The 230,686-nt window shown below is 34.4% G+C and carries 211 protein-coding genes, 1 pseudogene and 2 riboswitches (1 of these 214 cut by a window edge); of the genes and pseudogenes, 18 read left to right on the top strand and 194 right to left on the bottom strand.

From position 1 onward, the window contains the following. From secA to N4A68_18490, 44 genes are all read right to left on the bottom strand, one after another. Nucleotides 1-1,045: the 5' portion of a preprotein translocase subunit SecA gene (gene secA, locus N4A68_18705; protein ID MCT4566330.1), read on the bottom strand. It extends 1,649 nt beyond the left edge of the window; only the first 1,045 of its 2,694 coding nucleotides appear in the window; its start codon is at nucleotides 1,043-1,045; its stop codon lies beyond the left edge, outside the window. 207 nt (nucleotides 1,046-1,252) lie between these two features. Continuing rightward, nucleotides 1,253-1,846: a DUF5317 domain-containing protein gene (locus tag N4A68_18700; GenBank protein ID MCT4566329.1), complete on the bottom strand. Its 594-nt coding sequence runs from the start codon at nucleotides 1,844-1,846 to the stop codon at nucleotides 1,253-1,255. 226 nt (nucleotides 1,847-2,072) lie between these two features. Next, nucleotides 2,073-2,600: a ribosome-associated translation inhibitor RaiA gene (raiA, locus tag N4A68_18695; protein ID MCT4566328.1), complete on the bottom strand. Its 528-nt coding sequence runs from the start codon at nucleotides 2,598-2,600 to the stop codon at nucleotides 2,073-2,075. A 604-nt stretch (nucleotides 2,601-3,204) separates the two neighbouring features. Further along, nucleotides 3,205-3,690, bottom strand: coding sequence for a hypothetical protein (locus N4A68_18690; GenBank protein ID MCT4566327.1), 486 nt, complete (start codon nucleotides 3,688-3,690; stop codon nucleotides 3,205-3,207). Nucleotides 3,691-3,758: 68 nt separating this feature from the next. After that, nucleotides 3,759-3,953 carry a putative motility protein gene (locus tag N4A68_18685; protein MCT4566326.1) on the bottom strand — a complete coding sequence of 65 codons (195 nt, stop codon included), beginning with the start codon at nucleotides 3,951-3,953 and terminating at the stop codon, nucleotides 3,759-3,761. A 26-nt stretch (nucleotides 3,954-3,979) separates the two neighbouring features. Further along, complete coding sequence (flgN, locus tag N4A68_18680) at nucleotides 3,980-4,453, bottom strand: flagellar export chaperone FlgN (protein MCT4566325.1); 474 nt, start codon at nucleotides 4,451-4,453, stop codon at nucleotides 3,980-3,982. Between the two features lie 2 nt (nucleotides 4,454-4,455). After that, nucleotides 4,456-4,833, bottom strand: a complete 378-nt coding sequence (gene fliS, locus N4A68_18675; protein MCT4566324.1) for a flagellar export chaperone FliS — start codon at nucleotides 4,831-4,833, stop codon at nucleotides 4,456-4,458. A gap of 28 nt (nucleotides 4,834-4,861) precedes the next feature. Continuing rightward, entirely contained in the window at nucleotides 4,862-6,397 is a 1,536-nt protein-coding gene (gene fliD / locus N4A68_18670) for a flagellar filament capping protein FliD (GenBank protein MCT4566323.1), read from the bottom strand. Nucleotides 6,398-6,417: 20 nt separating this feature from the next. Continuing rightward, complete coding sequence (locus tag N4A68_18665; GenBank protein ID MCT4566322.1) at nucleotides 6,418-6,804, bottom strand: flagellar protein FlaG; 387 nt, start codon at nucleotides 6,802-6,804, stop codon at nucleotides 6,418-6,420. A 72-nt stretch (nucleotides 6,805-6,876) separates the two neighbouring features. Further along, the gene (locus N4A68_18660; GenBank protein MCT4566321.1) at nucleotides 6,877-7,608 is read right to left on the bottom strand and encodes an NTP transferase domain-containing protein; all 732 of its coding nucleotides are present in this window, start codon (nucleotides 7,606-7,608) and stop codon (nucleotides 6,877-6,879) included. A gap of 12 nt (nucleotides 7,609-7,620) precedes the next feature. Continuing rightward, complete coding sequence (gene aepY, locus N4A68_18655) at nucleotides 7,621-8,757, bottom strand: phosphonopyruvate decarboxylase (protein ID MCT4566320.1); 1,137 nt, start codon at nucleotides 8,755-8,757, stop codon at nucleotides 7,621-7,623. 1 nt (nucleotide 8,758) lies between these two features. Beyond that, nucleotides 8,759-10,057, bottom strand: coding sequence for a phosphoenolpyruvate mutase (gene aepX, locus N4A68_18650; protein MCT4566319.1), 1,299 nt, complete (start codon nucleotides 10,055-10,057; stop codon nucleotides 8,759-8,761). A gap of 16 nt (nucleotides 10,058-10,073) precedes the next feature. Next, nucleotides 10,074-11,201 (bottom strand): phosphonoacetaldehyde reductase, encoded by a 1,128-nt coding sequence (locus N4A68_18645; GenBank protein ID MCT4566318.1) that lies wholly within the window; start codon nucleotides 11,199-11,201, stop codon nucleotides 10,074-10,076. A gap of 30 nt (nucleotides 11,202-11,231) precedes the next feature. After that, nucleotides 11,232-11,747 (bottom strand): adenylyl-sulfate kinase, encoded by a 516-nt coding sequence (gene cysC / locus N4A68_18640; GenBank protein MCT4566317.1) that lies wholly within the window; start codon nucleotides 11,745-11,747, stop codon nucleotides 11,232-11,234. Nucleotides 11,748-11,759: 12 nt separating this feature from the next. Then, nucleotides 11,760-13,808 (bottom strand): sulfatase-like hydrolase/transferase, encoded by a 2,049-nt coding sequence (locus tag N4A68_18635; protein ID MCT4566316.1) that lies wholly within the window; start codon nucleotides 13,806-13,808, stop codon nucleotides 11,760-11,762. A gap of 185 nt (nucleotides 13,809-13,993) precedes the next feature. Then, nucleotides 13,994-14,854: a glucose-1-phosphate thymidylyltransferase RfbA gene (rfbA, locus tag N4A68_18630; GenBank protein ID MCT4566315.1), complete on the bottom strand. Its 861-nt coding sequence runs from the start codon at nucleotides 14,852-14,854 to the stop codon at nucleotides 13,994-13,996. After that, complete coding sequence (rfbB, locus tag N4A68_18625) at nucleotides 14,851-15,936, bottom strand: dTDP-glucose 4,6-dehydratase (protein MCT4566314.1); 1,086 nt, start codon at nucleotides 15,934-15,936, stop codon at nucleotides 14,851-14,853. The genes rfbA and rfbB overlap by 4 nt, the downstream gene beginning before the upstream one ends. Before the next feature lie 16 nt (nucleotides 15,937-15,952). Beyond that, a complete protein-coding gene (rffA, locus tag N4A68_18620; protein MCT4566313.1) occupies nucleotides 15,953-17,083 on the bottom strand; it encodes a dTDP-4-amino-4,6-dideoxygalactose transaminase in 1,131 nt (376 codons plus the stop codon). 79 nt (nucleotides 17,084-17,162) lie between these two features. Beyond that, on the bottom strand, nucleotides 17,163-18,965 hold the full coding sequence (locus tag N4A68_18615) for a B12-binding domain-containing radical SAM protein (GenBank protein ID MCT4566312.1): 1,803 nt from the start codon (nucleotides 18,963-18,965) through the stop codon (nucleotides 17,163-17,165). Between the two features lie 38 nt (nucleotides 18,966-19,003). Beyond that, complete coding sequence (locus N4A68_18610) at nucleotides 19,004-20,200, bottom strand: ATP-grasp domain-containing protein (GenBank protein MCT4566311.1); 1,197 nt, start codon at nucleotides 20,198-20,200, stop codon at nucleotides 19,004-19,006. A gap of 40 nt (nucleotides 20,201-20,240) precedes the next feature. Then, the gene (locus tag N4A68_18605) at nucleotides 20,241-21,731 is read right to left on the bottom strand and encodes an aldehyde dehydrogenase family protein (protein ID MCT4566310.1); all 1,491 of its coding nucleotides are present in this window, start codon (nucleotides 21,729-21,731) and stop codon (nucleotides 20,241-20,243) included. Between the two features lie 105 nt (nucleotides 21,732-21,836). Beyond that, entirely contained in the window at nucleotides 21,837-22,946 is a 1,110-nt protein-coding gene (locus tag N4A68_18600; GenBank protein ID MCT4566309.1) for a radical SAM protein, read from the bottom strand. A gap of 131 nt (nucleotides 22,947-23,077) precedes the next feature. Next, a complete protein-coding gene (locus N4A68_18595; GenBank protein ID MCT4566308.1) occupies nucleotides 23,078-25,318 on the bottom strand; it encodes a glycosyltransferase family 4 protein in 2,241 nt (746 codons plus the stop codon). A 216-nt stretch (nucleotides 25,319-25,534) separates the two neighbouring features. After that, nucleotides 25,535-26,227 (bottom strand): acylneuraminate cytidylyltransferase family protein, encoded by a 693-nt coding sequence (locus N4A68_18590; GenBank protein MCT4566307.1) that lies wholly within the window; start codon nucleotides 26,225-26,227, stop codon nucleotides 25,535-25,537. 25 nt (nucleotides 26,228-26,252) lie between these two features. Further along, a complete protein-coding gene (gene neuC / locus N4A68_18585; GenBank protein MCT4566306.1) occupies nucleotides 26,253-27,419 on the bottom strand; it encodes a UDP-N-acetylglucosamine 2-epimerase in 1,167 nt (388 codons plus the stop codon). Further along, the gene (gene neuB, locus N4A68_18580; protein ID MCT4566305.1) at nucleotides 27,416-28,414 is read right to left on the bottom strand and encodes an N-acetylneuraminate synthase; all 999 of its coding nucleotides are present in this window, start codon (nucleotides 28,412-28,414) and stop codon (nucleotides 27,416-27,418) included. The genes neuC and neuB overlap by 4 nt, the downstream gene beginning before the upstream one ends. Then, a complete protein-coding gene (locus N4A68_18575) occupies nucleotides 28,407-29,057 on the bottom strand; it encodes an acetyltransferase (protein ID MCT4566304.1) in 651 nt (216 codons plus the stop codon). Before N4A68_18575 ends, neuB begins: the two co-directional genes overlap by 8 nt. Continuing rightward, nucleotides 29,054-30,112: a nucleotidyltransferase family protein gene (locus tag N4A68_18570; GenBank protein ID MCT4566303.1), complete on the bottom strand. Its 1,059-nt coding sequence runs from the start codon at nucleotides 30,110-30,112 to the stop codon at nucleotides 29,054-29,056. The genes N4A68_18575 and N4A68_18570 overlap by 4 nt, the downstream gene beginning before the upstream one ends. 13 nt (nucleotides 30,113-30,125) lie before the next feature. Further along, nucleotides 30,126-31,295 (bottom strand): LegC family aminotransferase, encoded by a 1,170-nt coding sequence (locus N4A68_18565; protein ID MCT4566302.1) that lies wholly within the window; start codon nucleotides 31,293-31,295, stop codon nucleotides 30,126-30,128. A gap of 9 nt (nucleotides 31,296-31,304) precedes the next feature. Next, nucleotides 31,305-32,285: an NAD-dependent 4,6-dehydratase LegB gene (locus tag N4A68_18560; protein MCT4566301.1), complete on the bottom strand. Its 981-nt coding sequence runs from the start codon at nucleotides 32,283-32,285 to the stop codon at nucleotides 31,305-31,307. Next, nucleotides 32,285-34,183 (bottom strand): DUF115 domain-containing protein, encoded by a 1,899-nt coding sequence (locus N4A68_18555; protein ID MCT4566300.1) that lies wholly within the window; start codon nucleotides 34,181-34,183, stop codon nucleotides 32,285-32,287. The genes N4A68_18560 and N4A68_18555 overlap by 1 nt, the downstream gene beginning before the upstream one ends. An 18-nt stretch (nucleotides 34,184-34,201) precedes the next feature. After that, on the bottom strand, nucleotides 34,202-34,573 hold the full coding sequence (locus N4A68_18550; GenBank protein ID MCT4566299.1) for a hypothetical protein: 372 nt from the start codon (nucleotides 34,571-34,573) through the stop codon (nucleotides 34,202-34,204). Nucleotides 34,574-34,664: 91 nt separating this feature from the next. Continuing rightward, a complete protein-coding gene (locus N4A68_18545; GenBank protein MCT4566298.1) occupies nucleotides 34,665-35,435 on the bottom strand; it encodes a flagellin in 771 nt (256 codons plus the stop codon). A 52-nt stretch (nucleotides 35,436-35,487) separates the two neighbouring features. Further along, on the bottom strand, nucleotides 35,488-36,258 hold the full coding sequence (locus N4A68_18540) for a flagellin (protein MCT4566297.1): 771 nt from the start codon (nucleotides 36,256-36,258) through the stop codon (nucleotides 35,488-35,490). Between the two features lie 336 nt (nucleotides 36,259-36,594). Beyond that, on the bottom strand, nucleotides 36,595-36,825 hold the full coding sequence (gene csrA, locus N4A68_18535; protein MCT4566296.1) for a carbon storage regulator CsrA: 231 nt from the start codon (nucleotides 36,823-36,825) through the stop codon (nucleotides 36,595-36,597). 11 nt (nucleotides 36,826-36,836) lie between these two features. Next, the gene (fliW, locus tag N4A68_18530) at nucleotides 36,837-37,274 is read right to left on the bottom strand and encodes a flagellar assembly protein FliW (GenBank protein MCT4566295.1); all 438 of its coding nucleotides are present in this window, start codon (nucleotides 37,272-37,274) and stop codon (nucleotides 36,837-36,839) included. Between the two features lie 13 nt (nucleotides 37,275-37,287). Beyond that, complete coding sequence (locus N4A68_18525; GenBank protein MCT4566294.1) at nucleotides 37,288-37,854, bottom strand: DUF6470 family protein; 567 nt, start codon at nucleotides 37,852-37,854, stop codon at nucleotides 37,288-37,290. Between the two features lie 141 nt (nucleotides 37,855-37,995). Further along, nucleotides 37,996-38,904, bottom strand: a complete 909-nt coding sequence (gene flgL, locus N4A68_18520; protein ID MCT4566293.1) for a flagellar hook-associated protein FlgL — start codon at nucleotides 38,902-38,904, stop codon at nucleotides 37,996-37,998. A 47-nt stretch (nucleotides 38,905-38,951) separates the two neighbouring features. Beyond that, entirely contained in the window at nucleotides 38,952-40,625 is a 1,674-nt protein-coding gene (flgK, locus tag N4A68_18515; GenBank protein ID MCT4566292.1) for a flagellar hook-associated protein FlgK, read from the bottom strand. A gap of 14 nt (nucleotides 40,626-40,639) precedes the next feature. After that, nucleotides 40,640-41,137, bottom strand: a complete 498-nt coding sequence (locus N4A68_18510) for a flagellar protein FlgN (GenBank protein MCT4566291.1) — start codon at nucleotides 41,135-41,137, stop codon at nucleotides 40,640-40,642. A gap of 31 nt (nucleotides 41,138-41,168) precedes the next feature. Continuing rightward, nucleotides 41,169-41,459, bottom strand: a complete 291-nt coding sequence (flgM, locus tag N4A68_18505) for a flagellar biosynthesis anti-sigma factor FlgM (GenBank protein ID MCT4566290.1) — start codon at nucleotides 41,457-41,459, stop codon at nucleotides 41,169-41,171. 320 nt (nucleotides 41,460-41,779) lie between these two features. Beyond that, nucleotides 41,780-42,199 carry a MerR family transcriptional regulator gene (locus tag N4A68_18500; protein MCT4566289.1) on the bottom strand — a complete coding sequence of 140 codons (420 nt, stop codon included), beginning with the start codon at nucleotides 42,197-42,199 and terminating at the stop codon, nucleotides 41,780-41,782. Nucleotides 42,200-42,357: 158 nt separating this feature from the next. Next, a complete protein-coding gene (locus N4A68_18495) occupies nucleotides 42,358-43,110 on the bottom strand; it encodes a ComF family protein (protein ID MCT4566288.1) in 753 nt (250 codons plus the stop codon). A 19-nt stretch (nucleotides 43,111-43,129) separates the two neighbouring features. Next, nucleotides 43,130-45,355, bottom strand: coding sequence for an ATP-dependent RecD-like DNA helicase (locus N4A68_18490; GenBank protein MCT4566287.1), 2,226 nt, complete (start codon nucleotides 45,353-45,355; stop codon nucleotides 43,130-43,132). Between the two features lie 245 nt (nucleotides 45,356-45,600). Here N4A68_18490 and N4A68_18485 point away from each other — a divergent pair, with 245 nt between their 5' ends. Continuing rightward, nucleotides 45,601-45,819 (top strand): DUF378 domain-containing protein, encoded by a 219-nt coding sequence (locus tag N4A68_18485; GenBank protein MCT4566286.1) that lies wholly within the window; start codon nucleotides 45,601-45,603, stop codon nucleotides 45,817-45,819. 97 nt (nucleotides 45,820-45,916) lie between these two features. On the opposite strand, the gene metK is transcribed toward N4A68_18485, so the two are convergent. Further along, nucleotides 45,917-47,104 carry a methionine adenosyltransferase gene (gene metK, locus N4A68_18480; GenBank protein ID MCT4566285.1) on the bottom strand — a complete coding sequence of 396 codons (1,188 nt, stop codon included), beginning with the start codon at nucleotides 47,102-47,104 and terminating at the stop codon, nucleotides 45,917-45,919. Nucleotides 47,105-47,219: 115 nt separating this feature from the next. After that, nucleotides 47,220-47,323: riboswitch (SAM riboswitch) on the bottom strand. A 63-nt stretch (nucleotides 47,324-47,386) separates the two neighbouring features. After that, on the bottom strand, nucleotides 47,387-47,854 hold the full coding sequence (locus N4A68_18475; protein MCT4566284.1) for a small multi-drug export protein: 468 nt from the start codon (nucleotides 47,852-47,854) through the stop codon (nucleotides 47,387-47,389). A 292-nt stretch (nucleotides 47,855-48,146) separates the two neighbouring features. On the opposite strand from N4A68_18475, the gene N4A68_18470 reads away from it, so the two are divergent. Together N4A68_18470 and N4A68_18465 are read left to right on the top strand one after the other, a co-directional pair. Next, nucleotides 48,147-48,869, top strand: a complete 723-nt coding sequence (locus tag N4A68_18470; GenBank protein MCT4566283.1) for a tRNA 2-thiocytidine(32) synthetase TtcA — start codon at nucleotides 48,147-48,149, stop codon at nucleotides 48,867-48,869. A gap of 18 nt (nucleotides 48,870-48,887) precedes the next feature. Beyond that, on the top strand, nucleotides 48,888-51,716 hold the full coding sequence (locus tag N4A68_18465; GenBank protein ID MCT4566282.1) for a phosphodiester glycosidase family protein: 2,829 nt from the start codon (nucleotides 48,888-48,890) through the stop codon (nucleotides 51,714-51,716). 44 nt (nucleotides 51,717-51,760) lie between these two features. On the opposite strand, the gene N4A68_18460 is transcribed toward N4A68_18465, so the two are convergent. After that, nucleotides 51,761-52,189 carry a hypothetical protein gene (locus tag N4A68_18460; GenBank protein MCT4566281.1) on the bottom strand — a complete coding sequence of 143 codons (429 nt, stop codon included), beginning with the start codon at nucleotides 52,187-52,189 and terminating at the stop codon, nucleotides 51,761-51,763. A 377-nt stretch (nucleotides 52,190-52,566) separates the two neighbouring features. Between N4A68_18460 and N4A68_18455 the strand changes: the two genes are divergently transcribed. Next, complete coding sequence (locus tag N4A68_18455; GenBank protein MCT4566280.1) at nucleotides 52,567-52,740, top strand: aspartyl-phosphate phosphatase Spo0E family protein; 174 nt, start codon at nucleotides 52,567-52,569, stop codon at nucleotides 52,738-52,740. 111 nt (nucleotides 52,741-52,851) lie between these two features. Further along, nucleotides 52,852-53,391 (top strand): spore protease YyaC, encoded by a 540-nt coding sequence (yyaC, locus tag N4A68_18450; GenBank protein MCT4566279.1) that lies wholly within the window; start codon nucleotides 52,852-52,854, stop codon nucleotides 53,389-53,391. Here yyaC and N4A68_18445 read toward each other — a convergent pair. The 41 genes from N4A68_18445 to glpX all read right to left on the bottom strand — a co-directional run bounded on the left by N4A68_18445 (nucleotide 53,378) and on the right by glpX (nucleotide 94,062). After that, the gene (locus tag N4A68_18445) at nucleotides 53,378-54,316 is read right to left on the bottom strand and encodes an AEC family transporter (GenBank protein ID MCT4566278.1); all 939 of its coding nucleotides are present in this window, start codon (nucleotides 54,314-54,316) and stop codon (nucleotides 53,378-53,380) included. The genes yyaC and N4A68_18445 overlap by 14 nt on opposite strands. Nucleotides 54,317-54,339: 23 nt before the next feature. Next, nucleotides 54,340-55,512, bottom strand: coding sequence for a hypothetical protein (locus N4A68_18440; GenBank protein ID MCT4566277.1), 1,173 nt, complete (start codon nucleotides 55,510-55,512; stop codon nucleotides 54,340-54,342). 321 nt (nucleotides 55,513-55,833) lie between these two features. After that, a complete protein-coding gene (locus N4A68_18435) occupies nucleotides 55,834-57,558 on the bottom strand; it encodes a phospho-sugar mutase (GenBank protein ID MCT4566276.1) in 1,725 nt (574 codons plus the stop codon). A 192-nt stretch (nucleotides 57,559-57,750) separates the two neighbouring features. Further along, complete coding sequence (locus N4A68_18430; GenBank protein ID MCT4566275.1) at nucleotides 57,751-58,971, bottom strand: patatin-like phospholipase family protein; 1,221 nt, start codon at nucleotides 58,969-58,971, stop codon at nucleotides 57,751-57,753. A gap of 295 nt (nucleotides 58,972-59,266) precedes the next feature. Continuing rightward, nucleotides 59,267-59,698, bottom strand: a complete 432-nt coding sequence (gene fabZ, locus N4A68_18425) for a 3-hydroxyacyl-ACP dehydratase FabZ (GenBank protein MCT4566274.1) — start codon at nucleotides 59,696-59,698, stop codon at nucleotides 59,267-59,269. Nucleotides 59,699-59,857: 159 nt separating this feature from the next. Then, nucleotides 59,858-60,220, bottom strand: a complete 363-nt coding sequence (locus tag N4A68_18420; GenBank protein ID MCT4566273.1) for a rod-binding protein — start codon at nucleotides 60,218-60,220, stop codon at nucleotides 59,858-59,860. 43 nt (nucleotides 60,221-60,263) lie between these two features. Continuing rightward, nucleotides 60,264-61,055, bottom strand: a complete 792-nt coding sequence (gene flgG, locus N4A68_18415; GenBank protein MCT4566272.1) for a flagellar basal-body rod protein FlgG — start codon at nucleotides 61,053-61,055, stop codon at nucleotides 60,264-60,266. 84 nt (nucleotides 61,056-61,139) lie between these two features. Continuing rightward, on the bottom strand, nucleotides 61,140-62,213 hold the full coding sequence (locus N4A68_18410) for a flagellar hook-basal body protein (protein ID MCT4566271.1): 1,074 nt from the start codon (nucleotides 62,211-62,213) through the stop codon (nucleotides 61,140-61,142). Nucleotides 62,214-62,461: 248 nt separating this feature from the next. Beyond that, nucleotides 62,462-63,490: a rod shape-determining protein gene (locus N4A68_18405; protein MCT4566270.1), complete on the bottom strand. Its 1,029-nt coding sequence runs from the start codon at nucleotides 63,488-63,490 to the stop codon at nucleotides 62,462-62,464. An 824-nt stretch (nucleotides 63,491-64,314) separates the two neighbouring features. After that, entirely contained in the window at nucleotides 64,315-64,569 is a 255-nt protein-coding gene (spoIIID, locus tag N4A68_18400) for a sporulation transcriptional regulator SpoIIID (GenBank protein ID MCT4566269.1), read from the bottom strand. 156 nt (nucleotides 64,570-64,725) lie between these two features. Further along, the gene (locus N4A68_18395; protein ID MCT4566268.1) at nucleotides 64,726-65,613 is read right to left on the bottom strand and encodes a M23 family metallopeptidase; all 888 of its coding nucleotides are present in this window, start codon (nucleotides 65,611-65,613) and stop codon (nucleotides 64,726-64,728) included. Between the two features lie 112 nt (nucleotides 65,614-65,725). Further along, on the bottom strand, nucleotides 65,726-66,709 hold the full coding sequence (gene spoIID / locus N4A68_18390; GenBank protein ID MCT4566267.1) for a stage II sporulation protein D: 984 nt from the start codon (nucleotides 66,707-66,709) through the stop codon (nucleotides 65,726-65,728). A gap of 523 nt (nucleotides 66,710-67,232) precedes the next feature. Continuing rightward, the gene (gene murA / locus N4A68_18385) at nucleotides 67,233-68,486 is read right to left on the bottom strand and encodes a UDP-N-acetylglucosamine 1-carboxyvinyltransferase (protein ID MCT4566266.1); all 1,254 of its coding nucleotides are present in this window, start codon (nucleotides 68,484-68,486) and stop codon (nucleotides 67,233-67,235) included. A gap of 231 nt (nucleotides 68,487-68,717) precedes the next feature. Next, nucleotides 68,718-69,455, bottom strand: coding sequence for a YwmB family TATA-box binding protein (locus tag N4A68_18380; GenBank protein MCT4566265.1), 738 nt, complete (start codon nucleotides 69,453-69,455; stop codon nucleotides 68,718-68,720). 447 nt (nucleotides 69,456-69,902) lie between these two features. Beyond that, entirely contained in the window at nucleotides 69,903-70,307 is a 405-nt protein-coding gene (locus tag N4A68_18375; protein MCT4566264.1) for a F0F1 ATP synthase subunit epsilon, read from the bottom strand. Nucleotides 70,308-70,418: 111 nt separating this feature from the next. Then, the gene (atpD, locus tag N4A68_18370; protein MCT4566263.1) at nucleotides 70,419-71,810 is read right to left on the bottom strand and encodes a F0F1 ATP synthase subunit beta; all 1,392 of its coding nucleotides are present in this window, start codon (nucleotides 71,808-71,810) and stop codon (nucleotides 70,419-70,421) included. 104 nt (nucleotides 71,811-71,914) lie between these two features. Continuing rightward, nucleotides 71,915-72,778, bottom strand: coding sequence for an ATP synthase F1 subunit gamma (gene atpG / locus N4A68_18365; protein MCT4566262.1), 864 nt, complete (start codon nucleotides 72,776-72,778; stop codon nucleotides 71,915-71,917). 137 nt (nucleotides 72,779-72,915) lie between these two features. Next, a complete protein-coding gene (gene atpA, locus N4A68_18360) occupies nucleotides 72,916-74,442 on the bottom strand; it encodes a F0F1 ATP synthase subunit alpha (GenBank protein MCT4566261.1) in 1,527 nt (508 codons plus the stop codon). A 20-nt stretch (nucleotides 74,443-74,462) separates the two neighbouring features. Beyond that, entirely contained in the window at nucleotides 74,463-75,005 is a 543-nt protein-coding gene (locus N4A68_18355) for a F0F1 ATP synthase subunit delta (GenBank protein MCT4566260.1), read from the bottom strand. Further along, nucleotides 74,993-75,505 (bottom strand): F0F1 ATP synthase subunit B, encoded by a 513-nt coding sequence (gene atpF / locus N4A68_18350; protein ID MCT4566259.1) that lies wholly within the window; start codon nucleotides 75,503-75,505, stop codon nucleotides 74,993-74,995. The genes N4A68_18355 and atpF overlap by 13 nt, the downstream gene beginning before the upstream one ends. An 86-nt stretch (nucleotides 75,506-75,591) precedes the next feature. Then, on the bottom strand, nucleotides 75,592-75,840 hold the full coding sequence (gene atpE, locus N4A68_18345; protein ID MCT4566258.1) for an ATP synthase F0 subunit C: 249 nt from the start codon (nucleotides 75,838-75,840) through the stop codon (nucleotides 75,592-75,594). 104 nt (nucleotides 75,841-75,944) lie between these two features. Beyond that, nucleotides 75,945-76,493: an ATP synthase F0 subunit C gene (atpE, locus tag N4A68_18340; GenBank protein ID MCT4566257.1), complete on the bottom strand. Its 549-nt coding sequence runs from the start codon at nucleotides 76,491-76,493 to the stop codon at nucleotides 75,945-75,947. A gap of 117 nt (nucleotides 76,494-76,610) precedes the next feature. After that, nucleotides 76,611-77,309: a F0F1 ATP synthase subunit A gene (atpB, locus tag N4A68_18335; protein MCT4566256.1), complete on the bottom strand. Its 699-nt coding sequence runs from the start codon at nucleotides 77,307-77,309 to the stop codon at nucleotides 76,611-76,613. Next, the gene (locus tag N4A68_18330; GenBank protein MCT4566255.1) at nucleotides 77,306-77,716 is read right to left on the bottom strand and encodes an ATP synthase subunit I; all 411 of its coding nucleotides are present in this window, start codon (nucleotides 77,714-77,716) and stop codon (nucleotides 77,306-77,308) included. Before N4A68_18330 ends, atpB begins: the two co-directional genes overlap by 4 nt. 7 nt (nucleotides 77,717-77,723) lie before the next feature. Continuing rightward, on the bottom strand, nucleotides 77,724-77,948 hold the full coding sequence (locus N4A68_18325) for an AtpZ/AtpI family protein (GenBank protein ID MCT4566254.1): 225 nt from the start codon (nucleotides 77,946-77,948) through the stop codon (nucleotides 77,724-77,726). Nucleotides 77,949-78,393: 445 nt separating this feature from the next. Further along, the gene (wecB, locus tag N4A68_18320) at nucleotides 78,394-79,503 is read right to left on the bottom strand and encodes a UDP-N-acetylglucosamine 2-epimerase (non-hydrolyzing) (protein ID MCT4566253.1); all 1,110 of its coding nucleotides are present in this window, start codon (nucleotides 79,501-79,503) and stop codon (nucleotides 78,394-78,396) included. 193 nt (nucleotides 79,504-79,696) lie between these two features. Beyond that, nucleotides 79,697-80,782 (bottom strand): undecaprenyl/decaprenyl-phosphate alpha-N-acetylglucosaminyl 1-phosphate transferase, encoded by a 1,086-nt coding sequence (locus tag N4A68_18315; GenBank protein MCT4566252.1) that lies wholly within the window; start codon nucleotides 80,780-80,782, stop codon nucleotides 79,697-79,699. 133 nt (nucleotides 80,783-80,915) lie between these two features. After that, entirely contained in the window at nucleotides 80,916-81,356 is a 441-nt protein-coding gene (locus tag N4A68_18310; GenBank protein ID MCT4566251.1) for a cytidine/deoxycytidylate deaminase family protein, read from the bottom strand. A gap of 440 nt (nucleotides 81,357-81,796) precedes the next feature. Next, nucleotides 81,797-82,426: a uracil phosphoribosyltransferase gene (gene upp / locus N4A68_18305; GenBank protein MCT4566250.1), complete on the bottom strand. Its 630-nt coding sequence runs from the start codon at nucleotides 82,424-82,426 to the stop codon at nucleotides 81,797-81,799. 19 nt (nucleotides 82,427-82,445) lie between these two features. Next, the gene (gene rpiB, locus N4A68_18300; GenBank protein ID MCT4566249.1) at nucleotides 82,446-82,895 is read right to left on the bottom strand and encodes a ribose 5-phosphate isomerase B; all 450 of its coding nucleotides are present in this window, start codon (nucleotides 82,893-82,895) and stop codon (nucleotides 82,446-82,448) included. Nucleotides 82,896-82,966: 71 nt separating this feature from the next. Further along, a complete protein-coding gene (locus N4A68_18295) occupies nucleotides 82,967-83,428 on the bottom strand; it encodes a low molecular weight protein arginine phosphatase (protein ID MCT4566248.1) in 462 nt (153 codons plus the stop codon). 117 nt (nucleotides 83,429-83,545) lie between these two features. Beyond that, nucleotides 83,546-84,598: an L-threonylcarbamoyladenylate synthase gene (locus tag N4A68_18290; GenBank protein ID MCT4566247.1), complete on the bottom strand. Its 1,053-nt coding sequence runs from the start codon at nucleotides 84,596-84,598 to the stop codon at nucleotides 83,546-83,548. Nucleotides 84,599-84,766: 168 nt separating this feature from the next. Further along, nucleotides 84,767-85,498, bottom strand: coding sequence for a ZIP family metal transporter (locus N4A68_18285; protein MCT4566246.1), 732 nt, complete (start codon nucleotides 85,496-85,498; stop codon nucleotides 84,767-84,769). A gap of 154 nt (nucleotides 85,499-85,652) precedes the next feature. Continuing rightward, nucleotides 85,653-86,798 (bottom strand): cation:proton antiporter, encoded by a 1,146-nt coding sequence (locus tag N4A68_18280; GenBank protein ID MCT4566245.1) that lies wholly within the window; start codon nucleotides 86,796-86,798, stop codon nucleotides 85,653-85,655. A 297-nt stretch (nucleotides 86,799-87,095) separates the two neighbouring features. Then, nucleotides 87,096-88,163, bottom strand: coding sequence for a peptide chain release factor 1 (prfA, locus tag N4A68_18275; protein MCT4566244.1), 1,068 nt, complete (start codon nucleotides 88,161-88,163; stop codon nucleotides 87,096-87,098). 111 nt (nucleotides 88,164-88,274) lie between these two features. After that, on the bottom strand, nucleotides 88,275-89,138 hold the full coding sequence (gene prmC, locus N4A68_18270) for a peptide chain release factor N(5)-glutamine methyltransferase (protein MCT4566243.1): 864 nt from the start codon (nucleotides 89,136-89,138) through the stop codon (nucleotides 88,275-88,277). Then, nucleotides 89,135-90,079, bottom strand: coding sequence for a DUF1385 domain-containing protein (locus N4A68_18265; protein MCT4566242.1), 945 nt, complete (start codon nucleotides 90,077-90,079; stop codon nucleotides 89,135-89,137). Before N4A68_18265 ends, prmC begins: the two co-directional genes overlap by 4 nt. A 483-nt stretch (nucleotides 90,080-90,562) precedes the next feature. After that, nucleotides 90,563-91,141 carry a thymidine kinase gene (locus tag N4A68_18260; GenBank protein MCT4566241.1) on the bottom strand — a complete coding sequence of 193 codons (579 nt, stop codon included), beginning with the start codon at nucleotides 91,139-91,141 and terminating at the stop codon, nucleotides 90,563-90,565. Between the two features lie 92 nt (nucleotides 91,142-91,233). Then, nucleotides 91,234-91,434, bottom strand: a complete 201-nt coding sequence (gene rpmE, locus N4A68_18255) for a 50S ribosomal protein L31 (GenBank protein ID MCT4566240.1) — start codon at nucleotides 91,432-91,434, stop codon at nucleotides 91,234-91,236. A gap of 157 nt (nucleotides 91,435-91,591) precedes the next feature. Next, complete coding sequence (gene rho, locus N4A68_18250; protein ID MCT4566239.1) at nucleotides 91,592-92,974, bottom strand: transcription termination factor Rho; 1,383 nt, start codon at nucleotides 92,972-92,974, stop codon at nucleotides 91,592-91,594. A 119-nt stretch (nucleotides 92,975-93,093) separates the two neighbouring features. Next, complete coding sequence (glpX, locus tag N4A68_18245; protein ID MCT4566238.1) at nucleotides 93,094-94,062, bottom strand: class II fructose-bisphosphatase; 969 nt, start codon at nucleotides 94,060-94,062, stop codon at nucleotides 93,094-93,096. Between the two features lie 639 nt (nucleotides 94,063-94,701). Between glpX and N4A68_18240 the strand changes: the two genes are divergently transcribed. Beyond that, entirely contained in the window at nucleotides 94,702-96,471 is a 1,770-nt protein-coding gene (locus tag N4A68_18240; GenBank protein MCT4566237.1) for a stalk domain-containing protein, read from the top strand. 123 nt (nucleotides 96,472-96,594) lie between these two features. Here N4A68_18240 and fsa read toward each other — a convergent pair whose 3' ends face one another. From fsa to N4A68_17960, 56 genes and pseudogenes are all read right to left on the bottom strand, one after another. Continuing rightward, nucleotides 96,595-97,239: a fructose-6-phosphate aldolase gene (fsa, locus tag N4A68_18235; protein ID MCT4566236.1), complete on the bottom strand. Its 645-nt coding sequence runs from the start codon at nucleotides 97,237-97,239 to the stop codon at nucleotides 96,595-96,597. A gap of 94 nt (nucleotides 97,240-97,333) precedes the next feature. Next, nucleotides 97,334-98,152 (bottom strand): 3-keto-5-aminohexanoate cleavage protein, encoded by an 819-nt coding sequence (locus tag N4A68_18230; GenBank protein ID MCT4566235.1) that lies wholly within the window; start codon nucleotides 98,150-98,152, stop codon nucleotides 97,334-97,336. A 107-nt stretch (nucleotides 98,153-98,259) separates the two neighbouring features. Then, complete coding sequence (locus N4A68_18225; GenBank protein ID MCT4566234.1) at nucleotides 98,260-98,643, bottom strand: 3-aminobutyryl-CoA ammonia lyase; 384 nt, start codon at nucleotides 98,641-98,643, stop codon at nucleotides 98,260-98,262. Between the two features lie 30 nt (nucleotides 98,644-98,673). Continuing rightward, nucleotides 98,674-100,545, bottom strand: a complete 1,872-nt coding sequence (locus N4A68_18220; protein ID MCT4566233.1) for an S-layer homology domain-containing protein — start codon at nucleotides 100,543-100,545, stop codon at nucleotides 98,674-98,676. A gap of 288 nt (nucleotides 100,546-100,833) precedes the next feature. Then, a complete protein-coding gene (locus N4A68_18215; protein MCT4566232.1) occupies nucleotides 100,834-101,442 on the bottom strand; it encodes a V-type ATP synthase subunit D in 609 nt (202 codons plus the stop codon). A gap of 38 nt (nucleotides 101,443-101,480) precedes the next feature. Beyond that, nucleotides 101,481-102,851 carry a V-type ATP synthase subunit B gene (locus tag N4A68_18210; protein ID MCT4566231.1) on the bottom strand — a complete coding sequence of 457 codons (1,371 nt, stop codon included), beginning with the start codon at nucleotides 102,849-102,851 and terminating at the stop codon, nucleotides 101,481-101,483. Nucleotides 102,852-102,886: 35 nt separating this feature from the next. Beyond that, on the bottom strand, nucleotides 102,887-104,656 hold the full coding sequence (locus N4A68_18205) for a V-type ATP synthase subunit A (GenBank protein MCT4566230.1): 1,770 nt from the start codon (nucleotides 104,654-104,656) through the stop codon (nucleotides 102,887-102,889). Between the two features lie 68 nt (nucleotides 104,657-104,724). Continuing rightward, nucleotides 104,725-105,351 carry a V-type ATP synthase subunit E family protein gene (locus tag N4A68_18200; protein ID MCT4566229.1) on the bottom strand — a complete coding sequence of 209 codons (627 nt, stop codon included), beginning with the start codon at nucleotides 105,349-105,351 and terminating at the stop codon, nucleotides 104,725-104,727. A gap of 10 nt (nucleotides 105,352-105,361) precedes the next feature. Further along, entirely contained in the window at nucleotides 105,362-105,667 is a 306-nt protein-coding gene (locus tag N4A68_18195) for a V-type ATP synthase subunit F (protein ID MCT4566228.1), read from the bottom strand. Between the two features lie 9 nt (nucleotides 105,668-105,676). Beyond that, the gene (locus N4A68_18190; GenBank protein MCT4566227.1) at nucleotides 105,677-106,099 is read right to left on the bottom strand and encodes an ATP synthase subunit C; all 423 of its coding nucleotides are present in this window, start codon (nucleotides 106,097-106,099) and stop codon (nucleotides 105,677-105,679) included. A gap of 15 nt (nucleotides 106,100-106,114) precedes the next feature. Then, complete coding sequence (locus tag N4A68_18185; GenBank protein MCT4566226.1) at nucleotides 106,115-108,082, bottom strand: V-type ATP synthase subunit I; 1,968 nt, start codon at nucleotides 108,080-108,082, stop codon at nucleotides 106,115-106,117. Nucleotides 108,083-108,116: 34 nt separating this feature from the next. After that, nucleotides 108,117-109,166: a V-type ATPase subunit gene (locus N4A68_18180; protein MCT4566225.1), complete on the bottom strand. Its 1,050-nt coding sequence runs from the start codon at nucleotides 109,164-109,166 to the stop codon at nucleotides 108,117-108,119. A 309-nt stretch (nucleotides 109,167-109,475) separates the two neighbouring features. Further along, nucleotides 109,476-109,790: a hypothetical protein gene (locus N4A68_18175; protein ID MCT4566224.1), complete on the bottom strand. Its 315-nt coding sequence runs from the start codon at nucleotides 109,788-109,790 to the stop codon at nucleotides 109,476-109,478. Between the two features lie 333 nt (nucleotides 109,791-110,123). Beyond that, nucleotides 110,124-111,263 carry an ABC transporter permease gene (locus N4A68_18170; GenBank protein ID MCT4566223.1) on the bottom strand — a complete coding sequence of 380 codons (1,140 nt, stop codon included), beginning with the start codon at nucleotides 111,261-111,263 and terminating at the stop codon, nucleotides 110,124-110,126. Next, nucleotides 111,250-112,434, bottom strand: coding sequence for an ABC transporter permease (locus N4A68_18165; protein ID MCT4566222.1), 1,185 nt, complete (start codon nucleotides 112,432-112,434; stop codon nucleotides 111,250-111,252). Before N4A68_18165 ends, N4A68_18170 begins: the two co-directional genes overlap by 14 nt. Nucleotides 112,435-112,446: 12 nt before the next feature. Next, the gene (locus N4A68_18160) at nucleotides 112,447-113,496 is read right to left on the bottom strand and encodes an efflux RND transporter periplasmic adaptor subunit (GenBank protein MCT4566221.1); all 1,050 of its coding nucleotides are present in this window, start codon (nucleotides 113,494-113,496) and stop codon (nucleotides 112,447-112,449) included. 140 nt (nucleotides 113,497-113,636) lie between these two features. Next, complete coding sequence (locus N4A68_18155; GenBank protein MCT4566220.1) at nucleotides 113,637-115,082, bottom strand: TolC family protein; 1,446 nt, start codon at nucleotides 115,080-115,082, stop codon at nucleotides 113,637-113,639. Nucleotides 115,083-115,098: 16 nt separating this feature from the next. After that, nucleotides 115,099-115,581, bottom strand: a complete 483-nt coding sequence (locus tag N4A68_18150; GenBank protein MCT4566219.1) for a MarR family transcriptional regulator — start codon at nucleotides 115,579-115,581, stop codon at nucleotides 115,099-115,101. Nucleotides 115,582-115,769: 188 nt separating this feature from the next. Then, nucleotides 115,770-116,927, bottom strand: coding sequence for a TolC family protein (locus N4A68_18145; protein MCT4566218.1), 1,158 nt, complete (start codon nucleotides 116,925-116,927; stop codon nucleotides 115,770-115,772). Between the two features lie 317 nt (nucleotides 116,928-117,244). Next, nucleotides 117,245-117,649, bottom strand: coding sequence for a hypothetical protein (locus N4A68_18140; protein MCT4566217.1), 405 nt, complete (start codon nucleotides 117,647-117,649; stop codon nucleotides 117,245-117,247). A gap of 383 nt (nucleotides 117,650-118,032) precedes the next feature. Continuing rightward, a complete protein-coding gene (locus N4A68_18135; GenBank protein MCT4566216.1) occupies nucleotides 118,033-118,410 on the bottom strand; it encodes a hypothetical protein in 378 nt (125 codons plus the stop codon). Between the two features lie 218 nt (nucleotides 118,411-118,628). Further along, entirely contained in the window at nucleotides 118,629-118,940 is a 312-nt protein-coding gene (locus N4A68_18130) for a nucleotidyltransferase domain-containing protein (protein MCT4566215.1), read from the bottom strand. Next, complete coding sequence (locus N4A68_18125; GenBank protein ID MCT4566214.1) at nucleotides 118,937-119,332, bottom strand: nucleotidyltransferase substrate binding protein; 396 nt, start codon at nucleotides 119,330-119,332, stop codon at nucleotides 118,937-118,939. Before N4A68_18125 ends, N4A68_18130 begins: the two co-directional genes overlap by 4 nt. A gap of 426 nt (nucleotides 119,333-119,758) precedes the next feature. Further along, entirely contained in the window at nucleotides 119,759-120,517 is a 759-nt protein-coding gene (locus N4A68_18120) for a transposase (GenBank protein ID MCT4566213.1), read from the bottom strand. Nucleotides 120,518-120,684: 167 nt separating this feature from the next. Next, a complete protein-coding gene (locus tag N4A68_18115; protein MCT4566212.1) occupies nucleotides 120,685-124,470 on the bottom strand; it encodes an S-layer homology domain-containing protein in 3,786 nt (1,261 codons plus the stop codon). A 462-nt stretch (nucleotides 124,471-124,932) separates the two neighbouring features. After that, nucleotides 124,933-127,704, bottom strand: a complete 2,772-nt coding sequence (locus tag N4A68_18110; protein ID MCT4566211.1) for an S-layer homology domain-containing protein — start codon at nucleotides 127,702-127,704, stop codon at nucleotides 124,933-124,935. A 547-nt stretch (nucleotides 127,705-128,251) separates the two neighbouring features. Further along, nucleotides 128,252-129,859: a CTP synthase gene (locus tag N4A68_18105; GenBank protein MCT4566210.1), complete on the bottom strand. Its 1,608-nt coding sequence runs from the start codon at nucleotides 129,857-129,859 to the stop codon at nucleotides 128,252-128,254. A gap of 280 nt (nucleotides 129,860-130,139) precedes the next feature. Next, nucleotides 130,140-131,555, bottom strand: a complete 1,416-nt coding sequence (locus tag N4A68_18100) for a S41 family peptidase (protein MCT4566209.1) — start codon at nucleotides 131,553-131,555, stop codon at nucleotides 130,140-130,142. Nucleotides 131,556-131,694: 139 nt separating this feature from the next. Then, nucleotides 131,695-133,200, bottom strand: coding sequence for an S-layer homology domain-containing protein (locus tag N4A68_18095; protein MCT4566208.1), 1,506 nt, complete (start codon nucleotides 133,198-133,200; stop codon nucleotides 131,695-131,697). A gap of 154 nt (nucleotides 133,201-133,354) precedes the next feature. Further along, the gene (locus N4A68_18090) at nucleotides 133,355-136,291 is read right to left on the bottom strand and encodes an S-layer homology domain-containing protein (GenBank protein MCT4566207.1); all 2,937 of its coding nucleotides are present in this window, start codon (nucleotides 136,289-136,291) and stop codon (nucleotides 133,355-133,357) included. Nucleotides 136,292-136,529: 238 nt separating this feature from the next. Further along, nucleotides 136,530-142,511, bottom strand: coding sequence for an IPT/TIG domain-containing protein (locus N4A68_18085; GenBank protein MCT4566206.1), 5,982 nt, complete (start codon nucleotides 142,509-142,511; stop codon nucleotides 136,530-136,532). Nucleotides 142,512-142,756: 245 nt separating this feature from the next. Then, nucleotides 142,757-144,472 carry a methyl-accepting chemotaxis protein gene (locus tag N4A68_18080; GenBank protein MCT4566205.1) on the bottom strand — a complete coding sequence of 572 codons (1,716 nt, stop codon included), beginning with the start codon at nucleotides 144,470-144,472 and terminating at the stop codon, nucleotides 142,757-142,759. A gap of 195 nt (nucleotides 144,473-144,667) precedes the next feature. Then, nucleotides 144,668-145,423 (bottom strand): cobalamin-dependent protein, encoded by a 756-nt coding sequence (locus tag N4A68_18075; protein MCT4566204.1) that lies wholly within the window; start codon nucleotides 145,421-145,423, stop codon nucleotides 144,668-144,670. After that, the gene (locus N4A68_18070) at nucleotides 145,423-146,979 is read right to left on the bottom strand and encodes a lysine 5,6-aminomutase subunit alpha (protein MCT4566203.1); all 1,557 of its coding nucleotides are present in this window, start codon (nucleotides 146,977-146,979) and stop codon (nucleotides 145,423-145,425) included. The genes N4A68_18075 and N4A68_18070 overlap by 1 nt, the downstream gene beginning before the upstream one ends. 172 nt (nucleotides 146,980-147,151) lie before the next feature. Further along, the gene (locus N4A68_18065; protein MCT4566202.1) at nucleotides 147,152-148,789 is read right to left on the bottom strand and encodes a hypothetical protein; all 1,638 of its coding nucleotides are present in this window, start codon (nucleotides 148,787-148,789) and stop codon (nucleotides 147,152-147,154) included. Nucleotides 148,790-148,803: 14 nt separating this feature from the next. Continuing rightward, nucleotides 148,804-149,841, bottom strand: coding sequence for a hypothetical protein (locus tag N4A68_18060; protein MCT4566201.1), 1,038 nt, complete (start codon nucleotides 149,839-149,841; stop codon nucleotides 148,804-148,806). A 220-nt stretch (nucleotides 149,842-150,061) separates the two neighbouring features. Then, nucleotides 150,062-151,315, bottom strand: coding sequence for a lysine 2,3-aminomutase (ablA, locus tag N4A68_18055; protein ID MCT4566200.1), 1,254 nt, complete (start codon nucleotides 151,313-151,315; stop codon nucleotides 150,062-150,064). Nucleotides 151,316-151,602: 287 nt separating this feature from the next. Beyond that, nucleotides 151,603-152,640 carry a zinc-binding dehydrogenase gene (locus tag N4A68_18050; protein ID MCT4566199.1) on the bottom strand — a complete coding sequence of 346 codons (1,038 nt, stop codon included), beginning with the start codon at nucleotides 152,638-152,640 and terminating at the stop codon, nucleotides 151,603-151,605. A gap of 309 nt (nucleotides 152,641-152,949) precedes the next feature. Next, nucleotides 152,950-154,338: a sigma 54-interacting transcriptional regulator gene (locus tag N4A68_18045; GenBank protein ID MCT4566198.1), complete on the bottom strand. Its 1,389-nt coding sequence runs from the start codon at nucleotides 154,336-154,338 to the stop codon at nucleotides 152,950-152,952. Between the two features lie 212 nt (nucleotides 154,339-154,550). Further along, complete coding sequence (locus N4A68_18040) at nucleotides 154,551-155,726, bottom strand: DALR anticodon-binding domain-containing protein (GenBank protein MCT4566197.1); 1,176 nt, start codon at nucleotides 155,724-155,726, stop codon at nucleotides 154,551-154,553. 151 nt (nucleotides 155,727-155,877) lie between these two features. Then, nucleotides 155,878-156,294 (bottom strand): DUF1934 domain-containing protein, encoded by a 417-nt coding sequence (locus tag N4A68_18035; protein MCT4566196.1) that lies wholly within the window; start codon nucleotides 156,292-156,294, stop codon nucleotides 155,878-155,880. A gap of 107 nt (nucleotides 156,295-156,401) precedes the next feature. After that, nucleotides 156,402-157,517: a D-alanine--D-alanine ligase gene (locus tag N4A68_18030; GenBank protein MCT4566195.1), complete on the bottom strand. Its 1,116-nt coding sequence runs from the start codon at nucleotides 157,515-157,517 to the stop codon at nucleotides 156,402-156,404. A gap of 545 nt (nucleotides 157,518-158,062) precedes the next feature. Next, nucleotides 158,063-159,430, bottom strand: a complete 1,368-nt coding sequence (gene ypeB / locus N4A68_18025) for a germination protein YpeB (protein MCT4566194.1) — start codon at nucleotides 159,428-159,430, stop codon at nucleotides 158,063-158,065. 18 nt (nucleotides 159,431-159,448) lie between these two features. Then, nucleotides 159,449-160,174 carry a spore cortex-lytic enzyme gene (gene sleB, locus N4A68_18020; protein MCT4566193.1) on the bottom strand — a complete coding sequence of 242 codons (726 nt, stop codon included), beginning with the start codon at nucleotides 160,172-160,174 and terminating at the stop codon, nucleotides 159,449-159,451. A 211-nt stretch (nucleotides 160,175-160,385) separates the two neighbouring features. Next, nucleotides 160,386-161,054, bottom strand: coding sequence for a stage II sporulation protein R (spoIIR, locus tag N4A68_18015; protein ID MCT4566192.1), 669 nt, complete (start codon nucleotides 161,052-161,054; stop codon nucleotides 160,386-160,388). 260 nt (nucleotides 161,055-161,314) lie between these two features. Next, entirely contained in the window at nucleotides 161,315-162,487 is a 1,173-nt protein-coding gene (locus N4A68_18010; GenBank protein ID MCT4566191.1) for a Ger(x)C family spore germination protein, read from the bottom strand. Then, nucleotides 162,480-163,592 (bottom strand): spore germination protein, encoded by a 1,113-nt coding sequence (locus N4A68_18005; protein ID MCT4566190.1) that lies wholly within the window; start codon nucleotides 163,590-163,592, stop codon nucleotides 162,480-162,482. Before N4A68_18005 ends, N4A68_18010 begins: the two co-directional genes overlap by 8 nt. After that, on the bottom strand, nucleotides 163,585-165,165 hold the full coding sequence (locus N4A68_18000) for a spore germination protein (GenBank protein MCT4566189.1): 1,581 nt from the start codon (nucleotides 165,163-165,165) through the stop codon (nucleotides 163,585-163,587). Before N4A68_18000 ends, N4A68_18005 begins: the two co-directional genes overlap by 8 nt. Nucleotides 165,166-165,202: 37 nt before the next feature. Beyond that, nucleotides 165,203-165,412, bottom strand: coding sequence for a hypothetical protein (locus tag N4A68_17995; GenBank protein MCT4566188.1), 210 nt, complete (start codon nucleotides 165,410-165,412; stop codon nucleotides 165,203-165,205). Between the two features lie 398 nt (nucleotides 165,413-165,810). Then, complete coding sequence (locus N4A68_17990; GenBank protein MCT4566187.1) at nucleotides 165,811-166,494, bottom strand: GntR family transcriptional regulator; 684 nt, start codon at nucleotides 166,492-166,494, stop codon at nucleotides 165,811-165,813. 1 nt (nucleotide 166,495) lies between these two features. Next, complete coding sequence (ispE, locus tag N4A68_17985) at nucleotides 166,496-167,359, bottom strand: 4-(cytidine 5'-diphospho)-2-C-methyl-D-erythritol kinase (protein ID MCT4566186.1); 864 nt, start codon at nucleotides 167,357-167,359, stop codon at nucleotides 166,496-166,498. A 308-nt stretch (nucleotides 167,360-167,667) separates the two neighbouring features. Beyond that, a complete protein-coding gene (locus N4A68_17980; GenBank protein ID MCT4566185.1) occupies nucleotides 167,668-169,242 on the bottom strand; it encodes a DUF3794 domain-containing protein in 1,575 nt (524 codons plus the stop codon). Between the two features lie 308 nt (nucleotides 169,243-169,550). After that, the gene (arcA, locus tag N4A68_17975) at nucleotides 169,551-170,789 is read right to left on the bottom strand and encodes an arginine deiminase (protein MCT4566184.1); all 1,239 of its coding nucleotides are present in this window, start codon (nucleotides 170,787-170,789) and stop codon (nucleotides 169,551-169,553) included. Nucleotides 170,790-171,331: 542 nt separating this feature from the next. Beyond that, on the bottom strand, nucleotides 171,332-171,598 hold the full coding sequence (locus N4A68_17970) for a Veg family protein (protein ID MCT4566183.1): 267 nt from the start codon (nucleotides 171,596-171,598) through the stop codon (nucleotides 171,332-171,334). Nucleotides 171,599-171,901: 303 nt separating this feature from the next. Further along, a complete protein-coding gene (gene spoIID, locus N4A68_17965) occupies nucleotides 171,902-173,341 on the bottom strand; it encodes a stage II sporulation protein D (protein MCT4566182.1) in 1,440 nt (479 codons plus the stop codon). Between the two features lie 56 nt (nucleotides 173,342-173,397). Beyond that, nucleotides 173,398-173,577 (bottom strand): annotated as a pseudogene (locus N4A68_17960) (sporulation peptidase YabG). 361 nt (nucleotides 173,578-173,938) lie between these two features. On the opposite strand from N4A68_17960, the gene speD reads away from it, so the two are divergent. Next, nucleotides 173,939-174,751 (top strand): adenosylmethionine decarboxylase, encoded by an 813-nt coding sequence (gene speD / locus N4A68_17955; GenBank protein MCT4566181.1) that lies wholly within the window; start codon nucleotides 173,939-173,941, stop codon nucleotides 174,749-174,751. Nucleotides 174,752-174,817: 66 nt separating this feature from the next. On the opposite strand, the gene N4A68_17950 is transcribed toward speD, so the two are convergent. The 3 genes from N4A68_17950 to yabG form a co-directional block, all read right to left on the bottom strand. After that, entirely contained in the window at nucleotides 174,818-175,492 is a 675-nt protein-coding gene (locus tag N4A68_17950; protein MCT4566180.1) for a YkgJ family cysteine cluster protein, read from the bottom strand. A gap of 83 nt (nucleotides 175,493-175,575) precedes the next feature. Next, nucleotides 175,576-177,030 carry a recombinase family protein gene (locus tag N4A68_17945; GenBank protein ID MCT4566179.1) on the bottom strand — a complete coding sequence of 485 codons (1,455 nt, stop codon included), beginning with the start codon at nucleotides 177,028-177,030 and terminating at the stop codon, nucleotides 175,576-175,578. Nucleotides 177,031-177,163: 133 nt separating this feature from the next. Further along, nucleotides 177,164-177,886, bottom strand: a complete 723-nt coding sequence (gene yabG, locus N4A68_17940) for a sporulation peptidase YabG (GenBank protein ID MCT4566178.1) — start codon at nucleotides 177,884-177,886, stop codon at nucleotides 177,164-177,166. 189 nt (nucleotides 177,887-178,075) lie between these two features. Between yabG and N4A68_17935 the strand changes: the two genes are divergently transcribed. Continuing rightward, entirely contained in the window at nucleotides 178,076-178,867 is a 792-nt protein-coding gene (locus tag N4A68_17935) for a glycosyltransferase family 2 protein (GenBank protein ID MCT4566177.1), read from the top strand. Between the two features lie 44 nt (nucleotides 178,868-178,911). Here the strand turns inward: N4A68_17935 and N4A68_17930 are convergent, their stop codons facing one another. Beyond that, the gene (locus N4A68_17930; protein ID MCT4566176.1) at nucleotides 178,912-179,907 is read right to left on the bottom strand and encodes a CotS family spore coat protein; all 996 of its coding nucleotides are present in this window, start codon (nucleotides 179,905-179,907) and stop codon (nucleotides 178,912-178,914) included. A 158-nt stretch (nucleotides 179,908-180,065) separates the two neighbouring features. Between N4A68_17930 and N4A68_17925 the strand changes: the two genes are divergently transcribed. Next, nucleotides 180,066-180,293 carry a thioredoxin family protein gene (locus tag N4A68_17925; GenBank protein MCT4566175.1) on the top strand — a complete coding sequence of 76 codons (228 nt, stop codon included), beginning with the start codon at nucleotides 180,066-180,068 and terminating at the stop codon, nucleotides 180,291-180,293. A 192-nt stretch (nucleotides 180,294-180,485) separates the two neighbouring features. On the opposite strand, the gene N4A68_17920 is transcribed toward N4A68_17925, so the two are convergent. After that, a complete protein-coding gene (locus N4A68_17920; GenBank protein ID MCT4566174.1) occupies nucleotides 180,486-181,298 on the bottom strand; it encodes a hypothetical protein in 813 nt (270 codons plus the stop codon). Between the two features lie 253 nt (nucleotides 181,299-181,551). Here N4A68_17920 and N4A68_17915 point away from each other — a divergent pair, with 253 nt between their 5' ends. Next, the gene (locus N4A68_17915; GenBank protein MCT4566173.1) at nucleotides 181,552-181,797 is read left to right on the top strand and encodes a hypothetical protein; all 246 of its coding nucleotides are present in this window, start codon (nucleotides 181,552-181,554) and stop codon (nucleotides 181,795-181,797) included. A gap of 505 nt (nucleotides 181,798-182,302) precedes the next feature. Continuing rightward, entirely contained in the window at nucleotides 182,303-182,428 is a 126-nt protein-coding gene (locus N4A68_17910; protein ID MCT4566172.1) for a hypothetical protein, read from the top strand. Nucleotides 182,429-184,753: 2,325 nt separating this feature from the next. Here N4A68_17910 and N4A68_17905 read toward each other — a convergent pair. From N4A68_17905 to N4A68_17855, 11 genes are all read right to left on the bottom strand, one after another. Continuing rightward, the gene (locus tag N4A68_17905; protein MCT4566171.1) at nucleotides 184,754-186,124 is read right to left on the bottom strand and encodes a GntP family permease; all 1,371 of its coding nucleotides are present in this window, start codon (nucleotides 186,122-186,124) and stop codon (nucleotides 184,754-184,756) included. Nucleotides 186,125-186,247: 123 nt separating this feature from the next. Then, nucleotides 186,248-187,798 (bottom strand): acyl CoA:acetate/3-ketoacid CoA transferase, encoded by a 1,551-nt coding sequence (locus N4A68_17900; GenBank protein ID MCT4566170.1) that lies wholly within the window; start codon nucleotides 187,796-187,798, stop codon nucleotides 186,248-186,250. Nucleotides 187,799-188,260: 462 nt separating this feature from the next. After that, entirely contained in the window at nucleotides 188,261-189,973 is a 1,713-nt protein-coding gene (locus N4A68_17895) for a sigma 54-interacting transcriptional regulator (protein ID MCT4566169.1), read from the bottom strand. A 140-nt stretch (nucleotides 189,974-190,113) separates the two neighbouring features. Further along, complete coding sequence (locus N4A68_17890; GenBank protein MCT4566168.1) at nucleotides 190,114-191,466, bottom strand: TIGR00366 family protein; 1,353 nt, start codon at nucleotides 191,464-191,466, stop codon at nucleotides 190,114-190,116. Between the two features lie 574 nt (nucleotides 191,467-192,040). Continuing rightward, the gene (locus N4A68_17885) at nucleotides 192,041-193,051 is read right to left on the bottom strand and encodes an electron transfer flavoprotein subunit alpha/FixB family protein (GenBank protein MCT4566167.1); all 1,011 of its coding nucleotides are present in this window, start codon (nucleotides 193,049-193,051) and stop codon (nucleotides 192,041-192,043) included. A 25-nt stretch (nucleotides 193,052-193,076) separates the two neighbouring features. Continuing rightward, a complete protein-coding gene (locus N4A68_17880) occupies nucleotides 193,077-193,859 on the bottom strand; it encodes an electron transfer flavoprotein subunit beta/FixA family protein (GenBank protein ID MCT4566166.1) in 783 nt (260 codons plus the stop codon). 13 nt (nucleotides 193,860-193,872) lie between these two features. Next, complete coding sequence (locus N4A68_17875; GenBank protein ID MCT4566165.1) at nucleotides 193,873-195,012, bottom strand: acyl-CoA dehydrogenase; 1,140 nt, start codon at nucleotides 195,010-195,012, stop codon at nucleotides 193,873-193,875. A 130-nt stretch (nucleotides 195,013-195,142) separates the two neighbouring features. Beyond that, a complete protein-coding gene (locus N4A68_17870; protein ID MCT4566164.1) occupies nucleotides 195,143-195,559 on the bottom strand; it encodes a MaoC family dehydratase in 417 nt (138 codons plus the stop codon). A gap of 292 nt (nucleotides 195,560-195,851) precedes the next feature. Further along, nucleotides 195,852-197,030 (bottom strand): acetyl-CoA C-acetyltransferase, encoded by a 1,179-nt coding sequence (locus N4A68_17865; GenBank protein ID MCT4566163.1) that lies wholly within the window; start codon nucleotides 197,028-197,030, stop codon nucleotides 195,852-195,854. Between the two features lie 19 nt (nucleotides 197,031-197,049). Further along, nucleotides 197,050-197,895 carry a 3-hydroxybutyryl-CoA dehydrogenase gene (locus N4A68_17860; protein MCT4566162.1) on the bottom strand — a complete coding sequence of 282 codons (846 nt, stop codon included), beginning with the start codon at nucleotides 197,893-197,895 and terminating at the stop codon, nucleotides 197,050-197,052. A gap of 155 nt (nucleotides 197,896-198,050) precedes the next feature. Beyond that, nucleotides 198,051-198,830, bottom strand: a complete 780-nt coding sequence (locus N4A68_17855; GenBank protein ID MCT4566161.1) for a short-chain-enoyl-CoA hydratase — start codon at nucleotides 198,828-198,830, stop codon at nucleotides 198,051-198,053. Between the two features lie 744 nt (nucleotides 198,831-199,574). Further along, nucleotides 199,575-199,693: riboswitch (FMN riboswitch) on the top strand. Nucleotides 199,694-199,777: 84 nt separating this feature from the next. Here N4A68_17855 and N4A68_17850 point away from each other — a divergent pair. Beyond that, nucleotides 199,778-200,404 (top strand): ECF transporter S component, encoded by a 627-nt coding sequence (locus N4A68_17850; GenBank protein ID MCT4566160.1) that lies wholly within the window; start codon nucleotides 199,778-199,780, stop codon nucleotides 200,402-200,404. Nucleotides 200,405-200,513: 109 nt separating this feature from the next. On the opposite strand, the gene N4A68_17845 is transcribed toward N4A68_17850, so the two are convergent. After that, nucleotides 200,514-201,380 (bottom strand): sugar phosphate isomerase/epimerase, encoded by an 867-nt coding sequence (locus N4A68_17845; protein ID MCT4566159.1) that lies wholly within the window; start codon nucleotides 201,378-201,380, stop codon nucleotides 200,514-200,516. A gap of 271 nt (nucleotides 201,381-201,651) precedes the next feature. Between N4A68_17845 and N4A68_17840 the strand changes: the two genes are divergently transcribed. Beyond that, nucleotides 201,652-202,737 carry an HD-GYP domain-containing protein gene (locus N4A68_17840; GenBank protein MCT4566158.1) on the top strand — a complete coding sequence of 362 codons (1,086 nt, stop codon included), beginning with the start codon at nucleotides 201,652-201,654 and terminating at the stop codon, nucleotides 202,735-202,737. Between the two features lie 257 nt (nucleotides 202,738-202,994). Here the strand turns inward: N4A68_17840 and N4A68_17835 are convergent, their stop codons facing one another. Beyond that, complete coding sequence (locus tag N4A68_17835; GenBank protein ID MCT4566157.1) at nucleotides 202,995-204,158, bottom strand: M20 family metallopeptidase; 1,164 nt, start codon at nucleotides 204,156-204,158, stop codon at nucleotides 202,995-202,997. A gap of 252 nt (nucleotides 204,159-204,410) precedes the next feature. On the opposite strand from N4A68_17835, the gene N4A68_17830 reads away from it, so the two are divergent. The 3 genes from N4A68_17830 (at nucleotide 204,411) to N4A68_17820 (ending at nucleotide 207,545) form a co-directional block, all read left to right on the top strand. Continuing rightward, complete coding sequence (locus tag N4A68_17830) at nucleotides 204,411-205,091, top strand: response regulator transcription factor (GenBank protein ID MCT4566156.1); 681 nt, start codon at nucleotides 204,411-204,413, stop codon at nucleotides 205,089-205,091. Further along, nucleotides 205,088-206,554, top strand: a complete 1,467-nt coding sequence (locus tag N4A68_17825; GenBank protein MCT4566155.1) for a cell wall metabolism sensor histidine kinase WalK — start codon at nucleotides 205,088-205,090, stop codon at nucleotides 206,552-206,554. The genes N4A68_17830 and N4A68_17825 overlap by 4 nt, the downstream gene beginning before the upstream one ends. Before the next feature lie 526 nt (nucleotides 206,555-207,080). Continuing rightward, nucleotides 207,081-207,545 (top strand): hypothetical protein, encoded by a 465-nt coding sequence (locus tag N4A68_17820; protein MCT4566154.1) that lies wholly within the window; start codon nucleotides 207,081-207,083, stop codon nucleotides 207,543-207,545. 32 nt (nucleotides 207,546-207,577) lie between these two features. On the opposite strand, the gene N4A68_17815 is transcribed toward N4A68_17820, so the two are convergent. The 4 genes from N4A68_17815 to N4A68_17800 all read right to left on the bottom strand — a co-directional run bounded on the left by N4A68_17815 (nucleotide 207,578) and on the right by N4A68_17800 (nucleotide 210,820). After that, complete coding sequence (locus N4A68_17815; GenBank protein ID MCT4566153.1) at nucleotides 207,578-209,263, bottom strand: glutamine--tRNA ligase/YqeY domain fusion protein; 1,686 nt, start codon at nucleotides 209,261-209,263, stop codon at nucleotides 207,578-207,580. A gap of 680 nt (nucleotides 209,264-209,943) precedes the next feature. Next, a complete protein-coding gene (locus N4A68_17810; protein MCT4566152.1) occupies nucleotides 209,944-210,153 on the bottom strand; it encodes a phage holin in 210 nt (69 codons plus the stop codon). Between the two features lie 16 nt (nucleotides 210,154-210,169). Beyond that, nucleotides 210,170-210,388, bottom strand: a complete 219-nt coding sequence (locus N4A68_17805; protein MCT4566151.1) for a hemolysin XhlA family protein — start codon at nucleotides 210,386-210,388, stop codon at nucleotides 210,170-210,172. 234 nt (nucleotides 210,389-210,622) lie between these two features. After that, a complete protein-coding gene (locus N4A68_17800; protein MCT4566150.1) occupies nucleotides 210,623-210,820 on the bottom strand; it encodes an aspartyl-phosphate phosphatase Spo0E family protein in 198 nt (65 codons plus the stop codon). 152 nt (nucleotides 210,821-210,972) lie between these two features. Between N4A68_17800 and N4A68_17795 the strand changes: the two genes are divergently transcribed. Beyond that, complete coding sequence (locus N4A68_17795; GenBank protein ID MCT4566149.1) at nucleotides 210,973-211,203, top strand: helix-turn-helix transcriptional regulator; 231 nt, start codon at nucleotides 210,973-210,975, stop codon at nucleotides 211,201-211,203. 210 nt (nucleotides 211,204-211,413) lie between these two features. Here N4A68_17795 and N4A68_17790 read toward each other — a convergent pair whose 3' ends face one another. Continuing rightward, the gene (locus tag N4A68_17790) at nucleotides 211,414-211,656 is read right to left on the bottom strand and encodes a helix-turn-helix domain-containing protein (protein ID MCT4566148.1); all 243 of its coding nucleotides are present in this window, start codon (nucleotides 211,654-211,656) and stop codon (nucleotides 211,414-211,416) included. 205 nt (nucleotides 211,657-211,861) lie between these two features. Here N4A68_17790 and N4A68_17785 point away from each other — a divergent pair, with 205 nt between their 5' ends. Further along, nucleotides 211,862-212,035, top strand: a complete 174-nt coding sequence (locus N4A68_17785; GenBank protein ID MCT4566147.1) for an aspartyl-phosphate phosphatase Spo0E family protein — start codon at nucleotides 211,862-211,864, stop codon at nucleotides 212,033-212,035. Between the two features lie 82 nt (nucleotides 212,036-212,117). Here N4A68_17785 and N4A68_17780 read toward each other — a convergent pair whose 3' ends face one another. From N4A68_17780 to N4A68_17650, 27 genes are all read right to left on the bottom strand, one after another. Then, a complete protein-coding gene (locus tag N4A68_17780) occupies nucleotides 212,118-212,240 on the bottom strand; it encodes an XkdX family protein (protein ID MCT4566146.1) in 123 nt (40 codons plus the stop codon). Next, a complete protein-coding gene (locus N4A68_17775) occupies nucleotides 212,240-212,587 on the bottom strand; it encodes a hypothetical protein (protein MCT4566145.1) in 348 nt (115 codons plus the stop codon). The genes N4A68_17780 and N4A68_17775 overlap by 1 nt, the downstream gene beginning before the upstream one ends. Before the next feature lie 18 nt (nucleotides 212,588-212,605). After that, nucleotides 212,606-213,547 carry a hypothetical protein gene (locus N4A68_17770; GenBank protein MCT4566144.1) on the bottom strand — a complete coding sequence of 314 codons (942 nt, stop codon included), beginning with the start codon at nucleotides 213,545-213,547 and terminating at the stop codon, nucleotides 212,606-212,608. Next, the gene (locus N4A68_17765; protein ID MCT4566143.1) at nucleotides 213,548-213,844 is read right to left on the bottom strand and encodes a hypothetical protein; all 297 of its coding nucleotides are present in this window, start codon (nucleotides 213,842-213,844) and stop codon (nucleotides 213,548-213,550) included. Further along, nucleotides 213,841-214,383, bottom strand: coding sequence for a YmfQ family protein (locus N4A68_17760; protein ID MCT4566142.1), 543 nt, complete (start codon nucleotides 214,381-214,383; stop codon nucleotides 213,841-213,843). Before N4A68_17760 ends, N4A68_17765 begins: the two co-directional genes overlap by 4 nt. Further along, nucleotides 214,376-215,443, bottom strand: coding sequence for a baseplate J/gp47 family protein (locus tag N4A68_17755; GenBank protein ID MCT4566141.1), 1,068 nt, complete (start codon nucleotides 215,441-215,443; stop codon nucleotides 214,376-214,378). The genes N4A68_17760 and N4A68_17755 overlap by 8 nt, the downstream gene beginning before the upstream one ends. Before the next feature lie 230 nt (nucleotides 215,444-215,673). Then, entirely contained in the window at nucleotides 215,674-216,261 is a 588-nt protein-coding gene (locus N4A68_17750; GenBank protein MCT4566140.1) for a peptidoglycan recognition protein family protein, read from the bottom strand. 111 nt (nucleotides 216,262-216,372) lie between these two features. Continuing rightward, entirely contained in the window at nucleotides 216,373-216,783 is a 411-nt protein-coding gene (locus tag N4A68_17745; protein ID MCT4566139.1) for a hypothetical protein, read from the bottom strand. 15 nt (nucleotides 216,784-216,798) lie between these two features. Next, complete coding sequence (locus N4A68_17740) at nucleotides 216,799-218,028, bottom strand: DUF4815 domain-containing protein (GenBank protein ID MCT4566138.1); 1,230 nt, start codon at nucleotides 218,026-218,028, stop codon at nucleotides 216,799-216,801. After that, complete coding sequence (locus N4A68_17735) at nucleotides 218,028-218,570, bottom strand: YmfQ family protein (protein ID MCT4566137.1); 543 nt, start codon at nucleotides 218,568-218,570, stop codon at nucleotides 218,028-218,030. The genes N4A68_17740 and N4A68_17735 overlap by 1 nt, the downstream gene beginning before the upstream one ends. Then, nucleotides 218,563-219,600, bottom strand: coding sequence for a baseplate J/gp47 family protein (locus N4A68_17730; GenBank protein MCT4566136.1), 1,038 nt, complete (start codon nucleotides 219,598-219,600; stop codon nucleotides 218,563-218,565). The genes N4A68_17735 and N4A68_17730 overlap by 8 nt, the downstream gene beginning before the upstream one ends. Beyond that, nucleotides 219,597-220,040 carry a DUF2634 domain-containing protein gene (locus N4A68_17725; protein ID MCT4566135.1) on the bottom strand — a complete coding sequence of 148 codons (444 nt, stop codon included), beginning with the start codon at nucleotides 220,038-220,040 and terminating at the stop codon, nucleotides 219,597-219,599. Before N4A68_17725 ends, N4A68_17730 begins: the two co-directional genes overlap by 4 nt. Then, a complete protein-coding gene (locus N4A68_17720) occupies nucleotides 220,040-220,465 on the bottom strand; it encodes a DUF2577 domain-containing protein (protein ID MCT4566134.1) in 426 nt (141 codons plus the stop codon). The genes N4A68_17725 and N4A68_17720 overlap by 1 nt, the downstream gene beginning before the upstream one ends. Beyond that, nucleotides 220,465-221,433 (bottom strand): hypothetical protein, encoded by a 969-nt coding sequence (locus N4A68_17715; protein MCT4566133.1) that lies wholly within the window; start codon nucleotides 221,431-221,433, stop codon nucleotides 220,465-220,467. Before N4A68_17715 ends, N4A68_17720 begins: the two co-directional genes overlap by 1 nt. A 1-nt stretch (nucleotide 221,434) precedes the next feature. Further along, nucleotides 221,435-221,863 carry a hypothetical protein gene (locus N4A68_17710; GenBank protein ID MCT4566132.1) on the bottom strand — a complete coding sequence of 143 codons (429 nt, stop codon included), beginning with the start codon at nucleotides 221,861-221,863 and terminating at the stop codon, nucleotides 221,435-221,437. A gap of 13 nt (nucleotides 221,864-221,876) precedes the next feature. Then, entirely contained in the window at nucleotides 221,877-223,097 is a 1,221-nt protein-coding gene (locus N4A68_17705; GenBank protein MCT4566131.1) for a hypothetical protein, read from the bottom strand. Between the two features lie 389 nt (nucleotides 223,098-223,486). Beyond that, nucleotides 223,487-223,885 (bottom strand): hypothetical protein, encoded by a 399-nt coding sequence (locus N4A68_17700; GenBank protein MCT4566130.1) that lies wholly within the window; start codon nucleotides 223,883-223,885, stop codon nucleotides 223,487-223,489. Nucleotides 223,886-223,899: 14 nt separating this feature from the next. Continuing rightward, on the bottom strand, nucleotides 223,900-224,346 hold the full coding sequence (locus N4A68_17695; protein MCT4566129.1) for a phage tail tube protein: 447 nt from the start codon (nucleotides 224,344-224,346) through the stop codon (nucleotides 223,900-223,902). Nucleotides 224,347-224,359: 13 nt separating this feature from the next. Beyond that, on the bottom strand, nucleotides 224,360-225,445 hold the full coding sequence (locus N4A68_17690; GenBank protein ID MCT4566128.1) for a phage tail sheath protein: 1,086 nt from the start codon (nucleotides 225,443-225,445) through the stop codon (nucleotides 224,360-224,362). Continuing rightward, complete coding sequence (locus N4A68_17685; protein ID MCT4566127.1) at nucleotides 225,445-225,882, bottom strand: hypothetical protein; 438 nt, start codon at nucleotides 225,880-225,882, stop codon at nucleotides 225,445-225,447. Before N4A68_17685 ends, N4A68_17690 begins: the two co-directional genes overlap by 1 nt. Nucleotides 225,883-225,928: 46 nt before the next feature. Further along, nucleotides 225,929-226,459: a phage scaffolding protein gene (locus tag N4A68_17680; protein ID MCT4566126.1), complete on the bottom strand. Its 531-nt coding sequence runs from the start codon at nucleotides 226,457-226,459 to the stop codon at nucleotides 225,929-225,931. 73 nt (nucleotides 226,460-226,532) lie between these two features. Next, entirely contained in the window at nucleotides 226,533-226,796 is a 264-nt protein-coding gene (locus N4A68_17675) for a hypothetical protein (protein ID MCT4566125.1), read from the bottom strand. 26 nt (nucleotides 226,797-226,822) lie between these two features. Beyond that, nucleotides 226,823-227,143, bottom strand: a complete 321-nt coding sequence (locus N4A68_17670; GenBank protein MCT4566124.1) for a hypothetical protein — start codon at nucleotides 227,141-227,143, stop codon at nucleotides 226,823-226,825. Nucleotides 227,144-227,156: 13 nt separating this feature from the next. Then, nucleotides 227,157-228,248 carry a siphovirus ReqiPepy6 Gp37-like family protein gene (locus tag N4A68_17665; protein MCT4566123.1) on the bottom strand — a complete coding sequence of 364 codons (1,092 nt, stop codon included), beginning with the start codon at nucleotides 228,246-228,248 and terminating at the stop codon, nucleotides 227,157-227,159. A gap of 14 nt (nucleotides 228,249-228,262) precedes the next feature. Then, a complete protein-coding gene (locus tag N4A68_17660) occupies nucleotides 228,263-229,261 on the bottom strand; it encodes a hypothetical protein (protein MCT4566122.1) in 999 nt (332 codons plus the stop codon). Nucleotides 229,262-229,274: 13 nt separating this feature from the next. Further along, nucleotides 229,275-230,180 carry a hypothetical protein gene (locus tag N4A68_17655; protein MCT4566121.1) on the bottom strand — a complete coding sequence of 302 codons (906 nt, stop codon included), beginning with the start codon at nucleotides 230,178-230,180 and terminating at the stop codon, nucleotides 229,275-229,277. A gap of 16 nt (nucleotides 230,181-230,196) precedes the next feature. Beyond that, the coding region (locus N4A68_17650) for a phage tail family protein (GenBank protein ID MCT4566120.1) at nucleotides 230,197-230,686 on the bottom strand (490 nt) is incomplete at its 5' end.

The following is a 230,686-nucleotide window of genomic DNA, read 5'->3' as shown; positions in this document are numbered from 1 at the left end:
CCTCAAGTCCTTCCTTTGCTTCTATAGCTTGGTGAAGTCCATCAGAATATCTTCTTCCAAACATAAGCCTTCCCGTAAATTCATCAACTATAACTATTTCTCCATCCTTTACAACATAATTTATATCCTTCTTCATAAGGGTATGGGCCTTTAGTGCTTGGTTGATGTGGTGAGAGGTTTGCATATTTTGGGGGTCTGCAAGGTTTTCAAGACCAAAGAATTTTTCTGCCTTAGGAATACCCCCCTCATCGGTTAAAACTACTGAGCTTGCCTTTTCATCTATGGTATAATCTACTTCCTTCTTTAGGGTTCTAATGAATGAATCGGCAGTAGAATATAGATGGGTTGATTTATTCCCAGCTCCCGAAATAATAAGAGGTGTTCTCGCTTCATCGATTAGTATACTGTCAACCTCATCGACTATAGCAAAATTCAGTTCCCTTTGTACTCTTTCTTCTTTATAGATAACCATATTATCCCTTAGGTAATCAAATCCAAACTCATTGTTTGTACCATAGGTAATATCAGCATTATAGGCTTTTCTTCTTTCCTCGGTTGTAAGTCCGTGAACTATACATTCAACGGAAAGCCCTAGGAACTTATAGATTTTAGCCATCCATTCCATATCACGACTTGCTAGATAGTCATTTACTGTTACAACATGAACCCCCTTGCCAGCAAGGGCATTCAGATAAACTGGCAATGTAGCTGCTAATGTTTTACCTTCACCTGTTTTCATCTCAGAAATACGTCCTTGATGAAGAACTATTCCTCCAAGCAATTGTACTCTATAATGTCTCATTCCAAGGGTTCTAACTGCTGTCTCCCTTACAACTGCAAAGGCTTCAGGTAAAATATCATCAAGTGACGCTCCATTTTTTAGTTTATCTTTAAACTCATTGGTTTTATTTTTAAGCTCTATATCCGATAAAGCTTGAATATTTGGTTCTAAAGCTTCAATTTTATCCACTGTTTTCATAAGCCTTTTTACTTCTTTATCATTGAAGCTTCCAAATATCTTCTCAAGTAAGCTCATTACACTCATCCCTTCGCTTTTACTGTATTTATTGAACCTTAAAATTCTTTATATTAACAGGTATTATAAATCAAATTCTTCAACTATATATTATATCATTAAATTATATCATGATTTATATTCATTTTGTAATTTTTGGGTTAAGTTTTGATTACAAGTCAAAAAGACAGGTTCCCCTGCCTCAGTATTGTGATAAACCCGGATTTTTCATTGTTACTAAAACTTCGATCTATATCCCATTTTAACCATCCTGGTTTTCATGGTTAAATATGATTTCAGCATTTCTCCCTGGACAAAGAAAATGATTCCAAATGACATGAATATATCGCCTATACTGATAACCTTAGCCATTGGATAGGGCTTTGGTATAACTATATATTTCCCTAGATGCTTTGTCCAATTTGCAACTTGGTCTAAGGGCATATAGTTTGTAATATCTCCACTTACTATTCCATCTACCATATGCTGCATCCCTGCAAGCTTTAATCCTTCAATATATATAGGCATTTTAAAATCATTGATGAATACCACAATGAAATTAAGTAAAGCCCCAATTAAAATAATCCACATTGCCTTCTTATTTAGATTTATAAGTAAAGTTACTATTATTAGTGCTGCTGAAGCAACATAAAAGTATTTCCCATGGGATGCTACGATGGATAGGTCCGGTAAAACTACTGTAAAGATTTGTACTAAAAAGGCAAATAAGACTAAATACCATCCTCGAATTTTAAGAATACTGATATTTCTTAAACTACCATTTCTAACTAATCCAATTATTACTCCAAATACTACTGCTTCAATAAACATTAAAAAACTCCTTTCTAAACTAAGACGTCTAAGGACGTATTTGTAGTTCTAAGTGATAAGTTTTTAGGGTATTCCTAATATATCTTAAAACTTAATAATCTAAGTCCAATATATTTATTTCTATATTAATTTAGTAAAATCCTCTATTATATCAATAATTTTCATAATAAGTTTTTATAAATTTCCAAAAAATTTAAAAGGCAGCGATATCGCTGCCTAAAATTTTCTAAATATATGGCTCGATTAAACCATAGTTTCCATCTTTTCTTTTATATACAACATTTACTTCATCGGTTTCCCCATTAGTAAATACAAAGAAACTGTGGCCTAGTAAATCCATTTGCAGTACTGCCTCCTGAGGATCCATAGGTTTAATGGCAAATCTCTTGGTTTTAACGATGTTTTGTTCCTCTTCATTTCTTGCTGTATCCGGTATATGTTCAAATCTAATAGTATCATGTCCATAATACCTTCTTTGTAGCCTAGTTTTATGCCTCTCCATCTGTTTATATAGTTTATCAATAGCTTTATCAATAGATGTATACATATCTATTGTAGCTTCTTCTGCTCTCAATATAGTCCCATTTATAGGCACTGTTATCTCAATAATTTGTCTATTCTTTTCAACACTTAAGGTAGCCTTGGCTTCAATGTCATCCTTAAAATATTTTCCAAACCTCTCTAGTTTAGCAATTATTGAATCCCTTAATGCATCTGTAACCTCCAAATTCCTTCCACTTACTTTTACTCTCATTAGCTTCAGCTCCTTCCAAAATATATGTTTAACAGAGTTAAACTTCAACTCCTAAATGGTTATCTTCAATGTTTAGTAAATTGGGTTTGAGTTATCTATAGAATAAAATTGGAATACAGAATATATATTTATATGATATTCAATTGTTTTGTTAATTATATCTTATCCAAGAATTTAAAGATATTAAAAGCTTGTCTATATTTTATATTTTACCCATATAAATCTCTCTAAAACACAATTATTATTCTTTTTTTTATCTGAATTTACAGATTTTAAAGTTTTATTCCTTTGTCTACAATTTTATTAGACAAATATATTTTTCCACATGTTTGTGGATAGTTTTTTAGTTTTCTGTGGATAATGTGGATAGTTCTGTTGATAAGTGTATTTTCCCCATATTGGACTGTTAATAATGTGTTAACTTTTTGTGTACAAGCTATATTTTAAAATTTTTGTTGAAAGATGAAAAATTTTTGGATAATAATTATGCAGAATTGAACTGAAAATGTTGAAGAAAAAAGAAAAATGATTTAACTATAATCCCCATTAATTTAATAAAAATTAAACCCCAACTAAGCTGGGGTAATAAGAGTTTAATTTATATTTATTGTGATTTCTTCCTATGTTGAGATAATGATTTTACAATATTTTTTTGAGCTTTATAGGCATTTGCAGCCCTTCTTCCCTGTTTTATTCCTCTAAGTTTATTACTGGTTTCACCCATATCTTTTGTTAAGATTTTAGTATTTTGACTATCTATGATATCTATTTCTTCATTTAATTTTATAATTTCGCCAACAATTTTTTTCAGTTCCTTTAGCTGAGGATATTTTTTTCCGTTTATCTTGTCGATACTATCTACTCCAAGACTAAGCTTTAATTCGCTAAAGAGAGCATAGAAATCCATATCCATTTTCTGAACCCGAGAAAGATATTTATCCTTAAGTTCTATTTGTTTAGCAATATTTTCTGTCCTACCCTGCTCAATATACATGCTAAGGTTTTTTTGGATGCCTAAGGTTATACTCACATATCTATGTTTATTTTTGCTTATTTGTATTAATTTATCAATAATTTTATTAATTGGCATACTATCATCCATTCCATTTTGTTCTTTATATGCTTAAAGCAAGTAGGTATCCCTACTTGCTTTATAGCCTACAACATGATATCGATATTACCGCCTTTATGAGGAGCTACTGATCTTTCTAGAGCCTTAGAAACCTGCTCCATGTCTTCTACCATTGCGGTCATAGATTGTGCATCTTGACCCATTGCCATGTCCATGGCAGCCATACTTAAAGCGCTTTGGACACTTTGTAGATTTTCAGTTTGGTAAGCACTTATGTTCATGGGTATCTACTCCTCCTATCATGAATTTATTTTTTGTTATCAATAAAATAACCTTGAAACTGCGTTTGTTTGGGATAATATTTTGATGTCAGTTTTTTACCCTTTTTAGCTCCAACTGCTTTTTCCTTAACTTCCTTTAATTTTTCCTTAAATATAGTATTATTTTCTATATCTATACCATATGCTTGATTTGCTACACCTTTTATTTCTTCCTTTAATTGATTTATCAATTGTACTTCATCATTATTTAAATCTTCTATATTAGATATATTATATCCTATTTTTAAATTATTGATTAGGTTATTGAGCTTCTCATCATTATTATGTATCCTATCCATTCTAATCTGTCTTCTATCTACATTTCTTAAAAATCCATCTATATCATTATCTTTTATTTGCTTATTTTGTTCATAGGTTAAATCATATATATCATTAAGAATTTTTAATTTTTCTTTCAATAATTCTGAGATATCCTCTAATTCCTTTAATGCTTGACTCATATCTATTTACCTCTTCTGGCAATTTTTATGGCTTCCTGCCAAGTATCTCTTAATTCTTCATACATACCATATATTTCATTCAATATCTCTGGATCCTTTTTCATATTAGCTTCTATTAGTCTTCTGTAGATATACTCATATAAAGAAAAAAGCTGTTTACCTACTTCATATTCCGTATCTACTTTACTCATAAATTCTATGGTTATATCCTGTACCTTTAATATGGCTTCATTAACCTTTTCTATATTCTTGTCCTCTAAATAGATCATAGCCCTTTTTAGAAACTTCATAGCTCCTTCATAAAGCATAATAGCCAATTCCTCAGGAGGAGTAGTCATAATAGAAGATTTCATATATTGATTATAAGGATTATTTACCAAAGCTTTCCCTCCTAACTTTCACTCAACATTAACTACCCATACCACCAAGAAAACTGGTCTGGGATTGCATTCTTGCCAATGCCTTTTCCATTTTCGCAAACATGGTATAATAGTGGTTTTCCTTCTCACTTAAATCCTCTAGCATTTCCTTTATTAGATCTTTATAGTCATCTATTTTATCGCTTAGATAGTTATCTTTTTCAGTTCTATCTCCTTCCATACCAGCTTTTTCTAATAAGATTCCTTTCTTTCCATTAGAATCAGTTTTAGTGGCTATATTTTGTTCTATTAAATCATATATTCTATTAGCTATTCCTCTATTGTCTTCATCTAATTTATCTTCTTTTGCAAATAAATTTGCCACCTTCTGTGGGTCTTTTTCAACAGCTTCTTTGAGTTTATCTTCATCTATAACGAGCTGTCCAGGCTTAGATCGATCTGGACTAGTGGTAATCCCTATATCAAATATATGCATACCATCCACTTTGCCATACAATACACTTCTTAAATTGGATACGAAACTACTCAAAGCGGTATCTCGTTTTAATAATCCACTTTTAGCCTTTTCTTCCCACTTTTTAACCTCATCATCACTTAGCTCCTTTTTTTGTTCTTCTGTAAGAGGGGGATAATCAAGGTTTTTCTTTTCCTTTACTTTCCCACTAATTTTTGAAATCAGAGAGTTATATTTTTGAACAAAATCCTTAATATTATCAATAATTTTTTTAGAGTCGGATGAAACACTAAAATCTATATTTGCTGAAGATGCATTTTCCTTTAATTTTAATTCTATTCCATTTACAGTAACTGTATCGGTAGAGCTGGTTACAGTTTTTTTAGCCCCACTTGCATCTTGAATAGTAACGCTTGCGTCTGATCCAGTTATATCACTAGATACCGTTAGCCCTAAGCTATTCATTAATCCTCCCTGATTATCGGAAATTTGATTTATTTTTGATCCCGAACCCGTTTCTTCTGTCTTTATGATGACTTTATTTTTTATTTCATCATAATACATTTTGACACCTAAATCTTCACCATTAACCTTTGAAAAAACATCCTTGAGCTTTGTATCCTTATCACATGCTATAGTTTTACTCGTAGTTTCTCCCTTAGAATTAGTTGTTTCTATAGTAAATTCAACTCCAGAGCTATATCCTAACTCCGCTAAAGTTTTATTAATATCGGCACTATTCCCTTCCTTAATAGCACTCTTTGCTAGACTTATATCTGTTATTGTATAATTTCCTTCAACAGATGCTGAGCCAGCAATAACATCTACATATCTCTTATTGGCTTCATCCTCGATTTCTGATTCATATCCTACGAAGGAACCTGTAGACCTAAAGTTGGTTTCAGGTTTTGTAACACTAAAATATTCATCCTTAAACGCCCTAATATCATTGATGATATCTCTATAGGCTTGCTGCTGCCACTCCGTATATATCTTACTTTGCTTTACTTTATCAACTTTTACACTTTCAGCTTTTATTAGATCCTTTACTAATTGATCTGTATCAAATCCTGAATACATCCCTGTAACCCTATTTAAATTAGTACTCATATATATTAATCCCCCCCTAGTTATCTTCTTTCATCAACAAATATTCCTGCTAATTCCATCATTTTTGCTACCATATCAAGTATCTTTTCAGATGGTATTTCCCTTATTACTTCATCGGTTTCTTTGTTTATAACCTTTACAATTATATCGTTGGTTTCTTCATTTACGCTAAATTCAAATTTTCTATCTGTTGCTTCAAGCTTCTTATTGGTGCTTTCAATTGCTTCTTTAATGGATTTCTCTGATAATTTAATATTACTATTGTCGTTTTGTTCTCCTGTTTTTAACTGAGCATTTTCACTGTTCTCTGATTTATTAACATTATGTACAGTATATGCATTGTTTGAATCAACATTATTACTTAATGATTCACTAGAAAAAGAACCTGTTACACCTTCTATTCTCATACTTATACCCCCGATTTTTAATTATAATTCTATAATATATATCGGTCAAATAGCTAAAAAGTTTAAATCACTTTAATTTTTTCTCATATGAATTAATGATTTTGCTTTATCCAAATCCTCTAGATTGTCTACTTCTAAGCATAGTTGCTTTTCAAAGTAAACACTCTTTAAGCTTATAGTTTCTGATTCCAGCAGCTCATTCAAAGCATTTTCAGCATATACATTTATTTTATCTTTATTTATGTATATACTTATTTCATCTAACCATTTTTTAAAACTATTTTTTTTAAACTTATATAGTGGTATTAGAAAGTAACAATCCTCATGAAAAATATCTATTGATATATGTTTTATTTCATTATCTATTACTCTACCCTTAAAATCCTTTTCAGGTAATTCTGAAGCTTTATTTATCAGTACAGCATTATCATATTTTGTTCTCAATATTTTTTTTACTACGTCTTCTTCAAAAACCAGATCACCATGTAAAAGCAGCATATCTTCATTTATCAGTTGTTCATCAATCAACCCCATTGAATATATATAATTAGTCCCATCATATAACCTATTGTTTATATAAGTGACATTGATATCTGGAAACCTTTCCTCTACATGCTTCTTAATCTTTTCTTCAAATGGCCCCGTAGTTATTATTATGTCCTTTATGTTATTCTTCCTCAATATATCTAATTGTCTTGCCAATATAGTTTCATTTTCAGAAATATTTATCAAGCATTTTGGTTTATCTTTTGTTAAATTACCCATCCTTCTTCCCACACCTGAATTAAGAATAATTGCTTTCATCTAATATGCCCCTTATCTACAAGCTAAATTTTTCATGAACCCATCTTTAATTTCAACTTGAGTCATAGTAGGTCTTCCTAAATTTTCTCTCGATCCTTGTTTAGTTTTTATTTCTAATAATACTGTTCCCATGTAGCCATTAATCTTTTTTATATAATTTTCTAATTCTTGTTTTGTAGTTGCTGTATAAGCTTTATCGTAACCACAGCCTTTGGCAATACTACAAATATCTATGTCATACCCTACAGTAGGCTGTCCACCTACCGACTCGTGGGCTCCATTGTTTATTACTATATGTCTATAGTTTTTGAGATTAGATTGTCCAATGATGCTTACAGCTCCCATATGCATTAAGAATGCTCCATCTCCATCCAAAACATACACGTTCTTCTCATTATTATTTTTTGCAATGCCTAATGCAATAGATGAGGCATGTCCCATGGAACCTATTGTTAAAAAATCTTTCTCATGTCCCTTATTGTATTTATTCCTTAGCTCAAACACTTCCCTTGATGTCTTACCCGTTGTAGATACTATTACATAATCTTCTTCAATATTATTCATTAATATTTCTATAGCTTGTTCTCTATTTAAATCATATGTAGTATTACTACTATCTTTTAAGCTATATTTTTCAAAGGTTCCTTTAGAAACTACTATTGCAACTGGTTTATTTAGATATTTTAAATCTTCTATAGCTTTTCCTAGTATCAATTTTACTTCTTTATTAGTAGTACTTTTATTTATTTCATAATATTTAATACCCATTATTTCTAATAAATCCAATGTGACTTTTCCTTGTTTTATATGCTGTGGTGCATCCTTTATATTTGGCTCTCCCCTCCAGCCTATTACAAGTAATGCGGGAATGCTATATACACTTTCATCTGTCAAAGATGCTAATGGATTAATAATATTTCCAAGTCCTGAATTCTGCATATACACAAGTGCAGGTTTTGAAGTAGCTAAATAATGACCGGAAGCTATTGCCAACGCATTTCCTTCATTTGCAGCAATTATATTCTTTTCTGCTATAGTATTATCCTTGACATAGGCGCAGAAATCCTTTAATAGAGAATCAGGTACACCTGTAAAAAAATCAATATCCTTTTTATTAAGCTCCTCAAAAAATATACTAGGACTAATCATTTTACTTGCCTCCTGGTATTAAAGTGAGTATATTTTTAATAGGCATTGTAAGTTCTTCTACTTCATAGGCTCTTTCATGAATTAAAATTGTTTCTGCTGTCTTTACCATTGCAGGATATGCACTTCTTAACAATTGATTTGCATATATCACAATATTTGCTCCTGCCTCTATAAGTTCACTTTCAGTTATTGTATTATAGCTTGACGGTACTACTACTAGAGGTACTCTATTTTCTAGTTTTTTATATTCATTACAAAATTCAAGTATTTCCTTTGGATTCTTCTCCTTGCTGTGTATCATTATACCATCTGCTCCTGCTTCTATATATGCCTTTGCTCTTTTAAGGGCATCCTCAAGACCTGCTTTCAATATTAGGCTTTCTATTCTTGCTATTATCATAAATTCTTCAGTAACCTGGGCCTTTTTCCCGGCTTTTATTTTAGACTGGAATTTCTCTATGGTATCCTGTGTTTGTTTTACATCGGTTCCAAATAATGAATTTTTCTTTAATCCTACTTTATCTTCGATAATTATTGCTGATACACCCAGTCTTTCAAGTGTTCTTACAGTGTATATAAAATGTTCTATTTTCCCACCCGTATCACCATCTAATATAATAGGCTTAGTAGTTACTTCTAATATTTCATTTATAGTATTAAGTCTCGATGTCAGATCTACCAACTCAATATCTGGTTTGCCTTTAGCCGTAGAGTCACAAAGACTACTTATCCACATGCCATCAAAGGCTTTTATTTTCTCATTTTGATTAACCTTTGTCTTTTCTACAATCAAACCAGTTAATCCATTATGTGCCTCCATTATCCTCACTAAAGATTTTAGTGCTAGCAATTTTCTAAGTTTTCCTCTTCTTACTTGAGGTATTGTTCCTATTTCACTTAATTTTTCTTCTAGATTTGATACTGAAACCCCTTCAGTATATGGTATCTCTATTAATTCTCCACCCCAATTTTCTAAAGTTTTTATAACTTTTTCTCTAATTTGTTTTTGAGGACCTTCCTTCCACTCATCTCCATGGACTACATAATCAGGTTTAACCTTTAATAAATTATTGGTATAATCTAATGTATCTTGTTTGATTACTTCAGATACTCCTGATATATTGGATATTATTTCTTTTCTATGTTCATATCCTAAAAGCGGAAATCTTTTATAGGTTGCTATAACTTCATCGGTCAAAATACCCACAACTACATCACCTAATTTCCTAGCTTCTTTTATAATATTCATATGTCCATGGTGAATTATATCTGCACTCATAGCTATATATACTTTTTTCATGAAGCTTTCTCCTTTCTTATAACAAATTAGTGAGCATTATTTCTATTTGTTGTTTTGTTAAATCCCTAGGATTATTGTCCATTCTTCCCTTTGTATATGATCTATGAACAATATCTAAAATATCTTCTCTAGCTACTCCATAATCTCTCAATCTATATTTAATATCCGCCCTATTACATATTGAAGTTATAAAATTTTGGACATCCTTTGTATTTTTGACCTTGAATGCATTGATTAATATATCAAAACCCTGCATATGACTAGTATTTAGCTCCATAACCTCTGCTAATGTAATACTGACTGCTATACCATGGGGAATATTGTATTTCATAGTTAATGGATAAGATATGGAGTGACAAGCTGTAGTCTTTGTATTGCTGAAGGCAAGTCCTGCATATAAGCTTGCTAACATCATCTTTTCTCTTAACCTACTGTTACCTAACTCCTCTAATAAATCAGGTAAAGCTTCAATTACTAATCCTATGGCCTTTGTTGCATACATTTTTGATATACTATTACTGGCCTTTGCCCAATAGCTTTCAACAGCATGGGTTAATGCATCCAATCCAGTAGATGCAGTCAATTTCATAGGCAAAGTAGTAGTTAATGAGGGATCAATTATTGCTTTTTGAGGATATAGCTTATCACAGGCTATAGAATATTTCTTTTCATTATCCATATCCCATACCGTTGCCCATGATGTAACTTCTGAGCCAGTACCAGCAGTAGTGGGAATTGCAGCTATTGGTATAAAGTATTTATTACTTAAATATTTTTTTTCTATGATATACTTCCGTAATTCATCTTGGTTTTTAATATCAAGCTGGTTAAATGTGGCTACTGCCTTTCCAGTATCTATAATGCTTCCTCCACCTATTGCGATAATATACTCTATTTTTTTATCATTTAAATCTTGTAAAACGTCATAAATATAATTTATATCAGGGTTATTTTGAACATTATTATATACTAAAACATTTTTTTGCCGATTAAATAAATGTGAAAACATTTTATTTCTTTTGAGAAAATTATTACTGCATAGGATTAAAATCCTTTTTTCACTATTTTCTTTTAATAATTTATCTAAACACTCATAACTTTTATCTATGATTATTTTAGTAGGATTATAATAAATCTCACCCATAATATTCAAATACCTCACTTTTTTATTTGTTTAAAGTCCATTCACAAATTCTTTTATCATCTCCATTGATTCCTCAATACTTAACTTCTCTGTATCTATTATCAAACCAGGTCTTTTGGGAACTTCGTAGGGTTCATCGATTCCTATTACATGCTTTTCATCTCCATTAAGTGCTCTTTTGTATAACCCCTTCACATCTCTTCTTATACATTCTTCTATAGAACAATCTAAATATATTTCATGATAATTTTCAAGCTGTTCTCTGTTATTTTCTCTCATTTCCTTATATGCTCCTATAACAGCTGCTACTGTTATTACTCCATTATCATTAAGAAGCTTACATAAAAGTCTAACTATGCTGCTGGCCTTTAATCTCTCCTCTTTCGTATACCCAAACATATTCCCTATACTACCTCTAATAATATCACCATCAATAAGCTGTACTGCTTTTCCTTGGCTTTTAAGATACTCAACTGTTTTTTCTGCTAAAGTACTCTTACCAGCTCCGCTAAAGCCAGTAAGGTATAAGGTGTACCCTTTGTCCATAATGTCCTCCATTTAAATTTTAATATATTCTTTTGTATGTTCAAAAATTATATCCAAATATTCTTCTACTTTATCTAAATATAGTTCGGTTTCAGTTTCACCTGTTTTTTTACTTATCAATCTAAAGAAACAATCTGATATATCAAATCTACCGTCATTATCTACCAAGTATTTTGATTCAAACATAAAATTATGCTCCTTATCATTTATTGAAGCTTTATAGGTCTTTTCGGGATAAATACTTTCAGTATATGAGAATTTTTTCTCCCCTTCACCCTTAAAATACTTTGGTAGTTTACCATCTAATTCTTCAGTGAACTCAATATCACAAAGCCTTAATAATGTAGGATAAACATCAACTGATTCCATTATCTCATCACAATAACCAGCTGGTATGTTTCTACCCTTTATCATAAATGGCACTTTAATTCTACTTTCTTTTAATAACTCCTTATTTTTATCTAAAAACCCTTGTCCATGATCTGATAAAATCATAACCATTATCTCATCATCCTTATATGTTTTTTCTATAAATCCATATAAGAATCCTAAATACAAATCTACCCTTTGCAGCTCATTTACATACTTTTCTATTCTTCTTTCATCAAATCCTCTATCCACAGATTTATTTTCATCATGGGTTATTGTTTTGGAAAATAAGCTATTATTAATCTGACTACTTATTTTATAAAATATATCATCACAGGCATGATGAAGTTCAAAAATACTAAGCCACATGAAATGACTCCTATCTTTAAAAGCTCTAAGTTGTTCAACTGCTTCACAAATAACCTCTTCACAACCCATTTTACTCCAAGCTGCACTCTGATATATTGTTCTATTAAAGCCCTTAGCATAGCCATAAAGTGGGCTTTTTCTCCAATCTCCACATGCCTGAAATGTAAAATATCCTTGGTTTTTAAATTGTTCACTTAGTAAAGGAGTTTCTCTTCCTATATCATAATTAATTCTTGGATTAAACAATTTATGATTTGTGGTATATTTGCCAGTAAAAATATTCGCAACCGCTGGAAGTGTCCATTCTCCATTTGTATAATAATTGGTGAATTTTGTTCCCTCCTTAAAAAACTCATAGGTATTTGGCATAAGCTTTCTAAAGTTTTTTCCTTCAATCACACTTTGACTAAGTCCATCAATAAAGATTGGAAGCACCAATTTAATTTTATTTTTATCTTCTTTATTTAAACTTTGCCCTAGAATAAAGGTCTTATTTGAATTTATACTCACCTTAGAATTTTTATCTATGGAAAAATAGCTAAATCTATTGGGGATAAGCTTTTCAATCTTATACTCCTCATCATTAACCTTAAGCTTTAGTTTTGTATCGAAACTCGTTGTGGATATGGGTATAATAGAGTTTTCTTTTATCTCTAACTCTACTTTTCTTCTAATTTTTTTGCCATACAAAATTTCATTTTTAAAGATTTTCCAAAGACTTGTAGGATAATTTAATAGTTCTTCACTCCTATAATAATTACTGTAGTATCCTCCTCTTTCATCTTTAAATATAGCCGTAGATATCAATAATTCATTATTTTCTGTTATAGGGAAATGTCTGTTATCATGCTCTGCCCTATAGTTAATTATTTTATGAAGTTTATCCTTAAATAACATATAATCTTTACCTAATGAGTTTATTATATTAGAATCACATGTTATTTGCTTTAAGACATCTATAATTAAATCTTTTTCTTGTGAATTATTTGCACATCTAACTGCATTAAGGTAATAATCTAAGCTTATAAGTATACTACTTTCCAATCTATATACATATGCTAAGTTATAGTTCAAGTCAAAATTAAAGGGTTTTAGCTTAAGTCCTTTTTCAAGTATGCTTTTAGCATCATATAGCTTTCCTTCACAAATAAGAATTGTTGCTTCTATGGAGTATATATCAATATCATAAGATATCTCACATTTATACCTTTCTAATTTAAATTTAGCTGATTTTAAATCGCCTTTATTCACTAATTCTTTTATATTTTCTTTCTGGGTTTTGAGTTCATTAACTTTTTCAACTATCCTTTTTTGTAATTTCATTTTTACCTCCTGATTCATTTATATATATATATTGTCGGAATAAATTATATCAACCTTAAGGGGTAATAATTTCAAAAAAAATAACCAATTTGATATTGGTTAAAAAAGATAATGTAGTAGAATCGATAATTAATTTTTTCATTCTCAAATATAATGTACAAATCACATTAATATATAAGTTCCCATTATATAATGCTTAATAAATAATTGCTATATTCAGTTTGCTTATACTGGTTTGCTAATTCCATCAATTGAGTACTACTCAGATATTTATTCCTATAAGCTATTTCTTCAATACAAGCAATATATAATCCTTGTCTGTTCTGGATAGCTTCAACAAAGTTTGAAGCCTCTAGCAACCCTCTACTTGTTCCAGTATCTAGCCAAGCCATTCCTCTTCCAAATATTTCAAATCTCAATTTCTTTCTTCTAAGATACTCTTGATTTATGGATGTAATTTCAAGTTCACCTCGTTTAGACGGTTCTATAGTTTTTGCTATTTCTACTACATTATTATCATAAAAATATAATCCTGGAACAGCATAATTAGATTTTGGATTCTGTGGTTTTTCTTCTATTGATAACACATTACCATTGCTATCAAATTCTAATACACCAAAATCCTTTGGATTTTTTACATAATATCCAAAAATAGTAGCTCCTATTTTAAAGTTTTTTGCTCTTTCTAGTTTTTTCACAAATCCTTGTCCATAAAAGAAGTTATCTCCTAAAATAAGACATACACTATCCTTTCCAATAAATCTTTCACCAATAACAAAGGCTTCCGCTATTCCTTTTGGTTTATATTGAATGGCATACTCAATATTTAAACCGATATGCTTACCCTCTCCTAAAAGTTTTTTATAAGAATCTACATCCTCTGGAGTAGATATTATTAATATTTCCCTTATACCTGTCAACATGAGGGTAGATAGCGAATAATAAATCATGGGTTTATCATATATTGGCATCAAATGCTTGGAAATTGCCTTAGTAGTAGGATATAGTCTCGTTCCTTTTCCACCAGCTAAGATTATTCCTTTCAATTATCTCCCACCTTTTTTATATACATTTCTTCATTCATTTTTTTGTATTCTCCTGACATTATATCTTCAAGCCATTCTGTATTATTTAAATACCATTTAATTGTCTTCTTAATTCCGTCATCAAATTTAATTTCTGATTTCCAACCAATATTTTTTTCCACTTTATTTGGATCTATTGCGTATCTTCTATCATGTCCTTTTCTATCTTCAACAAACTTAATTAACTTATCAGATATATGTTTTTTTCTCTCATCGTTGTCATTCAATAGATTTTTCAATTCTCTAACTATAACTTTTACTACATCTATATTTGTCTTTTCATTATGTCCACCTATATTATATACTTGCCCAACTACACCCGCTTGAATTATCTTATCTATAGCTTTGCAATGTTCTTTTACATAAATCCAATCTCTTATATTTTTTCCATCTCCATATATGGGTAAATCTTTACCTTGCAATGCATTATTAATTATCAGTGGAATTAGCTTTTCAGGAAATTGATATGGTCCATAATTATTACTACACCTTGTAATAATCACAGGCATTTTATAAGTATAATGATAGGATTTCACTAAAATATCTGCACTGGCTTTACAAGCAGAATAAGGATTACGAGGATTTAGGGGAGTGCTTTCAGTAAAATAGCCATCGCTTTCTAATGAACCATATACTTCATCTGTAGATATTTGTACATATTTTCTTCCTTTAATAAAACCTTTTTCTTTTTCCCAATATTTTTTTACAACATCTAGTAAGACTTGTGTTCCTAAGACATTAGTCCTAATAAATATATCTGAATTCTTTATACTTCTATCTACATGACTTTCGGCAGCAAAATTTACAACGTAGTCTATATCATATTCCTTAAAAATTTTTTCTACTATGTTTCTGTTACAAATGTCCCCTTTTACAAATATATAATTACTAACATCTTGAATATCTCTCAGGTTCTGCACATTCCCAGCATAGGTTAGCTTATCAATATTAATAATCCGTATATCCAAATACTTATTGAATAAATATCTTATGAAATTTGAGCCAATAAATCCATAGCCCCCTGTTACTAGATAAGTTTTCATAATTTTACTGTCTCCTTTAGGCTAATATATAATGAATAGAATCTAAAATCTTCTTAATATTGTTCATTGAAATATATAAATGTAATGGTAGTCTTAATAATCTTAAACTTAGATCTTCAGTAATTTCTAAATCACCTTTTCTATAACCTAATTTTTGACCCATAGGCGAAGAATGAAGGGGAATGTAATGAAATACGGCTTGTATATCTCTATCTCTCAATTTTAACATTAGTCTATCTCTATCTTCACTACTATTAAGAATGATGTAGAACATATGGCAATTTGACTCTGAATATTTTGGAATTCTAGGCAATCTCAGCTTCTCTTTTAATTCTAAGTCTCTAAGCCCTTCATAATAGGAATCATATATACTTTTTCTTCCTTCATTTATAGATTCCATTTCTTCAAACTGAGATAATAGCATAGACATTAACACTTCAGAAGGTAAATAACTTGAACCTATATCAGTCCAAGTATATTTATCAACTTCACCTCTAAAAAACTGACTTCTATTTGTACCTTTTTCCCTTATAATTTCTGCCCTTTCTATTAATAGATTATCTCTATTTACTAAAAGGCATCCACCTTCACCACAGGAGTAATTCTTAGTTTCATGAAAACTATAGCATCCTAAATCTCCCATAGTTCCTAAGTATCTATCCTTATATTTAGCATTAACTCCTTGTGCAGCATCCTCTACAACTTTAAGCTTGTATGTCTTTGCAATTTCTAAAAGCTTGTCCATATCACATGATACGCCAGCATAATGTACAGGATATATGGCTTTTGTATTCTTAGTAATTTTTTCTTCTATCCTATTTATATCAATATTCAATGTATTTTCTTCTATATCTACAAAAACAGGTTTTGCTCCTCTTAAAATAACTGAATTTGCGGTGGAAACAAAAGTATAGGAAGGCATTATAACTTCATCACCTTCTTTTAAATCCAATAGTATTGATGACATATCTAAAGCAGAACTGCAAGATGTTGTCATCAAAGCTTTTTTGGTATTAAGTCTTTCTTCAATGAACTTACTTACCTTTTTTGTATAGTATCCATCACCACAAGTTTTATGATTCGTTAATACATCTCTAATATTTTTTTCTTCGTTTTTACTAATATAGGGTTTGTTAAAAAAAATCATATTACTCACTCCAGTAGATTAAAAAGTTTTATAAAGACATAATATCTCCATATCCCTTAATTCTATAAGTCTCAACTTCTTAATCACAATTAATTAAATCTAATATACTCTTTGTAGTCTTAACATTTTTAAAATCACTCTCAACTCTTTGCTCAATAATAGTAAATATTGACCTTACTGGAACTATTACGAGTTTAATATTTTTTTCCTTTATTATTTCTGGCGAGTAAATTACTTTACCACTAATCCTGCTACCTTGTTTCATTTGAGTATCATCCACATAATAAATACTATCGCTAAGTACTGAGTTTAAATGTTTAGAAAAATCAGAAAAAAAATCATTGATTCCCCAAAATGCGATTCTATCGTACTTTTCTAAAAGAATCTCAACATTTCTATCAATAGTACTAGTTACCTCATACATTACAGGTATTTTATGCCTTTTACCACATTTATTACATGTCAATACATTCCTTGTAAACATTTTTATGTTTCCCCAGATATTTTTAGTGTTACATGAAACACAACAACCTTGTAAACTAATAATTCCATTAGCATAGTCTAAATTAATATTTTCTATGCTTTGAGGTTCTTGGTTTGGCAATGTCACTATTTGTTCAGATAACCAAGCCCTTTCTTTATCAGACATTTTAGATACATTAATTGATAAACATCCTTGTTTTATATACTCGATTTCATCTTCTATAAGCCCCTTATCACAAGCATTTTTATATAATTCTGTACCTGGATATATAGTTATAAAATTTAGACTTATTCCATAATGTATATGCTCTCTCCACCATTTCAAAGTATTATTTGCGGTTTCTAATGTTTCTTCTGCATCTCCGAAGATGAAATTCCCTTGTATAGTAATGCCCGCATCATATACTATTTTTAAAGCACTTTCGATTTGTTCAATGGTAATATATTTTTTCATGCTTTTTAGGATACGGTTATCTGCACTCTCAAGTCCGAATTGAATAATAGCGCAATTACTGCCTTTTACAAGGTTTACTAACTCCGAAGTAATATCTGAAACCCGAAATTGTGCAGCCCATTTAATATTGTATTTTTTAATACGATCACAGAACTCTTTAACTCTTTTCATGTTATTAGCAAAAAGTTCATCAGCAATTAATAGATATTTAACACCATATTCCTCAACTAAATAATCTAATTCTTTAAAAAAGTTATCCAGCGAACGTTGCCTATATTTTTTCCCATTTGTGTGAAAACAAAAAGTACATTGAAATGGGCACGAACGACTTGATATCATGGTTACTGTATTTGTTTCATTCATACCATTGAAATTTGCACCTATATCCATTATTTTATCAAAATCAAAACCTTTATAATCTGGAAATGGTATGTCATCTAAATTTTGTATTTCTTCTCTGGGATTCGTAATACAATAACTACCATTTTTTCTATATATAATTCCATCTATTTTTCCTATATCTTCATTATTTTCAAGAGCATGATGTAATTTACAATTTGTAATTTCTCCCTCTCCAATAACTCCATAATCAACAAATTCAAGAGCTTCCATTGCGGCTTCTGGAGCACTAGTTATTATCCCTCCACCAACTATTGTAATAATATCTTGTTTGATATTTTTTGCTGTGCTTATTATAGGTTTGATAAGATTATACTGAGAAGTAAGACCACCAGTCAATAAAATATCTATTTCCTTTTCTTTGATTTCCTTTCTTAAAATATCTTCTATATAACCTTCTATATTATTTAGATTTAAAGTGTATACGTTAAATCCTTCCTTTTTAAGACTAGAAGATACATATGGTATACCCAAAGGAAAAACATACCATTCTCCAGCTCTGTCCACAATCCTCGGCATAACTAAAAGTTGATTCATTTTCCTCATGTTACTTATCCTCCTCTAAAAAAATGGTTACGTAAGTCCTATTCAACATAAACTTTAATTAATTGATTTAATTTATTGGTTTTATTGATCATTTCTTCCAATGAATCGTATTTTAAAAAAACTATACCAAACTTAGAAGTTAATACATCATTAACTAAGTCTCCTTTTTTCCACCACATAAATTTATCCACAATATTCTTTTGAATAGATTCATCAAAACTAATATCCATTACTTTACCTTGTTTTTCACTCATAACACAATGTCTCCCAAAATAACCTTTAGGTTTTGAATAAGTTAATTCGCTACAATCCATTCCGGTAGCAGCTCTGATAATCCACGAAGCATAATCTGCGCCAGTTAAGTAATTAACAGGATACGAATATAAATCACCCGGACAACGTCTCGTAATTTCAATAATTATTGGATCTTCACCTTGTAGTAAATATTGAATATGGAAAAGTCCCGTCTTCAAAGATAATATCGATGATATTGTCTCGGATATTTTTATTAGTCTTTTATCAACTGTTTTTGGTACTATTGCAGGAGTTGATGATGTTGAAACAAGGTACGGATTTAAGTATGAAAATTCATTATCGCCAAAATAAAAAACCACTTTCCCATCTCTAATAAAAGCTGAAAAAGTATGTTGAGAACCTCCTATAAATTCCTCTACAACAATACATTTAGCTCGAGAGATAGAAAAAGCTTTTTCAACTGCATTTCTATACTCTTCTTTACAATTTATTTTAGAAACACCTTTTCCACCAGTTAAGTCAATAGGTTTTACCATTAATGAAAATTTATGTTCGCCTATCGACTCTAAGGCTTCTTTAACACTACTATAGCTCTGTGCAAAAGGTGTTGGAATATTATTCTCTAAAGCGAATTTACGATATCTATCTTTGTGATGAAGTATCAATGTTTTTTCGTACGAATCATGACCTGGAAGTCCTAATTTCTCAGCTACATATGCTGAAGATATTGCAGAAAAGTCATTACAACAAGCACAAATTGCATCAATTTTTAACTTTTTTGCTAAAGCAAGTATTTCTTCCTTATCTGAATAATCTCCATAATGATATTCATCAGCATAAGAATGTCCAAGTCCATTAGGTCCATTAATTTGATTACCAGTCGTAATTACATAAAAACCTAATTTTTTACCAGCTAAAATTAAAGGAATATCTGAATGCCCACCACCAGCAATTAAAAGCTTTTTTTTATCCCTCATCATATGTCACCATCCCATACTCTATGTTATTACAGATTTATTTTTATATAGATTTGAATTTCATCCATGTTGTTTTGGTGTTAGTATATTCATCAAACGCATAAACTGATTTGTCTTTACCTATACCTGATTCTTTACAACCACCGAATGGAACTGTATTATCATCTTCACCGTAACTATTAATGTGTACAATTCCAGCATTTAGTCTTCGTGAAATCTGATATGCTTCATCAATATCATTTGTCCAAACCGAAGCAGCTAAACCATATTTTGAGTTGTTTGCAACGGATATTGCTTCTTGAATGGAATCAACACTTATTATAACAATCACTGGTCCAAATATCTCTTCCTGCGCAATAATTGAATCTTGATTAACATTGTCAAATATAGTAGGCATCACAAACAAACCACTTTTGATTGATTGAGGCTTATATCCAGATCTTATAACTTTTGCTCCAGATTCTTCCCCTTTACGTATATAATTTTCAATTTTTTCTTTTTGTTGTTTACTGATAACAGCACCTACTTCATTTGTTATATCAAAGGGATCCCCCGGCACATATTTCTCACTTTGCTTTTTCAAACAATTAATAAATTCATCTTTAATAACTTTGTCAATAATTAACCGAGAAGGAGCAGAGCATATTTGCCCTTGATTATAGAAAATATTTTTCGCCAATACTTTAGCAGCTTCTTCTAAATCCCTACATTTTTTTGAAACTATAAACGGACTTTTTCCACCACATTCTAAACCAACTTTTTTCATGTTTGATTGACCTGAGTATTGTAGTATCAACTTACCTATTTTAGAAGAACCTGTAAAAAATATACTCCTAACATCATTATGTAACGCAAGAGCTTTTCCTGCTGTTTCCCCCAATCCAGGTACAACATTAAAAACTCCTTTTGGTACCCCAGCATCAATAGCAAGCTTTGCTACTTTTAAAATTGAAAATGATGATTGCTCAGCAGGCTTTAATACAACAGAATTACCCATTAATAAAGCAGGAACAAATTTCCAGCAAGCAACTACAAGAGGGTCATTCCATGGAGTTATGATTCCCACTACTCCAAGAGGTTCCTTTGTTATTGTTGCAAAGGAATTTGTCCGTGGCATAATTGCATGATCATAGTACTTATCAACACTTTCTGCAAACCACCTCATAGCTTCAATTGCTTTTGGAATAGAGTCATAATAGTAGTTTCTTATTGTTCTCCCTGTTTCTAAAGTATCTAGCAAAGCAAGCTCTTCTCTATTTTCTTCCATCAAATCTGCAAGCTTTAATAATATTGCTTTTTTTTCCTTTGGTTCTTTATCTACCCATACCTTTTCATCAGAACGCTGCTTTGCAATTTTTACAGCAATATCAACATCTTCCTTTTTACAAGAACTTAGCCCTGAAATATCTCTTCCATCAGCAGGACTAACTTTTTTAATTATCTCTCCATCTAACGCTTCTATATATAGACCATCTATAAAAGCTCTTTTCTCTATTACTAAATTATCTATCTTTTCTTTTATATTCTCAATCATATTAACAAACATTCCCTTCTTATATACTTAAAGCACATAAAATAGCAAGACGGCCTTCATATTACTTATAATTTATTACTTATTGTCATTATATGATAATTTCATTTATATAAAGAAATTAAAATCTTCTAATTCTGTTATATCATCAACCGATTGCTGCATTTTAAATAGTGTCAGGTTAGATTTATGTCTTATGCAATGCATCTTGCAATCTTTTTGAGGATCCAACCTTTCCATAACCTCTGCTCTTTGTTGTCCATTCCACATATCGTAAAATTCACTATTCTGTAAATCACCAATACACATATCTTTTCTTCCCCTAAAATACGGGCATACATAAACTCCAGAAGGAGTAATTAAAGTTCTTAGTTCGGAAACAGGACATCCATGATAATTTTTGGGTTGAATATTTAGCTTGTTTTTTAAGGTGAATTCAAGGTTTATAGATTTTAATATTCTAAATTTATCATCTTCTAAGTTAGATAATTTATCAATTTCCGTTTTTGCTTTTCCCATATAGTCTTTTTTGTGCATAACTAGAAAATGATTCATATTGTAGCTTGGTTTTGCTTCAAAATAATCACATCCTATATTCTTAGCTAGTTTTGCTGCATCATACAATTCAAAAATATTTGTTTTTGTAATATTGAATCCATCAGCATCGGTTCTAATTAAAAAAGAATATCCTAATCTCCCAGTTTTGCTTTCAGCTAACATTCTCATATTTGAAATAACTTTATTAAACAATGATTTTCCACTTTTATGTGGTCTCAAGTATTTATACATTTGTTCAGTACCTGCATCAACAGACACCCTTGTCCAAGTACAATATTTCGATATAACATCAATATATTTATCAATTAATACTCCATTTGTTGTAAGCCCTATTTTTACATCATTTTCCCCTAGAAACTCAATTAAATCACCAATAGCAGGATGACATAGAGGTTCTCCTCCACCAATTAATATTACGGCTTTGATATCATTGTCTACAAGTTCTTTTCCCAGTTTTAAAAGTCGTTCAGAGGAAAAATATTGTTGGTTTAAAAGCTCACCACTAATACATCCTAAACAATTAAGATTACATTGTGTTGTTGGATCTAATTCCACCACGAAGGGACTTTCTGAGCCTTTTTTAAATTTTATTTTCTTTATCTTGTCTATTACTGTTTTTTGATATAATTTAGCTTCTAGATCTAACTCATGTTTTCCCAAAACTATTCACTCCTCTTTTGTTTTGCTATTATACATACACTACAGTATTCTTATATTGGGAACTATACTTTTTTCCAAATATTAAGTTAATTATATATGTTTTCTATTTTATAGTTTTTTTTAAATGTTTTTTAAAAGTCTTCATTGCATTTTCTATTAAAAAACTGTTCCTTTGCAATGATGAATTTTTCCATAAAATCTTCTATTGCAGTCTTCATTTGAAACATTTTTATTCGTTTTTTCATAACTAATTGCCTTTTCAATCTATATTCTTCATTTACATATAATTCTTCTAATTCTCTAGTATACTCATCCATACTATATCCAACGCAATTATCTTCTCCAACATAAAACTTTCCATCTGAAGGCCGGGAAGAAATGACTATGGGCAATCCTTGATTCATTGCCATAGCAATACTTACACCACCACCTCTTCTCAAGGGGTTAAGATATATATCACAAATATTATACAAAGCGGCAAGGTCTTTTTCATAGATTATCCTAATAACCTGGTTATCAAATATATCTTTGTATTTTCTTTCTAGATAATGTGATTCGAACTCTCCAACAATCAACCATTTTACGTCATGTCTATTACTTATAAAAGAACAAATTAAATCAATATAATTATTATCCATATCAGCATCTAAACGATTACCCACTGTTATCATTACAAAATCACTATGTTCTAAACCATAATCTGTACAAGTAATATCTTTATATGCTTTAGAAAAATCAAGCGCAGTTTTAACATTATATACATTATTTGATTTTACAAAATGATACATTTTATTTTCTTCTATCACTTTTTCCTTATCACCAACCAAATATACATCTGCTTGTGTAGAATAAACTGTTTCTCCAAGACACATGTAAACAATAGGATAATCATTATAGAGAATTGATCTTGTCAATGATATATCACTATTTGTAAAAATTATATCGGGTTGAAATTTATTTATTTCCTCTATCATTCGAGCAGTTTTTTCTTTGTGAGGAAGATTAATATCTGAATAATAAATTCCTATATCATTTATACCATTCTGCATTAAATAACTAAAATGCTCCTCTTGTAATGAAACTGATATGGCAGAACTATAGTAACATGGTATAATTTTTGCGACTTCCCCTTCACAATATAGATTGTCTTCTACAAATATCTGTATTTTTGAATCGGTAAAATACTTTTTAAGATTAATTGCATAATCTAACGTCATATTTTTAGTCGGTGAATGATTTATACTGAGAAGTTGATCTGTTAAAATTGCTATATTCTTAACTTTTTCGGATTTAATGTTCTTTTTATGTTTTTTCCCACTATAATATTCCAAATATGCTGTAGAAAGTTTATTTATTATTTTTCTCTTATCATTATAGTAATCCTTATATATTTCAACATTTCTATTATTTATATAGCATAAAGTATTTACTAAAATTTCATAAGTATATTCTAAGTCTTCCTTATTTAGTAAACTTTCCATTATATTTTGTAATATAAACTTATCTTTATTCTTCAATAGTAATAGACAAGATAAAAAATACATTTTCTCTTCAAAACCAATATTATATTTAACAATATACTTTTTTATCTTCTGAGATAATATATTTTTTTTCTCATATCTTAAAGATTGCAAAAAATTAATCAATATTTTATTCCTTAGTTCATAGCTTATTTCTCTATATATAGCTCTTAAAAAATACATAATGAAGTATGTATTTTTACGGAGTTCATAGAAAAAGCTACCATCAAATAACACTTTTAAATAACTATCATCACTTACTGAAACCCCCTCAACAAGTTCTGCTTTGATATCGAATCTAAAACTTTTCTCTGAATAATTATAAATTTTTTCTCTAGCTATTTTTTTTGATTTCTTATTAAGTTCAAAGTTCTCTATAGTATCAAAATATCTAAAATTATTGTTTGCAAATAAAAATGGTAAAATCCAATTACAATTATAAAAATTTAGATTTATATATATTTTTCCTTCTATAAATTCATTATCTATATCTATGAACTTATAAAGTTTTTCATAAAAATTATAATTAATATCATTTCTAAAAAAATCTTTTTCTAAATTATCAATTAAATAAATAAAATCATCAATCAAAGGATTATAGCATCTAAACCAACAAAAAATAAGTTCTTTTATATTTGATATCACAACAATTCTATTAATATCTTCACCTTCATATTCTTTAACATATTGTATTGCAGAATACAGTATATCTACTCTAAAATCATCTTCTATTCCCTCAAAATTATGAATAATATAACCTCTATTTTCAAAATCATTTAAAGTTTCTTCATAGTCATCGAAATTGTTAACTTTATAAGGAAATGAAATAAGAATATTTTTAATATATGTCACCTGCTTCCTTCATTCTAGTAACTAGCATATTATATTTAAGGTATTTAAATATGTTTCCATATACAAAATAGACTCTTATAATATATATCGTCATATTTTATCGAATCTCTAATAGATTTTTGTTGACTTTTATCATAAAAAAATTATCCATACTAAAATTTAGTTGGATAATCTTTTTGTAATTAGCATATTTACTTTTGTGATATCTATAACACATCACTTTATACTATTAAGGTACAATTCACAAAGCCCTAAATCTATCTCATTATCAATATCTATAGAATCTTCCTTTTTCATAATATAAGAATAACTATTTTCCCCCAATAAACTCTTTTGTTCAATCAGCCTATCTACTTTAGCTATGTATATAGCCCCATTCAACCTATAATATTTGGGTAAATCCTGTCTTCTTAGATTTTTCAATTCTTTCCTAATAAAATTATCCATTCTTAAATCTTTACTGATCACATTAGCCCAAAGTGGTGAATGCTCACATTCACATACACTCACAGTAAAATCTCCTTGTTTTTCATTAAACAACTTATATGCTTCTTTTATATGACTAGATTTTCTAAGCGGCGATGTAGGTTGTAGTAGTACTACAATATCATACTGCTTCCCTTCATTATTCATATAATCTAAACAATGAAAAATGGCATCTATCGTAGGAGATTCATCTGTAGCAAGCTCCTTTGGTCTCAAAAAGGGAACACTTGCCCCATAACGCCTAGCTATACCTGCTATATTTTGTGAGTCAGTAGATACAATAATATCTTCAAACAAGTTACTCTTAACAGCTTCCTCAATAGTATGAGCTATAAGAGGTTTTCCTGCTAGTTCTTTTATATTTTTATTTCTTACTCCCTTTGAACCTGATCTAGCAGGTATAAATGCCAATATTTTTTCCATAATAGAACTACCTTTCTAATACCATCTAGGATATGTCATAGAACCCTTTTTTAATATTAAATGAATTATTAAACAAATATTTTTTGATAGTTTTTAGAATATTATATGATACATCATCATTCCCATAGGGATTTTTTATATGTATCAATGATTCTCTAAAATCTTTAGATAATGCCTTATTTATAGACCCAATTATGTCGTTCTTTAACGGCTTACAGTTAATAACTGATTTAGCCTGTATTCTTCCTTTTTGTCTATCTCCAATATTTATTGTAGGAATTTTAAATGAAGGTGCTTCAATTATGCCACTTGACGAATTCCCCACAACAATATCAACATATCTCATAGCACTCAAATATCTAAGTTGTCCCATAGAAACAAAGGCTCCAGCCTTGTCTTTATTTTGGTCAACATAATTATCCATCATGCTATTAATTATTCTTCCATCTGTATCAGCATTTGATTTTGTAAATATTATCTTAAGCTCTTCAAATTCATCAATAGCTTTAAGAATATTTTCAAATTGCTCCTTTGATGTTTGATTTTCTAATGTCACCGGATGAAAAGTAACCAACGCTGTTTTTTGCCCAAACTCAAAACCAATACTTTCTTCTAATTCTTTTTTTGATAAAAGCTTCATATTATTTATGTTATCTACACCTATAGCGCCTACATTAAACACCCTATCTGGATGCTCCCCAAGCTGTATAACCCTTTTTCTATATTCTTCCGTACTGGTAAAATGTAGATAACTCATTTTGGTTATAGAATGCCTAAAACCTTCATCAAAAGCTCCTTCAGTTATTTCCCCTCCATGCAAGTGTGCAACTGGAATTCTCGTCACAGCTGCGGCACTTACAGCTGCAAAAATTTCATATCTATCTCCTAGTACTAGTATTAAGTCTGGTTTTAACCTACCATAAACTTCTGCGAAACCTATCATACCTAATCCCATTGATTTTGAAATCCCTATGGGGGTATCAGAACCTAATAATATTTCGACTTTTTCATATATTGTATATCCATCATTTTCTATGTCTTTATAGGTTAACCCAAACTCTGGTGATAAGTGCATTCCTGTAACCACTAATTGTAATTCTGATTCTACATCTTTATCTATTTTCTCTAATAATGGTTTTAACAGTCCATATTCTGCCCTTGCACCTGTTATAACGCATATTTTTTTCTTCATATTTCAATCAACTCATCTTTATTAAAATCTCTTAAAACTTTTTTTCCTAATATTTCATCCCATCTCATAGGACTAATTCCATTTCCTGGTCTTTTCGTAGTAATGTTTTCTTCTGTAAGTATTTCGCCCCTATTTATATTTCTACTTGCCACAATACTTTTTCTTACAATATTAATATTATTCATCTCTGATTCTGACAGTCTTTTTATACCATTTCCTAATGCTCTTTCTATATTCCTTATGGATTTTATCATTGCTTTCAGTTCATCAGGTTCTAAGCTAGATTCATGGTCGGGACCCTTCATGTTTTTATCTAATGTAAAGTGTTTTTCAATTACCTTAGCACCTAAAGCTACTGCCGCTATAGGAACCTCAAAGCCTAGTGTATGATCAGAATAACCAATATTCACCTTAAATGCATCTTTTATAGTGAGCATTGCATTGAGATTAACATCTATCATTGGAGTAGGGTATTGTGTATTGCAATGAAGTACAGTTACGTCTATCGTGCCATTTTCTATCAATATATTTAATGCTGCCTCAATTTCTCCTAGATTTGACATTCCACTGGACATTATCACCTTCTTTTTCAATTTTCCTATTTCTCTTAGATAAAGAAGATTAGTTATTTCACCAGAGGGAATTTTAAACACTTCCAGTCCAATTTCATGCAAAAATTTAATACTCTCTATATCAAAAGGCGTTGACATAAAAAGTATATTTTTTTCATCACAATAATTCTTCAAAATTTCAAAGTCCTTAAAGCTTATCTCTAAGTTTCTTATCATGTCAAGCTGTGATTCTTTGTTATCTGTAGTTTTTTTTTGATATTCTGCCTTTTCAGCATATTTTGAAACTATGTTTTCAGCCTTAAATGTTTGAAATTTAATAGCATCTGCTCCTGCTTCTTTAGCTGCATCTATAAGTTGCTTAGCTATATTTATATCCCCATTGTGATTTACCCCTGCCTCAGCTATTATAAATACTTCAGTCATTTATCCTTCCCCTTTCCACACAAGGGTTCCCATAGGCTTTTACTCCATTCATAATATTTTCTATTACAACACTTCCTGCACCTATAATTGTATCCCTTCCAATTTTCTTGTATTGTATTATTGTAGAATTCGTGCCTACATGAGTTCTCTCACCCACTGTTACTCCACCACTCAAAACACTTCCTGGCCCTAAATGAACAAAATCCTCTATAGTGCAATCATGTTCTATAATCGTGCCTGTATTTATAATACAATTCTTACCTATCCTAGCCCCCGAATTAATTATAGCTCCTTTTCCAATGAAGGTCCCTTCCTCTAGAACTGCATTTTTTGAAATTATGGAAGCTTTATCTGCTATGACTGGAATTTTATATCCAAATTTCTTTGCTTTTTCATAAAGACTTATTCTCAAATTCGGTTTTCCTATGCTCCCCAGACTGATAAATGCATATTGTATTCCCTGTTTATAGTAATATTCTAAATCCTCATCCCCACCGATTATTCTAACCTCGTCAATATAAGAATCTATTTTATCTTTAATATCTAATATGCCAATAATATTAAAAGTCTTATTTTCTATCAAGGAATCTATTATACTTTTGCAGTGACCCCCTCCACCTATGAGTATAATATCTTTCATTATTTCATCCCTAGCCTTTCAACCATATTTTTCATCTCTTCAATTTGCCCCATATCAAGCCATGATTTTTCACTTATAGGATATGTCCCTACCCTTTTACCATTTTCTATGTAGGATTTTATTAAATCAGTAATGTGGTAAAATGTTTTCTCTGGAATATCATTGATAATATCCGGTTCAAGTATATAGACTCCTGTATTTACCAAATAATCTAATTGAGGCTTTTCTATAATTCCCTCCAGATATCCATCGTTATCAATATTTATAGTTCCATATGGAATAGTATAATGCTTTAAAGATGTTACCATAGTTATTTTATTCTTTTTCTTTCTATGAAAATCTAATATATCTGAATAATCTGCATCTATTAAAATATCACAATTACTAAGAAAAAAGGTCTCCTTGATCTTATCTTTGAGCATATAAAGACTGCCTGCTGTCCCAAGGGGCCTGTCTTCTTCTACATAGTAAATGCAATAATCCTTTTCTAAGTCATTAAAGTAGGCTTTAATAATGTTTTTTTTGTGATTTATTGTCATATAGAAATCTTTACATCCATATTTATAAAATCTATTAATTATTCTTTGTGATATAGGTATATCTCCTACTGGTATAAGTGGTTTAGGAAGAATATTAGTGTATGGTTTAAGTCTACTCCCTTTCCCTCCAGCCATAATAACAACAGGTAGATTGATATTATCATATATTCTGAATGTCTCATCAAAAACATCATTCCAAAATATAGCCCCTACTAATTTACCTTTATCATCTACAAAAGGAACTGCTTGTATGACTCTCTTCTTCATAATATCTTTAGCTTTATATTTATCCTTTATATTAAGTACATAGGGTTTATCATTCATTATTTTTTCTATAACATCACTTAATGCACCATTTTTCAATATCCATCTTCTTATATCTCCATCCGTTACGGTCCCAATAAGTTTTTCCTTACTATTTGTTACAAATAATATTTTTCTTCCATTTTCATCTAATTGTTTCAATGCATTTTTTATTGTATTGTCTTTACTGATACTTAGTTTTTGAATACTATTCATATAATCACCTATATTAGTATTTAAGCATTCTTAAAATTTCTATCACTCTGTATACATTATCTTCTGTCAAATTGCTACTGCAAGGTATATTCAATATTCTTTCATAATAGTACTTAGCCTTTTCAATCTTGTAAACTTGATTATTTATATATGGCTTCTGTTCATGTATAAGTCCCCATATAGGCCTAGTTTGTATTTTATTCTCATTCAATTTCTGTAGTAGCTTATCTCTATTCAATCCATACTTTTTTTCATCTATTGATAAAGAATAAAACCAATAATTTGGTCTGATTTTCTTATAAAAATCTAATATAGTAAGCCCAGCAATCTCTGATAATAAAGCTTTATACAAATTGTAATTTTTTTCTTTTTTATCAATAAAATTTTCTAATTGCTCTAACTGAGCTAATCCTAACGCTCCTTGAAGATTTGTCATACGATAGTTATACCCTATTTCATCATGAATATAGTATAAAATATCATCCTTAGCTTGAGTTGAAAGATATTTTGCTTTCCTAAGACCATCTATATTTTTAGCAACAAGCATTCCTCCGCCGCCCGTTGTTATTATCTTATTTCCATTAAATGAATAAACTCCAAAATCTCCTATTGTCCCAGCAAATTTCCCTTTATATATTCCTTCATTGTAATAAGTACCCAATGCTTCAGTGGCATCTTCTACAACCTTGAAATTGTATTTTTCTGATAAATACATTAATCTTTCCATATTAGTCATATTGCCAAATACATGAACTATAATAACTGCTTTTATATGCCTTTTTGTTTTTGAATTGATCAATTTACCGTTATCAAGAAAACATTCTTTTTCTAAAAATTCTTCTAATTTATCCATATCCATAGTAAGAGAATCATCGCAATCCATAAATAGAGGCTCAGCACCTAAATACTTGACAGGGTTGACTGCAGCAATAAATGTAAGTGTAGGTACAATTACTTCATCATCTTTAAAAACCCCACATAGTTTTAGAGCCAGATGAAGTCCTGCAGTTCCACTTTGACATGCAACAGCCTTTTCTACTCCCAGATACTTTGATATTCCCTTTTCAAAATCCTCTATATACTTACCGCCTGTAGAAACCCATTCCGTTTCTATAGCATGTGTTACATACTTCATCTCATTCCCTTTTAGGTTTGGTACCGATAAAGGTATTAATTTCTTCATATTTATCACCTATATATTATATATATCTGTCTTGTATCTATAGAGATTGTCTTTGATCCAGTCAACTGTTTCTTGTAAGCCTTGCTTTAAAGTATATTTAGGTTCCCAATTAGTTAACTGTCTTATCTTCTCATTAGAACCTAATAACCTATTCACTTCACTTTTTTCCGGTCTCAATCTTTCTTCAGAGCAAAGAATCTTAGCTTTTGGATTAATTATATCAATAAGAGTTTTCGCTAACTCTCCTATAGATATTTCCTTACATGTAGCTATATTTATCTCTTCTCCAATCGTACTATCTGCTTTTGCTATGTTTAAAAATCCTTCAACAGTATCCTTTACATAATTGAAATCTCTCGTAGGCGAAAGACTCCCAAGTTCTATTTCTTCTTTTCCAGATAAAAGTTGAGTTATTATTGTAGGTATTACTGCCCTAGCAGACTGTCTAGGCCCATATGTGTTAAATGGTCTAGCTATTGTGATCGGCATATCAAAGCTTTTATAAAAAGCTTCAGCCATCCTATCCGCCCCTATCTTTGTTGCAGAATACGGAGACTGCCCTTGAAAAGGATGTTTTTCATCTATAGGAACATACTTTGCTGTGCCATATACTTCAGATGTAGAAGTTACAAGTATTCTTTCAGTTTTTAAATCTCTAGCGGCCTGGAGTACATTTAATGTACCTTTTATATTTGTATCTATATATGAATCTGGTGAATGATAGCTAAAAGGTATGGCTATAAGAGCCGCTAAGTGAAATACTTCATCTATACCCTCCATTGATTTTCTAACTCCATTTGGATCTCTTATATCTCCCGTGAAAATCTCTATATCTTTTAATTTTTCTTTTGGAAAAGCATCTAGCCATCCCCATGAATTAAAGGAGTTGTAATATACAAATGCTTTTACTTTGTACCCTTCTTCTAAAAGTCTATCTACTAAATGACTTCCAATAAAACCATCGGCACCTGTAACTAATACTCTCTTCATTAATTTCCTCCATATTTTTCAGGTTCATTTGTGATATACTCTGATTCTAACTTGTCGATACATTCTTTAATTAAAGGTAAAACATCTTCTATTGCAGTTTTAACGTTTCTATAAAAATACTCTTGCTTAATATTAGCTTTTATTTTTTTCTCCTTAATACTTAATTTGTACTCATCTACATCATGCTCATTCAGTTTCAAGGAAGTTGGATTTAAGACATAACTAAGAACTTTAAAACTTTCAATATCTGATTTAAATTTACTATTTATCTGCGCTAGTTCATTAGTTAACTTACCTTCTTCATCTAAGTATAAATCTTTTTCATAAGCATTTCTTAATTTTTTTATATAATCTAGTCCTCTATCAAACTCATTTTCTAAGATATTAAGTCCATTTACTATATCTTTTAATTCTGTTATTATTTTTTTGACATATACTTTATCACCAATAAGCTGTTTACTCTCATTTCCAAATGATACTTTAGCAATATCTATTTCATTTCTCATATATTCCTCTATAGTTTCTTTCAATGTCATTATCTTAGTTCCTTTTATTTTTGCTCCACCTTCAGTAGCATCTATATAAATGGTACTAGTAATATCATTCTCTATTTCACTTTCGAACCATCTAAGAAATGCATAAAAAACTTGGTCAGTCAGGACTTCATTTCCATTAATATCTTCAATGAGTAATTGATTTTCTTTATACAGCTTTGACTTATGAAGTATTTTTCCTTCATCAAAGGATGTACCTTTAGCATGAGTTTGCATTTTTTCACCATAGGCTAAGTCTTGTCCAACAAAAACTATTGGGTTAGCTCCTATTTCTCTAGCAAATGAAAAAGCTAAGTGTGCTACAGATCCTCCTGCATCTAAATACTTTACATATTTTAATAAATCAAATAGTGTTTCTCCTAAATATGGTAATGAATTTATAGTTAATATTTTAAAACCTTCATGATTATTGAGTATTTCAGGATAAGCTATTGGAAAGTATACAAGCGGTATTTTCCTATAATCTAAATCTTGAAAATGATAATAATTTTCTATACATCCATCTAGAGTAGCAATCACGTCAGGATATATGCCTTCTTTTAAAAGAACCTTTAGGGCCGTTCCGACACATATAATTACTGCCTTTCCTTTTGCTTTTTTTAACATGCTTACATTTTTATTTAAAGATGGTCCTGCAGATACGATAATTGCTGGCTTATTTTGAAATTTATTACTTAAGTCTTGTACTTCACAGCTACGCAACATATGTGGGATATTGGAAACAAAGTTGTTAAACCATGCTTTAGTCAATTTTTGTCCTGTATTATACTCGATAAGTCCATCCTCTATCTCTTCTCTTAGGAAATTCATATACTTATCAAATTCTTTTTTGAAAATATTATTATAATTTGGTATAAAGCTAACAACAACTTGTTTTATATTATACCAACCAGTCAACTTCTTAATAGACTTTTTTATAACCAATTCATTTTCATCTACTAGTAATCTAACATTGTCTGAGGACAGAATATTTGTTAAATCAATATTTTTAATGATTCCAATAAAAATATCAATACTTGGTTCTATAACCAAAAGAAAATTATCTCTAGTCATTTTTTTAAATATATATTTTGGTCTATACCCTAACCCCAATCCAAAGAGAATTATTTTAGAATTGTTTTTCATATCTAATGCTTGTATCCATCTAAAAGCTTCATCTATAGGTCTATATTTACTGTTTATATTAAACATTTTATCCTTAACTATTATTTTCATATATTTATTATTGTCTCTTGATGTTAGTATTTGTATATCTATTTTTTTTTCATGTTTCTCTATTTTTTTGTATAAAATGGGATATTTTTTTTCGATTATTTTAATATTTTTAGAATATATATCTTTCATATATTACTCCTTAAACATCTAAATATTTGTTTTATTTAATAATGGTTCTACTCTCCTATTAACATCATTTAAAATTTCAACTATTTCATATTCCAAAATGTCAGATACTAGTAATAAATCCTTATTTTCAAGACTTTCTGAAAATTCAATTAATGTAGTTTTTATTTTTCCTTCATCTAGAACTATATTATTCTCTCTTAAAAAATCCATATTTAAAAGTATTGCATTAAAACTCCATTCTATACCTTCAATAGCTGCTTTCATCAATTCCATTGTATCCTCGTCTTTAATATTCCTTAATTTAGTTGAAAGATTTAATACAGCAGGTATAAGCCTATTAGTATATTCATATAAACTATCTATTGTTTCATAATTTAATGATTCCTTCATTTAATATCCCTTCTTTTAATATATTTATATTGAATAAGGTCGACTCATATAACGTCGACCTTTAATTCAATACACTTTTAAAATGTTATATTTATCCAAGTAATTGAAGAACACCTTGTGGAGCCATATTAGCTTGCGCTAGCATAGATTGAGACGCCTGTTGAAGTATGTTGAACTTAGTAAAGTTCATCATTTCTTTAGCCATATCTGTATCTCTTATCCTTGATTCTGATGCTTGTAAATTTTCCACTGTCGTTCCTATGTTATTTACTGTATGCTCAAGTCTATTTTGCCATGCTCCTAACTGAGCTCTTTGAGATGTTACAGAGTTTATTTTTGTTTCTATTGAAGTTACTTTAGCAGTACCTGCAGTTGTTACGCCACCTATAGATTTTATATCTACTTTTAAACTAACACTAGCCCCATCATTTAATACTATACTAAACGCCTGTCCAAAGGCCTTTTTATCATTAAATTCTGTATTTGTTTTGATAGCGTTAATTTCAGCATTTAATGAAGACATTTCTAATTGAATATTTGATTTATCCTTGTTATCATATGTCCCATTAGCTTTTTGAACTGCTAATTCCTTCATACGAGTAAGCATATTACTCACTTCATTTAGCGCACCTTCTGCTGTTTGAATAAGGGAAATACCGTCTTGCGCATTTCTCTGTGCTTGACCTAGACCTCTGATTTGTCCCCTCATTTTTTCTGATACTGCAAGTCCAGCCGCATCATCCGCTGCTCTGTTTATTCTTAATCCAGAGCTTAATTTCTCAATTGATTTTCCTTGCTTATAGTTATTAGTTCTAAGCTGATTGTGGGCATTCATTGCCATTATATTATTATTAATTCTCATGAAATCTCCTCCTTGATTTTTAAATTTGCTTCCATGCAAATTTCTTATTTAATTATCCAAGTAATTGAAGAACACCTTGTGGAGCCATATTAGCTTGCGCTAGCATAGATTGAGATGCTTGTTGTAAAATATTAAACTTAGTAAAGTTCATCATTTCTTTAGCCATATCAGTATCTCTTATCCTTGATTCTGATGCTTGTAGATTCTCCACCGTTGTCCCTATGTTGTTTACTGTATGTTCAAGTCTATTTTGCCATGCTCCTAACTGAGCTCTTTGAGATGTTACAGAGTTTATTTTTGTTTCTATTGAAGTTACTTTAGCAGCGCCTGCATCATCTACACCACTTATAGATTTTATATCTACTTTCAAACTAACACTAGCCCCATCATTTAATACTATACTAAATGCCTGTCCAAAGGCCTTTTTATCATTAAATTCTGTATTTGTTTTGATAGCATTAATTTCAGCATTTAATGAAGACATCTCTAGCTTTATATTTTTCTGGTCAGTAGCATCATATGTCCCATTAGCTTTTTGAACTGCTAATTCCTTCATACGAGTAAGCATATTACTTACTTCATTTAGTGCACCTTCTGCTGTCTGAATAAGGGAAATACCGTCTTGTGCATTTCTCTGTGCTTGACCTAAACCTCTGATTTGTCCCCTCATTTTTTCTGATACTGCAAGTCCAGCTGCATCATCCGCTGCTCTGTTTATTCTCAATCCAGAGCTTAATTTCTCAATTGATTTTCCTTGCTTGTAGTTATTAGTTCTAAGCTGATTGTGGGCATTCATTGCCATAATGTTGTTGTTAATTCTCATGAAATTTCCTCCTTGATTTTATTTTTTTGCATCCATGCAAAATGTATAAACTTTGTACAAAGTTTTTTCTTACAATATATATATCGGTAAAATTAGTAGCTACTTGAGTTTTTTTATAAATTTTTTATAAATTTTAAAATAGTAGTTCTGACTAATTTTCTAATTTTTCTACACACCTTCAAACTAAATTTTCAACATAATTCACTATCCCTTTAATATCTCTATAATAATTCAACTCATAATTAATATAAATTTAATAATATTATTTTGTATTATCAGAACATCTAGTGTTTCATTTAAATAAATATTGTGAATTTTCCCCCCTTATATATGCCTTTATTTCATCTTTTTTACTAGTTCATTTAAGCTATTTATTTGCATATTAGAATTTATAGCATTTCTATTTTCATCAGCTATTCTTTCATATATTTCTTTTCTATGCACTTCTATACTTTTAGGAGCAGAAATTCCTAGCTTAACTTTCCCATCTTCTATACCTAACACTTTTATCTCAATGTCTTTACCTATTTTTATACTTTGGTTTTTCTTTCTCGTTAATACCAACATATTTATCACCTTTATGCTTTTAGTTTTCTGAATATTTTATACTTAACTTTATACCCATCATTTTCAAGCACTACCTGTTTAGCCCTATTATTCTTATTATTTACTATAATTGGTGCTTCTAAATTCATCGTGGTATTAGCTACATCTTGTGGTACTGTTACTATACAACAAATATATAAATCTTCTGCACTTTCTATAGACAAATCATCTATAGCTCTTTGGGGTATATCAAAATCATAATCTTTTTTGAATAGAAAAGGATCAACTATAACGAATACTAAGTCTGGTTCATCTACTCCTTGTAACCAATTAAAAGGAAGTTCTGAATTAGGATTTTCAATCATTATATATTTTTTTGCATATTCAAACGCTGGAATTCCTTCTGCGAAGAATATAATATTTTCTTCATTAATTTCTATTTCTCCAAAATGCTTGGTATTCAGTTTCATGCTTTTCCTCCATTCATATGTTCATATCTAAATTCTTCCCTATATACTCTATAGCTATAGAAGGTTTTTGTCTGAGATATATTTTCACTTGCCCTTTATTAAAGTTTAAATTGACTTCCTGAGGCTCATTGTCAATTTCCACTTCCCCTTCTTCTAAATTAATGTTAACTATACCTTCTCGTAAATCTATCTCCGGCCTGCTTTTAGGTATAAAATCTATATTCACTTCTCTTTTATACTGTTTAAAGGCATTATACTGAGCTTGTCTCGATATGACATTACTTCCAGTTTCAATGCTAGCCAATTCATTTCCTTGACTAGCTATTTTACCTATTCCATTTAAAGCTGCTTGTCTACCCCTACTTGCATTATTCTTAATGAAATCAAAGATATCCTGAAGTCCCATTTCAGCCAAGGGCTTAGTTTGATCTATTTCTACCTTAGGATGGGTTATATTTATATCTATCTCTGGATTTTCAGTTTGTATATTAAAGTTTGACTTTCCATAATCAATATTCATTTTCCCTTGAATAGCATTTATACCAATAGCCCCATTAGTCGTGGTTATCATTAAATCCATAAGTTACCTCCATATAAATTTAGATTTTATTAGGTATATAGGGTTTTCATAGTATAGATCAACTTATACACGGACAAATATGCCATAATTCTGAGCATTTTGGACTTGTATAAGTTAATGTCTATACTAAAATCCCTATAACTATCTAATAAAATCTAAAAGAGTAGGTTGAATAACTTGGGCTCCAGCAGATAGTGATGCTCTATATACACTTTCTTCCATTTTCAGATGCATTATTGTTTCTGCCATGTCCACGTCTTCATTCTCACTAAGCAATTCGGTAAAGTTTATCGCGTCCTTTTCTAACCTTTTTTCAACTAATTGTAGTCTATTTGTTTTAGCACCTATCTCCCCTCTAACCTTTAATGTGTTGTCTAGATGCGCTTCTATTTTAGCTACGGAATCTTTAACATCACCCCTAGGCTCTGCCTCCAATCGTGTAATTAAATCATCAAAATCTTTAACAACTTCGCTTTTAGTACCGGAGCCATCCTTTCCAAACAATTCAGTACCAAATACACCCACTTCTATTTGTTCCCCTACAGCAATTTGATAACTAATATTTTGGTTTCCAGTAACATCTATATTATATGTACCATCGCCTTTAGGATCATCAAAGAGCTTTTTATCCGTCTGGAAACCTGAAAATATGTATCTTCCAGCATATGTAGTGTTCCCAATCTGCATTATCTGTTCTTTTAGCTGTTTTATCTCAGAAACTACCTTTTCTCTATCATCCTTACCCATGGTTCCTGTTGCAGCCTGAACTGTAAGCTCCTTGGCCCTATGTAAAACATCCTGTAAATTATCTACGGCTGATTCAGTAATATCCAACCAAGACAAAGCATCCTTAGTATTTCTTTGATGCTGCTCTATCTCCGACACATCTGCCCTGAGTTTTAATGCCTTGGATGCACTTACAGGATCATCGGAGGGCTTGTTCACCCTTTTTCCTGTGGAAAGCTGGGTGTATCTTTTATTCATATTTGAAAGATTTCTATTTAGATTATACATAGTATTACTCATAATCATATTGTTTGTAACTCGCATAAAGCTTTAAACCCCCTTCTTTCTTTCATCACTCAAACTCTAAAATCCTATCTTCCTACTGTTCCCATTCTATTTACTATTGTATCTATCATCTCATCCATAGCTGTTATCATTCTAGAGTTAGCGTTGAAGGAATGTTGAAATTTAATCATATTGGTCATTTCTTCATCTAGGGAGACTCCCGATACCGATTGTCTGCTATTTTCCACTTGTTTTATCAAAACTATTTGATTGTCCTTCATTCTCTCAGCCGCTTGAGCATCAACACCAAGGTTTGATATCAAAGATGTTACAAAGTCCTCCGGGCTGCCTGTTCCAAAAAGTTCTGTATCATGTCTGATATCTACCATGGCAATGGCATTTAATCCGTTTCCAGGTAAATTAGGGTCACCTTCACTTGAAGCTGCTATTTTGTTTAGCCCCTTATCACTGTCTTGGATATCTTTGGATATGGTAAGATCTTTAGCCGATATCTTATCTACTACATAGTATTTACCTCCACTTAAAAGCTTTACAGTCTTTCCTTCATAGGTCGGATCACTTTTAAGAACGTTTTCTATATTCTGGCGAATTTTCTTTTTCTTTTCTTCTCCAGTAAGTCCTGATAATCCAGAGGTAACAGAGCTAGTTACTTCTACTGCTGCTCCCTTATTTAAGCCATTATTTATCAGATGTGTTTCATACTCAGTCGAGGACATTCCATTAATAGTAAAGAAATTAATCCCCGTATTTTTATCTAAATCATATCCCGATTTATGAATCCTATTCATTTCCTCGGCAAATCCATCGGCAAACTCATTAAGCTTTTTCATGTAAAAGGGTATACCCTTATTATCTCCAGAGACATTGTCCCTTATATCCAAAAGTGCCTTTATTTTCCCAGTCCTTGGACTAAAGCTGGATCCATCATCCCATTTGATATCATGGAGATTTTCAGCATCCACACCCGGATTTAACTTAGTGGCCCTCACATTATATTCAAGCTTATTACATCTAAAATGAGATACCAATGGTTTTCCATTAACAAGAACATTAAATCTATTTTGATTATCCTCGTAGCAATCTACATTTACTAGTTCTGAAAGCTTATCTACCAGTAGATTCCTTTGGTCCCTTAGGTCATTTGCCTTGCTTCCATCAAGCTCTGATTTATGTATTGATTCATTTAGCTTTCTTATCTGCTCAGAGTATCCATTTATCTCGTCTACAGTGGTACATATTTCAAAGTCCGTATCGGTTTGAAGCTTTTCAAATTTACTTGCCATATGGTTAATATTCGTCGTAAGGGCTATAGCCCTTTGTCTAACTAAGGCTCTATTTGTAAGATTTCCTGGTTTCTTACTTAGTTCACTAATGGAACTAAAAAACTGAGATAATACCGTTTGAATTCCAGACTTGGAAGGTTCATTAAATACAGCTTGGATATTATCCAAGTTCTTGAATTTTGCATTCCATTCCCCATAGGACATGTTTTCTCCTCTGTATTTATAATCTAAGAATTCATTTCTTATCTGAATAATATTTTCTGTTTCTACTCCAGTACCAATCATTCCTTGCCCACTTGGTAAAAGCATTGGAGTTGACTGCTTTACTTCAAGTCTTTGTCTTGAATATCCTTCGGTATTGGCATTAGAAATATTATGCGAAGTTATATTTAAAGCTCTTTGACTGGCAAAAATACCTGAACGAGCTATATTAAATCCAAAAAATGTAGAACTCATTTATCATCCCACCTCTATATTTTTGCATCAAATAAATTATTCTTTATCTTGATATCTTTTTCATCTGCATTTGAACTATAAGTACTGCCCTGATTTTCTAAACTTGTTAATAGATTTTTATTAAACTCTATGTATTCAAGGGATTGCTGTATAAGCTTGTTATTTAAATCATTTTGATTCCTAACACCAATTAATATATCCTTAAATTTATCCCTTATAGCTAATATTTTCTTTTTTGATTTATCATCTAAATATTTGGAAAGCTGAGATATATTTTGAGCTTCATCAATATCTAACTCATTAACTATATTTTTTAATATAGCTTCTCTGATACTTTCAAGCTTTCCTATGCTAAGTATTATGGCTTGTTCTTTACTTGTAATATCATCTAATTCTTTCATTTTACCTTCTACTATTATTTGTTTCTTCTGTTTTGCTACTTCTAGCACCTCTTTATATATTTCATATTCCTTATCAAGGGCTAGTATTAACTGCTCTACGGATTTACTCATCTATTCAACCTCCGATTTGTCAGCTCAATTTTTAAACTTTTTGATCAAAACTTACTCTTTCAAACATCTTATCAATAGTTTCTTCAGCCGATGGATTATAGTTTCCAGAAGCTATGGCACTTTTTATATTTGATATGTTTTCTTCCCTAACATCTGGCAGCTCTTTAAATGCATTCATTGCCACCTGAAAATCCCTAGCTTTAGATGAAATTTCAATTTTATCTTTTTTTTCGTAGGTTTTATTTGTTTTCTCAGCCTTTGTCATATTACTCTTATAGGACCCCAATACCTTTTGTACATTTGTATTATTAAATATTTTCATAAAAACACCCCATCTCTACCGATATTACTATTTATATTATCGGCAGAGATGGGGTGTTTATTAATATTTTTTTATTCATTTGATATTTTTTGAATCTACCTTGGCTATAAAGAATTTGAAATATGATTATTTCCCAATCTTTAAGCTTTCTTTTAATTTAAAAATACTTTCCTCATTTTGAAACTCTTTATGTTTTATAAATTTAACATTCTCACCTAAATTAGTGACGGCAGCTTCAACTTGATTCAATCTAAAAAAGCCCTATACTTTTGATATTACTAATTGTATTGTATCAAAGTATAGGGCTATAGTCATCATATTTATCTTCTTTTCTTCGTAAATTCAGTTATATGCATTTTATTACCAGAGGAGCTTTGGTTTGTGTTCAGTTTCTCTTTTCTTTCAAAGCCAGATTTTAATCCTCTTTCCATATTTTGAGCGCATTTCTCACAATATCGCCCTGTTCTTATGGCCTTTCCACAGCTTTCACAGTCCAATAATATACCAGGATTTTCTCCAACTATTTCAAGCTTACCTTCCCTAAGATAACGTAAAATCTTTTCCTCTGAAACATCAGTTTCTTCGGATACAACTGTTATGGTTTCCTTTGGATTTTCATATAAAAAATCCTTAACTATTCTAAAATCTTCATCGTCTTTTTTTCTACATCTATAGCACAGCTTACTTATTCCGTCGTATTGAAATAGCCTACCACACTCTTTACAGTTCCTTATATTCAATTCTAAATGCCCCCTCTATACTTCATTATTAAAATATTATAACATAAATATAGGGTTTTCATAGTATAACTTAACTTATACATGGTGAAATATGCCATGATTCTATGGATTCTCCCGGTGTATAAATTAAGATTGACCCCAAACCCTATACACCTTACCTATAAATAGTCATTTCTACCGGTGGCAAAGGTAGCTACATATACGGTCTTAGCTCCATTTTCAAGCAATACACGACTACATTCATTCACCGTTGAACCAGTAGTAAAAATATCATCTACAAGTAATATGCCCTTCTTGTCTATATTTTCTTTGTTTATTACTTGAAAGGCTCTTTCTAAATTACTTCGTCTTTCTTCTCTTGATAATTTATTCTGAGTTATTGTGTTTTTTGTCCTTACAAGAATTTTTCTGTTCACTTCTTTTTCAGTCATCCTACTTAGGTACTTGCCTATTAGATATGTTTGATTAAAGCCCCGCTCCCTTTCTTTAAGGCCATGAAGTGGTACAGGTATAATCATATCAAAGCCATCCATATCCTCTATTTTAAGTCTATCATACATGATTTCAGCTATATGATATGAAATATATCTTTTTTTATGATACTTCAAATCATAAATAATTTTCTTAGCTAATTCATCATACTCCAAACACGAAATTGCTCTATTAAAAAAATGGGAGCTAGTCATACAATCATGACATATATCTAGAATATATAAATCATCTAAGGGCTTTCCACATTTTGAACATGTTTTTCCATATATGAGCTTTAATTTTTCTCTGCATCCACTGCAAATCGAATACTCCTCATCCCTATTTATTGGACTATTGCATGATATACAGTAGATATTTCTAGGATATATGAAGTTTAAAAGGGTATCAATATATTCATATAATAGCTTTATATAATTCATAACAACTCCTTAATGTATACTAAAAACTTAATAATTCTTCATCTTTAATCCTCTTAAGCCTAAATCCAAGTCCCGAATTTCTATTTGAATTTCTTTCATTCCTTATCATCATATATAAATACTTCTCCATACCCACTAAAACTACTAACTCCTTAGCACGGGTTACTCCTGTATACAATAGGTTTTTATTCAAAAGCATTGGTGGCCCCCAACAAAGAGGCATAACAACTACTGGGAATTCACTTCCCTGACTCTTATGTATTGTAATGGAATAAGCAAGCTCTATCTCGTCAAGGCCTGAAAAATCATAGTCCACATATTTTTCATCATCAAAGCAAGCCGATAGAAGCTTTGCTTCTTCATCTATGGCTGTAATATATCCTATATCTCCATTAAATACCCCTTCCCCTTTTCTAAGACCATTCTCACTCTTCCATTTTATATTGTAGTTATTTTTTATCTGCATTATCTTATCACCAACTCTAAAAACCTTATCTCCAATGGTTTTTTCCTTCTTCTCCTTAGCTTCGGGGTTAAGTATACTTTGCAGTTCCTTGTTCATATTTATTGTTCCAACCTTGCTATTTTTCATGGGGGTTAACACTTGAATATCCTTACTGGGATCATAATTATTAAACTTTGGAAGTCTTCTAATGCAAAGCTCCTTTATGGTGTGGAGTATGTCATCTTGATTTCTCTTTGGCAAAAAGAAAAAGTCTTTATCCTTTATATTAACCTGGGGCTTTAATCCTTGATTTATTCTATGGGCATTAACGACTATCATACTTTCCCTAGCCTGTCTAAATATCTCAGTTAATCTAACAACCTTTACAAGTCCGCTTCCTATTATATCGTGTAATACGTTTCCCGGCCCTACCGATGGCAGCTGATCCACATCGCCAACTAATATAAGTCTAGTACCTGGCATAATTGACTTGAGTAGATGATACATTAAAAGAATATCCACCATTGACACCTCATCAATAATTATTACATCAAAGCTCAGAGGGTCTTCTCCATTCTTCATAAAAGCCATTCCGCTACCATCATCGGAAAAGGAATATTCCAAAAGTCTGTGAATGGTCTTTGCCTCTCTACCAGTGGTTTCAGTAAGTCTCTTCGCAGCCCTTCCCGTAGGAGCCGCTAGACCTATCTTAAGGCTTTGCCCTTCAAATAATTTTATTATACTATTAACAATCGTCGTTTTCCCAGTTCCCGGCCCTCCAGTTATGACTGTAACACCATTTCTGAAGGCTTCTTCAATAGCCTTTTTTTGTTTTTCAGCAAGACAAATTTCTTCGTCGTTTTCGATTTTCTCTATTTCTTCTTTTATGTCTAAGTTGGAGTCATTAAAGCTTGTACCAGATAACCCTATAAGGTTCTTACACACTCCTGTTTCTGCATAGAAAAAGGACATAGGAAAAACAGCTGTATTATCATTAATCTTCTCCTGATGCAAATCACCATTTATTGTTAAATTAATAATTCCATCCTCAACCATAGAACTATCCACACCTAACATCTTAGAAGTCCTTTGAATAAGCTCCTCCTTAATGGCATAGGTATGACCCTCTAAATTGTATTGAGTCAAGGAATATTTTATACCACACATTATCCTATATGGAGACTTAGGATCTATTCCCATTTTTTTTGCAATGGTATCCGCCATCTTAAATCCAATACCTACTATGTCATCAGCTAGTCTATAGGGATTTTCACTTAAATACTCAACGGTTTTATCACCATATTTTCTAAATATTTTAACCGCATAGGCAGTGGACACACCAAACTGACTCAAAAAGATCATTACTTCCTTTATCTCTCTTTGTTCTTCATAGGCCTCAGCAATATCCTTAGCTTTTTTGGGACCTATACCACTGACCTCCGTTAAGCGATCAGGATTGTACTGAATAATGTCAAGGGAATCCTTACCAAACTTCTCTACAATCCTTTCTGCCATCTTAGGCCCTATACCCTTTAAAAGTCCCGATGACAAATATTTTGTGATACCTTCAATACTTGATGGTGCAATCTGTTTACTGCTTACCACCTGTAATTGCTCCCCATATATAGGATGAACAATTATATTTCCCTCAAAGGACATAGTTTCACCTACATTTATGATAGGTATGTAGCCTACTACAACTGCATCCTCTTGTCCAGTATTTATCTCAGCCACTACATAGCCATTATCTTCATTTTGAAATATAATTTCCCTCACAACACCTTTAATTTCCTTAGACATACCCTAACACCTTTTTCCTTCTACCTTTTTCTTATCTCCCTCACTTAGAAGATATGACGCTAATCATTCTATTTAATTATAACATAAATCAAAACCCATATAACCAATAGCTACATCAATAGATCAAAGGTTCTACAACAAAAATAATTACCATTTTATTCATATACAACCATATTTATATATGTTTTTTTATATTTGAAATTGGAATAATAATACTTGAAACAAGAAAAAGAAAGGGTGATTTTATGGATAGAATAGCTCTTGTATTAGTTATAATAGGCGCTCTTAACTGGTTATTAGTTGGACTTTTTGGTTATGACTTAGTAGCAGCATTATTAGGTGGTTCAGGAGCTATATCTGCTGGTCAAGCATCTGGAATCAGCAGAGTAGTTTATGCTTTAGTAGGTATAGCAGGTGCCTATGCAGTAAGCTTTCTCTTTAGAAATAGAGAAGTTAGGGACTAAAAAAGCAGCAGATGCTGCTTTTTTAGTTGCAAGTTTTGAGGTCATTCTTATAAGTCTGAAAAGATAAAGACGATCAGTGTCGTCTTTATTTGTATTCTTATTCTCCTAGTCCTTCTTTTCTAAGAATTTCAGCTCTATCTGTTTTTTCCCAAGGTAGCTCTATATCAGTTCTTCCAAAGTGCCCATATGCAGCTGTTTGTCTAAAGATAGGTCTTCTTAAGTCTAAATCTCTTATTATGGCCGCCGGTCTTAGATCAAAATGCTTTTTAACAAGCTCTACTAATTTTCCCTCAGATACTTTTCCCGTTCCAAAGGTTTCAACTAATATAGAAACTGGCTCAGCCACTCCAATAGCATAAGCAAGCTCTAACTCACATTTATCGGCAAGCCCTGCGGCAACTATGTTTTTAGCCACATATCTTGCAGCATATGCAGCTGATCTATCTACCTTTGTTGGGTCTTTTCCTGAAAAAGCTCCACCACCATGTCTTGAATATCCACCATATGTATCAACTATGATTTTTCTTCCCGTTAAACCTGCATCCCCTTGTGGTCCACCTATAACAAATCTACCAGTAGGATTTATTAAGTATCTGGTTTTTTCATCTAACAGATTCTGGGGCACTATTTTGTTTATTACATGTTCAATCATATCCTTTTCTATTTGTTCACGGCTAATTTCCGGGCCATGCTGAGTGGATATAACTATGGTATCAATTCTTACGGGTTTATCATCCTCATATTCTACTGTAACCTGGGTTTTGCCATCGGGTCTAAGATAGGATAGTGTTCCATTTTTTCTTGTCTCTGAGAGCCTTTTAGCAAGCTTATGGGCTAAAGAAATTGGTAATGGCATTAGCTCCTCGGTTTCATTACAAGCAAATCCAAACATTATCCCTTGGTCACCTGCACCTATGGCTTCTATTTCATCTCCCATATCTCCTTCTTTACTTTCTAATGCTTCATCCACTCCCATGGCTATATCTGGAGACTGCTCATCTATAGAAGTAAGTACCGCACATGTAGCACAATCAAATCCATATTTTGCTCTAGTATATCCTATTTCTTCAATAGTTTTTCTAACCACCTTAGGTATATCCACATAGCACTTAGTGGAGATTTCCCCCGCAACTAATACTAACCCCGTAGTAACAGAAGTCTCACAAGCAACACGAGCATGGGGGTCCTTATCAAATATTGCGTCTAAAATAGCATCTGAAACTTGATCACATATCTTATCTGGATGCCCCTCCGTAACAGATTCCGAAGTAAAAAGTCTTTTCAATTCTATTTCCTCCTTTATTGTACAATTCTATTGATTATTATGCCCTTAATCTATTTTTTTACATGAAATAAACATATAAAAAACCCCTTCTAAAAGAAGAGGTTATAATCTTAATTCCTCATCTTCCAGAATAAAATACTCTGTAGGACTTAGCACCGTATACCCTGTACCGGTTGCTGGACTTCATAGGGCCTATCCCTCCGTCACTCATGATAAGGTGAAGCTAATTATTAAATTCAACATAAAAATATTAACATATAAATATGTTGCAGTCAATATATTTTATAAATTTAATATTGCAAGCCGGCTTAATATAGTTAATAAAATTGCAGCTATAATATTACCTAAAAGTATTGCAAAAAATGCATGATCACTCCTTAAATTAAATATCGCTGCTGCTATGGCTCCCGTCCAAACTCCCGTCGAAGGCAGTGGAATAGCTACAAATAATACCAGTCCAAGTATGCTGTATTTCTTTATATTTCCTGCCCTTCGCTCCGTCCTATCTATTAGCCATATTTCAAATTCTCTTATCATATAAATCCTTCTTAGCTTTGTAAAAAAAGGCTTTAAAAGGAACAGTAGAAATGGGACAGGTACCATACTGCCTACTATACATAAAAAAGCTGCATGGATGGGGTTCATCCCCACTGCGATACCATAGGGAATAGCCCCCCTTAACTCTATTATCGGTAAAGTTGAAAGTAAAAAAACTCTAAGCTCCCTTGATAAGAAATCAACTAAGCCCATTATTACTCACCCACTAGTTAATATATTTATATTGATGAAATACAGAATACTACTTAGATAATATACTTTACAGTATCGTTTTATTCCCTAAAATTTATACTTTCAACATTATATTGCTATATTCTATGACTGGCGATGCAATTAAAGTATATATTTTCATCCAAAATTTGTCAATTGATTTCTTTATGCAATTATTTGCATATACACTGGGTCTAATGGTCACTTTTTGTAATACTTTTTTAATTACAATAGTATTGCCAATAAAGTATAATTAGGAGAGGAGGGATATAGCTTGAAAAAAATTATTGGATACATTAGAAAAGCCGTAGAAGATTTTGATATGATACAGGATGGAGATATAGTAGGCGTTGGAGTTTCAGGGGGAAAGGACAGTGTGGCACTTTTATATGGTCTAAGACTCTTTCAAAACTTTTCGCCGATTAAATATGAACTTAAAGCCCTATCCTTAACCCTTGGTTTTGATAACTTTGATTTATCCCCTATACAAAGCTTATGTGATGAAATAGGTGTGGAATATATAATTAAACCAACTCAAATTGCCAAAATAGTTTTTGAAGAAAGAAATGAAAAAAATCCATGTTCATTATGTGCTAGATTCAAAAGAGCTGCTCTTCACGATCTTTGTAAGGAAAACTCAGTAACAAAGCTGGCTCTAGGTCATCACAGGGATGACGGTATTGAAACCCTATTTTTAAGTATGTTCTATGAGGGAAGGATCAATACCTTTGACCCCGTAACCTATCTTAGTAGAAAGGATTTAACTATGATTAGACCTATGATCTATGCTGAAGAACGGGAGATAGCAGGTGCAGTTAAAAGACAGAATCTTCCTGTGGTCAAAAGTTCTTGCCCTGCCGATGGAAACACAAAAAGGGAATATATGAAGCAATCCCTATTAAGATTTTATAAGGATATACCTCATTCCAAAAAGGCCCTTTTGAATGCCTTGATGAATACTGAGCAGCTAAATATATGGGGAATGAATAAAAAATAATAGGATTGGAGGATAAATATGCTGAATAAGAAAAGATTTACCGCAGGACTATTGACTGCCCTGTTGGCCTTTAATACTTTCATTACATTCTCTTCTGCTGAGTTTATTGATATCTATGGAGAAGAGTCCTCTGAAAATCTATCCGGAGGAGTAGTTCACGAGAAAATATTGAGATTTACCCATAAGGGATGGCTAAATATAAATGTTCTTAGAATAGATACCGATGATAATTATACTTCTTTGGAAGTACTTACAAGTAAAAATGGTATCTCCAATAGGGACCCATTAACTAATCTTGCTTCCGAAAGTGAAAATGCCCATAAGATCGTGGGAGCCATAAATGGTGATTTCTATGATACTCGGGCCTTTGCAACTATAGGCCCTGTAGTTAAAGATGGCGAGCTTATAACATCATCAAAAAGTCACCCTGACTTTGCAACCTTCAACATTGATGATGAAAACAAGCCCTTTATAGACTATTGGCAGGAAGGTAGCATTAGACTGATAAATGGTGAAAATAGCTCTGTACTCAATATAGCCTATAAAAATAAGCCCTACATAAATACTGGAGGTATTCTTCTAGATAGCAACTGGGGGGAGCTTTCCTTTGGTAATGAAATGCACGATGATATAGTGGAAATGGTCATAGTAGATAATAGGGTTCAAGAAATACGTGATAATTTAGAGGCCATAGAGATTCCCGATAACGGTTTTATAATCGCTGCCACGGGTGAAGTTAAAGCCCATATTTTGAATAATTTTTCTCAAAATGATAGGGTTTTGCTTAATATGACAGGGAAGCCAAACTTTGAGGAGCTTTCCTTAGCCATGGGGGGAGGCTCTATAATACTTAAAGACGGAATTATCCCCGATGATTTCTCCCTTAAAATCTCTGGCAATCATCCAAGAACTGGACTCGGTATAAGTAAGGATAAGGATGAAATTATTATGGTGACAATTGATGGTAGAACTTCTTCCTATACGGGGACCACTCAAAGGGAACTTGCTGAGATCCTAATAGAACTCGGTGCCTACGATGGAATCAACCTTGATGGTGGAGGATCTACTGAAATGGTCGTAAAGCCTTTGGGTGATGAAACTGTTACAATAGTCAATAATCCATCGGGGGGCTTCGAAAGAAAAATTATGAACGGACTTGCAGTACTTAATAACAGTCCTAAATCGCAACTAAAGGATATAAAGATAGAATGTGACGATACAAACATATTTTTAGGAACATCAAGGAAATTTAGGGTAAAGGCCTACGATGGAAATTACAACCCTACCCATGTGGATTTAGACGATGTTAGATGGAGGGTAAATGGTATAGAGGGTGATTTTATGGAAGATAAGTTCATTCCTACTACTACCGGCGAAGGAACTATTGAGGTGTCCTTTAAAAATAAAACTGCTTCCATAGATATTCAGGTTCTAGAACACCCTAACAAGCTTCATATTTCTCCCTCAAAGATATTTGCAGAGGCAGAAAGGGAAGTCCCTTTATATATAGAAGCCGTAAATGACGAAGGCTTTAAGGCGAAGATAAACTCAGATGATTTAATTTGGTCTATTCCAAACAAAATCGGTGACATAGAAAACAATACTTTTATATCTTCCAAGGAAGTAAGCAACGATATAATAAAGGCCTCCTTAAACAATATTGATGCCTATATTCAAGTGTCAACAAACTACCTTAAGGTTATTTTTGATGATTTTGAAAGACTAAATGCAGGCTTTTTACCATATCCCAAGGAAGTTGTAGGCAACTTTGAGCTTTCACCTAGCCCTAAAAATGGTCAAAGCTCCGGTAAGTTAAGCTATGATTTCACTGATGTCAATGCTTCTAAGGCTGCATATATTGTTTTTAATGACGATGGTCTCCAACTCAAGGAAAAGCCCGAAAAACTAGGTCTATGGGTATATGGAAATAAGGGAAACGGTCATTGGCTCAGAGGGAAAATAACCGATGCCTCTGAAAATTCCTATAATATGACCTTTGAAAGAAACGTTGACTGGGAGGGATGGAAATTTGTTGAAGCCATCATACCCGATAGAGCAATAGCCCCAATAAAACTCGAAAGAATATACTTAGTTGAAACAGAGCCCCTTTTCATGGACTCTGGATATATTTATGTAGATGACATAACAGCATTTTACAAGCCTAGTTTTGATAAAGAAATTCCAAAGGACACAACCGTCTACATAGATAAAAGGAATATCTCTAGTGAGCTTAAAAACGAAGATTCCTTTAGATTCTTGGCCCACGGAAGCATCGGAGATATAGATACGATGCTAGATACATGGTTTGTAAATGAGCTTGCAGACATTACTGAAACTATGGATTTGAACCTTTTTACAAACCACATTGACGGCAAACTAGAGGATCAGCTGCTGGATAATTATTTAGTGGGAGCCTCTGGATATTCCCATACTCAATTCAAAAACAGCTCATTCATTAGGCTGGACAATAGTGAAAGGGGTCTTAGGGCTACGGATTACAATCAATGGATTTGGTTCCTAGATAAAGTTAAGAATCTAGAATCCGACAGTCTCTTCGTTGTTTTACCAAAGCCATTGAGCTTTATAGATAAACTTGAGGAGAAATTATTCTTCGATACCCTTGGAAAGCTAAGAAAAGAAAAAAATATGGATATATGGATATTATCCGGTGGCAACAATAAAGATTTTGAAATTGAAACCATAAAGGGTATAGGATTAGTCAAGTTGAAATCCTTCCCTACCTATGATGAGATTGACCCCGAGAAAGACCTAAAATACATGGTATTCACTGTAAATGACGGATACGTGACCTATGAGATAAAAAATATGTTTAAAAAAGATAGATAGGAAATAAACAAAGGGATTAGGGTTATGGCTCTAAAGCTATAACCCTAATCACCCAACATTTCATCGAGAAACATAAGCTGCTCATCGAATAAATTTTCACTTAAAATCCTATAGATTTCCCCTTCCTTGCGGGAAGGATCATGATTAAGAAAATTCTTAAGTTTACTTGTATTATAGTCTCCCATACTCTCCAGTATGTATCTTATTTCTTCCTTTTGGTGTATTTCTAGGTCTTCAATCCCTTTGTCACTATAAAACTTAACAAAAATCCCTAATACTTCATCGTTTATTATATGAATATCCCCGTCGGTTACATTTAAATCACCTTCCTTCATTTGACTTATGAGGCTAACCAACTGATTATTTTTTCCCTCCGAAAGCCTACCACTAACATATGGATGAAAACACATTATTGTCGATGTCGTAATAAAAGTCAATACGATCATTGATATAAGATATATTTTTCTTTTCATAATCCCACCTCCAGATATGTCGATCAAATATATAATTCCACATAATTCATACATATTTGATATTCTTAACAAAAATGCTTCTTCCTATTCCCTTCAATTCTTTTCGTCGTTCCTCAATCACTTAAGTACATTGATTATACCCGTTACTAAATTTCTAGAAAATAATTAAAATTACTTCGTAACCTAACTTATTTATTTTTTTCATATGCCCTATAAATCAGAACTATTTCCACTTTTTTAAGCATTCCATGATCAATCTGGGTAAAAAAACAATGAACTTATCCCTAATGTTATTGAAATACATGATATATTGTCATATAATTTAGTTGATATGATTTTTTAGAAATTATTAGATACCTATGAAAAGAGGTTTTATTATGAATAATATAAATAGCTTAAGTATTAAAATTGAAAAACTTAGAAAAGAATTATCATCTACATTAGATAATAATTTACATGATATGTCTATGGATGAGCTTGTTGATCAAAGTAATGAACTCAATAAATTAATCGTTGAATATTACAGACGAACAACCAACAAAGAGGACTAAATCCCCTTTGTTGGTTAATAATTTTCATTAAACATTAGGGTTCCTATATAAAAAATATTAATTAAAAATATAACCCCTTCATATATATCATATGAGGGGGTGTTTTTTCTTTTGGTCATGAAAAAAAAAGATTCAATACATGAAATTAAAATTCACTTTCAAGACAAATATGGGGTCAGTCTCCTATCAGAAAATTTATCCAAGAAATTCAAACCCAATACAATAATAATATGTATTGGTACCGATAGATGTATCGGCGATGCCCTAGGCCCACTAGTTGGCACACTGCTTATAAGGGCGAATTTCAAATATCCCGTTTATGGAACATTGAAAAATCCAATACATGCAATCAATCTCAAGGAAAAAGTAAAAAAAATCAGGGATATACATAAAAATCCGAATATAATCGCCGTGGATGCTTGCCTCGGTGATCAAAAATATATAGGCAATATACAAATAAGGCACAGTCCCATTTTACCCGGAAAGGGAGTAGGTAAAAACCTTCCCTCCGTTGGAAATATTTCCATAGTTGGCATAGTTGATAAATTTACCACCGATGATTTCTTTCCAATTCATAATATCAGACTAAGCTTAGTAATAGAAATGGCAGAAGTTATAGCAAAAAGTTTAATAGGAGCTATTTCAACATAATCACTATCAAGGGTATAGTAAGTACTGAAAATAGAGTTGATAAGAATACTGTCTTTGATGCTAGGTGGTAATCATTATTAAACCTTGATGCCATTATTGCTGCATTAGCAGCTATAGGCATGGCAGTCATTATTACAGGTATGGCTACCAAATAGTCACTAAATCCTATTGTTCTCAGTATAAACATTACCAAAACAGGTAATATAGCTAATCTAATGACACATAATATAAAAACTCTTTTATCAGTAAATATTTCTGATGTCTTTACATCAGCCAATATGGAACCAATAAATATCATAGCTAAGGGGGTTGTCAAACTACCCAAAAGCTCCAAGGTTCTATATATTGAATAGGGCAATTCTATCGAAAACAAGAATAGGATAAATCCCGTTATAATCGCAACTATTCCTGGATTTATAAATTTTTTGATACTTATACTGTTTTTATTATTTAGCTTTTCTTTATGGGTCTTCATATCATTTCTAGTTAAAAGATATACTCCAAATGTCCAAACTAGAATATTAAAGGGCAGATTGTAAAGTGCCCCATAAAATACTCCTATATCTCCCATTAAAGCTTTAATCACAGGATATCCCATATAGCCAACATTAGAAAAAACTATAGAATATTGAAATATATCCCTAGTTTCCCCTTTGACTCCCATGATTTTAGTTATAAAAAAAGAAATCCCTATAACAAATGTATATATGGATATTGAAACAATAATCAATTTACCACTTTTAACCAAAACATCGGGGGAGAAGGAAAAATTCATGGCCGTAATAATAAAAGCAGGTAAAGCTACATTCATCACTAAATTACTTACATCCCTATTCATATCATTAGATATTATCTTTAACTTTTTTATTATATATCCTATTATAATCAACAAAAATAATATAATTACTTGCTCAAGTACAGCCATTTTTCATCTCCTTTGTAAGAGGTCTATTCATTATTTAAAAAGTCAAAAAAATCTTCATAACCACTATGGACAAATTCATATAAAAGTGGAGTATCAGTCTTAAACTCACCTTCTAATTCAAGTAAATCCTGAAAAGACGCGCCGCCAAAGTATTTTCTCAGCTCCAATAAATTCTCCTTTGAAAAAGTACTCACAGCCAATTGATTTTCAGTGGTTATAAAATACACAGCAAATATATCTCCATTTAGATAGTATACTGGCCTTTTCACATGATCATTGTTTGGATTAAATTCGGTATATAGAAAACCGGTTTGGTGAATATTTTGCATGGCATTGGGCTTCTCCTTATCCAAAATCTCTACAAGCTTTATAAGTTCCTCCGTGGAGTATACTAATATATACTCGGACTTTTTAAGTTGAAAAGCTGCTTCTATAGAAGATATTTTCATCATATTCTCTATGGATCCATAGGCAACCCTAAGCCCATATTGAGTTGGTTGTACCCCAATAGTGGATATTATTAACTGATATCCCTTGTCTAAATCTATTAAGGATTCTACATTATAGTAGTTGATTCCATTCTTAGTATGGGAAGGTCTTATTGTATTCTTAATTAATGTAAATGATTTGTCAGTTGGATCAAACCCACTTACCTTACCATCTATGCATAAAAGATTCTGTCCCTTTTTATCAAATCCAACTGCCCTCATGATAAAATAGTTTACTAGCTGATAATCGGTTTCAATGATCTCGCATATCTTATACCATAGTTTTAACTCCCCAGCTTTATCTATGGTTGTAGGCTTCAATAAAAATTCATACTCTTCTACATCTTGACACAAAGACTCACCATTTCTAATATTTACTTTAAAACTCTCATTTAATATATACATACTTTCTTTTTTAGTAATTCTCACAAATTTTCCACCAAGACCACCCATCATCTTTGATGTAATGAAGTCTATATCTTCCTTGGTTCCATCCACAAGACTCTCAAACCCATCAATACCATATTCCTCGAAGTCCAGATGAAAAAATTGAATATATTCTTTTCCATCTTCCATTTCCCAATAAATTTTCATTCCTACTACACCCATAAGTCTAGTATTTGTAACAAAGCTCTTTTTAAATTTATATTTAGGCTTGACGGTTTTTCCCCCGCCTCCCTTTATAACCTTAAATTTTTCCTTTTTCATTAAATTACTCCTCATTTTTTTCATTCTCTACTTCATTATATTCTAACATATATTTTAGGGAATATATATATAGTTTAGGTTAAAGTTTTGACTGGAATCCCTATGTAGGATTCTCATAATATAACTTAACTTATACATGGACAAATATTTCATTTTTTAGGAAGTTTTCCATAAATATAAATCAAATACCCTACCTAGAACATTTCAAGTTATAAGCTTTGAAAATATAATGTGGGGACAGTCCCCCAGACCCACTAAAAAGCATGTGTGTCAGATAGGACAGCCCCCACGTCATATTTTCTAAATCCTATACCCTTTCTTCTACTCTATTCCGTCTATCAACTTTAGTATGTAATCTCCAATGGTATTCAGCTTTTCCTCAGCCTCTTCCTTTCTAGCTCCTACAACTGAGACATATATCTTTACTTTAGGTTCAGTGCCTGAAGGCCTGATGGCAATCCATGATCCATCCTCCAAGGTGAGATGTAAAACATTTGATTCTGGTAAATCAAGAACCTCTTCTCTATCCTCGAATATAAACTTAGCTTTTCCCTTTAAATAATCTCTTACTACCTCAGTCCTAATTCCTGCTATTTCCAGGGGCGAATTACTTCTAAAGCTATCCATTATTCTGCCAATCTTTTGAGCTCCATCCTTCCCCTTAAGAACAATGGATTTTAAAGCCTCTCTATGATACCCAAATTTCTTAAATAATTCCTCTAGTGCATCCAATAATGTCATACCCTTTGACTTATAGTATGCGGCCATCTCAGCTATCAATAGGGATGAAACCACTGCATCCTTATCCCGTACTTCAGTTCCTTTAAGGTATCCATAGCTTTCTTCATATCCAAATAAAAATATCTTATCTTCCCTACCTTCAAATTCCTTGATCTTCTCACCAATAAATTTGAAGCCCGTAAGGGTATTAATGGTGCCAACTCCATAGCTTTTAGCTATTTTACTGCCAAGCTCAGAAGTAACTATGGTCTTTATTATGACACCATTACTTGGAATATTCTTCATGGAGGATAATATATAATCAATGAGCAATGCTCCCGTTTGATTTCCAGTTAATACTTGGTACTTCCCTTCACTATTTTTAACCACTGCTCCAACCCTATCGCAATCTGGATCAGTACCTATGATAATCTCTCCCCCAACTTTTTCCGCCAGATTGATGGCCATATCAAAGGCCTTATGTTCCTCAGGATTGGGAGATTCAACTGTTGAAAAGTTGCTGTCTGGTACCTCCTGCTCTTTTACAGGATAAAATTTTTCAAAACCTATTTCAGTAAATACTCTTTTTACAGCCATTGCTCCGGTACCATGCAAAGGGGTATATACTACTTTGTAATCCTTCATTTTTTCTATGATATCTTTTCTTAGGGATAGGTCTTTAACCATATCTATGTATTTTTTATCTATTTCTTCTCCGATGATATGAAGTAGGCCCCTTTCTAGGGCCTCTTCTTCATCTATATAACTTACCCTACTAAAGTCTTGGATCTTTCCAATTTCTTCTATGACTTTATTTGCATATCGGGGAACAAGCTGCCCCCCATCTTCTCCATATACCTTGTATCCATTATAATTTGCTGGATTATGACTTGCAGTAATAACTATTCCCCCCGCTGCTCCCAGTTCCCTAACGGAAAAGGAAAGCTCCGGAGTAGTCCTTAGGGACTCAAAAACATATGCCTTTATTCCATTCCCCGCTAATACAAGGGCAGCTTCCTTCGCAAATTCAGGAGATTTATGTCTGCAGTCAAATGCAATAACTACTCCCTTTTCCTTCGCATTATCTACTTGTTGCAATATATAATTAGCCAGTCCTTGAGTAACCTTTCTCACAATATACCTATTGATCCTATTTGTACCTGCCCCAATGATGCCTCTAAGTCCACCCGTACCAAATTCCAATTCCCTATAGAATCTTTCTTCTATCTCTTTTTTATCATTCTTTATACTAAGCAGCTCTTTTTTTGTTTCACCATCAAAATATGGATTATCAAGCCACTCCCTATATTTCTCCATGTAGTCCATATCTGTTCCCCCTTAAGCTTCCTTCATAATTTTATCCGATAAAGCTTTTTGTAAAATAAGCCTACATGTATATGATATAATAAATTTTAATAATTATGATTAAAAATATATGAAATATCCCTTAGATTCTAAATTTTTGTATATTCTCATAAATTTAACGACAAAATTTGTGCAATTTGTAGGTTTATAGTACTACAAGCTTTCCTTTGCAGCTAAATTCCTAAATAGTACATCGCTAATCTCATCCAATATATCGCCCTTAACGGTTTTCATCAATAAATCACTTTGTTTTAGAAGATTGGGGATCATCTTCGATACACTGCCCCTTGAAGGCTGAAACTTACTTAAAACTTCATCTTCAAAGCTTTCAAAACTATATAATTTAAATTTCTCGATTCTGCGTTTTTCCGCTACCCTTTCATACATCGCTAAGATAATATCTTCATAGCCCTCTTCCCTGCCTATACCCAAAAGTTCCCCAAGCTTTGGAATTATATATTCAAAGAGCATTCTTCTATAGGGCATATATTCTATACCCAAAATTTTTCCTATCAATAATACCTTTTCTTCTGAAAGGTTTAAGAAATATTGTACAAAGTAATCCTCATCGGCTTTAGGCTGAATATAGTATTTGCTTCCCTTTAACTTATTAAACGTCTTTAAGGTGTCAAAATATCCAAGTTCTAGATTTCTTCGTGCCCTTTCCGTTGTAAAATCTAAGGTCATACCCAGATCATCTGAAGGATTTATATAGGTAATATTTAAACCAGTTTTCCTAACTCTTCTGGTTCTACCAATGGCATGGAGTCTAATGGCTATCAAATCCCTATATCCCTTGCCAAGGAGCATCCTTATGGGTAAATTGTCATAAAATCCACCATCCAGATACAACTTACCACCTATTTTTTCCATTTTGAATACGGGAAGATATGCACTGGCAATGAGATATTCTATAAGCTTCCCCTTTGGAATATCTTCTATATATAGCTCAAGTGGTCTTAAGTCCGTTAAGGAAACTGTGACCATTCCAAAATCTTTTTTGGAGCTTCTGATAACATCCTCATTAATAAATCCCTTTAGTAGATTTCTTAAGGGGGTTATATCCAAGCCTCTTTCATTCAACAAAGTCTTTAACTGTCCCATAATATAATTAATACTATCGGGGGTTATATCAAACTTAAGAAGTCTTTCTAAAAGCTTGTCATCTATATTTATCACCTTGGAAGGCGACATATTGTACCATATGTCATAGCATCTTTCAAATTCATCCTGGGCAATTATAGCTCCATTTAAGGCCCCTACCGATGTCCCTGATATTCCTTGTATATCTACTCCTAGCTCCTTTAACGCCTTCCAAGCTCCTATCTGAAATGCACCCTTTGCCCCTCCACCTTCCAATACTAGACCGTACATGAATTCACCTCCCTTTACTACTGACCATGGATTAAATAGTTCCTTATTATCCATTCTATTCATTACTAGCAGTTGTTGATTAAACAAATTGCATAATTACTTTCTATAAAAAAAATAAACAGGTCAGGTCACGAAGTGATTTTGATTATTTTTTGGGCACTCAATCAAGGACATACTCACTATATGTAAGCAGCCAATTGGCAACGAAAAAAATCAAAAGGACGAGCAAGATGACTAGTTTATTTTTAAATATACCTAAGCTTTTAATCAGATTTTTCTAGAAAACATGTAGTACTTATTCTTGATCCACTAATGCAAACTTGATTGTGGCTTTACATGCCACTTTGTCTCCTACATAGGCCACAGCTTCACCTTTTCCTATGCCTCTTCTAATACTTACCATTTCCACTTCCATTCTCAGTGTATCCCCAGGCACAACCTGTTCTCTAAATTTAACATTATCCATACCAGTAAACAAAGCAAGCTTACCCTTATATTCTTCCATTGAAAGTACTGCTACTGCCCCCACCTGAGCCATGGCCTCTACTTGAAGCACACCGGGCATTATTGGATTTCCTGGAAAATGGCCTTGGAAAAAGGGTTCATTTGCAGTTACATTCTTGATCCCTACAGCCTTTTTTCCCGGTTCCATTTCTACAATTTTATCTACCAAGAGGAATGGATATCTATGGGGTATGATTTCTTGAATCTGTATATTATTTAGCATTATAATCACTCCTTGTTTTATTTGAACTATAGGAATTTAAGTAGAGACTTTAATCTATGCATATAATTTATTTTAACCTACCCATGGCATTATATCAATAAAAATAGAGTTAACTACCTTATTTTGGTATTAACTCTATACATTATATTACACAAGATTCTATTTATCATCTTCGTCAATGCCATTTTTTTGTGATAGCTGTTGATACATTATTTGAGCTAGCCCCATTCCTTGACCCTTAGATACTTCCTTTGAGATTTCTTCATCAAGCATTCCTTCAAACATTTTTCTAGCGTGGCTTTTTTCAATTAGTCCACTATCCCCTATCGTTTTACGCATATTTTGCATAAGGATGTTAATATATATGGACTCAAACTGTTTGCAGGTAGCTTCTAGCTTTTCCTTATCATTAGAATTTTTAGCCTCTTCTAAGATTTTTTTAAAGTCCTCGGTATTGCTCTTAGCACTCTTAGTTTTTATTTGATTGATATTACCAGTCATTACGTCGTTTGATATTTTCATAAGGGCGACCTCCTTATTTATCAGCTATAAGCTGTAAAATGCTTTATCTTCTAAGATTATTTGCCATTTGTAGCATATCATCGGATGTTTGAATAGATTTTGAATTAACTTCATAGGCTCTTTGGGCTGTAATCAGTTTTATCATTTCTTCTACAACCTGTACGTTTGATGTTTCTAAAAAACCTTGCAGTACTTCACCGGCATCGCCTTGGAAGGATTCCACAGATTCTCCAGAAGCAGTTGTTTGCTTTAATAGGTTTTTACCTACGCTCTCAAGTCCCGCTGGATTAGAGAATTTGACCAGTAAAAGATTTGCCACCTCTTCTATTTCTTCAGAATCCGTTCTTTTTACACTTACTACTCCATCTTGACTGACAAATATATCTGATATATCTCTACCAAGCTCCACATCCCCTATATCTGATTGAACATAATATCCATCTGAAGTAGATATTCTTGCTTCTCCATCTTCTATACTAAGCTTAAAACTGCCATCCTTAGTATAAAATAGGTTGTCATTAGTATCCCTTACAACAAAAAACCCCTGCCCATTCACAGCAAAATCAAGATCATTATTTGTTTGCTCAAAGCTTCCCTGTGTAAATGAACGTACTGTAGCAGCGGGCATTACACCATGTCCTACCTCCAAATTAACAGGTTTCCCTTGCCCTTCGTTATAATCAGTTCTTCTTAGCTTCTCATACATAAGATCTTTAAACTCTATCCTCTGCTTCTTATACCCTGTTGTATTTACATTTGAAAGGTTATTTGAGATAGTATCAATGTTTAATTGTTGAGCTTTCATACCCGATGCCGCAGTCCAAAGTGCACGCATTTCCTATTCCTCCCATATCATTTATTATCCAAATTAATATAATTTAATTTCTTCAGAAAGTGTTATTAAATTCCCATACCCACTCTAAACTTTACCTATTTCATTTACCGCTTTTCCTATAGTCTCATCGTAGGCTTTTATCATCTTTTGACTAGATTCATATCCCCTGTACAAAGTCATCATTTCTATCATTTCTTTTATTGGATCCACATTTGATTTTTCAAGCTGACCTTGTAAAACCTGGCCATTAAAGCCTTCTTCTTCTACCTGTATTCCATCCTCTACTTTATAAAGCCCCGTCTCGGTTTTCCTCAAATCCCTAATATTTTTTACATTAACAAGCTGTAGTTTGTCTACTATTTCTCCATCCACCATAAGCTCTCCATTTGGTGTCAATGCCATATTTTCTCCATCTAAGACGATATCACCATATGATCCTTGGACCTTATGCCCCTCGGAGGTAATCAATTCCTTATATTCATTAAGTTTAAAGGAACCATCCCTAGTATATCTAGTACCCTCTTCAGTTTCAACCACAAAAAAGCCGTTTCCCTTTATGGCAAAATCCAGTGGATTATCCGTCCTAATCAGCTGTCCTTGTTCAAAATTTGTTTCTATTCTTTCAAGCTTAACTCCTGAGTTCATGGTTCCTATTACAGATGGATGTGCAAAGGTTATTAAACTATCAACCAATTCTCCGTCAACAAATACCCTTCCACCTTCATCTATATTCAGCTGACCATCCCCAACATAGATCAAGCCCTTATTCCCCAGTATCTCGTATCCATATCCACTCTCTATTTTGCCTTCTCTATCCTTATAAAAGGTTCTCAAAAAACCATCGTCTCCCACAGTAAATCTTGCTTTGTTATGAAAACTTATTCCCGTAGGTGTTTTGACCCTCATATATCCTGTATTTGAACTCACTTCAAAACTACCATTTTTATCTTGAACATCTACTTTATGTAGTTTTCTTAAATTGTTAGGGTTTATAGTCCCATCCATCTTACTAATTAGTGCATCTTCAAAGGATTCTATAAGAACTAGATCCTTTTTAAATCCTGTCGTATTAACATTGGCCATATTATTACTTACCACATCTATTTTTCTATTATTAGTAATAAGGGATGATGATGCCATGTATAGTCCACGAAACATATTGAAAACTACCTCCTCGTAAAAATGTACAAATCTAAATATCTTATCTATATAGCAAATCCTTAGGTTAACAGCTTAACAACTAAGGTATAACATTCCTAATGATTTATCGGCAAATTCTACTTATTTCTTTAACTTTCACTAGATTTTTTATTGGATTATTAAGCTATAATTATACAAATGCCTAGGATATAAATACGGCTTAAATGAAAAAGCCACTAATTCAAAGGATTAGTAGCTTTTGATATTTATCTTCTCGGCCTTTTATTTCTTCTATTTGTCATCATACTTTTTTCTAAAACATCTAGGTGATTTAATGACATTCCCGTTCCAGTTGCCACACAGGATACTGGATCTTCTGCTATATATGTTGGAATACCTGTTCTATGCTCAATCAACTTATTGAGTCCGTTTAATAATGCTCCTCCACCGGTCATTACTATACCCCTTGTACTAATATCCGATGATAGCTCAGGAGGCGTTCTTTCAAGAACAGAATGAACTGCATCTGCTATTGAATTCACCGGCTCATGAAGAGCTTCAAGCATATCTTCAGTAGTGACAGTAATTGTTCTAGGAAGTCCTGTTATCAAATCCCTACCTCTACAATCCATTTTTATTGGTTTGGTTTTTGGATAAGCAGTACCGATATTTATCTTTAAATCCTCAGCAGTTCTCTCACCTATAAGAATGTTTTTAGTCTTTCTCATATATTTAATAATAGCTTCATCAAACTTATCCCCGGCTACTTTTATTGACTCACTAACAACTATACCACCCAGTGATATTACGGCTATGTCAGATGTTCCTCCTCCTATGTCTAAGACCATATTACCATCAGGCTTAGTTATATCGAGGCCCGCTCCTACAGCAGCTGCAATGGGTTCTTCAATAAGATAGGTTTTTCCTCCCCCAGCTTCAGTGGTAGCATCTATAACCGCTCTTTTTTCAACTTCTGTAACTCCGCTCGGAACACAAACTATAATTTTAGGCTTAATAAAAAATTTCCTTCCACAGGTCTTATTTATAAAATATCTAAGCATCCTTTCAGTAACCTCATAATCTGAAATAACTCCGTCCCTAAGAGGTCTTATAGCTACTATATTTCCAGGAGTTCTTCCAAGCATCTGTCTGGCCTCTGAACCCACGGCAAGAATTTCATCGGTATTTCTATCTATGGCTACCACCGACGGCTCTTGAAGAACTATTCCTTTGCCTTTGATATAAACTAATACGCTGGCAGTTCCTAAATCTATACCTATCTCTGTTCCAAACATTTCTCCACACCTTTCGTCTATATATCACTATTGTATACTTGCTTTCTAATATTACTGCATGCCAGTCCATAGACTATTAAAAGCTTGTCCAATAGATTTATTCATTTGTATTGTATATTAATTGAGGAAATTGTATAACTCTGTCTTGGCTAAGCCTAATATGCGAATATCATCCTTAATTTAATTGCTTAAGATATAAGCATATTTGATGGTATAGTTTGGGGAATCCTTAAATTATATATAGTAGGTAGTTTTCATAGAAGGTGATTATGCAATTTCCTCAATTAACAATTTGTCTAAACTAAAAAATAATTACGTCGTATAATGTAATTAAAAATTCCTTGAAAAATGTTAAATTATGTCCATAAAAATATGATTCTATATATTCATGTAAATTCCTCTATATTTTTTAAAATATCCTTCAATTAATTTAGCATTATGTTTATCAAGTTAGTTTTTGTATTCTATACCTATTTATAACATAATATAGGTTCGTTTACAATGGTAAATTATAATAAGGCATATAAAAAAACAAAGGAGTCAAGTGACGAAGTAATTTGGGTTATTTTCTAGGCACTCAATCCCTTCTTTAATCACTGTATATAATTGATTGAGCAAGAATGAAAGGTAGGAAAAGCATGAATAAAATGACTATAGATATTCTAGTTGAAACTTCAATTTATACATGAGGAAATTGCATAACTCTTACTTGGCAGAATTGCATAATACATATGGTAGATAGTTTTTGTAGAAGGTAATTATGCAATTTGCTCACATAATAAAACAGGGCCATAACCCTGCTCTTATCTTATTGTTGCTTTATGCTATTTTGCAATACCAGTGTATTTCATTTTAGTTGCTTTGCCACCTCTGATATGTCTTTCAGCTTTATTTTTTTCAAGTATTGTTTTTACTTTTTTAGCCAAAAGAGGGTTTATCTTGGGGAGTCGTTCGGTGACATCCTTGTGTACTGTACTTTTACTTACTCCAAAGACTTTAGCTGTTTGTCTAACTGTAGTTTGTTTGCTGATTATATGCTCAGCTATTTCAACAGCCCTTTCCTCTATATAGTCCTTCACTGATGTACCCCCTTTAAAAATTTGGTTTGTTACATAATATGCAGTGAAATAACTATATAGAACAATAAACTTATAAGTCGATTTATTTAGTTGATTGAATTGAATAACTTTGACTTGGCTAAGTTGCATAATATATATGACATAGTTCCTATTCTTTTATTCTTCAGCCAAATATTTCATAGGATCAACACTTTTACCATTAAGCAATACTTCAAAATGAAGATGGGGTCCTTCAGCGGATTCAAATATTGATGAAGTTCCTACTCCACTTACTGTTTGTCCTTGAGTTACACTATCCCCGATATTAACCATAAGATCGGTACATAGATTACTATATCTTGTTATTAAACCCTCCCCATGATCAATGGATATGGTAATCCCTAATCTAGAATCGGTTAATACCTCTACAACTTCTCCACCTAATACAGCTTTTATTGGTGTGTTCTCTTCCGCAAGTATATCTATTCCGTGGTGGGTAGTATAATGCTCTAAGGTCTTGGAATATGTCAATGTCTCAACTGCATATCCCATTCCCAACTCACCTTTTACAGGCCATATCATAGTGATGGCTTTTTCACTGGAGACCTCTGCAGCTTGATTATTTTCTACGGTTGTCACTTTTAGTTTTGGTTTCTGATTTTCAACAAGAATTTTCCCATGGTTATTCTCCATGTCTTCACTTGATTCAGGATTTTCTTCATTTATGCTTTCTGTAGTTCCTTCATCCTGTGCTATGGTAAATTCATCACTTTCATTTTCTTGGTCTATAATAATAATGTCATTGGTTTGTTTTTCTATTTCATTCTCTGCCATATTTACTATTTCTGAATCCGTTATATTCATCTCTTCATTTCTAGGCGTATTGTCCTCCGCTATTCTATCCACATTGGATTTTGCCACCCAAACCGCTACAGTTCCAACAATACAAACACATAAGAACATAATAATATAAAAGCCTTCTTTGTCCAGTAATCTTGCAAACCCTTTTTCTCTACCCTCATTATTCTCATTTTTTTCTTTTTTCATTTTTTTTCTAAAACTCATAAAGTCCACCTCCCTTTTGTATTATTACCAAAATGTCGGTGGACGATACATGGTTTTAAGGCACGTAGAAAAAATAAACTCATCACCTTGCTTATTTATTTTTTGAATATTACTAATATTTTTCTATCCCTACCCCTTTATAGTAATGCTTCAATATATCCTCAAAACTATATCCTTTTTTAGCCATGCCGTTTGCGCCGTATTGACTCATACCAACTCCATGACCATATCCCTTAGTCTTGAATACCATTTTTTTCCCTGATATTGTTATTTTAAAATCAGCAGATTTAAGACCTAAAAGCTCCCTAATATTTCTTCCCGTTAATATCCCATCTCCCACCTTCATTTTAGTTACTCTTCCACCTTCACTTCTTGCCAATATCTTCATAGAATCTACAATATTGTTCTTGTTCAAATTACATTTTTTATATGAATTGTTTATTTTAGTAATAAATTCATTTGTAGATAATACTACTTCATCCTCTAAATGCTTGGATGCTTCTTCATAGGGACTTTCTACACTCCTTAGATAAGGTGCCATTGATGAAAACACATCCTCTGAATTTTCCGTTCTTCCCCCACTGGTAGAATGATATAAGGGATCAATCAACTTGCCCTCATAGGTTATTACCAAACCCTTGGTTTCCTCTACAGCCCTTTCTATTTTAGGCCAATAATTTGTCATCCAATTTTCTTCCTTTGTTTTACTTAGCTGTTCCTTACTTCTATATACTTGACAGTGTACTCCATTACATACCTCTGCACCGGGATGTGCAGGATTTCCCCTATCTCCATATTTTATTTTTTGATGTAGAGCCTTGGTTCTTGCCGCCACTGCCTGGGATTTTAAAGCATCCATTTCAAATGCGGCGGGCATTTCCCCTGCAACCACACCCTTCACATATTCTTCTAATTCTATTTCTACAATTCTCTGTGATTCGTTTAGATAAACCTTTATCATCAATTCTTCCGTACTATGTTCTTGTTTCTCCTTTTCCGTATTAGGTAGGGCTATATCACAGCTATATATAAGAACCATTGGCAATAAAATAGTCACTAGTATTATCCCGATTACTATAGATAGAATCCCCTTCATGTCTTCTCCCCCTTGTCCATATAAAACTCCTTACATTTTATGTTGCTAAGGGAAAAAATATGATTAAAATTCTACACTATTATAAATGTGGGATTTGAAAAATTAGTAAGTAATACACCGCGACAGAGATTATAGTCAAAACTTTAATTTATGTATATTAAAACTCCCCAGAAACATGGAATATTTCCATATGTATAAATTAGGATTTATTCTAAGCTCTGTATATCTTCGTCGAATTTTTAGATTGAGTTCAAAATTATTTTGTCATATTTCCAGGGAAATATGACATTATTATTTGCCATAATAAAAAAATGTCAAAATCCATTAATGAATTTTGACACTTTTTTGTATTATAGGGCATATGAAAAAAATAAGCTGGTCAAGTTACGAAGTAATTTTGATTATTTTCTATACCCTCAGTCACGGGCATACTCACTGTATGTAAGTGATTGAGTAACAAAGAAAAGAATCAAAAGGACGAGTAAGATGACTAGCTTATTTTTGAATCTACCTAAAGTATATGTTAATCTACTCTTTCAATATTTGCCCCTAGGCTTCTTAATTTACTCTCTATATCTACATATCCTCTGTCTATATGGTGTATATCACTTATTTCCGTTTTACCTTCAGCAACTAATCCTGCCAATATAAGTGCCGCTCCAGCCCTAAGATCAGTTGCCCTCACTTGGGCTCCTTCAAGGGATTTAGCACCTTGAACTACAGCACTATGTCCCTCTATCTTTATATTAGCACCCATTCTATTTAGTTCACTAACATGCATAAATCTATTTTCAAATACGGTTTCAATAATCACACTAGTACCCTTCGCCACACTCAAAAGCGCCATGAATTGTGACTGCATATCCGTTGGAAATCCTGGGTAAGGAAGGGTTTTTACATCGATGGCATTGATGCCATTTGTAGCGCACACCCTTATTTGATCAGCATTTTCATAAACTTCAACCCCGCATTCCTTAAGTTTAGCTATCATCGGCTTTAAATGATCTGGCAATGCATTTTTTATTGTGATATCTCCACCGGTTATAGCAGCTGCCACCATATATGTACCCGCTTCAATTCTATCAGGAATTACAGTGTGTCTTGTCCCTCCTAATTCCTTTACTCCCTGTATCTTTATGGTATCAGTTCCTGCTCCCTTTACATTAGCTCCCATACTGTTCAAAAAGTTTGCTAAATCCACTATTTCAGGTTCTTCTGCTGCATTCTGTATTATAGTCTGACCTTCAGCCATTGTAGCAGCCATCATTATATTTTCTGTAGCTCCGACACTTGGAAAATCCAGATATATTTTATCCCCTACTAATTTTTCTGCTGTAGCCTCAATGTAACCGTGACCCAATTCTATCTTGGCTCCCATGGCTTTAAATCCTTTTAGATGTAAATCTATGGGTCTTGTTCCAATAGCACATCCACCGGGTTGAGAAACTCTTGCCTTTCCATTTCTAGCTAATAATGGGCCAATAATTTGAAATGATGCTCTCATCTTTTTTACTAATTCATATGGAGCCTCACAATTATTTAATAATGAACAATCAATTTCTATAATACCATCACTGTTTTTATTTACATCTGCTCCGAGGGAAGTTAAAAGTTCTCCCATGTACTCAACATCTTTTATATTAGGGCTATCTTCAATTAAAACCTTACCCTTTGAAAGTATTGAAGCAGCCATGATTTTTAAAACAGAGTTTTTCGCACCACTTACTTTTACCGTACCCATTAACGGTCCACTTTTTTGTACAATTATCTTTGGCAATGGTGATCCTCCTTTTATTGTATATTACGAATTCTTAGGCTTCTATTTTAAATCTATTGATATAAGTTATAATTTTAAAAATACTCCATCTTAGTATTTCTACATCAATCTATTTTTTCCTGCTTGTATTGCGAAACAAATGCCATTTACTTAAATTACCAAATAAAGTACTGATAGTTTATAAATATTGATCAATAAAAGTTTATGACCACATACATATAACATACTCTATTAATATTCCTCAACGATCAATGGAGTCCCTATCCATATATACGTTTTGTTTTCATAGCTGTTCAATCGTGTAGCAATATTGATATTTGCCTTTTTTCCACAATAGCTTATATGCTCTTTAATATTAGGGGTATATCCTGTTATGCTAATTAAATTATCTTCATCTATGCCTTCAACCCCTTCTGCTCCAACTGCTTCAAATAGTCTGTCGATTATTATCTTAAGTTCCTTATTATCTACAAATCCATTATAATATCCTACAATATTAACATTCAGATTCACTTTTCCATAGCTTAATAGGACATCTCTAATTTTATCACATAGTTTTTCTAAAGCATACTGTCCTTTGGTCTCAATTATATCTATGACTATAGTACTTTCATTAGGGTTCTCCAACTTTGAACTCCGTAGGATAATAGTAGCGTATACTCCTCCACAAAGAATCCCCTTAACACTAATGCCATAAGAATTTTCTTCTATTTTTTTTTTAATACTAATTTCTTTCATTCCAAGCTTTTCTGAAATATCATTACATATTTTGCTTCCATTGTCAATAGCTATAAAATTATTGTCAATTCTTACATAGCTATTAATGTTTATATGATCTAATTTGGCCTTTGATACATCAAAAGCTGTTTTTACTGCTAATTCCGGTTTTAACGGCTCTATGGAATTACCAAATACAACGGATATACTTAGTGTCAAAATAAAAATATAAATAAATAATTTCTTATACATTTGCCCTCACCCTACTCAATTACTAGCCATTGCACCGGCTAAAATGATAAAAGGAAGAGATACAGCAGCAAAATATGCAAAGGGGGACTTAAAATCATATTTTGAGCTATACTCTATCCTCTTTCATTAAAAGTATTGACACATAGGTTTTCTTATATACATAATAAAAAAATTATTTTTTTAATTTTTAACCATACCATAGGAATCACAAGCAATATTTTACACTACACTAAAAAAATCCCGAAGCAATTCTTCGGGATTTCATTCTGCCTAAAAACCCGAATTTCTTCGTTGTTGCTTCAACCAAGAACCCTTACGTATGTCTATATACGCTGCAGCCTCTCGGTTTCAGCACGCCTCGAACTTCGGATTGTTAGGCAGCCTGACATCTTGTTGACTTTGTCAACAATCTGAAAATCCCGAAGGAATTCTTCGGGATTTTTTTGTTTATTCACCTTTTGTAAGTCTTAATCTATTTAATGCTTTATTAAGTGCTATTTGAGCCCTTAACATATCCGTTTCTTCAGACTTAATTTTAATTCTTTCTTCGGCTCTCTTCATAGCAGACTCAGCCCTTACAACATCTATTTCCTCAGGCCATTCAGCTGAATCAGTAACAATAGTAGCTTTATCTTCATCAGTGCTTATAAAGCCACCAGAGCATGTAGCCTTAATAATTTTACTATCCTTTTTTATCTTAATTACTCCTATAGAAAGAGGTGATACCATGGGAACATGGTCATGAAGAATACCAGTATATCCTTCCGTGGTCTTAGCAATAACCATATCAACCTCGCCTTCAAAAAACTTTCTATCGGGAGTAACTATCTCAAGCTGGAAAGTCGATGCCATTTGCTCACCTCCAAAAAAGTTCAAAGTTCTAAGTTCTAGGTTTTTAATCGTTCTTCTATTTGTCTAAATCTTGGAACTTGCAACTTAGAACTTGACCCTAACACTTTACCCTTAAGATTGTTTCGCTTTTTCCACTGCATCCTCAATTGTTCCTACTAGAAGAAAGGCCGATTCTGGAAGATCATCGTGTTTACCTTCTAGTATTTCCTTGAATCCTCTTATGGTCTCCTTAATAGGTACATATCTTCCTGGAGTTCCTGTAAACTGCTCAGCAACGTGGAATGGTTGTGACATAAATCTTTGAATCTTTCTTCCCCTTGAAACAACTAATTTATCTTCATCCGAAAGCTCATCCATACCAAGTATAGCAATTATATCCTGTAGCTCCTTTAATCTCTGTAGTATCTCTTGAACCTGACGAGCCACCTTATAATGTTCTTCTCCAACTACCTCTGGAGTCAAGATTCTTGAGTTAGAATCCAGAGGATCCACAGCTGGATATATCCCTAGATTAGATATCTCTCTTGATAAAACTGTTTGAGCATCCAGATGGGCAAACGTTGTTGCCGGAGCGGGGTCAGTTAAGTCATCGGCAGGTACGTATACAGCTTGAACCGATGTGATGGAACCCTTCTTAGTTGATGTGATTCTCTCTTGAAGGGCACCCATATCCGTAGCAAGTGTCGGCTGATAACCAACGGCACTAGGCATACGTCCAAGTAATGCTGAAACCTCTGAGCCCGCTTGTGTAAATCTAAATATATTGTCAACGAATAATAGTACATCTCTACCTTCAGTGTCTCTGAAATATTCCGCCATTGTAAGTCCAGTAAGTCCAACACGCATTCTAGCTCCTGGTGGCTCATTCATCTGTCCAAATACCATGGCAGTTTTTTCAATAACTCCCGACTCTATCATTTCATGATAAAGGTCATTACCTTCCCTTGTTCTCTCACCAACACCGGCAAATACTGAAAGTCCACCATGCTCCTTTGCGATATTGTTGATAAGCTCTTGGATAAGAACCGTCTTACCAACACCGGCACCACCAAATAAACCTATCTTACCACCCTTAGCATAGGGTGCTATAAGATCAACTACTTTGATCCCAGTTTCAAGAATCTCAGCGGATGTCTCTTGATCTTCAAAGGCTGGAGCTGGTCTATGAATAGGCCATTTTTCTACCTTCTTGGGGTCCGGCTTAGCATCTATAGCACTTCCAAGTACATTGAATATACGACCTAATGTTGCTTTTCCAACAGGAACTGAAATAGGTGTTCCTGTATCCACGGCTTCAATACCCCTTACCAAGCCATCAGTTGATGACATGGCAACACATCTTACTGTATTGTCCCCTATATGTTGAGCAACCTCAACTATAAGCTTCTTATCATTATAATTAATCTCTATGGCATTCAAGATTTCAGGTAGATTTTGGCTTTCAAATCTTACGTCTACAACAGGACCTATGATTGAAACTACCTTTCCAACGTTTTGGGCCATACTGAGTTCACATCCTTTCATAAAAGTTCCAAGTTTCAAAAGCTAAGCTTAAAACATTTCAGTCATTTTTTATGGTGCTTTTTCTCACAACTTAGAACTATAAACTACTTCAGTGCTTCTGCACCTCCAACGATTTCTGTAATTTCTTGAGTGATAGCAGCCTGTCGTGCCTGATTAAATGACAATGTAAGATTTCCAATCATTTCCTCAGCATTATCCGTTGCATTTTCCATAGCCATTCTTCTAGCAGCCTGTTCACTGGCAGCCGATTCAACTAATGCACCAAATATTGTACTTTCAACATATTTAGGAATCAGATAATCTAGCACTGCCCCTGGAGAGGGTTCATATGAAACATACTTAAATTCCTTTTCCCCAGACTGCTCCTCATTTGGTTTAGATGCTGGTAAAAGCTTAAGCAATTCTGGTACTTGGGATATAGTACTTGCAAATCTAGTATATATAAGCTTAATTTCATCTATTTCGCCATCTTTGTATAGCTTAAGGGCTAATCTTCCTATATCCTTAGCATGACTATACTCTGGTTTTTCTGAAATCTGTAAATATTCACCTAATATCTCATAATTTCTCTTCTGTAAATAACCCTTAGCTCTTTGTCCAATAACTATGAAGCTAGCCTTTTCCTTATCTTCTATATCCTCTAATGCCTTTTTTATAGCATTTATATTGTATCCACCGCATAAACCTCTATCAGCCGTAATAACTATATACAGACTCTTTTTAATTTCACGCTCACTGATATATTTATGCTCAATATTATTAGCACTCCCTAGTATTCCTTGTATAGTTCTATTTACTGTTTCAGAATATGGTTGTACTTTTTCAAACCTGTCTCTTGTTCTCTTTAACTTAGCAGTAGATACAAGCTTCATGGCATTAGTTATCTGTTTAGTACTGTTTACACTCTTTATCCTACGCTTGATATCGCGCATTCCCATTCCTGCCATATACCTTCACCTCCTGCGGCAAGGGTTTAGCAAAATGCTAATGCATTTTGCTGTTCAAAGTCCTAAGTCCAAGGTCCTAACAAACCATTGTTTTTTATACTTCTCAGCCCATTATTCTTAGAAGATTTGAACATATATTATGCTCTATCCTTTTCTCTTTCCTTAAATATCCTATTAAATTCTTCTATGGCCGACTTAAGCTCGTTTTCTGTTTTTTCTTCAAGCTTACCAGTTTGTTTTATTGAAGCACCAATTTCTGAATGATTGTTACCCATAAATTCTAAAAGTTGTACCTGATAACGTCCTAAAGCATCTACTTCTATTTCCTTAAGATACTTATTAACAGCAGCATAGATTATTATAACTTGATCTTCTACTCTAATCGGATTATATTGAGACTGCTTTAATATTTCCATTAATCTTTGACCTTGATCAAGTCTATCCTTTGTATCCTTATCAAGCTCAGAACCAAATTGAGCAAAGGCAGCTAGTTCTCTATACTGAGCAAGCTCAAGCTTGATTTTACCTGCAACCTTTTTCATAGCTTTTATCTGAGCATCTCCACCAACACGTGATACGGATATACCTGCATTAACCGCTGGTCTTTGTCCTGCGTTGAACAATTCTGTCTCAAGATATATCTGCCCATCGGTAATAGATATTACATTTGTAGGGATATAAGCCGAAACGTCCCCCGCTTGTGTTTCAATAAGTGGAAGGGCAGTTATTGAACCTCCTCCAAGCTTATCACTAAGCTTTGCAGCTCTCTCAAGTAATCTACTATGTAGATAGAATACATCACCAGGATATGCTTCACGTCCCGGTGGACGACGAAGTAATAATGACATAGCACGATATGCAACAGCATGCTTAGACAAGTCGTCGTACACTATCAGCACATCTTTACCTTGATGCATAAGTTCTTCTCCCATTGCACAACCAGCAAAGGGTGCGATATACTGAAGTGGAGCCGCTTCACTTGCTGAGGCTGAAACCACCATAGTGTAGTCCATTGCACCATTCTCTTCTAAAGTTTTAACAAGCTGGGCAACAGTGGATTTCTTTTGCCCAATAGCAACATATATACAAATTACATTTTCTTCTTTTTGATTCAAGATGGTATCAATACAAACGGCAGTTTTACCGGTTTGTCTATCACCGATAATAAGCTCCCTCTGTCCCCTACCTATAGGTATCATGGAATCTATGGCCTTGATACCAGTTTGCAAGGGCTGATGAACTGATTTTCTGTCTATAACGCCAGGAGCCTCGGCTTCTATAGGTCTAAACTTTTCAGATTTTATCGGTCCTTTACCATCTATAGGTTGTCCTAACGCATTAACAACTCTTCCTATCAATTCATTACCAACGGGAACCTCAACGATTCTTTCGGTACGCTTTACGGTATCCCCTTCTTTGATATTTTGATCAGACCCAAGTAACACAGCACCAACATTATCTTCCTCTAGGTTAAGTACCATACCGTAGACTTCGTCAGGAAACTCCAGAAGCTCTCCAGCCATACATTTTTCAAGCCCATGGATTCTTGCAATACCGTCTCCAACTTGAATTATTGTTCCTACATCCTTCGCTTCAAGCTTACTTTCATATCTTTTAATCTGTGCTTTAATCACAGAGCTTATTTCTTCAGGTCTAAGATTCATGGTCTATTCACCCCTATCTCTTACACTATGATTTGTGATAGACTTTCCTTCAGTTCTTCAAGTCTACTCTTTATCGTTCCATCTATAATCTTATCGCCTATCTTAACTAAAATTCCACCTATAACATCCTTATCGATCTCATTTGAAAGCTCGATGGTCTTTCCTGTTATTGTGGATAATTTCTCCCTAAGCATAATCTTTTCTTTATCAGCTAAAGGAACCGCAGTAATTGCTACTGCATTAACTATGCCCTTATGTTCATTTACTATACTTTCATACTCACATTTTATTTGCTCAATAAAATGACCTCTTCTTTTATCAATGATTATTTTCAAGAAATTATTCATCTCTTTACTCAATTTATCACCAAATATATCTTCCATTATCTTTTTCTTTTCATCGCCTTTAACAAGGGGGGTTTTGAAAAGTTCAAAAAACTCTGGATACATTTTAAAGGTCTTTGTAACAAAGCTTATTTCATCTAAAAACTGATCTACCTTGCTTTCCTCTAAAGCCACTTCAAATAAAGCCTCTGAATAAGTTCTAGATACTAATTTTGCCATCTTGTTTCCCCTACCTCATCTATAAACTTTCTTACAAGGTTATTATGCTTTTTATCATTTAAGTCTTCTTCAACAACTTTAGAAGCCGCAAGCATGGCAATAGATGCTATTTCATCCTTAAGGGAATTTATAGCCTTTTTTCTTTCTCTGTCTATTTCAAGATTTGCTCTTTGTTTTATTTCTTCTGCTTCCTTATGAGCTGCTTTAATTATTTCGTTAGCCCTTTCCTCGGCCCTCTTAGCAGCATCCCTTATTATTTGTCTACCTTCTTCTTCTGAACTACCTATCTTAGCTATATACTCTGCCTTATAGCTTTCAGCTTCTTCATTCTTCATCTCAGCTTCTTTTATAGAACCTACAATTTCAGCTTTTCTTCTTTCCATAAACTCTGAAACCGGTTTGAATAGAAGCTTTTTAAGAATAAGGAAAAGTATAATTGTATTAACTATTTGAAACCAGAAATTCCAACTGACTTCAACTAACCCAAGCTTCAATCCCATTTAGACGCCTCCTTTACAAACCCATAATAATCGGGGTATCTCAAAATAGGAGATGGCTGTCCATCTCCACCAAATTCTAAAGCATTTTAGAAAAATGGGTTAGCAAATAATAGAATTAGTGCTACGATTAATCCATAGATACCTGTGGTCTCTGCAACCGCTGCACCAAGTAGCATAGTTCTAACAATATCACCTTGAGCCTCTGGCTGTCTTCCAACACCTTCAGCACCTTTACCCGCTGCATAACCCTGTCCAATCCCAGGTCCAATACCAGCTATCATAGCTAAACCTGCACCAATCGCTGAACACGCTTTTATTAAATCTACACCATTCATTCTACTTCCTCCTTTAAATACTCACTTTTAAATTTAGTCTTGAAAGATTTGTATAATATAACATTCATTATGTAATTTTGCCAAGTCAAAACTGTAAAATTCTCTTATCTAATAAATGGATTGGCAAAAATCAATACCAATGCAACTATTAAAGCGTAAATCCCTGTGGTTTGTGCCACTGCTTGCCCCAAAAACATGGTTCTCACAATAGCCGAATACAATTTTGGTCTTCTCCCCACTGCTTCTGTAGCCTTTCCCGCTGCATAACCCTGTCCTATCCCAGGTCCAATACCAGCTATCATAGAAAATCCTGCTCCAATAGCCGATGCAGCTAAGATTATGGAAGCTCCCTCAAAGTTAACTATTGGATTCCCATATAAGAGTATGATAGCAACTACTAAAGCTAAAATACCCGATGTTTCCGCTACAGCAGCACCTAAAAGCATAACCATGGTAGATTGCTTGCTACCTTTAGGGTTGAGACCTACGGCCTCAGCACCTTTTCCGGCTGCATAACCTTGTCCTATTCCAGGTCCAATACCAGCTATCATGGCAAGTCCTGCTCCAATAGCTGAGGCAGCGTAGATTAAGGTCTGCTTGTCGAAGCTTAGTAACCATGCAAAGAACTTTTCAATAAAGTTCATGCTGTTCATGCTGCTCTCCTCCTTCGTGAATCGTCACTGTTTTGAGGAAATTTTATAGAATCCAATTTACACTACAAAATCCGACCTCAAAGCATTTAAAATAAAACATTTAAGTTTTCAAAGCTTTTAATCCATACCCATTGATATAAATACCATAGTTAACATGGTGAAAATAAAAGATTGAAGTAATCCTGCAAATAAATCAAAGTAAATATGAAGCACCGCAGGAATCCCCGCCTGGAGTATTGGTATTCCAATACCTAACGAGGCACTTAAAAATCCAAGGGCATTATACAAAAGAACCATTATGATTACTCCACCAACAACATTACCAAACAAACGGAAAGCCAAAGATACCGGATTAGCAAGCTCTCCTATTATATTTAGGGGTAATAAAAATGGCATAGGCTCTAAATAACCCTTCATATAGCTTTTGACTCCATTTGACTTAATTGAATTATAATGAACCATAAAAAAGGTCATTATTGCAAGCCCCAATGTCGTATTAACATCGGCAGTGGGTGGTCTTAATCCAAACAAACCAGAAATATTTGCTATTCCTATAAAAAGTAAGAGAGTTCCCATATAGGGTGCAAAGTTCATCTTATCTTCCCCCATGGTTTGCTTCGTCAAATTGTATATAGATTCTACCAAAATTTCAACTATATTCTGAAATGTACTAGGGACCTTATCCAATTTCTTGCTAGCAAAATAGGCAAAAACAGTAAGCAAAAACATTATAAACCATGTCACAGTCACTGTTTGACTAATCACTATGCCCCCTGGTAGTTCTATAACTTTATAAGGTCCAAAACCGCCATTCATCTGTTGTCCTCCCTTCTCTTAAAAATTCTTCTGTAATATTCTTTACTATCAAATAAATGTGTTGAATATATGGCAAACTTCACTAAAAGCAAACCTGCAATCGTGGCTAATCCATTTAGATAATCCGCCTTTAGCGAAACTGCTATAACAACTCCAGTGGTAAGATATCTAAGCATGTATCTAGAAGACGTATAACCCTGTGCTTTCCCTGGGTTCATTGTAACTGCTCTCTCAATAGTCTTCCCTAAGTGGAGAAAATTCAATATGCCTATCAAGCCTCCAAAAACATATCCAAGAGCCCAAGCCTTTGGATTCTGTGAAGTAAAATAAGCTATTATAATCAAGATAGAGAGAATAATTAGCACTCTCTTTATAATCTTTTTTTCTAATTCATAGGTTTCAATCAATTATGTATCACTTCCTTTTATTTATTAACCTCATGGTGATTTTATACAAATTCAAAAAAGAAGAAGCAACTCCTAAGGCTATAAATATCAATAAAAAAATACTACCTGTACCTAGTTTTTCATCTATATAATTTCCGATAATTACGCATATTACTATAGGTAAAGCCATCATTAATCCAATTTGAGTTACGAAAACTAAGTTTTCATACATTTTATATTTACCATTTTTCATATTATCTATTATCTCCCAAGCTTAATTGCATTGTTTTCCTGTTTTAACCTTTTTAATACAAACCTTACATACTATATATAATATGCATTTTTAGTAATTAATAATTATGAAATATTACTCCATATTAGATTTTATAATACAATGAATATTTAGACAAGTATTATAATAATTTTTAAAAAAGTTTGTTAATTTTTTCTCTAATCGCGATTAAAATTTAATCACGTTTCGCATACAAATCTACTATTTCTATAATAGTATATTCGACATTTTTTTAAATTTTCCTGCTTTTTTAGATTAATTTTAATTTTTAAAATTTATGTATATTTTTAGAGAAAAAGTCAATACTAGTAATACGTAGAAAAGAGAGACTTTTTAAAATATGCTTTTGGTCCCCCTTTACATATTTTGAATTAGTCTCTCTTTTCTCTACTCAAAACATATGTCCTTAACATGAATTTTTGAAATATTTCCTTATAGCATCGACAATTCGCTCACTTGCTTTTCCATCACCATATGGATTGACCGCATTTGCCATTTTGTCATATTCCTCTTTGTTGTTTATTAATTCATCTGTTAGTTTAACTATGTTATCCTTTTCTATTCCTGCTATCTTAGCAGTTCCCGCTAATACCGCTTCTGGTCTTTCCGTTTCTGTTCTTAAAACAAGAACCGGTTTACCAAGAGCAGGTGCTTCTTCTTGTATGCCCCCTGAATCCGTTAAAATTATATCAGCTTTACCCATTAGATTTGCAAAGGGCTCATAATCAAGGGGGTTTATAAGGTGTACCCTAGGTATATTTTCTAGTATCCCAAAGGCTATTTCCCTAACCTTTGGATTGAGATGTACTGGGAAAATCACATGAACATCTTCATTTTTTAGTACTATCTCTTTTACTGCTGAAAATATGTTTTTCATTGGTTCCCCAAGATTTTCTCTCCTATGACAAGTAAGAAGAATAATCTTTTTATTTTTATAATCAATATCATTCAAGATATCATTTTCAAATTTATAGTCTTCATCAATTACATCTATTAAAGCATCAATTACTGTATTTCCAGTTACTATGATTTTATCTTTTCTTATTCCTTCATTTAGAAGATTTTCCTCATTTCCCTTTGTCGGTGCAAAATGAAGGTTTGCAATCCTTCCTGTAAGACTCCTGTTTGCTTCCTCGGGATAAGGGGAATACATATTACCGCTTCTCAGACCTGCCTCAACATGTCCTATTTCCACTTGGCCATAAAATGCTGCTAAAGCACCTACAAAGGTAGTGGTAGTATCTCCATGAACTAATATCATATGAGGCTTTGCAGCTTTTATAACCTCCTCTAATCCCATAAGGGCTCTACAGGTTATCTCACTCAAGGTTTGTCCAGCTTTCATTATATCCAAATCATAGTGTGGTAAAATATCAAAGAGATCTAGTACTTGATCAAGCATCTCCCTATGTTGGGCTGTAACACATACAATAGACTCTATGCCCTCTGCTTCCTCTAATTTTTTAACCACGGGAGCCATCTTTACCGCTTCTGGTCGTGTTCCAAAGATTGACATGATTTTTAACTTCTCGGAAGCTTTGTTATTTTCCTTCAATTTCTTCACCCTTTACAGATTAATGTACTGGCAAACAGCTTACAGATATCATAAAAAAGTGCCTCACGATCGGGAATTTCAAAACCTCAAACTTCATTTATTCTGAAACACCCGGGGCTGAATTAAAGAGATTGTCTTTAAAGACAACCCCTTTTTACTCTTTATTATTCGAAGTTTTTTCTTTTTGCATCCAGCTTTGATTGATGGGAACAGCCACAATGGCTGCTGTTATCACTAATACGATGGCACTATTTACATACTTTTGTTTTAATAATAATGCTGCACTCACTCCTAAAAAAGTACTTATCATATAAAGGGTCAATACAGCTCTCTTTTGTCCCATCCCAGTTGAAAGAAGTCTATGATGTAAGTGTCCCTTGTCTGCTTCCATGATAGGTCTTCCATTAAATGCCCTTCTCAGTATCGCAAAGGTAGTATCGAATATAGGAAGTCCTAATGCAAATATAGGAACAACCATAGCAAGGGCAGTAGCACCTTTGATAAATCCATTAATTGATATAGCTGCTAATATGAAACCTAGGAATAGGGAGCCCGTATCTCCCATAAATATCTTAGCTGGATTAAAATTAAAGGGTAAAAACCCTATACAGCTTCCAGCCAACGCTAAGGTCATCATTAGAGTTTCTTGACTATTAGATAATTCCGGCTTAGCATAGGCTACATAGGCTAAAGTCAATGCTGCAATAGCCGATATTCCCGCTGCTAATCCATCAAGTCCATCAATTAAATTTACAGTATTCGTAATACCTACTATCCAAAATATAGTTATCGGTATACTTAAAATACCAAGACCAACAGTTCCCTTATTGAGCAATGAAATCGTATCGGATTTAAGGAAATTCGTTATGTATTCTATTCTGATTCCAAATCCAACAAGTACACTTGCAGCGATTATTTGTACTACTAATTTTACCTTAGCCGGTAATGGTTTTATATCATCAACAAATCCCATCCCAACAATAATCGACGCTCCTAAAAGCATTCCTAATATTTCCTTATTGATCTCTAATAAATCCATTTTTACTAGCACTAATATTGTTAATATAAATCCTAAGAATATTGCCAAGCCACCTAGTCTTGGTATAGGATTCTTATGTACTCTTCTATCATCCTTTGGTATATCTATAGCTCCTAATTTATGAGCTAGTTTTTTTACTATAGGAGTTGATAAGAAGCTCACCACAGCTCCAAGGGCTGCAGGTAAAATAAACTTGGTCATAATACACACTCCTTGATATAACTTTGGGGTCAATTCTTATAAAGCATACAAGCTATCTTGTCAAAATAATTTTATACCAAATTCCTTATAATGTAAATAAGTTTTTGTTTTTGAAACAGATTTTTAACTGATTTTAGTCATACTTTATAAGCTTGATATTAGCCTCTTCAAGTATCTTAAGTGAAAGCTTATCTGGATAATTCCCCTTAAAGTATATCTCCTTTATACCAGCATTTATTGCCATTTTCGCACATAGTACACATGGCTGCAGGGTCACATATAGGGTAGCTCCCTTTATACTTACACCATGGTATGCAGCTTGGATCATTGCATTTTGCTCGGCATGGGTTCCTCTACAAAGCTCTGCTCTTTCACCAGAAGGAATATTTAGCTTTTCTCTATAGCAACCAATGTCTAAGCAATGGGGTGTATTGGCTGGGGCTCCATTATATCCAGTAGCAAGTATTCTTTTATCCTTAACTATAACTGCACCCACCCTTCGCCTTAAGCAAGTGGACCTAGTTTTTACGACCTCAGCCATTTCCATAAAATAATCGTCCCAATCCGGTCGCATATAGTTTCCTCCAATCTAGTCCAAAGACGTCTGATGACACCTTTGGAGTTCTAAGTTCTAAGTAATAAGCTCCAAGTTTTAAGGTTAATCTTTTGGGTCTTAGAAACAAAATCTATGTTACTTAAAAAGCATAGTCCATAAATACCTATATATTAATACCTTCTACATATTATTCACATTTCCTCTAGAATATTTCTAAATAGTACTTGCCATTTTGTACCTTTTTATTCTAGATGCAAGTTCTAAGTTTTAGGCCATGCTTTCACTATCCCCTGGGGATGATCCCTAGGCAACCAGCAAGACGATTCTTGTGGTTTTTCAAGTTTTTAGCTTCTGTACCACAAAAACTGTCCCCCTGATTGCCCTTAGGCCCCAATAGCGTTGACCCTAGTTACTTAGAAATTGCAACTAAAAATCCACACGGAAGTGTGGATTTTTCACTACTTGGTACCAAACAATCTATCTCCTGCATCACCTAGTCCAGGAACTATGTATGCATGATCATTTAGTTTTTCATCCACAGCTGCCACATAAATATCTACATCTGGATGCTCCTCATGTACTGCTGCTATTCCCTCGGGTGCTGCAATCAAACAAACCAGCTTGATATTTGTAGCTCCTCTTTCTTTTATAAATCTTATAGCCGCCTTTGCTGATCCCCCTGTAGCTAACATTGGGTCTACAATTAACAATTCTCTTTCGGGTACATCAGTAGGTAGTTTACAATAGTATTCCACGGGCTCCAAGGTCTCTGGGTCTCTATATAGCCCCACATGCCCTACTTTTGCCGCTGGAAGCAGATTTAAAAATCCATCCACCATTCCAAGTCCTGCCCTTAATATAGGAACAATGGCTAATTTTCTACCTGAAATAACCTTTGTTTTAGTCTTACATACTGGAGTCTCTATCTCAACTTCTTCCAATGGTAAATCCCTTGTCACTTCATAGGCCATCAGCATTGAAACTTCCTTAACCAATTCCTTGAATTCCTTTGTGCCAGTGTTTTTATCCCTAATCAATGTTAATTTGTGCTGCAATAATGGATGATCCATAATAAAAACCCTTTTCATTACAAACAACTCCCTTCAATTATTTAGAATATTTTATTTCTATATCTCCAATTTTTCCAACTCTTCTTTCGTGTCTTCCACCTTCAAATTCCTTTTCAAGCCATACATCTACAATTTTCAATGCTAGTCCAACACCAATGACCCTTTCTCCCAATGCTAAAACATTTGCATTATTATGGGCCCTCGACATCTCTGCTGAAAAAGTATCTGAAACAACGGCACATCTTATGCCTGGAACCTTATTGGCCGATATTGATATACCTATCCCGGTACCACAACATACTATTCCCCGGTCCCATTCCCCTGTTTTAACTGCCTCTGCTACTTTCATTCCAAACTCTGGATAGTCAACTGATTCTCCAGTATTAGTTCCATAATCTCTATATTCAATTCCCTTTTCCTCTAGATGCTTCTTAATGGCTTCCTTTAAGCTATAGCCACCATGATCACTTCCTATTGCTATCTTCAATTTACGTACCTCCTTTTCTAAAAAAGCATAAACCTATTATATATTCTACACTTTTTTTCATATTCCTTTTTTTATTTATAATATTTTTCAATTACATCTTTTAATGCATTTTCTATTTCATGGAAGCATGACTTATATACTTCTATATTCCCCCCATAGGGATCGGATATATCAATGGTCTCCATATTTCCATGGGCAAATTCCTTCAAGGTATGTACCCTTTCCTTTACATGGGGCATGGCATTTATGATTTGTAATTTATGATTTTTTGTCATGGTTAATATCAAATCAGCCTCTTCAACCATTTCTTTAGTAAGGGGTTTAGACCTATGACTACTTAAATCAATATTTTTTTCTTTTAAGGCATCTACTGCATTTTTAGAAGCTTTTTGTCCTTGTACAGCATAAGTTCCCCCTGACAATACCTTTATATCCCCATAACCATCTATTTCTTTTATAAGTTCCTTGAATATAGCCTCCGCCATACTACTTCTACAGGTATTGCCAGTGCATACAAATAGAATTGTTTTCATTGGTATACCTCCTTTTACTCTAAGGATATATGATATAGAGACTGCTCCCCATGTCACACTAATCCAAAGGATATATAAAATAGCAAAGATTAGATCAAAATATCTCTGCTAAAAAATCTAAACCTTAAGCATATTATATCCTGCCGCTTTCATTAATCTGTTCATTATTGCTTGTCCTATGTCCTTTTCATCAAAGGTTTCTGACAATATGATATCCACATCTTTTTCATCAAATTCTCTCAAAGTCTTAAAAAGATTCGATGCAACAGATTCTAATTTACCTCTACTACCAAGGGAAAGAATTAATCCCCCCTTATATTTATCCTTTGTTTCATCGGTAGCCATTATCCCAACTTTAAGCCCTTTGCATTCATTATTTTTCCTCATTTTCTCTATATTGAAAATTACATCATCCATATCCCCACTTATCAGTATAACATCGGCATTTGGAGAATAGTGTGTATACTTCATACCCGGTGCTTTGGGTATGAGCCGGCTATCTTCAGATTTTTGTAAAGCTGGGTCAACATCTACTCTTCCAACAACCCTTTCTAGTTCTTCCTTAGTTACTCCCCCGGGGCGCAAAATCATAGGAATATCCGTTGTTATATCCAGCACCGTAGACTCCACCCCAACAGCAGTATCCCCACCGCATACTATAGCATCCACTCTACCCTTTAAATCCTTTATGACATGTTCTTCCTTTGTTGGACTTGGTTTCCCCGATAAATTGGCACTTGGAGCAGCTACTGGAACTTGAGCCAATTCTATTAAGAGCTTAGCAATAGGATGTGATGGCATTCTTATGGCCACAGTATCCAATCCACCCGTGACAATCCTAGGTACTATGGAGGATTTCCTAAATATCAGCGTCAATGGCCCAGGCCAAAATTCATCAATTAGCTTATATGCCTTCTTGGGAAAATCCTTTACCAGCCCATTTATATCCTCGATTTTAGATATATGAATTATAAGTGGGTTATCCGATGGTCTTCCCTTGGCCTCAAATATTTTTTTGACAGCCCTTTCATCTAGAGCATTTGCCCCTAGTCCATAGACAGTTTCAGTGGGGAAGGTAACAGTCCCTCCCCTTTTTAATATCTCAGCACCATATTTTAACTGTACTATGTCTATATTTTCTTTATCAATATCAATTATCTTAGTTCTTATCATTTGTTATCAGTCCTTTATTCACTTCCAGCCATGGCAATTGACCCATAAGCAAAGAAATTAAGTAAAACTAATTCAACACAAGTTTTTCAATTACTCCTATATATTATACATAAAATTATGGTAGAGGTTAAGGGTAAATTAGAAGAAGCGTCCCCTTATGTTACTTTACTTTGTAATAATCAGCCCAACCATAAATCCAACCATAAGTCCAATACTAGATGCCCTTCCAATATGCAACTTACTTGAATTGGGTATGAGTTCTCCACAGGTTATATAAAGCATCGTCCCTCCTGCAAAGGCTAAACAAAATGCTATAAATTTCTCTGATATTTCACCTAAAAAAGCTCCTGCAAGGGCTCCTACTCCCATTGGCAACCCAACTAAAAACGTATATAGCACTACCTTGAGCTTCGATATCCCTCCAACCCTCATTGGAGCAGCCATGGATATACCCTCGGGTATATTATGTAACGCTATCACAATGGATATTCCAATACCTAAATCCTTTGTTGCCATAAATCCAGAGCCTATGGCCAGTCCCTCGGGAAAATTATGCAGAGCTAATCCTAAACCTATTAAAGTTCCCATTTTCACAAAATTTTTATTATTACTAAAGCTATTACTTATATGACTATGAAGTCCTTCGTCAATTAACATAATCATTAGCACACCCATTATTATACCTATCAAAACAACTAGAAAATTAGCTTTTTCAAAGGCCTCAGGCAAAAGATCAAAGCACACTATGGCGAGCATTATCCCAGCTGAAAATCCTAAAATAAAGCTTAGGCACCTATTTCCCGGCTTTCCCAAGCCAAGTGTAAAAAGTCCTCCTATACCAGTCCCTATAACTCCTACAGCAAAGCCCATAAGCGTTATATACAAAATATTATTCATATCTTTCCCCATTCCTTCTCTTCATTTATTTGCTATATAAATTTATATGAATTAAGAGGAAAGCTAATGCATATTAATGCCAAACACAAGGGGACGGTTCTTCTGTGTCGTTAAAAACGACACAGAAGAACCGTCCCCTTGTGTTTGAGCTGATTTAAGCCTCTGCCCTAGAAAAGCTCCATTTAAGTAAAGATGGTGTAATGAGGGTAGTTATTAATACCATCATTATTACCGCTGCCAATTGTTGCTTGCTTATTACATCCATGGCTACGCCTAGGTTTGCTATGATTATTGCCACTTCCGCCCGTGGAACCATACCAATACCTACTTGTAGTGCTTCTTTACCCTCAAATCCTGATATCTTGGCTCCGAACCCACAGCCTATAACCTTTCCCAATGCACCTAATACAACAAGAATTATTCCTATACTAAAGGCACCTATTGCGGATTTAATGTCTACACCTAGTCCTATGGCTACAAAAAATATAGGCGTAAACATTACAGAAGATATTTTATTGACTTCATGGGATAGCTTGTGTCTATGTGAAGTCATAGAGAAAACTACACCGGCAAAATATGCCCCTGTTATGGCTGCAACCCCTAGTTCTTCAGAGAAATATGCCAGTATAAAACAAAAGATTATGGCATATACGACTATTGAATCCTCTATATTTATACTCTTTGATATTTTTGCCAGTATCTTAATAAGTATATATCCAAGTATAAATGTCAAAATAAAGAAAATTACTATTTTACCCACAACAAGAAAAAGTCCACTATTGGCTCCGGGCTTTACTAAACCAATGATTACTGTTAATAAAACAATACCAATAACATCATCTATGATGGCCGCTCCTAATATCCCTATCCCTTGCTTACTCCTCATTTTACCTATCTCTCTTAGTGTTTGCACAGATATACTTACACTTGTAGCTGTGGCTATTACTCCCATAAATATGCTCGATAACATATTCCCTGTGACAAAGTATATACCCCCAGCTACAAGTAAAAATGGGGTGACAACTCCTCCGAGAGCTATCATGGACGATGATTTGCCGGATGCCTTCAATTCATTAACATCGGTCTCAAGTCCTGCAATGAACATTAGGAATATAACCCCAATTTCTGCTAAATGACTAATGGTATCGGTTTTTTCTATAATTCCCATTCCTAAAACTAATCCTGCCAATATCTGCCCTAGGACAGCGGGTTGTTTAAATCTTTTACTTATAATACCACCGATATTAGCGGCTAGTAGTATTATCCCTATATGAAGTAAAAATGCAAATTTAGATTCCACTTTAAAAACTCCCTTCAAATTAATTTTATTTAAATTAATCAGAAAGGAGTAGTTATGTTTTTGTCACACTAACATCCAGCATTTTCACACCTTCTTTTCCCTTAGTCATTCATTTTTTTTAGTATACTCCTCTTAATTATTTTTTGCAATAAATTTTTAAAAAATTTCTAATATTTATACTGTTATACTTGGATTCACAGGTACTCATGTACAATGAAAGCGCCTAAAAATTAAGGCGCTTCTTGAAAAAATGATCAAAAGGATGAGTAAGATATTTAGTTTATTTTTTTATCTGCCTTAGCTTAGTTTCTTTAGTTTTTCTGCTTGATCAGTAGTTATCAGTGCATCTACTACTTCATCGATTTCACCTTCTAAGAACTGACTAAGTTTATATAAGGTCAGATTTATTCTATGATCAGTTACACGGCTTTGAGGATAGTTATAGGTTCTGATCTTCTCACTTCTTTCCCCTGTACCAACCTGACTCTTTCTTTCCTCTGCTATTTCTGCATTTTGTTCCGCCATAATAGTATCATAAAGTCTTGCTTTTAAAACCTTCATAGCTTTTTCTTTATTTTTAAGCTGTGATTTTTCATCCTGACATGTCACAACTGTATTAGTAGGTAAATGGGTAATCCTTACGGCTGAATCCGTAGTATTAACACTTTGTCCTCCATTACCTGAAGACCTAAATACATCCACCCTCAAATCATTTTGATTAATTTCTATTTCTACATCATCGACTTCTGGAAGAACTGCAACCGTGGCTGTAGATGTATGGATTCTTCCCCCTGACTCAGTAGATGGTATCCTTTGCACCCTATGAACACCACTCTCATACTTGAGCCTTGAATAAGCTCCATTACCCTTAATCATAAATATTACTTCCTTGATTCCCCCTACCCCAGTTTCATTGCTGCTCATCATTTCTGTTTTCCAACGATTCTTCTCAGCATATCTTGAATATAATCGGAGTAATTCTCCCGCAAATAAGCCAGCTTCGTCTCCTCCAGCCCCTGCTCTTATTTCTACAATAACATTTTTTTCATCATTTGGGTCCTTAGGTATTAGAAGTATTTTCAGTTCACCTTCTAGGGGCTCCACTCTATCCTCTAATTCCTCAAGCTCCATTTTAGCCATTTCTCTTAATTCTTCATCCTTGCTTTCTTTTAAAATCCCCTTAGCTTCTTCGATGCCTGATTTAACTTCCTTATACTCCCTATATTTATCTACTATAGGCTTGAGAGAAGCATGCTCCTTTATAAGCTTTTGCCATGTTGGCTGATCACTAATTATCTCTGGATCAGATATTTTTTTACCCAAATCTTCAAATTTTTCTTCTATAAAATTCAACTTATCAAACATAATATCACCCCATATTAAAGTTCTAGGTTCCAAATTCTAAGTTCCAAGTTCTAGGATTCTGGTCAATCTTTTTTCATTTGCTTCAAAAACCAATTAGGTCGACTCTAAAACTTAGAACTTTATTTTCCCACTTACTACTCTTTCAATTCCTGCTAAATCCTTAGTTATTTCAATATCTATATATCTATTTTTCTCCTCCATTAGCTCCATAACCCTTCTTGCTTGGTCATGGCCAACTTCCAAGGCCATAAATCCACCCTGCCTCAAATACTTTGGAGCCCTATTTATTATTTCTTTATAAAAATCTAATCCATCTTTTCCACCATCTAATGCAATTCTAGGTTCAAACTTAGATACTTCTATTTGAAGATTTTCTATATCATCGGTAGGTATATAGGGGGGATTTGAGACTAAGACATCTATCCTACCCTCTATGCCCATATTACTTAATGGATCAAACAAGCTTCCATTTAAAAAGCTTATTTTAGGCAACATATCATGCTCTTCAGCGTTTCTTCTAGCTATGTCTAACGCCTTTTTAGATATATCTATTGAATAAACATGGGAATTTCTAATATATTTTGCCAAGGTAATAGTTATGGCACCACTACCGGTCCCTATGTCCACAATACTGCATATGGATTCCTTGTCTATGCTGTCTAAGACCTTCTCTATTAATATCTCAGTATCTGGTCTTGGAATCAGCACTCCTTCCTCCACATAAAAATCCAGTCCCATAAACTCTTGCCTGCCTATTATATATTGCACCGGGACTCCATAAAGCCTTTTCTCAATCATTCCATTATATTTACATATCTCTTCATTAGTCAATACTCTTTCTTTATTTACTATAAGATATAATCTATCAACCCTTAACACATGACAAAGTATAACTTGGGCATCCAATAATGGTGTACCTGCCTTGTGTTCCAATTTCTTGCTAGCTTCTTGTAAAGCTTTATGAATAGTTATCATATGTCCAAATCCCCATCTACTAATACATTTTTTAAAGCTTCAATAGCTACCTCCAACTGTTTATCATCGGGTTCCTTAGTGGTAAGCTTCTGGAGCATCAGCCCTGGGTAGCTCAGTATACCCACTAGCTTTGACTTACTCTTTCCTGCTATCTTTATGATTTCATAGGAAATCCCTGCAACTAAAGGAAGTAATACCAGCTTAGTAAGCACTCTTTGCACTGGACTTTCCCATCCTATAAAGGAAAACAAAACTATGCTAATGACCATTACAAAAACTAAGAAACTAGTCCCACACCTTGGATGAAGAGTTGTGAACTCCCTAGCATTTTCTGGAGTTAATGATTTTCCACTCTCATAGCAGAAGATCACTTTATGTTCTGCACCATGATATTCAAAAACTCTTCTTATTTCCTTAAGTCTAGATATAAGTATAATATATCCAATGAACATAAAAATTTTCAAAATTCCTTCAAATCCACTGAGTACTACTTGATTCGAGAATCTAGTTTTTAAAAAATTGATTAGAAAGGTAGGTATAAACATAAAGATTACTAAAGCCATCGCTATAGCCAATGCCACAGAAAAGTAAGTGATTATATCATCTGATTTATCTCCAAATTTTTCTTCAAGCCATTTCTCAAATTTACCTTTTTCTACTTCACTATCTATTTCTTCAAAAACTTCTGCCGAATAGGTTATGGCCCTTACCCCCACTACCATTGAATTAAAAAAGGCTATTATTCCTCTGATAATAGGCACCTTATAAAGGGGAGATTTTTCTATTTTACCTATGGGCTCTTTCTTTATTACTATTTCACCATCGGATTTTCTAACAGCCATGGCAATACCATGGGGACTCTTCATCATCACACCTTCAATCAAGGCCTGCCCACCTACAGCCCCGGGCTGTATTCTTTTGGCTTTATCTTTCAATTCCATATTTTCTCCTTCTTTTAGGGTTTAGTATAGATAGAGCAAATTGCATAATTACTTTCTATAAAAACAATCTACTCCATGTAGTTTAAAGATCTTCAAAGCTATACCACCAAATATGCTTATATCTTAAGTAATTAAATTAAGGATGATATTTGCATATGCAATTGTGCCAAGTAAGAGTTATGCAATTTCCTTGATAAACAACATTAAGACTTAAAATATATTAAACTTTGAAGTTGTTTATGTTTATATTAATCTATCACTCCATTATACATTAATTTTAGTTTCTAATCAATGAGGGGCAAAAGCGTGTGACGATGCGTTTTAAGTTACAGGTTCCAAGTTGCAGGTTGCAAGTTCCAGGGTCATTCTTTCAAGTCTTGAAAATAAAAAAGTACCATAACAAGCTTCAACATTGTCATAGTACTATATATATTTAGTTATTATTAATAACTATCAAAATTATGTATCCATAACTTTTTACTCCTAATCCCTAGGTACTTCATGGTGCAATCTACATCTAGCCTCATAGCTTTCTGTAGCTCCTACGAGAACTATGGGATCAGAATATTTTGCCGGTTTTCCATTTATTAGTCTTTGGGTTCTGTGGGCTGGATTTCCACATGTCATACATATAGCACTCAGCTTGTCTACAAATTCTGCAATTGCCATAAGCTTTGGTGTTGGTCCAAAGGGTTCTCCACGAAAGTCCATATCCAATCCTGCTGCTATTACTCTTTTACCTTTATCGGCTAAATCCTTTATTATATCTATTATTTCTTCATCAAAAAATTGAACCTCATCTACCCCAACCACCTGGGTATCGTCATCTATGTATTTATATATATCCTGTGGATCACATATATTTATTGCGTTTATCTTAGACCCATTATGGGACACAACATTTTTCTTACAATATCTGTCATCGATGGAGTGTTTGAATACTATCACATTCTGTTTTGCAATCTCAGCTCGTTTTAATCTTCTTATGAGTTCTTCACTCTTCCCACTATACATTGGTCCTACTACAACTTCTATCCATCCATGGTGATTAGGTCCATACATGTTACTTGTCCTCCCTTTTTCACATTTTAACAATATAAAATAAGGTTAGAGAAATTTATCTCTAACCTCAAAATCTTCTTAGAACATTTTTATTATTTCATGCCGTATTTTTTCTTGAATTTCTCTGCTCTTCCGCCACGCTCTACAGTTTTTTGATTTCCTGTGTAGAATGGATGGCATTCAGAACAAATTTCTAATCTGATTTCATCCTTAACTGATTTAGTTTCAAATGTATTACCACAAGCACATCTTACTGTACATTTGTCGTATTTTGGATGGATTCCTGTCTTCATGGGTTTCACCTCTTTCATTAAGTTTCTCTCTATATATTAATAATATTTTATGCAAATGTCAACCATTATATTTTAGCATATTTATCTTGATTATTCAAGGTTTGTTTAAACATATTTTGATGTATAAATCAAAGTTTTGACTGGAATGTGTATAAGCCTATAATATCTTCTTACTCATTATTTCCATAAATTCATTATTATTTTTTGTGGCTATTAGTTGATTGATTATAGCCTCCGTAACTTCGTATGTAGGGTTATTGCTCATAGCCCTTCTTATATTCCATATTGTTCCAAGCTCTTTTTGACTAAGAAGTAATTCCTCTCTTCTAGTACCGGATTTTTTAATATCCACAGCTGGGAAGATTCTCTTTTCCGATAGCTTTCTATCTAGATGCAGCTCCATATTTCCTGTTCCCTTAAATTCCTCGAAGATTACATCATCCATTCTACTGCCTGTCTCAACTAATGCAGTGGCTAATATAGTTAAGCTTCCACCTTCTTCTATGTTTCTAGCAGCTCCAAAAAATCTCTTTGGTTTATGAAGGGCCGCAGGATCAAGCCCACCGGATAAAGTTCTACCAGTAGCAGGTATTGTTAAGTTGTAGGCCCTTGCAAGCCTAGTGATACTATCCAAAAGAATAACTACATCTTTTTTCTGTTCAACAAGTCTTTGGGCTCTGTCTAATACCATCTCTGCAACCTTTATATGATGATTTGGAAGCTCATCAAAGGTAGAGTATATAACCTCCGCATCTATGGAACGTTTCATATCCGTAACTTCTTCTGGTCTTTCATCGATTAAAAGAACTATAATTTCAGCCTTAGGGTAATTTAAAGATATGCTTTTGGCAATTTTCTGTAGTAAAATAGTTTTTCCTGCCTTTGGAGGAGCCACTATTATACCTCTTTGCCCTTTTCCAATAGGAGCTATAAAATCAATGAGTCTCATTGAAAGATCCGATGAATTAGCTTCTAAAGTTATTCTTTCATTTGGATAAATAGGGGTAAGATTTTCAAAGTTAGGTCTTTTAGCAGCAACTTCTGGGGCATCACCGTTTACTTTCTGAACATAGAGAAGAGCCCTAAATTTTTCACTGCTTTTGGCTGGTCGGGTAATTCCCGATACCTTATCACCTGTTTTTAAGTTGAATTTTCTTATTTGAGAAGGAGAAACATATACATCTAATTCACTTGATAAAAAATTGTGAAATCTCAGAAATCCAAATCCACCATCGGGCATTATCTCTAGAACACCTTCTACTACATCAGCTTCATTATTCCTCTTGATTTCATCATTAATCTTCTCCGGCAGCTTTTGCCTTGAAATATTTTTATCCATCTTCTTAGCTTGCTTGTCATTAGATTGATTATCATTAGCTCCCTTATCATCTGTACTATCAGTTTTCTTATCCTTTGAGTTTTCTAAAATAACATTCATAAGCTCATTCTTTTTAAATTTTGAATAGCCTTTAATATTTAGCTTTCTAGCAATTTCCCTTAGATCCGATAGCTTTTTACTTTCCAATTGTACTAAGTCCAAATTTGCACCTCCGCATTATTGAGATTAAGATTGAAGATGTAGTCATACCTCTTCAGTCCTTTTAGACCTTAAAATACAACTACAATACTCAATTCAATCTTAAATCTTAATCTTATAATCTATTTTGCATACTTAGGTTTCTTTTCCATATCATGAATAGCTTCTATAAACCTAATTGTTCCTGTTTCCGATCTCATTATCACAGAATGAGTTATACATTTATTATGGGCTAGATATTTAACTCCCTTTAACAGATCTCCATCGGAAACACCTGTTGCTGCAAAGTATACTTCATTTCCCTTTGCTAAATCCTCTAACAATAATACCTTGCCAGGGGAAACCTCCATTTTATTACATCTCTCTATTTCTTCATCACTCATTGGTGTCAACATACCCTGCATTTCCCCACCTAAACATTTTAAAGCTGCTGCAGCTATAACTCCTTCTGGGGCACCACCTTTACCGATTAGCACATCTATCCCTGTATGGTCAAAACAAGTAGCAATGGCCGCGGCAACATCACCATCTTGAAATAATTGTATTCTACAGCCTAGTTCTCTACACTCTTTCATTATATCATTGTGTCTTTCTCTATCAAGCATAGTTACTGTAAGATCAGTAATATCTTTATCAAGGGCCTTTGCTATTTTAAGCATATTCTCCTTTATTGACGCATTTAAATCAATAACACCCTTTGCTTTTGGTCCAACAGCAAGCTTATACATATAAGTATCCGGAGCCTCTAAAAGACACCCTCTAGGAGCCATTGCAACAACGGATACGGCATTTGCCAAACCCTTGGCAACACAATTTGTGCCATCCAATGGATCAACTGCTATATCAACCTTTGGAGAATCCGGTCCACATGCACCGATTTGCTCTCCTATATACAGCATAGGGGCTTCATCTAATTCCCCTTCACCTATAACAACAATTCCATCGATATCCATAGTATCAAACATTTTTCTCATATTATCTACTGCACCCTGATCCGCCAAATTTTTATCTCCGCGTCCCATATATTTTGCACTTCCTAATGCAGCAGCTTCCGTAACCCTTACAAGATTGATAGCCAAATTTCTATCCATAAAATAATCTTCCTCCTCAATATATTTAGAGTATAGTAGTCATAAAAACAAACTATATTCATCGCAATAAATCCCTTGCATCTTGACTTATCAAAATCATTGGTTATTTGAAAAATCAAAATGTAGGTCTATTAGTGCGTTGTATATAACAAATGTTTCCTTAAAATTATCATACCTTTACATACTTATTATATAATATCAAATTATTATTAAATATCTAGGGAAATATGATAAAAAGAAGATAACTTTTATTTAATCTGAATAAACAACTTCAGGATTATAAGTCTAGTATCGTTTACCTATAGAAAGGATTTTAACCCACATTGTCTTGAGACTTGTGATTTATTCGTAACCATTATAACACAATTTATAATTAAATGCGACCAATCTAAAATTCCTATTGTATTAAAACTCCCTATATCATGGGATTTGCTTATATATCTAATTATTACAGTTTTATTACACATATTATACATTTTTTTTAAATATTTGAGTAAAAAGGTATATACTAAAGTAGTTATGATATATTTATAGTAAGAAGAAATAGGACAAAATTACTTTTATTTGTATACTGCCATATTATCCTATAATACTATGCAGCATTAAACTTAATGAAAAGAAATTTGGGGAGGTGCTTTTATGAAAAGAAAACTATCTATATTAATGTCACTCTTTATATTCTTAAGTTTTCTAAATATAAATGTATATGCAGTTGCACCTGATGATGAACCACAGGTGATAAAGGTTAAGTTAAATGGAAAAACATTAGAATTTGATACTGACCCTATCATTGAAAATGATAGAACTATGGTTCCTATGAGAACCATATTTGAACACCTTGGAGCAAAAGTTGATTGGCATGAGGAAATACAAACAGTTACTGGATATAGAAGATATAAGGATATTTCAGATGTGTTCATAAAGCTTAAGATTGGAGACAAGATAGCATATAGAAATGGAAACAGCTTCACCTTGGATTCTCCTCCAATTATACGAGATGATAGAACCTTGGTTCCTGTGAGATTTATTTCTCAAAGCTTTGGCTTTGCCGTTAAATGGGATGATAAAAATAGGACTGTATTGTTAAGCTCCGATGATGACAATGTAAAAGAGCCTAAGTTGATAGATGATATCTCATACATATCTAAGTACTTTGACCCTGGTGTTAATGTCATGATACCTGAGTATTGGGATAGCTCTGATGATTCTAATAAATTTGGATATAAAGATGATGAAAACAGTATTCAAATGCTTGTAAATATTGAAGAGTTTGAAGCACTTAAAGGCTTAGACCAATTTACCGAAGAAAATAAGTCCGCAATTTTAGATAATTATAAGGATAAAGTTGTATTCACTGGAAGTGATAGGTTGACCATCAATAATATCGATGTGAATATTGTTTATTTGAAAAATTCTGCTGTGACTCCTGAAATAAATCAAGTTGTATACTACTTTATTTCTTCCAACTATGGTTATAGTGTAACTTTTTCATACCACTCTAAATCCAACGATAGTCAGCTTTTAACTATGATATCAAATATAATCAATACAATTGAAGTCAATGGTGTGATCAGTACTCAAGGTGAACATTATATAGAATATAATGCATTTTTCGATTATGGTATAACCCTAAGCTCCGAGATTTCTCCAACAATGGAGGTTCACAATGAATTTGACTTTAAAGGCACCATAAAAGAGGATAGTGATTTAGAATACTTTGTTATTACTGTATCTAAGAAAAATGATAAATCTAATAAAATTGAAAGTTGTCGATTCAAGATACCTATTATGAACAACGAATTTAATTCAAAGCTGTATACTCCCTTTGAACTAGGTAAGCACAATATAGATATAATGACCAATGAATCCAATGATAATAATAGGATAATGCAATTTAGTGTGCTAAATTATAGCGCCCAGAATATAAGATATATTATTCCAAGTCTATTTGTTGAAAAGGATGATGTGGATATTGTGGCTTTAGCTAAGGAAATTGGTGAAGGCGTAGACAAAAAATATCTTAATGACTCCCATAAAGCAAAGGCAATCTTTGAATGGATATATGAAAATATAGAATACGAACCAGAAGCAGTAAGCCAATCCCCTAGAAGCGCTAAAATGGTATTAACCGATAAGAAGGGAAGTAATGAAGAAATATCCTATTTATATGCTGCATTACTTAGAGCATCAAATATTCCTACTAAAATAAGAAAGGGTAAGCTTCAGGAAGCTTATCATACATGGAATGAGATATTGATCAATGGAAAATGGATTATCGCTGATCCCACTTGGGGCAGCGGATATGTAGATGATGAGAATATGATCAAAAAACTTAATCTAGATTACTTTAATATAAATAAGACTATTTATGAAAATAAATTTACGGACATAACTACACTTGAGCATTAAAAAGCTATTTATGTCGATCTCTAGGGCTAGTTTAGAAACTTGCTGAAAATACATAATGAAATCTAAATAAAAATCGAAGGCTGTTGAGAAACCCAAATTTCTCAACAGCCTTTAATTTTCACTCTATTTATTTGATTTTTCCGAGTCTGAATTAAATTTCTCTATACCTATATCCGTCAATGGATGCTTTAACATTTGTTTGAATACTTTATATGGAACCGTTGATATATGCGCTCCCTGAAGGGCCGACTCCGTTACATGCATTGGATGCCTTATGCTTGCAGCGATGATCTCTGTGTCTATTCCATGGATATCAAAAATCTGTGCTACTTCGCTAATAAGCGTCATGCCGGCATTACCTATATCATCCATTCTACCCACAAAAGGACTTACAAAGCTTGCCCCAGCCCTAGCCGCAAGTAAAGCTTGATTTGCTGAAAATATCAAGGTGCAATTTGTCTTTATACCTTTTTTACTCAAACCCTTTATAGCCTTCAGACCCTCTTCCGTCATAGGAATCTTTATAACAATATTTTCATGCATACTTGCCAAGGCTTCTCCATCTTGAATCATATCCTCCGCATTTTCTGCAACTACCTCTGCACTTATTGGCCCATCTACTATGGTAACTATCTCATTTATTACTTCCTTTAAATCTCTTCCTGCCTTAGCTATAAGGGATGGATTTGTAGTAGCCCCTGCCAATACTCCCCATTCACTAATTTCCCTTATTTCATCAATATTTGCAGTATCAATAAAAAGCTTCATTTCAAACCTCCTTGATGAGAAAACATATGTGGCTTCTCTACACAAAACCCTAATTTAATAGGACATATATGATTAACCCCTATAGTATATTCACCTATTTCTTCTTTATACCCAATATCTCCCTTGCTTCATTAGGAGTGGCTACTTCTCTTCCCATTTCTTTAGCAATTCGTACTATTCTTTCTACCAACTGAGCATTCGACTCAGCCAATATACCCTTTGAATAATAAACATTATCCTCAAAACCGACCCTTACATTTCCACCAAGGATAATAGCCATAACGGCGAGGGGAAGCTCATCCTTGCCTATTCCCGCAACCGTCCAAGTAGAACCATCGGGTATGCTTCTTAACATATACATCAAATCCTCTGGGGTTCCTGGACAAGCTCCCGGTACTCCAAGGACAAAATCAAAGTGTAAGGGAGAATCAATAAAACCCTTTTTAACTAATCCTATGGCATTATTTATCATTCCTCTTTCAAATACTTCTATCTCCGGCTTTACTCCAAGCTCCTTCATTCTCTTAGCAAACTTTTCAATATACTCCTGGGAGTTCATGAACACATCGGGTCCAAAATTACATGTTCCACAGCTAAGAGTCGCCATTTCTGGAGCCAGCTCAACGGGCTGTAACCTTTCATCGGCTGAATGCCATACAGCTCCTCCAGTGGAAGGCTGAACTATTATATCACACTTTTCTTCGATCTTTTCCTTGATTTTCTTATAAACCTCATATTCTTGAGTAGGACTGCCTTCGTTATCCCTAGCATGAACATGTACTATGGAAGCTCCTGCCTTGTAGCATTCATAAGCGGCCTCAGCAATCTCATCAGGAGTCACCGGAAGATTTGGCTGTATTTCCTTAGTTACCTCTGCCCCAGTTAAAGCAGCAGTAATAATCAATTTTTCCATAAGAAACATCATCTCCCATTCATTCTAAATTCTAATATGTATCTAAATCATAAAGCATACTAAAAGGTCGACCCTAAAACTTAGAACTTTCCACTTAGGACTTAGAACTATTTCCTCTGCTTATCCTTAGGCACTACACAAGTCCCTACTGCCCTACACACCACTATAGGTTCCTCTAGTAAATCACATGCTGAATCGCTTAAATCTGGTCTTGGAATTATTACCTTTCTAGCTTCAAACTTCATTTTTCTTGAAGAATTTCCAACCTTGGTTATTTCCCCAACGGCTTCGATGTAATCTCCTGCATACACAGGTGCATTAAATTCTACACTCTCATAACCTGCAAATAGACCTTCGTCACCATCCTGTCTGATCAATAATTCAGTAGCCACATCACCAAATAGCTGAAGCATCTTTGCACCATCAACTAAATTTCCACCATAGTGAGCATCGTGCATGCTCATTCTCATTCTTATCATTGCCTTTTCCATAAATTCATACCTCCAAAAATTAATTTATTCTTAATTCTCTTTCATGATAAATATTCTATCTGCCACAAAATCAAAAATCTCATTTTTATTTTCACCATAAATAAATACTTCATCATCTTCATCAAGGTCTTTGAAATCTCTAGAACTACCATTTTTAGACATTATACGTGCATCATCTACGGAAACCGTATAACTCTTTATCTCACCATTTTCAGTGACCTTTATTGTTATTGCCTCGAAATCATCATGTACTTTTGTTATTATCCCTGACAGTGAATTGCTAGTTTCCACCCTTTCTGCATCAATATCCGTTACCACATCACTCTCTATATCTAATTCAACTCTATAATCAATCTTCAATTCACTAATTTCGACATTTCTATCATCATCAATATCTATGTCTACATCTGGGGAAAGGGCATATGTTTTCTCTTCTCCAGCATCATTTAGAATTGTGATCTTGTTTACAGCACCTAATATTATTTCAGTTATTACACCCTCATCGTCTTCTTCAATACTAGTAGAAACTATCTTAACCACCTTATCATGCTCAGTGGTTATAGTTACTATATCACCCTTCACTAAGTTCATCAAGGTTGTCTTCCTATTGTTTTTTCTAACCTCTACATCTTCATCTACCTCAAGCTCATATATCTTTTGAGTGGCAGCTTTTATCTTTATCTTAGGAACTCCACTGAAATAAATACCTGTTTCAAGTATACCTTCATATACCCTCGTCTTAGATTGGGCACTTATTTGCTTTATAAAATCACCCTCAGCAACGATAGATATTGAATCTCCCTTTTCAAGCTCCGTAGGCTTTGCCGTTATATCATTAAGCTTTACAACTGTGTCACTATCAATCTTATAGGTTCTTTTTCTACTGGTATTTTCTTTGTCCCTGATGGTTAATAGATAATACCCCTCCATCTTAACTACACTATATACTTCTCCTTCAGAGTCCGATAAGGTGATATCAACTTCAGCCTTCACTACGACTCCATCCTCATCAAGATATACCTTTATATTTTCCTTTTCCTCAAGATTGCTAAAACGAGAGTTTTTCCCATCTATTACTATATTTGCATCCTCGTGGAATTTATAAATGTTTTTATCCCCGTTGCTATTCTCAACTACTATTGAATCATTATCATCGACTACAAGTACTATTTTACCTTCCTTAGTTGTCAATTCCTTTTCTGGCTCTACCTTTACTTCTAAATCATCTAGTATATCGTAGCTCAATGAAAGCATTTTTGCTGCAGCTGCCCGCATGATAGGCTTATTTGGATTAAAATTACCATTTTCATCACCCTCTACAATGCCTTTTCTCACTAATAAATCCACATATTTAGCATCCGCAACTGAAATAAATGCTTTATCCTTAAATCCAAGGGATATAATGTTCTGGTTCAAGTCTTCCTTTAAATATTTATTCAATGCCTTACCTATATATACAGATACCTCAATTCTTTTAGCATTTTCTGAAGTCCCATCGGACTTTGAAAAGCTTCTAAGGTCATATGACTTGATTATATCGTTTTCTAGGGCATAAGCCACTGCCTGTCTTGCCCATGAAGGTATATTATATTGAGTTAAAACCATACTATTTTTAAATACCATGCTATCTAAATCCACACCATCTAATTTATCCGCAGCCTTTACTGCTCTAAATATCATAACAATGGTTTGTAACTTACTAACATTCACCGACGGTCTAAAGGTAGCATCATCATATCCCGTTACTATTCCCTTCTTTGCCATCTTTTCTACATAATCCTTTGCCCAATGTCCATCTGTGACATCAGTAAAACTTTGAAGTGCTAGTACTCCTATTGTGTTGGATAAAAGTAATACAGATACGGTTACTAATACAACTAGTATTTTGTTTGTCTTTTTCATTCACTTTACCTCCTATGTAGTTTGTAGTAAGATTCCCATATTATGTAGTTGTAGAAAAATGCTTTTCCACAATATTTCACACATTTTTTATTAACAAACCGAGATATGGATATAGATTTGTTAATAAAAAATGTATAACTTTAATTTTGTCATATGTACATATGCCCTTGTAAAGTTTAATCTACATAGGGTAAATCATACATCTTATATATTATTCTATATAAAAAAAAGAAATCCTCTACTATATAAGGAAATTATACAATTTCTGAGGTGTTTATGCAATTTTCTTTACATCCTTTTTTTAACTTTTTTTAGTCTAAAAAAATCCTCCCTTTCTTTTTCCTCTAAAGCCTCAGAAATAAATTTAGCTTGATTTTTATATTTAGGTATTTGTATCTTTTCCAATGCATTTGCCCTTTTTTGGGTCTTCTTAATTTCCATAGCCAACTTATAAACTGAGTTTTCTATCTCTGACAACTCATATATAAGATGCTTAACCTCCCTAAATTTTGTTACAGCTATATCCATAGCTGGATTGGTTCTAAAAAATCCATAGTAGGGCCTTAGGACTTTTTGCTCAAATTTTACCGTTGGAATCTCAACTCCCATAATACTTTTAAGAAGTATTTCATATTCTTCAACCTTGGGAATAGATATGGAAACCTCTTCAACATTATTTACTCCCATGGTCACATTAACTACCTCAAGGGCTCTATAGGCCTCTTCAAAGGTAGCAGTTATTCTCCTTTGTACGTCCTTAACCCTATGAATAAGTCCCATCATTTCCCTTACCAAAACACTCCTCTTCTTATCCAAAAGCTCATATCCCTTTTCAGAAAAATCCAAAAGGCTCTTTGCTTTTATTAGGTTTGCTTTAGTTGGAGTGATATTTTGCATATCTGGTCATTCCCTTCAAAAAAAACATTCAATATATCTCATTCTCTATAATATCTCTCTATCATCTCTGGGCTCAATCTGTCTAATTCTTCCTTGGGCAGTATCCCTAGTATTTTCCACCCTAAGTCAAGGCTTTCTTCTATGCTTCTATTTTCATCAAAGTCTTGGGTTACAAATTTGCCCTCAAAATTTTTCCCAAACTGCATATACTTTTTATCCATATCCGATAAATCATCCTCACCTATTATTTGAGCCAAGGCTCTTACCTCTTGGACTCTAGAATAGGATGCAAAAAGCTGGTTTGATACTTCGGGGTGATCCTCCCTTGTATATCCCTTACCTATTCCATCCTTCATCAATCTAGAAAGTGATGGCAATATATTTACTGGGGGATAAATATTGTTTTGATAAAGTTCTCTTCCTAAAACTATCTGTCCCTCTGTGATATATCCTGTCAAATCGGGAACGGGATGGGTTATATCATCATTGGGCATTGTGAGTATAGGCAACAATGTTATGGACCCTTTGCTATCCTTCATCATTCCCGCTCTTTCGTATAATGCTGCAAGGTCTGAATAAAGATATCCCGGATACCCCTTTCTGCTGGGAACCTCTTCTCTAGCAGAAGAAATCTCCCTAAGGGCTTCACAATAGCTGGTTATATCAGTCATTATTACAAGTATATGCATTCCCTCTTCAAAGGCAAGATATTCAGCGGCTGTCAAAGCACATCTAGGAGTAATTGTTCTCTCAACGATGGGATCATCGGCAAGATTTAGGTACATGGCAACCCTTTCTATTGCTCCAGATTCCTCAAAGCTTCTTTTAAAATAGTTCGCATCATCATGCTTTACCCCTATGGCTGCAAACACTATCCCAAATTCTTCCTCACTGTCTGAACTGATCTTAGCCTGCTTAACTATTTGAGCCGCCAATTCATTATGGGACATACCGCTTCCAGAAAATATGGGAAGCTTCTGCCCTCTTATCAAAGTGGCTAGGCTATCTATTGAAGAAATTCCCGTTTGTATATAGTTCCTTGGATATTTCCTTGCCACGGGATTTATAGGTCTTCCATTGACATTATATTTATTGTCACTGTATATTTTTCCACCATTATCAATGGGGTATCCAATGCCATTAAAGGTTCTACCTAATATCTCCCTTGAAAGGGGTATTTCAAAGGGCTTAGCCGTAAACCTCACAGATGTGTTGCTTGTGGACAATCCAGCTGTGCCTTCAAAAACCTGGGCCACCACCTTGTCCTCTTCTATCTTTATTACCTTTCCCTTTCTTTTTCCATCCTCAATATCTATATCTATAATTTCACCATAGGATGCATCCTCAACCTCGGATAACATTATCAATGGGCCTTCTATTTTATCCAATCTCAAGTATTCCTTCTTCATGAAATCACGTCCTAATATATAATGATCTGTGCTTCTTATCCTTCATACCGCTCTAAAAGATTATCATAATACTCATCTATTTCTTCTTTCAATGCCTCTATTCCCCTAAAATCGTCATTGGGAATAGTGTATTTTAGCTTGGTTACATCACTAAAGATTTTTTTATCCTTTATTTGAGATATAGGTATGCCCTTCTTTATACCTTCAAAGGCCCTTGTACATAAATAATCTATAACCATTAACATTTCATACTGTTTATTTATGGGCACATAGGTATCCACCTTATGAAAGGCATTTTGCTGCAGAAAACCTATTTTTATAACCTTTGATATCTCAAGTATAAGCCTTTGATCATCGGGAAGTACATCCTCACCCACAAGCTGCACAATCTCCTGGAGCTTGTTTTCCTTGTGAAGTATCTCCATGAATTTATTCCTAATCTCCAAGGCATCCTCGCCAACATTTTCACTATACCAATGATGGAGTATCTTTATATATCCGCTATAACTTGTAAGCCAGTTGATTGCAGGATAATGCCTGGCATAGGCAAGCCTCTTATCCAGACCTAGAAAGGCGTTCACATACCTTTTAGTATTCTCAGTTACTGGTTCAGAAAAATCTCCACCGGCAGGTGAAACGGCACCTATGATCGTCACCGATGCCTCTTCCTCATTCAAAGTCGTTACATATCCTGCCCTTTCATAAAACTCCGCAAGTCTTGAGGGCAAATAAGCGGGATATCCTTCCTCCGCAGGCATTTCTTCAAGTCTTCCCGATATCTCCCTTAGGGCCTCTGCCCATCTGGAGGTGGAATCAGCCATAACAGCGACATGATATCCCATGTCTCTAAAATACTCCGCCATTGTGATTCCCGTGTATATGCTGGCTTCTCTAGCGGCAACGGGCATGTTAGAGGTATTAGCTATTAATATGGTTCTCTCCATTATTGGTTTATCGGTTTTAGGATCAATAAGCTTTGGAAAATCCTCTAAAACCTCGGTCATCTCGTTTCCACGCTCACCACAGCCTATATAAACTATGATATCTGCATCGGACCATTTTGCAAGCTGATGCTGGGTCATGGTTTTACCAGTTCCAAAGCCTCCAGGTATGGCGGCAGTTCCACCCTTAGCTATGGGAAAAAACATATCCAAAACCCTTTGCCCAGTTATGAGGGGAATATCAATAGGAAGTCTCTCTGTGACTGGTCTCGGCTCTCTTACAGACCATTTCTGATACATCCTTAGATCATGTTGATTTCCCTTTTCATCTTCTATGGCTACCAAATTTTCTTCGATATTGTATTTACCATCCTCCACAGTCCACTTTACCCTTCCATTCACTCCCGGAGGTACAAGTAATCTATGGGTTATAAGGGATGTTTCCTGAACCCTTCCAAAAATAGTTCCTTCCCTTAAGTTATCCCCTTCCCCTACTAAAATCTTTACATCCCATTTCTTCTCTTCATCGATGGATATGAGTCCTATACCTTCTGCTATAAAACTTCCAGAAATTTCATTTATTTTTTTTAAAGGTCTTTCTATACCATCAAAAATATTTCCTAACATTCCCGGTCCGAGCTTTAGAGATAAAGGCTTCCCCGTTGATATGACCCTTTCTCCGGGCCTTAATCCCTCGGTTTCCTCATAGACCTGTATAGTCCCTTCATCCCCTTCTATGGATATTACTTCACCTATGAGCTTCTTATTCCCTACCATTACCATTTCTCTCATCTTAAAATCAGACATTTTTTTTGCTCTGACAACAGGACCATTTATGAGAGTTATGATTCCTGATCTAATCATCCCATCACCTCGTGCTACCGTCTTTTTTGTCATCCCCTATGGTTGAAGCTTAAAAACCGCTCTCTCTACTATTTCCTATCCAGGGCATCATATAATACCCTACCAATCATATTTCTATTATCCTCTATCCTAGTCTTTATGGTGCAGTCTACTTTAACTGTTTTTTCCCTATCTATAGCTATTACTCCCCCTATTAATCCAGGTTCTAGGCTTTGAATCTGTGTGTTTTCACTGTCAAAGCCATTCTCTCTTACTGTATTTATGATTAATTCCCTGTATCTATCCCTGTCCTTATCTGTTAAAAACAGTATTATAGATTTTTTATTTTTTAAATTTTCAAGGGCTTCACATAAACTATTCACAATATAACCCTTGTAGTCGTCTTCATATGTAAATTGAACGGCCTTTCCCTCTATATTTCCTATGAGCTTTTCCAACAATTCTTCCTTCTTACTTAAAACAATCCTTTTACCTTCAACCTTTGCCCTTGAAATCAAACGATTTTTTTGTATTTCTCCCCTACCAGTTATATTTATAATTAATTTATGGGCCCTTTCACTTATCTCCGATTTATGGCCCTGAATTATTTCATTATTTTTTTCATCTATTTCTTTTTTCTTTTCCTCATATTCTCTTTGTACCTTTTCAAGCACCAATTTTGTGAATACATCGAGTTTCTCTTCCACTGTAATCATAATTACCACCTCATATCTTGATTCCAATTGACTCCCTTATATATTTAGATATATAATCTTCTCTTTTCTTCACATCTCTACCGGGTATTGCCGTAATCAATGGATATTCCCTTTCTAATTTTATTTTCATGATCTCATCTTCAGCCATCAATAATATACTCTCCGTAATGATTACAATTCCCACACTATCATCGGACAATACTTTCTTGAGCTGATCTAATATATCCTTCCTGGTATTAACGAGAACCCCTTCAATGCCACCGAGTCTCATTCCTATAAGGGTATCCTTATCATCACATATTAAATAGGATCTCATGATAAAACCCTATAATCTACCAAGTATCAATATGGAGATGATCAATCCATATATGGCTATACCTTCGGCTAGGCCAACAAATATCAAGGTTTTTCCAAGTATCTTTGGATCTTCCGATACCGCTCCTAATGCGGAAGAACCAACTGCTCCAACTGCATAGCCTGCTCCTATGGTTGCAAGACCAGTACAAAGAGCCGCTGCGATAAATCCTAAGCCCGAAGGATTTGCTCCCCCCTGGGGTATAGCCAAAACTATATCGGGTACTAGGATTATAAGAGCCATAAGCATCATTGGAATAAAGGTAAATAAATTGAACTTAAGTGCCTTTTTGAGCTTTGGCTTTGATCCCTCATAATTCATATATGCCATCATCATTCCAGAACCTATTGTTAACATCACAATGATTATTGAAGAAATTAGTATGTATTTCATGTTTATTACCCCCAGTTAATATTTAGCCCCTAATTTCACCGGCTCAAATTCTATTCCCTCACCCTTATAATATTTACTGAAAAGCTCATAGTATTGTAGCCTTAACCCCTGAATAAATACTATTAAGCCTTCAAGGAATATTATAATGATGTTGCCTATTAGAAAAATGATTATGCTTCCCGCAAAATTGTTCATGAGCTTTGCCATGGTTTGAAAGGCTATGAAAAGTCCAACATGATTAAGGGCAAATGCTCCTACCCTTATAAAGGAAATCGTATTACTCATCATGCTAAGTAGAGTTTCAAATATATCAAAGCCACTTTCTATATAGTAGCTAGATATCTCCTCGTGATATAGTGGTCTTTTCTTAAGTATTAGATTAGCCATTGGCTCCCTAACCACAATAAGGACTAAGGAAATCAATAATATTAAGTAAAGCACAGTGGATGGGATTATCTCTCTTTTAAGTGCAACATTGGCCACAAGACCCAATAGGCTTAAGTAAAATATCAATCCATTTAAGCCATTTCTACCAAATATGCCTTCCTTTATATCCCTTTGCCTTACTTTATTAACAATACTGTAGCCAAAACTTGTGATAAGCAGTATAATTCCCATGACAACAGACCCCGTCAGCATAAAGCTTATATGCTCTATGGGATGTACCAATAGGGCGGGAATAATGTGTTCAAATCCAAATACACTTCCATATAAAAATCCAAATATGGTTGAACTAAGCCCAAGCCTTGCCAGTATTCCCCCATACAAGCTATCTTTGTTTTTCCTGCTGAAATATAAACCAGCTAAAAGTAATATCAGCCCCTGCCCAACATCCCCAAACATCATCCCAAATAAAAGCATATAGGTGATGCTCAAAAACAATGTGGGATCGAGTTCGTCGTAGGAGGGAACCCCATACATCTTTACTAGGGATTCAAAGGGCCTAGTCAGTCTATTATTTTTAAGCTTAGTGGGTGGAATTATGTATTTGTGAACCTCAGAAACATCCTTAAACATAGTAAGCACCATATGCCCATATTTCTCAAACCGCTTTTCGATTCTTTTCTTGTCTCTGGCTGGCACCCAGCCCGAGAGATAGAAATAGCTGTTTGTGCAGGCAGTTTCCTTTTTTATCTGAACTATTTCTTCCTCAAGTCTCAGTCTGCTATATGCCCTTTCAACCGAAGACCCGTATTTCTCTTTTAATTGTGCCAGCCTATGATTCACCAACTCTAGCTTTCCTTTATTTTCCTTTATTTTCTGCTCCACGTTGACAACTATCTGGTCTGGAGTTCCTAAAAATTCCTTTGGAATATCTAGCTCATGGAAATTCACTGAGTTCAATATCCTATTGGTTTCAGTTTCCAAGTCCTTAGGGCTAACAACTAGATATACCTCCCCTATTGTATTACTGCCTATATGTAAAACAATGGCGGATATATTTTCATAGTTTTTCTTAAGCCTATTTATATTTTCCTTTGATAGAATCCCTATCTTATAACTAAAAAAGCTAAGATTATTTAAGCTGCTTAGATCTACATTGGTTCTCTTTAGATGATGTATGTGGCTGTCAAATTCCTCTATTTTTTTCAGCTCATGATTATAAATAAATTTTTCTTTATAAACTCCACAAATTTCTGGATAAATATCCTCTATTTCCTTTATCGAGTCTTGAAAATCATAGGATTCATCTATATATTTTTCTTTGATAGCTTTATCCAACCCAAGATAGCCCATCAAATTATTAATTTTTTCAGATATGCCCTTGTAATCAGCTTCCTTCATATAGGGTTTAATGACACACATATCCACAAGCTCCTCGAGATTTTCCTCTAATACACACAGGGTAAAGTTACTTTTGTTTATTTCATTTAAAGCATTTACAATATGAATATTTTGAAGTAAGACTATATCCCTTGAAATGTTATCTATCTCATCCATGGGTGCAACTAGGTTAAGCATTTCCATCTTTTCCACTGCCATAACTACACCTCCCCTCAAAGACTCCCACATTCATTTATTGAATAACTCTAACTAAGAATTTTGTAGTGCTTTCCTCATCCATTCCATATCGTACTGCTTCCACTATGGATATGATATCCCGCATTTCATATTCTAAAAGATGTATAAATACAACGGCTTCAATTATATTCATCTTCTCTTTCCTTTTATAATCAAGTAAAAGAAAATATAGGTATCTTTCTATACGCCTTTCCATAAATATTTCTAGTGTATCCTTATTATCAAACAAAAAGCCATATTTTGAATCTATCATCTTATATATGAGTTCCCCTTCGTTTTTTGCATAACACAGCTCCTTTATTCTTTTAAAATTCAAATAATGGCCATTGTGCAGGGTATAGTTTATAAGCTCTTCTGGAGAAAGCCCATAGAATTTGAGACCCCTATATATCCATTGAAGATTCATAAGATCTATATTTTTTCCAAGAAGCTCCCTTAATATATCCTTATCCCTTTTATCTAACTTTTCTAGCTTTTCAGCGAGCAGCTTAAAATATAGACGATCCAATGACATTTCCATATAGAATAATCTTTTTTCTTGGTCTTCCCTTGTATATGCCTTCAATGCATTATGATAAACGGTTCCCCTCAATCTATCTATTAATCCCTCTAAATTCTTTGATAGGCTTAAGTCATCGTAATCTATAGTGCTGTAAATGCCCGAGTATACCACCATATCCTTTACATTTGCCAGGCTCTCTTCTCGGTCTATGGCCCTTAAAAATATTTTTAAATCCTCTATTTCATACCTTGTGAAAAGTATTTTAAACAACTTCCTATATTCATCGGTAAAATAATGTATGAGCCTTTGATATTGCTGCACTATATATTTTTTTAGTAACAGCTCCAATTTATCCGTATTTATCAATGACAAATTAATGCCTTCAAGTACGGTGGTATAGGCAGTATGCTCCTTTAGATATCTTGCTATATCACCAACACTATTCATTGCTATCAATCTACTGTAGTCATGCTCCGTTAAAAGTCGTCCTTCCAATGTCCTTATTTTCGTATTTATAGCAGCAAATCTTTTTATGCTTCCCATAATTTCACATCCTTTTTCAGTGATGTTGGGGGCTTTGGTGGCATTGTCTTTAGTGATGGATTAAGATTAAAATTTCAGGTCATTCCTATGGTTGAAAATGAAATTTAGGTCGATTCCATGGGGTGATATGTATATTTAGGAGTTGGATTGTTGTATTAGATATTGGTATGAATAAAGGAAAAATAAGAGTATTTTGATATGATTATTTGAATAGATGCTATGGAAATGTTTGTTTTATAGTAATGGTTTGTATATTAGATATAAGCATATTTGATGGTTTTGTAGAAGGTGATTTCACAATTTGCTCAGTTAATTATCTTTAAATATTACAGAAAAAATTTCTTTTTCTAATTTTTTATGAATCTTAGTATAGCTTTCTTCTAGCTTTCTACATTCTTTTTTTGTATGGGATTTTATTTCATCCCTTTCATTTTCTCCTTGCTTTATAAGCTTTCGGTATTTCTTCTCCCCAACTTTTTTGGCATTTTCTAGTTCCTTTTTTTCTATTTCAGCCAGTTTTTCATTCAATTTTTTTCCATTGTCCTGCAGTATTTTCTCCGTCTTTGCCTTTATATCAAGGGCCTTTCTATCTATATCCACTATTTTATCAATTATATTTTCCATGTATTCACCCCGTTTGTGACAAAGCTGTGCTTTGTCAGTTCTAAGTGATAAATTATAAGGGTTGGGCTTTTGAGGTTTCAAGTTACAAGTTCCAAGGTTTTATGTCAAACCTTTTAGGTATTTGAAGACCCAAAAGACTTGACCTAAATACTTAGAACTCTGAACTTATAACTTATAACTTAAATGTCTGTCCCCATATCATAGATCGGACCCCAAAATCAAAAGCCATCGAAACTTACCCGAATAACATTCAACATTTTGATATTAGACCATATCTCTATTATATATCAATATTTTAAAATTTTGTTAAAGTTTTTCTATTTTTTCCAAAAGTTAGTTTGTACATTCAGTGTTTTTATATCTCCTTTTCAATATAAATATTGCTATGGGCATCCATATCAAGGTATATAAAAGCAATCCATATATATTGCCCTTAATCATTTCAAATCTCAAGCCCTTTACCATAACCTCATCAAAGGGCCTTACAAAGTATATAAGGGGCCATAGACATTTATAAACAGCAACCATCGGGGCCGGCAGCTGATCAATGGTCCACAGGTATCCACTGGCTGCAAAGGTAGGTAGGGACAGCATATATGAAATTTGTGCAAACTTCAATTTGTCCTTTACGATTGAAGCCAATATAATCGCTGGACAGGTGATTGCCAATATGAATACAAAGGCAAATAGTAATCCAATGCCTATACTCCCCCTTATAGGAACATTAAAAACCCTTTGGGCTATGTGAATCGCAATACACATAGATGATAGCGCCAGTATAGCTAAGGCAATTACCTTTGGTACAAGCTTTTTGATTGTATTTTTACCTGCAAAATATTCTCCTCTTTTTACAACGCTTATTCCCACACCCGAAAACATAACCTGTTGCAAAAAAATTCCAATAAATCCTACGATCAGATAGTTCATATATGTCATCTTTGGATCATATAACATTCTATCGGTAAATTGAAAGGGCATAGCTACATTATATGATAAACTCGGCACTATTCCCTTGGCCTCTATCAGCTTTATTTGCGTTCCCGCGGCTATTGTTTGAATTATACTTACAGCCTGGGCATATGCATTGTTCCCTACAACCATGTTGGTTCCATCTACAAGAATCAATACGTCGGAGGACTCCAAGGTCATAACGTCCTTAGAAAAATTCGGCGGTATATACACCCCCATGTGAACCCTTCTGGAATCAATCAAATCCTTGAGTTCTTCCCTTGTATTTATATGATAGGTCAAATCAAATCTATCGTCATCACCAAACTGTTGTACGATCATCCTACTCAAGCTAGAATTATCTTCGTCCAATATGGCAACGGGTATATCCTCAATATAGCTGTTTATATATACTCCACCAAATAAAAGAGTCAGAAATATAGAGCCTAATGAAATCAGCAGTATGACATCTCTATCTAAAATCGTATTTTTTAACTCTTTAAATATCATCTTAAGAAATGACAATTTCTTCTCCCCCCTTATCTGGAGAACTTTCCTCAATATATTCCCGTCCCTTTGCCGTCAAAATGCCTAGTATACCAATGATCAATACCCCTATGGTAAACTTAATAAACCATACTATATCTCCACCCATTTTTGAGATAGGTAATCCCTTTAGGAACAAGTCCCTTAGATTATCTATAAAATGATAAAAGGGATAAAAATTAGCTAATATCCTATAGGGTTTTGGCATAGATAAAACTGGCCATGTATACCCTACCATTACTGTATTAGGTATGAATATGACCGCATTTACTAATGTGGCAAACATATAGTCCCTAATCCATGTGGAAATCATTAAGCTTAAGGATGCCACTGCAAATGAAAGTGCCATACTGAGTATCACTGCATGGGTGAATTGTCCCCTAAGTGGAATATTAAATACCTTATTCTGAATAAATATACATAATACGAGGGAAAGCCAGCCTAAAAGTCCATAGAAAATAATTTTCCCTAATAAATATCCTATTCTTTTGCTTTTTTCCTTTTCTATTTCTTCTCTCCTAATGGCTGTTGCCGCCATTATGGCAATTCCTGATTGTACTATGGCAGTTCCAAATCCTATGTTTAAGAAGTTCTTATAGCTTCCCGTAGGATTATACAATGTTCTACTGCTAAAATTTATGGCTAAAGCCACTTTTTGTGCTGTGTCCGCAGGAAGATTTAGCTTACCCCGCAGCAGCTTCATAAATACACCGGTTTTTAAGGTCAATAGTATCTCCGATGCACTTTTCTTGGCAGCAGCTGCCATGGGCATGTGACTGCCATCATATACCATTAATATACTTGGGGACTTGGTTCCTGTCACATCCTTACCAAAGCCCTTGGGGATCACCATTCCTACCCTTATCTTACTGTCATCCATTAAGCCCTTCATATCATCACTGTTTTTTAAGTAATACTTAACATCAAACATATCATTTTCTCTAAATTGTTCCACTATCATTCGACTAATTGATGAGTTATCTCCATCATATACTGCCATGGGTATCTTAGTCAGTACATCCTTTCCAAATTCATAACCGAATAAAAAATTGGTAAGGAGAGGGATGAGTATAATTACTATGAATATCATCTTCGCCTTCACCATTATATCGAATTCTCTTTTTATCGTAGTACAAAGGCTGCTTATCACGGCTTTCACCACCTATTTTAAAAACTGAGCAAAGGCTGTCATTCCTGGTCTTAATACCTTTTCATTGTTTTCTATTTCTATCTTTACACCAAAGGCAATGATATCAAAATTCCCATTATCATTAGTAGCTCTTTTAGTAGCAAAGTCAGGTTTTTTGTTAATTCGTACTACTTTCCCCTTAAATATTTCATCTGAAAAGCTAGGCACCTTTACCTTCACTTCTTGACCTAAGGCTATCTTTTCAAGGTCTGTTTCCTTAATCTTAACCTCTACCCATGCTTTATTTAGGTTTGTGATGGTAGCTATTGACATTCCCGTAGACACAAGCTCACCTTCGTCGGCATTTATCTGAGTCACAGTACCGTTTATAGGAGCGCATATTTTAGTATCCTTTAAATAAGCCTCAACCTCTTGAAGTCCGCCTTGTGCTTGCTCTAGCTTGCCCTTTGCAGCCTGTTCCATTGATAATGCTTGAGTAACAAGGGCTTCTGCACTATTTATATCCTCACTTCTTGCCCCTTCCTTAGCCATACTCAATGTTTGCTTAGCAACCTCCAATTGTGTTTTAACTTCTTCCTTCTTCTGCTCAGAAACTGCACCCTTTTCATAAAGTTTTTCTACCCTTTCATATGTAGAAACCATAAGATCATAGTAGGCTTGAGCCTTGGCTATTTCCTGCTCCCTAGCTCCATTATGTGCCTTTTGAGATAAAGACTGTGCCGCTTGAACCTGTCCCTTTGCTGCTTTATGAGCCGCCTCAGCAGCCTTTACAAGGGCAAGGGCCTGTTCCTTCTTAGCCTGAAGCTCTTCACTGGTTATTTCAACGATTGGTTTACCTGCCTCTATTTCCATACCCTCTTCCACGTATATCTTTCCGATTCTTCCTGGTATCTTACTATTTATACTGACTTCCTTAGCTTCTATAACTCCCTGAGATACTATCCCCTCTTCTTCATTAAATACATTTACTGCATCCTTTCCCTCAGCACCAGCACTACAACCCGTCATTAAAAGCATCAATAAACAGATTGAAATGCATATGGATTTACTTAAACTCTTCATCCTATATTTCCCCTTTCAAAATATATAATCCAGCTTTAAAATGTCTGCGATATGGGGACAGTCCCATGTGACACATATTCCTTTTATGTATCCGGGAGACTGTCCCCATTCATTGACCCTAAAGCCTTCAACGTTTTTTATTAATAAATAAACTTCCCTGCATCATTATAATATTTAACCTTAGCCAGATTATAGCTATACATTATTTGTACAACCTTCTCCTCCACATTTGATAAATTTTCCTCAGCGGCTAATACCTCTACGATTGTTCCTGCCGCGGTTTCTAAATCAAGTTTTTTAAGAAGACTGCTCTCAACACCGAAGCCCTCTTTGTATTTGAATTCTGCTATTTCAACGCTTTCTCTTGCTTTTTCCACCATATCCTTTGCCTTTTCAAGCATATCTCCAACGGTTATAAGGGTTTCATAGGACTGTTTTATTGATGTTTCTACATCTTGAAATACTTTGTCATAATTCAATCTTTTCTTTTCCTTAAGTAATTTTGCTTCCTTATGTGTATAGGTATTAGAAGGATATTTCTTTTTCGTAGCTTCAAAATTCAAATCATATATAGCTACTTCGCCTACGGCTTTTTTTATCTCCAATCTGTTCTTCATACCACTCTTTAATCCCTCTTCAAAATCCGGCGTCTCGCTTTCATCTACTAGGACATCAGTAAGTACTATTTCTGTATCTAAAGAAACATTCAAATTTTTCTTTAATTCTATAAAAGCATTTTCAAGTTCTCCCTCTGCTTTTCTGAATTCTATCTCAGTACTTTTATAATAGACATCGGCAAGTAACATATCATCCTTGGCCTTCATACCTACCTCAAAGCTATCCTTTGAAAATTCATATTGCTTTTTAGCTCTTTCCATGGCTTTTCGTTTTACCGCCAATATCTTCTGAGCCTTTAGTACATCGTAATAGTTTTTTTGTATAAGCATGGCAATCTTATTTTTGTATATATCATAGGAAGCATTTGTCACTTCGTAGGATACATTTGCCATAGTTGTCATCAAATCCGATGTTGAATTTACCCCTAATGAATCTAAGGTTTCAAATTTTAATTTTTCTGATATAGATATTCCCGCTTGATCTAGTGAGCTTTCAAGGGAAAGCTCGCCACCTTCAAGGGCTTTCTTCTTATTATTTAGTTCTGCTTGTATACCTTGTATAATTGCAGCCTTTTGATCAGCAGGTATACTATCTGGTATTGGTTGACCAGCTTTAATAGTAATACTACCTATTTTTTTATCAATAGGAGAGATTCCTGCATTTAAAAGCTGCTGAGCTTTGTTTATTTGTCCACTTGCATCCCTTATTCTATCGTCACCATCCTCAAGCTTTTTACTCAAATTTTTTGTTCTCTTCTGCTTCAAAGCGCTTAAGTCTATTTCATTCTTTACAATCTTTAAATCTATACTGTTTTCAAGACCAAGCTTAACTGATTCTTCTATTGTAAGTGATATGGTCTTACTTTCTTCCGTTGACTTTTTTACTTCTTTTATATCATCCACTGCAAAGGCCACATTAAATACCAGTAGTGATATTAAAATAGTTGTTATAAATACTCTTTTTCTCATTATCTTTTGCTCCTCCCTAAACTAATTTTTTACTAATCAAGCCCGTTTGAAGCTTTCTGAATAGGCCCAATAATCGACTTTTTTCATCATCACCTAATATGGTCATCACATCCTTTGACCATACCTTGTATTCCCCAATAACTCTTTCAGTAAACTCCCTACCTGGCTTAGTTATTGCAGCCATTACCTTTCTTCTATCCCTATGATGTCTTCTTCTAGTTACAAAGCCTTGTTTTTCCAACCGATCCACAAGTCCAGTTATATTTGCCTTTGTAACCAACATTTCTCCACCAATTTCCGACAAAGTCATGCCTTCTTCCGGAGCATTGTATAGAATCACCAAAAGATTAAACTTAGTACTAGATATATCAAATTTGTTAAAAAAATTATTATGGGTTTCTTCCAATATCTCGGCGGTTTTCTTTAGTTCAACAATTGTTTTATTGGCAATTTCTCCTATCCAATTATAGCTTTCATATATTTGTTTCCGTTTATTCACTGATCCACCTCCCAGATATTTTATGTATTGATACTAAATAGATTTATATTTTATATATTAATATTATATCACTTTATATTTTATATGTAAATAGTTTATATATTAACTATTTTTATATTGTTTAAATGTAAAAAACCTACGATCTTAATAAAGGATTGTAGGTTTTTATGAATATCATATGCTTTTATTTAGAAGCCGCTTGTCCATATGGTTGCTCTTCCTACTCCTATGACATCTTCATATTTTAAAACGGCTAAATTATAATCCAGTATAGCTTTTGAAAGTCCTAGCTTTGCTTGAAGAAATGCTGTTTGAGCCTTTTGAACATCCGTTAATACGCTCATCCCTACATCATAGGATAGCCTACTAAGTCTCAGGGCTTCTTCTGCCAATTCTACTGATTTCTTTCCCGCCTTTATTTCTTCTTGCTTTTGAATTACATTTAGGTAGTTACCCCTTACTTCCATTTCAATGGCCTTTTTAGCATCTTCAAGTTCCTTTTCTGCTTTCTCTACATTAACCTTGCTTTCTCTAAACTGATATGTAACATCTGGATATTTCTTTTCCGCTATAGCAAAGTTAACCTTTGATATCTCATAACCAACCTCTGCTGCTTTTATTTCATTTCTGTTTAATAATGCCTTTGAAACCCCTTCTGCTATACTGCCTGCTTCAAATTCCTTGTATTTCAATTCATCCTGCAATTTTATTTCCTTCATCACATCATAGCCTAATATCATATTCAAGCCCATTTTAGCATTCTTTACGATATTTTGTGCATATTTATAGTCGTTTTCCGCCTTAATCATACTTAATTCACTATTGATTACTTCCTGCTTTGCGATCAATCCCAACTCAAATTTCTTATTGGTCTTCTCATATAAATCCTTTGCCGTTTCTACATTTGCCTTATTAATATCTTCCAGCTGCTGTGCTTGAAGCAATCCATAATAAGCCTCTTCTATATCTGCCTTTAGTTTTTCCACTGTGGCATTATAGTTTCTCTTTGAATTTTCTAATCCATATTCACCAACAATCTCTTGCAATGTTACATACTGCAAATACGATGCAGATTCTTTATTCTTTGTGTTATCTGCTTTTTTTGCCTTTCTCAAATTACTCTTGTATTTATCATAGTCAACATCAGCTTGCTCTAGGTCCAGTTTCGCCTTTTTTATTGACGGACTACTTTCTATTGTTTGCTCGATAGCCTTATCTAGGCTTAAATTAGCACCTTCACCTTGAAAATCCATGCTATCAACTATATTACTTGCCCCTAAGGTTGTCCCAACTAAGGTAAAGCATAAAACTAAAACAAGAATAGTGCTACCAACATATTTCTTCATAAACTATCATCCTTTCTACATACTGACTCGTCGGTCGGTTATGTTTTGATTTTATATTACTTTGCTTTTTATGTCAACGAAAGAATTATTAATATTTCATTAAAATAGTATTAATTTAAAGATTACCATAGATATTCCAGTTAAATAGTTAATTTATACACATCAAAATCCCTACAAACATCGGATATTTTGAGATGTATAAATTAAGTTTAACTTTTGGAAATCTATACATAAAAAAAACAAACCAGAGGAACCCCTATGCAGATATATTCTTCTGGTTTGTTTTTTTCATATGCCTTAGCTTATTTTATGTAATTTTACTTTAAATTATTTTCAATATTTTCTTTTAACTGTTTTATATTGTCCTCTGAATATTTTTTTCCCGCCATTTTATTATCGTATTCAGTCCATAGGTACATAAGCTTGCCCTTTACATTATCAAGCTGTGATACTTCTCCTGTGATTTCTTTAGGCATTTTCCCATTTAATTTTTCTGGTGTCGAGCTTGTAAGCTTAGGCATCCAATCCTTAGAAAAGGTAGCCCATTCTTCTTTAGTTGGGTTCTTAGCATATTGACTATCAAGTTCACTGTATATCTGCTTTAGACTAGCTTTATACTCATCTACTGCTGGCTGTAGCTCCGCTACACTTGGTGTACATGAAGTCGATATAAGGATTATCATAGCTAATAGCACAACTAAACCCAATCTTTTCTTAATCATTTAGTAATCCATTCCCTTCTAGTTTTTTTCTTTGGTGCTATAGAAATTCCAGTCAAAACTTTAATTTATGCACATTAAAAATCCCCGGAAACATGGGATATTTACATATGTATAAATTAAGATTTCCCCTAGACTCTCTATATTTGTTATTACTACATATATTATAAATAAAAGTTGTATTCAAGTCTAGATATTTATGGCAAATATTGATTAAGGAAGACATTTAAAAAATGGCAAAAAAAAACTAACAGCTTCTTTCTATTAGTTTCTATCCAACAGCTTTCTTTAATTTTTCTATAAAACTATGATCCTGTTCATACACTCCCCTAAAACAACCAGGATAACCGTCCCCGCCGTTGAGAATCCCCTTGTGTCCTATATGTTTACTTTATAGCTCTTATTTGATTAATAACATTATCATGTTTTTTAACTTTATTTGTAAGAGCTGTTACCTTACCTTGAATATCTGCCAAAGTAAATTGCATTTTCTCTTGCTCTGCCCTAGTTATTTTTATATTTTCCTCAATTGCTCTTTGCATAATATACATTTCATCTTGACGCATCTTCATTCCCTGTTGTTCTTTTTTCATTTCTTGCTGTTCTTTTTTCATTTCTTGTTGTTCTTTTTTCATTTCTTGCTGCTCTTTTTTCATTTCTTGTTGCTCTTTTTTCATTTCTTGTTGCTCTTTTCTCATTTCTTGTTGCTCTTTTTCAATATTATCAAGTTTGCTTAATATCAATTTTAATATTTCTTGTTCCATTTTTTATACCTCCCACCTTATTAAATTAATTATATCAAACTCTATTTACTGAAGTCAAAGATTTATACAATATTTTTTCTCTCCTCCATCGCCTTCGGCTCAATCCTTCTCTCTCTCCTCTTTCCTGCGGTACTCTTCAAAAAAAGCCCACAACTCCTGTGCCTTTTTCCCTCTCAAGAATTAGTTTCAAAACAGCACAAAAGAACCGTACTCTTGTGTCACTTTTCTTTTTCATAAATTACTTTCCCGACTCTATCAATATGTTCCTTTAATTTTATATGTTTTAAATGAGTATAATCTACAATATCAAAAAAATATGGCAGTGGACTTTTTTCTTCTAACATAGCATGAAGAGCTGATATAGTGTCAAAATTTATATTTTCACCATAAATACCTATATCTACATCTGAGCCTGGTTTGTAATTTCCTTTAGCCCTTGATCCAAATATAACAGCTTTTTCTATTACATCAAATTTTTTTAGAGCATCAATAATATAATTTAATTCAAAATTTTTTAGTCCAAATTTCATATTAACTCCCCTAGCTTGCAACAAAGCTTTTTAATGATTTGATAATATTTTTTCCTTATTAGTTCTTCTGCTTCCATTGCTTTTCCTTCATCATATGTATGTGCCATCAGATTTCTTTTTTCCAATGCATCAATCCATGCATGTCCATCAGTGATTAGCTGTATCTGAAAAGCTGTTTGTATTGTTTTTCTAGGACTTTTCACATCAAAACCCTCTTGCTCCAAATAATTTTTCATAGTTTTCCAAGCTAATTCAAAAGTATATTCAAAACATTGTATTAATCCTTGAACTTCAAATTTGTTTAATTCTTCTTTTTCTATAAATTCTGTAAGCTGGATAGTAGCCTTTTTGAAATTTTCAAATCTTTGTTTCCATCTAATATCATTGTTCATATATATCACCTATTTCCCTAAAATAGTTATAATTATAGTATAGCATTCTTGTAATCCTTTAAAAACAAAAAAACAATCGAATTCACAAAATACGATTGCCACTAAGAGTACAAATTACTTAATCACGCTGCATGGTGGTGCAAGGCGATTAACAATATAGTAAACATACCAAAGATTATCATTAAAGATATTACTTCGTATGTACTCATCGCACCACCTCCCCCTCATCTGAAAGTAAGGTGTCAACCATCCCATGCTCTTTTCCGATTACCTTATCTTATTTTACTAAAATCTTCTATGATTTTCTACATATTTTCATTTCCTATCGCCAAACCAACTATTTCCTAAAATCTTTCTTAAGAAATAGTTTCAAAAACGGTACAAAAGAACCGTACCCTTCTGTCTGTCCTGCTTTTAATATTGTGTCTATATTCTTCTAATCACTCCAAAACTAATACCAGTTAACCTTTCAATTTGTCTTATGGATAAACCTTTCTCTTTACATTTTTTTATAATATCATTTCGCTTTTCTTTTTCAAAGCTTTGTATCTCTAGGGGGCTTTGGACTCTAGAAATTCCTTTTATAAAATCTATGGCCTCTGGATCTTTCCATCTCATATTTTGATTGTACTCTAAACATTTATCATTATTTTCTTCTAAACTAAACTCTTTGAACAGTCTTATAGCTTTTTCTCGATCTTCAGAAAATATGTTAAGGGTGACATCTATATCACAAAGTCCCGATTTTTCTATGTATTCTCTATAGCTACTCCATGGATATTCTGAAATCTTCTTTACCATTCCTGCTTTTAATGGGTTCTGGTGAATATATCGATTAACGGTTAAGAAATATTTATCATTTTCAACTACTTCACTTTTATATCGATCTTGAAATAAATGCCCTCTCCGATTATATTTCCAATTATACCAGTATACATAAGTAGCTCCAATCCTTCGAAATACTGTTCCTAAATTTTCTTTTCCTTCTTTGATTAATAGATGTATATGATTACTCATAAGGCAATAAGCATATATTTCATAACCGCTTTTCTCTTTATGATCTTTGAATGTTTCCAATAGCTTTTCATAATCTTCATCATCTTCAAATATTTTTTGTCTATTAATACCCCTTAAAATAGCATGGTATACTCCTGTACTACTTTTTTCTCTGGCTTTTCTTGGCATTTCTGCACCCTCTTTTATATTAACAGATTAAACATAAAAAAACAACACAAAAGAACCGTCCCCTTGTGTTTTGCCCTTGTGTTTTGGATAAATGAGAAAAGACCCCTTTGGATTTCTCCATTGGGGTCTTTCTTTAGTTGAGAACCTTAATTCTCAATTTAAGATAGTTACTTTACAGTAATCGTGAAATCACCGTTTTCACCACCTGCATTTGCTTTTTGAATATCTAAATCAAATTCGATTGTTTTGTCATCTTCAGTCAATGATAATGTTACAGTCTTAGCTTCTGCCGCTGCTCCAGTTGTTGAAGTTGCAGTTACTGTGTAAACTCCTGAACTGTAAGTTACTGTGTAAGTAACACCGTTAAATGTAACTGAATCATTTCCTAAACCATCCATATCAAAGTCTGAAACTGTAAAATCACCGTTTGCATATCCATCTAATGTTAATGTAATATCTACAGCTCTTGTAGAAAGACTACCAGCTTCTGCAGAGAAGTCTTTTGCTAATACTTTTACTTCAATATCTTTTGTTAATTCAATATCAGCTTTTTTAATTTTGGCAGTTAAAGTAACATTCACATCAGCCTTTCCTGCATCAGGTCTAGTTACATTACCATTTGTTTTATTTACTGCTGTATTATCACTACTTTCCCAAGCAAATGCTATCCCAGCAATTGCTGGACTAAATCCACTAGCATCTGCAGGTAAACTTAAGTTGGCTTTCACTTCTGTAGCTTTTGTGTTTGAATCTTTAATTTCATTAAAGTCAAGAGCTTTTTGTGCTGCTAATAAATCTTTAGCTGCTGCTTCTTCAGTATCCTTATCTTTTACTATCATTGTCTTACCATCAACATTTACAACAAAGTTAGAACTTTCCGCAATCATCCAAGCAACTACTGCTTCTTTCGGTAATTCAGTTTCACCAAACTTAAATGTTGTGAAGTCTGAGAATGATAAGTAAACTACTTTTTCATTAGCATCTGTTGTTTTTAATCTTTTATATGTTCCACTAGCATAAGTATGATCAACAATATAAGCTGATGATTCTTCACTATTGCTATTTTCTGGTTTTTCACCTTCACCAAAGACAAATCCACTTATATCGGTAGTTCCTTCATTTTCTTTAAGATCTTCTTCAAACATTTCTTCTTCAGATCCATTTTCATCATAATCTTCGAAATCAATGTCATAACGCTTAACTACTCTTGCTTTTGTACCATCTTTAGCAACTAATACAAAATCATATTCATCTACATCTGCATCATCTGAATCTTCTTCATATACAAGTGTATCACTGTATAATTTAACTTTGTCGTTATAAGTTTTATCAGCGTCTGTATCAATCTTTAACCAGTCTCCGTCAACATCCACAACTTGACCTACAACAAATTCAAAGTCAGAAGTATCTGGAAGTGATTGACCAGCGTCTTTATCAGAAGCCCCGATAATCTTGATTGTATCATCAGATTTTACATTGTATACTACCATTGATTCCTCTGCAATTTTATTTTCATTTACAGTACTAGTATCAATTTCGTATTTCTTAATTTTATCTTCACCATATACTGCCATTTCAAAGTAATGCTCATCATCTATCTCACGAGTTTCTAATAGGTAACCAACATACTCAGTGTCAGAAGCTACTTCGTTTGTTACAACTACTAATTCAACTTCTTCGTCGTCATTAGCCACAACTAATATTTGTTTATTTTCACCATTACCGATTAGGTTCTCGTACTTAATAGAATCCATATCGTCAGCATCTTCTCCTGTTACATCAAATACTATAACATCTGATGCTACTGTGAAGTCTTTTACTCCATCTTTTCCACCTTCAAAATCAGTTGAACTAAATTCAATTGAATCTTTTTCAATATCTTCTTTTAACTTACCTGAAGCAATTATAACATCACTGTCATCAACATTGTTTGCTTCATTTGCTTCTAATTCATCATCACCTTTAATTTCATCAGTGCTAGCATTTGTATCATCATCTTCTTTATCTTGGTTTATTACTACCATAGAATCTATTTCGCCATCACTATTTAATGTGTACTTAACAATTAAACCTTCTATTAAATCTTTTAAATTAGCTTCAGTAAAGTCTTTTGCAGCTGGAGCAGTTCCATAGAAAGCTTTATCAGTAAAGTTGTAGAAATCGTCACTATCAAAATCGATATCGTAAACAACTTTGTCTTCTGTAGAAGTTAATATTTTAACTTGTATTTCATCACTATCGAAATTATCATCATCTGTACCTAATATAACCCCATATAGGTTAGTTGAAGATACATCTACATCTGTACTAATGTGTCTAATATCTTTAACTATATCAAATAAGATCTTAACTTTTGCATCTTTACCAGTAATACTTTCTAACTCGTCACGAGCGCTTTCAAAATCTACGATGTCGTCATCTTCATCAGCAGATACAGTACCATAAGAATCATTGATGTCGTAAGTACCACTTTCTTCTGTCTTAAATTCTTGCTCTTTGTCATCATCATCAATGTCAAAATCATCAGCTGTTTCAATTACAGCAGGTGTTTCAACGGCTACAACATAAGCTACATCATCGCCACTTTCAGCAAGCTCAGCTTCATTGATATATACAACAGTATCTTTTTCAAGATCTTCCATATTCATAACTTCACCAGCAGTATTCATTACTACTACCTTATCAAAGTCATCAGCTTCAAATGTCTTATGTGAATCAGCCGCTGCAATATAGTCAAACTCATCAGCCTTTGATTCAGTAACGATTAAAGCTTCATCGTCCCAATCATGTAAATCAGCTACTGAAACGTCCCCATTATCAGCAATAACAAACTTACCAAATAGGTCGTCTTTTACATCATCTTCGTCTTTCTCTTCGTTATCAATATAAATCTTTATCTCAGATTTTCCTGAATCTTCGTAATCATAATCTTTGTCGTCTCCATCAACAAATGTTACTGTGATTTCATTTTTTTCTTTATCAATATCACCTTTTTTAACAGTACCCCACTTAACAGTATAAGCGTTGTCTGCAGTTTCAAAGAATACAACTTCATCGTCATCAACATAAACGTTTAATGATTCACCTAAACGAGTTTCTAATACGTTTAACATATCTGCATCTTCAACATCGAATTTTGAAGGTAAATTAAATTCGTCTTCATCTTCACCATTCATTTTGGAATCGTCAGTTTCTCTGAATGCAACTTGATCTGAATCTAACCCATTATCAACCTTAGGTGTCCCAGTTAATTCGATTGATTCATATTTGTCGATATCAAGCTTATCTTGTAATAATGTAACATCAGTTAAAATATAGTGAATTCCATCACTATCAGCATTAAAGATATCTTTATTATAAGAACTAACCTTTACCATTTTAGCATCTAATGCATTATTTAACATTATTGCTACAGATCCTCTATTAGCAATACCATCTGGTTGGAAAGTAACATCATCAGTTACTCCAGCGTCAGCTGCTTTAGCAATAAAGTTTCCTGGCCATTTTCCAGGTAGGAACTCATCTTTGTATCCCAATGCTCTTACTATCATAGTAACAGCTTCAGAGTATTTAACCTCTGCATTTGGTCTGTAAGTTCCATCAGCGTATCCTTTTACTATACCTTGACCTGCAGCTACGTTTACAGCACCTGCAAACCACTCACCACCTGTAACATCACCAAAGTGACTAATTCCACTTGCAGCATTTGCAGCATTTTCAAGTCCTAATGCAGTAATTAGCAACTTTGAAAATTCCGCTCTTGTAATATTTTTTTCTGGCTTGTAAGAACCGTCGTCATATCCATCTACGATTCCGAAAGCATTTAGTCTTTTCACTGCCTTTAATACGTCTTCATTTTCAACATCTGAGAATGAAGGCGCCGCAGCGAAAGCCATACTCATTGAACCTAGTACTAATGAAAGTACTAATACTAATGAAAGTATCTTTTTCATGTTCAAATTTCCTCCTTTTATTTTGTTCTTTATTTTTGTGATGGGGTTTTTATGTACCAACCCTATTCATCCTACCCATCAAGGATAAACTGGGTTAAATCTATAGAAGTGGAAAAGATATAAAATCAAATCCACGTTCTAACACCATAATATAAAGGGCTTTAAAAAAGCTTGTGTGTTTATGTAACCTACTAAGTAACATAAACCTGCTAGTGATTATTTATCCTATACAGGAATTTATTTCATTAATCACTAACGATATGATACCATAATTCTTTTTTCCAAGTCAATGTGATTTATATTACAATATTATTACATGTTCTTTTCACTAGTATTTCAAGGACATTTAGGGCTTTATATAGGGGGGTTGCAAGTGGGTTTTGTTACAGTTTTATGTAAATAAAAGAAAATCCCTAGAAGGTGCATTCCTCCTAGGGATCACTTATATCATATTAAATTTTATTATGGTGTAACATCAAGAGTTGTTACAACTTTTTCTGTCAATACTGTACCGTCTGCCATTTTAACTACTTTTATTGTGTACTCAGTGTTATCAGCCAGTGATAAATCTGAATTTGCTTCAAAATCTTCACCATTTGCATCTGTATCAACATCAGTTGTTATAGCTGCTGATGAAACAAACCCAGTTGACTTGTAAACCATTAATTTGTATTCACCAACTGCTTCTCCAGTACCTAATGTTAATTTAACATTAACAGCATCTGTTGGAGCATCTAGTATAGCGTCTGCTGTGATAGTAGCTTTAGCACTTGTAGATTGTGTAGTTCCTTCTTCTTCTACTGTAGCAGCTACAACAATACCGTCTTCATCAAGGATGTAAACTAAAGTCTTGAAGTTGCTGTCATCTACTTTAGATACACTTACTTTTTCATCAATCTCACCATCTGAGTCAAGCTCGTATACTACGGCTTTAGAAGAAATCTTAACTGTTCCATCATCAGTTGATGTTAAATATCCATCGTCATAATCGAAAGTACCATCAGCATCTTCTGTTCCTAATGCGTCTCTTACTATTTCATTATCACTATTGAAGTGGAATTTAACTACTTTTCCTTCTGTAAAGTCACTTTTAGTTTTTACTGTATATTCTTTTTCACCTTCACCAAATACATCGATCTCAACTACATAGTCGCTTCCATCTTTCCAAGGATTATCTTTTACAACACCATAGTAGTAATCATCATCAGCACCCACGAATGTAGGATCTAAGAATACTATCATGTCGGCATCCTTGCTTGAAGTTCCGTATACGTGTACTTCGTTTGAAGCAATTGCACTCTTATAGATATCTTCGTATTTAACAACTTCTGGATCTAATTCTCCGTCATTGTTTACCACTGTCATAAATACTGTATCCTTAGAGATATAGTACTTAGTACCACTAACATCTACATAGTTTTTATCTGCAGATTTTGTTAAGTTACCTGTACCAGCTGGTACAGCATCAGAAGCATAAGTTATAGTATCGATAGTAGCTTCACCATCTGCGATTTCGCCATCTGAGTTAAGCTTGAATTCCATTATTGCAAAGCTTAAGTCTTTGTTTCCATTGTTAGTATCTTTAATTTCAAAGTATCCAAGTCCATCAAGGTCAGTTCCGTCAGCTCTTGTTTCAAATTTGTAGTCTATTTCTTCCCCATCTTTATTGAATACAGTTGCCTTTGATTTTGAAGTAGTATCTCCATAAGTTACAACACCATACATAGTAGAGCTAGTAGTCTTAGCATCACCATATACTAATAATGTTTCACCATTAAGGTCTAATACTACATTTACTTTTTCGTCGCCAAGATTATCTAAGTCAGCAACATCATTATATGCACCAAAGTTATCGAATTTATCATCTGAGTAAGCAGCTCCATTATAAGCTGAGTCATAGCTTGTTCCAGCTACTCTTATTTCGTTATCTTTGATTCTTTCAAGTTCGCCTTTTACTACTTCGTTCTTAACGATCATGTATAACTCATCGCTAGTTTCCCAAGCAAAGATTGCACTATCTACATCTATATCTTCGGCGTCAACTAATTCCATCTTTTCATTGTAAATAAATACGCCATCTTTGTAGTCTGACAATTCTATTTCATCTGTGCTTGCATCAGTTGAGTCCACATATTTGTAAACATCTCCATCTACTTCGTATACTACCCCAACTGCTACTTCGTCAAATTTAAATACATTTATAAATTCAACTTCTTCATCATTATTTAATACAACGTAACCATATGCATCGGCTGGAACCTTATCTACATTAACTTCTTCAAAGTTTACATATGCTTTAGCATTTTTAGCCCAGTCATATGTCTCATCTTCAACATAAAGAGTAACATCATCTTTGTCTGCAGTTTTTACTGTATCAAATAGTATATCGTCTGAATCAGTTTCAACGTCTACGAAGAATACATCTTCTCCGTCAGCCCATACTGTAACTTCTAAACCAAGAAGTGAGTCAAGCTTTACGTCAGTTTTTAAAGTGTAAGTGTCACTACCAACCTTGATTTCATCTTTTTCTAAAGAACTATCAGTGTTAGGTACATCTGTAACTACACCTTCGATTTCGTCAACTCCAAGCTTTGTAGTCATAAGAGTCTTGTCTTCGTCTTCTTCATACTCTGGGTATTGTCCCCAAGTTTTTTGAACCATCATAGGTACAGTAAGGGAAGCGTCTACCATTACAGCAACATCACCACGGATAGCTGCTAAAGTGTTTACTACGTTTATATCTTCAGTGATTTCTTTTTCTGCTGCTATAGCAAGGTATCCACCTGGGTATCCGCCCATAGCCGTAGCTTTTGGCTCATATCCAAGAGATCTTACTATCATAGTAACTGCTTGTGCATAAGTTACTTGATCTTCTGGACCGAAGTTTCCATCTCCGTAACCATTGATAATCTTCATATCAGAAGCTACATTGATGTATCCTGCTGCCCAGTGTCCACCAGCAACGTCAGTGAATTGAGTTTGTCCTGCAGCATATTTTGCAGCTTCACCAACTCCAAGTGCAGTAACCATTATTTTTGCAAATTGCGCTCTTGTTACAGTTTCTCCTGGTCTGAATGTTCCATCTGGGAATCCAGATAGGATTTCTAATGCTGCTAATCTTGTTACAGCATCTTCATAATCTGTACCTTCAACGTCAGCTGGAGCAGCGAATGCAAAACCGATGCTTCCAAGTACCATTGAAAGTACTAATACTAATGAAAGAATTTTCTTCATTTTTCTTCCTCCTTATTTTCTCTTCTAATTTTTTTGCCTCATGGCATGTTAATATTATTAATGCGAGTAAATCTTTGTAGATTTCCGCATTAAAAACTTGGTTGGTGATAGTGGCGCCGCCAGTCATGACGCTACTATTGATTCGTGGATTGAAGGTTGTATATTCATGTATATTTATTCACTCTTATACACTTTCTATACAATGTCGTTTCTTGTCGTTTCCACATAACTCATTATACTATGTGTTTTCTCATTAGTCCATTACAACTATATTACAATTTATTACGATGGATTTACACAGAGGCTTATTTTCTTGGCAAGTTTTGCATATATATAAAAGATTCGACAACATACGACATTGTTTCCTGTGTTGGTTTATTTGTTCTGTGTTGCCAAGGTAAAATGAACCAACTAGTGGATTAGGGGGTGGGGTTGCTTTCTATGAGGGATAAAGAATAGTAGAAAAGGCACAAAAACATGAAAAAGAGATATTACTCTTTTGGGTAATATCTCTTTTGGTTAAACCTATATTATCGTATTGACTTGTTTAATCATTTCTATTGTCTAGTGAAGCCTTTATAAAGTCCCTAAATAATGGGTGGGGTCTTGTTGGTCTGGATTTAAATTCTGGATGAAATTGTCCTGCCACATACCAAGGATGATCCCTTAGCTCTATTATTTCCACCAGTCTTTCGTCGGGGGATATGCCACTTATTATAAGACCTTTTTCCGATAGGGCTTCTCTAAAATAGTTATTAAACTCATATCTATGTCTGTGCCTCTCATATATTAGGTCTTCTCCATATGCCTGATGGGCCTTTGTTCCTTCATATATTTTACAAGGATATATACCTAGCCTCATGGTGCCACCCATGTCTTCTATGTCTTTTTGCTCGGGCATTAGGTCTATAACAGGGTTTGTAGTTTCTGGATTTAGTTCTGAGCTGTGGGCATCGGTTAGTCCTACTACGTTTCTTGCAAATTCTACTACAGATAGCTGCATTCCAAGGCATATACCAAGGAAGGGAACCTTGTTTTCCCTAGCATATTTTGAAGCAAGTATTTTCCCTTCTACTCCTCTATCACCAAAGCCACCGGGCACAAGTATACCGTCGGCACCCTTCAATAATACTTCTACGTTATCTTCATTTATCTCCTCTGAATGTACCCAATCTATATCTACCCTTGCTTCGTTGGCAATTCCTGCATGTTTTAGGGACTCTACCACAGATAGATAGGCATCCTTTAGCTCCACATATTTTCCTACTAAAGCTATCCTAGTGGTGGTTTTTGGGTTCTTTTCCCTTGCAACTATGTTTTTCCACTCATCTAGATCTGGATCTTGGCAGTTAAGCTGTAATCTCTCACAAACCAATAAAGGCAGTCCCTCTTCTTCTAGGAGTAGGGGAACCTCATATAGTGTATCGGCATCTGAGTTTTGGATCACATTATTGGGATCAAGGTTGCAAAACAGACCTATCTTGTCCTTCATTTCATCGGATATAGGCCTTTCCGTCCTACATACTATCACATCGGGTTGTATACCTATCTCTCTAAGCTGTTTTACGCTGTGCTGTGTAGGCTTTGTTTTCAATTCTCCCGCCTTTGATAGGTATGGTATTAAGGTAACATGTATATACATTATGTTTTCTTTACCCACATCGTATTTTATCTGTCTTATGGCTTCTAGGAAGGGTAGGCTTTCTATGTCCCCTACGGTACCACCGATTTCTGTTATGACAACGTCAGGATTACTGTCTCTGCTCACTCTAAATACCCTGTCCTTTATTTCATTAGTTATGTGGGGTATTACCTGTACTGTTGCTCCTAGATAGTCACCTTTTCTTTCTTTGTTAAGTACTGACCAGTATATCTTCCCCGTAGTAACATTACTATATTTACTAAGGTTGATATCGATGAATCTTTCGTAGTGACCAAGGTCTAGGTCTGTCTCAGCACCATCGTCTGTTACAAAAACCTCTCCGTGCTGATATGGACTCATTGTACCTGGGTCTACATTGATGTAGGGATCAAATTTTTGAATAGTTACCTTTAGTCCCCTTGATTTCAGTAGTTGTCCCAGGGATGCAGCCGTTATTCCCTTGCCAAGGGACGAAACTACTCCGCCGGTGATGAAGATGTATTTGGTTGACATGATGTACCCTCCTTGAGTTAATATTCCCAATGGCTCCGCTAGTCTGTGGTTAGTTCTCCAAAAAAAGTGAGAGGTCACCCCCACGGGTGACCTACCTTGCCTCGTTTTCTTTATTGGCAGGGCACCCTGTATGGGTGCTCTTTTTTTATATTTTAGGATTGATTTGTACTTCTAGTTTAACAACTATAATAGTATACAATGAGTGGTATGATGAGTCAAGGGGAAATTTGAGATTTTTAGAATGGTAAATTTGGGTGCTTAGATTGATAATGCAAAACAACTATTTAGGGCTTAAGACTGTTTCTATGGCCTTTTCAAGTTGTAGGTCTTCTATGCCCTCTGAGTATACCTCTACTATCTTTTTATTCATTTTTTCCTTTGTAACGAAGTCCAGCTCCCCGGATGCCGTTAACTTCTCCGAAGTCTGGAATTGTTTTATTGCCTCAAGGGTGTTTTCGTCTAATACTCCTGTAGCCCTCACCTCATAGCCTAAGAATCCTAACCTTTGTTGCGCTCCGTAGATATTTAAGCCCTTATCATTCAATTTCGATTTTTCATCCTCTATCATAGGTGCAAAGGCCGGTATGTTTTCTTTATCTTCCACCTCAATGTTTTTTACAATCAAATCCGGTGTTAATCCTATACCGTCAATTTTCTTTTCATCGGCTGTGAGATACTCAGCTATGGTAAGCTTCATACCACCACCATTTGATAGGGATATAACCGTCTGCACAGTTCCCTTACCATAGGTCTGAGTGCCGATTATTGTACCAGAATCTGTACCTTGAATAGCCCCTGCGAATATTTCTGAAGCACTTGCACTTCCACCATTTACTAGCACCGCAAGGGGTTTATCAACCTTTCCTTTTTTCGCCGTATAGGTTTTTCTTTTTCCATTCTTAAATTCAATGTGTACAATAGGTGAGTCCTTTGGTACAAAATAATCCGACACCTTTGTTACTTCCCCAAGTGAACCACCGGGATTATTTCTTAGATCAATAATAAATCCCTTCACATTTTTAGCTAAAAGATCGTCTATTGCCTCTTTTATATTCTCATAGGCATTGTTGTTAAAGCTTACTATTTTTATATAACCTATGTTGTCTTCAATAACTTCATATTCTATAGGATTAATTTCTATAACTTCCCTGGTTATATCGAAGTACTTAACCTCCGGGTCCCTTCCCCTTATTATCCCTAGCTTTACCTTTGTACCTGCTTCTCCCCTCATTAGCTTTATAACTCTTTCAATATTTACATTAGTAACATCAATTTCATCTACAAATTTTACAATATCTCCAGATTTAAGACCGACTTTCTCTCCAGGGGTTCCCTTTATGGGTGCTATTATCGTAAGCCTTGCATTTCTTACTCCCACCGAGATACCTATTCCTGCAAAGGTTCCTGAAGTATCCACACTAAATTGTTCATATTCATTGGGACTAAAATAGTTACTGTGTCTATCTAGTGCATTAAATACTCCGTTGTATGCTGCTTCCATAAGTTCTTCTTCTGTTACATCGTATTTATGTTTTGCTTCTATGTATTTTACCATAGACCCTAGATATTTCAATCTATCATCTAGGCTTTTAAATTCCTTAGTTGCTTCACCGGCGTAGGAAAATCCCGTTGATAGCAAGGTGATTACTAGAACTAATATTATGGATCGTTTTCTGAATCTTGTTGTTTTAAACATCGTTTTGTGCCTCCTTGTTTTTAAGTTGTAGGTGTTAATGTGCCGCTATGCCACGGGGACGGTTCCACAGACACACAGAGAAAAGCGTGTCAGTCGAACCGTCCCCATGGCGCCGCTACCCAAGTCAAATCTAACCTTTTTAACGATTATTGATTATTTTTTCTCTGTAATCAATGGTTATTTCATCCTTGATGTGTTTTATATATCTGTATATGAACTGGGCTGCTTCGGCTTTACTCATGGTGTCATTTGGGTTCACTCTACCGTAGGAGTCCCCCCTTAGTAGACCGATTTCATTTGCCGCATATATGGAATCCTTTGCCCAAAATGGTATATCCTCGTCATCCTCAAAGTGGGTTTTGTAGGGAGGATTTGGAGCTAGATCCTCCAGTCCTAATGTTCTTATAAGTATAGTGATAGCCTGTGCCCTAGTCAACTCTCCATCGGGAGAAAAGAAGCTGTCATTGACCCCATTCATTATACCCTTTTCCTTTACAAACTTTATGTACTTAAAGTTATCATCTTCTTTATTTATATCATCAAAGATTTCTTCTTCCTCTTCACCGTCTTTGATTCTTTGCCTTCTTATTTTTTCTGTATTTTCTTCCTCCTCAAGTAACGAGATGGCTCTAACTATGGATTTTGCAAATTCCGATCTCGTCATAGGAAGCTTAGGCCCAAAGTATGGTGATGGGTCATCGAATATCTCTAAGCTGTATAGTGTAAATATACTTTCCTCTGCCCAATGGGGACTAATATCCTTTAGGTTTGGTATTACCAATCTTTTATGGATGGGTTCAGTATCCATCCTTAGGTTTTCTTCATCTTTAACTCTTTTTCTCCTGTCGGGTAACCCATCGTCATCAAATTTGGGAAGATCATATTCATACTGTAGTATATTTTCTTGTTTTTCACTCTGCAGTAATCCTCCCCTAAAGCTTATGTTGGTGGGCTCGTTCTTGATGTAATCTAAATCCTTTTTAGTTGTAGATGACAGCTTTAGGGTTACTAGTCCATCCCATTTTATATCGTGGGCATCTCCGTCCCCATCGGTATAGGCATCTTGCTGCTTTCTATGAATATCCTGGGTTAATATACAGGTTTCAGAAGCTCCCCAATAGTGCTTATATCCAACTATGGTATCACTATTGCCTTCAATAACAACAGTACCCTTGTCCCTATTTATAGAGTATGTTTTTTTACTGGTTAAATTTCCAGAGTAAAAGTCTACAGCGGGCCTGTTATCGTATATTGTGGAGTTTGAAAACTGATAGTCCTCAAGATTGTACCTATCGTTTCCAACGGTTATTCTTTCGCTGTATCTATCTACGGATGTAACTCCCACAGTTTGCCCTTTTTTTTCTTTTTTGTAAAGGTTGGTTTCATATGTAACCCTTCTTTTGACCTGCATATTTTCTTCTGTGTTACTAAGCTCATAGGTATAGGTGGTAGTAACTATATCTCCCTTTTGTCTTTCCTGGGTTTTGACTTCACCTTCAACTATTACGGGTTTTCCTGTGATGAATACTACTTCCTTGTACATATAGTCGTCCTTTACGCCACCATCAAAGCCAGTAATTTGTCCGTATGAAATTGTCGTCGTTAGAAGTATTATTGTTAATGCTACTGTTAATATTTTCTTCAAGTTATCACCACCGTTTTTGAGTTGTAAGCTGCAAATTCAAAGTTCTAAGGGTTTGGGGCTACTCGGATTTGCTGCTATGCCACGGGGACGGTCAATTCCATGGCACCGAGGACCCTAAACTTAGAACTTACCACTTAGAACTTTGAACTATCTTTTATTCCACAAATATAACTATTGCATCTTCGTCGTTTCTGAGGATATAGATTGTGTCGTCTTCATCTATGTCATCTCTGTCGATTACTTCATCTCCCTTTATGAATAGAGCTTGTTCTATATCCACATATTCATGGTTTCTATTTCCCTTCCATTCTTCATAGAATGGACTCCAATCGTATGGATCAGATACCTTCAGTCTATTTCTGAGCTGGTCGATGTTCTCAACTGCCCCCTTAGTAAGTATAAGGTCATCTAATTCATGTTCTATTTCACTTGAACTATCGATATCACTATTTTTAAATAACTCATCCTTTCTAAGGCTCATGGCTATGACATTCTGATCATCATCTGTAACCATGAATCCGAAGTAGTCTTCGTCCTCCTCCTCGGAATATCCATCGTGGAAGAAATCATGGGCTGTTATTTTCTTATATTCTTCGTCTGTTACATCTACTATGAAGGTATCATCATTGTAATCAAGGGTCATATCTCCCCTCGAAACATCATCCCACTCGTTTCCACTTAATTCACTATACTTTGTTATATCAAAATCATTGGAGTCTATGGAGTCTATCTTACCTAAATAAATATTCTCAAATATTCTACCTCCACCAGTAACTCCTAGCTCAATAACACTGGCCCTATAGTTTCCACCTAAGTAATCAGTGACAACCAAGGCATTGATATCTTCTTCAAGTCCACTGGAACTTACCAGCCTATTATCTTTGACGATAATGGTACCCTCATCATAGATAATATTTTTACCATTGTCCAGCTCAAACTTTTCTGCCGCAAAGTTTACTCCATCTATTACATCATTATATAGCTTTTCACTACCTCCCTTGACTACAACCTTAATTCCCTTATCCCTACTATAGGAATCTGCAAGTACTACATAAACATCATCATTTATATGGCCATCTCCAAGATCATCTATATCAATTTCGTTACCATTATAATAGATAGTAGCCAAGTCATCAAGCTCTACTTTAACCTTGTAGTCATTTACATCCTTCCACCTACTGTTTTCTAGCTCCTTAGGTGATGTCAATGTTATCTCATCTCCACTAACATCCACCTTGTTTAGCTTGCCCTTATAAACCGTCTTGATTAACTGTTCTTTTCCTTCTACTTGAAGCTTACTTGCTTCCTTAGAATATATATCATCAAAATAAAGCTTTACTTTGTCACCTTCTCTAAGATCATATGACCTAATGCTTCTACCTTCTTTAACTATGGTTGTCCCATCATTTACCTTAAAGTTTTCCTTTGTACCATCCTTATATTCTATGGTCACACTGCCATCTTCAAGGTGTTTGATTGTACCCATTCTAGCCATTCCTTTTTTAGGTATATAGCCGGGTTCATCCATAAAGGTTTCACTGGTTATGGATGTAACTAGTCCATTGTTGGCATTTAATGTAACCTCCTGGCCATACTTTAAGTCGGATAAAGCCCCGGGCCTCATGTTGATGGTTACGGCGGCGTAGGGTGTAGCTCTCAATACCCTTGTTTTGTCGTCATAATCTAGGATAACTATCTTATTTTCAGCAGGATCTACGGTCTTTATTGTCCCACTGATTATCTCCCTGGTTATTGAGATTACATTAACATATACTATGGTCTTATTATCTTTAACCACATATTCTATATCATCACCCTGCACCAGTAGGCTACTTCCCCCAACCCTGTTATTTTTATAGACTATTATGTCATTCTTCATGCCCGTATTAACATCAGTTTCAACCACTATGTCAAAGTCCTGTCCATCTATATTTCTTATCCTAAACCTATCTACGGCTTTGGCGTTTTGAATCGGGCTATTATCCTCTTTGGATATTGTCATAACCTTGCCAAAATAGGTTCTGAGCCTAGAACTTTTTAGGCTGCTTTCCTTAATTTTTTCTACTATGGAGCTGTCATTGTATGTCTCCACATATATTACTTGATCACCCCTCAATATGTACTCTACCTCATCCCCCATACTAAGTATACTACTGCCTGAAACAATACCGTTTTTGTATACTACAAATTCATTTAATGCTCCACTGGCGGTATTTTTAGCGATCAACGATGTCATTGTTCCATCTATATTTTTTATAGTTACTATAGTTTCTTTAATAAGGGAACCTATGTCCTTTGTATCTTTCCTTTGAATATTGATGACTTGTCCAAAATGTTGTTTAAGATCCCTTTCTTCATATAATTTATCACTAATATTGTTGAGTATGGCTGCAAATTCTGCCCTGCTTATATAACTGCGTGGATTAAAATTCTTATTTGAATCCCCTTGCATTATCTTTTCTTGAAGAACAGCTTCGACTATGCCTATATTTTCAAAGGATATCTGTTTCCAGTCCTTAAAGGTATACATAATCTCTATATTGTCATAAACGGAATCAAGTCCTAATAAACGAGCCACCCATACTGCTATTTCCTCTCGGCTTGTATTGGATTTGAAGTTTGAATCCTCATCCCCCACTAATATTCCTAGGCTTTGAGCCTCAGCAATATAGCCTTCCGCCCACAGATCATTTATGATATTACCGCTAAGTCCCGCTCCCTGCTGAGATAGATTTTGCTGTACTGTCCCTTCCCTGCCCTTCATTCTAACAAGGGAAGCTATAGCTTCTTGACGAGTAATCTTGGTATTTGGGGAAAATTTATGCTGTCCATAGCCCTTTATAATCGATTGGGCACTCATCCTAGTTATGGCTCTATTAGCCCAATGTCCACGGGTATCCGTAAATACGGAGTTTTGCAAAAGCTGGGCACCCTTGTTATATCCCAGTATCTCCACCTTATTCTGTATATCAGTCACCGATCCTGTGAACTGAGGTACCGGAACCCCTTGATATAAGTTTTCAGCGTAGCAAGGCAGACACAGACTTATTGTTATTAATAGGGTTAATGCTAATGTTAGTGTTTTTTTCATAAACATTCCTCCAGACGCGCTATGCCAAAGGGTCAGCCCCAAGACATGCTTAAAAACTTGTATCTTAAATGGATCAATCTTCAATGTTGTTTTGTCGCTATGCCACAGGGACGGTTCCACAGACACACGGGGAAGAGCGTGTCAGTCGAACCGTCCCCATGGCGCCGCTCTTTATCTTGGCACTTCCAAGAGCCATGACCCCAATCTTAGAACTTACCACTTAGAACTTAGAACTCCATTATTTCTCCCCTAGTATTGCATATTGTCCTGGGCCGTCTATTCTAGCATGAACTTTGTTGGTGTCTGGGTTTACACCACCTGCTAGGGGTATCCATTTACCTTCTTTAGCATAGTATTTATAAAGCTGAAGTTTGGTTTCCTTTATTCCATTTAATCTGTTATCATCATAGCCTATTTCCAAATCCATATAACCTGCCATACTATCTAGCTTGGTGGTCTTTTGCTGCATTTGGAATTCCGCCTTTATATCATAGACCCTTGAAATTAGTTTGTACTTTCTCGGTATTTTTCTTTGCATATAATCGGAATCCTTACCACTAGCTCTGTTGAATACTATTCTACCGTAGGTACTTTCTTGATCCTTTGGCCCCATATTGATAAAGGAATATACATAGAAGTTCCTTACGTTTAATTGAAGCTTAGTATCACCATTATCCATAAGCAGGGCTTTATTGGAATTTCTTATTATTTTACCAGGAATATTGATTACCCGCTTATCTATTTTATCATATTTTTTATCCTTAAGGTCGATAACATATATATAGTAATCGTTACCCTTTAGGTTTTTATGACCCAAAACAACATTTACTCCATTACTTCCTATGCTTTCTTGATAATCCGATACCAAGTCTCCGTCCGTGTCTTCATTTCCTATTCCATCTATATCATCTAGCTCTCTATAGGATATTTTGGCAACATTAGACCATTGAGAAGGTCCATACTTATTTACCGCCCTTATTCTCAGATAGATATTTTCATCATCATCTAGTTCCTTAAATTTAGTTATCTTATATGATGTTTTCTCGGTTGTATCAAGGTATTTAAAATCATCGTCATCGGGAGAATTCTCGTCTATACAAGCATATACTTCATAGTAGCTTGTATTTACTGAGCTATATCCGTAGATTCTTATGTACTTGTCATTTACTATTTCCGCCTCAAGCCCAATTGGATTGGTAGGTATTGGCACTCTGTATTCTAATAGTACATAGCCTTCGTCAGGGTCCTCAACTCCGCCATAGGATATTCCACCATCGGAATTGAGAACTGTTATGGTATACTTACCTTCCTTTAGCACTTCAGGAACAGTAACTATAAGCTTATTTTCATTTATAAATTCAACTTCATTAGCTGAATAGGCATCCTCAACGGCATAGTAGTCATCATCTTTAAATAAACCCTTTATCGAAGCATCATCAGAGTCACCTATTTTCTTTATTTCTCCTCCAAAATAAACACTGGCTCCGCTTTGAAAGTTTTTACCGGAAAGAACTATTTTCTCTCCACCCTCTATGGATACTCTGTCCACTGCATCGCCGCCTTCACTATGTACTCCATTTATTATTGGAAAACTGATTACGGTTATTCCTGGAGACTTAGTAACTGCACCATAGTCACTATTAATAACCTGCACATCCTTAATCCCCGGTGTTAAATCAGTAGGAGTCTCAGCTACTATCTCGTCAACATGTATATCAGCGGGATTCACCGCTGGACACTGCATACCACCTATTACTACCCTTAAACCTCCCCTAAAATCATAACCTATGATTCTTATGGGATTTCCTCCGGCCTGTGAAGTTTCGGTAGGAAGTATACTATCTATATATGGATCACTTTCCGGTATTCTATAGACAAAGTAATATGGCATTACTTCAGCCCCCGACGACCCAGGTACTATTTTAGATGTATCTGAAGCATCTACAAAACCACCATCGGGATTTATAATCATGATCTGAAGCTCTTCATTTAATTTTTTGGCTTCTCCCTTTGGAGCCATTACTATGAGCCTTGATCTAGGTCTTCCCTCGGGGTCTTCAGAATCCGAATTACTTAGTAGATTCATACTAACCAATGGCGCAAGAACACCATCGATAAATACTTCTGCTCCCTGTCTCAAGTCATACCCATCTATGGTTATATATAACCCACCTTCTACGGTGCTTTCAACATAATATCTATCTGGATCAGCCTTGGGATGTCTGCTATTTGGAAGTATTTGTCTAATAGCAGGTCTACTTGATGGATGTATATATTCAAAGCTTATTTTATCCCATCCCCTGTCCTTATTCTCAATATATAGATCTTTAGGCCCAATCATTAGAGCGGGCGGCGTCTGAATCTCTACTTTTTTGATGGGATTATCATCACTTGAATTCAATACATCTGCCCTTGGAGCTACTCTCCTTCTAGCAATAAGATTATCATCCATAAGCTCCACTACAATGGCCTCCTGGGATATATCAATACCCAATTCCTTCCAATCCATCACAAATATCATTCTTTTCTCAGATTCTAGGGGATAATGGGCTATGGCCTTTTCATTACCTTCATCATCCACATGGTAAATTATAAGGCTATCCGTAGTGGTTGTAGTCCCACCGCTGCCATCAGGAACCTGAGTCTCTGGTCTATCGCTTTTATAATCCACCTTTATATCTCCCAAGGTTCCCTTGGCCTCTCCAAACCTAAGTGGCTTTTCAAATTTTTCATCTCCAAAAATAGCTAATACGTCTATCACGGGCTTAAATCCACTTGAAGATGGTACTATTTCTATTTGACCAGTAAAATCCCCAGCCAATATTTCCGTCCCCTTAACAACTATTTCATCTCCACCTGATTTTTGGCCTCTTTTAGGAAATACACTGTTGATCTTAGGCTTTGAGGTTCTATAGGTAAATGCTGCTGTTTTGGTTACTGATCCAAATTCAAGCTGTGGATTTTTCACAGTTATATCTACTACCCCTTCTTTGCCATAAAAAGGAGTTCTTACGACAATTCTATTATGCTTAAACTCACTTATTAAAAAATCTTCTTCCTTTACTTCCCTACCACCAAAAAACACCTTTGGGTACTCTGCCTTAGCCAGGGGAGTATGATCCTTATCATGGGTAACCATCCTAAAGTCCTGTCCTATGATTGTAACTAATTCATTCCCAAGGGTTGTCCCTGTGTCGGGTTCTATGGAGCTAATTTGCGGCTTAGTTTTTGGAGCCATATATCTATAGCCCGTACTAGGCTCATCCACAGAAGCGGGGTCCGCCGGTGATGCCGCAGAGCTACCATCATAATTCACCACCACTACCTCTACATCCTTTTGACTTATTACATCGGGATTAGGTAGGGGATATGGAGGGGTTTTTACTATGAGGGTATGCTCAGTAGAAACCCTAACGGAATCGGACTTATATCCTCCAAAATAAACCTGGGCTCCATCCTTAAAGTCCTTACCAGTAATAGTTATATAGTCTCCTCCAAGGTTGGTTCCTATGTTTGGATCTATTTCTGTTATCCTAACATCCGCATTTAAAGGTGGTATCTTATAATCAAAACCATCCTTAACCGTTACTGTGGATGAGTCTGGATTTAAGATGGTTACATCCTTCAATCCCGCCGCGTATCCACCTGGAATCATGATTCTTAGGGTGTTGTCATCTATTACCTCTACCCTTGATAGGGCTTTTACCTTTGTACCGCTTTCATCTTCTATCTCAATGGTAAATCCCCTTGGTGCATTGGCATCATCATGTGGTATGTCAAAGATATTACCATTTTTATCGGTATCCCTAAGATTTCCTAGGGTACCATCGGAATTTTTAGCTGCCCTTTCATATAGGGAGCCATCGGGATAAGTGGCTTCATCAATACCCATATCATTTACGTCTATTCCATTAAGCAATACCCTAGTACCTGCCATTTCTTCAACCCTAGCACTAGGGTTTATAATTGGCTTGTAGAAATTCGGGTATTCATCTCCCTTGTTCTTACCAAATATGTAAACTACTGTCCCTTCACCACCAAAGCTTGGAGCTATTGTTTCTACCTCCGGGTCTGAAAGGCGTCTCACATAGGTATATCCTTCACGATCTGAATCATCTACCTCAATGGTATCCATGGCACCATCCTCAGTTATTACCTGTACAGGCTTTTCACCAATAGATATACCCTTTGGAACCACAATTTCTATCGTTGTATTGGTGGCACTATTGACATTAGCTATTTGGCCATCAATAGTCACTATGACATCTGGAACAGGCTTTGTATGGGCAAAGCCTTCGCCCTCTATCACTACCACATTCCCTCCATCTAAGGAGCCGATATTTGGTTCGATACTTTTTATTTTAGGCTTATGGGCTGGATCGGGATTTAGGAATTCAAAGCCTTTGTAGGAAACCGTATCCCCTTTATCTGGATTTTCAATTCTCACATCTACGGGGCCATGGGCTGCACTATCCGATGGACCTAGCTTAGGTATGTAGGCCTTGATAATTGTACCGAACTCTCTTCCTACTCCATTCACCACATTACCCTCATCATCATAAACCGCCGTAACCGTTGCTTTTCTTGTTCCTACGGTGATTTCTGGAAAATCTGGTGTTAAATCAACATTAGAAAGAACTTGGAATTTCTTACCCTTTATAGTAAGGTATATTCTCTTATGTACATCTCCCTTTGCCGGTTGTATCTCTGATATCTCAGGCTGTGAAACCGATGGAATCAAGTCAAAGCCGTCAACTAATTTATCTTCTTCTTCTCTGATCTCCTTTACCACATTGGAGGAATCGGTTATGGTTGTTGTAGCATTTATTGTAACGTCAACTAATCCCGTTTCACTTGTACTAGGGATCTTCACCTTTATCTCATCAACTGTGGGACTAACGATTAAATCAGTCTCCTGAATTTCCGCAACCTGTCCAATTATTAGCTCAATTTCTCTTTTAACCTTCAATTTACTTCCTGGGTTATTCTTGTCATCACCCCTATAGAATATAACTAGTTTATTTCCTACCCTTTTCCCTACTAAATTAGATACTACATTTGTACCATTTTCATCTAAATATTCAACATCTTCTATATATGGAATATTAAGATTCAATATATTCTTACCCTTTACGTTTACTATAGCCCCGGCTTTTCCTGACACAGGGTCTACCTTGATTAACTTAAGTAGATTCTCCTTTTCCTCATATGTAAATGCATTATCTATCCTTTGTTCATTTGAGCCCGTTTTATCAGTAATAATTATGTCAAAAAAACCCTGGGCCCCTGTAGGCGACGGAGGCGTCAACCCTGAAATACCAATTACCTTGCTGCTATTAGCTGGATCCAATATAAGCTTAATATCAGTGAATAAATTGCCAGCACTGATGGAATCTACATAAATTTTCATATCGGGTTTTAAGTTTGATTTTGTTGCTTCATCGAATATCCTAACCCTTGTCCCACCTTCGATGGGCCCAGTATTAGGTATTATCTTCATTTTATCCGGGTCAATGATATCCGTCTCTTTTACTACTGTAATAGCATCCTTATATACCCCGACTATCTTTCCTATAAAGCCCGAATCTCCAGTATCCTTTACTACCATTATATCGCTTATCCCTTGGGTATGGGGGTCTTTAACGGTGGCAATATGAATATTTTTTTCCGGTGTTATAGAATAGTCTCCGGGATGCTTGTATGTTGTACCAGAAACATATACCGTATCTATATCATTACTTGAACCGTCGGTAAATCCAGTTCCTTCAATGGTCAATGCCTTACCAACGTACACTTTTTTTGATACTGCTGAAATATTTGTTATAGTAGGCTTCACCCTAATACTAAAATCAACAGAATCCTTAGAACCATCGGAGTTTTCCACCTCAATAGTGATATCTCCATCGGCTGGAATCTGCCATAGATCGGGATACAACCCAGCCTTACTACTCCTATTTATTACATAGGCTGAATTTTCCTTTGTATAGATACTGCTATCTATGGTGTATCCTTCTATTATGAAGTTAGGGTCTTGAAAATTTGACCCCCATATCAAATATCTTTCCGTAACCGAGCCATCGGTTTCAGTGATAGTTTGTAATTCAATTCTGGTTATATCAGGTGGTCCAGCTGCATAAGCTGTATTTTCAAATGAAATAGATGTAAACATAACCACAAATGCTAACATGAATATTAGTACTTTGCTATACTTTCTCAACATAGACTCCCCTCCCTAATTTATACCATGGTCTTTCTCTAATGTATCGGCATATTTGAAGTATCACTTTACTTGCTAAGGGATGAAATTTATGGCAACACCCTTTATATTCCATTATATCCCCAAATTGTGACATATTTTGTTAAAAGTATATTACAATATTGAAAATAAGCAATGCAAAGGGCCAATTCATCTGCGTCCCTTTGCATTGCTTATGTTATTGGTTATGTTGTTGATTATGTTGTTGGCTAAATTTTAAATTTAGCAACTAATTCTTGAAGCTCTTGGGATAATCGGGATAATGCTTCACTAGAATTTGCAATTTCCTCCATAGAAGATGATTGTTCTTCCATAGAAGCCGATGCTTCTTCGGTACCAGCTGCATTTTCCTCAGCCACTGCCGAAAGGGTTTGTATCATATCCAAAACTCCATTTTTCTTTTGTTCAATTTGTATCCCCGAATCCTTAATTATATCTACTGCTTCCCTTGATCTGTTAATTGCGTCACTCATTTCATTAAATTTATTTTCAGTAAGATTCATATTTTTCATTTGGTCTTTAGTTATAACTGCTACACTTTCCATTATCTCTACGGCTTTTTGTGAATCCTGCTGCAATACCTTTACCATATCATCTATAATTTTAGTTGATTCTGCAGATTGTTCCGCAAGCTTTCTAATTTCCTCAGCTACAACAGCAAAGCCTTTTCCATGTTCTCCTGCTCTTGCCGCTTCAATAGCCGCATTTAATGCAAGTAAATTAGTTTGTTCTGCGATAGATGCTATAAGAGTACTTGCTTCACTGATTTTATCTGAGCTTTCATTGGTCTTTTTGATACTTTCATATACATTCTCTGTGGCATCACTGCTTTCCTTTGTTTTCGTGGCTAATTTATTAAGTATATCTAAGCCTTGTCCAACTAAACTATTTACAACATTTGATGATTCATTTAATACGTACACATGTTTTTTCTCTTCTTCGATGATATTTCCGAGTTCCATCAGTTCTTCTGAACCCTGTGCCGTATTTTCAGCTTGATCCGATGTCCCCCTTGCAATTTCATCTATGGTTTTTGCAACCTCTTCTGCCGATGCAGCTGATTGTTGAGATGTGTATGTAAGTTCTTGGGCAGAGGCTGCGACTTGCTGTGAGGTATCACCAATATGTTCTAGCAAATCCCTTAGTTGGTCCTTTATTCTTTGTATAGCTCGTGCTAGGTCACCTATTTCATCTTTTCTAGTCATAAACCTTGATGATACATCTCTTTTGATATCATAATTAGATAACTCTATCATATGATTGATGGTTAAATATATGGGCTCGCTTATTACTCTTGTTATGTATACTGACAATACTATAGAAATTAGTAAAGAAATTATAAGTATAGTTATAAAGATTTTAATTGTTTTAGCATACTCAATATTATTCTGATCATTTAAATCATGTGCTACTTTCACATTATAATTAGCCAAATCCACTAGATTTTGTTGAAAAGCTTCTATTGTTTTTTCAATTTTATGATAAGCTTCAAATGCTTCTTCACTTTTACCGATCATTGCAAGGGATATAACCTCTTCTCCTTCATCCCTGTATTTTAATAAATTATCTTCTAAAACCTTAATTGTATCAATTTCAAATTGATCTAATTTTGTCTTCTTGTACCTCTCAAACTGCTCATCAAATAATTGTCCCCTACTGTTGATATCTTGTAGTATATCCTTTTGTTCTTGCGGTTCACCAGCATGGAGGATAATACTTTTTATATCAGCTTCCACTGCTCTTGCATTTGCCCTATTATCATTTAGTTGTTCAATTGCAAGTAATCTGTCGTTATACATTGTTACCATGGTCTTATTAGCTTTTGTAAGATTCACAAATCCTACCCCACCAAGCAAAACAATAAACAACATTAAGACCGTTGAAAATACTCCTATTTTTGCTTTGATCTTTAAATTGTCAAACATTTCAATCCCTCTTTCCAATAATTTGTACTCCGATTCATTTTACTATTTCAAACCCATAACTTCAATATTAATTTACTTATTTTTGTAAAGAAATAACTTTTTGTAATATTTGCAACACAAGGGGACGGTTCTTCTGTGTCGTTTTTAACGACACAGAAGAACCGTCCCCTTGTGTTGCACCCAACATGAAACCTTTTATATCAGCTTCCTTGCAATTATTTCATTTACAGTGAATGAAGCCACGTCTTCAGCATAGGAGCCTCTTCCGAAGCCGGCATCATAGCCTAGCTCCTTTGCTAGTTCATGGCTGATTCTTGGGCCACCACATACTAGGACTACCTTGTCCCTCATTCCTTCTGCTTCCAATAGTTCAACCAACTCCGTAAGATTTGGTATGTGGACATCCTTTTGCGTTACTATTTGGGATACTATTATTGCATCGGCATTTAATTCTATGGCCTTTGCCACTAAATCCTCATTTGGCACTTGGCTCCCTAGATTGTAGGCTTCTATACCCTTATATCTTTCAAGCCCATAATGGCCATTATAGCCCTTCATATTCATGATGGCATCGATCCCTACAGTATGGGCATCGGTACCAGTACATGCTCCAACTATAACTACATCTCGTTTTATGTTTTCCTTTATAAATGCTTCAACGGCATACTTATCCATTACATCTACGTCCACCTTAGGGACTTCAATATTTGCATAATCCACGGTATGCTGGCATTTACCATATACCACAAACATCGTATAACCCACCCCAAGGTCCTGTGAATATACAACACTTGGTTCCTGAAGCCCCATTTTTAAGCAAAGACGTTTTGCCGCTTCTTCGGCTTCTACGCCAGAAGGAATCGGCAATGTGAAGTTAAGCTGCATCATTCCATCGTTTAAGGTATCCCCATAGGGTTTTACTCTAGTTAAATCAATTTTCTGATTAGCCATTATTTAGCCCCCCCTAGCATAAGGTCAATAAATGGATTAAAGTATTTTTCATCCTTAACTAATACACCATCCAAGCCTTTTCCACCATTAAACGGTCTCTTGACTCCCGCAAATTTTCCTTCTTCTATTATATTAAACAAGCCTTCCTTTTCAATTCCTTCAAGCATAGCCCCTGCTTTTTCAAGTACTTCTACGGCTCTTCTTTGAATAATACCGTCTTTTTTGAACTGAATTTCATCCCCAAGATTTCTCATATTCTCAAATATATATTTAGCATTTTCTATGGATAAAGCCCTATCGTGAAGGAGGGGAGTATGGATTGCCTCCGTTAGCATCCCTAAAAGCTGTAGGCTTTGTCCCGTCATGATAGCCACCATATTGAACAGGGCATCCTGGATATGTCCTTTAAATATATTTCCTGTCATAAATTTAGTTGGAGGCATATATTTTAAAGGAGCATTAGGAAATATCTCCCTGGCCATTTGTGCCTGGGCAAGCTCTAAAAGGAAGCCATTCTCTATATTGGGATTCATTTCAAAGGCATGACCCAGTCCCATTTGTTCCTCGGGTATCCCTGCTTTTAAAGCAAATTGTTCGTTGATAAATTGTGACGCTAAAACCGTATGGGCTTCTTCAACCGCATCTGAAGTAGTCAGATAGTTGTCTTCTCCAGTATTTATGATGATACCTGCAAAGCCATTGATTACCCTAGAAAAGTACTGATCCACAAGGGTTCTTTGCATGTTTATATCTCTAAAAAGTATTCCATATAGGGCATCATTGAGCATTACATCAAGTCTTTCTATGGCCCCCATAGCCGCTATCTCCGGCATACATAGTCCAGAACAATAATTACAAAGTCTAATATATCTTCCTACTTCTTTGCCAACCTCATCTAAGGCCTTTCTCATTATCTTGAAGTTCTCTTGGGTCGCATAGGTTCCCCCAAAGCCCTCGGTGGTCGCTCCGTAGGGTACATAATCCAAAAGACTTTGAGCAGTTGTCCTGATTACCGCTATTATGTCTGCTCCTTGCCTTGCTGCTGCTTGAGCTTGAAGTACATCTTCATATATATTCCCCGTTGCAACTATTACATAAAGATACGGCTTTGGCCCCTCCCCAATATCATTTATGAAGTTTTCCCTTGTTTCTCTATTTGCCTTGATGATACTTACCATTTTAACTGCCAATTTATTGATTTCTTCCTTTATTTTTTCTTCCTCAGCGGCTGGCAGCTTCATAATATCCAGCTGTCCCGTACTGATTTCTTCTGCGATCTCCTGAGCTGTCTTACTTGTGTTAACTATGGCATTACCTAGCCAATAGCTTACTCCCCTTGAAAGTCCACCACCTTCTTTGATGTGATCTACAACAACATTTGGAAGGGGTTTTTCAATGTCATCTATTCCATCTATCCCTAGTAGTCTTGCTATTGTTCTTTCAACGGTTACCGTAGTATGCTTGTCAATAAAGCCCTGCATATCCTCGGCAATACTTCCAGCAGAACTTCGAGCCCTTTGAATCAGCTCCTTATCCAGATTTAATTTGCTTTGCATTGTTTTCATACCCCCATGTTTTGAGTTGTAAGTTCAAAGTTCTAAGTGTTAGGGTGGAATCTATTGGGTTAAACACCGACTGCGGGTACGGCTCTTGTGGTAACAAATGCGTATCTATTTCAAACCATAGGACCCTTACCAATGGTTCTGTCGTCCCACTTGAACTTACCACTTAAAACTTAGAACTGTTTTCTAATATCTTTTCAGCCTCCCTTAGGATTTCTTCATCCAGTCCCATAAGCCTTGATATGTTTATGGCATCCTTTGGAACTTCCTTTACATCTTTTATTTCTGTGAGTCTATAATCCATGTAGTAATGGAGTAAGCTTACCCCCTCCTTTTCTTCCTGTATTTTATTAGATATTTTATCCCAGTCCTCCACCGATAATCCTCGTACTTGAAGATGTTTTACTTTTTCTTCATCGGCAAGACCATCAAAGTGGGTGGTTATTATGGTTATGGTTTCCTTATTTTTCAAGTGATTGATTATTGCCTTAGAGATTGCATAGCCCTCCTTTGGGTTAGTCCCCCTTGCTAATTCATCAATCAATATGAGTCCTTCCTCGTCAGAGTCCTTAATTGCTTCCTTTATTTTTAATATCTCTCCCCCAAATGTGCTGAGTCCTTTATCCGTGGACTGTAAATCTCCCATGGAAAAAAACACATATTTTTTAAGGGACAGCTTCATCTTCTCCGCCGGCACAAACATTCCATATTGAGCCATTGTGAGGAGAAGTCCTATGGTTTTTAAAGAAATAGTTTTTCCTCCCATATTGGCACCGGTTATACATGTGACCCCATTATTTAGCTTAAAGCTAATAGGTGTAAATTCTCTACCAGCTTTTTTGAGATTTTGTTCAACCTTGATATTACGCCCATTTAGTACATATATGATATTTTCATCAACTATCTCAGGCTTTGCCGCCTTAAATCCAACTGCATGAAAGCCCTTGGCAACAAGTAAATCCAGTTTGCCTATGGCCGTAATATTTTTCTCGATTTGATCCATATAGTTATTAATTTCTTCACTCAGTTTCTCCCTAACCCTAAATTCCTCTTCTTCCTCTATCAACTTCAATTGTTGGAGCTTTTTATCAAAATCATCTATATCCAAGGTGCTTATTGTCTTAAAAGTTATATTCATATATGTTTCCACACTATATGTTAAGAATTCATATGCTTTAAATTTATCAATAAGCCCTTTATTATCCTTATTTACTGTAATTTCTCCGTTTGATCTTAACCTTACATTTAAATCCTTTTCTACCCTTTCCTTTAAGCTTTTTCTTTCCCTACTAATTTTGTTTTCCATATCCCTTATTTCTCTTCTTATGGAGGCAAGCTTTTTAGAATAATCATCATATATATAGAAGGTATTGGTTCCCGTTTCACTAGGGTCAAATAGCCTTTCTAAATAGGATATAGCCCTAGGCCTTACCTCCTTTGGAATATCCCACTTGAGCTTTTGCAGGTTAGCATCTAATTTTTTTATAATTCCTATAAACATCTTTATTTCAAATAGCTCAGTTGTACTTAATACCTCTCCATTTGTCACCCTTTCAAAGGTTAGTCTAAGGTCCTTGGTATGCTTAAAGTAGGTTCTCATTTCTATGAAATCATATCTTTGTCTTTGGATTAGGTCTACAACCCTTTCTATCCTGTCAAGCTCTTCTATAAGTTCATTCTTTTCCTCGGTCATATAGGGCTTCATTGCCTTTTTATGGGTCTCTCCATAGGGTGTATATACATTAAGATTGTCAAAAATAAAATATAAGTCCAGATTTTTTGCTGTATCTTCCGATATAAACATTTACACACCTCCCCCTATCTTACATCCTTCATCATCATATCTAGTACAGGGACAGGATTTAAGATGTCTTGCATTTTATCCATAAACTCCTCGGGTGAAAAATAGTAGCCAAGTGGAGAATATGGGTTTATGGTCACAGCTAATATATTGATTTTTTCCATCACCCTAAGATTAACTCCAACCTTCTTGAAGTAAAGCCAATCCTTATATTCAATAAATATTTTTGTTGCATCCTTTATTATGAAGGTAACATTTCTAAAAAGCTTGGTGCATGTAATGATGTCCTTTAATGTTTTTGTTACCAAGGAGCCGCTTATAATTACATATTTGGAATTGTCATTTAAAGCTCCAGCAATTTTTCTACCTGCCCCCAGTGCAGTTTTTATATCTAAAACCTCTACATCTCTTTTATCATCGATTATATATATCCTTTTATCTTCAAATGCCCTTTGGGCTATAATATTTACTTCTTCATCATCATTAGCATCTAAGCTAAATAGCTTTACTTGATGGGCAGTTTTTTCTATGACTTTATTCATGTCCCTGCTGAGAACTGCTCCAGTAGCTAAAATAGTTGCCTCGGTAATTGAGGGGGAGGCGGATGATACTCTATCCAAAGCTCCATCAACGATAGCCACATCCACCCCATAAACTAACATTCTCCCAGCTACTTTTTTTATATCACTATTTGTACAGGGCCCTGCTATCTGCACATACCCCGGTGAAATAGCCCTAGCTATTACTACCCTACCAAGGGAAGTATTATAATCCGTCATTTCAAGAATCTCAAGATTGGCCTCACACACCTTAAAAATTTCCTCTGCAGTTGCAATTATAGTCCCCTTACTTATATAAATAAGTGGTTTTTCAGTAAAGGTAACTATATCCTGTTTTTCTCCATCTCGTCCTATCGATGTAATTCCAAGCCTTATATCATTGTCTATAGCTTCCTCAATGATACCGTTTAAGGTAACTGTCTTACCCGAATTTTTTGCCATTCCCACTACAGATATTATCTTGTATTTATTTATTATTAAATCAAGCAGCTGCATTGCAAAGCCCCCTTGGGATAAGTTCTAAGTTGTAACATGATTTTCCGCTTTGCCACAGGGACGGTTCCATCGTCTTCCCGTTGGTCACTGGCTATGCCAGCGAGACGCTGGAACCGTCCCCATGGCGCCGCTCAATGTGTAGTTGTAAGATTTAGGGTCTTCAGAGCCTCAAGAGATTCGACCCTAAGCTTGGAACTTGTAACTTAGAACTTAGAACTTTTTACTCATGGTGTCCTCTTTTACGTCTTTCTAGGTCTGATGGTTCTAGAGCAAGTTGATTCCCTTGAAGCAAGCCAGCTACCCCTGTGATTTTCTGTTCTTTTTCTCCTTTGCATATAGGACATGTACACTCTTCTTTGTATCCCTTTGGTTCAGTATATGTTGTGATAACGCCTTCGTAGTTTCTAAGTATAACCTTATCCGGTGATTGGGAGATTAAATAATTCGGCATTACTGGTATTTTACCACCGCCACCGGGAGCATCCACAACAAAGGTTGGTACTGCATATCCCGATGTGTGTCCCCTTAATCCTTCTATTATTTCTATTCCCTTTGAGACCGGAGTTCTAAAGTGTTCTATTCCCGCCGATAGATCACATTGATATATATAATAGGGTCTTACTCTCATTTTAACTAGATCATGCATAAGCTTTTTCATTACATGAACACAATCATTTATTCCCCTTAATAGAACCGATTGATTACCTAGGGGAATACCCGCATTTGCCAACAATTCGCAAGCCTTTTCTGCCTCTGGGGTTACTTCCTTTGAGTGATTAAAGTGCATATTTAACCAAATGGGATGATATTTTTTAAGCATTTCCACAAGTTTAGGTGTGATTCTTTGTGGAAGAACCACGGGAGTCCTTGTTCCCAGTCTTATGACCTCAACATGGGGTATTTCCCTAAGTTTTTTGATGATATATTCTAATCTTTCATCGGATACCAATAAACAGTCTCCACCTGATAGTAATACATCTCTAACCACTGGAGTATTTCTTATATATTCTATGGCCTTGTCTATGTTGTTTAATGGGCTTTCATCATCTTTTTGACCGGCAAATCTTCTTCTAGTACAGTGTCTACAATACATGGAACACATATCTGTTATGAGAAACAACACTCTATCGGGATATCTATGGGTAAGACCAGGAACAGGTGAATCAGTGTCTTCATGTAATGGATCATCTAGGTCAGCGTCACTTATATATGTTTCATATAATGTTGGCACTGCCTGCATTCTTACTGGACAATGGGGATCATCCTTATCCATTAGAAGTGCATAGTAGGGCGTAATTCCCATTCTCAATGTTTTAAGGGCATTATGTATCCCCTCTTCTTCTTCCGGTGTGATATTAATAACCTTCTTTAGGTCTTCCACCTTTGAAATACGGTTTCTAACCTGCCAATGCCAATCATTCCACTGCTCATCAGTAACATTTTTCCACAATTCAATTTCTGAATAATGTCTCATCAATCTCCACGCTCCCATATATTAAGTATTAGGGTCAAACCTATTGTGTTAGTTGTTAGCTCAAAGTTCAAAGTGTTAGGGTCAAATCTTTTGGACTGCACTTGGGTAGTATGATATTTGGATCCATCGAGATAGCTGAAAAAATCACAATTTCCCATTTGACACGGGGACAGTTCCATCGTCTTCCCGTTGGTCACTGGCTACGCCAGTGAGACCCTCGGACCGTCTCCATGACGTCGCTCTGACCATAAGCTTAGAACCTACCACTTAGAACCTGGCACTCTCTTTTACGCATAAAGCTCTTCATATAAATCTCTAAGCACTTTACTTTCTCTCATTATTTCAAGGGATATTTTTGCGTGTCCTTTTGTGTAGCCGTTTCCTATTATCATTGTTGTATCCATTCCTACGCCTTCTGCTCCAAGGGCAGCCTTAGTAAAGCTAGTTGCCATACTAAAGAAATATATAAGTCCGTCGTCTTTAGTAGCTAGTATACTTGACATTTCAGTATTTGGAATATTTACACAGTTGATAGTTACATCGGCCATCTGTCCATCCGTAACTTCACCCACCTTTTCCATAACCTCTACCGCCTTAGTTGCATCAGCTATTATATATTCATCTGCAAGACCTGCTTTTCTAACTTTTTCTAAGCTTCTTTCACTACGTCCAAGACAAATAACCTTTCCAGTTATTCCTGCTCTTTTCTTAGCTTCGTAAAGACACAGCATACCTGATTTCCCAGTTCCACCAATTACAAGGACTGTATCTCCAGGCTTCACTAGTTTGGCAGTTTGAGCAGGGGCTCCAGCAACATCCAATACGGATAATGCAAGATTTTCTGGCATATCATCTGGTATTACAGCATAGATACCGCTTTCAAATAGAATGGCCTTACCCTCTATATCTACTTGGTCTATATCCTTTCTTACTTCTTTGATGCTATCAATTCTAAGGGGTGTAAGGGATAAAGAAACCAAGGTAGCAATCTTATCTCCTACTTTGAGATCAGTTTTTCCATCTAAAGCTGGTCCAATTTTTTCAATAGTACCTATAAGCATACCGCCGGAACCAGTTACAGGATTATGATGTTTTCCTCTTTGCCCTACTATGTCCAACATTACTTCCTTGATTTTTTCTTCTTTTCCCTCTGCCTTTTCCTTGATTTGAGTAAAGCTCGCAGAATCGATATTGAGAGTCTGTACGTTAATCAATATCTCATTGTCGTAGATTTCCATATCGTTGTCTATTTTCCATGCTGGTTGTGGCAATGTACCCTTTGGTTCAATTACCCTGTGTGTTCCAAACTTACATCCTTTTTTCATCTTTTCATACCCCCATCGATAATTTTTTTGAAATAAACGTTTTATATTAGATTTTATCATTACTTATCGCAAATATTATGCCAAATATGCTTGGGTTTTAGTCGGACAATCAAAAATACTGTTTACTGCTGTTATTTTCTAGCTTTTATTAATTTTTCAAAAATTCATAGGATTGTAAATTGAATTGACATTTTAGAACAAGTGCCGAATTTTAGGCATAAGAAAAAACATTGTCAGATGCTTTTAACACAAGGGGACGGTTCTTCTGTGTCGTTTTGAAAAACGACACAGAAGAACCGTCCCCTTGTGTTAACTATATTTCTTTATCTTATACTGAAGTGTTTGTCTAGGTATATCTAGAAGGGCTGCTGCTTGACTTATGTTATTTTCGGTGGCTTTGAGGGCATTTTTTATCATTTTTCTTTCAAGATTTTCTAGGGCATCCTTTAAGGGAAGGTCTTCCGTCACAGCATTTATACTCATTTCCTCATAAAATTCTATTAGTTTTTTTGGCAGATAGTCCATGGTTATCGTATCTTCATCTATGATATTCATGGCTCCTTCAATGACATGCTCCAGCTCCCTTATATTGCCGGGCCAGTTGTAGCTTTGAAATATAGATGCTACCTCTCCAGAGATTCCCTTTATATTTCTATATAATATTTTGTTATACTTTTTTATGAAATGCTCAGTTAAAAGAGGGATATCTTCCTTTCTATCCTTCAAATCTGGTATTCCTATGGTGATTGCATTGATCCTATAGTATAGGTCCTTCCTGAGCAAGCCCTTCTCAAGGGCTATTTCCGGTGCAAGATTTGTTGCCGCAATAACTCTAACATCCACCTTGGTGGTTTTTATATCTCCAAGCCTTCTGATTCTTCCATCCTGTAGGACTCTTAGGAGCTTGGCTTGAAGCTGGAGTGGCATTGAGTTGATTTCATCCAAAAACAATGTTCCCCCGTGGGCAAGTTCAAATAGTCCCGGTCTATCCGCAGCATCGGTAAAGCTTCCTTTAACGGTTCCAAATAATATGCCTTCAAGAAGATTTGATGGTAATGCGGCACAGTTCTGAGCAACAAAGGATTTATTCTTTCTTCCCCCTGCATTGTGTATAGCCTGTACTAAAAGCTCTTTACCTGTCCCCGTATCTCCATAGACAAGTATAGGTGACATGGTGACCGCCGCCTTAGCAGCTATGGATTTTATCCTTAGAAGTTCTTTGCTATTACCGACTATGTCCTCAAAGGAAAATCCTACCTCATCATCCTTCACACCTTCATTACCCCTACCACCATATATCTTATTTTGTAGATCTATAACCTTTTCAGATAAAACCTTCACATCCGTTATGTTCCTTGATATTTCTATGGCTCCAACGACCTTGCCATTCAGCTTTATGGGCAAAGTTGAGTTTATAGTAGTAATCTTCTTTCCCTTATAGTTGGTAAAGCTTTGTTCTACGTTATATATAGGAATTCCGACCCTAAGAACACGAAAAAGGGTGCTGGTCTGTTCCTCAAGGGATGGATAGATATTGAATACATGCTTTCCAATTACATCCTCCCTATTGATATCATCCAAAATAGCAGCCATCCTGTTACAATAGACTATCTTCCCCTTCCTATCTATAACCTGAATTCCATCGCTGACATAATCTAAAATTATATCAACATTTTTTCCCCTTAATAGATTATCCATAAACATCCCTCCTACATATGCTGATTTTTCGGCTGATAGTGCCTAATTTTCGTCACTAAGATTAAAACAAAGGCGTCTGACGAGGCTTTTTTAGTTGCCAGTTCCATGTTCCAAGTATTGGGGTCATGCTTTTATGTCTTTAGAGACTTGAGAGATTCAACTATACCCTTGGAACTACTAATAAGATCATGACCCCTTACAGCTTGTAACTCTTACATCTTCTCATAAGCGGGTAATTCCAATATATCTAATATTTCCTTTAAAACTATTTTAAAAACATTAAATAACCTTAGTAAGGCTACTAATCTTTCTTTACTTAATTTTCTATATAGTGTAGATGAATTTATTTTATAAAAAATATCGCATAGCTCATTTGTGTATTTTATGAGTTTATAGGGTTGATTTTGGCTTATGGTACTAAGTATTGTATCTTTAAAGCTTGATATTTTGTTTATCATTTCTAATTCCAAGGGATTAGTTAAAAGTTCTTCGTTAAAATCCTTTACTTCATCTATATCCATTCCTTGGGCTTTAAAAATATTTATCAATGACATTATCCTGCTATATGGATATTGAATATATCTCAATTTATCCTTGGTCAGCTCTATATCCATTTCACTAGTTATTGCCTTACTGCAAAGAGTATATTTAATCCTATCGAGTTCTATCCACTGCAATAGGCCACTTAAAGCAACATCCTTCAGCTTTAATCCATTTTTATATATATTTACATCTTCAAGTATAAATCTTTTATCATCAAGTCCTTTGAATATACCTTGGTCTAAGGTAGAACAAAGGGTGATACTGTCCTTTAATTCCTCTTCATTTAAAACTATTTCTATATCTTTAAAATTCGATATGAAGTACTTTATGTTTAAATCTTCATCATAATTTTTTACCACAACAAGCTTTCTAACTTTAAATCCTGCAAAGCTATATATGTTTCCCAAATAGTACATGTTTATAAATGCCCTAAGACTTTCAAGGCGAAATATATCCTCAAGTTTATTTAGAACTATGGCTACCTTTACAATTTTATTTTTAGTTTTGAGCTTAAAATTTTTAAAATCTCCATTTTCTACACCCATGATATTTTCTTTTATAAAGCTTTCTTCTTTTAAATAGAAATTTAGGAAGCCCGGCCCCATGAGCCTAATATCCTTAATAAAATCAGTTCTAGCCATAAGATACTTTTTTATATTTTCTCCTAATTCCTTAGGATTCATATTTGCCCTTCCCGACAGCTTCATGGCAATGTTTGAAGAAAAATTACCATGTTCTTTTTTCTTTGGAATATTAATGGCTACATCCTTTGAATTTAAAGATATATCTGTTATTTCTTTTATGGCTTGTACCAAAATACCTTGTAGTTTTTGTTTGATTTTCATCCCTCCGTTCCCTATGCCACGGGGGCAGTTGTAAGTTGTAAGTTGTGAGTTCTAAGTTCAAAGTGTTAGGGTCTAAGCCTTTAGGTTCTTTTGAAAACCTAAGAGATTCAACTCTAATCTTAGAACTTACCACTTAAAACTTTGAACTTTTTCACATTATCTCTATATCCAGCTTATTAGTACCCTCGGCTAGCCCTTGTAAGCTTATTTGATATTCCAGGGATATACTGCCCTTTATATCTTCATTGATTCCTAGCTCAAGCTTTTTGGTAAGTATCTCCATCCTGAAATTACCATAGGGTGTACTATAATTGGTTACGTATCTTTTCCCCTTTTCAAATACTAGTTGGGATGTAGCCTTGCCAAATCTTTTCATTTCAACCTTATTACCTGTAATCTTTAGGGTAGTGGTACAGCCCTCCATTCCGGATAATTCCGACTCCTCATATACTATATACTTTGCATTGTCCTTGTCATAAAATTTACCTTCGGTTATAAGCTCTATATTGTCTTCGTCACTACCCGTAGGCATTTGTGTTCCCTTTATCTTTAACATTACATTCTTCATATGTTTAGCCTCCTAATTTAAGATTGAGTAGGCTTAAGCCCTGTTGCCATTACTTCTAGATATCTTCATATAAGAAGCCAGTCAAGCCCTCAATCTAAATCCTTCTTTTAATCTAAATTTTTCTCTTTATGCCTCTCTAATGCCAACTGGATTAACTTATCTATTAACTCATCATAGGGTAATCCCGTTTCTTGCCATAGCAAGGGATACATGCTGTATTTTGTGAATCCCGGCATTGTATTTATTTCATTTATATATACCCTATTGGTTTCCCCTTCCAAGAAAAAATCCACCCTTGATAATCCGCTACACTCTAAGGCTTGATATGCAATTACGGCCATTTTTCTTACTTCATCGGATATATTCTTTGGAATATTCCCAGGAATTATTAGTTTTGATTTGCCATCATCAAAATATTTAGACTCATAATCATAAAACTCGTGGGATGGTACAATTTCTCCCACAACAGAGGCCTTTGGGTCATCATTACCCAATACTGCACATTCCATTTCTCTACAATTTATACTTCTCTCAACTAATATTTTCCTGTCATGTTTTGCTGCGTCATTTAATCCTGCAATCAATGCTTCCCTATTATAAGCCTTCGATATACCCACACTCGAACCCATATTTGCCGGTTTTATAAATACGGGATATTCAAATTTTTCCTCTATTAGGGCAATATAATCATCTATATTGGTTTTTAGCTTATGCCTCAATACAACAAAATATTCTACAACATTTAAACCCTGTAGTTCAAATATTTTTTTCGCATATACCTTATCCATACATAAAGCCGATGATAACACTCCTGCCCCCACATATGGAATATCAGCCATTTCTAAAAGTCCTTGTATAGTTCCGTCCTCACCATAGGGGCCGTGAAGTACTGGGAAAATAACATCTATTTTATTTCCCAGTTCATGGGGAATCTCACTGGAGGCTTCACACTCCTTTTTTCCTATGGGAATAATTGAAAAAGCATTTTCTTTGGGCTTATCCCTAAGCAATTTATTTGAGATGCCTTCCCATTCACCATTCTCTATCTTTTCTACGGGGCCATTATATATCATCCAACCGCCTTCCATTGTTATACCAATAGGAATTATGTTGTATTTCTCTTTATCTATAGCTTCTATTATGGATGTGGCTGACATAAGAGAAACCTCATGTTCAGCAGATTTACCACCAAAAACCACACCTACATTAATCTTGTTATCCATCCAATTACCTCCAAATTTATTAAGACTATACTTAATCACAGATTATCCACATACAGTTCAAAACCACCCTATATATATACCTATTCTATAATTATTGATTTTATTATTCAATATTTTATTGAAATATAGATGTAAAAAAGTTTGATTCAAAGTTTTTCTTTCCTACGAAAAAAAATTCTAGGTCTATGCATCGAATCAGATTGTAGACAAAGTCTACAAGATGACAGGCTGCCTAAAAATTTGAAGTTCAAGGCGTGTTGAAACCCAGAGGCCGCAGCGTATATAGACATACGTAAGGGTTCTGGGTTTCAGCAACAACGAAGAAATTCGGGTTTTTAGGCAGCCTGATTCGAGGTGTATGCCTCGAATCGGATTGTAGACAAAGTCTACAAGATGACAGGCTGCCTAAAAATTTGAAGTTCGAGGCGTGTTGAAACCCAGAGGCCGCAGCGTATATGGACATACGTAAGGGTTCTGGGTTTCAACAACAACGAAGAAATTCGGGTTTTTAGGCGGCCTGATTCGAGGTCTATGCCTCGAATCCCTTAAATCATCAATATTCCATTTTCCCTCTTTATAAGTTTAAGTATTTTTTCTTCCACTCCAGTTCTAGCATTTATATATACAAAGAAGGTATCTCCTTTATACTTGACTTCAAATTCATAACAGAAAATTTCCTTTAAATAGGGTGTTGGTATATAACAAAGCCTTGGTTTTTCTACGGTTTCGACTCTGACACTAACCTTTTCCCTGGCTTCCTGGGGAGTTAATTTAGGCCTTTGGATATTCCTCTTATAATTTGATGTAAGATATTTTGTTGAATCAAATCCAACGATTGTACCATTATCAAGGGCAACCTTAACCTTTATCAAGTCGGGATACATAATAATATCATCCTGCATATGTACATAATTAATCACTAATACATTATCCGTCTTTAGGTTGAATGTGGGTTTCATATTCTTAAATCCCTTTTCTTCTAAAAACTTTGAAGCCATTTTCACCGCCTGTGGCCCGGATATATTGGATTTTTCTATTTTTCTATTGTTCAACATCAGTACTGTCTGCCCACTCATCTTGCTTATGTCAATATAGATTGGATTTTGCTTGCCGCCTTCCTTATTTTGAGGTTTTAATGTAAAGCTGTAGGTACTTATCTTACTATCATTTTCTTCACTCTTGCTAGTTTTTTCTACACTTCCTCCACCCACAAACTCTACTGCTTTTTTTCTTGCCTCTTCTTCACTTATGTTCTTACCCTTTAATCTGGGTTTCATTCCTTGAATAGCATGTTCTGAAAAAGGCCCATCATATATAAGCTCGGGGTACTCTATCATTCGTTCTTGAAACTTTACTAGCTTTACTTGTATCTCACTCTTCTTTTTCGCCTCTTTGTTGAGTTTTTCTGTCCCCTTACGTCTAAGTTCACCCTTCCATACACTACCCTTTAAAGCTTTATCATGAAGATTATGTAAATCTTTTCCCAGTTCCACTGCATAACCTTGAAGCTTTTCTAGATTTTCTATATCCTTTTCAGTTAATTGATCTCCATTAAGATTTTTCCTAGACAAAGCAAAGGTATAATCACCAACTTGATTTAAGAATTTCTCTATTTTATTTACTTCTCCATGTTTAATTGGCAGCTGTGCCAGGTTATCCTGTGCATTGTATGCATTCATTAGGATATTTGAATAAAGAACTACATTTTCTTTTTTCTGGGAGGAAACCAAGAGCTTTGATATATCCGTAGAAATGGTTTCAACGCTACCAATCAAATCATAAAACATTCTTTGGAATTGATTGTCTAAAAATGTATAGTACTGTTTTTTATCCCTAAACTGCCAGAATCCCCAAAGCCCTGATATAACCAGTGCTATGACCAATACGACAACAGTGATATTTCTTCTTTTCATTCTACTACCTCCCTCCTACTAGTCTCCAAACCAATGTTTCCCTATCTTTACCCTTACTTTACGACTCCATATCCATTTACTCGTTGCGGTTGCAGGATTCCAATAATAGAGGGCACCATAGGTAGGATCCCATCCATTCATGGCATCCCTAGCTGCCTTTGAACAGCTTTCTACAGGTGCCATATTTATCTGTCCATCTGAAACTGCGGTAAAAGCCCCGGGTTGATATATTACCCCTGCTATTGTATTTGGGAATGTGGGACTCTTAACCCTATTCAATATTACTGCCCCAACTGCAACCTGTCCCTTATAAGGCTCCCCTCTGGCTTCTCCAGTAATCGCCTTCGCCATTAAACTTACATCTTCATTTCTAGACACCCCTTTATTACCGGATGTATATTTACTACCTCCACCACTACCACTAGGCTTATTGTCACCGATTTTCAGCCCCAAGGCCTTTGCCGTTTGGGCTCCCACAACACCATCTACTGATAAACCATTTTTTCTTTGAAACTCCTTAACGGCTGTAAATGTTCCTCCTCCATAAACTGCATCCACAGGGCCATCATAATATCCCCATTTTTTAAGGGTTTGTTGAAGAAGCTTAACTTCATTTCCCCTCGATCCCCAGTAAAGAGTTTCCTGTGCCAAGGCTCTGCTAAAGTAAATATCCATAGCAAAGATTGAAATACTAAATACAGCTATCAAAATTCCGCACACTACGGCGGTGATCTTTTTCAAGATTTTGCCTCCTCCCATTTTTTAGATTCAGGTTTATTTTTTGTATTAGCAAATGGGTTTATTCATTTAGTTGCAAGTTGCAAGGTATATGTTCCAAGTTGCAGGTAAAAAATCACCAAAAAGGGTCAGGCTTTTATAAAATTATAAAAGTCTGACCCTAGATTTTCTAGATTTGAAGTTGTAACTTAGCCCTTAGAACTTGTATTCAGTCTACTTATTTCTTATTCCATACAATTTTACTTAACTTCCATTTTGATTTTTCTAATATCTCTACCACCTTAAATTTTAGCTTTATAGGTAGTTCTCCTTCTTGTGAAGCCGCAGCACTTATCATATTATACTCATCTTCTGACAATACTGTTTTTAATTCATTCTTTGTTTTATCATCGGTTAAACCATTTTTCACATCAATAAAGCATAGGGGTGGGAATAGAACACACCACCAGTTTTTCCCTTGTCCATCTCCAATAACCACCCTTAAAGCTTGATAATTTCCAGCTGGCAAGGTTATATTACCATAGTTTTTTGTTGGAAAATCATGTTCCTCCAATGCTATCTTCACAGGATAATCAAAACCATTTTTCTTTATCTCTTCCATTGCTATTTCTTCAATATAATCTAAGTTATCTGTTAAAATTTCCTTGGCTTCATTTATATCCCTGGTATCAAATTTGCTACTCATTTCCTTTAAAACCTTATCCCTCACCTTTAGCTTAAGGGCTTGATCGAAGGACGCATCACTATTTGCTATGACATGAAATCTTATTAGGTTTTCTTTAAAGCTTTCCCTATTTTTGTATACATCAATGGTATAAATAGATATAACAGAAGCTATAAGTGCAAAAACTATGGTTCCAACAATATAGATTTTTTTATTCTTCATAATAATTCCCCCGTTTGCTATAATATTATTTTCATTAAAAGTATTAGCAAAAAGGGGAATTTTTATACTGGATAATGTGAAAAGTATCTTTCTAGGCATATGAAAAAATAAACTAGTCAGGTTACGAAGTAATTTTGATTATTTTCTAGGCACTGGGTCACGCGCATACTCACTGTATGTAAGTGACCCAGTAACGACGAAAAGAATCAAAAGAACGAGTAAGATGACTAGTTTATTTTTTGAATATGCCTTAGCCTAAATTATCCTTCTATCCCAACTCTTCTAATATTCATTTTGTAATCTACATTAACCTTTACCTTTGGATAGACTTCTTCCCAATTATTCTTAATTTTTTCCCATGTATCCGGTTCAAATTTTCTTAAATTTTCTCCCACTTTGAAAATATCTGCCTCAAAGTCCCTTTGAACCTTCTTAAACAGGTCTTCCAGCTCCTTTGAGAGTAGTTCATTAAGTTTCTTATTTACCTTATTTATATATTTATCATCAAAGGGCTCATTAGGGGTATCAAAGTAATGCTGAATAATATCTCCCTCGGCTGTAATTTTAAAATCTACATTTATTTTTCCATCCTTATCCTCGTAGGCTTTCATTTTTGACTTTAGAGAAGTTTGATTCACTGCTATGAACTTGTCATCTACTTTAAATGTATAATCAGCACTTTTAATATCTCCTTTTAGAACCAACGCATCCCTAGTTTCTAGTTCTCCCAACATCCCTATCATTTTATTGTCCTTCAGTATAGCGGCACCACTCACCTTCAAACCATCCTTGGATTTTATAATACGGGGTGCTAAGGCGGCATTGCTTTCCATAAGATCAATAACTATAGTTCCAAGATCACTTCTAGACATTCTAGTGGGTTTTATTTCCTTATCCATTAATTCCTCAATATACAGTCCTACATCCATATTCTTTCCCGTATCGGTATTAAGTACATCCTTTGCCTTATCCGGGGTTATAAAGAAATATAGCTTTCTATTTAAGAAAACACTTCTTTGAAAGGTATCGAACATCTCTCTAAAAAGCTTCTCATCCTTTGCCACTTCTTCGCTAAATATTACAGTCTTTAAATGGTATACATAGAAATTCTTATTATCCCTTAGGGCTACCTGCTGCCTACCATCGGCCCAGCTTACGCAGGTAGTAGTATATATAAAAAAGGGATCTCCTTCTCCTTTTCCCGCTATAACCGATACATTTGGATAGGTAACTGTTCTGACGTATCTTTCTATGGACTGCTCTTGGGTTTCTTTTTCTAATTTTTCTTCCTTTTCCCTATCTCTTCCCTCATACATATCATAACCTATGGCAGTAATAAAAGCTCTCTCATCTATTTCAACCTTATCCCAACAACCACTTAATAAAAGAATAGGAATAGCCCCTATAAATAAATATAGCTTTATCCTAGGCATTTTTCTTCCTCCCCTTTTTAGGCTTCCTTCTGAAAAAGCTGACCAAAAATAAGAAAACAGGTATGATAAAACCTACTATCATTCCAAAGTTATTTGCATACTGGTCTAAATAATCACCTACTTGAACAATGTTTTCAGGTATTAACGACAGCATGTATATTAAAGGCAGTAAGAACAAAGCCAAATAATTGTGTTCCCTAGATTTAACTATTCTGCTAAGAAGAAATGTTGCTCCATAATAGGCTACACATACAGTCATAAATACGGATAGAAGCCATGTAGACATTATCACGACCTCTACATTCTCAAGTAAAGTACCTGGTAAATCGACACTCTTGAAAAGCGTCACTACGGGCCAAATAAGACTTTTATTTTCTGCAATGCCAAATCTTGCGATGGTTACTGCAGTAAAGATAAAGTATACTATGGAAATGAAGCCTATGGTAGATACGGCTGTTTTCTTTAAATTCTTTGTATCCTTTACAAAAAAACCTAGATACAAAATAAATTCAAAACCTAAAAAACTAAAAAACACCTGTGGTATAGCATTCATTAGATCTGGCAGTGGTGTTCTCAGTATAGGTAAAAAATATGTGAAATCTAAATCACGTATAGATACGAGCATTACGATTATAGCGGGAAATATGGATAATGGAAGTACTATCACCGAGAGTCTAGCTATTGATTCAATCCCGCTTCTAACTAAATAGGCTACCGAAACTAAAAAGGTTATGATTATCACTTCGATAGGTGTATTTAATAATAGAAAATTCTTAGTTATTTCAGCAAATGCCCTAACTTCTAATGCTGTGATTAGGAACATATACATAAAATATATAAACCCAATTATCAGACCCATGGGTTTGAAGAGAATGGAATCACTAATCTCAATCATAGTTTTTCGAGGAAACTTCATCACTAGTTTTTCCATCAATAGTGCTATAATCAAAAATGCTATGCTCCCTATAAGTAATACGATAAGGCTATCTGGTCCAGCCTTTGTGGCAAGAGCCCTAGGTAATGACAAAATTCCTATTCCTATTATACTAGTTACTAAAATAGAATATAGTTGATTGCTCATAATGGCATCATTATTTCTATCCACTATCATCTTCACCCTTCTTTAAATAATCTCTACTAAAGTGATTTACAAGCTTATCTTTATCGTTTTTGGCTATGTATTCAGGTCTACGCTTCATTTTGTGTAAAGGTGCCCTTATAAAGGTATCCTTTAAATCCTTTATAGACATGTTATATACAAATGGAGACAAGTATGGTACCCCAAAACTCTTTAAATTACATAGATGGATAAGTGTGATTAAAATTCCGAGCATCACTCCATAAAGTCCCAAAAAGCCTGCTGCCACCATATATGTAAATCTTAATAGTCTAAATGAAATACCAAAGCTGTAATTAGGAATAGAGTAAGCGGCAATGGCAGTTATTGCAACGACTATAACCATCAAAGAACTAACTATCCCTGCATCAACGGCGGCTTGACCAAGGACTAAGCCCCCCACTATACCTATGGTAGATCCTATGGGCCCAGGTAGTCTTATTCCCGCCTCCCTGAGCAGCTCCAGGGCGGCTTCCATGATAAAGGCTTCTATCACGGCTGGAAAGGGTACTCCATCCCGATTTCCTGCTATATAAAGGGCCAGCTCCGTTGGAATCATACCCGGATGGTAAGAGAGCATGGCAATGTATAATGCAGGCAGTGAAATCGATACAACCATGGCCAGATATCTAAGTATTCTTATGGCACTTGAAATTAGGAATCTTTCATTATAATCCTCCGAAGCTTGAAGCAAGGTGTTAAATGTAGTAGGTACTATTAATGAGAAAGGGGTATTATCGATGATAATGGCAACTTTTCCTTCATAAAGGCTGGCTGCCACCTTTTCTGGCCTTTCAGTCCCTTGAATCTGGGGGAATGGAGACCTCCAATTATCCTCTATGAGCTGTTCTATATACCCACTTTCCATAATGCTGTCTATTTCAATTGCTTTTAACCTATAGACCACGGTTTGTAATATATCTTGGTTAACCAATCCATCTATAAATAGTACTGCAACATCGGTTTTTGATCTCTCCCCAATCTGCATCTGCTTTATCTTAAATTTTGGGTCCCGGATTCTCCTTCTAACTAATGCAGTATTAACCCTCAAAGTCTCTGTAAAGCCTTCACGAGAACCTCTTATCACCACATCGGATTGTGGCTCAGATATTCCCCTCATAGGCCATCCCTTTGAAGCGATAACTATAGCCTTATCCCATTTATCAATTAAAAGAACTGTTTCCCCCGTCAATATATTATCTACAACATGATTTAGATTATCTACTTCCTTTAAATCCGATACCGATAGTACGCCATCCTTTATAAGGTCATAGACCTTTTCCCTTATAGTATTTACTTCTGGCTCGGTTATTCTTGCAAGCATCATAAGATTTTTTAAAACATATTCATTTACTATAACCTTATCTGCAAGTCCTTCTGCATATACAGTGGCAAATTTTAGCCTCTGATTTTTTCCAACGTTAAATTCTCTATATACTACGTCATCGCAATTATTTAACATCCCTTTTATGGCTTTTAGATTTTCTTCCAAACTCTTGGTTATATTTATTTTGTTTTGAATATCTTCCTTAGGCTTGAAGAGCTTTTCATAAAAATCCATATAATACCTCCAAACATAGCCTATGGGCTATACTTTTTTAAAGAACATATTTCATTACCACAAAAAAAGTGACTCCCCCAATCAAATATACGTATCCAATAAACCTACAGGCTTTTGCTTCTTTTTTTAACTTCTTCTTCCTTAGGGCCTTAGAATCTATAAAAATAGAAAAAATTGAAACTCCTATTATCATCAATAGAAGATACATAGTAGCCAAGCTTTTAATTTTTTCAGGTTCTATTGACATTAAGTCACTTCCTTTACGAAAATTTCCTTTACTTAGAGTTTGCAAAATTGTATTAGGATATACATGGATATTCTAAGTTCTAAGTGAAAAGTTCTAGGACTCAAGATCATTCTTTTAAACAAAAAAATAAAGAAAGGCCTAAGCCTTTCCCAGATTGTTGACAAAGTCAACCAGATGGCAGGCTGCTTAACAAACTGAAGTTCGAGGCGTGCTGAAAGCGAGAGACCGAAGCGTATATAGACATACGTAAGGGTTCTTGCTTGAAGCAACAACGAAGAAATTCGGGTTTGTTAAGCAGCCTGAGAAAGGCCTAAGCCTTTCCCCCTAATTATAAAAACTTTAAACTTATAACCCAAAAGCATACTGTCCTTTGGATTATTTTTTTGTTATCTTATATATCACTTTTCATTTTTCTTTTTCCACTTTATTATTGATTCCTCTATCATCTCAACGTGGGTTTGAGCATACTCCTGGGCTTTTTTTGAATCCCTGTCGGCAATCGCTTTAACTATGGCCCTATGATATTTAATCAAATCTTGATGTTCGCTGTATTCATTAAAATAAATCACTCTAAACCTTTGAAATTGCTCTTGTAATCCCTGAACTATCTGCATAAGTTTATTATTCCTAGACCCTTTAATTATGGTATCATGGAATTTATTATCCAGTTTAATCATTTCCTGTTTTTCCATAGTTTCTATTTCATCTTCAAACTTTTGTAATATAACCTTTAACTCTTCTATTTCTTCGTCAGTCATTCTCTCAGCAGCTAAGTTTGTAGCTAATCCCTCAAGAAACATCCTAACCTCCAATACATCTAAGATATCCTTAATTGATACATCGGCTACATAGGCACCCTTTCTAGGGAGCATTTCCACAAAGCCCTCTAACTCAAGCTTTCTTATGGCTTCCCTAATAGGTGTTCGACTAACCCCAAGTTGCTGTGCAAGCTGTAATTCCATAAGTCTTTCTCCAGGTTCTAATTCTCCACTTAAAATAGAATTCCTTAGGTATTCAAATACAATTTCTCTTAAGGGTTTATAATTACTAATCTCTAATTTATTAGATTTTGATTCCGTCATTTTACTGCCTCCCGTTATAAGACCTAACTAAAAAAGTTTGATTATATAAAAGTCTCAATTTTTCATATGCTGATTTTGCCTTATTATAATCTTTAAAAATTCCATATACACTTGGTCCACTGCCACTCATCAAACTACCTAGTGCCCCATATTCAAGCATTTTTTCTTTGATTATTTTTACTATAGGATGCTTTTTAAATATCCCTACTTCAAAAACATTGTTTAGATTATTAGCTATATTGTACAAATTATCTATTTCAAGGGACTTTAATAGCAGATCTGTATTCGGCCTATCTTCGATATGATCTAAATTTAAATTTGAATATGCTTCTGCAGTAGATACACATATATTGGGTTTTGATAAAACTATCCAACCGCTTCTTAGCCCTTTAATAGGACTAAGCTTTTCTCCTATACCTTCCGCAAGGGCTCCATCACCTAATATGCAAAATGGAACATCTGCACCAATTGGAGTTCCTATCTCCATCATTTCTTCTATAGAAAGGTTTAGATCAAACAAACTATTTATTCCCTTTATAACACTAGCTGCATCACTACTTCCTCCGGCTAAACCTGCTGCGATAGGAATATTCTTTTTAATATCTATATGGATTCCACTATTTATATTGTATTTTTCGAACATGGAATCGGCTGCTTTATAAGCAATATTCGATATATCAGTAGGTAAAAAACCACAATCGGTGGTTAATGTAATGCCTTTTTCAATTTTTCTCATAAATATTTCATCATACAAAGTTATTTGCTGCATCACCATTTTAACATTATGATAGCCATCTTCTCTTTTATTTAATACATCTAGTGACAAATTTATCTTTGCCGGTGCCTTTAAATTAATGTCATACATACCATGCACCTCTTTTCCAATGAAGACCAGTTATAAAGGCTTGTGTATTTAGAAATACAATATACTGAATACAATTTTTCTTGCACACTTACTATTATAAACAAAAAATCCGTAGTCGACTACGGATTTTTTATAATTTATGTTTTTTATGATATATTTTAACCAAAAACTTTCATTTTTTATTATCTGAGGAAATTGAATAATTATGTTCTATGAAAGTCATCTACTATATATGACTTTAAAATCTCCGAGGCCATACCAGATGTATTATGCAACTTATCCAAGTAAGAGCTATAAAATTTCCTAATCTAAAACTTATATTCATAGTTTTTCTGAATTATTATTTTATTTCCTGCCTTAACTTCCTCGGAATCTGTGATCTCATTGGTCTGTAAAATTTCATTTACAGTTGTATTGTATCTTTTAGCTATATCCCATAGATTATCCCCTTCTTGAACAAAATAAATTGTTATACTGGCTTTGTTGTCATCATCATCTACTTCTCCTAAATCTTCAATATTAATCAATACATTCATTTCATATTCTTTATTTACTTCGCTATGGGCATTCAAGCTAAATTTGGCTTCAATTTGTTTTGAGTTTATGGCAGTAAAATCAACGTCTTGTATATCTAGCTTCACATCGGCTTCCATATCTTCATTCATACCCTCGACCTCTACATAGTGTCTAAATGGAACCTCTTGATTAAATGATTGTACCTGCATTTCCTCCGTATCAGCCATATATAAAACATTTGTATCTATAAATCCCTCTATGATATTTTTATTTTCTATCATCCTATAATCCGTTACTACTGGTCTTGCCTTTACTGTAAATACTTTAAATATACTTGGATAGTCATTTGGTGTGTCTATGGTCTCCTTTATAACAGCATGGGAAGAATTACTTCCAATATTTTTCATAAACTTGAAGTCATTTGTTTGTATATTCAACTTTCTTGTTGGAGAATAAGCATCCAGTAAGACTTCCTTTTCAACCTTTTTGTAAACCTTAACATTTGCCTTTAAAACAACCTCCACATCATAAACCTTGTTTTCTTCATTTATATTTTTCTTTACATCTGTATAAACTTCATCTATATTTACATCCACCCTACAATCCATATCATTTTCAGCCTTTGGAACCTCAACAAAATGGGTAAATGGTATCTCATGCTTTAGCTCATGTACTGGGTTCCTTGGTTCATCCGTAGCATAAAGCATATTTACATTAACATTTCCACCTATTATTACCTTATTATCCGTTACCTTTTTCTCATTAATTACAGCATTGCCATTTACCTGTAGTACCTCTGTAATCTCTGCATCGTCTTCTCCCAATTCAAAGTTCTCCCTTAAAACAGTTTGGGATGAATTGTTTCCAATTGAATTATCATATGTCACGGTATCCTTTAATGCTTGAATATCTTCTACACCCTCAACTTCCTTTACAATGTCAACTTCTTCAGTTTTAAATACCTTACCAGTTAAATTTAAAACCGTTTGTGCTGATATCTTCCTTTCATTCATTATACCGAAATCCATATGTTCTATATTGTAATTAACCTCAGGCTCCATCATCCCATCTATATTGTCCATTTCAATATTTTGAGTAAATCCATTGGATGCCTTCATACTGTATAGAAGCTTATCTTGATCATCTGAAGTATATAGTATTTTATAACTCACTGTACCTTGAACTACGATTTTGCCCTGCATTATTTCCCTATCGCTTATATTTACGTTACCCTCTGCTGATAAAATATTATGGATATCTGGCTTAGAATCAGGAACAACTATATCACTTTCCACAAGTGCTTGAACATTTTCAGAACCAACCATTCTATCTAATTTAAGCATTTCCTTAATTAACCCTACGGACATTTAATCCCATCCCCCTTACAATTTACTATAGAATTCCTACTATATTAATATTTTATGGACACAAAAATATGACAAAAAAGTTCTTAAGACATATGAGAAAAATAACCACGTCAAGTTACGGAATAATTCAAGGGACGAGTAAGATGGCTTATTCATTTTTGAATGTCCCTAATTTCAAAGTTTTAAGGTTTTTGCTTGCAGTTATTTATTAAAGATAAGTAGAACTTGGTCATGTATATCATATATATGCTAATTAAAGAAAAAAAAGAAGTAGATAAATCTAATTATCTACTTCTTTTAATATATATTTACAGGTTTTCTCTAAAAAGGGGCATGCTCATGCACCTTGGGCCTCCACGACCTCGTGATAGTTCCGAGGATGGCATAATGTGCAATTTTACGCCCTGCTCCTCTAAAAGTCTATTTGTAACATGATTTCTAGAATACACTATCACCTCTCCAGGTGAAATTGCGAGGGTATTTGATCCGTCATTCCACTGTTCCCTAGCTGCGTCTATTCTATTGCCATTTCCACAGCGAATCAGCTTTACATCATCAAGCTCAAGATATTTCTTAAGAATATCCCTTAGCTCCATGGTTTCCTCCTCTATTATCAAGTTCTTAGGATTTTTTCCTCTCCTCAATGAATAAACTGTAAGGGGAGCTTCTATGCCAGGATGAATAGTGAATTTATCATAATCCACCATGGTAAATACTGTATCCAGATGCATAAATGCTCTCTTTTTAGGTATATCAAAGGCTAGAACCACCTCAAAGCTTTCATCCTTCTCAAATATCCTTCTAGCCAATTTTTCCACAGATGCCGCCTCCGTTCTTTCAGATACCCCAACGGCAATAACCCCATCACTAAGTATAAGCTGATCTCCCCCTTCCATGGAGGTATGTTCTTCCCTGTTATACCAAAGGGGAATGGTAGCATTTTTAAAGTCGTCATGATAATTAAATATATATTTAGCAAACAATGTTTCCCTATTTCTAGTGATAGTTTTCATATGATTTAAAGAAATTCCACTACCTATGGTGGCAAAGGGGTCCCTTGTGAAATAAAGATTTGGCATTGGATCTATTATAAAGGGATAATTTGATCCTATGATATCAGATAAGGAGGATTTTGTCTTTGAATCTATCTCTTCCTTTCTAATTCCGCCCATCATTTTTTCTACCATATCTTTATTATTGGAAAAGCTTAAAAGATATTGTTTTACCAGCTCTCTCTTTCTTATTGCTCCTATATTTGCTTCTTCAATAAATTCATCAATAAAGCTGTTCTTAATGTCATCGTCATTAAGTGATTCTGCGGCTAAATCCTCAAGATAAACTACTTCTACTCCATTACTCCTAAATATATCCGCAAAGACATCATGCTCTTTTCTAGCAACCTCCAAGTAAGGTATATCATCGAATAAAAGCCTATCCATTAGATCCGGTGTTAGGTTTTCTATCTCCTTTCCCGGTCTATGAAGGAGTACTTTCTTCAATTTGCCAATTTCAGACCTAACATTTAGCAAAGCTCTTGTTTCGGTCATATTCGCCCCCCTAGCAGAATTCATGGTATTTTTTTACTTTTTATGCATTGGTATTTTTCTTCTTTTAAGTATACATACTATATTTCACCTTTTCAAGCCTGCTATTTTTCAAAGCTTTTAGCTTTTTTCAATATTTTAGTAGAAAGTTGAATATTCATCCAATGTATATTTTTCTAATTTATGGAATTGTTTTTCTCTCCTTTTATTGTTCTTTGTAGGGAAAGCCATTTATTGAATAGTCAGATTTTTCGACGTTTTCTGCATAAAAATTTATTCCCTCGAATAATAAATTTTTTGGAAATTTTTTATTTATGACTTTTATATATCGAGCAAATTGCATAATTACTTTCTACAGAAATCATCTACTATATATAGTTTTAAAAGCCACAAAGCTATACCATCAAATATGCTTATATATTAAGTAATTAAATTAAGGATGATACTCTCATATTAGGTTTAGGCAAGTCAAAGTTATGCAATTTCCTCTATCCTAAACTTTCTCAAAAAAAATAAAATGCCTGTAAAATCACAGACATTTCTTTTTATGAAGCTTGAATTTTCGAATCATTACTACAAAGTGTTATCTCAACGGTTTCTGTCAATATATCGGAATAGCTATAGGATACTTTTCTTTCTGAATTAAGTCCTCTATCAATTCTAACTACGAAAATATTGGCATATACCTCTTCTAAGACCCCTTCTTTTACGAACACTCTTTTTCGACCTTTATTTGTTTTAAGTATGACTTTTTGACCTATATAATTTTCAACGTTTTTCTTTAGTTTAGCTAAGGTTTCCTTAGTGGCCAAAAAAACATCTCCTTCCTTTCACTGTATACAGTATAATATTAACATATTATCAAGCACATGTCAAATTTTTAGCACAATATTATACCGCTTTTATTTTTACTTGTCAATATATTATTAGCATAAATACAAAAAAACATGAGTATCTTTAAATTAGTAAAGATATCCATGTTTTAAAAATCGATTTTAATCAATTTTTTAATTCTAAGTTATAAGTTCTAAGATTGGAGTCATTTCTCTAATGGACATTCAATATTAATATATATAGATCTAAAAGAATGCCCTAAGAACTTTGAATTTTTATTATCATACTTGGTATCTATAGTACTCGGTTATTCCATCTGCTATAGCTGTAGCAATCCTTTTTATATAATCATTATTAAAAAACTTTTTCTCTTCCTCTAGGTTAGTTAAATACTCTACTTCTATGTGTATTGCACTTGTTGTTACTGTTTTTAATAAGTAAAAATCAGATATTTTGACTCCCCTATTAACCCCTCCAAGCTCTTGGGACATTTTGTTTATTATAAAGTTCGACATGACCTCTCCTTCTTTATCTCCCCTATAGTGATATATCTCTATACCGGAGATAGTGGAATTTGTGAAGGAATTCATATGAATGCTAATGAAAAAATTCGGTCTGATTTCATTTGCTATTTTGGCTCTACGACTCAAGGATACATATACATCCTCTTCCCTAGTCAATACAACCTTAGCTCCTAAATCCTCTAATTCCTTCTTTAGCTCCCCTGCTATGGAAAGAGTTATGTCCTTTTCCATTAGATTCTGCTGACCAATTACTCCAACATTCTCTTTTCCACCATGTCCTGCATCGATTACGATAACTTTATTGTTTATCGGTCTATCCTTATCGGGTTTTTCATAGGTCTTTATATTTATTCCAGTATAATAATATTTCAAGATTTCCTCTACTTTTTTACCTTGTTTTGCCATTTCATTAGCTCCATACTGACATAGTCCAAGTCCATGGCCTTTTCCCCTAGTTTCAAACCTTATAACCGTAGGCTTCCAGCCAAATCTTGTGGAATCAAGACCTAACCACTCACAGAACTCCGTTCCCTTTAATACTTTGTCTCCTACCTTTATTTTCTTGACTCTACCATCATCATCCCTTTCAATACCCTCGATGATTCCTTGAATATTGGAGCCTTCCAAGGGCGATGATCTGTTAAATTTTACATCGAATTTTTCTTCTATTTCATCGGTGGTCAATTCTTTAAAGTTGCTCCAACAGGGTGAATTCTTGCAGTAATCACATAGCACCTTTCTTAAATAAACAATATTGCAATCATCTACATCCTCTGAATTTTCTGTTGAGCCACCACATACAGCATGAAATTTAGGGTCTATTACTTTGTTTTTAAAGGTCATTATTAAATGCTTTGTTTCTTCCCTTGCTTTTAAAAGTTTTTCCCAATTTCCTTGGAAATTTTCTCCCCATTTTTTCCTTAGGTCTTTCTTAGATATCCAACCACCGCAATGGCCATCTAGGCAAAAGTCGGCTTCCTTGTGTTTACTACAGCCCTTGCCTCCAAAAACCTTTGATTTTCTAATAAGGGCTGTTCTCACTATTATAGTTTGAGACTTAATAGCCTCGAATTCAAAATCTATATTAATCTGAGCTGCCACCAATTCAGGTATTAGCTCATCCATTGATCTATTTATTAAAGCATCAGCTTTTTCATCGTATACCTTTATCGATATAAAATTTTCACCGTTGTTCAAAGTTTAAACCTCCTTCAAGTTTTTACCTCCATTCCTTAGTAATACTATATCCCCATTTATTGATAGGGAGATTTTGGCAATCCTTTTCTATATTTACCCCTGGTTTGAAATCCTCCTATTCCTTTGACTCCTGTTATGGTGTTTTCCAGTATTTCTTCTATGGATACAAATCTGTCAACACTTGTATAAGCAATTTTTTGGCTTATAAAAACAGGGTCTAAGCAGTGGATTAGTATGGAGTGGTGAGTGTAGGATAAATACGTCTAAGGACGCATTTGCAGATATAAGTTTTAAGTGATAAGTTCTAAGGCTTTGGTCATTCTTTTGAGTTTAAAGCAATTCAAAAATTAAATTTTTATTTAAAAAATCGGATTTAAGTAAACATATTTTCCTAGGGATTGGTAAGCATAGATACTATAGAAATCTCAATAAATCTTTTGTATTTATAAACGTCTTCCATGTAGCCTGTTATTTTTTTATAATTTCAGCATTATATTCTTTCTACATTCTTCGACATTAGAAAATTTTATAACTTGACATTAGCTATGAACGGTATATAATCTTCTTGAAATACTAATTGGAAAAGGGGAATGGTAATTGGCAAAAATAATTAATAACAAGTTAAAGCTGTATGGTTTTAATAACCTAACTAAAACCTTGAGCTTTAATATCTATGATATTTGTTACACAAAAACCGAAGAAGACAGAAAGAGATATATAGAATATATCGATGAACAATATAATTCTGAAAGATTAACAAATATTCTAACACAAGTTACGGAAACAATCGGAGCAAGTGTTTTAAATGTAGCAAAGCAGGATTATGATCCCCAGGGTGCAAGTGTAACTTTATTGATTTCCGAAGAGGAAGTACCATTATACGTGCTTGACCCATCTTGTAATAGGGGAATCATAACTCCAACTCGGCAAAATATTGTAGGCCATTTAGATAAAAGCCATGTTACAGTCCATACGTATCCTGAAAGTCATCCTCAAAATGAAATAAGTACCTTCAGGGTCGACATAGATGTCTCTACCTGTGGAACTATCTCTCCTTTAAACGCCTTAAACTATCTCATAGGCAGCTTCGATTCAGATATAATCACAATAGATTATAGGGTCAGGGGCTTTACTAGGGATGTTGAGGGGGAAAAACATTTTATAGATCATAAGATTAATTCAATACAAAACTTTATTTCCAAGGAAACAGTAGATAAGTATAATTTAATAGATATGAATATATATCAATCCAATATTTTCCATACAAAAATGAAATTAAAGGAAATTATTCTTGATAATTATCTCTTTGAACTAGATGAAGAGAACCTGTCCCATGAACAAAAAGAAAGTATTTGGGAAAGGTTAAACAAAGAAATGACAGAAATATTCTATGGAATGACTATTGAGTAATGAATATGACTAAGGGGAGTGTCTCAAATGAAAATCCATTGGGGTAGCTCCCCTTTATTTTGAAATTTATATTGTTCCCTTGGCAAGCTGTATCCTTAATTTACCCGATCTTAATTTCCCAAACTCTAGATAAGCAAACCATCCTGCTAATGATGTATTTAAAAATGTTGGATTCAATAGCTTTTCATTTAAAAAGGCTGTGTCTAATACAAAGACCCTATTAAATAAATCCCTACCTTCCTCCAGGCTCATATCCTTCTTCTTTATAAATTCATTGCAATAGGGTATTTTATAGTTTACTACTTCCTCTGGTAATCCTACGGAATACCTTTTTTTAAAATATTCCCTGGCATCTTTATTTTGCTCAAGTACAGCTTCATAGTTTTTTTCATAGTCTGATTTTGATAGATGCCCGAATATCCTGCATGGCAGCGGTCTAACTGGGTATATTCCACATTTTCCCTTTTGTAAAAATGGACAGGGGCTATTTCTGTAGAGCCTGGTAAAGTAATATTTCAGAATATCCCCTTTATATGCCTTATACAGGTTATTTTTTTTCAAATAATCATATATATTTAAAAACTCTATATAATTAGCATTTACATCCTCCATGCAACAACTATTACAATGTTCACATTTCCCCGATGAAATTGTTTCATAAACAGAATTTAAATTTTCAAATAAATTGTTTGCCTTGGCAAATCTCACTGAACTTAATATTTTTCTTCTGTATAGCCTCATATTGACCTCCGTTTTTTATAGTTCTAAGTTACAGGTTCTAGGATTTAGGTCAAATCCTTAATAGTCTTCAACCTATAACCCTTTTATCCAAAAAAATTATAAAACACTTGGATTCTATTATCATTATAAACAATTATTTTTTTGATAAGCTTGCTTATGACTATATTATCTAATTCTATATATTGGTACAATTGATTATAGCTGTTTATGTTCCTTTGTCCACTGCCCAACAGTTCTAATTCTACCCTTTTTTTCTTGTTTTGTAAAAGCTCTAGCTGGCTATTCAACGATGTTTTTTTTATGTTATATTCTTCCTTTGATATCAATCCCTCTAGGCATATATCTAAAAGCCTGATTTTCCTTTTAAATAAATTTTTTATGGCTTTCTCAATAAGCCTTATATCATCGCTGTTTTGGTTTTTTTCTATTTCCTTCTTAATATCTTTGTTAAATCTAACTAAATCTATATCCCTATAAATAAGCTCCATCAAATGTTTTTCAATTGCTTCTTTTACTTCTCCTTCATTAACATGGCAGCCTTTGCAGTAGCTTTTACCCATTTTATTTAATCTGCCACATATATATGAGTTTCTATTTTTTTTATAGTGAAGCTTACTACCACATTCTCCACAATATAATACATTGGTGAATAGGTGCTTCGTACATGGTGTTCTTTTTTGGGCTTTTTCCTTTAAGGTCCTTTGGACTAAATGAAAGGTATTTTTATCTATTATAGCCTGGTGGGTATTATCAACTCTTATATATTCATCTTCTAGATTTTCTTCCCTTATTCCCCCCAGTAGATCCTTTGTCTTACTCTTATTTTGTACCATATTACCTATATAAATTTCATTTGTAAGTATGTTTTTTATGGTGCTTTGATGCCATACATTGTTACTATTAGCTTTACCCGCTGACATACTAGGGGTTGGATATGCTTGATGGTTCAGATACTTAGCTATTTTATATAGTCCCGATCCATGAATATACATACTAAATATCTTTTTTACTACCTCTGTCGTTATGTCCTCTGCTGACACCAATGTATCCTTCCCCTCTTTTTTGTAACCATAGGGAGCATTGCTTCCATTATAAAATCCTTTACTGGCACGTTGTTTTTTGCCAAACCTTATACGCTCACTGATCTTTTCCGATTCTTTTTGAGCCATGGATAGTAGTAGGGTGAACATAAATTCATCGTATTCAAAGGAATCAAAGGCATCCTCTATGGTAATGAATCTTATATTTCTTTCCTTTAATTCTCTTATATATTTTAGTCCCTCTAAAGTATTTCTAGCGAATCTAGATATGCTTTTAGTAAGTAATATATTAAAAAGTCCTTTTTCACTATCCTCTATCAATTTCCGCAGTCCATCTCTTTTTTCTACCCACATGCCACTTTCAATATCCTCATAAATCCTGTAAAGCTCCCAGCCCCTTTCTCCTATGTATCTTTCAAAAAAATTCTTCTGATGTGCTATACTACTCTTTTGAGTCCACATTTCCGTGGAAACCCTTACATATACAGCACATCTCAAAACAATATCACCTCATTTCACTAATTATCTTGATAATGACCAATTCCAGCAAAGCTTCCTCAAAGCTCCTATCCTCATCATAATAATAAAATTCAACTTTTTTATTGGTTGTTTCCAAGGAAATACCTCCTTTCTACACTCTACACTGGATTAGTGTTCTATGGGGTGAGCTGGCAAAGTTTGCTCCTGCTTCAATTATTGCTTCAAATAAAGATTGGCAGGCTCCTGCGAAAATCACGAGTTCATCCATGCTTGATTCATATTTCCTAGCTTCCTTAACGCTTTCTACAAAATATTTTGAATGCCTATAATTCTCTATGTCAGTAAAATCATCTTCTCCTTTTAGTATGCTGTCATGACCTGTCAAAATTAATATATCAGGATTAAATTCCTTAAGCATCTTACTTACTACCTTGGGCTGTTCAGTTTCAGGTATGATTTTTCCCATTGCCTCTATATCCAGTTGATCATATACCTTCAAACACACATCTATATACTCTCCATCACCATCTAAATGTAAAACCTTACCGGGTCTGCCAAAATGGTTACTTTCCCTTGAGTGTTCAGTAATATTTCTCGTTAAGCTTCTATAGTAATTTTCCTTTCTTTCTACTAAGATGTTTTTCACTATCTGATTAATCCTTTTTTTGTATGTTTTATTAAACTGATCTACTTTATTAAATGGAACCTTTATCAAATCACCCTCTGGGGAATCTGCAATAATTCTAAGATTGGTTCCCTTAAGGATAAAAGTCCTCTTATTATTTGAATCAACGACTATATCTGTAACCTTGAACAAAATATCATAGTCATATGATTTTCTCGCTACTATATCGCCTACACTTAGCCTAGTCATTAAAATCCTCCTGTATCCATGATTATTCATAGGAGATCCAAATCTTTGTAACGAATAACCCAGATATAATTATAAACTACCGTATTATATAGTATGAATTTTCAAAGGTTTCGGTGCATAGTCACTTAAAAATGTATACTGCGTAGAATATAATATAGAGTGCTAAGTTGAACTAACGGTGGTGATAAAATGATCTATACGATTGTCCCTGCCAGGGATGAAGGAAAAAGAATTGATAAAACCCTAGACATGCTTCTCAAAACTAAAACAGATAGAATTTTAGTTTTGATTAATGGCTCCATGGATAACACCCTTGAAAAGGTTTCTAATATAGATAATGATAGAATACTTGTATATTGCTTTAACAAGGCCCTTGGATTAGATATTCCAAGGGCTATAGGGGCTTATTTTGCCTATAATCTAGGGGCGACTGGCTTCATTTTTGTAGATGGGGATATGATGGGAAATATAGCCTCTAATATAGACGAAATAATTAATGATTTGTCCTACAATAATATTGATTTAGCCCTAACGGATTGCTACCATCAAACAAATGGCAACAGTCATATGGCCAAAGTACAATTATCCTTTAGACGTCAATTGAATCTTGAACTGGGAGTCTATGATAAAATCCGTTATGCTACCCCAAGCCACGGCCCCCACGGTATATCCAAAGAACTTATTGATAGGATCGGATTTGAAAACCTTGCAATTCCTCCCACAGTATTGGCTTTAGCAGTTAAAAACAATCTAAATATCAAGGTTACTACTAAAATTCCTGATTATATGCTCCAATCAACAATAAAGGATGAATTCCATGCTTTACAAATAGCTAAAACAATCATTGGCGACTGCATAGAAGCTTCATCCTTATATAGGGGCAATACCAATCAAAGAGGCTTTGATGGCAAAACCTTTTTGGGCTATCACAAAAATAGGCGTTTTGATATATTAAAGCTGGTTATAGATAGTTTAGGGTAAATCTCTATATTTGGTAACCTAATTTGTTCATTTTTCCATATGCCTTAAAGAAACTCATTTTTATATTTATTCAAAACCCCAAGCTTATATGGCAGTTTTTCTATTTTATCCTTTAATGCCTTATAATATCTATCCCTAGATAGATCGTATTCTTCATAATAATATTTAGTTGCTATTTCCCAAATAGCTTGGGGAAATTGTAGGAAGGAGATCATTATCTTATATTCTCTTTTATCCAAGCTCCTTATACTATCATAGGCCTTTAGTATGGCTAATACAGTATCAAATTCCCATTTAGTCCTGTCCATTACATCCACCATAAATCTAGCTATATCAAAGCACCTCAATTCAAATCTACATCTATCAAAATTTATTACATTAAATTCTTCATTTTTATCTATAATGATATTGTTATGATTATAATTATTATGGCAAATATATCTTTCTAATGCCTCCCTTTGGCAAAGCTCAAAGTAACCATTTTTTTGAAGCATTTTTACGGATTCTAAAGCCATATCATATAGCATATCTATATTTTCTAGAAACAAATTATCTACTAAGCCCTTAGCAGACCTCATTTTTATAAGACTCTTTATATATATGTAATCTTCACATTTTTCCAGATAAATTTTCTGTAGTTTTTCCATGTTCGATATTATTTTACTGCTCCTTCTAGGAACATAACCCCTTGATGCATTATGTAGGGAGGCTAGGGTCATTGAAGCTTTTTTCAACTCCTCAGTATTATTAATATCATACTTTCTTCCACCTATAAGCTTCGTCATAATATAATAATCCTTATCCTTTTTTACATAGGGTACTTTATTTGCCATCACATACCTATCTATATTCTTAAAACCTCTATATACTAAATATTCCTTTGCATTATGTATAAAATGTATTTGAGATTTCTTAAGATCGACTTTTTTCAGATAAAAAGTACCTTCATCGGTATATACAATATAATAATCTTTACGGGGTACCTTCTTCATTAATTTCAAACCAAATTCCTTGACTATCTCATTGATCCTATCCTTCATGACTTACCTCCACCATATATAAAGGTTAAAGTACAATATAATACTATTTATGCCTGGGCTTGATTTTATGAATTAATTACAAATCTCTTCATATAATATTGGGAAACATGTTTTCAAAGAAAATTTATGGGTAATAATACCCTTAGGAGGTGTATTAAATGAAAAAGGTTGTTATATTTACTAGTAACACATGCCCCCATTGCCATACAGCGAAGGAGTATCTTTCCCAAAATAATATTGAGTTTGAGGAAAAGAACGTTCAGACAGACCCTCAAGCGAGAAAAGAATTGGTTAAAAAGAAGATTATGGGGGTTCCTGCTATCTTTGTCGATGATGAAGTAATCATTGGATTTGATAAGAATAGACTTGATGAATTACTTACATAAAATATACCACTTTAACTGTTATCCATAATTTTTTAAGGGGCTGTCTTAAAAGACAATCCCTTTAATTCGTCCCAGTGGGTATCAAAATGAAATTTTTCATTCTGATACCCACCTATTATTGATACAATTTTAAAAGATAAATCTTACAAAAAGTTTAGTAACCTGGCCTGTTTATTTTTTCATATACCTTAGTTATTCTTCATCGTCCTCATCATCATATCTATCAATAACAAATTCAAAACATCCACCATCACTATCATCATCTTCTCTAAAACTAACAGGATCACTTGGTCCATCTGTGTTAAGATCGCTTTCATCTAAGGCAGACATAATTTGAACCATTCTAATCATACTATCGATTTTCTGAGCATCAACTGAACCTCCACCACCTAGCAAAGGCCCTATAAACTGCATAATATCCTTAATATCTATTGGCCCTCCACCCTTCTTTTTCTCATTCAAGACACTGGTGGTTTGCTCAAATTTTTCTAAAACCCCCAAAGTATCTTTGAAATTCTTCATATTTTTCTTAGTGGGTTCATCCATAAATTGTTCAAGGGCTCCCAACATATGTAAGGCTTTTTCCTTTTGGTTCTTAAATTTTAAGGGTTTCCTAGGATTTCCTGAGGAACTTCTAGTCATGTCACTTCTAAACTCCTTTACAGTGGAAATTTTATGCACAGCGGATAAAAAGTCAGCGAATGTATCTAATACAAAAACATTATCTTTGCTTATATAAGGACTAACTGAGTTTACTGCTTCTATCATTTTTTCTATATCCTTAGTTGACACATCTATATTAAGTGGTATATCTATAATATTCTTTGCAACTTTTTTTATATCGTCTAATATGGGAATATTTGAATCGTTTTGTCCAAGCAAAAACATTATTACTATGGGTAATAGTAAATTTTGATCAAACTCAAGAAGGTCAAATAATTTACTTTTATTCTGCTGACCATTTCCTCTGTCTCTATTTCTATGTGGATTAACTGTCTCTCCCATATAATCCCTCCTAAAACATGGATAATCATAATTTTATAATATGCGTGAACGTTTCTTTTTGTTACGCATATTATGATTAATATATAGCCATAGGGCTTTAAAATCCAATATATTTTTTGAAAAAATCTATACTCCTTTAAGCATGGGGGCAAATTGCATAATTAACTTCTACAAAATATTTACTAATATTATGCAATTCCTTCATCCGAGATTTATATCTATATGTAAATATTATTCAATTGGAGGTTTTTATATGAGAAAAGACATGAACGAAGAAAAATTTAACCAAATTAAAGATTCCGTTGATCAATTGAAAGAAGCTTATAAAGGTAGAACTGGAGATGAACTACTGGATGAAGTAAAAAAGATTAGATCAAACATGAGCGATACAGAATTCAGAAGACAAATCGCTGCGATGAATAAAATAAGAGGTTTTTTAAATGAAAGCCAACAAAGAAAGCTTGATAAGCTTATCCAGATGCTAGAAAAAAACAAGTAAAAAGGGCAACCGAGATCGAGTTAAGATTTTGTTATTAAAAATATTCACACATTTTTATGAACGGGAATAGAATATATTGAGGAAACAAAATCTGCTTAAATTGGCAGGAGGTGTTAATATGAGTGATGGTTATCCTAAATTAAATAACTTAATACTATTCTTATTACTTATAATATTAATAGGGGATTGTCTCTGCTACGATGATAATTGTAATAAATGCTAGAGTCATAACTATAAACTGGGGTATTCCTCAGTTTATTTGTTTAGGCATATGAAAAAAATAGACTAGTCAGATTACGAAGTAATTTTGATTATTTTCTAGGTACTGAATCATATACATACTCACTGTATGTAAGTGACCCAGTAACGACGAAAAGAATCAAAAGGGCGAGTAGGATGACTAGTTTATTCTTTGAATATGCCTTATATAGTCACACTTTATGTTCCTTTAGAATAATATACTAGTGAGCTAGAGAAGCTTAGATTTTCAAAGGGAGGGTAAAATATGGCTGGTATATTCGGTGGTTTCGGTGGTGGCCGCGGTTTTTTTGGCGGTAATAATTTAGTTCTTTTCTTGCTTCTTATAATCCTTGTAGGAGACTGTCTCTGCGTTGATAACTATGGCTGCTAATTAAAATCATAAGCTGAGGCCTTTCCTCAGCTTATTTTATACAATCACATTTTATGAGTCTTTAGAATACTATATTATTGAGCTAAGATAGCTTGATATTGAAATAAGGAGGGTATATATATGGCTGATGGATATTGTGGACTTAACAACTTAGTTCTATTCTTATTATTAATAATTTTAGTAGGTGACTGTCTCTGCTGTAATTACTAATTGAAGAAATTGCATAAGTCTTACTTGGCACAATTGCATAATATATATAGTATATAGTTTTTGTAGAAGTTAATTATGCAATTTGCTCTATTAAGATATTTAATGGCAAATGCTGAGGTTTTGCCTCAGCTAATTCTATTTATTCTTACAGATATTGCTTAAATCATAAAGAAAATTTTTTTCTATTTTAAATATAATAGAAACACATTTATCATACCCGTAGAATATTATACTAATGAGCTAGGATAGCTTAATATATTAACAAGGAGGGAACTATATGTCTCGTTGTGGCGGATATAATTATTGTGGAGTTAATAACTTAGTTCTATTCCTCTTGCTAATAATCTTAGTAGGTGACTGCCTCTGCATCGATTATCCTCGTGGTTGCTAAATTTAGAATTAAATAAACTGGGGGCTCGGTCCTCAGTTTATTTTTATTTATAGAGGAAATTGCATAACTCTTACTTGGCTAGGTTGCATATGCGAATATCATCCTTAATTTAATTACTTAAGATATAAGCATATTTGGTGGTATAGCTTTGAAGATTTTTAAACTACATGAAGTAGATGGTTTTTATAGAAAGTAATTATGCAATTTGCCCATATAATAAAATCAAAATTTTTCTATAAATAATCTTCATTAAATAAACACATTTATCATGTCTATGGAATATTATACTAGTGAGCTAGGATAGCTTAATATTTTAATAAAGGAGGAAATGGTATGTCTAATTGCAATAGGTCTTATTGCGGCGTTGATAATTTAGTTTTATTCCTCTTGCTAATAATTTTAGTAGGTGACTGCCTCTGCATCGATTATCCTCGTGGTTGCTAAATTTTAGGCTTAAATAAACTGAGGTTTTATCCTCAGTTTATTTTACTATATTTTAAAGAAAAAAGTCTGATATAAGCTTAGATAACTTATAAATCTAAACTTATACTTTAAATAGTTTTCTAAATTTAAAGCTCTACTAAAAAATATAGGCTTAATAGGCAAAAGTTTTGATTTTTAAAGGCACAGATTACAAACATCCAGAATAATATACTAGTAGGCTAGGATAGCTTACTAATTTAAAAGGAGGAAATTATATGCCAGGTTTCGGTTGTGGAGGACATAACTCTTGTGGACTTAACAACTTAGTTCTATTCTTGTTGTTAATAATCTTAGTAGGTGACTGTATTTGTATCGACTATCCTCGTAACTGCTAATTTAAAAATATGAAAGGCTGAGGTCCTATCCTCAGTTTTTTTATTTGCCTTTCATAAAAATCCCCTAAATTAGTTATCACAATTTTGTGATATGAAGCATATCATGGAATTATGATAATCTTTCTATTTTTGTTGGGGGTGAACTTAATGGCTTTTGTAATACAGGAAAGTCGGCTTATATTGTTTTTATTGCTCCTTATATTGGTCGGAGATCTTATTTGTGTAGATAATAAATATATTTGTGATGACAATAAATGTACTTGTGATACTAACAAAAAACTTTATAACTAGAGACATGACGACACAAGGGGACGGTTCTTCTGTGTCATTCTTTGCAAGACACAGAAGAACCGTCCCCTTGTGTCGTTGCCCTTGTGTCGTTGTGCTTGTCCTTTACAGAAGTTACAATTATTTTACAATTCCATTACATATCATATTTTTAATTGATTCCATGCTATAATGGTGTTACATAGATATCGGAAAATTATTCGGTGGTGATGGCATGGAAGTTTTGATAGTTATTATAATGGTTATAATTTATTTTTTACTTGATAGGACAGAAAATCAATCGGACTCTAATTCCTATGACTATCTAGAACAAAAATAAATGATATTCCTCCTCTTAATATAAATCTGTATGAAGACCTTTATTTAATACTCCTGGCTATGGTTTATTAATTACAAGGTCTTTTTGCGTGGTCATTTACCCTATGGTTATTTCTATTATTCCCATGAATAATAGAAATAAAGAACCTCCCATGGCAGCGGGAGGTTCTTTGTCTAAAGGCGTATATGTCTTTTGTCTATTTTGATACTTTTTACTGTTTTTTTGGGAACTTCATTTTTTCTTATTGTTGTTGTTTTAAAGCTAAATTTTTACTTAATGTTCTTTACTTCATACTAATATTAAACTATACCGAATGTTGCTGCTATTATTGCCACTGCAGTAGCAATAATTGGTATTACAACTGTACACATTCCAAGATCTGCATAGGATTCCCTATGAGTAAGTCCTGTGATACCTAATAATGTTATAACTGCCCCATTATGAGGAAGTGTATCAAGACCACCACAAGCCATTGCAGCTATTCTATGGAAAGCTTCTGGATTAATTCCAAGTGCATGGGCTTTTTGAAGGTAGATATCCCCTAATGCACCTAGGGCAATACTCATACCACCTGAAGCAGAACCTGTTATACCTGCAAGGGAACTTGTTGATACTGCAAGGGATATAAGGGGGTTACCTGGTATTGCAAGTATAGCTGCTTTAATTAATGCGAATGCTCCTAAAGCTTTAATAACATTACCATATCCAACCTCAGATGCAGTATTGATTATAGCTAATAATGAACCATATGCACCTTGGTTTACAGTTTCCTTCATGTTTCCGATATTTTTACGGAATAAAACTAATGCTGCTAGTATAGATACTACAAGGGAAATAATTATACTCCATATACCTTTAACCTTTGATAATGTAGTTCCGAATTGCTCTAGGTAAGAACCATCCATATTTGCAAAATAGAATCTACCAAGTAAATAGTTAAGTACAAGTACTATAATTATTGGAGCCAATGCAGCGGCAAAGCTAGGAAGCTTTTCTAAATCAAATTCCTTGATATCTTCCTTGTGATCACCATATCCTTCTCCAGCCGCCATAGCCTTCTTTGATCTTGTTGTAAGCCAGAACATACCTCCACCAAACATAACTGCTGCACCTATAAGTCCAAGGAATGGAGCTGCCCAAGCAGTAGTTCCAAAGAATGGCATAGGAATAGCATTTTGAATTTGAGGAGTACCCGGTAATGCTGTCATAGTGAATGTAAAAGATCCAAGAGCAATTGATGCAGGAACAAATCTCTTTGGAACTCCACCTTCTCTAAATAATGCTGCTGCTACTGGATAAACTGCAAAAGCAACAACGAATAGTGAAACTCCACCATAGGTTAATATGGCACAAGATAATACAACTGCTAATATTGCTTTATCTTTGCCAAGCTTTTGAGCTATAAAATGGGCTATAGATTTAGCTGCCCCTGAGGCATCCATAACTTTACCAAATATTGCACCTAGTAAGAATAGCGGGAAATAGGCTTTTGCATATCCTGCAAAGCTTTTCATAAATACTTCAGTGTAACTTGCTAGTAGAGGAATATCCCCCGAGAATAGTACTGCTAACATTGCTAGTAATGGAGCTAAAATAAGAACTGTGATACCTCTGTAGGCTAGATACATAAGTAAGCCCAAGGAAATAATAATACCAATAACACCTAACATAAATTGTCTCCCTTCTTTTTTGTGATTTTATTATTACTAAGGGTCAGGTGCAAAAGTCACCTGCCCTAAGAAATCTAAATATATTTAACCTTACCCCATTTATTGAGAAATTCTAATTGCATACTATATAGTTAATCCAATTAATTCATCCTTAAATATCTTTGAATCCATTTCCTGTAGATTATCTGAAACTATTGGTTTAAAATTCATTAAATCTAGAACATCTTTTTGAAGATCTATACCAGGAGCAATTTCAGTTAAAATTAAACCTTCTTTACCAAGCTCAAATACTGCTCTCTCAGTTATATATAAAATAGGTGTATTATTGTCAATTGCATAGTCACCGCTAAATGTTATTTGTTCAACTTCTTCTACAAATTTTTTAACTTTACCTTCGTTTTCTATGGTAAGCTTTCCATCTTCCGCCTTAATCTTTAATCCTCCGGCTGTAAAGGTTCCACAATATACTACTTTCTTAGCATTTTGAGTAATATTGATAAATCCACCACAACCAGCTATTTTAGGGCCGAATTTAGAAACATTTATATTACCTTTTTTATCGCATTGAGCTAAACCTAAGAATGCTAAATCTAACCCTCCACCATCATAAAAATCAAATTGATATGGTTGATCAAGTATTGCCTGTGGGTTAGTTGAAGCTCCAAAATCTAATCCTCCACCTGGAACCCCACCAACTGGTCCAGACTCAACGGTAAGTACCATTTGATCCCCGGCACCTTCTTCATTTGCTACCATGGCAATTACCTCTGGTACACCTATTCCAAGATTAACTATTGCATTAGGAATAAGCTCCATAGCAGCTCTTCTTGCAATAATCTTTCTTTCATTTAATGGTAATGACTTTATTGAATTTACTGGCACATGAGTTCTACCACAATAGGAAGAGTCATATGCTGTTCCATAGGTTTGCATATGATTTTCTTCTTCAGCTACAACAACTGTGTCTACATATATACCAGGTATTTTTATAAGTTTTGGATCTAAAGACCCTGATTTTACTATCTTTTTAACCTGTACTATTACTTTACCACCTGAGTTTTTACAAGCAGCAGCTATTGATAAAGCTTCTAAGGAAACTGCTTCTTCTTCCATTGAAATATTTCCATTTTCATCGGCATATGTACCCCTTAAAAGAGCTACATCTACCGGGAATGCTTTATAGAATAAGTATTCCTTGCCATCAAGTTCTATAAGCTTTACAATTTCTTCTTTTGTAATATCATTTATTTTACCACCTTCTAATCTTGGATCTATAAATGTTTTAAGTCCGACGTGGGTAACAGTACCAGGTTTTCCAGCAGCAATATCCCTAAACAAATGGGAGATTACCCCTTGTGGTAAATTGTAAGCCTCAACTTTATTTTCAAGAGCCAGCTTTTGTAATTTAGGAACAAGCCCCCAGTGTCCACCGATTACCTTATTTATTAAACCCTCGTGGCCTAGGTGATTTAATCCCCTATCCTTACTATCACCTTGTCCAGCTGCATATACTAAAGTAAGATCTTTAGGACTTCCAGTTTCAAGAAATTGTTTTTCTAAAGCAATTTCTACTTCTTCTGGTACGCCAATGCCAACAAATCCTCCAGTAGCTACTGTAGCATTATCTGGAATCAATTTTACAGCTTCCTGTGCATTTAATACTCTGACACGCATTTTGCACCCTCCTCTATATGATTGTTAATTTTTTGTCTATATGCTTGTATACATATTATATATTAGCAAATAGCGTGCCATTCCTTCACTCGCAATGTCATTTTATTAACAATATCTATTGTGTAGTATCAATTATACAGGTATAATAGTATTTTTCTTATAAGCATATCCATGATATAGCAATGATTTTAAGGGATTATAATATTTCTTGTTTTATTACAATTTTGGAATTTCTTATTTATATTCCGATATGTGATAAAGAAATAAGTCATAGTTTTTCAAACTTAAAAGCAAGAAAAAATTGTAAACAAAGTTTACGTTTTTTCTTGCTTTACAAATCAATAGCTCATATTATTGTGGGAAAAACATTTTCCTGAAGTGTATACTAAGTTTACATATGTTTTTTTTATACACTTCATGTATAGTCCTATGAAATATAGCATGAATATTACAGTCAAAACTTTAAAAATCATCCAATGCATATCTATCTATTTTTTTATATAGTCCAACTCTACTAATTCCCAGAAGCTTTGCAGCTTTATTCTTATTTCCATTGGTTTTTTCTAAGCATCCAATAATAACTTCTTTTTCTACCTCTTCAACAATGTTCTTTAAACTTCTATTTCCCATTAGATATGTTTTGCTTTTTTTTCTGGTAATTCTTGAGGGTAAATGTTTAGATTTTATAATTAAATCCGTATCTAATAGGTTAATAGCTCTTTCTATTACATTTTCCAATTCTCTAATGTTGCCAGGCCAATCATAGCTTTTCAGATATTCTATGGCATCTTGAGATATGCCCTCAACATATAGACCTAATCTATTGGCGATTTTCATTTTCAAATCATTGGCAAGGGCTTCTATATCTTCCTTTCTTTCTCTAAGGGCTGGCAATTTAATTACCATTACATTCAATCTATAAAAAAGATCCTCTCTGAATTCATTTTTTCTTACAAGTTTTTCTAAATCCTTATTTGTTGAGGCAATTATCCTTACATCAATATTTTTTAATATATTTCCCCCTAGTCTTTCCACTTCTTTTTCCTGTAGTACTCTTAAGAGCTTTGCCTGCATGGTAAGGGGCATGTCCCCTATTTCATCAAGTAATATGGTACCTCCATTTGCCAACTCAAATTTACCCTTTTTTCCACCTTTTTTTGCTCCAGTAAATGCTCCTTCTTCATATCCAAACAATTCCGATTCCAATAGTTCAGCCGGTATTGCTGCACAATTAATTTTTACAAAGGGGCCTAGATTTCTACCACTGGCATTATGAAGTGCGTGGGCAAAAAGCTCCTTTCCAGTACCACTTTCACCTAGTATCAAAACATTTGAATTAGTTTTTGCCGACTTTTTTGCTAATGCCTTAACATCATTCATGCTAGAGCTATCTCCAACTAGATTCTCAAAGGTATATTTAGCTACCCTCTTATCAGCCAATTCATTCTTGTAATATTCTATTTCCTTCTCCAGCTTACTTATCTTCTTGCTTAGGGATACCAAGTCACTGACATCCTTAAACATAGTCTTTCCAACCGCACCAATTATCCTGCCATCCTTTTTAAGTGGGATACGCATGGCGATCATTCTACTGCCCTTTACTTCCTGTATTTCTCCCACTTCCATTATTCCGGTTTTTATAACTATGTGCATTCTTGTATTTTCAATGACATCGGTTACATGCTTTCCTTCTGGATTGGGGCATCCTACAAATTCCTTATAGGCTTTACTCATCATGGTAATTAGCCCATTTTTATCTACAACTATATACCATTCATTAAAGGTGTCTAAAATAGTATTTAATATATCTATGTACACTTCATCTTCATCAAGCTTTTTACTTATCTTATTGTAATCTGTTACATCATGGAATAAGCATATGGCGCCTTGAATCTGTCCATCCTCTAATATAGGAAGTCTACTGACTCTAAATTGTCTTCCGTTACTAGTAAATTTTTGATTTATTTCTTCTTTTTTTGTTTCAATCACCCTAAGAAGTCTACTATTTGGAATAACCTCACTTATTCTTTCCCTTATAACATCCTCAAACCTCAGACCCAAAAGCTCCTCAGCCGTACTGTTAATCATATTGATGTTACCATTCTTATCTATACCTATCAATGCATCCTTAATATTTTCTATTATGGTTCTAAAATATCTATCGATATATTTCATTTTTACACCTCATCCAAAAATATCAATATATTTTATCATTATAGTATCATAAAATTTACTTTATATAAACCAAAACAAAAGGGAATCCTACAAGAATTCCCTTTTTTCTATATATTTCGATAGATTTTATAATTTTGTAACTATAGGAACATTAGTCCTGCTGCTATTATTACACCTGTACAAATTAGGTCTATAACACAGAAGCCCATTATATCCCTGGCCCCAAGACCTGCTATTCCCAATGCTGGTAATGCCCAGAAAGGTTGAATCATATTTGTCCAAGCATCCCCCCAAGCTATGGCCATTGCAGTCTTAGCCGCTGGAACACCTAGTTTAGCACCGGCTGGCATCATTATAGGAGCTTGCACTGCCCATTGTCCACCACCGGATGGTACAAAGAAGTTAACAAGTCCTGCACTCAAGAATGAAAATAATGGGAAGGTAGTTTGATTTGAGATATTTACGAACCAGTTTGACATAGCACCTGCTAAGGATACTCCTTCAGCAGGTGCCCCCGTCATCATTCCCATGATTCCTGCATAGAAGGGAAATTGAAGTATTATTCCTGAAGTTCCCTTTGCAGCATTAGCTACAGCATCTAAGAATCTTCTAGGCGTTCCATGAAGTATGATACCCGTAAATAGGAACAAGAAGTTTACTATATTTAGGTTTAATTTAAATCCGTTTTTACTGAAATAATAGATTATGAAGGCAAATCCCATGATCCCAACTAAAATTGAGATTATTGGACTGTTTTCCATTTTATCGGCTGGAGTCATTTTTTTAGTTGAAGTGGCAGCAATATCATCGTCATCCTGTAACAATTTTGGATCTATAGCCATAACGTTTTCGGCCTTAGGATGCATTGCTTTGTTTAGAAATGGCATAACAATTAATATAACACCAAAAATAATTATATTGTATGAAGAAAATATCGTAGAATTTGTATTAATAATTTCTGTAACTGCCCCACCGGTTGCTGTCGCTAAGTCTTTACCAGGTGTAGCAAGCTTTAGTGGTATTGATCCAGAAAGACCTGAATGCCATACTAAGAAGCCTGAATAGGCTGAAGCAATCAATAATCTATAATCCACGCCCTTAACTTGTCTAGCTAATTCCCTTGCAAATAAGGCTCCGATTACTAGTCCAAATCCCCAGTTAATCCAGCATGCTATTGTTGAAACTACTGTAACAGTTATGATGGCCTGCCCTGGAGTTTTTGCTATACCTGCTAAGGATGATAGCCCCTTCTTAACTATAGGAGCATTTGCTAAGGTATGTCCAGTAACCAATACTAATGCCATCTGCATTGAAAACGCTAAAAGCTTCCAGAATCCTCCACTCCAATGAAGCACCATAGCCATTGGACCTTGACCAGTAAATATAATTCCTAATCCAAACACAATAAAAGTTAGTATTACAGCGAATAAAAATGGATCTGGTAAATACTTTTGTACAATTGCGACACAACCATTAGTAATTCTTTTAAACATCTTCTTACCTCCTTATTTTTTGACCAAAATATTTTTTGGGTGCCCATTTAAGGGTATAAGGCTTTAAAAAATGATGGAAACTAAGGTTTTAAACAGTGGCTCCAATGAAGCCATTGTTTATAAGCAGAAACTATGTAGAAAATTTTTCTAAGTCTTGTATATAAAAGTGACATGGCTGAAATAATTTATTTTATCGACACCCATATCCCCATACCCCAGTTAATTCTATTATATATTATAATTACATTTTCTTTAAGCTATCAGCTACAATTAATTCTACCTGAGTTGTATCTTTTATATCGTCAACCGCTACATATAGACCTGTTTACGTCAAAACTGTTCCATTCTTTGCTTCTTCTATAGCTAACATACCATTGTTAATATACTCTATGGCTTTTTTATTGATATATACTTTTTAATCATATTTACCCCGAGAAAATTTTATGTGAAAAATTTTAGTTTTCTGAAAATAGCTTTATACTAATCAATCTCCTAGCATATACTAGGAGATTGATTGTGTATTGTCCTATCCATTTTACTAAAATATTTGTAAAATATGTGATGTCTTAGATTATTATTTAGCATCCTTTGCAGCAGTAAGCTCGTCAATTAATGCAGGTACTACTTTATTTAAATCCCCAACAATCCCTATATCTGCAACTTCAAATATCGGTGCCCCTGCATCTTTATTGATAGCTACTATGAATTCTGACTCTTCCATACCAGCTAAATGTTGAATAGCTCCAGAAATACCACAAGCTATATATAGGTCTGGTCTTACTGTTTTACCTGTTTGACCTACTTGATGATCTCTATCAATCCATCCAGCATCTACAACTGCACGAGATGCTGATACCTGTCCATCAAGTCCGGCAGCTAATTCCTTAAGAACTTCAAAGCTCTCAGCTTTTCCGATACCTCTACCACCTGAAACTAGGATTTTAGCTTCTTCAATATTAATCTTTTGTTTTGTTTCCTTTACTACTTCCAATATTTCAACATTCATATCCTCTTTAGCAAATGCTACTTTAACCTCTTCTACATTACCTTCTCTAGCTTCATCTTTTTCAAATAATTGCATAACTCCTGGTCTTACAGTAGACATTTGAGGTCTATGGTCAGGACAAATGATTGTAGCCATTATATTTCCACCAAATGCAGGTCTTGTCATTAATAGATTTCTAGTTTCATCGTCTATATCTAATGAAGTACAGTCTGCAGTAAGTCCTGTATGAACCCTAGCTGAAACTCTAGGAGCTAAATCTCTTCCTATGGCTGTTGCACCAATTAGGAATATTCCCGGTTTTTTTGTATTGATTACTTCTGTTAATGCCTTTGTATATGGCTCTGTCATATATATATCTAATGCCGCATCATCAACATATAAAACTTCATCTGCTCCGTGGTGAATTAAAGACTTTGTTTTATCCGCAATATTGTTACCTAAAACTACTGCTGTAACTGTTTCTCCTAATTTTTCTGCAATTTCTCTACCTTTTCCAATAAGTTCTAAAGAAACTCTTTGAACTTCGCCTTCTCTTTGCTCAACGAATACGAAAACGCCCTTATATTCTGCAATATTCAAGGTACTCCCTCCTTAAACCAATTTATTATATAATAAATTTCTCTTTTAGTTTATCTACGATAACTTTTGCTGCATCCTTAGGTTCTAATTCAAATACTTCACCGGCAGACTTAGCTCCCTTTGTGAAGGATTTTTTAACCTTTGTAGGTGAACCCTTTAGTCCTATGTTAGTCAAATCTACTTCTATATCCTTCAAGCTCCAGTTTACTATTTCTTTTTCTCTGTAAGCATCAAATATTCCACCTACTGACATGTATCTTGGCTCATTCATTTCGCTAAGAGTAGTTATTAAGCATGGCATTTTTACCTTGATCTTATGATATCCATCTTCAAAAACTCTCTTTAATATTAAACTGTCTTCGCTAAGCTCAAGATCTTCAACATAGCTTACCTGTGGAAGCTCTAAATGCTCAGCTATTTGTGGTCCTACTTGGGCAGTATCTCCATCAATCGCTTGTCTTCCTGCTATAACTAAGTCAAAGTCTAATTTTCTTAAAGCTGCTGCTAATGTAGTTGATGTCGCCCAAGTATCTGCACCAGCAAAGGCTCTATCACTTAATAATATTGCTTTATCTGCTCCCATTGCTAAAGCTTCTCTTAATGCCTTATCCGCTTGAGGTGGTCCCATTGTAAGAACAGTTACTTCTGCTCCAACCTCGTCCTTTAATTTTAAAGCTGCTTCTAAACCACTTTTATCATCTGGATTTATAATACTAGGAACTCCATCTCTTATAAGAGTACCTGTTTTAGGGTCTAATCTAACCTCTGTAGTATCTGGAACTTGTTTAATACAAACAACTATTTTCATCTTCAAGCCCTCCTTATCTTAACATGCTTCCTGCTATAACCATTCTTTGAACTTCTGAAGTACCTTCATATATTTCCGTTATCTTAGCATCTCTCATCATTCTTTCAACTGGATATTCCCTTGTATAACCATATCCACCATGTAATTGTACTGCTTTAGTTGTAACGTCCATAGCCGCCTCAGCTGCAAAAAGCTTAGCCATAGCTGCATAAGTACTGTAAGGTAATTTATTTTCCTTAGCTGTTGAAGCTCTATATACTAAAAGTCTTGCTGCATCAGTTTTAGCTTGCATATCTGCAAGTTGGAATTGAGTATTTTGGAATTTAGCTATTGATCTTCCAAATTGCTTTCTTTCCTTAACATATTTTACTGTTTCGTCTATTGATCCTTGGGCAATACCTAAAGCTTGAGCTGCTATTCCTATACGACCACCATCAAGGGTCTTCATAGCGATTCCAAATCCTCTACCTTCTCTTCCAAGTAGGTTTTCTTTTGGAACTCTAACGTTCTCAAATATAAGCTCACATGTAGCAGAACCCTTGATACCCATTTTTGCTTCTTTTTTACCAATGCTAAAGCCTTCGTAATCCTTTTCAACTATGAAAGCTGATATTCCCTTAACGCCTTTGCTTTTATCTGTCATTGCCATAATAATATATATATCTGCATAGCCTGCATTTGTTATGAATATTTTTGAACCATTTAAGATATAATGATCTCCATCTAATACTGCCTTTGTTTGTTGTCCTGCTGCATCAGTACCTGCATTAGGCTCAGTTAATCCAAATGCTCCTAATTTTTCTCCCTTTGCAAGGGGAATTAAATACTTTTGCTTTTGCTCCTCAGTACCATGTTCATATATAGGTGCTGCACATAATGAAGTATGGGCTGATACTATAACCCCTGTAGTACCACAAACCTTAGATAATTCTTCTACTGCCATTGTATATGCTAGGTGATCTCCACCTTCACCACCATATTCCTTTGGGAATGGAATTCCTAAGAAACCAAATCTAGCTAATTTTTTAACAGTTTCTACAGGAAACATTTCCTTTTCATCAACTTCTTCTGCAAGTGGCTTAACTTCATTTTCTGCAAACTCTCTGTACATTTGACGTAGCATTTCATGTTCTTTTGGAATGCGAAAATCCATACTATTTCCTCCTCTAACAATGATATTTAAAATAGAACTACTAACTTACATTATACACTTTGTTTGTTTATTAATTAACATGTTTTTTAAAAGCTTTAGCCCCGTTTTTTAAACAGAGCCATTGTTCATCTTATTTTGGTGGCATTACAGTAGCCACGCCTTTAAGAACTACATCTCCGTTTTGATTCGTACAGATTGTATTAAGCTTTATTCTATTTTTTTCTTCTATTTTTTCTATAACTTCTACTTCGGCTTTTATTGTATCACCAAATCTTACTGGAGCTGTGAATTTAAGTTCCTGTGCTAAATAAATGGTCCCAGGACCCGGTAAATGTACTCCCAAAACTGCTGAAACCAATCCAGCTGTTAACATACCATGGGCAATTCTTCCTTTAAACATTGTATCCTTTGATACTTCCTCATTGATGTGAGCAGGATTTATATCTCCTGTGATCCCAGCATAAAGGTAAACATCTGTTTCAGTTATGGTCTTTTGGAAAAATGCCTTGTCACCAATTGCTATTTGGTTAATTGTTTTACCCTTCACTATATTAACCTCCCTTTTTTCTTGGGCTTTGCAGATATGTCAGAACGACGAATTTCTTAGTTATTCTGACACATCCACAAGGCTAAACTTGAGTGATCATCCTTTGAGGCAGAGCCTCAAAGCCAAAATTTTATAGATAAAAATAGTTTTATTATCGGTAACCAATATAGGGTTTTTATAGTATAAGCTTACGTAGTTACCGATGGAATTTACCAATTCCAAATCACAGTATTTAATCCTGAAATCAGTTAATTACAAGTCCACCGCCTAGAATTAGGTCGCCAGCTCAAAACTATCTTTCTACAATTACAGCAGTTCCTTGACCGCCACCAATACAAAGAGTCGCTAATCCTGTTTTAGAATCTCTCTTTATCATTTCATGGATTAAAGTAACTAAAATTCTTCCCCCGGATGCTCCAATAGGATGTCCTAGAGCTATAGCTCCACCATTTACATTTACTTTATCCATATCAAAGTTTAAGTCTTTTGCCACTGCCAAAGATTGAGCTGCGAATGCTTCATTTGCTTCTATTAAATCTAAATCCTCTACCTTTAATCCAGCTTTTTCTAAAGCTTTTTTAGATGATGGAACTGGTCCATATCCCATGATAGCTGGATCTAAAGCAGCAGATCCATATGATTTTACAGTAGCTAAAATTTCTAAACCTAATTCCTCCGCTTTTTCTTTAGCCATTACTATAAACATTGCCGCACCATCGTTGATACCCGATGCATTACCTGCTGTTACCGTTCCATCTTTTTTGAATGCTGGTCTTAATTTTCCAAGCTTTTCTATAGTAGCACCAAACTTAGGATATTCGTCTGTATCCACTAGTATAGGATCGCCTTTTCTTTGTGGTATTTCTACTGGAACGATTTCATCTTTGAATCTACCTGTTTTAATAGCATTTTCAGCTTTTTGTTGACTAGCTAATGAAAATTCATCTTGCTCTTCTCTTGTAATATTCCATCTCTCAGCTATATTTTCAGCTGTGATACCCATATGATAATTATTATAAGCATCCCATAATCCATCGGTTATCATTGAGTCAACTAATTTACCATCGCCCATTCTTTGTCCCCATCTAGCTTTGTTAAGAACGTATGGAGCATTAGTCATACTTTCTGTACCACCTGCTAAGATCACATCTGCATCTCCTAGCATAATGAATTGTGCAGCCATGCTTACAGTTCTAAGTCCTGAACCACAAACCTTATTTATAGTAATAGCTGGTACTGTATCTGGTATGCCTGATTTAATAACCACTTGTCTAGCAACATTTTGTCCAAGACCTGCTTGTAATACATTACCGATAAGTGCTTCGTCAATCATTTCTGGCTTAATACCTGCTCTTTTAATTGCTTCCTTTGCTGCTACTACACCTAAATCAACAGCTGATACTGATTTAAATTTGCCATTAAATGATCCAATTGGAGTTCTAACGGCACTTACAATTACTGCTTCTCTCATTATTAATCCTCCTGATTAATTATTTTGAATAATCATAGAAACCTTTACCAGTTTTTCTACCTAAAAGACCGCCTCTTACCATCTTTCTTAGTAGTGGATGAGGTCTGTATTTTGAGTCTCCAAACTCTTCATACAATACTTCCATGATTGCTAGGTTTACATCATTACCAATTAAATCTGCTAACGCTAAAGGTCCTATAGGATGGTTGGCACCAAGCTTCATAGCCGCATCTATATCCTCTGCACTTGCAACTCCATCGGCCAATATACCAACGGCTTCATTTATCATAGGAATAAGTATTCTATTTACTACAAATCCTGGAGCTTCTTCTACTTCTACAGGTGTTTTATTTAATTTCTTAGTTAATTCCAGCACTGTATTTTTTGTTTCTTCTGATGTAGCTATTCCCTTGATAACCTCTACAAGCTTCATAACTGGAACTGGATTAAAGAAATGCATTCCTATAACCTTGTCAGGTCTATTAGTTGCACTTGCTATTTCTGTTATTGAAAGTGAAGATGTATTTGTAGCTAGTATCGCTCCTTCTTTACAAATTCCATCTAACTCAGCAAATATTTTTTTCTTGATCTCCATGTTTTCTACTGCTGCTTCTATTACTAAGTCTGCATCCTTTGCTAGGTTAATATCTGTAGATGGTGTAATTCTAGCCAGTATCTCATTTTTCTTTTCTTCAGTTATTTTTTCTTTCTTTACACTTCTGTCTAAGCTTTTAGTTATTATGGATATTCCTCTTTCAACGAATCTTTCTTCGATGTCTCTCATTACCACTTCATATCCTGACTGTGCAAAGGCCTGAACGATACCTGAACCCATTGTGCCTGCTCCTAAAACAAATACCTTCATTGATTCTCCTCCTTAAATAAACATTTCTATAAATATAAATCCAATTCAAAAACTTGGTATTTGATACTTAAATCTAGATTATCCATGGAATGTTTGAAAAACAAAAGGACGTAGCAGAGTTTTAAATCTTCTATGGATAATATGGGTTCAAGCTTTTATTTTTTCTTGAACTCCGCACTTCTTTTTTCTAAGAATGCTGACATACCTTCTTTTTGATCCTCTGTAGCAAAGCATAGTCCAAATAAATCCTTTTCTATTTCTATAGCTGTATCTATATCACAATTAATTCCTCTATTTATAGCTGCTTTTGAATATTTAACAGCGATTTGTCCATTTGATGCAATTTTCTTAGCCATTTTTAAGGTTTCATCCATTAACTGATCTTGAGGAACAACACTGTTCACTAGTCCAATTTTTTCAGCTTCATTAGCATTTATTATGTTGGCAGTAAGGATTAATTCCTTAGCCTTTGCACTACCTACTAATCTAGGAAGTCTTTGAGTTCCTGCAAATCCTGGAGTAATACCCAAGCCAACCTCTGGTTGACCAAATTTAGCTTTTTCTCCTGCTATTCTTATATCACAGCTCATTGCAAGTTCACATCCGCCACCTAAAGCGAATCCATTAACGGCTGCAATAACTGGTTTTTCCATTAGTTCAATTTTTCTAAATACCATTGATCCAAGTTCACCAAAGTGTCTTCCTTCTTCAGCAGTCTTATCCTTCATTTCAGAAATATCTGCTCCTGCCACGAAGGCTTTACCTTCTCCTGTAATAATAAGAACATTGATATCATTATCCTTTTCTATCTCATCTATTGCTTGGTTTAACTCTTGTAAAACACTACTATCTAATGCATTTAAGACCTTAGGTCTATTAAAGCTTAAAATCGCTATATCATTTTCTTTTCTTAATAATAAATTTTTATAATCCATAGTTCTCCCTCCCTCACGCTAATTTACTGTTGCAAATGCTGTGCCAAGTTTTTAAATTGAAAATATTTCTTTATTTAAAAATTACATTGTGAAAATTATTTTAATTTATAAGACCCTTGTAAATCAAGGGCTCATATAATCATAATTGTGAATCTATTCTTTCTTAAATTTTTACTAGCAATGGATAAATTTATTGCTTTAAAAATAATTCTAATATCTAATTTTCTAATTTCATGGATTTTTTTCTTCATAAACAATGTTTTTTTGTAAACTTATTGAACACTTGCATTTAATTATACCCGCTTAAAAATTTAATTAAATACAACACATTACGTCTACAACATGAATATATGTTTTATATAATCAAAAAATGAATTGAATTTTGCTAAATGTGTACATGGTTTACATGTATACTTTGTTTACACTTTTAAAGGAAGTTTTCATTAACTTACCTCAAACCCCTATGTATTTTTTTGGGATATATTGCTTAAATTAATTATACCCTATCCATCCTGTAACTGCACTTTTATTTTATTAAGGGAATTACATAACCCTTACTTGTTCCAGCCAAATATGGGAATATCATCCTTGATCTAATTGCTTAAGATATAAGGATATTTGATGGTATAGCTTTAAGGATTTTAGAACTATATTTTTTGTAAAAGGTACTTATGTAATTTGCTCAAATAAAACTATTGACATCCATAAACATTAATGTTAATGTTTAATTACAAACTAAATACGTGTTTTCTTCAGGGCAGGGTGTGATTCCCGACCGGCGGTATAGCCCGCGAGCCATATGATATGGTTGATCTGGTGAGATTCCGGAGCCGACAGTATAGTCTGGATGGAAGAAGAAGGTTTTTTTGTGCGTATTTTTGTAATCAAGCCCTGAGGTCTTACTTCGGGGCTTAAATATTTTTTGAATATTAAAAGGAGGTTATACAATGGAAAAAACAATTTCTAAAAAGAAGAGTGTCTTTGATGCAAGTGGTTTGTCTTCAACTAATTCCTTGGTAAAAATAGCTTTGCTATCTGTAATAGCTTATATTCTTATGCTTATAGAAATCCCAATATTTTTCTTCCCTGGATTCCTTCAGATAGATTTAAGTGATATGCCTGCCCTAATAGGAGCCTTTGCACTAGGTCCTGTGGCTGGAGTTATAATAGAGATTATAAAAAATCTACTTCATTTAATTACTAAAACAAATACGGGTGGAGTTGGAGAGCTTGCGAATTTTTTAGTGGGAGCTTCCTTGGTTATCCCAGCCGGTGCCCTTTATGCTAAAAACCGTAAAAAATCCATGGCCCTTTTTGGAATGTTACTTGGTACTGTTTTGATGTCAATTGTAGGTAGTATAGCAAATTACTATATTTTAATCCCCTTTTATGCTAAGTTGATGCCAATAGAACAGATCATTGCCTGGAGTGCCGCAGCAAATGGAGCCATAACTGATGTAAAAACTTTGATCCTCTACGGGGTAGCACCCTTTAATCTTTTAAAGGGTCTAGTAGTCTCAATATTGACTATACTTATTTATAAAAGAATTTCACACTTGTTGATTAGTAAGTAAGCTAACTAACGTCATGTGGGTTGCAAGTTGCAAGTTTTGAAGTCATTTTCTTAGGAATGTAAAATATCATAATATAAAAGGACTAAGCAAACAAGGCTTAGTCCTTTTATTATTCAAAGTATTTTTTTACACTTTTTATTCCTTCTATTAAATATTCCCTTCCTTTGTATTTAATAGAAGGTTCTATTATGACGGGTTTATTTTGGTTAGAAATGATCTCAATTACTTTTTTCGTATCAAATGCCCATCCCTCTGCTTTTACCTGATCAATATGGGGCCCTATATGATGATATTTCTTATAAAAATAACAATCAAAATATGCTTTATCTCCCTTAGTAGTCCATACATGAAAGGCATCAGAGCCACAGGAAAGCACCTCTAAGGACCTAATGAAATCGAATCCACACATTATTGATGCAAAGTATAGATGTCCTGTATCCGTTAGTATCCCTAGACTATCATATTCATTTATTTTAGCAATCCACTCATTATAATCACAAAAATTCTTATTTGAGCCAAAGTATTCTAGGTTTATTCTCACATCATATTCTTTAGCAATGGCATCTACTCTATCTAAGGCTTCATCAAGGATTTTAGAAAACTCCCTTGTATCTTTCCAACTATCAGATATACCCGGGAAGTGTAGAACATAGTAATCGGGATTACATGATTTTAACTTGTCTAAATTGTATTCCAATAACCTAAAGGATTTTTCCCTTTTCTCTTTATCTTCATCTATAAAGAATGCGGAAAAGTAATTATATGGATACCACTTTTCAACATATACGGGTAAATGAATACTATATGGCAGCTGTAATTCTTTACATCTCCCTATTTGATCATGAAATTTGCTTAACTTATCTTCGTAAAGCCTTTCCTTCCCAAGGCAAAGCTCTACCCTTCCAAATCCAAGTTCAATGGCTTTTTCAACCTCTAAATTCACTGTATTAATACCTAAGTTAGTCATAATTCCCATTAGATACTCCTTTTTATAGGTCAGATTATATGTATATAATATTATACTTTTCCATTATAAACAAATTTTATTTAAAATGTTGATATCTGCATTAGAAAGTTTTATTATATAAAAATAGGACTTTATTACTATTTTCTATTTTCTCTTGCTTATTCCTTTTTTTAGCAGGAAATTTGTCATCATTTATATAACTATTGTAATAATTAGAAACACTTTAACATCTTATCAATACTTTTTTACTACTAATACATATGAAGAAGTTGGTGAATATATGGGAGAATATACAACTAAAATTATTTCAATCGACCATGTAAATCCTGGTATGATTACAGCCCGAGATATTTTTACTGATGTTGGTCAAATGCTAATAGGTGCCAATACGGAATTAGATGGAAAACACTTAAGGAAGCTTCGACTATATCAAATTCACGATGTCCCAATCAAAGAATTTATGCCAAAGGTAAATAGCCCAAGTGAGCCCATTCACCCTATACGTAGGTCAAAGGAAAATCATGAACGCCTTAAACTATTTGAAGCATCCTATATGGAGAATAACGTGTCATTAAAGGATCAAATGCTATCCATAAGTGAAGGAAAACGTATTAACGTTGCCGAATTGTTTTGTATCAGCGATGAGCTATTAACCACCATCAAATATAAAAGTAATTTGTTTAGTTTTCTAAATAACCTTCAGGGCTTTGATGATTATACTTATTCCCACTGTATAAATGTTTCTCTAATATCTAACACAATTGGACAGTGGTTGGGGTTCGGGGAAAAGGAGCTTATGAACATAAGCGTTGCAGGTCTACTACATGATATCGGCAAAACACAAATCGATAAAAGCATCTTAAACAAACCGAGTAAATTGACCGATGAAGAAGAAGCTATAATGAAAAAACATGCTGAGTATGGATTTAAAATCATTGAAAAGCAAGACATTGATTACAATATAAAAATGGCAGTTTTGATGCACCATGAAAGATATGACGGAAGTGGATATCCCTTAAAAGCAAAAAATAATCAAATCAATGACTATGCAAAGATTGTAGCCATAGCAGATGTCTACGATGCCTTGACCTCAGATCGTCCCTATAGAAGTAAGTTTACTCCTTTTTATGTGATCCATAGATTCGAACAGGAATATCTGGGCCATTTGGATACAAAGTTCTTAATGACCTTTCTACAAAACATTGCTTATTGTTACTTAGATAGCTGGTGTCTGCTTTCTACCGGTGAAGAAGCCAAAATTATGTTTATCAATAAACATGATTTATCAAGACCTATAGTACAAGTAGATAACGTCATTTTGGATTTAAGCCATGAAAAAAGTATATATATAGAAAAAATATTATAGCCTAAGACTTAAAATATTTTTCACAGTTTCAAGCTGCAAGTTACAGATTTAGAAGTCCTTATCTTAGGTTTAAGAAATAAATAAAAGTAAGGAAATATAGATATTCCAGTTAAAACCTTAATTTATACATGGACAAATATGCGATGCTTCTGGGCATTTTGAACGTGTATAAATTAAAGTTTATACTAAAATCCCTATAAAATGATTATCTCCTTACTTGTATTTATTTTTACTTTTATAAAATCTAAAGCAATTCCCTAAGCAGTTAAAAAATCAACTGCATATTGTGCATATAATGCTGTTCCTATTTCCAATGCCTCCTCATCCATTTGAAAATTTGCATTGTGATGTGGATAACATGCTTGTTTTGCTTCGTTCCTTATTCCAACAAAAGCTAGGATTCCAGGTGCTTTTTCTAAAAAGCAGGAAAAATCCTCGGCCCCAGTTATCTTTTCAAATAAGGTTATTGCCTCCCTATTCAATATCTTTTCAACGGATTTTTCCGCTATTTTTGAACAATGTTCATTATTTATAGTTGGGAATGTACCATATGTATATTCAACCTCAGCCTTAGCCCTATAACTCTTGGCAGTATTTTTCACAACCCTTTCAATTATCCCAGGAAATTTGTCTCTGACATCCTTATTAAAGCATCTGGTTGTACCTTCTAACACGGCTTCGTTTGATATGACATTGAATCTTGTTCCGGAATTAAACATCCCTATGCTGACAACGGCAGGATCTAAGGGGCTTATCTCCCTACTAACAATGGATTGTATATCCATTACTATGGCTGAAGCCGCAACAATGGCATCCACTCCTTGATGGGGCATAGACCCATGTCCTTCCTTGCCACTAACCTTGATTTTGAATATATCCGAAGCCGCCATACGGGGGCCAGCTTCCACAGATACCCTACCATACTCTATATCAGCCCAGAGATGGATGGCAAAAACTCCATCTACTCCTTCCATAACACCTTCCTTTATCATTTGTTCTGCCCCTTCGGTAATCTCTTCAGCCGGCTGGAAAAATAATTTTACTGTTCCTTCTATTTCATCCTTTATATCATTCAATATTTTTCCTGCTCCCAAAAGCATAGCCCCATGTCCATCATGACCACAAGCGTGCATCATACCATCATTTTTAGATTTATATTCTATATCGTTTGCTTCCTGAACCTCCAGTGCATCTATATCCGCCCTTAATGCCACTGTTTTTCCTGGCTTTCCACCCTTTATTGTGGCCGCAATACCTGTCCCAGCTACTGAAATATATGGTATATCCATCTTATCTAGCTCTTCCTTAATTCTTTTAGAGGTATTCACCTCATGCCAGCTTGACTCTGGATACATATGAAATTCCCTTCTCATATCAATAACATATTGTTTATATTTTTTAGCTAACTCCTTAATATCCATGATTTATCCCCCTCATTTTGAATGGTAATATCCTATGGTCTCCTTAGGTATTTTCAACCAATAGTTTTTTGTACATCCATAAATATTTATATTTCTATCTATTATGAATTAAATCCTTCTTTAATTTTGTATCCATACCATATGCCCTTTGTGTCGATTATGTTACAAAAGCAGTAATACTTTGTGAAAAATACTCTTTATTGTTTCTGTACAAAATAATTTAGGTATAATAAATGTAAGATGGTTGTGGAGGTGGAAAAAATCAGTACTAAGAGAATACTCATAGTTGAAGATGAAAGTAGAATGAGAAGGTTGATATCCGATTATTTTAAAAAAGAAGGCTATACCATCGTCGAAGCTGAAGATGGTAGAAAAGCCCTAGATATTTTTAATAATGTAGAAATAAATCTAATTATACTGGATATAATGATGCCCGAATACGATGGATGGACGGTTTGTAGAGAAATTAGAAAATCATCTAAGGCTCCTATCATAATGCTTACGGCTAGAAGTGAGGAATCCGATGAGCTATTTGGATTTGAGCTTGGAGCCGATGAATATATTACTAAGCCATTTAGTCCCAAGATTTTAGTTGCTAGGGTAAAAGCCCTACTTAGGAGATCTTATATGGAAAATGAAAAAATCTCCTATAATGGATTAGAAATAGATACTAATGGCCATAGGGTAATCATCGAAGAAAAAGAAATAGAAATGACCCCAAAGGAATATGAACTCCTTCACTTTATGGTTCAAAATGAAGGAAAAGCCTTAACTAGGGAACAAATACTCAATGGAGTGTGGGGCTACGATTATTATGGGGATTTAAGAACTGTGGACACCCATGTAAAAAGATTACGGACGAAGCTAAGAAATAAAAATAGTTATATACAAACAATAAGGGGTGTGGGTTATAGATTCGAGGTGAAGAAATGAAAAATTCTATAGGAATAAAATTATTCATTGGAATCACCATATTTGCTTTAATAATAGTCAGTCTTTCATGGATACTGAACACCAAATATCTGGAGGATTACTATCTGGAAAGAAAAAAGGATAGCCTATTTGCTTATAGCAAGAAAATAAATACTATCTACAATGATAATATTGATGAAATTGAGCCTACCCTAAAAAATATCGAGAATGGGATTGGAGGAAATATAACCATACTAGACGAAAAGGGTACTCAAATATATAACCCATCCCCTATGCCTAGAATGGGTGGAATGGGACGGGGACATCTTAAGGGCATTGGTCTACTCACCAACAGCGGAGTTGAAAGGGTCTTAAATGGTGAAACTGTTTTAGAGGGATACATTCACCCAAGATTCAATACCCTTTCACTTGTTTTAGCTTCCAGACTATTAAATGGTCATATATTAGTGATTGAATCCCCCGTATCATCAATTAAAGAAAGTGTAGAAATAGCTAAAAGCTTTCATATCTATATCGGAATAATATCCCTTATAATAGGAACGCTCATTGCTTTTATATTCTCTAGGATATTTACAAAACCCATAATAGAGCTTAATAACGTAGCGAAGACCATGGCTAAACTGGATTTCAGTAAAAAATATGTCATTAAAAATAAAGATGAAATAGGACAGCTTGGTGAAACCATTAATTACCTCTCCGATAAGCTAGATATCTCCATAACTGAGCTTAATATGGCCAATAAAAAGCTTAAAGAGGATATAGAAAGGGAAAGACAACTGGAAAAGTTACGCAAGGAATTTGTCTCTAGTGTTTCCCACGAGCTTAAAACCCCAATAGCATTGATACAAGGCTATGGAGAAGGCTTGAAGGATTCAGTAATTGAAGATGTAGAAAGCAAAAACTTCTATTGTGATGTGATAATTGATGAGGCAAAGCAAATGGATAAGCTAGTGAAGGATCTGCTTAATCTATCCCAACTGGAATCCGGACAATACCATCTTCAGAAGGAAGGCTTTAATATCTATGATTTAGCCAAAAAAAATATTGACAAGTTTAAACCTATCCTTATGGAAAAAAACATCAACCTTAAAATTGATTCTGATAGTAAAGATGTAAATGTATATGCTGATATTACTAGAATAGAGCAGGTCTTGGTGAACTTCATAAATAATGCTATAAACCATGTTGATGATAGAAAAGCCATAGGTATAAATATTAAAGATCATATTCAAAGGGTTAGGGTTGAAATAATAAATACGGGTAAAGCCATACCAGAGGATGAAATGGATAAAATATGGGATAGCTTCTACAAGGTGGACAAATCCAGAACTAGAAAATACGGTGGAACTGGACTGGGACTCTCCATAGTCAAAGGAATATTAAAGCTCCATGAAGGCTCCTTTGGAGTTTCTAATGTGGATGGTGGAGTTAAGTTTTGGTTTGATATGGACAAAGGCAACTAAGGTCGCTTTGTTAGTTGCAAGTTCCATGTTCCAAGTTGCAAGTTTTCAGGTCATTCTTTTAAGTTATTTTTTTCTTCGAGAAAACTTTCAATAAAATATTCTAATTGTGGATAACCCTTGTATATAAGTGAATTTATCAACATAAAGTCTAAAGTTTCAGCAGATATGTGGATTATTGCATATTTGCTGTTTTTTTGTTTGATTCATTAAATCTTAGAAATTAAAAAAGTCCCCAAAGTATGACAGAATATCTTGCAGCTTGTAACCTGCAACTTAATTCATCTAAGGATGAATTTGATATCTTCAAATTTACTTTTTCTTGTCACATAGTTGTCACATTCAAAATCTATAATTAACTTAAGGAAATTGCATAATTATAACTTGGCACTATTACATACTACAGGTGGTATGTCTTTGGAGATTTGAAAATTATATATAGTAGATGATTTTCACAGAAGGTAATTATGCAATTTACTCAACTTGTAAAATAAAATAAAAAAATTAAATCTTGAAAGGAGAAATTCAAATGAAAAAATTATTATCATCACTATTAGTTGCAGGTCTTGTATTATCAGTAGGTATGATTTCCTTTGCGGACTCAATTCAGACTCCAGCAGAAATATACGGAAGCCTAACTGGAAAAACTGTTGAGGAAGCATACGACCTCAAGGGGAACGACAAAACCTTTGGTCAATTGGCTAAGGATTCAGGGATTTATGAGGAGTTTAAAGCTTCATTCTTAGAAAGCAAAAAGCAAATCATTGCTGACAAGGTAGCAAAGGAAGAAATTACTCAGGAAAAAGCCGACGAGATATTGAAGCTAATGGAAACATGCGATGGCACTGGTACACAGAGACTAGGTCAAAAATATGGAGTTCGTTTCGGTAGAGGATCTGGAAAAGGTCAAGGAAAAGGCATGGGTAGAGGCTGTGGAAAGGGCATGGGCAGAGGTCTTGGAGCCGGTAGAGGAAATGGATGTGGAATAAAATAAATAAGAGGGGCTATCCGCCCCTCTTATTTATTTTATTTCTTTTTCTTCCATGAATCCTTTAGGGATACTATTCTGTTAATTACTAGGGAATCCTTTGAGGAATCCTTAGCGTCAATGCAGAAATATCCATGCCTTAAAAACTGGTAGCTGCTTCCTGGTTCTACATCCTTTAGCTGTGGCTCAACAAAGGCTGTCTTTAATACCTTTAGTGAATCTGGATTTAGATTTTCCTTCCAATCATCTACTTCATTCTCTTCATCCATCAATAGACGATCATATAAGCGAACCTCAGCCTTAACTGCATGATCAGCAGAAACCCAATGAATGGTACCCTTTGGTTTACGGGCTGTGAAGCCTGTACCACTCTTAGTTTCTGGATCATAGGTGCATCTCAGCTCTAAAATTTTTCCAGTTTCCTCATCCCTTATTACTTCTTCACATTTTATGAAATAAGCATGTCTTAATCTAACCTCTACACCGGGAGAAAGTCTTTTGTATTTCTTAGGAGGCTCTTCCATGAAATCCTCTCTCTCTATATATACCACCCTTGAAAATGGAATTTGTCTACTACCCATTTCAGGATTTTCTGGGTTATTATCTGCCTCTAGCCACTCTGTCTCACCCTCTGGATAGTTTGTTATAACTACTTTGAGAGGATTTAGTACAGACATTACTCTAGGAACCCTCAGCTTAAGGTCATCTCTCACGAAATGCTCTAGCATTGCCATATCCACTGTACTATTACTTTTTGATACTCCAACCTCATTTAAAAAGGTTCTTAGGGCCTCTGGAGAATATCCCCTTCTTCTTAGTCCCTGTAGGGTAGGCATACGTGGATCATCCCATCCATTGACATAAGCACCCTCAACCAATTCCCTAAGGTATCTTTTACTCATTACTGTTCCTGTAACGCCCATTCTACCAAATTCCCTTTGTTTAGGGGGCTTTTCAAAGCCTATTTCATCTATAACCCACTCGTATAAAGGTCTATGATCCTTAAACTCATCGGAGCAAAGGGAATGGGTTATGCCCTCAATGGCATCTTGGATAGGATGAGCATAATCATACATAGGATATATACACCACTTGTCACCGGTTCTATAATGGTGTTCAAACTGGATTCTATATATTACTGGATCACGCATATTCATATTAGGCGATGACATATCTATTTTGGCTCTAAGCACCCTTGAGCCCTCTTTAAATTCACCGTTTTTCATTTTTTCAAACAGCTCTAGATTCTCTTCTATTGACCGATTACGATATGGACTATCTTTTCCAGGCTCAGTCAATGTGCCCCTGTACTCCCTCATTTCTTCCTTACTTAAATCACATACAAAGGCTTTGCCTTCTTTGATTAGTTTGATTGCATATTCATAGCATTGATCAAAATAATCGGAAGCATAAAACAAACGGTCTTCCCAATCTGCTCCAAGCCATTTGATATCGTCAATGATCGACTGCACATATTCCATATCTTCTCTAGTTGGATTAGTATCATCAAATCTAAGATTGAACTTTCCATCATATTTTTGAGCAGCCCCATAATTAATATTTATCGCATAGGCACTTCCTATATGTAAATACCCGTTTGGCTCAGGTGGAAATCGTGTGTGTACGCTGTTATTAACTCCCTCTTCTAAATCCTTGTCTATTATTCTATGAATAAAATTTGATGCCATAGGAGTATTGTTATCATCATGTGTATTAGTAGGCATCCCTCATACCTCCTCATCTATATACTGTATACATTATTATCTAATAGTACCATAAAATATAGGTTATTTCAAAGCAAAACTCAAGGTAATTCCAGACACAATTGAAAAGAAAATGTAACTTGGGGACTGACACATCTGACAAACACTCTTTTAAGTGTGTCTGGGTGTCTGTCCCCATGTCATGTTTTCGAAGTTTGCCCTAAGAATTGACTTTTTCAGCAGTCTGAAACCATACCTTTGGCTATATATTACTATTTTTTATATTATTCCTATTATAAGATTAATAATACCTAGGAGAAAGGAAAAATATGACTTTGGTGATCATAGTAAAAATTTTAACATCATTAGCTACTTTGATTACAGCAATAGCTACACTAATCCAAGGGGTAAAATAGACAGCAGAAAAGAAGGTGCCCAAACACCTTCTTTTCTTTTTTTGGTGACAACATTGTCCCGTTTGTTGTCTTGCTTATTTATAATATACCACATAATTACTAATTGAGGAAATTACATAACTCTTACTTGGCACAATTGCATATGCGAATATCATCCTTAATTTAATTACTTAAGATATAAGCATATTTGGTGGTATAGCTTTGAGGGTTTTAAAACTACATGTAGTAGATGGTTTTTATAGAAAGTAATTATGCAATTTGCTCTATTTTTAATGTTAATATTATTTATCTATATCTATCATTATAAAATGGTAAATCTAAGCCCGGTGTACTTGGATCGTTTAGAACTCCCAATGTTATCCCTATGGTGCATGCGGCCTTTACACAGGTCATTATGGCTTCATTATCTACTTCTAAGCCACAATTACTTGCAATCAAAAGAGCTGCCGATACTATGGTTATGATTGTACCTGGGTTCTTTAGTCTTTCTAGCATAATTATCTCTCCTCCTTCATTTGATGCTTTGTACATACCAAAAGAAAAAGCCCACTAGCGATGTTATTCCAAGCATCACCAAGGCTTTTATCCAAGTAGTCAAGCTATCTAATTTTTCAATAAGATTCTCAATTTTTTCACTCATCTTGGCATCATTGATTTCTAGATTCCCTATCCTTTTTTCATGGTCATCCAGTCTGCTCACTACCTCATGATGCCTATCACAAATACCCATTCAAACACCTACCTTTTTTTGTCCTATATCCTAGTAGTCATGATTTTTTTATTTTTTCCATACATGATTATAGGGGTTTTATTATAGACTTTAACTTATACTATGAAAACCCTATATAAAATATAATTTGAAGTTTAAAAAGAAAATGTGACTTTGGGACTGATACATCTAAGACACATGGTTTGAAGTGTGTCTGGGTGTTTGTCCCTTGTCACATTTTCGGTGGTTATTCAATCACTTACTACCATACTTTTCTCCACCTAATTTCTTTTGCTTAAGTACAATATATTTATCCAATTCTTGACTAATATTAACTATTTCAGATTTATCTATATTGGATTCTATGGCTTTATTTAGTTTTAACCTCAGCTCACTTATCTTCCCTTCAACCTCAAATTGGCTTGACTCATTTTTTGTATTTTTATATTCCATTTTAACCAACTCAACCCTCTTCCGTGCAAACCATTATATTATATTTTACTCCTTAAGATTGGCTTTTGCAATATATTATATTGCAAATGTATAACATTGTCTTGTTTAACCAATATATTTTACTAAGTAGAATTAAATAGAGGTGGTTAACTATGGAAAAACATGCAAAGAAATTCCAACAATTAGGATTAAATATAGCTTATTATAGAAAACTTAGGGGCTTATCCCAAATGGCCCTTTCTGAAAAAGTTCATATCAGTAGAACTCACCTAAGTCAAATTGAAGCTCCAAATATGAAAAAGTCATTTTCTATCTCCACTCTTTTTGATATTGCAGAGGCTTTGGAGATTGAGGTCGCTAAGTTATTTGAGTTTAGGGAGTAGGTAAATTTGATGATATTTTATATAATGCATACCATCGGTATCTTTTATGGTTAATTAATATAAACTACTGTAGGATATAATTTAAAGCTTAAAAAGAAAATGTGACTTGTGGACGGACACCTATATACACGTGATTTCAAGTGTATATAGGTGTCTGTTACCAGGTCACATTTTGTTTGGTTATACAATATAGATTTCCCAAAGTTAAACTCAATTTTCCTCATTCTCAAACTCTAATAACTTATGCACAGGAATGTGTAAGGTCTCAGCTAATAAAAATAATGTTTCTACGGAAAATGACTTTTGACAATTTGGTGCTTCTATCTTACTTAAATAGCTCCTACTTATGCTCATTTTATTAGCTAATTCTTCCTGTGATAGTCCCAGCTTCTTCCTATACTTTTTTATATTTTCTCCCAATTCTATATATTTATCCGCATATCTATTTCTCATATTGTCACCTCTAAGTAAATTTTAATCCTATTATCATAGAATTATTGTTCACTTATAGGGAGCATGTTGTGCTATAATGTTTATAAAGAAAATACATGCTATTATATTCATTCTGATATCTATATACAAACTATATACTTCATGGAAATAAGGTCTTTTTCCCTATTAAAATCTTATTATTTCAATTTATAAATGAGGTGTAAATATGCAGAAAAAAGATAGTTTTTCTCAACAAGAGATTAATAATAGAATACATGATCTCCGATTAAGATTGAACCAAGCATACAAAGAGTATGGACATACGGATCAAGTAGTAGAAATAAGCCAAGAGCTAGACAGATATATTGTTCTGGCACAACGATATCTTATGGGTGGATAGTGTATCTGTCATCTTGTCTCTACTATCTATGGAGATCTTTTGTTGTGTGCGTGGGGTACGTTAAAGCCTTGGTTTGTGATGGTTAACCAACTATCTCACTGTATTCTTCTTGCGTTAGCCTACCAGCATTTACCCATATTTGCAACATTTCAGCAGTAGCCCAACCATTGTCATACGCTTTTTTACACCACTCATAATCAGTCATTATAAAATCACCCCTTTAGAAAGTAATTGTGTTTCAAGTTGAAATAATCTTTGTTCTAATTTTGAATTTTCTGTTTCAGATTTAAGCAACTCTGTTTGAGATTTAAAAAGTTGTTTTCCTAATTCAACATTACTATTTTTAAATTTGATTAAATCATAATTTTTAATTCTTTCTATTATAATTTCCCCATTTTCTTTTATGTTAATAAAATATGCCTTTGGCTCTACTATTATATTACTGGATAATTCAGCTTGTATTTCTTGTATAAAGTTACTTGGACTTTTTTGTATAAAACCATCATCTATTTTTAAAATTCTGCCAAAATGGTCTATTTTAATCCTATTCATTCAAATCATCACCTTCTTTTAATTTTTTGTAAGATAAAGTTCTTGTAATTCTACCTTACAGCCTCTAGTATTATTATAGTAAAATAATTTTACTTCCACATATTGTAAATTATCCACATTAGATATATCTAGTGTACGAGATAGATATTGTTTACCTGAAGATGAAACCGATAACTCTACGCTACTTCCCCCCGGCCCAAAAGAAGAATCAAAATATGGAATAGGATTAATTATCATATTTGTCGAAGGGGCATATTCCCCAATAGTTCTTTCAAAAGTATATATAACATGAATTGCATTAAAGCCTTGTAAATTAATAGGCTGTGATGTATAAAAAGTAGCATTTTTTTTCGCGTTCATGATATTCAAATCTAGCAAAACTTGTTTTGATTGCTTTTGTACTGTTGCACCACCTTCGGTATGTATACTGAACGGTACATATTCAATACCTTGCTTATATAAATAAAACCTCTCAAGACTAGCATCACTAGGTTGCCCCCATTCGACCTGTCCATTGCCACTATTTATCAAAACTTCACCAATATTTCCGCCACTAGGAATATGCTTATATCCTGCACCTGTTGGGTGGGTATATTCATTTTTAAAAGTTGCTGTTCCATCACCATTACTTTTTAAAACTTGGCCGTCTTGTGCTGTATCTTTATTGGTCGCTAAATCAGCCATTTGCGCAGAAACTCTCCCTATATCCTCTGCATTCTTCTTTACAGTTTCTTCTGTCCTTCCTTCTCCTGCTAAATCACCTACTAGATCAGCTGCTCCTTTAATTCCCTGCTCCATATTATTTAGCTTTTCAGCTGTGATTCTAGTCCCCTCTTGGACTATTTCTCCTGGGGCTTTTTGTATATTGACCAATTCTTCAGTTCCATTCTCTTTGGTTATCTTATACTTGGTGGGGTCTGTTACTATTTGATCCTTCCAAGTTGTTGGATTGTATGCCATTTATATCACCTCTTTTACTGAAATGCTAAAGATTTTGTGTAGTCCTCTTCCCTTAGCTTTGATTATGTTACAGGTCTCTTGCTTTGCTATTTCTCCGTTAGCATCATACAATCTGAATTCCGTGATATTGCCCTGGACATTTTCATCTAGTAGGATATTTACCTTTACTATTGATTCATTGACTTCTTTGCTGTGAATGGGGATATCTAGTGCTTTGCCCTTTAGTACGTATTGGCAGCTTGTTATCTGGGATTCTATATATGTTGCTAGTTTTGAGAGAAAGTCATCTGTTATCATAGTACTTCACCTCCGGCTACGATTTGATTACAAATAGGGAAAATTACAGGTGTTAGCCTAGTTTCATATTGAAGCTTGATATGGTCATTATCCCTAATAGATAGTGTATAGTCTAAATGGGCTGGCTTGATTTCCTCTAGGGTGTTTTCAAAGTCCATTAGGTTTAAGATATTGTCTTTAATATCTTCAAAAAAAACATTGATTTTACCATTGAAGGTAGCCTTGGTTCTCCCATTTGTATAGGCATTGGCTATGCTTTCCAGTAGGGTTTTGTCGAACTTCCCTATGCCCCTATATTTAGACTTGATTACGCTTCTTCTTTCTTCATGGCTTTTATTTATATCTGTCCCTATGCCCAGCTCTTTTTCATATATTTCTAAACCCCATGTGGCAGTATCAATTGATAATTGTTTTATGAAATCCCCTATAACTAGGGTTTCATTGTCTATCTCCTTGGCTTCTGCACCTATAACGTCTTGGAATACCCTGGAGCTTCGTTCATAGGAGGGTAGGTAATTTATCATTTTTTTATTACGCAATTGTCACCACCCCCAGCACTGGTACTTCATCATCAGCTAAATGTATGGCCGCTGTCTGCCCATTGATTTTTAGATTTTCAAAGTCAATTATTCCCTCTGAATCCAATATGATACTGGCTACTCTGTTATAGCTTATTGTGGTTTCCTTGAAGGCTATTTCTTTGAGATAATCGATTATATTGTTTTTGACACTTTGCAGTCTTGTATTATCATTTACCCCATTATCCTTTATAGCCTTAAAGGATATGTCTAGGTTTACTCCATTGGCACTTATGACAGTACAAAAAGCACCAATGGGTGCTTTTCCTTCCCCTAGGCCCTGTATATTTGGGTCGATATAGTCTTGTACCATTTTCACCAGTTCTTGACTGGCTGGCTGTTTATTGGAGTCAATGATTATAAGTTTCACTGTATTGTCACCATTCCATAGGGGGATAACCTTTATGTCACCTACTCCAGTAACCTCCTTAGCCCAATTTTTATAATGATATTTATTGCCAGAGGTTACAGGGGTTCTGATACGTTCATAATATCTCTGCAAAAGTGCTTCATCATCTTCTGCTTCATATCCACCGTTAAAGTCTGCATCATTAGTTACGGTTGTTATTCCTTCAATAGTGATGGGAAAGTATTGAATAGAGCCTGTAGGTACATTCCCTACAGGCCCGTAGTCTTCACATTCTACTGGTACTTTTACTTGTTTTGAACTGTCTATTGTTTTGGCTTCTTTTATAATAAAGTTAACGGTATCGCTTGAAACAATATCACCTTTGTTTATCACTGCCCCTACCCTACCAGTAATAGTTACACTGCCAGATGCTTTGGTTGCTGGTTTTCTTTTGATTCCTGTTCTTTCATATACCCTTTGTTCAAGGCCCTGATATCGAAGGTTTTCAATACTTAGCTTTTCCTTAGCTAATTCTATATCTCTATTTATTCCTTCTAGTTCTATGGCAACGGGTTTTGTTATGTCATATATGAAGGAGCCCTCTGTTTTGTCGTATTTACCCACTATATTGTGAAGCATACGGCTTTGGATTGTTTGTTTTTCTTCTATCATTATCGGTTCACCTCTTTTCGGTTGTGGGTTGCAGGTTATATAGTTTTACGCCAATAAAACTTAAGGAACGAAAGTAGACTCTGAGGTTTCCTTTTAGCTCCCTTTACAAAGCAGTTTTGTCCTCTTTCTATTCAGATGAAAAACTGGTTTGTAGGAGGAGCGTAAAAGGATTCTCAGTGGCTACTTGAGTAAATTAAACTTTATGAGCGTAAAACTATAGCTCACGATATCTACTTCCCATATCTTTGATGATATCTATGTAGCATAGTCCACATCTCTTCCCTTGTCATAATGTCCTTTGGTCTTGTTCCATCGGAGATATTATTTTCCTTTACAAAGTTATACCCATCCTCAGCCCATTGTGATAGAGTATCAGAATTCTGATACTCAACCAATTTTTCTTCTAGATCCTTCCATGGGAATTTTTTACCCGGGCATGATTTTCTGTACCCAGTATCGGGGTTTGGAAAATCACAATGACCATGGACGGGAATGTTGCCATAGCGATTTCTTATGTCTTTGATAAGCTCAACTAGTTTTTCTAGCTGATTGGATGGCACTAGCTGGACGTCAAAATTGCCCACCAAGCAAATTCCTATGGAATTGGCATTTTCTCCCTTGGTGTGGGCACCTATAGCTTTTTCATCACGCCCTTTGAGTATTTTATACTGGTCATTTACATTTTCAATAACATAATGGTAGCCTATATCACGCCAGCCATTTGTCTCTATATGGTATCTTTTGATTGCGTTAAAATCTACAACCTTACCGTCTTTGGTAAGGCTGTGGTGTATGATTATTTTGCATGGTTTGTTCAAGTTTGTAACCTCCTTGTATGGTTGTAGACTAGTGGGATCTTCCCTGTGGTTTTATTTATATCCTAAGGGTCACGCTGTTCTTTTGAGGTGATTTAAAGCCTTGGTTAGTGCTTAAATATATCCGTATTTCTGTTTTTTAGCTATCCCCCATTCAATACACGACTGTCGGTATTCTTTGTAAGTTAAATATTCAGTATCATTAGCATTTGATAACGCTTTATTTAGCATTTGTATTTCTTGTGCATAGTCATATTGCTCAGCAATTTTATTCCTAACTTTATTATTTATTTCTTCTTCTGTAGGAGGAATAAAAGGTTTTTCAAATAAAGTAATATCTATTAAATTCCCTGCATCATTTAAAACAAAATCAAAATAAGGTGCATGTTGAATTATTTTGTCAGCTAATATTTTACCTTCTTCTGTAGTTTCGTCTACTACATACCATTCATCATTTTCATACCAATTTTTATTAGGTTCATCATCTTTAGTCTGTGTATATTTAGTTGTTTTATTAACTATCAATTTATATGACACCTCCTATTTAAAAGCTATATAATGAAATCTTGTTCCATTTGCATTTGCATGAATATAACTATTACTACTGTCATGCAAATAATACGCATAAAATCCATTAGTAGATATTTTAATCACGTTTATGGAAGCACAAACAATAGGATGACCATTGAGTGCTAATCCGCCATAGCCCTCATATCCTCCAGAATTACCAGGATATACTCCCATATCACCATTTTCGCTTGTAACTATTACTGCTGAAGGCCTGAATCCTACATTTATAAATTGAGAATGCCTACCATCGCCTGTATATGTACCAGTTATATATATATCAGAAGTAGATGTTAGTGTACTGTCTAACCTAATCTTATCAACATTGCTCATAAAGCCATGTGAACTTGTTGTCGCTAAACCGTGAGAGTCACCTCTTGACCCTATGTGATTTTCAATTTCCTTCGCAAACTCAGCCATCCGCGTATCAACTTCATTAAAATTATCCTCTATTCCATTAATATTATAGAAAACTCTATCACTTTTAATCATATTATCAACAACAGCATTAAAATCTGGACTTAGATTTATTTTCCCAAGTCCGAATGTTTCTTCTTTTAGATTGGGTATATTAGGGTTAAATGTGGGCAATACTGGCGTTCCTTTTAACACCTTTAATGTGCCATCATAGGTATCTAAATACACTATATCAATTCTCTTAGAGAAGCTTTTATAGTCAACCTGTAGTGATTCATTGGGAGTATCTGTTGTAACTTCTCCTGTTTGTGCATTGATACTTATTACATTTACTACACTTCCATCGCTAACTCTAGTTACAGTTATATCTGATTTTGTTGCTAATCCATCTCCAGCCTGATTTGCTAATGGAAAATAGGTTAGCTTAAGCTTACAACCTGTATTGGATGTATGGGGTTCATTTGTAACATCCAAGGCATCAGATGGTTCTATGTTGAGGGTAGTGGACTCACTAAAAGTATACACTATACCATCTATATTAATCTTACCTGTTTCTATCTTAATTGCTTTACTCGGTGTATCAGTTTGAGTAATCTTTAATTCCTTTAATGCATTTGGTATAATACCATTTGTAAATAGATCGGCTAAATGTTCTCTTTTGGCAGAATCTCTTATTTTTGCTATTTCACTATCAATTTTATCCATGTTATCATTAATAACTTCTATATTAGCCGCTTCATTAAGTAGCGGCTTCTTCAAATTTATATTTGGAGTCAAATCTGGCATTATTTCACCTCCGTGTTTTTGATGTGGTTCCATGTATAGTTTTTGATTTTATTCCAATCTAGTGAAGTCAAATCTTCCCATGTTATATATTCATAATCATAATTTACTCCTAAATGTGCTGGTTTTATTTCTTCTATGGCTCTTTTAAGGTCTTCAAAGTTAGGAGGCTGTCCATGTGTTTCTACAAACTTTATTGTAAAGCTGTAGTCTGAATTATCTTCTATTACCTCAACTTTTCCATTTGAAAAGCTTTCACATACATTGCTAATAAGCTCTACCGTAACCGTCCCATGCCCTCTAATCTTAGATTTTATGACACTTCGTCTGTATTCTTTCGGTTTACTATTGTTAATGGTTAATCCTAATTCTTTTTCCCATCTTTCCAATGTAAAATCCGATGTATCTATAAAAAATTGATTTAGGGTTTGACCTATTTTGTCACTGAATTTTTTAAGCTCTAGGTCTTGAGTGTTTGTTATGTCGGTGATAACTTTACTTGTGGAATAATAATTGGGTAGATAACCAATTAATTTATTAGACATTTGTTATCACCCCTAGGACTGCAATGGATGTATTGGTTAATGGAATATTTTTATTTCCATTGTTCACAGTTAAATTAGAATAGTCCACTACCCCTTTAGTTTGAAAAATCAAGCTTCCTATTTGGGCATAGCTAACATAATCCTCAACAAATGCTATTTCCTTTAGATATTTTTTGATATTGTTCTCTACGTTTTTTAATACCTGATCCATGGTATAGTTATTTGTATCAATAGTTAATGCCACTGCAATGTTTATAGACAATTCTACTGCACTTTCCACTGTCACATGGGCACCTATTGGCCTATTTTCTTCTATATATTCCTTCACCTTATTTATAAGCTCCTGGTTTGCACCAGTTTTTTCTGAATCTATTATCACTACCTTTACTGTTCCATTCCCATTCCATAGGGGGATTATTCTAGCATCACCTACACCGGGGATTTCTAATGCCCAGTTTCTGTAGTGGTTTTTATTGCCCGAGGTAGCTGGAGTTTTTACTTTGCTGTAGTATCTGTTTCTAAGCTCTTCGTCATTCTCCCCGTTGTAGCCATTTGTTACTTTACTGGGATTGGTTACACTTTCTAGTCCCGCTATGGTAAGGGGGAAGGATTTTATGGCTCCTAGGGGTACATTGCCTATGGTTCCGGCTTCTTCACATTCCACTAATAGATTTACTTGTCCTGTGGAATCTATGGTTTTATTTTCCTTTATGATATAGCTTGCAGAATCACTTGCCACCTCCATACCTTCTTTAATAGATACTCCTTCCAAGCCCTTTATTGTAACCCTTGTAGTTGCTTTTATAGGGGGCTTTCTATATATTCCCTGCTCCGATGCTTTTTTGTCTAGGTATTGCCCCGTGGCGGTTTGTACAAAGCCCTGGTCTAGAATATGGTCTTGATCGGTATAGGCGGCTTCTAGTTCTATTGCAAGGGCATTTATTACATCGTGAAAGAAGCTTCCCTCGGATTTATCGTACTCATCCCTTATTTGGGACAGCATACGGTTTTTTATTTCTTCCCTTGTCATAGGCTCACCTCCTGGGTGAAATTATTTCCATCGGATAGATTTACCTTGAAGGATATATTTAATTTTGGGTTTTTCTTTTCTATTTTCCAGTCGGTTAGAGATTTAATCATTGGGTGCCTTTTAAGAGCCGTTGTTATCTCTCTTTTAAGTTCTGACTCCACGAAGACCTTAGGAAAGTTGTTTCCTACTATGAGGTCCTCTAGAACAACACCGTACTCGTTTTTGTCTTCCCTTTCATAGACCTTGTATCTGTATTTTTCAGTCCTCAATATCTTTTGTATCCACAGCTTTACAGCTTCAAGGTCTGATACTTCCACTGGCCTTCCATCCCTTAGAACAAAATCCCCTGCTTTGAAATCAAATAAAAAAGACTTACCCATTTGTGGTAAATCTGTATCATTGGTTGTTTTTAATTGTAGCTCTGCTATTTTAGGCAGCATTATAGTCTCACCACCTTGTCTATCACATAGTATTGCTGTTCATTTGTAGTGGGTATCAGAATCACTTCATCATCTTCCTTTAATGAATCCGTCCACTGGATTCTTCCTGTGCTTTTATAGTCTGTGTTCACCCTTAAGGATTTTATTTCATGGAAGTGAAATCCATGTTGTGGCACATAAGCCTCGGTTGTCATACCTGCACCGAAATCGGAAAACTTTAGATTACCTTCTACTGAAAATTCTCTTTCATAGTCCTCTAATATATGGCTGGCAAATATTAGATGATCTTTGGTAAGGATTATCTTCTCTCCTAGACCTATCTTGATGTCAGGTAATGAACTTATTACTTTGCCAATTTGTGGCCCTAAATAGTATTTATTATCCCTTTCCTTAAAGAGCATTGCCAGTTCACTTACACCATCCATTATCTCACCCCCAAGCCTAACTGCATACGATGTATACCATTTCTTACGGTATGATTCGCATCATTGATAAGGTATTGTCCCTTCATACCCGTTACTGGCTCATATATTTCCATAATTCTTCCTGCCCTTACCCTATCATTTCCTATCATTTCTAATGAATTTTCTTCAAATATTTTTCCTAATTCATAAAGTATATTTCTGGCTATATTTTTTGCTTTGGCTTTGTCCTTTGTATCAACATTCCTTACTTCTTGAAGCACACCATACTGTGCCATAAGCCTACTATTTTGTGCCTCTGCTATTACTTTGTCATTGGAGATAAGCTTGATACTATTTTTCATGTTCTCTATTGTTCTCCTACGGCTTGGATTGGATATGGAATTTGATACATCATATTCTTGTATATTCTCAGCTAATTTAAAAACAGGTTTTATTACTAAATCCTGTTGCCTTTGTATATATAGCCTTCCTCGCCTCATCTCCATCCTGTACTTGATACCTCGTTCCTTTTCTGCAAGGTCAATAATATCTTTTATGATCTCGCTTACTGTTTTGGCACTGTATATCTTGTCTATTATCGTAGACATGGGTGCTATATAGCCAACTGGAACATTGAAGTCTTTTAAAATGGTTTCTATGGCCTTTTTAGCTGAGACCTTGTTGAATTGGTAGGTATCACTGCTTTTGTTAAGATAAAAGGCATAATCAAAGCAGGTATAGCCCACTGATCCCCTACCATTTTTTTGCTGTGATACAACTACTCCATTAAATATTTCATCTTCATGCCTTAGGGAAATTAAATTCCCTAGGTCGATGGAGCTGGAGGGAAAATATCTATCATCATTAAGGGCAATATTAAAGTTTAACTGCTCTCCTAATTCATGTATACTACTCCTCCACTGTATATCCCTAACTAAGGGTGTAATATTGGTCTCAATATTACTAGATAAATTAAATAGTTGATGCATATTAAACCCTCCTTTGATCGAGGGTTATAAATTTGAATTCACTTAGGGTTAGGGTATAGTATATATCTCCTGTGCCATCCTGTACACCGTATTCAAAGGCTTCTATGGTACAGGGCATGTTGATGATATCCCTTGGTGCCTCGGATATAATCAATCTAATGGGCACCCTTCTAGACTTCCATTCTTCTATGGTTTCAACGTATTGCCAGCCCCTATAGTGCTTATCCCTCAGGAATGAATAGTCCTGGTTGGGAAAAAACGACTGAAGGGATATGGATTTTAATGCTGGCATACCTATAAGCTTGATGTCTCCTTGGCTTATTACGTCATAGGTTTCGTTTTTCATTCCCGATTGTATTTTGAACTGGGAAGGAAGGACGGGAAGCTTTATTACTTGTTGTCTGTTGTTTATCGATAGGAATATATCCATTTCCAGCCCTCCTTTATGCTACAGATATATTTTTCATTCTTAGCTTTATTTCTGGAACTATTTCGTTCATGATTTCTTGTGTTGATTTGTTGGTGCCGTTTATATTGATGGTGAAGTTGTTTTTGTTTGAGTTGTCTATTTGGCCGCCTTGGAGTTTAGTTTGTACTACTTCACCACTGTGATTTATTGCAGGTTGTTTATTCTTTGAAAGTGCAAGATTTCTGTGGTATATGTCGTTATAATCCTTTAGCTTTGGTTTCTTGAACATATTCTTAGTTTTATTCGCCAAGAAGGCACCGGCTTTTTTCCATGTTTGTATTGGATGCAGATACATGTTAGCATAGCCTTTTAATGCTTTTTTAAGTGGCTCTGGTGTTTTTTGCTTGGCTATATTGATGCTGGATTTTACAGACTTGGCAAGTCCTTTTTGTTTTATGGATTTTATTCCTTTTTTCATAGAATTCCACATCTTCGGAACGGTTTCTATTAACTTGTCCACTGGCTTAACTATAACTCCTGCTCCTTTATCTAACACACCAGTAACTTTCTTACCTCCGAAGCGTTTCATCAAGTCACTGTCGAAAAAATCATATGCCAGACCACCTGCAAAATTTAAAGTTGAAGTTACTAGCCCTGCTGCTTTAGCCGCTGGTGCCGGTAACTTTGAAACCATATCCCCTAAAATATCGGCACCCGCTAGCAACCTTTTAAAATTACTATTCTTCTTATTTTGAAATGTATTTATATTCATAGCTGTGCCCATTGGAGTAAAGGCTTTTCCTAATGTACCACCAATTTTTTTTGCAACACTATTATTCATTATCTTTCCTGCAATATTAGACACATTTTTAAATGGCTTAGACATATTTTTTAATCTATTTATTTTTGCTAGTTGCTTTTTAGAAGTCGAGCCAAATAGAAGCTTTTTCGCTAAGATATCACTAATATGTCCAGCTTTATTAGAAATCTTAATAAGATCCTTAGATCCTATATTTAATGATGTTCCAAGTTTAAGAGTTCCGGCCTTGACGGATTTCCCAATTTTAGGAATATATTTTTGACTGTATTTTGCCTTTGTTAATTCATCTAATGTATTCCTTGCTCCAACCCAATTGTTTCTAATGTTTATAGTATTTATAGGGTAACTAGATATTTTACTATTATTTATAGTCCCTACAACATAATCAAATGCTTTTTGTATCTCATTATTAGATTTACTTGATTGCTTATCCATTCTATATTCTCACCACCTTTGCAAAACCATATTAACCTGGAAAACATGACATGGGAGTAAGTATGATATTGCTGAAAAAGCTATAACTGCCGCTTTGCCATGGGGACAGTCCCTCCGTCTTCCCTTTGGTCACTGGCTATGCCAGTGAGACGTATGGACAGTCCCCATGGCGCCGCTGCTTTTTAGTTATTTTACTGTACTCCCCAAGTCACATTTTCTTTTTTTAGGTTATATGTTGGATTTCATTATTCTTTCTCTTTCCTTCATCTCTTCTTCGTAAAATGCCATTATTAGTAAAAGCTCGCCCTTGGGCATATTATACAGAACAGATGGTCTAATGCCCTTTGTATTCCAATAGTGGTACATCATCTGGGCTAAACCATCTGTTCTTATGAGTTTTTTACTTCTTCCACTGCTCCTCCGTCAAAGCCGCTTAGGTCTCCGATGAAATTGTATAAAGTGATAATTTCACCGGGGAGGAGTATTTTTCTGATTAAATCCTTGGGGGTGTATACTCCGAATTTATTCATTAACTCTTTGGATTTAAAGCTTGGGTCTTTGACTCCCTCTAGGACTGTCATGATTTGAAGCTCTGAGATGTTTATATTCTCCAAGGCTTCATCCATGGACATTTCTTGGACTTCCTCCATCTTAGCTGGGGTTAAAGCTTCTACCTTGAAGATGACCTTCTCTCCTGTCAGCTCCGATAATCTCTTCATTTCTACCTCTTTTGAGGGCTTCTTTAGTTTGCTTTCATCTAGCTGAAGCAGTAAATCTAGTGTATTCATCTATATCACTTCTCCTATTCTGGCTGTATTAAATCCATAAAATCATAATCTGTGAAGGTAAAAGGGCACTCTACCTTTCCTAATGCCTTTGTTTCAAAGTTCATTAAAGTTAAATCATCAAAGCTTACATCCTTTAGTACTATTCTTTCAGCCTGGGAAGCTATAGTATCGGGGTCAGCTAGTTTAGCTAGGATAGTAACCCTTACGTCCCTACCTTTTTTGATACTTTCTCCTAGTCTAACTGCCATTCTGGAGTTCACCTTATGCATCTTTAAGGTTCCCTTTCCTTCCCAACCTGTTACCTTTGAATCCTTGGCTAATACCCCACACATATTTACGTCTTCTTTTTTAAGGGTGATCTTGGCTTCTAGTCCAGTTAATTCGCTGATCTTGTCTCCATCAAGCCAGATTTCTCCCCATGTACCGTTTATCACTCTATTTCCAGATATCTTATTTACCATTTTCCATTACCTCCTACATGTATATTTCCATATTTAAGTCTTCCATAGCGTCTAGGAATCTTACCCTTGCGGTTGCAAACACTTTGCTTCCTGTGTTGTATTCCTTGATTTCTTGGAGCTTTAGTCCATCCACATCTACACCCTTAGACATCAGATATGTTTTTTGGGCATTTACGTCTATCTGTGCCTTGTTGCCAAAGGAGTCATCTAGTACTTCTAATCTCTCTAGTTCTTCAAAGTAGGCATTTACAGCTGATAGGAATAATACCTTGTGATCATAGGAGTTGGTGATCTTGCCAACGTATGAGCCATCAAAGATATCTCTGATATCATCACGAACTAGATCAACTGCATCTACAATCTTGATTTTTTGGAATTGTTCACCCTTTGCTTCATTTGTGGTAGTGAGGGAATTGACACCTCTACCTATCTTGATTTTTGTTCCATCATTGATAAGGATTAGCTTTCCAGCATCTATATCCCCATGGGGATTTGTGGATTCTTTTATACTTTCCACCTCATTTAGCCCATAGTAGGTAGCACTGCTTGTGAAGGGTAGTCCTGCTAAGATGCCGGCTATTCTGCTAGTATATTCACTTGCACTATAGGTATGGCTCTGCTTTTCATCCCTTTCATTTTTTCCCGACACTTTGATATCGGCCGTTGTAAAGTTTATGATTCCTTCGTGATCGGCAGTAGCATTTGGCAGTACTGCTTTATAGGTCTTTTTATTTGTATCCCTCTCGGTTTTTATCCAAGCCACAATGGCCGCGACCTTTGCATCTACAATACCTGGGATTGCTAGGTAGTTCCATTTCTTGTTCTTTAATCTCTCAAGCCCCTTTGTATAATCTGCCTCGGATACTGCTATCCTCTCCACAATTACTTGACTAGGTGTTCCCATGAAGGTATTTTCAATATATCTTTTATTCTTCTCACTCCAGTCACCGGATTGGATATCTCCCACTGATTTGTATAGCTTTGTATCAAAGCTCTTTGTATCGTCCTTTAATATCAATGCTACGATACCCCTAGCACTACGCTCTATGGCAGTTACTCCTTTTGTTTTAAATTCTATCTGTATCTCTGGTAAACCCATTAAAATTCCTCCTTCATTTGTAATTCTTCCATTAATTCATATTCTTGATAGTTGTAGCCCTTGGTTTTATCTATGCTGTCGATAAAATCTAGATTAAAGGACAGCCTTAGGATATTGTCCTTTATTCTAGTATGAATAACGCCTAGGGTCAGCTTTTCCCTCTTCACAGTCAAAACCGAGTCAAATGCTTCATATAGGGCGTCTATCATGTTGAGCTGCTCTTGATTCGTCCCATCTTGAGGATGAAATTGAATCTCTGCATTTATAAATTTTCTTCTGTGATACTTATTTTCTATGGTCATGGAAATTGGACGAAGCCTCACCATTAGGGCAGGTTTTTGAAGCCCTTGTCCCCCTTCTTCACCATAGATATTGTGGTTTGGGAAGCTATTTGTTAGCTTCTCTATAATAGCGGTCTTTATCTCCACTAGCTTCATTGTCATCACTTCCTTGATATGCTGTTGTGATTTTCAGCATGGGTGTTTATAGATTTTCCATAAGCCTTCTTTGAATCATTTCTCCCACTAAATGTTGAACATCCATAAGGGATATCAATATATCCTCACCGAATAGGATTTTTTGTGTTTCCTTCAATTCATTTAGCTGGTCTTCTATGCCCTTTACGCCTCCATCCTCGAGTATCTCAAGCTTTGATTTGTCTATGAGGTTACTGACTACGTGGATGTTTTTTGCATTCATCTTTAAAGCTTCCAGCTTTATGGAACTTGCAAAGCATATGTCTTTGATTTTGGTGTTTTCCTGTACTAATTTGTCTTGGGAGTCCTTCAGCCTTTTTATGTGCTGGGCCTTAAACTTCATATCTTCCTGTAGTTCTTCTAGCTCTTTGTTTAAAGTCTCCATATTTTTTCTTAAAACATTTTTTTCATGGATGACATGGTTAAGTCGGCTTCTGGGGATATAGTTTTCATCTTCAATTATTATTTTTTTATCCCCTAGCCTTTCTTTGACCTGTGTATATAGCTTTTCACCTAGGATATCCTTTGATACTTTCATGGTATTACCTCCTCGTTTTCTTTACGTTTTTAACGTGCAACGCCACTAAGTTTGTGAGAATAGGAACTATGGCCTATGTCATTTGTTCTTTTATTTTCTCGGCCCTTTTTATTATCTCTTCCTTATCAAGACTTTGATCGATGGCGGGCTGTGTTTGGGACTCTGTGAATTTGCTAAAGGGGATAAAGTTATCCTTGCCCATATAGGGAAGCATAGTGATCCACATGTCCCATGCCTTGTCTAGCTCTGATTTTTCAAATGCCTTTGTCAGTAGTCCTATCAAAAGCTTGTAATTTGTTTTCATGATAAAGTCCATGCCGTATTTACTATGCAGCAATATTATGGTTTCCTCATATCCCCCTGCTACATAGCTTGATTGAAAAAATCCATGATGCCTTCTTCTTTGAATAGTGCCCTTAGGGCTTCTATGGTTTTAGCCACCTCTTGGCTTCTTATTTCCTCTACCTTTTTATCATCATAGATGGCTACTATATTGAATACTTCTTCCTTTACCTTTGATAGGTTTTTTAGAAGGTATTTTATGAAGTCTAAACCATCCTCCTGTTTTAGATTTTTTCCCCTTTGCTTTGATTTCTTGTTTTTGAAAAAATCCTCTATCTTTAACTTTTCAAATACACTTACTCCATAGGGAAGCATATCAAAAACCTTTTCGGTAGTTACCATGTTATCCACTCCTTTATTTAGTGATCTCACTGCTTAACTGTGAAAACTGCTGATTTATCTTGTCTATAAGGGTTGGTACCTTACTGCCAAAGGTTACCTCCAAGCCTATGTTTGAGGCTTCGTAGACTTCCTTTACTTCTATGATTCTGGCATTCATGGTTACTCCCCAGTCCTTGTTTTGGATGGTTACTATGTCCCCTAAATCCCAGTCCCTTTCATAGGTAAAGGGCCCAGTCTTGGAGACTTGACCCTCTAATGTTTTTATCTGCTTTAGTTCTTTGAGCTTCTGCTCTCCTTTTTGGATGAGGTCATCCCTAGAACCGCTGGCATTTACAAAGGTTTCTATTCTGTTTATTCCAGCATTGTCCTTGCCTACTATTTCTAGCTGCTTACCCTCACCCTTGCCTCCGATATAGCCTGTATTTTTATGGCCTATGCTGGAGACAATATATTTTTGGGCTTTGATGTTATCGAAATCATGGCTGAATATTACCGGTGGATTTTCCTTTTGATCTACACTTAGGTTTCTTCCTTCATATACATCTACTATCCACCTTAATCCATGGGTATCTATGGTTACCGTTATCCCCAAATCACAGCCCATGCTTATTTTTTCTAGCTCCTTGGAGAGGTTTTGATAGCTGCTTTCCCATTTGATATTCTTGCCCCTATTTAGATTAGGTGCTAGCCTAAGAATATCGACTTTTCTAGCTTTTTCTAGGGGGTTTATCATATTGCTTTCTATATAATGCTTGATTACCGTTTCTCCACTGCCCTGCACTACATCACAATCCAAGTCTGTGGGGGGAAGGGTGATCCTTTGACTGAATATATGGTCTAGGGTATAGCCCTTGACTACTATGGTCTCAGTTCCTCTTCCACCCCCATCAACGGATATTTCCTTGTGCTTTATTATACCCGCCTTGTTATTGGAAAGGTATATGATGTTTCCCAGCTCTAGGAATTCAGTGCCATTTTTATGCTTATTTATCTTTAGCTGAAATTCGCCGTAGGTGTTGAATCTTCTTTGGAATATTAGGCTGTTGTAGTCATCGATTTCTGCTAGGATTTTATGGTTTTGGGTTATTATTTTTATTGGATTCATGGGAGTTGGCTCCTTTATTTCACTGTATATTTGTTGAATTTGACATAATTATTATCTGCTGTACCTGAACCCTGTACTCTCACACCCCTAAAGCTTACTCCACTATTTATATTAGTCCATCCGGAGTGTCTAATAATATAACATATTCGTTTACTTGTATCGGCACCATAATATAAATAACAGTTTGTGTCACTGTCATCATAGCATTGTATTGGAATATATATGGTGTTTGTATTCAACTCTCTATCAATTGTATTGGCATTAAAGTTTATCTCATAATTACTATGCTTAGAAAAATATTGTGTTCCATTATCCAATGTACTGATTAATTTAGAACGATAGTTTTGAATACTATTAGCCACTATTTTTGATGCAGTTGATGACATAACTATTGCTTTAATAGCAATTGCTGACCCTGCTACTGCACTTATACTACTTAAGCTATCAAATATACTATGGCTTAGTCCTGCATATGTGGCTATACCCTTTCCTACATAATATTGACTTCCAAAGAATATATTCATCGCTGTACTTGACCCTGCTACTACATTCATTGCTGTACTTGACCCTGCCACTGCATTCATCGCTGTACTTGACCCTGCCACTGCATTCATCGCTGTACTTGACTTTGCTACTGCATTCATCGCTGTACTTGACTTTGCTATTTCCTCCATTGCAAGCTGTGAGGCCGCTATTTCGGTCATGGCTGCTTCATCTGCTGCCACATCATCTATGCTGTTTAAATCTTTGAGCTTGTTGTAATCAAGATTATAGTAAATTGCTAATCCTTTACCAACATTTATACAACTACTAAAAAATATCTCCGGCAAAAACCTATACTCCTCCCCAGCATTCTCCATCTTCTCAAAAACAACATTCATGGCTGGTTTAGATTCTGTTATGAGGTCTGCAAATTCTTTATGGGTCATTTGTTCCCTAAACACATCGGCTCCCTTGTAATAATTATCCTTCCACAGCTTTTCATAAAGCCTTTGTTTTAATACTATATCCATGCTCATTACCTCCCTATATACGATTTTCTAGTGGTGAAAAGTCAACTATCACCTTGTCCTTGGACAAAGTGATATTGGCTATGTTGCTTAGGTTTTTAAAGTCAATCTTCTTTATGAGATTTCCCTTGGATATACTCACACCATCTTTTTCTATCTCTATGCCTGTATCATCGGCGAAGTTGTAGGCACTCATCTCTACTTCATTTATCCTATTGTCTAGGTAGGTCACATCGGCATCGGTTAGATTGTCCTCTAGGGACTGTAGAAATGCCTTGGTTTTTAGCATAAAGTCGTCTAGTCTGTCGTCGTAGTCTTGATTGACGAAATTGAACCATTGCTGCCATTGACCTATGAATTCCTGCTTTTTGGTGTTTAAAAAGCCTTGGAATTGATTGAATATATTTGTGGTATCTGCTTGTATCAAGCTGTTGATCAAGCCACATACCTGCTTATTGAGTCGCTCATCGGTTATATCCTCGGTGGATATATAGCTTTTCCCTGCCTTTACCCTTATCTGTGCTAAGCTTATTTCATAAACATTGTTGTTCCTTGTTATTGCCGGCACCGTTGGGCTGGCATCTGGGGTTCCCCTTAGCACAAAGGCTTTTATATATCTATTTTCCAGGGTTTTATCCAGTCTAATGACTATTCTGTCTATCCTATCATGGTTTACATCTGCGTCATCTAGGGTTAACTGTAGGGGCTGTTCATCAATCCTATACATGTAACCCTCTATCCATGCGTAGCCCTCAAGGATTTTGGCATTCATATCTGTTCCATGGGTTGTGACCCTGAGATTATCTCCCCCATTGAATACCCCATTTGTTAAAAGTTGTCTGAAATACTCGGCAAATTCATCGGCGGAATATCTTCTTTCATCATCAACGGTACTGTCAAAAAATCTAAAAACTTCACCCATCTTATACCACCTCCATCTATACTCCTATATATCTGTTTTTATAGCTTATCTTGACCCTAGCCTTTTCGCTGTCATCATCGCTGGTATATCTTATGATGTTTTTACCTACAGCCAGCTGCCAAAAGCTGCTGTCTAGGTCAATGTAGCCAAAGGCATTTTCTATGGTCTTGTCGCCTTTTTGTATCATTACTTTTTTATTGCCAAAGGAGGTATCTACTATGAGGATTTCATCCTCTTCTAGCTCCTTGTTTACCTTTATAAATTCATTTATGGTTTCGTTGATTATACTTGGATTACTGGCAGGCCCATAGAACTCTATCCTTATAGGGGTAATAACGTCTCCCTTGTTCATCAGTTTTTTTCTTCTGCCTCGGTATGAAAAATTGGCAGATAGATGCAAGGGAAAGCTAATGCCACCCATTAGATAGGACAGTTCATGGCCTTCATAAAATATATCCTCCCAAAAGGGGGATGGACATAGGATGGAAAACATAGTCCTTTGAAAG

Origin of the sequence: Maledivibacter sp., assembly GCA_025210375.1 — a bacterium.
Taxonomy (GTDB): Bacteria; Bacillota; Clostridia; order Peptostreptococcales; family Caminicellaceae; genus JAOASB01.
This window is presented reverse-complemented; position numbering and strand designations above follow the sequence as displayed.

What these genes read in the sequence shown, in the direction of transcription:
- N4A68_18160 (MCT4566221.1), bottom strand. Translation starts at nt 113,496, where the DNA reads ATGAAGAGTTTAAGTAAATCCATATGCATTTCAATCTGTTTATTGATG.
- fsa (MCT4566236.1), bottom strand. Translation starts at nt 97,239, where the DNA reads ATGAAGCTTTTTATTGATACTGCAAATATTGATGAAATAAGGGAAATT.
- csrA (MCT4566296.1), bottom strand. Translation starts at nt 36,825, where the DNA reads ATGTTGGTATTAACGAGAAAGAAAAACCAAAGTATAAAAATAGGTAAA.
- N4A68_18210 (MCT4566231.1), bottom strand. Translation starts at nt 102,851, where the DNA reads ATGAAGAAGGAATACTTGAGATTGGATAAAATAGAAGGCCCATTGATA.
- N4A68_17790 (MCT4566148.1), bottom strand. Translation starts at nt 211,656, where the DNA reads ATGAGAAATAGATATGCGGATAAATATATAGAATTGGGAGAAAATATA.
- N4A68_17720 (MCT4566134.1), bottom strand. Translation starts at nt 220,465, where the DNA reads ATGGATGGTGTAAGTGAACTGGCAATGCTCTTTAAGGAAAGGGATAAT.
- N4A68_18635 (MCT4566316.1), bottom strand. Translation starts at nt 13,808, where the DNA reads ATGAAATTACAAAAAAGGATAGTTGAAAAAGTTAATGAACTCAAAACC.
- N4A68_17740 (MCT4566138.1), bottom strand. Translation starts at nt 218,028, where the DNA reads ATGCCAGATTTGACTCCAAATATAAATTTGAAGAAGCCGCTACTTAAT.
- N4A68_17785 (MCT4566147.1), top strand. Translation starts at nt 211,862, where the DNA reads ATGCAGAAAAAAGATAGTTTTTCTCAACAAGAGATTAATAATAGAATA.
- N4A68_17655 (MCT4566121.1), bottom strand. Translation starts at nt 230,180, where the DNA reads ATGGGTGAAGTTTTTAGATTTTTTGACAGTACCGTTGATGATGAAAGA.
- N4A68_18435 (MCT4566276.1), bottom strand. Translation starts at nt 57,558, where the DNA reads ATGGACTACATGGAGAAATATAGGGAGTGGCTTGATAATCCATATTTT.
- N4A68_17780 (MCT4566146.1), bottom strand. Translation starts at nt 212,240, where the DNA reads ATGACTGATTATGAGTGGTGTAAAAAAGCGTATGACAATGGTTGGGCT.
- N4A68_17880 (MCT4566166.1), bottom strand. Translation starts at nt 193,859, where the DNA reads ATGAAAATAGTTGTTTGTATTAAACAAGTTCCAGATACTACAGAGGTT.
- atpB (MCT4566256.1), bottom strand. Translation starts at nt 77,309, where the DNA reads ATGAATGGCGGTTTTGGACCTTATAAAGTTATAGAACTACCAGGGGGC.
- N4A68_18010 (MCT4566191.1), bottom strand. Translation starts at nt 162,487, where the DNA reads ATGCCTAGGATAAAGCTATATTTATTTATAGGGGCTATTCCTATTCTT.
- N4A68_17810 (MCT4566152.1), bottom strand. Translation starts at nt 210,153, where the DNA reads ATGCTAGAAAGACTAAAGAACCCAGGTACAATCATAACCATAGTATCG.
- N4A68_18130 (MCT4566215.1), bottom strand. Translation starts at nt 118,940, where the DNA reads ATGAAATTTGGACTAAAAAATTTTGAATTAAATTATATTATTGATGCT.
- N4A68_18380 (MCT4566265.1), bottom strand. Translation starts at nt 69,455, where the DNA reads ATGTATAAGAAATTATTTATTTATATTTTTATTTTGACACTAAGTATA.
- N4A68_17845 (MCT4566159.1), bottom strand. Translation starts at nt 201,380, where the DNA reads ATGGGAATTATGACTAACTTAGGTATTAATACAGTGAATTTAGAGGTT.
- N4A68_18225 (MCT4566234.1), bottom strand. Translation starts at nt 98,643, where the DNA reads ATGGAAAAGGCAATGATAAGAATGAGAATGAGCATGCACGATGCTCAC.
- N4A68_17665 (MCT4566123.1), bottom strand. Translation starts at nt 228,248, where the DNA reads ATGAATCCAATAAAAATAATAACCCAAAACCATAAAATCCTAGCAGAA.
- N4A68_18075 (MCT4566204.1), bottom strand. Translation starts at nt 145,423, where the DNA reads ATGGCTAATCAGAAAATTGATTTAACTAGAGTAAAACCCTATGGGGAT.
- N4A68_18155 (MCT4566220.1), bottom strand. Translation starts at nt 115,082, where the DNA reads ATGAGAAAAAGAGTATTTATAACAACTATTTTAATATCACTACTGGTA.
- N4A68_17670 (MCT4566124.1), bottom strand. Translation starts at nt 227,143, where the DNA reads ATGGTAACTACCGAAAAGGTTTTTGATATGCTTCCCTATGGAGTAAGT.
- neuB (MCT4566305.1), bottom strand. Translation starts at nt 28,414, where the DNA reads ATGACTGAAGTATTTATAATAGCTGAGGCAGGGGTAAATCACAATGGG.
- N4A68_17875 (MCT4566165.1), bottom strand. Translation starts at nt 195,012, where the DNA reads ATGGATTTTCGCATTCCAAAAGAACATGAAATGCTACGTCAAATGTAC.
- N4A68_18295 (MCT4566248.1), bottom strand. Translation starts at nt 83,428, where the DNA reads ATGAAAACAATTCTATTTGTATGCACTGGCAATACCTGTAGAAGTAGT.
- N4A68_18085 (MCT4566206.1), bottom strand. Translation starts at nt 142,511, where the DNA reads ATGTTGAGAAAGTATAGCAAAGTACTAATATTCATGTTAGCATTTGTG.
- N4A68_18265 (MCT4566242.1), bottom strand. Translation starts at nt 90,079, where the DNA reads ATGGAATTGAAAGATAAAGCCAAAAGAATACAGCCCGGGGCTGTAGGT.
- N4A68_18395 (MCT4566268.1), bottom strand. Translation starts at nt 65,613, where the DNA reads ATGAGTTTTAGAAAAAAAATGAAAAAAGAAAAAAATGAGAATAATGAG.
- N4A68_18605 (MCT4566310.1), bottom strand. Translation starts at nt 21,731, where the DNA reads ATGATTGAGAATATAAAAGAAAAGATAGATAATTTAGTAATAGAGAAA.
- N4A68_18440 (MCT4566277.1), bottom strand. Translation starts at nt 55,512, where the DNA reads ATGAAAAAGGAAAAATTTAAGGTTATAAAGGGAGGCGGGGGAAAAACC.
- upp (MCT4566250.1), bottom strand. Translation starts at nt 82,426, where the DNA reads ATGAAAAGGGTTTTTATTATGGATCATCCATTATTGCAGCACAAATTA.
- N4A68_18205 (MCT4566230.1), bottom strand. Translation starts at nt 104,656, where the DNA reads ATGATTAGATCAGGAATCATAACTCTCATAAATGGTCCTGTTGTCAGA.
- N4A68_18145 (MCT4566218.1), bottom strand. Translation starts at nt 116,927, where the DNA reads ATGAAGAAATATGTTGGTAGCACTATTCTTGTTTTAGTTTTATGCTTT.
- atpD (MCT4566263.1), bottom strand. Translation starts at nt 71,810, where the DNA reads ATGGCCCAAAACGTTGGAAAGGTAGTTTCAATCATAGGTCCTGTTGTA.
- N4A68_17795 (MCT4566149.1), top strand. Translation starts at nt 210,973, where the DNA reads ATGGAAAAACATGCAAAGAAATTCCAACAATTAGGATTAAATATAGCT.
- N4A68_18230 (MCT4566235.1), bottom strand. Translation starts at nt 98,152, where the DNA reads ATGGAAAAATTGATTATTACTGCTGCTTTAACTGGGGCAGAGGTAACT.
- N4A68_18100 (MCT4566209.1), bottom strand. Translation starts at nt 131,555, where the DNA reads ATGTTTAAAACAACAAGATTCAGAAAACGATCCATAATATTAGTTCTA.
- atpA (MCT4566261.1), bottom strand. Translation starts at nt 74,442, where the DNA reads ATGAATCTTAGACCTGAAGAAATAAGCTCTGTGATTAAAGCACAGATT.
- N4A68_18140 (MCT4566217.1), bottom strand. Translation starts at nt 117,649, where the DNA reads ATGATTAAGAAAAGATTGGGTTTAGTTGTGCTATTAGCTATGATAATC.
- N4A68_17980 (MCT4566185.1), bottom strand. Translation starts at nt 169,242, where the DNA reads ATGTCCGTAGGGTTAATTAAGGAAATGCTTAAATTAGATAGAATGGTT.
- flgG (MCT4566272.1), bottom strand. Translation starts at nt 61,055, where the DNA reads ATGCGTGCACTTTGGACTGCGGCATCGGGTATGAAAGCTCAACAATTA.
- N4A68_17890 (MCT4566168.1), bottom strand. Translation starts at nt 191,466, where the DNA reads ATGTTTAAAAGAATTACTAATGGTTGTGTCGCAATTGTACAAAAGTAT.
- N4A68_17710 (MCT4566132.1), bottom strand. Translation starts at nt 221,863, where the DNA reads ATGGATATATTCCTATCGATAAACAACAGACAACAAGTAATAAAGCTT.
- N4A68_18510 (MCT4566291.1), bottom strand. Translation starts at nt 41,137, where the DNA reads ATGAGTAAATCCGTAGAGCAGTTAATACTAGCCCTTGATAAGGAATAT.
- N4A68_18455 (MCT4566280.1), top strand. Translation starts at nt 52,567, where the DNA reads ATGAATAATATAAATAGCTTAAGTATTAAAATTGAAAAACTTAGAAAA.
- N4A68_17925 (MCT4566175.1), top strand. Translation starts at nt 180,066, where the DNA reads ATGAAAAAGGTTGTTATATTTACTAGTAACACATGCCCCCATTGCCAT.
- atpG (MCT4566262.1), bottom strand. Translation starts at nt 72,778, where the DNA reads ATGGCAGGAATGGGAATGCGCGATATCAAGCGTAGGATAAAGAGTGTA.
- N4A68_18570 (MCT4566303.1), bottom strand. Translation starts at nt 30,112, where the DNA reads ATGAATAGTATTCAAAAACTAAGTATCAGTAAAGACAATACAATAAAA.
- N4A68_18430 (MCT4566275.1), bottom strand. Translation starts at nt 58,971, where the DNA reads ATGTACGGTCTAGTATTGGAAGGTGGAGGGGCAAAGGGTGCATTTCAG.
- N4A68_17910 (MCT4566172.1), top strand. Translation starts at nt 182,303, where the DNA reads ATGGCTGGTATATTCGGTGGTTTCGGTGGTGGCCGCGGTTTTTTTGGC.
- N4A68_18240 (MCT4566237.1), top strand. Translation starts at nt 94,702, where the DNA reads ATGAAAAGAAAACTATCTATATTAATGTCACTCTTTATATTCTTAAGT.
- N4A68_18070 (MCT4566203.1), bottom strand. Translation starts at nt 146,979, where the DNA reads ATGCAAAGCAAATTAAATCTGGATAAGGAGCTGATTCAAAGGGCTCGA.
- N4A68_18120 (MCT4566213.1), bottom strand. Translation starts at nt 120,517, where the DNA reads ATGCCAAGAAAAGCCAGAGAAAAAAGTAGTACAGGAGTATACCATGCT.
- cysC (MCT4566317.1), bottom strand. Translation starts at nt 11,747, where the DNA reads ATGGACAAAGGGTACACCTTATACCTTACTGGCTTTAGCGGAGCTGGT.
- N4A68_18080 (MCT4566205.1), bottom strand. Translation starts at nt 144,472, where the DNA reads ATGTTTGACAATTTAAAGATCAAAGCAAAAATAGGAGTATTTTCAACG.
- N4A68_18180 (MCT4566225.1), bottom strand. Translation starts at nt 109,166, where the DNA reads ATGGGAAGCATAAAAAGATTTGCTGCTATAAATACGAAAATAAGGACA.
- flgK (MCT4566292.1), bottom strand. Translation starts at nt 40,625, where the DNA reads ATGAGTTCTACATTTTTTGGATTTAATATAGCTCGTTCAGGTATTTTT.
- N4A68_18115 (MCT4566212.1), bottom strand. Translation starts at nt 124,470, where the DNA reads ATGAAAAAGATACTTTCATTAGTATTAGTACTTTCATTAGTACTAGGT.
- atpF (MCT4566259.1), bottom strand. Translation starts at nt 75,505, where the DNA reads ATGGGATTGAAGCTTGGGTTAGTTGAAGTCAGTTGGAATTTCTGGTTT.
- N4A68_17815 (MCT4566153.1), bottom strand. Translation starts at nt 209,263, where the DNA reads ATGCCTACTAATACACATGATGATAACAATACTCCTATGGCATCAAAT.
- N4A68_18560 (MCT4566301.1), bottom strand. Translation starts at nt 32,285, where the DNA reads ATGAAGAGAGTATTAGTTACAGGTGCCGATGGTTTTATTGGAAGTCAT.
- N4A68_17840 (MCT4566158.1), top strand. Translation starts at nt 201,652, where the DNA reads ATGGGAGAATATACAACTAAAATTATTTCAATCGACCATGTAAATCCT.
- N4A68_17935 (MCT4566177.1), top strand. Translation starts at nt 178,076, where the DNA reads ATGATCTATACGATTGTCCCTGCCAGGGATGAAGGAAAAAGAATTGAT.
- N4A68_17850 (MCT4566160.1), top strand. Translation starts at nt 199,778, where the DNA reads ATGGAAAAAACAATTTCTAAAAAGAAGAGTGTCTTTGATGCAAGTGGT.
- N4A68_18465 (MCT4566282.1), top strand. Translation starts at nt 48,888, where the DNA reads ATGCTGAATAAGAAAAGATTTACCGCAGGACTATTGACTGCCCTGTTG.
- N4A68_18490 (MCT4566287.1), bottom strand. Translation starts at nt 45,355, where the DNA reads ATGTCTAAGGAAATTAAAGGTGTTGTGAGGGAAATTATATTTCAAAAT.
- N4A68_18220 (MCT4566233.1), bottom strand. Translation starts at nt 100,545, where the DNA reads ATGAAAAAGACAAACAAAATACTAGTTGTATTAGTAACCGTATCTGTA.
- glpX (MCT4566238.1), bottom strand. Translation starts at nt 94,062, where the DNA reads ATGGATAGAAATTTGGCTATCAATCTTGTAAGGGTTACGGAAGCTGCT.
- N4A68_17900 (MCT4566170.1), bottom strand. Translation starts at nt 187,798, where the DNA reads ATGCGTGTCAGAGTATTAAATGCACAGGAAGCTGTAAAATTGATTCCA.
- N4A68_18660 (MCT4566321.1), bottom strand. Translation starts at nt 7,608, where the DNA reads ATGAAAGCAATTATTCTTAATTCAGGTGTGGGAAGAAGGATGGGTAAT.
- N4A68_18420 (MCT4566273.1), bottom strand. Translation starts at nt 60,220, where the DNA reads ATGAAAATATCAAACGACGTAATGACTGGTAATATCAATCAAATAAAA.
- N4A68_17755 (MCT4566141.1), bottom strand. Translation starts at nt 215,443, where the DNA reads ATGATAGAAGAAAAACAAACAATCCAAAGCCGTATGCTTCACAATATA.
- N4A68_17735 (MCT4566137.1), bottom strand. Translation starts at nt 218,570, where the DNA reads ATGTCTAATAAATTAATTGGTTATCTACCCAATTATTATTCCACAAGT.
- N4A68_17800 (MCT4566150.1), bottom strand. Translation starts at nt 210,820, where the DNA reads ATGGAATATAAAAATACAAAAAATGAGTCAAGCCAATTTGAGGTTGAA.
- flgN (MCT4566325.1), bottom strand. Translation starts at nt 4,453, where the DNA reads ATGAGTCAAGCATTAAAGGAATTAGAGGATATCTCAGAATTATTGAAA.
- N4A68_17865 (MCT4566163.1), bottom strand. Translation starts at nt 197,030, where the DNA reads ATGAGAGAAGCAGTAATTGTAAGTGCCGTTAGAACTCCAATTGGATCA.
- N4A68_18690 (MCT4566327.1), bottom strand. Translation starts at nt 3,690, where the DNA reads ATGCCAATTAATAAAATTATTGATAAATTAATACAAATAAGCAAAAAT.
- N4A68_17820 (MCT4566154.1), top strand. Translation starts at nt 207,081, where the DNA reads ATGAAAAAATTATTATCATCACTATTAGTTGCAGGTCTTGTATTATCA.
- spoIID (MCT4566267.1), bottom strand. Translation starts at nt 66,709, where the DNA reads ATGAAGGGGATTCTATCTATAGTAATCGGGATAATACTAGTGACTATT.
- fliW (MCT4566295.1), bottom strand. Translation starts at nt 37,274, where the DNA reads ATGAAACTGAATACCAAGCATTTTGGAGAAATAGAAATTAATGAAGAA.
- fliD (MCT4566323.1), bottom strand. Translation starts at nt 6,397, where the DNA reads ATGAGTACTAATTTAAATAGGGTTACAGGGATGTATTCAGGATTTGAT.
- N4A68_17705 (MCT4566131.1), bottom strand. Translation starts at nt 223,097, where the DNA reads ATGGATAAGCAATCAAGTAAATCTAATAATGAGATACAAAAAGCATTT.
- atpE (MCT4566258.1), bottom strand. Translation starts at nt 75,840, where the DNA reads ATGAATGGTGTAGATTTAATAAAAGCGTGTTCAGCGATTGGTGCAGGT.
- N4A68_17765 (MCT4566143.1), bottom strand. Translation starts at nt 213,844, where the DNA reads ATGATAACAGATGACTTTCTCTCAAAACTAGCAACATATATAGAATCC.
- N4A68_18685 (MCT4566326.1), bottom strand. Translation starts at nt 3,953, where the DNA reads ATGAACATAAGTGCTTACCAAACTGAAAATCTACAAAGTGTCCAAAGC.
- rpmE (MCT4566240.1), bottom strand. Translation starts at nt 91,434, where the DNA reads ATGAAGACAGGAATCCATCCAAAATACGACAAATGTACAGTAAGATGT.
- N4A68_18615 (MCT4566312.1), bottom strand. Translation starts at nt 18,965, where the DNA reads ATGAGGAAAATGAATCAACTTTTAGTTATGCCGAGGATTGTGGACAGA.
- N4A68_18050 (MCT4566199.1), bottom strand. Translation starts at nt 152,640, where the DNA reads ATGAAAAAAGGATGTAAGTTTGGAACACACAGGGTAATTGAACCAAAG.
- N4A68_17690 (MCT4566128.1), bottom strand. Translation starts at nt 225,445, where the DNA reads ATGGGTTTACCAGAGATACAGATAGAATTTAAAACAAAAGGAGTAACT.
- N4A68_17725 (MCT4566135.1), bottom strand. Translation starts at nt 220,040, where the DNA reads ATGCTGCCTAAAATAGCAGAGCTACAATTAAAAACAACCAATGATACA.
- N4A68_18110 (MCT4566211.1), bottom strand. Translation starts at nt 127,704, where the DNA reads ATGAAGAAAATTCTTTCATTAGTATTAGTACTTTCAATGGTACTTGGA.
- N4A68_17950 (MCT4566180.1), bottom strand. Translation starts at nt 175,492, where the DNA reads ATGAGGCTATACAGAAGAAAAATATTAAGTTCAGTGAGATTTGCCAAG.
- N4A68_18195 (MCT4566228.1), bottom strand. Translation starts at nt 105,667, where the DNA reads ATGAGATCCTATTTAATATGTGATGATAAGGATACCCTTATAGGAATG.
- N4A68_18590 (MCT4566307.1), bottom strand. Translation starts at nt 26,227, where the DNA reads ATGGAAAAAATATTGGCATTTATACCTGCTAGATCAGGTTCAAAGGGA.
- flgL (MCT4566293.1), bottom strand. Translation starts at nt 38,904, where the DNA reads ATGCGAGTTACAAACAATATGATTATGAGTAATACTATGTATAATCTA.
- N4A68_17920 (MCT4566174.1), bottom strand. Translation starts at nt 181,298, where the DNA reads ATGGGAGAGACAGTTAATCCACATAGAAATAGAGACAGAGGAAATGGT.
- ispE (MCT4566186.1), bottom strand. Translation starts at nt 167,359, where the DNA reads ATGTATGACATTAATTTAAAGGCACCGGCAAAGATAAATTTGTCACTA.
- N4A68_17680 (MCT4566126.1), bottom strand. Translation starts at nt 226,459, where the DNA reads ATGAAAGTATCAAAGGATATCCTAGGTGAAAAGCTATATACACAGGTC.
- N4A68_17895 (MCT4566169.1), bottom strand. Translation starts at nt 189,973, where the DNA reads ATGAAATATATCGATAGATATTTTAGAACCATAATAGAAAATATTAAG.
- N4A68_17915 (MCT4566173.1), top strand. Translation starts at nt 181,552, where the DNA reads ATGAGAAAAGACATGAACGAAGAAAAATTTAACCAAATTAAAGATTCC.
- N4A68_18125 (MCT4566214.1), bottom strand. Translation starts at nt 119,332, where the DNA reads ATGAACAATGATATTAGATGGAAACAAAGATTTGAAAATTTCAAAAAG.
- N4A68_18285 (MCT4566246.1), bottom strand. Translation starts at nt 85,498, where the DNA reads ATGAATAATATTTTGTATATAACGCTTATGGGCTTTGCTGTAGGAGTT.
- N4A68_18525 (MCT4566294.1), bottom strand. Translation starts at nt 37,854, where the DNA reads ATGGATTTAATGATAACCACGACTAATGGGGCTATTGGTATAAATGCT.
- N4A68_18550 (MCT4566299.1), bottom strand. Translation starts at nt 34,573, where the DNA reads ATGAAGGAATCATTAAATTATGAAACAATAGATAGTTTATATGAATAT.
- N4A68_18315 (MCT4566252.1), bottom strand. Translation starts at nt 80,782, where the DNA reads ATGACCAAGTTTATTTTACCTGCAGCCCTTGGAGCTGTGGTGAGCTTC.
- rfbB (MCT4566314.1), bottom strand. Translation starts at nt 15,936, where the DNA reads ATGAAAACTTATCTAGTAACAGGGGGCTATGGATTTATTGGCTCAAAT.
- N4A68_17990 (MCT4566187.1), bottom strand. Translation starts at nt 166,494, where the DNA reads ATGACGGAATCAAAATCTAATAAATTAGAGATTAGTAATTATAAACCC.
- N4A68_18175 (MCT4566224.1), bottom strand. Translation starts at nt 109,790, where the DNA reads ATGGAAAATATAATTGATAAAATAGTGGATATAGATAGAAAGGCCCTT.
- N4A68_18410 (MCT4566271.1), bottom strand. Translation starts at nt 62,213, where the DNA reads ATGTTTCGTGGACTATACATGGCATCATCATCCCTTATTACTAATAAT.
- N4A68_17995 (MCT4566188.1), bottom strand. Translation starts at nt 165,412, where the DNA reads ATGTCAATAGAACCTGAAAAAATTAAAAGCTTGGCTACTATGTATCTT.
- N4A68_17685 (MCT4566127.1), bottom strand. Translation starts at nt 225,882, where the DNA reads ATGAAGCTAGTGGAGATAAAGACCGCTATTATAGAGAAGCTAACAAAT.
- N4A68_17730 (MCT4566136.1), bottom strand. Translation starts at nt 219,600, where the DNA reads ATGACAAGGGAAGAAATAAAAAACCGTATGCTGTCCCAAATAAGGGAT.
- N4A68_17860 (MCT4566162.1), bottom strand. Translation starts at nt 197,895, where the DNA reads ATGAAGGTATTTGTTTTAGGAGCAGGCACAATGGGTTCAGGTATCGTT.
- N4A68_18065 (MCT4566202.1), bottom strand. Translation starts at nt 148,789, where the DNA reads ATGTTTATATCGGAAGATACAGCAAAAAATCTGGACTTATATTTTATT.
- fabZ (MCT4566274.1), bottom strand. Translation starts at nt 59,698, where the DNA reads ATGCTAAATAATATACAGATTCAAGAAATCATACCCCATAGATATCCA.
- N4A68_18135 (MCT4566216.1), bottom strand. Translation starts at nt 118,410, where the DNA reads ATGGAACAAGAAATATTAAAATTGATATTAAGCAAACTTGATAATATT.
- N4A68_17930 (MCT4566176.1), bottom strand. Translation starts at nt 179,907, where the DNA reads ATGAAGGATAGGATCAATGAGATAGTCAAGGAATTTGGTTTGAAATTA.
- N4A68_18545 (MCT4566298.1), bottom strand. Translation starts at nt 35,435, where the DNA reads ATGAGAATTAATAATAATATAATGGCAATGAATGCCCACAATCAGCTT.
- rffA (MCT4566313.1), bottom strand. Translation starts at nt 17,083, where the DNA reads ATGATTTTTTTTAACAAACCCTATATTAGTAAAAACGAAGAAAAAAAT.
- atpE (MCT4566257.1), bottom strand. Translation starts at nt 76,493, where the DNA reads ATGAACAGCATGAACTTTATTGAAAAGTTCTTTGCATGGTTACTAAGC.
- N4A68_18190 (MCT4566227.1), bottom strand. Translation starts at nt 106,099, where the DNA reads ATGAAATACATACTAATTTCTTCAATAATCATTGTGATGTTAACAATA.
- N4A68_18405 (MCT4566270.1), bottom strand. Translation starts at nt 63,490, where the DNA reads ATGTTTGGAACAGAGATAGGTATAGATTTAGGAACTGCCAGCGTATTA.
- N4A68_18325 (MCT4566254.1), bottom strand. Translation starts at nt 77,948, where the DNA reads ATGAAAAATGGTAAATATAAAATGTATGAAAACTTAGTTTTCGTAACT.
- prmC (MCT4566243.1), bottom strand. Translation starts at nt 89,138, where the DNA reads ATGATAACTATTCATAAAGCTTTACAAGAAGCTAGCAAGAAATTGGAA.
- N4A68_17835 (MCT4566157.1), bottom strand. Translation starts at nt 204,158, where the DNA reads ATGGATATTAAGGAGTTAGCTAAAAAATATAAACAATATGTTATTGAT.
- neuC (MCT4566306.1), bottom strand. Translation starts at nt 27,419, where the DNA reads ATGAAGAAAAAAATATGCGTTATAACAGGTGCAAGGGCAGAATATGGA.
- N4A68_17770 (MCT4566144.1), bottom strand. Translation starts at nt 213,547, where the DNA reads ATGGCATACAATCCAACAACTTGGAAGGATCAAATAGTAACAGACCCC.
- ablA (MCT4566200.1), bottom strand. Translation starts at nt 151,315, where the DNA reads ATGAGACATTATTCAGAAATTGAATTGTGGAAAAATGTTACTGATGAG.
- aepX (MCT4566319.1), bottom strand. Translation starts at nt 10,057, where the DNA reads ATGAAAAAAGTATATATAGCTATGAGTGCAGATATAATTCACCATGGA.
- spoIIR (MCT4566192.1), bottom strand. Translation starts at nt 161,054, where the DNA reads ATGAAGAATAAAAAAATCTATATTGTTGGAACCATAGTTTTTGCACTT.
- N4A68_18030 (MCT4566195.1), bottom strand. Translation starts at nt 157,517, where the DNA reads ATGGATAACAAGATTAATGTAGGTGTGGTTTTTGGTGGTAAATCTGCT.
- N4A68_18475 (MCT4566284.1), bottom strand. Translation starts at nt 47,854, where the DNA reads ATGGGCTTAGTTGATTTCTTATCAAGGGAGCTTAGAGTTTTTTTACTT.
- ypeB (MCT4566194.1), bottom strand. Translation starts at nt 159,430, where the DNA reads ATGAAAAGAAGAAATATCACTGTTGTCGTATTGGTCATAGCACTGGTT.
- N4A68_18185 (MCT4566226.1), bottom strand. Translation starts at nt 108,082, where the DNA reads ATGGCAGTGGAAAAGATGGAAATGCTTAACCTAGTTGCACCCATGGAT.
- N4A68_18215 (MCT4566232.1), bottom strand. Translation starts at nt 101,442, where the DNA reads ATGCAAAATATCACTCCAACTAAAGCAAACCTAATAAAAGCAAAGAGC.
- N4A68_18310 (MCT4566251.1), bottom strand. Translation starts at nt 81,356, where the DNA reads ATGCGACCGGATTGGGACGATTATTTTATGGAAATGGCTGAGGTCGTA.
- N4A68_18445 (MCT4566278.1), bottom strand. Translation starts at nt 54,316, where the DNA reads ATGGCTGTACTTGAGCAAGTAATTATATTATTTTTGTTGATTATAATA.
- N4A68_18355 (MCT4566260.1), bottom strand. Translation starts at nt 75,005, where the DNA reads ATGGCAAAATTAGTATCTAGAACTTATTCAGAGGCTTTATTTGAAGTG.
- N4A68_17825 (MCT4566155.1), top strand. Translation starts at nt 205,088, where the DNA reads ATGAAAAATTCTATAGGAATAAAATTATTCATTGGAATCACCATATTT.
- N4A68_18610 (MCT4566311.1), bottom strand. Translation starts at nt 20,200, where the DNA reads ATGATGAGGGATAAAAAAAAGCTTTTAATTGCTGGTGGTGGGCATTCA.
- N4A68_18040 (MCT4566197.1), bottom strand. Translation starts at nt 155,726, where the DNA reads ATGAAAATCAAACAAAAACTACAAGGTATTTTGGTACAAGCCATAAAA.
- N4A68_17700 (MCT4566130.1), bottom strand. Translation starts at nt 223,885, where the DNA reads ATGAATACACTAGATTTACTGCTTCAGCTAGATGAAAGCAAACTAAAG.
- N4A68_18375 (MCT4566264.1), bottom strand. Translation starts at nt 70,307, where the DNA reads ATGGCATCGACTTTCCAGCTTGAGATAGTTACTCCCGATAGAAAGTTT.
- N4A68_18105 (MCT4566210.1), bottom strand. Translation starts at nt 129,859, where the DNA reads ATGTCAACCAAATACATCTTCATCACCGGCGGAGTAGTTTCGTCCCTT.
- N4A68_18060 (MCT4566201.1), bottom strand. Translation starts at nt 149,841, where the DNA reads ATGCAGCTGCTTGATTTAATAATAAATAAATACAAGATAATATCTGTA.
- arcA (MCT4566184.1), bottom strand. Translation starts at nt 170,789, where the DNA reads ATGACCGAAACAAGAGCTTTGCTAAATGTTAGGTCTGAAATTGGCAAA.
- prfA (MCT4566244.1), bottom strand. Translation starts at nt 88,163, where the DNA reads ATGTTTGATAAGTTGAATTTTATAGAAGAAAAATTTGAAGATTTGGGT.
- N4A68_18090 (MCT4566207.1), bottom strand. Translation starts at nt 136,291, where the DNA reads ATGAAAAAAACACTAACATTAGCATTAACCCTATTAATAACAATAAGT.
- N4A68_18665 (MCT4566322.1), bottom strand. Translation starts at nt 6,804, where the DNA reads ATGAGAATAGAAGGTGTAACAGGTTCTTTTTCTAGTGAATCATTAAGT.
- N4A68_18200 (MCT4566229.1), bottom strand. Translation starts at nt 105,351, where the DNA reads ATGATTACAGTGGAAGAGAAACTCGATGTATTCACAAAATTGGTGCTT.
- N4A68_18540 (MCT4566297.1), bottom strand. Translation starts at nt 36,258, where the DNA reads ATGAGAATTAACAACAACATTATGGCAATGAATGCCCACAATCAGCTT.
- flgM (MCT4566290.1), bottom strand. Translation starts at nt 41,459, where the DNA reads ATGAAAATATTTAATAATACAAATGTACAAAAGGTATTGGGGTCCTAT.
- N4A68_18555 (MCT4566300.1), bottom strand. Translation starts at nt 34,183, where the DNA reads ATGAAAGATATATATTCTAAAAATATTAAAATAATCGAAAAAAAATAT.
- N4A68_17905 (MCT4566171.1), bottom strand. Translation starts at nt 186,124, where the DNA reads ATGTTAGGTGTTATTGGTATTATTATTTCCTTGGGCTTACTTATGTAT.
- yabG (MCT4566178.1), bottom strand. Translation starts at nt 177,886, where the DNA reads ATGACTAGGCTAAGTGTAGGCGATATAGTAGCGAGAAAATCATATGAC.
- N4A68_18645 (MCT4566318.1), bottom strand. Translation starts at nt 11,201, where the DNA reads ATGGGTGAGATTTATTATAATCCTACTAAAATAATCATAGATAAAAGT.
- N4A68_18035 (MCT4566196.1), bottom strand. Translation starts at nt 156,294, where the DNA reads ATGAAGAATGTAATGTTAAAGATAAAGGGAACACAAATGCCTACGGGT.
- aepY (MCT4566320.1), bottom strand. Translation starts at nt 8,757, where the DNA reads ATGATTAGTCCTAGTATATTTTTTGAGGAGCTTAATAAAAAGGATATT.
- N4A68_17715 (MCT4566133.1), bottom strand. Translation starts at nt 221,433, where the DNA reads ATGCATCAACTATTTAATTTATCTAGTAATATTGAGACCAATATTACA.
- raiA (MCT4566328.1), bottom strand. Translation starts at nt 2,600, where the DNA reads ATGAGAGTAAAAGTAAGTGGAAGGAATTTGGAGGTTACAGATGCATTA.
- N4A68_17805 (MCT4566151.1), bottom strand. Translation starts at nt 210,388, where the DNA reads ATGGGTATTTGTGATAGGCATCATGAGGTAGTGAGCAGACTGGATGAC.
- N4A68_18495 (MCT4566288.1), bottom strand. Translation starts at nt 43,110, where the DNA reads ATGAATTATATAAAGCTATTATATGAATATATTGATACCCTTTTAAAC.
- N4A68_17775 (MCT4566145.1), bottom strand. Translation starts at nt 212,587, where the DNA reads ATGAATAGGATTAAAATAGACCATTTTGGCAGAATTTTAAAAATAGAT.
- N4A68_18000 (MCT4566189.1), bottom strand. Translation starts at nt 165,165, where the DNA reads ATGGATTTTTATGAAAAGCTCTTCAAGCCTAAGGAAGATATTCAAAAC.
- N4A68_18045 (MCT4566198.1), bottom strand. Translation starts at nt 154,338, where the DNA reads ATGGATAATCTATTAAGGGGAAAAAATGTTGATATAATTTTAGATTAT.
- N4A68_18565 (MCT4566302.1), bottom strand. Translation starts at nt 31,295, where the DNA reads ATGAAGAAATTAATACCTTTATCGGTACCAAACCTAAAAGGGAATGAG.
- N4A68_18700 (MCT4566329.1), bottom strand. Translation starts at nt 1,846, where the DNA reads ATGTTTATTGAAGCAGTAGTATTTGGAGTAATAATTGGATTAGTTAGA.
- wecB (MCT4566253.1), bottom strand. Translation starts at nt 79,503, where the DNA reads ATGTCAATCTTTGGAACACGACCAGAAGCGGTAAAGATGGCTCCCGTG.
- N4A68_18485 (MCT4566286.1), top strand. Translation starts at nt 45,601, where the DNA reads ATGGATAGAATAGCTCTTGTATTAGTTATAATAGGCGCTCTTAACTGG.
- N4A68_17695 (MCT4566129.1), bottom strand. Translation starts at nt 224,346, where the DNA reads ATGGTAAATAAGATATCTGGAAATAGAGTGATAAACGGTACATGGGGA.
- N4A68_17660 (MCT4566122.1), bottom strand. Translation starts at nt 229,261, where the DNA reads ATGGATATAGTATTAAAACAAAGGCTTTATGAAAAGCTGTGGAAGGAT.
- N4A68_18260 (MCT4566241.1), bottom strand. Translation starts at nt 91,141, where the DNA reads ATGTATGGACCTAATCACCATGGATGGATAGAAGTTGTAGTAGGACCA.
- N4A68_18460 (MCT4566281.1), bottom strand. Translation starts at nt 52,189, where the DNA reads ATGAAAAGAAAAATATATCTTATATCAATGATCGTATTGACTTTTATT.
- N4A68_17855 (MCT4566161.1), bottom strand. Translation starts at nt 198,830, where the DNA reads ATGGATTATAAAAATTTATTATTAAGAAAAGAAAATGATATAGCGATT.